The following is a 207,538-nucleotide window of genomic DNA, read 5'->3' as shown; positions in this document are numbered from 1 at the left end:
TTTTTAGATATATATCAAAGAAATAACAAAATTAACTTTAGAGTTAAATCAAAAGTAGACATTACAAAGGTATTAAATTCAGCATCTGAACATGAGACAACAAAAAAAGATTTTATTAGATGCATTTCAAAAGTTGATAGTTTTATTAAGAAACTGAAAGTTTTACTAATAGATAAAAATGAAAAGAAAGATTCAGATGATCATTTGAGAAAAGAATTGGATAAAATATTCAATCTAACACATTCAAAGTTAGCTAGGAGAACCCTGCAAAATTTTTATGCCCTTTGGCATATACTCTCAGATATAAATTACGAGATGGTAAAACATCATAGAATTGAGTTGAAAAAAGAGGTGTCTAGTCTTTTTAAATATACAAAGTCAATTCCATACCAAGATAGCTTTGGATTAGAAAAATACAAAGAAATGGTAAGCTGTTTATTGAAAAAATTCGAGATAGACGATAGAAAAATAAAATTAACATTGGACGAAAAAAAGAATTTGTTAAACAAACAAAATAACTGTTGTCCTATATGTTTAGCTGATTTATTTATTAACGATGAAATTGAGGTGGATCATATTAATCCTTTGGCCAAAGGAGGAAAAGACAAGTTTTTAAACCTTCAGATCACCCATAAAGGGTGTAATAGGAAAAAGGGAGTTAACGTATGAGAACTAATTAAAATAATATTTTTAGGGCTAAAAGAATTCCCTGACTTAAGTTTTAAGTATAGGTTCCTATTTTAAGCTATCCAAAGATAGGACACTATAGATGGTTTAATAGGCTATCGACTGTTTTTTATCCGACATTTGTAATGAAAGCGTTGACATGTGCAAAAACGGGTGCTAAAGTATAGTTACAAACTAATATCAGCAAGTTTCTTAAGGATTGTTACTGCTTTTGCAGGCAAAACCTAAGTTGCGTACAGCTTTCTGGGATATTGTCCCGTTTAAGCCGGCGTAATTTAGGTTTTTTTTATACTCAAAATGAGGAGGTGATGTGAGATTTCGAGGATTCTTTCGGCAGCAGGCCAATAAAAAAGCCGGGTGAAGGCGGCCACCTTCAGTCCGGCAGATTCCCCCAAAAGAGGAGGTACTCATATGGATTATAATAAAGTATCGAAGGACATTTTACAACTCGTGGGCGGTGAAGAGAACGTACAGAGCGTGATTCACTGCATGACAAGACTGCGTTTCAACCTTTATGACAATGCGAAGGCAGACCGCGCGAAACTGGAAAGTTTGCCGGCTGTAATGGGCACCAACATCAGCGGCCAGCAGTTTCAAATCATCATTGGAAATGATGTCCCTAAGGTGTATAAAGCGATCATTGCCAACAGCGGGCTCAGCGATGAAAAAGCGGGTGGGCAGCAAGCTGGCAAAAAGAAAAACGTGCTGTCCGCCATTTTTGATGTGATATCAGGCGTATTTACGCCGATTCTGCCGGCGATCGCCGGAGCGGGTATGATCAAGGGGATCATTGCGATCGCCGTCACGTTCGGCTGGATGAGCGAAACTAGCCAGGTCCACACCATTTTATCTGCCATCGGCGACGGAGCATTTTACTTCCTGCCGATTTTGCTGGCGGTCAGCGCCGCGAGAAAATTCGGCAGCAATCCTTATGTTGCGGCGGCGATCGGAGCGGCAATTCTGCATCCCGATCTGACAGCACTCCTCGGTTCAGGAAAAAGCATTTCCTTTGTCGGGTTGCCTGTAACCGCTGCCACTTATTCGTCAACCGTCATTCCGATTTTGCTCGCGATTTGGATTGCATCGTACGTTGAGAAATGGATTGACAAAGTCACCCCGACTTCGTTGAAGATGATTTTTGTACCGACGTTGACGCTGCTGGTTGTCGTGCCTGTCACATTAATTACGGTCGGTCCGCTCGGTGCGATTGCAGGGAACTATCTGTCAATCGGTGTGAACGGTTTATTTGAAAACGCCGGTTTAATCACGATGATCCTTTTAGCAGGAACGTTCTCGCTGATCGTCATGACAGGAATGCACTATGCTTTCATTCCGGTTATGTTCAACAACATTACGCAAAACGGCTACGATTATTTAATACCTGCGATGTTTTTGGCGAATATGGGGCAGGCTGGCGCGTCATTTGCCGTCTTCCTGCGGTCCAGAAATAAGAAATTCAAATCATTGTCGCTGACGACAAGCATCACGGCTTTGATGGGGATTACAGAACCGGCGATGTACGGTGTCAACATGAGACTGAAAAAGCCATTTGTCTCCGCGCTTCTCGGCGCCGCTGTCGGGGGTGCATTCTACGGCATCACCGGCGTAGCAGCATATATTATTGGCGGAAACGTCGGTTTGCCTGGAATTACGACATTTATCGGCCCGACTTTTATACAGGCGACGATCGGTATCGTCATCGCGTTCTTTGCCGCAACGGCGTTTGCTTTTGTATTGGGATTTGAAGACATTCCGTCAGATGAAGCCGATGAACCGGCGGCCGCTCCATCTGAAGCGGGCGCGGGAGAAATCATTCAAAGCCCGCTGAAAGGCGAAGTCAAAGCATTGAGTGAAGTGGATGATGCGACATTTTCAGGAGAAGTCATGGGAAAAGGCGTTGCCATTGAGCCTGAAGAAGGCAAAGTGGTGTCGCCGGTATCAGGCACGATCACAACCGTTTTTCAAACGAAGCACGCCCTCGGCATCACAAGCGACAATGGGGCGGAAATTATTATCCATATCGGAATCGACACAGTGAAATTGAACGGTGAGCACTTTACCGTGCATGTCAATAAAGGAGACGCTGTAAAGCCGGGAGACCAGCTTGTCTCATTTGATATGGACGCGATTAAGGATGCAGGCTATCAGTTGATCACGCCGGTTATCGTCACAAATACGGACCGATACCAGTCGATCAAGCCTTTGAAAACGGATGAAAGCGTTGACATTGAGGAAGCGCTGATCGCGCTTGCGTAGAAAGGGAAAGCCCGACAAATTTGGATGAGGTGAAATGATATGACTGAACAAATGAAAAAGTTTCCTGAAAGTTTTTTATGGGGCGGAGCGGTTGCCGCAAACCAAGTGGAAGGCGCCTATAATGTCGGCGGCAAGGGACTCTCGACAGCCGATGTGTCGCCAAACGGCGTCATGTATCCATTCGATGAATCGATGGAGTCATTGAACCTTTATCACGAAGGCATCGATTTTTACCACCGCTACAAAGCAGATATCGCTCTTTTCGCCGAAATGGGATTTAAAGCGTTCCGGACATCGATTGCCTGGACGCGGATTTTTCCTAACGGCGATGAAAGTGAACCGAATGAAGAGGGCCTCCAATTTTACGATCGTCTCTTCGATGAGCTATTAAAACACGGTATTGAGCCTGTAGTGACGATTTCCCACTACGAAATGCCGCTCGGTCTGATTAAAAAATACGGCGGCTGGAAAAACCGGAAAGTGATCGAGTGCTATGAACATTATGCGAAAACGGTTTTCAGCCGCTATAAAGACAAAGTGAAATACTGGATGACGTTCAACGAAATCAACATGGTCCTGCATGCGCCGTTTACAGGCGGAGGCCTTGTATTTGAAGAAGACGAAGACGAGTTAAATGCGATGTACCAAGCGGCGCATCATCTATTTGTCGCAAGCGCCCTTGCGGTAAAAGCAGGCAAGGATATTATTCCGGACGCTAAAATCGGCTGCATGATCGCCGCCACGACGACATACCCGATGACGCCAAAACCGGAAGACGTGCTTGCCGCGATGGAGAATGAGAGAAGAACGCTGTTTTTCTCGGATGTACAGGCACGCGGGGCTTATCCGGGCTATATGGAGCGTTTCTTTAAGGAAAATGGGATTACGATTGAAATGGCTGAAGGTGATGAAGACATTCTGAAGGAAAACACCGTCGACTATATCGGTTTCAGCTACTATATGTCAATGGTTGCGAGCACGAATCCGGAAGACTTGGCAAAAACGGGAGGCAACCTGCTCGGAGGGGTTAAAAACCCGTACCTTGAATCGTCCGAATGGGGCTGGCAGATCGATCCTAAAGGGATCCGCATTACGCTGAATACATTGTACGACCGCTATCAAAAGCCGCTTTTCATTGTTGAAAACGGGCTCGGCGCCGTCGATGTCGTCGAAGAAGACGGCTCCATCCAGGATGACTACAGAATCAACTATTTGCGTGATCACTTAAAAGAAGTAAGAGAAGCGATCACAGACGGCGTCGACTTAATCGGCTACACATCATGGGGCCCGATCGACTTGGTCAGCGCATCCACCGCCGAAATGAAAAAACGCTACGGCTATATTTATGTCGACCGTGACAATGAAGGAAACGGCACGTTTGCAAGAACGAGAAAGAAAAGCTTTTACTGGTATAAAAATGTGATCGAAACGAATGGCGAGAGTTTGTAATATACAGAATGGCTGTCCTGTACAGGACAGCCCATTTTTTTCTCTGTAGCGCATGAAAACGATTTGCTATACACTTGACTTAGAAAATAGACAAAAAGCGCGGTGAGGCAAATGTTTAAACTGCTATTGATCGAAGACGATGAATCGCTGTTTCAGGAAATAAAAGAGCGGTTAACCGGGTGGTCATACGAGGTGTACGGCATCAACGATTTCAGCGAAGTGATGCAGGAGTTTACGGCGATTAAGCCCGATTGCGTCATTATCGATATTCAGCTGCCGAAATATGACGGGTTTCATTGGTGCCGGCAGATCCGTTCCCGTTCCAACGTTCCGATTCTCTTTTTATCTTCGCGCGACCATCCTGCTGATATGGTCATGTCCATGCAGTTCGGAGCGGATGATTATATTCAGAAGCCGTTTCATTTTGACGTGCTGATTGCCAAAATCCAGGCGATTTTCCGTCGCGTTTACGACTATAATACGGAGCCTGAGATTCTCAAGAAAACGTGGTGCGGTGCAACCGTTGATCCCGAACAAAACCGCGTCAGTAATAAGGCGGGTACGATCGAACTGACAAGGAATGAAATGTTCATTTTAAAACAATTGATCGACCAAAAAAACAAAATTGTCAGCAGGGAAGAATTGATGAGAAGTTTATGGAACGATGAGCGCTTTGTCAGCGATAACACGCTGACAGTCAACGTAAACCGTTTGAGAAAAAAACTGGATGCCTTGAACTTGGGACAATATATCGAGACGAAGGTCGGCCAGGGCTATATGGCGAAAGAAGAAGGATGATGAGAATGCTGAAAGCATTTTTGACCGAGAGGCGAAGCTGGATCGCCATATTTGTCTTGCAGCAGATCCTCTTTCTGTTTATCGCTTATGTCGATTCATCCATTCCCTTTACGTCGATTTTGTATATGATCTATTTGTCTTCGTTTATTTTTATCGTTTTTGTACTTGTCCGCTTTCGGAGGGAAACGAAGTTTTATAAAAGTCTGGAAGAATGGGATCACAATCTCGATGTGACAAACATTCGAGAGGCGGAAACGCCTTTCGAAACGATGATTGAAAAAAGCATGACCGAGCAAACGAAACAGTTAAAGCAAGAGGCGGCACAGCGTCGCATGGCATTGGAGAATGAAAAAGATGAACTCATGGCCTGGATACACGAAGTCAAAACGCCGCTTACCGCCATGCATTTGATCATGGAGACGATCGACGATCAATCATTAAAATCGAGACTCGACTATGAATGGCTGCGCGTTCACCTGCTGCTCGACCGCCAGCTTCATCAAAAGCGGATGTCATTTATCGAAAATGACTTGTCCCTTGAAGCTCTAGAGCTCAAACCTTTGATCTTTAAAGAACTAAAAGATTTGCAATCATGGTGCATTCCAAAAGGGATCGGATTTGATATACAGCTGGAGGCAGGAGAAGTGCTCAGCGATGCGAAATGGCTGTCATTTATCTTGAGGCAGCTGCTGACAAACGCGGTGAAATACAGCGAAGCATCCGATATTTTGATTAAAAGCTATGAACAGGATGGCCAGGTGCATCTCGCAGTTCAAGACTTTGGACGGGGCATCGATCCAAAGGATATTCCGCGCGTGTTTGACAAAGGCTTTACATCAACAACGGAGCATCATGATCAGGCCGCCACGGGGATGGGGCTGTACTTGGCGAACAAAGCGGCAATGCCGCTCCTGATTCATATCGAGGTTGATTCTAAACCGGGAACGGGTACAACCTTTACGCTGATTTTTCCGAAGCGGAATGAATTTTCCCGTGTGCTTGGCGTGTGACAAAAATGTCACACGCTTTTCTTTTTTGTTCGCTTAATCGAAGGAAAACGGCTGTCCTCCTTTCTATAATAAAAATATCCAGTCAAAAGGAGATTTAAAAATGATGATTTTAGAAGCGAAAAAAATACGAAAAAGCTATGGAAATAAGCACAATAAACACGAAGTGTTAAAGGGAATCGACCTTCAGATCCAAAAGGGTGAATTTGTCAGTATTATGGGCCCGTCAGGTTCAGGCAAAACAACATTGCTCAATGTTCTGTCTTCCATTGATCAGGTGAGCGGCGGAACGATTGCCATCAACCAAGCTGAGATGACGAATATGAAGGAAAAACAGCTTGCAGAGTTCAGGAAGCAGCATTTAGGATTTATCTTCCAAGAATACAATTTGCTCGATACGCTGACCGTGAAAGAAAATATCCTTCTGCCGCTGTCGATTACGAAAATATCAAAAAAAGAAGCCGGTCAAAAGTTTGAGGAGGTCGCGAAAGAATTAGGCATCTTCGAGCTGAAGGATAAATATCCGAATGAAATTTCCGGCGGGCAAAAACAGCGCACATCAGCAGCCAGGGCGTTTATTCATGAACCGAGCATTATTTTCGCTGACGAACCGACTGGTGCGCTTGATTCGAAATCCGCATCAGACTTGTTAAATAAGTTGAGCCAGTTAAATCAAAAGCGCCGGGCCACAATCATTATGGTCACCCATGATCCCGTCGCCGCGAGTTTCTGCAGCAGAGTGGTTTTCATAAAAGACGGACAAATTTACACGCAGCTGAATAAAGGCGGACAGGACAGGCAGATGTTCTTTCAGGACATCATGAAGACGCAAGGCGTGTTAGGCGGGGTTCAGCATGAGCATTAATCAGCTGATCTTCCGCAACCTGAAAAAGAATATACGGAACTATTACCTTTATGTGTTTGCGTTAATCTTCAGCGTGGCGCTTTATTTTGCGTTTGTTACGCTGCAGTATGATCCGGCGATCGATGAAGTGAAGGCATCGATAAAAGGCGCAGCAGCTTTAAAAGCAGCTTCCATTCTTCTTGTGGCAGTAGTAGCGGTATTTGTTTTGTATGCCAATACGATTTTTATTAAAAGGCGCAGCAAAGAAATCGGTTTATTCCAGCTAATCGGCATGAGGAAGCAAAAAATTTTCCGCATCTTAAGTTTGGAAAATGTCATGCTGTATTTCGGCTCTTTGGTCATTGGGGTGTTTGCCGGGTTTTCGATCTCAAAGCTCGTGCTTATGACTTTATTTAAAATTGTCGATGTTCAAGCTGAAGCCAAATTGAATTTTTCCGGTCAAGCACTTGTGCAAACCGTCATTGTATTCTGCGGAATCTACCTGCTGGTGATGGTGATGAATTATGCGTTTATCAAAAAGCAAAGCATTTTATCATTATTTAAAGCGACATCAGCTACGGAAGATAAGGTAAAGAGAATATCCGTTTTTCAAATGATCATCGGCTTATTGGGCATCTTGTTTATTTTGTCGGGATATTATATTTCCACTGAGTTGTTCAGCGGAAAATTCAAGACCATAGATGAGCTGTTTTATGCGATGAGCTTTATTCTCGGTACCGTTATCATCGGAACGTACCTCTTTTATAAAGGATCGGTCAGCTTTGTCTCCAACATCATCCGCAAAAGCAAAGGAGGCTACTTAAATATTTATGAAGTGCTGTCCCTTTCATCGATCATGTTCCGGCTGAAATCAAACGCCCTATTATTAACGATCATCACCACCGTTTCGGCACTGGCGATCGGTTTGTTATCCTTGTGCTATATTTCGTATTACTCCGCAGAGAAAACCGCCGAACAAAATGTGGCGGCTGATTTCGCCATGACAAATCAAAAGGATGCAAAACGGTTCGAACAACTATTGGATGAAAACAACATTTCATACAGCAAAAAAGAAATTCATGTCATTCAAGCGTCTTTCAATCTGGAACAAGTTGTCCAAGGGGATCCTGAAAATATGGCTGGAGACCCGGGGAAGTTACCCCTCGCCGTGGTCAGCGATGCAGAGATTGACGGGATTGACGTGCTGAAAGGAGACGTCATTTTCTCAGGATATACCGATCTTCTCCAGAAATTCATGGCTTTAAAAGAGACCGGTGCCGTTAAGGTAAAGAGCAGGAATGAGACAATCCCATTAAACTATTTAGGCTTGAGAAAAGAGTCCCTCTTATCCTTCAACTTTACCAGTGGCGGATTGCCTGTAGCCGTTGTGGATGATGCGCTGTTTAAACGTCTGAGCCGAGACAAAGATCCAAAATTACAGCAGAAGAAGCCGAGTCTTTTTTACGGGATCAATTTAAAAGATGAAGATCAGCTTCAGCAGGCAAATGAACTATTTGCAACGGTAAACCAAAGCGATCAGCATTTATCACTCCTCGATGCAAGCACAGCTCAAAAATCGCTTTTCGGACTTACCATGTTTATCGTAGGATTTCTAGGACTTACGTTTCTGATCACATCAGGATGCATCCTTTATTTTAAACAAATGGACGAAAGCGAAGATGAGAAACCGAATTACACGATCTTGAGAAAACTTGGTTTCACGCGCGGGGACCTTCTGAAGGGGATACGAATCAAACAAATGTATAACTTCGGCATTCCATTGGTTATCGGCCTGTTTCACAGCTACTTCGCCGTCCAATCCGGCTGGTTCTTATTCGGAGCAGAGGTGCGGACGCCAATGATCATCGTGATGGTGCTGTACACCGCTCTGTATTCTATTTTCGGTTTGCTGTCCGTTCTTTATGGCAAGAAGGTGATCAAGTCGGCGCTGTAGCTGAGCCGTGTGGAATCTCGCGTCGCTTGAAGGAAAACGATGACCCTATATGGAGAAAAACTCCTTTACCATATTGAACATCATCCACCGGTTATTTTTAGAAAGGCATAATCAAAAGCCCATCGGACTCATCCGATGGGCTTCCTCATTTCCTACAGTTCAACCTTGTAGAGCGTTTGCTGCGGTCGGCCGCCCGGGCCACCCCTTGTACCCTGCTGTGCGGAGCTGTCTGTACTGTTCGTGGTACTGCTGTATTCGTCAGACGAAATTTCGGTTCCGTTTTCTTTGATCCAGGAGACAAGCTCACTGTTGCCTGAGTTGTTGTCGTCGATTAAGAAGTATTTTACTTTTCCTTCTTTGACGAGGTTTTTCAGCTCACTGACCGACAGGATCGGGTCAGTGCCGTTGAATCCTCCGAGCGCCATGACATTTTCGTCGGCATTGATGATATACGGGGCTGCGGTTACTGTTGTCAATGTCGCGAACAGGTATTCTTCACCCGTATGATGTTCCCGGAGGTATGTGAGCAGTTCTTTGTCCACGTCCGAGCTGAACATTCCGCCTCCGTTGGAGCTTTGCAGCTGAGGACCTGATTCAGGAAGAACGCTGTTCCCTCCGTAAAGGATCGGTGTTGCCGACCAATAGAGCGGTGTCAGCAGAAGCACGCACAAGCTGATGATCGTGAGCTGCTTTCCGAATGGATGGCTTCGCTTCAGCATCAGTAAGGCAATGATGACACCCAGCCCCAAGATTCCCATGATATACATCCAGGCGCTGCCGATTTGGTTTGTATAAGCGCTTAAAATATACACTTGGAATGCTGCTGTCGTCAGAACGGCTGCCGGCAGCAGATAACTTGCCCAGTCTTTGTGATTTTTGTAAAGGTCGTACATCGCGTACCAACCGACGCCTGACAACGCGGCGATCGGCGGCGCCAGCATAATCAAGTAATAGTGGTGGAAGAAACCGGCGATGCTGAAGAAACCGGCAACAGGAACGAGCCATGCAGCCCAAAAGATTGTTTCTTTCATTTCGCTTGTTTTTTCGCGGCGGTTGCGGAACCAGCTGATGATCATGCCGAGCAGTCCGAATAATGCGAATGGAAGCATCCAGCTGATTTGGCCTGATAAAGCCGATTGGAAGAGGCGCAGTGGTCCTGCGTCACCGGTGCCGAACATGTTCATGCTTTGTCCGCCGCCTTGACCTCCGCCTGGTCCGCCATTGCCTCCGCCCGGTCCGCCTCCGGTTGGCGGCTGATGGCCGCCGTTTGCCCCTTGAGAACTGCCGTCAGCCGAACCGCCCGCACCCGGCGGCTGCATTGCGCCATTTTGTCCATTGGAGCCGTCGGACGAACGGTTTCCGTCTTGAGCTTGCGCATTGCCGTCGGTCGCGCTGCTCGCACCCGGCGGCTGCATCGCGCCATTTTGTCCATTGGACCCGCCGGATGAACTGTTTCCGTTCTGAGCTTGCGCATTGCCGTTCGGCTGCTGCATGTCTCCTCCAAAACCGTTCATATCGCCGCGGGCGTTGCCCGTCGTCTGGCCGAGCAGCCGCTCAGTGCCGTTGTAGCCGAAAGCCAGTTCAAGCACGGAGTTGGTTTGGCTGCTTCCGACATACGGGCGGCTGTCGGCCGATGTATAGTCGACAGCAAGCGCCCAAGAAAGCGAAATGCCGGTGAGGACAATAAGCGATAAAACCGCTGAAACGATTTTTTTCTTCCAATTCGCATGGGCCGCAATGAGATAAAACAGCAAGAACGCCGGAAGCACCATGAATGCTTGAAGCATCTTCATATTGAACCCGAGGCCGATGAGGCCAAACGCAGCGAGCAGCCAGATCAGCCTGCCTTGTTTGACCGCCTTCATCAGGCACCATGTACCAAGAAGGAGCGTGAAGACGAGCATGCTATCAATATTATTCGTCCGGCTTACGGCTACCGCGATCGGCGTCAGCGCCATCACCAGCGCCGAAATGCGGGCGGCGCCTTTTCCGAATTTCGGCTTAATCAGTGCGTAAAGCAGATAGACGGAGCCCGCTCCTGCAAGCGCCTGCGGCAAAATCACACTCCACGTATGCACGCCGAAGATTTTCGCAAATATGGTCTGAATCCATAAAACGAGGGGCGGCTTATCTACTGATACGAACCCGGAAGAGTCGAATGACGCAAAGAAGAAATTGTGGAAGCTTTGCGTCATGCTTTTGACTGCCGCCAAGTAATACTGGTTGGCGGTATCGTCCTGCCAAATGTTATATGTATTCAGAATAAGAGCTGCCAACAAAATGAGAATCAGAATGACATCAAGTTGTTTGTTTTTTATTTTCATCATCACTTTCACCTCTTTATGTTCCCTATTCTAGAAGAAAAATATGAACAAGTTATGAATAAAAAGAGAACAATCTTTATTATTTGAATGGAAAAAAATAAATATTTTTTGGAAAAAGGTGTGTACTTTTTCATTTTTGCGCTGTATACTGTACTACAACAGAAATATAAAACATAAAACTGTTCTATAAAAAGGAGGATGACACAAATGAGCTTGAAAAGTCCGATGGAATTTTTCAGAACGCTTCCGAAAAAAACGTGTCCTGAATGCGGCGAAAAGATGGAGGAGCAGGCTGAATCTTACTTCATGGAATGCGAGCGCTGTCTTGCCAAAAAAGGCGAGTAAGAAAACTGTATTATAACAAAGCATGTAAAGGGGTAGGGAGACATGAAAACAGAGGAGAAGAGAATTCACATAACCGGATCGATGAATCCGCAGTATGAAGAGATTTTGACAAAAGAAGCGCTTCAGTTTATCGGACGTCTTGAGCGTCATTTCGGGGGAAGAAGGCGGGAATTGCTGCATTTGCGGACGATCAGGCAAGCTGAAATCGATCAAGGGAAGAATCCCGGTTTTTTGGCGGAAACGAAGCATATTCGCGAGTCGGACTGGACAGTCGCGCCGCTTCCTCCGGATTTGGAGGACCGCAGGGTTGAAATCACCGGCCCGGTCGACAGAAAAATGGTCATCAATGCTTTAAATTCAGGAGCCAAAGTCTTTATGGCCGACTTTGAAGATGCGAACTCGCCAACTTGGAAAAACTGCATTGAAGGCCAGGTTAATTTGCGGGACGCGGTTCGCGGGACGATTTCTTTTACGAATGAACAGGGCAAACGCTATGAGCTGAAAGAAAACCCCGCCGTCATCATTGTAAGACCGAGGGGATGGCACTTGGAAGAGAAGCATGTGCTGATCGGCGGCAAGCCCGTGTCAGCAAGCCTGTTCGATTTTGGCCTTTATTTTTTCCATAACGCAAAAGAGCTGATCAAAAAAGGAAGCGGCCCTTATTTCTACCTTCCAAAAATCGAAAACCATCTGGAAGCAAGGCTGTGGAACGACGTATTTGTTTATGCGCAAAACGACTTGCGCATTCCGCAGGGCACGATTAAAGCGACGGTTCTCATTGAAACGATTCTGGCGGCTTTTGAAATGGATGAAATCCTCTATGAATTGAAGGAGCATTCAGCCGGACTTAACTGTGGCAGGTGGGATTATATTTTCAGCTTTATTAAGAAATTCAGGAACAGGGATGAAGTCATTCTTCCAGACCGCTCAGCCGTGACGATGACGGTTCCCAACATGAGAGCCTACTCCCTCTTGGCGATTCAAACATGTCATAAACGAAACGTCCATGCGATCGGGGGAATGGCGGCACAAATTCCCGCTAAAGACAAACCTGAGATCAATGAAGCCGCATTTGCCAAAATTCGCGAAGATAAGGAACGTGAAGTAAAAGACGGTCATGACGGAACATGGATCGCGCATCCCGGCATGATTCAAACGGCGCTTGATGTATTCAATCAGCATATGCCGTCGGCGAACCAGATTCATAGAAAACGGGAAGACGTAAAGGTCGAGGAAAAAGACTTGCTGGAAGTACCGAAAGGCCGGATTACAGAAGCAGGCGTCCGTACCAATATCAGCGCCGGCATCCGCTATGTAGCTTCATGGCTGTCGGGCAGAGGCGCCGCTCCGATCGACCACTTAATGGAGGACGCTGCAACGGCGGAGATATCCAGAGCCCAGCTTTGGCAGTGGATTCGCCATCCGAAAGGGGTTCTTGACGATGGTCGGAAAGTGACCGCCGGAATGGTCAAGATGATGAAGGAGGAAGAAATGCAGAAAATCTTCGAGGAAGCCGGCATGGAACGTTTTCGGAGCGGCCGGTTCGAAGAGGCCGGACAGTTATTTGAGCAGCTGATTTTGGATGATGAATTCGCGGAGTTTCTAACGATACCCGCTTATAAAAACATATAATGGGGGAATGTGCGATGCTGAAAGAAAAACAACTCGCAGAAAGCTGGGAGCATGAAGAACGCTGGAAAGGAATCACAAGGCCGTATCAGGCGGCTGATGTCATTCGGCTGAGAGGTACGCTCGAGATTGAATACACGATTGCAAGGCGCGGCGCCGAAAAGCTGTGGAAGCTTCTCCACACAGAGGATTTCGTCCCGGCGCTGGGTGCTTTGACCGGAAACCAAGCCATGCAGCAAGTAAAAGCCGGATTGAAAGCGATTTATTTAAGCGGCTGGCAGGTGGCTGCTGATGCCAATTTGTCAGGGAGCATGTATCCTGACCAAAGCCTTTATCCGGCAAACAGCGTGCCGGAAGTCGTCAAAAAAATTAACCGCACGCTGCAGCGCGCCGATCAAATCCATCATATGGAAGGGAAAGAAGACATCGATTGGTTTGCCCCGATTGTGGCCGACGCTGAAGCAGGCTTCGGCGGACAGCTGAATGTGTTCGAGCTGATGAAAAGCATGATTGAAGCCGGCGCCGCAGGGGTTCACTTTGAAGATCAGCTGTCGTCTGAAAAAAAGTGCGGGCATTTGGGCGGAAAAGTGCTGCTTCCGACGCAAACGGCAGTGCGCAATTTGATTGCGGCGCGCCTCGCCGCAGATGTTATGGGAGTCCCGACCATTCTTATTGCCCGCACGGACGCGAATGCGGCTGACCTGATCACAAGCGACGTCGATTCATATGATGCGCCGTTTTTGACGGGAGAACGAACAGCGGAAGGGTTCTTTAAAACAAAGTCGGGCCTTGATCAGGCGATTGCGAGAGGCTTGGCGTATGCACCGTATGCCGATTTGATCTGGTGTGAAACGTCTGAGCCGAATATTGAAGAAGCCCGCCGATTTGCACAGGCGATCCATGAGAAATTCCCGGGTAAACTGCTCGCCTATAATTGCTCCCCTTCGTTCAACTGGAAGGCCAAACTGGATGACAACACCATCTTGAACTTCCAGAAACAGCTCAGTGAAATGGGCTATAAATTTCAATTTGTCACACTGGCGGGCTTCCACGCTTTAAATCACGGCATGTTTGAATTGGCCCGCCAATATAAGCACCGCGGAATGGCGGCGTACTCTGATCTACAGCAGGCCGAGTTTGCCAGCGAAGGCCACGGCTATACGGCGACAAGGCATCAGCGCGAAGTCGGAACGAGCTACTTTGATGAAGTCGCCCAGGTCGTGACAGGCGGGACTTCATCAACCACTGCACTGAAGGGATCGACTGAAGCGGAACAGTTTCAATCATAAAAACGTGAAAAAGCCGCCCGTCATTGGGCGGCTTGCTTGTTGTCTATCAAGTTAGCAATTGACATCATTGGAAGGGGCGGTAAAAGGGTTTTCCCTAATAACAGTCAGTGTCTGATGATTCTTGTTGTTTCTTTTGGCCGGCCGGTTGTCTTTGCTGAAAGAATAGAACAAATACACAGCCATTGTCAAAATCAAGATAAACATCATCATAAATATCCCCTCCAAATTTTTTTGTCTTCGTTATATATGACGAATGAGCCCAGGGAAAGGTTTCAGAAAATTTATATTTTTCTATAAATATTTTTGGTCACTGCACTAACTGTATGAAACCGGCGGTTCTATACAAGAATAAAACTGAAAAACTCAGGTTGACATCATAATCATTGATGTGTAGAGTAAAAGTTAATGTAATAGGAAGTCCACTAGGGGAGCCGTAAGCCGGCTGAGACAAGAAGCGATCTTGGACCCTTTGAACCTGATCTAGTTCATACTAGCGTAGGGAAGTGGAGCCGGTGTCTTTATGATTTCATCATACCAAGGCCGCTCCATTTTGGGGCGGCTTTTTTGCATATAAAGCCGCTTGCCCCCCTGTGCCTTCCTTATAAAACCGATTGCTGAGGAGGCTATCTACATGAGTTTTTCTGCAGAACTTCGCCGCAAGGCAGACCCTATTTTTGAAGCCATTTTTGAGCATCCGTTTGTACTGGGGCTGGCGTCCGGCAGGCTGAAAAAGGAGCAGCTTATGCATTATGTGAAGCAAGATTACGAGTATTTGAACGCCTTTATTCAAATCTACGGAATTGCGATTTCTAAGTGTCAAAACCGAGAAGACATGGAGATGTTCCATGAGCAGATTTCGTTTGTATTAAACAGCGAAGTGCACCCGCACAACAACCTGTGCCGGGCCGCGGGGGTGGAGTATGAATCTCTGCAGGGCTATCCGCTTGCGCCTTCTGCCCATCATTATATCCGCCATATGCTGACGGCGGCGCACGAAGGTACGCTGGGAGAGATATTAGCCGTCTTGCTGCCTTGTCCGTGGACATATTGGGAGATCGGAAAAAAACTGATGATGGACGTTCAGCCTGATCCATCGCATCCATTTTATGACTGGATCTGTTTTTACGGAGACAGAACCGATTCAATCACGACAAAGTTTTGCGCCCGCCTGGATGAATGGGCCGAAACAGCGGGCAAGGCTGAAAAAGAAAAGATGAAGGAGCTCTTTTTGCAAAGCTGTCAGCTTGAATACGGCTTTTGGGAGATGGCTTATACGGTTGAAGATTGGCCTGTGGAAGTGGAGGCGGTGAGACGATGAATTGGAACATGAAAGAAGTCGTGATGGCAGTGATCTTGTCCGTGGCATGCGGCGTCATTTACTTAGGATGGTCCACCTTATGGATCCCTGTTTCAGCTATTGTCGGGCCCGTCGGAGCGAACTTTATGTTCGGCATTTGGGTGATCGCAAGCCCGATTGTCGCTTATATCATCCGTAAACCGGGTGCGGCGCTGATTGCCGAGACGGCAGCTGCGGCGGTCGAACTGCTGACCGGAAGCCACTTTGGACTGTCAGCATTATTAATCGGAGTGTTCCAGGGAGCCGGTGCGGAAATTGCGTTTGCGATCTTTCGCTATAAGCGTTATAACCTATTTACTCTTATGCTTTCCGGTGCGCTTGCCGCGGTCGGGAGCATGACATACAGCCTGATGGCAAACGGTTTTGCCTACTATACAACGCAAACGCTGATCTTGACGCTTATCATCCAAATCATCAGCGGCATTGTACTCGGCGGCTGGCTGGCAAAAGCCGTTGTCGAAGCACTTGCGAAAACGGGAGTCCTGAACCAGTATGAGATCATGAAGGAACAGCGGAAGAAGGATGATGCCGATGCGTTCATTTCTCGGATGCAGTAACCTTTCCGTCCGTTTTTATCATCGTCCTGAAACAGTCTTGGACCGGGTCTCGCTGTCGATCGGGCAGGGAGAAAAAGTGCTGATACTCGGTCCGAGCGGAAGCGGCAAATCGACGTTGTTGTCCGTGCTTTCCGGCATCATTCCTGAACATGTCGAAGCTGAAGTCAGCGGAGAGGTTAATCGCAGAAAGAGCGCCGGCGTGATGTTTCAGGATCCGGATTCGCAGTTCTGTATGCTTCATGCCGACGAGGAAATCGCTTTTAGTCTTGAAAATCGATCCGTTCCCCCAAAAGATATGAACGGCATCATCTCGGAGCTGATGGAGCTGGTCGGATTAAAGATAGATCAGAAAACGCCGATCGAAACTTTGTCAGGCGGGATGAAGCAGAGGCTGGCATTAGCGTGCCTGCTCGCTCTGGAACCTGAAGTGCTGTTTTTTGACGAGCCGACGGCGCAGCTGGACCCGGCCAGCCGGAAAGACATCTTTGCCTTGCTCCGTGACGTTTCCCGAAAAAACGGACAGACGATGGTGTTCGTCGAACACGTGCTGGACGGCTGTATCGAGTGGATGGACCGCGTCATTCTTTTCAATGGAAAGGGACAGATCATCGCTGACGGAAAGCCGGAAGAAATCGTGAAACATTTTCAGCCGGAGATGAAAGCGGCAGGTATCTGGCAGCCGAAACTGTATCCTGCGGTATGGGAAGATGTCATCACACAAGATGATCATCCGCTCGCCGTCAAGCTCTCTTCTACATTGAAAATGAAAGAAGAGGTGGCGAAAAACAGGTCTGCAGACAGGGACATATTGATCCGCACAGAGGACGCAGCGATCGGCTATCGGAAAAAGATCGTGGCCGACGGCATCACCCTTGAGATTCCAAGGGGGGAATGGATTTCGGTCATCGGCGAGAATGGCAGCGGAAAGAGTACGTTTTTAAAAAGTCTGATCAGGCTTGAAGCGGTCAAGAAAGGGCGCCTTTATCTGGAGGACCGGGAGCTGAAGAAATGGTCCGACCGGACGCTCTATGAGAAGGCCGGCTTTGTCTTTCAAAATCCCGAGCTTCAATTTATTCGGGACACGGTGTTTGATGAGATCGCGTTCGGGGCGAGACAGCGGGGCTGGCCGGAGGATCAGGTCGAAAGGAAAACGGCTGAATTGCTGCAGGAATTCGGGCTTGATGCACATCAAAAAGCGCATCCCTTTACATTAAGCCTCGGGCAGAAACGACGTTTAAGCGTTGCGACGATGCTTTTGTTTGACCAGGATTTGCTGCTGCTTGACGAGCCGACATTCGGTCAGGACGAAAAGACGGCGAAAGAATTGATCAAGCGATTAAAGGAGCGGCAGGAACGGGGGACGACGATTGTGATGGTGACGCATGACATGGACATCGTCGACGAGCATTCCGGCCGGGTCATCGTATTTCATCAAGGGAAAGCGGCATATCAAGGAACGCCGTATCAATTGTTCTCTGATCAAGACCTGGTCCGCCGCTTTTCATTGATACCGCCGCTTCACTACCGGCTCATGCACGAAAGAAAGGAGAGGGTTCCCGTATGAAAAGCAATGGTTCATTTCTTTCGGCATTGAACCCGAGCGCCAAGCTCTTTTCTCACCTCCTGGTCATGTGCATTCTCATGTTTGTTTCAAATCCGAAACCGACTTTTTTCATTTGGCTGTTTGCGGTCGCCATCGGAATTTTTTTCGGGGGATGGACGTTGTCTTATTTGAGTAAACGGCTATTGCCTTATCTCGTCTTTTTTATTCTCGTCTTTTGGATGATGGCCGCTTTCGGAAAAGGCGAGGAAACGATTTGGGAATGGGCCTGGTTCCGCGTCACCGAGGAAAGCGTCGGTAATGGGCTGACAATCGCGCTGCGGATGCTCGGCTTTGTCACATACGGTCTCTTGTTTACGTCAACAACTGATTTGACGCAGTTTATTATGAGCCTGATTCATCAATGCAGACTGTCGCCTAAGTGGGCCTATGGCTTGTTGGCCGGTTTTCGTTTTGTCCCGCTTTTTCAGTCGGAGCTTTCGCAAATGAAAGCAGCGCATAAAATCAGGGGCTATAAGCAAAAAAACAGCTGGAAGGCGTTTATTCGCTATGCACTGCCGTTGTTTTCGCAAGGCATCCGCAAATCGGAAAGAATCGCTGTTGCCATGGAAGCGAGAGGGTTTACCGGTACAAAAGACCGCACCTACTATCAAACAGCGCGGCTTTCCGGAAAAGACTTCGTTTATTTTGCGGGTCTGGCGTCAGTCGCAGCTGGAATATTGCTCATTTTTTAAGGGGATTTTTACTGGGCCGCATTGCGGCTCTTTTTTATAAATCGGGCACTGACGGGCATTCTGTAAAATGTAAACATTTCGGACGTTGACTGAAACATATTGACCTAGGCCAAAAAGGTTGTACAATCAATGTGTACCATATGAAAAAAGAAGTATAAAAAATCCCCTTAAAAGATGGGAGTGGCGCGATGTGAAAATTGCCAAAGTGATCAACAACAATGTGATCAGTGTTTTAAATGAACAGGGTCAGGAATTAGTGGTCATGGGCAGGGGAATCGCTTTTCAAAAAAAGCCTGGTGAAGCGGTGGATGAATCGAGAATCGAGAAGATTTTCAGGCTTGATAATAAAGATGTATCAGAACGGTTTAAGACGCTGTTGGACGAAATTCCGATCGAATTTATGGAAATGTCTGAAGAAATTATCTCCTATGCGAAATTAAAGCTCGGCAAGAAGCTGAATGACAGCATTTATGTCTCGCTGACCGACCATATTCATTTCGCCGTCGAACGGCATAAAAAGGGCCTGGATATTAAAAACGCTCTGCTTTGGGAGACGAAACGGCTGTATAAAGATGAGTTCGCCATCGGCAAAGAGGCGCTGGCCATCATTGAAAAGAAAACGGGGACAGCTCTTCCGGAGGATGAAGCCGCCTTTATCGCGCTCCATATCGTAAACGCCGAGCTGAATGAAGAAATGCCGAACATCGTCAATATTACGAAAGTCATGCAGGAGATTTTAAGCATCGTCAAATATCACTTTCATATCGATTTTGACGAAGAATCGCTTCACTATTACCGTTTCATTACCCATTTGAAATTTTTCGCGCAGCGGCTGTTCAGCGGAGCCTATATGGAAAGCCGGGACGACTTTTTATTTGAAACCGTCAAAAATAAGTACCGCGACGCTTATGTGTGTACAAATAAAATCAGGCAGTACATCGAAAAAGAATACGGTCATCAGCTGACAAACGAAGAGCTACTGTATTTGACGATTCATATCGAGCGGGTCGTTCATCAAAAATAGAGGATGATGCCAAATGAAAGCGTTGACAATTGGATAAATGTATGCTACTTTTTACTTACATCAACTTATACAGGTTGTTAGGATTGTTACTGATCATGCAGGCAAAACCTAAATGACTGTGAGCGGGATTCTTATGCCCTTGTTTTTCACAGTGATTTAGGTTTTTTTATTTTCATCATGTCTTAAAACGGGATTGTTACTGTTCGGCAGGCAAAACCTAAACTAAGCCTTCTTTGTACTGGCTTTAGTTTAGGTTTTTTATTTTTTAACAGCTTGATAGGGCTTTAGGAGAGACAGGAGATGATCAACGATGAATGTTCAATCAATGGCAAAAAATATTTTGGCGTGCGTCGGCGGGGAGAAGAACGTTGTATCACTTGTCCATTGCGCGACACGGCTTCGCTTCAAATTGAAGGATCGTTCCAAAGCAGACAGGGAAGCGCTTGAAAATACGGATGGCGTGGTAACCGTGGTGGAGAGCGGCGGACAATTTCAAGTCGTTATCGGCAATAACGTTCCTGAGGTCTATAAAGAAATCGGCCGGATCTCTCAGCTGTTGGAAGGTTCTGCGGCCGATCACAGCCAAAAAGAGAAAGGAAGCCTCGCCGGTAGATTGGTAGATGTCGTATCAAGCATTTTCACTCCGCTGCTCGGCGTCATGGCGGGAGCGGGGATTTTAAAAGGCCTGCTTTTGATTTGTACAAATGCCGGCTGGCTCTCGCCGGAAGAGACGACATATACGATTCTTTACGCGGCAGCCGACAGCCTGTTTTATTTCCTGCCTTTGCTGCTCGCTGTTACGGCAGCCAAAAAATTCGGAGCGAACCCGTTCATAGCGCTGACGATTGCCGGGGCGCTGATCTATCCAACGATACTCGAACTGAAAAACAGCGGCGCCCAGACGGAGTTTTTCGGCATTCCGGTCGTCTTGATGAATTATACATCGACCGTCATCCCGATTATCCTTGCAGTGTTTGTGATGAGCTATCTTGAAAGATTATGTATGCGCTTTATTCATGAAAGCGTGAAAAACTTTATTACCCCTTTAATCTGCCTGACGGTGATGGTGCCGTTAACCTTGATCGTATTCGGACCGCTCGGCGTTTACACAGGAAACGGGATCGCGGCTGCGATTCTGTCCGTTTTTGATCTCAGCCCGATTCTGGCAGGAGCGATTATCGCGGCCTTATGGCAAATCCTTGTCATCTTCGGGATTCACTGGGGGATCGTCCCTGTCATCTTGAACAACATTGCCGTCCACGGCAAGGACTACATCAAACCGGCGACGGCAGCCGCCGTGTTTGCCCAAACAGGAGCCGCATTTGGCGTCATGCTGAAGACGAAAAACAAGAAGTTGAAAGCATTGGCAGGATCAGCTGCCGTTACCGGGATATTCGGGATTACAGAGCCGGCCGTTTACGGGGTGACGCTCAGGCTGAAAAAGCCGTTTGTATGCGGTGTCATCAGTGCGGCGGCAGGCGGAGCCATTATCGGATACTCCGGCAGCGTCGCCCTCGCTTCGGGTGCTCCGGGCTTGTTGACGATTCCGATTTTTTACGGGCCAGGCTTTCTCGGCTTCATCATCGGAATCTCAGTTTCGTTTGTTTTATCGATTTTGCTCACTTACATTGTCGGCTTTGACGACCCTGTGGAGGAGACAAAGGAGCAGCCCGTTGAAAACAGCGGCGGTGAACCAATTTACAGCCCTTTGCAAGGAGAAGTTCTGCCGTTAACAGAAGTATCAGATAAAGTGTTTGCATCGGGGGCGCTTGGAGAAGGAATCGCGGTGCTTCCGTCAAAAGGCGTTGTCACCGCTCCTGCGGACGGCATCGTGACAACGGCATTTCCGACGGGTCACGCATACGGCATAACGTCGGAAAGCGGAGCCGAGATTTTGATTCATATCGGAATGGACACGGTCAGACTCGACGGAAAGCACTTCAATTCTAAAGTCGTGCAGGGGCAAAAAGTGAAACGGGGTGATATACTCGCAGAATTCGATCTGGACGCTTTGAAAGAAGAAGGATTTGACGTGAAAACGCCGATCATCGTTACAAATTCCGGTCAATACACGGATATCATTCCAACGGATCAAAAAAAGGTGAAAACTGAAGAGCAGATCATCACTTTAATTTCATCACCATGGGAGGAAAATAATCATGAAATATAAAACATTAGCTCAATTTCCGGAAGATTTTTTGTGGGGCGCGTCTACTTCCGCTTATCAAGTGGAGGGCGCTTGGGATGAAGATGGAAAAGGGTCTTCTGTCATCGATGCGCGCGAAAGCTACCCGGAAGGGACAACCGATTTTAAAGTCGCAAGCGACCATTACCACCGCTATAAAGAAGATATCGCTTTGTTTGCAGAAATGGGCTTCAAAGCATACCGTTTTTCGATTGCCTGGACGCGCATCATACCGGATGGGGACGGCGATATTAATCCAAAGGGCATCGAATTTTACAGCCGTTTGATCGATGAACTCCTGAAATATGGAATCGAACCGATTGTTACGATGTACCACTTCGATCTGCCGAATGCTTTGCAGAAAAAAGGCGGCTGGTCGGACAGGGCCACGATTGATGCCTTTGAAAAGTATGCGAAGATCCTTTTTGAAAGCTACGGAGACCGCGTCAAATACTGGCTGACCATCAATGAGCAAAATATGATGATTCTCCACGGGTCTGCACTCGGTACACTCGATCCGAACTTGGAAAATCCGAAAAAAGAGCTTTATCAGCAAAACCATCACATGCTCGTCGCACAGGCGAAAGCGATCAAGCTTTGCCATGAGATGCTGCCGGAAGCAAAAATCGGTCCTGCGCCGAATATCGCGCTCATCTATCCCGCTTCTTCGAAACCGGAGGACGTGCTGGCGGCTTTTAACTATAATGCGATCCGCAACTGGCTTTACTTGGATATGGCCGTATTCGGACGGTACAATACAACGGCATGGGCATATATGAAAGAAAAAGGCTGCACACCGGTCATCGCCGAAGGGGATATGGATATTCTGCGGTCAGCCAAGCCGGACTTTATCGCATTTAACTACTATACATCGCAAACGGCTGAAGCGAGCAGGGGTGACGGCAGCGACACGGCTGCGCGAGGCGGCGACCAGCATTTGCAGACAGGAGAAGAAGGCGTATACAGGGGAAGCAGCAATCCGCACCTAAAGAAAAACGCATTTGGCTGGGAGATTGACCCTGTTGGTTTCCGTTCGACGCTGCGCGAAATTTACGACCGCTATCAGCTGCCGCTGATCGTCACTGAGAACGGCCTCGGCGCGTTTGATCAGCTTGAAGACGGAGATGTCGTAAATGACGACTACCGCATCGATTATTTAAAGGAGCATATTAAGCAAATTCAGCTGGCCATCACGGATGGAGTCGATGTTTTCGGCTACTCCCCATGGTCTGCCATCGACTTGATTTCAACCCATCAAGGCTGTTCAAAACGCTACGGATTTATTTATGTGAATCGCGATGAATTTGACTTGAAAGACTTGCGCCGCATTCGCAAAAAAAGCTTTTACTGGTATAAAGACCTGATTGCTTCAAACGGCGAAACACTCGATTAAACAAAGAAAGAGGATGTTCAGATAATCTCTGAATATCCTCTTTTTAGTTTGAAAATAATCATTTTAAAATTTACAGAAGATTTTTAAAAATATGAATGTATATCTTTTTAAAGCGTGTTACATTCGAAACGGAACGAACAACAATGAGGAAAGGAAGAAAGAACCTATGACATTCAAAATCGAAACACTTCCAAACTATCGCATTGCTTATATGCGAAGAGTTGGTCCCTACGGTCCTGCCAATATTGAGGTAATGGAGAAGTTGAAAAAATGGGCTAAGAAAAAAGATCTTCTTGAGTCTGCCATTCTGTTTGCGATTCCACAAGATAACCCGGAAACAACACTGCCTGATCATTGTCGATTTGATGCTTGTATTGTGATACCGCATGATTATCAAGTCGATGATTCAGTTTTTGAAGGCGAAATTTCCGGCGGACAATACCTGATTTACGATGTTAAACATACAGCGGAAGATATTCAAAAAGCATATTCTGATATTTTTTCATCCCTGCAAAACAATGAATATCAATTGGACAATAGACCAATGATGGAAAAATACATGGGGGATATGGTGAACAATCCGTATTGTGAAATATGTGTACCCTTAAAATCGGTTTAATTCGTTTTTTCTTGTGTAGTTGTCACAAGGAGGAGAGGGCAAGAAGTTATCAGTCGATCGCTTCTTGTCCAAAACTTTAAATCTATTAAAAGAGTTTAACTCGCTGACAGACAGGGTAAATCATAAAATAGCATTCCAGATCAACTACATAGGGAATAAAAATGAGGAGGGATGACAAGTGAATAACAATGATGGCCGCCGCAAAGTCAATGAGCACAGCAAGGATCAACAACTCGAACAGTACCGGTCCGACAACCGGGGCAAAAAAATGACGACGAACCAAGGTTTGCGCGTATCTGAAGATGAGCACTCCTTAAAAGCAGGCGTGCGCGGTCCGACGTTGATGGAGGACTTTCATTTCCGTGAAAAAATGACCCATTTTGACCATGAACGGATTCCGGAGCGCGTCGTCCATGCGAGGGGTTTTGGCGCGCATGGCTATTTCCAGGTTTACGAGCCGATGACGGAATATACGAAAGCAAAGTTTCTTCAAGATCCGTCAGTGAAAACACCGGTGTTTGTCAGGTTCTCAACTGTAGCGGGTTCCAGGGGCTCGGGTGACACTGTCCGCGATGTCAGAGGATTCGCGACAAAGTTTTATACAGAAGAAGGGAACTACGACCTTGTCGGCAACAACATCCCCGTTTTCTTCATTCAGGATGCCATCAAGTTCCCTGACCTGGTGCACGCCTTTAAACCGGAACCGAATAACGAAATGCCGCAGGCTTCTACGGCGCACGATACGTTTTGGGACTTTGTCGCCAACAATGAAGAAACGGCTCACATGATCATGTGGGCGATGTCTGACAGGGCGATTCCGCGAAGCTACAGGATGATGGAAGGCTTTGGCGTTCATACGTTCAGGTTTGTAAATGAAGAAGGCAAGGCGCGCTTTGTTAAATTTCACTGGAAGCCCGTCCTCGGCGTCCATTCACTCGTCTGGGACGAAGCGCAGACAATCGCCGGAAAAGATCCCGACTATCACCGCCGCGATCTGTGGGAAGCGATCGAAAGAGGCGATGAAGTGGAGTATGAGCTCGGCGTGCAAATGATTGACGAAGAAGACGAGTTCAAGTTTGACTTCGATATCCTTGACCCGACAAAGCTTTGGCCGGAAGAAATGGTCCCTGTCAAAATCATCGGCAAAATGACGCTGAATCGAAACCAGGACAACGTTTTTGCCGAAACCGAACAGGTCGCTTTCCATCCGGGCCATGTTGTTCCGGGGATCGATTTCACAAACGATCCGCTTTTGCAAGGCAGGCTCTTTTCTTATACGGACACACAGCTGATCCGATTGGGAGGGCCAAACTTTCACGAAATTCCGATCAACAGGCCGGTTTGTCCGTTCCATAACAACCAGTATGACGGCTATCACAGGATGACGATTAACAAAGGGCCTGTCGCTTATCATAAAAATTCGCTGCAAAACAACGATCCGGCGCCTGCTTCAGAAGAAGAAGGCGGATATGTGCACTACGAGGAAAAAGTCGAGGGCAAAAAAATCCGCCAGCGCAGCGAAAGCTTTAACGATCACTATTCGCAAGCGAAGCTGTTTTGGAACAGCATGTCTCCCGTTGAAAAAGAACATATCATTTCAGCGTTCCGCTTTGAAGTCGGAAAGGTCAAAAGCAAGGATGTCCGCCGCCAAGTCGTTCATATGTTTAACCGGGTTGACAGGGAGCTTGCCAAGCAAATCGCTGCGGGTGTAGGCGTAGAGCCCCCTGAAAAAGACGAAGGCTCCAATGTGACGCTCAAATCCCCTGCGCTCAGCCAGGAAAACACGGTGAAACTGCCGCAGACAAGGACCGTCGCCATATTAGCAGAACAAGGTTTTGATGATGAGGACCTCAGCCGGGTGTTGAAAGAGTTCAAAAAAGCCGGCATCATGCCGGACATTGTCAGCTCGGCACTCGGTGTGATCAAAGGGGCTGGCGGCACAGAAATAGAAGTCGGAAACACTTTGCAGACGGTCGATTCCGTGCTGTATGATGCTGTTTACATTCCGGGCGGCCAAGAAAGCATAGAACGCCTGCAAATGCATAAAGCCGCATCGGATTTTGTCAATGAAGCATTCGGACATTATAAAGCGATCGGAGCCTCAGGCAAAGGGATCGATCTCCTGCTGTCTGCCGCCGGTTCCCACGCGGCTGCACAGCCGGGCATTATCACCTCTCGTAATGAAAAGAGCAAAGACGACTTCGGCAAAAAGCTGGTCGAAGCGATCGGCGGGCACCGCCATTGGGATAGGCAAGTTTCATAGTGAAGAGATTTCTAAGCACCCTGTTTCAAGGGTGCTTTTTCAAATAATGAATAAAAACAGTTTAAAACTTCCTGGATAAAATAATCCATGATGAAAATACCGTGATAATCTGTAATGAAACCAATATCCGAATCACATCAATTCCCGCTAATGTGATAAAGCCCATTTGCATTCCGATGATGAGCACCAAAAGGTACACAGATAAAGCGATCATGGAAAACTGCATTCCTTTTTGTCTGATGTGTTGAGATCTTTCATCCTTTTGTTTGAATTGCGGGTAGAGGTATCCTCCGGCAAAACTTAAAAAAGCTAATGTGCCAAACATTAAAAGTTCGATTAAAGATATTGAACCAGCAGCTATACCGAAGGCCAGTTTTGCAAGAAATATAAAGACAAACAATCCTCCAATGATGTAATAGATTTTTCGCAAAGCCATGACATCTCCTCCTTATTAGAGTTTTGTATTTTTACCCAATTATATAGTAAAGTTAACTTTACGTAAAATGAACTTTACAAAAAGGACAAAAAAACTTGCCACGTGAATGGCAAGTTAAGAAATGATTGATTAAAAATCCGATTACCACACAAACAGCCCGACAATCCCCGCGCTCAACAGCGACACCGCTATTCCGCTGACAAGGAGCTTCCGCACGTTTCTCCCGATAATCGCCGATTTTTCTCCGTTAAATAAGGAATTGTACGTTCCATAGATCATCCCGATTGTGCTGAAGTTGGCAAACGACGTCAAAAATGTTGTGGCCACGGCGGCTGTATGGGGTGAAATCGCGTCTAGCTGCGTTTTTAAATCCATCATCGCGACGAATTCGTTCGTGGCGAGTTTCATCCCCATCAGCTGTGCAACATACATCGCGTCGCCCGGCGCCAGTCCAAGCAGGAATGCGAACGGACTGAAGATGTAGGAAAAGATTTTTTGAATCGTCAAGCCGTCTACGATCAAGCCCAAAATACCGTTCAAACATGAGGTTAAAGCGACATATCCAATGACCATGGCGAGAATGACGATGACCATATTCATTCCGACCATCATGCTGTTTGAAATCGTTGAGAAAAAATCCTTCTTCTCTTCTTTTGGCGGTACGTAAATGATGTCTTCATCCTTAGTGACTTCCACCGGGTTTAAAATGCTGGCCAAGATCAACGCATTTAAGCAGTTCAGCGGAATGGCGGTAAATACGTATGTCGCAGGAACCATCGTTAAATAAGACCCGAGAATCGATCCGCTGATGCTGCTCATGCTCATGATGCCGAACGTCAGCAGGCGGTTGTCCTTCAATACGGCCAATTGCCCGCGAATGACGGCGAGCGCTTCAGTATTGCCCAGAAACATCATTTGAATCGAAAAGAAACTTTCTAATTTAGGAAGGCGTGAAACTTTCGAAATCACCCAGCCGATCTTATCTATCATCCAAGTTAAAATTCCGAAATAAGCCAGTATATCAAAAAATGTCACAACAAAAATAATCGGCAGCAAGGCGCTGAAGAAAAAGTCAACGGTTTCATTGCCCATCACGGACGGAAAGGCAAACGCGATACCGTCGCTTGCACAAGCGATCAGCCACGAAAAGAAAGAGGCGATCAGGTTGATGGCCCATCCGCCGATTTTTGTCCCAAGCATAAACCATGTCACAAAAAGCTCAACGATGAAAAGGGAGAGAATCGGCCTCCATTTCACACTTTTCTTTCGCGGAGAACAAAAATAAATCACAGACATGACAATGAAAATGCCTAAAATATTAATGAGAAAATACATGATGCCAACTCCCGAATGTTTTTTGAAAATAAAAAAGCTCTTACTTTTCATGGGTTCCGATAAAGAAAGCATGAAAAATAAGAGCAAATGAAAAATAGATATATTGTTTGCGCAATACACTTTTTACATGATCAAATCTATTCAAACTTCCTTGTAGTCTGGCGATTTACGGTTGCCAGGTAGAAACAATCAGACCCTATTACTGATTATATACAAGAAGTGAGCTTCTATTATTTTGTCTGTATTTTATCTCGAGATGGTGTAAAATTCAAGCTAAAAATATATTTTCACAATAATTTTTCAAATGAAGTCATGTCTAGGAGAGGGTGCAGGGCGCTTGTTGCTTAGTCTTTGAAAGCCGGCTTTTCAAGCGGGAAAAATGATTGAAGTGACGATGTACAGAACAACAGACGAAAAATGGAAGTTGATAAGATTCTTTTTATTAGAGGAAAATCGTAAGCGATTGCGCTTTATATCTTCATGATGCCGCCTATTATGGCGGTTTTTTTGTGAAACTTTATCTGGAAGTTCCCGTAAGTATAATGAATCGTTTCAGTGCTAAGGCCTCACTGTAACATACTAATGACACCGACAAATCTTACGTAAAGAGCGAACGTTAAATCAAAAGTCTCTAATTTAAATAGGTATAATTTCACGGTACTTTAGTTCGTTGAATGGAATGAAACTTTTTTGCTATGATTTTCCTATGTTTTTACAACTTGTATATATGTCCAATTTCAGAGAAAAAGAGGGATAATCAATTATGCTGTTAAAAAAGAACTATCTTCCTGTCGGCAGTGTTGTCGGCTTACATAATGATTCAAGACGTCTGCTTATCATCGGGAGGCAAATGTTTTCTGAGACAAACCATGTCATCAGAGATTATGCAGCTGTCGACTATCCAAACGGATTTACCGATCCAAAAGAGCAGCTAGTTTTATTTAATAAACAAGATATAGAAGTTGTGTACCATTACGGATATGTCGACCAAAAAGAATTGCAGCTTGATGAGTTGCTAACAGAAGCTGAAGCAGGAAAAAACGAAAATAAGGAGCAATGACGATGGGACATTTTCGCTTCAATAAAGAACTTTCACACAAGGCAGCGGGGACCATTAGTCAGCTGGAAAACGCCTTTAGCCATGTATTTGAGAACATGGTGTTTTTTCGTGAAGAATTAGACCGGCACAGCGGAAAAGCCGCCGCAGCGCTTCAGAAAAAAATGAGCGACAACATCAACTTTTTCAGTAAAGCGAGCAGCTGTTTATTATATTTTGCCGACAGTGTGCGCTGTTTTGCAAAAGCGGTCGAACTGACGGACGAATCCGACAAACCGGCCAATGTTCAGCCGCAGTCACGCTCAGAAAGAAACCATACGTTTTCGGCTGAAAGAGTTCAAAGTGAAATTAAAGTAAACGGTGAATCGTTACACCAGGCAACCGGAAAATTTGAAACAAATCTATCCACACTTGATGAAGTTTTGCACCATTTTGACACAATGCTCAGAGAAATGATGTATGAAACAGAATTTCCGTGGGAAAAATTTGATGACGTCTGGTCTGACGCAAAGTCGCACATCAAATCGATCATGACGGAGCTTAAAAAAAGAGTCAAAGAACTTTCGGCAAACGCTAAAAACATCGTTAAGGAATTAAAGCGTGTCGATAACGTAATTTCACAACAACTGCAAAGAGTGAAATGATGGAAGGGAACTAGAGTTATGGCATATTATAATAGAGAGCCAGAAATCACAAATATTATCAAAAGCCATGAAAGAAGAGCAAATCGAATGCTGCAGCATGCTCAATCCAGCCGTTTGCTTGAAGCTTTTAATAAAATATGGGTTTCGATAGAAAATAAAGAACTTCCGAACTTTGTATCAAAAAACGTAATGGATTTTAATGTGGCTGATATCAAATCGGAAATCAACGATTGGATAAAGGATTTAAAAGATTGTCAGGAGAATGCCAGACGCAAGTTTGAGTCTATGGAAGACCCCTCACCGGAAGACATACAGAAACGCAACAATATTACGAGTGACGTCGTTCTTTTAATTAGCCAATACGAGAATCTAAAAAATGGCCTTGATCAGGTGGAACAAGATTTCAGCAATGTCGCCCGCACCCACCGCGCCCCAATGCGCGAAGCCTTGACAGACATCTCAATCTTGTATAATTCGGTTAATCACGTGAAAGGTGACTTTTCGGATTATAAGAATGTTTCGGTTTATGTGCATGGGATTGAGGATAGTGGGAATGGTTTCTATGAAAGTGTAAAAGAGGCTGCACAGAAGGGTGATCTTATTATCTATGTCCCGAATGACGGAGGTAAAAGGGTATATAGGTTTATTGATAAAGATGGGATAATATATGAGGAAGATTCATATGAAAAGATAAAAAAAGTGGACACCTTTAACACAAACGGACGCCTCCATATTGTTTATGATACAGAATATATGAATGAACATCGCCAAGCGACAAGCGACGATTTAGCTGAAAAGCTGAATGAAATGGGGCTAATGAATGATACGACAAAGATCGATATGTTCGGCCACAGTTATGGCGGGAGAAGATCACTGCAATTTGCGATGGATTACCCTGATCATGTGCGAAGCATCACAACAATTGGAACCCCGTATGATAAAAATCTCTTAGCTATTGGGGCTAACAGAGCACGCTGGATCGCAGACAATGCTGCAGGAAGGAATACTACTGACACGAGTGATTATTTAGATTTTAATGAAGAGAACAAAAACAATGATAATGGCAAAGACTACAGTAATGCCTACACTGATATGGACAGTGAGGCGATGACTGAGGACATTAATCATTTGAAATCTGCCAACCCTGAGGTGTATCAAAAGCTTCAGAAAATGGACATTACCGCTGCGGCGGGATACAGAACAGAGGATACTGTGAGTTTTTCCCCTTACTATACCGCAAGCGGGAAGCATAAAATAAACAGTGATGATATTGTTTCAGTCGAAAGTCAACATGGGGAAATTTTAGGCGATCTTATTGATGAAAAACCAGAAATTGAAGTAAAAGGTTCCGGTGTCACCAAACCTGGACATATTTATGAAGTTGAAGACTCTGAATTTATAGACTTAATTCGAGAGGTTAATAAAAAAGAAGCAGAATAGGAGCAGTTTAATGATAAAAAAAAGGTTTGTAAGCTTTAGCATAATAATACTCTTACTAGTAATCACCGGCTGCGGTAAAGATGATGTTCAGGAAGTCATCTATAAAAAAGGCTTACCGAAAGAAGACAGTCCCGCATTTGGAGAATTTATGAGACATGAACTTGATTTAGCGACAGATGCAACTTTGAATTATCAAGATCATATTTATACGATTATGCGCAGTGATAAAGCAGGGCTTCGTTATTATAAATATACAGATAAAGAACTTATGGATTTGTACAAACCTATTTTCTCAGCTAAAAAAAATCCCTCGAAAAAGTTGTATGATTTAGCTCAAATCAATTTTTTAGAGAAAAGAAAAATAAACAATGAATTAGACGAAAATCTCCCGGAAATGACGTTAGACAAAAAGAATTTCCTAAAAGTGAAAACAACAAGCGGGGAAAAACAGTTTGAATTGCCTTCAGCAAATGGAAAAAAAGTATACTTAGCACTTCAAGAAATTAACAAAGAAAACATGCTTATACAAGTACGAATGTATAAAAAATTAAAAAATGGTAGCTTAGAAGGTAGACAAATTTATTATCTTTTTTTAAAACGAGATTTTTCAAAGCACGAGATTGTAAAAGAAGAGGAATTAAATTCATCAATAGAGTCAGGAAGATTAAAGGAATACTTATCTGTCTTTCCAAAAGTGACAGAGGATGGATCATATCGTAAGTTATTCGATAAATACACTTTCGAAAAAAAGACGAATAAAGTCCGGAAAATTAAAGACACTGATATTTTGAGCAAAGACGGTAAATATGTTTACATTAACGGAGCTAAAGAAAAAGAAAACTTTGTGATTTCGGATGGTATTCAACAGATACAAACAGTGGATAATTATCTAAAAGGAAATGAAAAATATGAAGCTCAGTTTAAGATTGACTTCAAGCAAATTGCAAAAGAGATGGATTTTAACGCAGGCGATGCAAGGATAGCTAATATTCAATATTTTAATGAAAATTATGTGGTACTGTTTATTTCATATCATGGAAAAATGATTGGAACAGCAGGCTCCCTTAATGTGCTGATTGACTTACAAAAAAATAAAAAACAGCCGACAGCTTATTTGGTTGATTTAGGGATATCTAGATGATTTTTATTTGAATTTTTAAAAGGAAAAAATTATTGGTTCAGCGGATGTTTTGAATGTCTTAAACAGCCGACAGCTTACTTAGTTGATTTAGGAATTGATTAGGGGGAGGACGAGTGTTCAACTCTATTTTCTGTAACAGGCAGGCCTCAAAGATAGTGCGAACTTTTCTGTTGGTATTCACTTTATTAGTTTATTTTGAATGGTTCGTAAGGAGTGAAATATTGTTGTAGGGCTTTTTAAGCCAATACAGTATACATTTATCATAAGAAAAGACCGCACCTCCTATCGTTAGACACTGCCTAGGTGCAGTTCATTTTTCACCCTTGCCTCACCTTCACCGACGCAAACCCATTCGGATTCGCAGAGTGCCAGTTCCAGGCGTCGCGGATGATCGCGATCAGGCTGTTGTGCTTTGGGGTCCAGCCTAATTCTTTTCTGGCTCTGGAAGAACAAGCGGTCAATGTTTCTTGTGAATCGATGTCCGTTTCTGTCAGATTTGCGGCGATGAGGGGAATGCCTGTGACATATTGGGCGGCAAGGATGATTTGTTCAGCGGAGTAGCTTTCGCCATAGCTGAGATTGTAGATTCGGCTATCCTTGCCTTTCCGCAAGTGACTGATGGCGAGCACGTGTGCTTCTGCCAAATCCTGAACGTGAATATAATCGCGGAAGCCAGTTCCGTCTTCAGGTTGATCTATGTGAACAAAAGGAAGGTGTCCGAGAGCGGTTCGCAGAACTTTTGAAATGAGATGTGTTTCGCTCCTCCGGTCTTCTCCGATGATGGCGGAGGCGCCGCACGCATTGAAGGAGCGGAGGATCACATATTTCAGGCCGTACGCTTTTTCCGCTTCCATCAGCATTTTCTCCATCATACATTTGACCTTGCCGTGCGGGTGAACGGGCTCAGGTTCGGTTTCTTCAGTGACAGGCAGTTCCGGACTGCCGTAGACGGCTGCACTTGACGCAAAAACGATCCGGCTGACATCGTATTCTTTCATCACGTCAAGCAGTGTTTCCATGCCTATCATGTTTGCGTTGAAAGAAGAAAAAACGCGATTCGACTGTGATGGAATGGGAGATGCTGCGAAATGCATGACGGCTTCAATGTCCTCATTTTCAAATACTTGCTTGAGAAAATGCCGGTCGCGAATGTCCCCTTTATAAAACGCAGCTTCGGGGTGAACGGCTTCTGCGTGTCCTGTTGCCAGGGAATCCACAACAACGACTCTTTCTTTTTTCTCAATTAACGTGTAAACGGCGTGGGAACCGATATAACCGGCTCCCCCGACAACTAGTATGCTCATCGGAATCCCTCCTTTTGGATCTCTCGTCTTCTACATCATATGGCGCTGCGGAGCTGCCGCCCGCCGCTGTTCTTCAAATCCGTATTTGCCGTCAATGATATAAAGCGGCCTGTCTTTCACTTCGTCATAAATGCGGCCGATGTATTCACCGATTGCTCCGAGGATGATCAGGATAAATCCGCTGAACAAGCATTGCAGAATGATCATCGACGACCATCCTGTAATGGTGCTTGTCGTAAACAGCTTCATGCAAACGACGATGAAGGCGTATATAAAGCCGACCGCTGACAGCGCGATTCCTGAGTAGCTTGCCAGTTTCAGCGGCTGAAAGGAAAATGAAGTGATGCCGTCGAGCGAAAGCTTCAGCATTTTTTTCAGCGGGTACTTCGTTTCCCCTGCAAGCCTTTCGTGGCGCTCGTAATAGACGGCGGTCTGCTTGAATCCGAGCCAGCTGACAAGGCCGCGGACGAATGGATTTTTTTCTTTCAGCTTGTTCATTTCATTGACCACTTTCCGGTCCATGAGCCGGAAGTCTCCTGTATCCACCGGGATATCAACGTCTGTGAGTTTTCTTAAAATCCGGTAGAACATGGCGGCCGTTTGCTTTTTGAAAAATGTTTCTCCTTCGCGCTTTGTGCGGACGGCGTATACAACGTCAAAGCCGTGGCGCCATTTTTCCGCCATTTCCAAAATCAATTCGGGAGGATCCTGCAAATCGGCGTCGATCACAACGATCGCCTCGCCGGCAGCATAGTCCGTGCCGGCCGTAATCGCGATCTGATGACCGAAGTTTCTTGAGAAATTGATGCATTTTACTGCCGGGTCTGACTGAGCAAGCGACTTCAGCATGTGAATGCTGTCATCGCTTGAACCGTCGTTTACAAAAATCAGTTCATAGGGATCGCCTGTCGAGTCCATGACGGTTTTTAATCGGTCATAGGTGCTTTGAAGCACTTCCGCTTCGTTGTAGACAGGGACTACAATTGAAAATGTGACTTGTTTCTGCATATTCATCACCTTTCCTTTCATCAATCCAGCTCCACTTTATAAAGCGTCTGATTTCTGCCAGGTCCGCCTGACTGGGAATCGTTATCTGAAGAAGAGCTGCTGTAATCGCTTTTTGAAATTTCTGTGCCGTTTTCTTTAATCCAGTTGGTGATCTCTGAATTGTCCTGGCCTCGGCCGTCGCCGATCATGAAGTACTTGACTTCACCGTTTTTGACGAGCTTCTCAAGTTTTTCAACCGTCAAAATCGGGTCGCTTCCTGAGAATCCGCCCATCGCCATCACAGCTTTGCCCGTTTTGATGATGTAAGATTGAGCAGAAGTTGCGCTTGAGACTGCAAATAAATACTTTTCACCTGTGTTGTTCTTTTCAAGGTAGCTCAACAGATCTTCATCGACTGATTCGCCGTTTCCAGGGCCGCCGCCGCTTGGTCCGCCTTGTTGACGGTCGCTTGCGCCTTTGTCATTCTGATTTTGGCTGTTTTGGCCGGAACCGCTATCAGCTGAAAAATCATTGCTGTTTTGTTCACTGTCTGTTTGGCCGTCTTGGCTGTTAAATCCGGGAGGTCCGCTGCCGTTGTTGTTCTGCATCTTACCTCTGCCACCGCCGCCAAATGATTGTGCGGATTTAGGGCCGGCCTGCGGAATCATGCCGTTTACACCGTCAGCAAGCGTCACCGTTGTCCAATAGAAAGGTCCGATCAGCATGCCGAGCAGCGCTGCAAGCGATACATAGTAGCTGAATGACTTTCCTTTCTTGAGAAAGATGAGGAGACAGCTTGTGACAATGCCGAAAGCGCCGATCAGTATGCTCCAGATGATGCCGATTTCGCTGAGATAAGGACTCAAAATATACAATTCAAATGCGGTTGTCAGCAAAATTCCGATCGGCAGAAGTTGTTTTTTCCAGCCGCTTTCTTCCTGATAGAGGCGAACGAGCGCTGTCCAGCCTGCACCTGACAATGCCGCAATCGGTGCTGCCAGCATAATCAGATAGTAATGATGGAAGAATCCGGCGACGCTGAAAAATGCAGCGACCGGCAGAAGCCACATCATCCAGAAAATCGTTTCAGTCGTTGTTTCATTGAATTTTCTTTGCCCGCGAAGGCCCGTGATCAGCAAACCGATGATGCCGAAGAGGACAAACGGGATCAGCCAGCTTGCCTGTCCGGAAAGCTCAGATTGGAATAGTCTGAGAGGGCCCGGGTTTCCTGTGCCAAACATGCCGCTCGTGCCGCCACCGGGACTGCCGCCGCTTTGGACATCACCCTGCTGGCCGTCCGGTCCGCCTGAAGGCATCTCGCCTCCGTTTGGCGGAGCCATTTGTCCATTTGCCGAGTCTGAGTTGGTTTCGGTATCGCCGCTTTGCTGCTGCGGCGTTTCTTGCTGCTGGTTCTTTTGATCTTGATCAGATGAGGAGGTTCCGCCCCCGTCTGCACCGTTTTGCCCTGTGAGACGCTGGATGCCGTTGTAGCCAAACGCCAGCTCAAGGACAGAGTTGGTCTGGCTGCTTCCGATATAAGGGCGCGAACTCTCCGGCTGGCTGTCGACGACAACTGCCCAGGAAACGGAAACGCCTGCCAGAACGATCATGGCTGTGATAAGGGACACAATTTTTTTGCGAATCGTCGTTTTTGCTGCAATCATGTAAAACAGCAGGAATGCCGGTAATACCATGTAAGCTTGCAGCATTTTGACGTTAAAGCCGACGCCGATCATACAGAATGCGCCGAGCAGCCAGCCGATTTTTCCTTTGCGGACTGCTTTAAACAACATCCAGGTTGCAATCATCAAGCAAAGGACGAGAATGCTGTCGACGTTGTTTGTATGACTGACCGCAACGGCAATCGGCGTACACGCCATAATAAGAGCTGAAATTCTGGCCGCCGTTTTGCCAAAGGTAGGTTTTACAATGAAGTACAAGAGTGCTACGGAAATCACTTCGGCAATGGCTTCAGGGAGAACGACGCTCCAGCCGTGCACGCCGAACACAAGTGCAAAAAGTGTTTGAATCCAGAGTGCGACAGGCGGTTTATCAACTGTTACAAAGCCTGCTGGATCAAATGATGCGTAAAAGAAGTTATGAAAGCTTTGGGTCATACTTTCAACAGCCGCCGTATAGTAGGCGTTGTCTGTGTCATTATTCCAGATGCCGTACAAGTTTAAAGCTGCAGATAATACAAGAATGAAGACCAGGAATATATCGATTTTCCTTTTCTTAATCATTGTTCGATCACCTCACTAAAGAGCATTATAGAAGCCAAATATGATCAAACTATGAACAAATCAAGAAGGAATTTTAAATTGTAATAGAGGGGCAAAAAAAGAGACATGCCGTCAGGAGGCATGTCTCAAAATATGAGGTGAGCTGTTATTTCCATACGTCTTCTGCGATCTCGACGACATGACGCAGTTTTTCCCATTGCTGCTCTTCTGTCAGGAGATTGCCTTCTTCTGTGGAGGCAAAGCCACACTGCGGGCTCAAACACAACTGGTTCAGATCGACGAAGCGGGAAGCCTCTTCGATGCGCCGCTTAATGGCATCCGGGTTTTCGAGCTCGCCGAATTTAGATGTAATTAAACCGAGGACGATTTGCAGGTCTTTCCGTTTGACATAGCGTAGCGGTTCGAATCCGCCGGAGCGCTCATCATCGAATTCAAGGAAGAGCCCGTCAAGGTTCAGTCCGTCGAAAATCGTTTCAGCAGCTTCGTCATATCCGCCTTCTGCCACCCATGTCGACTTGAAGTTGCCGCGGCAAATATGCATCGTCACCGTCAAATCATCGGGGCGTCCTTCAACTGCTTCATTAATCGTATTGGCGAAAGACTGGCGCAGCTCATCAGGCTGGCGGCCGAAGGCTTTGATCTGCTCGTGTCCTTTTTCTGAGAAAAATACGGACCAGGCCGTGTCGTCCAGCTGCAAATAGCGGCAGCCGGCATCGTAAAATGCGCGAATCGCTTTTTTGTAAGCCTGCGCCACATCGTGATGGAACTCATCCAGATCCTCGTACGGGCTTTCTCCAAGCTTTCCTCTGAAAAACAGCATATTCGGGCTCGGAATCGTCATTTTCGGCGTATGTGTTCCCGCAATATCATGAAGAAATTTATAATCTTCCAGCATCGGATGGTTTGTAAAATCGACTTTGCTTGTTACTTTGATGCCGCGCGGCTTCGTTTCAACATTATGAAATTGAATGCCCTTGTCCGCTGTATATCCTTCTACGCCGTCAAGTCCTTCAAGAAAATCGAAATGCCACCATGACCTGCGGAATTCCCCGTCTGTAACGGCTTTAAGACCAATTTCTTTTTGCTTTTCGACAATCCGCTTAATCTCTTCGTTTTCGACTTCGCGCAGTTGTTCAGCGCTAATTTCACCGTTCGCTTTTTGGAGGCGCGCTTTTTTTACAGGCTCAGACCTTAAAAGGCTTCCCACCTGATCAGCTCTGTACGGTCCGATTTTTCTTCCTGGCGTTTGCTTCAGTACATCGGTTGATTGTGTCATGCTTCATCCCTCTTTCTTTATAGACATAAAAAAGCCCTTCCCGATAAGGAAGAGCTTGATATATTCAATCTCCTCCTTATCTTCAAGAGCACGAACATGCTCTTAAGGATTTAGCACCATTCTGTCATAGACAGCGGTTGCCGGGTTTCACAGGGCCAGTCCCTCCACCACTCTTGATAAGGAAAACCTTTTTATGCGATTTTTTTAATAGTTTTAATATTAATACTTTTTATAAAAATGTCAATGGGTTTAAAAAAACTCTTTGATTTTTTTCATTTTCTTCTTCTGCTGTTAAACCGGGGTCAGTGGTTTTGACATTGTCGTCCTGCAAGAGGGCGTATCGAATCAGCGTGTGAATTTTTCGCCAAGACACCCGTTCAAACCAACAAGGCGCGGAACGAACAGGTTGAATTAGAATATTTTTCAATTTTTATTTCCAAAAACAGAAACTTTCTATCGAGTTTACCGGTCTATAATGTGTACCTGATTTCAAAATGGGTAATATAAAAAATGACAGATTAAGGAGGGTTCTTATGAACAAAAAAACAGTGTTTAAAGCGTTAGGCATGTTGATGACAGGATTGTTGTTTTTTGCGCTGTACAGTGCGGCTGCACTTCCTTCTGCACACGCGGCAAATGAAAAAAAACCGACGGTTACGAGCCATACGTACAAAAACGTTAAGGCTCTGAAATACCCGCAGGTTGCAAATGTAAGCACCAAGTCTCTCCAAAATAAGATTAACAAAGATTTTCAACATTATATTGAGCAGTCCTACAAAGATTATGTGAAAAACAAGAAAGACGGTCAACAGCACGGATATCAAACGGATTACCAAACGTCCTTTGAAGTGAAATACCGGACCGGCCAAAAGCTGAGCATCCTGACAAGCAATTATGTCTACTCCGGCGGAGCGCACGGAAATACGGCAGTCCGCTCTTTCAACTATGATCTTGTCTCTAAAAAACGGGTGTATTTAACCGACATCTTAAATACAAAATCGAAAATGGATAAGACAAAAACATACATTTACAATTATATTCAAAAACACCGCGACATTTTCTTCCCGGATGTGAAGAAGAAAGACATCGTCCTCGGTAAAAACACGGCTTTCTATTACACAAAAGACGGCATTGCGATCGTCTTCCAGCAATACGATGTAGCCCCTTATGCCGCCGGAAATCCGGTCGTTGCCGTTCCGAAAACAGTGTATCAATAAATAACAGCCCCTGTTTCTCAGGGGTTTTTGTTTTGAGGGAAGAAGGAATGAGGAGGTTTTGGAAGCTCTTTCATAAAGCGGTAGCTGACGGGCATGATTTAGCCCGCAGTCAGTTTGCAGATTTGTTCTAAATCGAACAGCTCGCAGACATAGAACATGCACTGCCGGCCGCTGATGATCTGGTATTTTTTAAAAGCATATGTCCGGTCTGCTGAAACAGGTACAAGTTGTGTGAAATGTTTTCCCAGGCAGTCGCCCGTGCTGAAAATTTCACGCCTTGACTCCAGTTCGGAAATAATTTTGCCGATGGGGAGCCGTTCTTCTTTTAGGTATTGTTTGACGGCAGGCGGCAATGCATTCGTTTTCACATAGACATAGTTAAATGACAAATAATCATTGCCCCGTTTCAATGAGGAGGTCCTGAATAAAATCTGATCATCAGACTGGAACAGTTTTGCTTCCTCAGCAGACAGATGATCGTAATCCACATAGACCTGCCGGAAAACTTCGATATCAACCTTACCGCCTATCAGCGTTTCGATTGCTTTGGTTGTTGAACCATCCGTTTTGGTCAGCATGTCTTTCACAAGGGAAGTCAGCGGTTCAGGAAGAACTTTGCTCATTTCCAATTATGGCACCCCACTTAATGATAGAATATTTTGAAAACTTGTACTATACATTATCACACAAAAGGTGGCTTGTCTAGAAAAATAAGTTAAAATTTATCTTATTTTTACAAAAGTCATAGAAAGCAAAAGAAGTGTATAGGAGAGATAAAAGCTGGAGATCTCTCCATAACATGATGTGAATATTAAGTTGTTTTACCCTCCAGAACTTGAACTGGCAAATAGGTTTCACGCGGCAAATCGTTAAAATCACCATCGACCGCTTTTAGCAAGATTTCAATTGCCTTTTTCGAGATTAATTCAATAGGCTGCTGGATCGTTGTCAAATCAGGGAGCAGCGACTGAACCGTTTCCGTTCCATCGTAACCGATTACTTTTAAGCGGTTGGGAATATCTATGCCTCGTTTTTTGGCTTGATTCAAGACTGCGGCAGCTATGAGGTCGTCACTGGCAAAAATGCCGTCAGCATTAGGTTGTTCATCAAAGAGCCTGGAGATATATTCTTGATAATTTTGATGAAAAGGAACTTCATATGTAACAGGCTTTCTTCCGTGTTCTTTCATGACGTCTTCATATGCTTTTCTCCTAAGATTTGCAGGTGTTTCAAGCTCGAGCGGCCCATTAATATGAACAATGTGCTTGCACCCTTTTCCGAGCAGTAATTCTGTCGCCTTTTTTCCGCCGGCATAGTTGTCTGATCCCACTACCGGGATATGATTGGATAAATAGTGATCGATTGCGACAATCGGAAGATTTTGTTTGTGATAATCTAAAATGCCCCTATTAAACGTTACGGCGATAACGCCGTCAACCTGATTTCGTATCAGCATTTCCAAATACTTCTCTTCTTTATCCTTGCGGTTTAAACTGTTGCAAAGAAGAAGTTTATACCCTTTTAGCGTGCAAATGCTTTCAATATGAAAGGCCAGTTCCCCGAAGAAAGGATTGCTGGAGTTCGGGATGATGAGGCCTATTAAATTTGTGCGTTTTCGGAATAAAGAGCGGGCAAGGTCGTTTGGAAAATAGTTGATTTCTTCCATCGCCTTGTACACTCTTTCTTTTGTTTTTTCGCTAATATAACCGCGGTTATTCAGCACCCGTGAAACGGTGGTTGGTGAAACACCTGCTATTTTTGCAACATCGTGAATGTTAGGCTTCATGCCCTTGCCCCCTGTGTTATCGAAATGGCTTACAATTCTCATCACGCACTTATTTTAGAGAATTGAACCGCTATGTGCAAGGATTTTCCATGAATCACCACGAGGCCTTATGTGTCGCTTTTGTAAAAAAGTATGTCAACCGGTTGACATATGAAACCGGTTGACATAAAATTCATTTGAAAGCGCTTTTAAATTTTGTTGGAACGATGGATTGAGGAGAAAAAGTGGCTGGCGTGAAAACGTCCATGTGAAAAACGGCATTTTAAGAAAGCGTTTTCTCAGGACGGATTGTCCAAGACGATTCAAAGCTGGCGGAAGCGAATGTAACATGTTAAACATCCGTCTTTTCGTGTAAAGAGAGGCGCCCGGAATGCGGAATGGCGGCACAAATGCAGTTAAGCAGTTTCAAATAATGGTCAAGGGAGCAGTGAAAATGAAGGGCTCAAAAACTCTGTATTGGAAACTAAGCGCTTATTTTTTCTTTTTCTTTTTTACTTGGTCTTCCAGCTATTCTTTATTTGCGATTTGGTTGGGGCAAGAAATCAATTTGAACGGGTCTGCGACGGGCATTATCTTTTCTGTAAACGCTATCTTTACTTTGTGCATGCAGCCTTTGTACGGTTTTATCTCTGATAAGCTCGGGCTGAAGAAAAACATATTATTTATGATCAGTTTGCTTCTCGTATTTACGGGTCCCTTTTATATTTTCGTTTACGGACCGCTTTTGCAATACAATGTCTTTCTTGGGGCTATCGTCGGGGGAATTTATTTGGGAACTGCTTTTCTCGCTGGAATTGGCGCGATTGAAACTTTTATTGAAAAGGTCAGCCGTAAATATCAATTTGAATATGGAAGAACAAGGATGTGGGGTTCCCTCGGCTGGGCTGCGGCGACATTTTTTGCAGGTCAGCTGTTCAATATCGATCCGAATATCAACTTCTGGGTTGCGTCCGTTTCAGCAGTCATATTAGTGGCCATTATTGTTTCCGTAAAAATTGAGATGACAGATTATGAAAAGGAAAGAGCAGACTCGGTCGGATTAAAAGACGTAGGAGGGCTTTTTCTCTTAAAAGATTTCTGGTTTTTGATGTTGTACGTGATCGGCGTAACTTGCGTATACGGCGTCTATGACCAGCAGTTTCCGCTTTACTACGCTTCCTTATTTCCGACTCCGGCCTTGGGGAACCAAATATTTGGATACCTTAATTCATTCCAAGTATTTATTGAAGCGGGCATGATGTTTCTTGCGCCTTTCATCGTCAATAAGCTCGGTCCTAAAAAAAGTTTGATTTTAGCGGGGCTATTAATGGCTTTCCGCATTATCGGTTCCGGACTTGTCAGCGGACCGGTCGGAATTTCATCGATGAAACTCATTCATGCTTTAGAATTGCCGATTATGCTGATTGCGGTGTTTAAATATTTGGCGACTAACTTTGATAATCGTCTTTCATCCGTACTTTATCTTGTCGGCTTTCAATTCGCATCCCAGGTAGGCACGTCGATTTTTTCGCCGCTTGCGGGAGGTTTATACGACAGCATCGGATTTCGCCAGACTTATCTCATCATGGGAGCAATGGTCCTTTGTTTCACCCTTATTTCGATTTTTACCTTGCTAGACTCAAAGAAAGACGTTGAATTTGCTCAAAGTCTACAAAGAAAGCATATATAGAGAGGATGTCACAGATGAACAGAATTCAGCAGGCAGAAGAAGCATTGAAGAAAGCCGGGAAAAAAGTGAATCACCGATACCGAATGGGCTATCACATGATGCCGCGGGCAAACTGGATAAATGATCCAAACGGGCTTATTCAATATAAAGGGGAGTATCATGTCTTTTATCAGCACCATCCGTATGATGAGAATTGGGGGCCGATGCATTGGGGCCATTTGAAGAGCAAGGATCTCATTCACTGGGAGCACTTGCCGATCGCTTTAGCGCCTGGCGATGCATTTGATGAGAGCGGCTGTTTCTCAGGAAGCGCAGTCGAATATAACGGCGACCTCGCTTTAATCTATACAGGGCATAATATGATAGATGAAGAGAAAGACGATTTCTACCAAAATCAGAATATAGCAGTCAGCAAAGACGGTATCGTCTTTGAAAAACTGAAAGAAAACCCTGTCATTGCAGAGCCGCCGGAAGACAGCGCCCGTCACTTTCGCGATCCGAAAGTATGGAAGCATCGTGAGAACTGGTATATGGTGGTCGGAAACTCCTCAAAAGAGAACATCGGGCGGGTCATTTTATACCGCACGCCTAACTTTGTAGATTGGGAGTACGCAGGCGTTCTCGCCCAAAGCGACGGAAATCTCGGCTTTATGTGGGAATGTCCGGATTTCTTTGAACTGGACGGCAAACACATTTTGCTGATTTCCCCTCAGGGTATAGAGGCGGATGGTGATTCATATCAAAATCTGTATCAAACAGGCTATTTGATTGGAGACTATAATGAAGAAACGAATGAGTTTGTACATGGCTCCTTTAAAGAGCTGGATCACGGCCATGACTTTTATGCCGTGCAAACGTTATTGGATGACAAAGGGCGCAGAATTGCAATTGGCTGGATGGATATGTGGGAGTCAGAGATGCCGACGAAAGCAGACGGATGGTGCGGGGCATTAACTTTGCCGCGTGAATTGACGTTGAAGGATGATCACAAAATTTTAATGAATCCCGTCGAGGAGACTCAATTACTTCGTGAATCGGAACATCATGAATGTGATAATCAATCGATTTCCGGCAGCTATTTTATAAAGACAGCCGAAAAGCTTCTTGAAGTGATAGCCGTTTTTGATTTGACAATTTGCAGTGCCGAAACGGTTGGCTTAAAGATCCGGGGAATTGAACAGGAAGAGACAATCATCCAGTACAGCTTGGTTGATCAAAAGCTGACGCTCGACTGTTCAAAGTCCGGCAAAGCGCGGGACGGTGTGAGAAACGTACGGCTTGAAGCGGAAGAGAAGCTCACCTTGCATCTGTTTCTTGACAGATCGTCTATTGAAGTATTTGCAAACCATGGTGAAGCGACAATGACCAGCCGAATATATCCCAAAGAAGGAAGAGCCGGGATTGAGCTGTTTTCTGAGAAAGGCAATGTCCGGGTTGAAGAGTTCACTTACTGGACGTTGAAAGATATTTGGAAAGGTGATGAAGCCAAATGAACAGAATTTTTGTATCGGTGAGAAGTTAAGTGACTTTATCCCGATCCAAAAAATAATCCCTTTGCTAGATGTTACGGGCTTTAGCGCGTAGCCGGAGGAGCGCCTGTGAATGCCGCGATTGCTACCGCTAAATACGGCGCCCGTGCGGCAATACTGAAGAAGGTTGCAACGATCATTTTGGCGATTACTTAATCAGCGTCTTGAAGAAAACCGGCGAGGACGACGCTTTTATCGGCGCCTTTTTATCAGAATTGGCATGACTCGATGTATCAAAGGCACAATGCTGTGCGATCTGGTACACCCAAGCACCACCGAAGATTGCTGGAGTTTGCGAATGCATGCGGCGCCCTGACGGCTTCTGTGAAAGGAGCGATACACAAAGGGCCGGGCAAACAGCATGTACAGAATCTACTTTCGGCAAAGCACAGATAAAGATTGATCTGGCAAAAAAGCGGCTGTCGTGCCTTGCAGCCGCTTTCCGCTTTTTTTCGTATTACGCCCTATCTTCGAACAGCTTCACAATTTCCACGATGACATTCGCGGCTTTTACCATATTGTCTGCGGAAATATACTCGTATTTTCCGTGAAAGTTTTCCCCGCCTGTGAAAATATTCGGGCAAGGCAACCCCATGTAAGAGAGCTGTGAGCCGTCGGTTCCCCCGCGGATCGGTTTCACAACCGGCTCGATATCCAGGTTTTTCATCGCTTCATAGGCAATGTCGACAATCTCTTTAACCGGTTCGATTTTTTCCCTCATGTTGTAATATTGATCATTCATGTCCACTGTGATGCTGTTTTCGCCGTATTTAGCTGTAAGGTCGTTTGCGATTTTTTGGACGATTTCTTTTCTCTCGTTAAATCGGTCTCTGTCAAAATCCCTGATGATATAGGAGAGATTCGTTTCAGAGACATCACCATTGATCGAAAGCAGATGATAAAAGCCTTCATAACCTTCTGTAAATTCAGGAGCTTCGTTTTCCGGCAATGCGGCGTGGAACTGCATCGCGATTTTGGCGGCATTGACCATTTTCCCTTTTGCTGTGCCGGGGTGGACGTTCGTTCCTTTACAAGTGATTTTCGCTGCTGCGGCATTGAAGCTTTCGTACTGCAGTTCGCCAAGCGGTCCGCCGTCAACTGTATACGCGAATTTGGCGTTGAACGCCTCGACGTCAAATTTGTGCGGCCCTCTGCCAATCTCTTCATCAGGCGTAAAAGCGACTCTGATTTTTCCGTGTTTGATTTCGGGGTGCGCAATTAAATATTCCATTGCCGTCATGATTTCAGAGATCCCCGCTTTATTGTCGGCGCCGAGCAAAGTCGTTCCGTCGGTTGTCATCAGCGTATGTCCCGCATAATTTGCAAGCTCGGGAAATTCCTTGGGTGATAAGACGACATTGAGGGATTCATTCAGCACAATGTCCTTTCCGTCGTATTGTTCGATAACCTGCGGATTGACGTTCTTTCCGGTAAAATCTGTTGCTGTATCCACATGAGCCAAGAAACCGATTGTCGGTACCTCTTTTTCCGTATTCGAAGGAAGCGTCGCCATCACATAGCCGTTTTTATCGATTGTGACGTCCTTCATGCCGATCTCTTTCAGCTCTTCGACAAGCATATTGGCAAGCGTCAGCTGCCCGGGAGTGGAAGGCGTCGTCTGACTGTTTTCATTTGACTGCGTATCCACTTTCGCATAAGAAATGAGACGTTCAATCAGTTTGTTCTTCATGTTTCCTTCATCTCCAATTGTTGGTTTTATGTTTATCTTATCATTCATGGCGGGCGAATCGAAAACTTTTATTCCTGTGTAGGAAAATTTAGTATAATATAGTTCTAAAGGATCATCACAATTGTAAGGGAGTATCAAAATGGCTAAAGGTTATACAAATAAAGGAACGAAATGGGAGTTTGCACATTCCTTCTGGCTTGTGTTCACATGGGTTCCTTTTGGATTTTTAAGCTGGTTTGCATTTATTTATATCGCAGCGCGAACTAAACAAGGAAAATGGTTATTTGCCGGAATCGGATACGCAGCGGCGGTTTTATTGGCTGCCTTTACAGCCAGAACGTTCCTCTTCGATTTGGCAATGAAAGCATTACTCATTGTTTGGATCATCTCAATCATTCATGCTTTCAAAACAAGAGCCGAATATTTGGTGCGGCTTGAGGCCGTATATCGGATCAAACGATCAAGTATGAATGACCTGAGGGAAGAGCTTATACATGAACAGGCCCCGCACGGCCAAACCGGAACTTCTAAAGTGACGCTGACAAAGAAATAAATAGAATCCGCTATTTTCAGTGAAATAGCGGATTTTTTTAATGCAGAGAAAAAATTCCATCCTTTTGAAACTTTTCTCATCAATTTCCCTCTCTAATGTTTGAAGGAGGCGCAGCAGTGAACCAAATCAGATTAGTTAAGAAAGCTGTCGCAGGCAATGCCAAAGCTTTTGAAATGCTGTTTCAAAAGCACAGCGATCAGCTTTACAGAACAGCTTACATATATGTGCGAAACAAGGAGGATGCGTTAGATATCGTACAGGAGACGGCGTACAAGGCATTTTTATCGATTGCCCAGCTGAGGAATCCGGAATACTTTTTGACATGGCTGACGAAAATCCTCATTCATCAAGCATATGCCTTATTGGACAAGAAAAAGAAAGTGGTTTTAATGGACAGGCCGCTGCAGGACGAAGGACAGGAGCAGGAGATGCATGCGGACGACAGAATGGGGATGCTTGAAGCTGTTCAGCAGTTGCGAAAAGAATATCAAACCGCCATCATTCTATTTTATTATCACGACCTGCCGATTCATGATATCGCCGAGGTGATGAATGCTCCGGAAGGAACCGTTAAGACCTATTTGAAAAGAGCGAAGCTTGAATTAAAACAACTACTGACTGGGGGAGAAGACGCATGGACAAACAATGGTTCAAAAACGAAGTAAACAAGATCGATGTCCCTACAAAAGAAATCTGCGAATCGATCGATAAAGGCATCAAGCGGGCCAAACGGGAAAAAACGTTTCAGCCGAAGCGCGCCATGAAAAGGACTATTTTTGTTTCAGGCGCGGCCGCCGTGCTCCTTCTTGGAAGCGGCTTCGTTTCCCCAGTGATGCAAAGCGTATTGGCTGACGTCCCGCTGTTTGGGAAAGCGTATCAACAATTCCACGACTATGTCGGCCAAAACTTGGTGGCGGGCCAGCTTGTCACTGAACTGAACGAGAAAGCGTCCAGCAACAACATAGACGTGACAGCTACAAGTGTTTATTTTGACGGCGGAATCATCGGTATGACGTTTAAGGTGAAAAGCGATACAAGAAAAGACTTAAATGATGGAGCGAGAACGATTCAATTCACATTATTTAATGGCGAGCGCAAATGGGCTATCGCTTCTCAAGGAGACTTGAAGAAAACAGATGACGGCTATACCGGCTACATTCAGATGGGCTATCCAGACAAACATATTCCAGATAAACTGACACTCCCGGTTACGATCACAAGCCTCAATGGCATCAGAGGAAAATGGAAATTCGACATTCCGGTTTCAAAGCTGCCGTATAAAACGCTGCACATAACCAACAACAATGCACAATCGGCTGATGGCCATAAGCTCGCCGTAAAAACGGTAATTATTGGAAAAGAATCGACTGTCATCGACTATGAAGTATCCAACTCAGAGGAACATCCACACGATCGCACATCGATTATGAAGGTGACCGATGATAAAGGAAACGAAATCCCTCATATAAGCGGAGGGCAGTGGACAACAGACAGCAAAATAACCGGAAGCAGGGTTCGTCACGAAGAGAGGCTGATCCTTGGAAAGGTGAATAAAGGAGCAAAATACCTCAAGATTGAGGCGAGCAGCAGTATGGGTGATTCCGAAAAAACGCTGCCTCTCACAAAAACACCCGCCGCGCTGAGCGCTGACCGTCATGACTTCCAGATTGCCGTTGATCAGGTGAAACAAAACGGCAGCAAACTGTCGGTCGACTATCATCTGAAACATGTCGATCAATCTAAGATCGATATTGACAGCATGCAAAATTTTTTAGAAACGATGTCACTGGTTGATTCGGCTTATAAAGGCTTTGATGAGGCGCCGATGGGACACAGCGTAAAAGGTAATTTTACAAAAGTGCTTGATCCTAAAAAACTCCGATTCCGATCAGACTTTACGTTAGATGGTGAATTTGGAGCGAAAAACTTCAGTCTTGACCAATATTCGCTTGATGTCGAATTTGGTTATTTAAGCGCATTTTATTCTACACCGTTTAAGCCGATCAAAGTGCAATTGCCACAGTAAAATATATGACCCGCTGTTTCAGTGATACGGCGGGTTGTCTGCTTTGATGGTCTCCCAACCTGAAAAAATTTCCTCTCCCAAAGGAAAAAATATGCACCGAAAAGAAAGCGTTTTCAATGTAAAGTAAAAGAAAACCACCAAAAAAGGGGGAGAGTAAATGAGCAGGATGGCGAAGGTGACCGAGACGTTTGAGCGGATCGCTTTTAAAATAACAAGCTTCAAGTATATCATGGCCATTAAATCGGCGTTTGTCACGCTGATGCCGGTCATTATTGCCGGGGCGTTTGCGGTTTTGATGCAGAATATGGTGATGAGTCCTGAGACGGGACTTGCGGTTTTCGGGCCTTTTCGGTTCTTGTCTGCGCTTGAGCCAATTATGGCGTCGATCAATTATGCGACGCTGAACTTTATTACGATCGGCGCGGTGTTTTTGATCGGGATTGAGCTCGGAAAGCTGAATGGGCATGAATCGTTTTTTCCCGGCTTGATGGCGCTGATGTCCTATATCTCTGTCATTCCATCGACGGTGCTGTTGGAAGTGGACGGTTCGATGCAGGAAGTGGTTAACGTGCTGGCCAAGGAATTTACGGATCCGAAGTCGCTTTTTTTGGGGATGTTTATTTCGATTGTGTCTGTTGAAATCTTCAGCAAGCTTTCCAGTACGGACCGGCTCAAGATTAAAATGCCGGATAGCGTGCCGGCCAATGTCGCCGTATCATTCGGCTCCTTATTTCCATCCATTATTACCATTACCATCATCGCCAGCTTTGGGTTTGCTTTTCATCAGCTGACGGGTGTCTATCTGCATGAAGCCGTGTACAATGTCGTGCAAAAACCGCTGGAAGGCGCCGTTCAAGGTCTTCCCGGCATCCTTCTTTTAGTGTTTGTCGCGCAGTTTTTCTGGGTGATCGGCATCCACGGCAACCAAATGGTGAAGCCGATCAGGGAGCCTTTGCTGCTCGCTTCCATCACCGTCAATATGAATGCATATTCAGCGGGAGAATCAATTCCCAATATTATTACGATGCCTTTCTGGGATGTGTATATGAGCATCGGCGGCTCAGGCGTTACAATCGGTCTGTTGATCGCGATTTTGATTGCGGGAAAACGGGAGGATATGCGCAGCATCACAAAGATTTCGTTTGGTCCTAGTGTCTTTAATATCAATGAACCGGTGATTTTCGGAGTTCCTGTTATGCTGAATCCGTTAATGGCGATTCCGTTTATTATAACGCCGCTTGTGACGGGGACGATCGGCTACATTGCGACGGCGGCCGGCTTTGCGGGAAAAGCCGTCGTCATGGTGCCTTGGACGACACCGCCGATTATCAATGCCTGGCTTTCAACAGGCGGCAGCCTCGGCGCTGTCCTGACGCAAATTGTTTGTATCATCGTGTCGGTCATCATTTACCTTCCGTTTGTGATTCTTTTGAATCGCAGCTATAGCATCAGTGCTGAAAAAAATGTTTCCGTATAATACCTTACTTTCATTGCAAAGAAGGAGGCAATTGAAATGAAAAAGCAAACGTGGAAGATTCCCGGCGACTTTATTTTGGGCGCCGCTGCGTCCGCCTGGCAGACGGAAGGATGGGCCGGAAAGAGGCCGTCGCAGAACTCTTATTTGGATATGTGGTACAAGAATGATCCGCATGTATGGCATAACGGATACGGACCGGCTGTGGCAACCGATTTTTATAACCGCTATAAAGAGGATATCCAGCATATGAAAGAGATCGGCTTGACACATTACCGGACATCGATTAACTGGTCCCGTTTTCTGATTGACTATGAAACAGCAGAAGTTGACGAAGTATACGCAGGCTATATCGACGCTGTCATCAATGAGCTGATTACATCAGGTGTGGAGCCGATGATTTGCCTTGAGCATTATGAGATTCCCGCAGTGCTGATGGAGAAATACGGAGGGTGGGGTTCTAAACATGTCATAGATTTATTTACGGCATACGCGGAAAAAGCGTTTAAACGGTATGGGGATAGGGTGAAATACTGGTTTACCTTTAATGAACCGATCGTGCCGCAAACGCGGATCTACCTTGACGCACTTCGCTATCCATACGAGCAGAACACGAAAAAATGGATGCAGTGGAATTTTAATAAGGCATTGGCGACGGCGAAGTGTGTTCGGCTTTTTCACGCCTGCAAGCCTGAGTGCCGGGAAGGCGCCAAAATCGGCGTTATTTTGAATCCGGAGGTTACTTATGCGAGATCAAGCGCGCCCCATGATCAAAAAGCGGCCCGCATCTATGATTTGTTTTTTAACAGAGTTTTTTTGGATCCGAGCATCAAAGGTGCCTATCCCGATGAATTGATGGAGCTTTTGGTCAAACACGATATTCTGTTTGACCATCATGAGGCGGAGCTTGACATCATCAAGCAGCATACAGTAGATTTTGTCGGCATTAACCTTTATTACCCCCGCCGTGTAAAAGCTCCGTCAAGCCAGTGGAATGAAGCAACGCCATTTCATCCCGCTTATTACTATGAATACTTTGAGCTGCCCGGCAGAAAAATGAACCCATTCAGAGGATGGGAGATCTATCCCCCAATTGTTTATGATATGGCGATGAGAATCAAAAATGAGTATGGCAATAAAGAGTGGCTCATTACGGAAAACGGGATGGGAGTAGAAAATGAGAACCGATTCAAAAATCAAGAGGGGATTATTCAGGACGATTACCGGATCGATTTTATTTCCAAGCATTTGGCCGAAGCCATGAAAGGGATCGCTGATGGCTCGAATTGCAAAGGCTATATGCTTTGGGCTTTTACTGATAATGTCTCTCCGATGAATGCTTTTAAAAATCGCTACGGTCTTGTCGAGATTCAATTAAAGCAAAACCGCAAGCGGGCGCTGAAGAAATCCGCTCATTTTTATCGGGACATCATTCAAAACAGACAGTTTGAAACAGAACCGGATCTGCTCTATAAGTAAACAAAAAGAGAAATCATCCCGACCAAAAACGGGATGATTTTTTATATTTAGGTTCAATTTAATAGTATTTATAGTCCATTATAATAACAAACAATCCAAGTCAATTTTGAAGTACTCACCAACTTTGTAGCCTGGCTTAGAAACCCATATTAAGCTAATAAAATTGTTCCGCATAAAGAAACTACTGCTAGACGTAAGGAAAAGACAGTAAATGTCTATTTAAGTGCCGTCACAAGCTTTTATGATTATCTATATCGCATCGACCTAATTGAATCAGATATTATTGAAAAGCTAATGAAAGTGATGTTTACTGGTGCCGGTGGTAATAGATATAAAAGTTTCTTACATCATGTTCATAAAGGAAACTCACTTTCTAAAAATATCTTAAAGCTAAGAGAGCCTAAAGAAAAAGTGAAAATCTTTACAAAAGATCAAGTCAATACTATCTATCATACCGCCACAAATATTCGGGATAAATTTATGATGAAATTATTTTTTGAGACCGGATTGCGTGTAGGAGAAGTCTTCTCTCTCTATTTAGAAGATTTTCAATTTGACGCAAAGCAAAGACGGCATAAATTGCAATTAACAGACCGAGGGGAATTACATAACGGCGGAAAGCTGAAAACAGGTGCAAGGAAACTAGACATTTCGCAATCACTAATGGATCTGTATGATGATTATTTATATGAGGTAATCGATAATTATAATCCAGATCATAATTTTGTTTTCGTCAAACTTTGGGGAAGAAACCCCGGGGCTCCATTAACATATTCAGATATTTATGCTACTTTAAAAGAAATTGAGAAAAAGACAAATGTCTATATTACTCCACATTTATTTCGTCATACCCATGGAACCACTTACTATCTCCAAACTAAAAACAAAAAAATGGTACAAGAACGTTTAGGACATTCAGATATACAGACTACTATAAATCTATACCTCCACCCTTCTGATGACGAAATTAGAGAAGATTGGGAAAAAGCAGCAATAGCCTTTAAAATCGCTACATCTCCATATAAAGAGAACCAATAAGTGATCTAAATATTAATATTCTGCACCATATTTAGAATACTAGCTTTTATTTGAGATTAATCTAAAAGACGGGGGCTCCAAATGTATTAAGATACAAGATGAATTAGATGCCAAGGACGCTAAAATAGTTGCCTTATTAATAATAATAAGCTGCAAGGAGCAAGTTTAGCTCTATGTCTATTGTCATATTTTTTAAAAAACCCTTCCTAATTGGAAGGGCTTTTAAGTAATTACAGATCAATTCTGTTGAAGTGTATTTTTGAATTGTTGGTTTTCCTCGGTATTCAGTGGTGTAGACATCCACAGATTCTTAATCAATCATTTTTCTCCTGTGTCAGTCCACATGTAATCATCTTTACTCAAATCATACATTGATCCAGCGCCGAAATAGAGAATTTTTTTCTTCATCTTCAAATGCTCAATTGCTTGCAATAGACACATGGTATTCCATTTGCTGGCAGCTCTTTCGGTACGCATTTTCATGACAGTCTACATAGGAAATGCTTATTTTGTCCAGGATTCAACCACTTTCACACCATTTCCATCTTCTACAAAGTGCAGGAACTGCATCACATCACCAGCGGTTTTTTTACCTGTTGTTAAGTCCTGATTCGTGATCCTGTAATGAATGGCCGCCCAATCACCACTGATCAGCATATTATCAAAGTAAATCCGCTTCACATCCGTCGATTCAGCAGCATCCTTTACAGCGTCCTTGTATTTTTCCAATGTCATAGTCCCAGCAGATGTATGGTACTGCATATTACTATCATAATAGGTATCCGCCCATGTCGTCCAGGCATCATAGCCTTGGTTCCAGTTATCAAAATCGTTCAAGATAGCGCTTTGAATTTTCTTAGCCATCTCGGTATCAATGGGGGTCGGATAAGCAACAGGGTATTTTTCTTCCAGATTCGAGGTATCCGGTATCGACGTATTGATGATTTTCTCTAATGCGGCCTGCTGCGCCGCCTTTTCCTCTTCGGTTTGGAAGCTAGATAATCCGGCAAAATCGGCTCCCTTTGTTCCAGCCCAGCCTTCCACAACCCGGGTACCCAGTTTGTCCCCATAATCCTTAAAGCGGACGAACTCCATCACACTTCCGTCTACTGCTTCACTGGTCTTCCTGTTAATCGTTGAGATATCATATCGGATCGCAGCCCAGTCCCCGCTGACAATCATATTATTAAAGTTGCCCATCTGAATATCGCTGGCTTTCAGCGTCTCATTCATGGAGTCCTGATATTCCTTCAGAGTCAGTTTCACACCGTGAACATTGTAAAGGGAATCCTCCGTATATAGAATATCTCCCCACGCCTTCCAAGCATCATAGCCTCTATTCCAATTTTCAAAGCCATTTAGCAGCCGGTTTTGAATGTCTTTTCCCAGTTCTGTGTCGATGGGAGTAGGATTAATCACTGGAAATTTCCTTATAAGCTCTTTTGTATTTTCATAAGAATTGGAGATCTTGGGCGGAGCTTTCTCATCCGTAATTCCCGTGTTCTCCGAGGAAGACTCCGAATCAGAAGAGACATTATCATCGCACCCTACTGCCGATCCTAAAATCAACATTGCCACTCCAGTTGCCATTATTTTTTTCATTTTCATCATAATTGGCCTCCTTACTATTATTTAAAACATTCCTTTATACCTTGCTGTTGTAGATTTTTAACCACTTGCTCTATTAATGAGCCATTCTTCGTAATAAAACTTATCCGAATTTTACTTTTTTGATCAATCTCATTAATTTTCAAATAAATCCTCCATATGAAAAGAATTGAATCGCCTTCTATCTTGTGATTCACTTTACTTATTTGGTCATGACACGTATACATTGCTCCTTTAACGTTTATTTATTTTCACTAATTTTTCTCCAGCGAATAAGAGCTAAAATTGATACACCACATAAAACTACATATCGCGCCTTATTTTTCATAATATTTAACCTCCTTGATTTTATTTGCTGCTACGAAAGAAGATGTATGACAAACTAATATCTTTAGGATCACTGCCACTAAATGTCCCTCTGAAATATGGATAGCTGTCTACATAAATGTCTTCACACTTGACTTCCCACTATACGTGTTAGCTTTGGTATATGCCTTTACAAATGTATCTTGCATTAAATCTCCAGCTATATGATATTGTCATGTATCTTCTTTCGACAAAGAACAAGATAGCCTTAGCTACGAATGATCCTAAGTACACAACGATAGAAATCACTTTATCCTTAATTTTATCTTCCTTTCATTTATACGCTGGTACGCTGTGGCTTATTATAAAAAGTGTGTCTTATAATTTAGTTTAAACTATTGGCATATTAAAAAAACGTACATAAGTACATGTACGTTAGGGCAAATTCTATTCTTAAATCATCTACGATCTAAAATGGAAGCTCACACTGACAAATCATTCTAACTTGACGAAAATCTTACCTTAGTCGTTCAAGTTCCAAAAAAAGGATTGTACATTTTTGATATGTTTAAAATGTACAATCCTTTTTAATCTAACGTTTTACTAGTCTTACCTAAATATAAAGTTGGCGTTTAAGGCGTCCTCTATGTGGCAGTATATGCTTTTCGACAACAGCCTGCTGTTTGGGCTGGGTTTTCCTTTAGCCGTAACGATTATTGCCTCTATTATTGCAAATATAGAGCATCAGACAAATTCGTGGAAGCAAACGCTGTCTCTGCCGGTATCAAGAGTAGGAATTTACTTAAGCAAATATATTTGGCTTTTTAACAGCCTGCTCTTAACTGCAACGATATTTGCAATAGGGATGGTTGTACTGGGCAAGGCTTTGGGATTTGAAGGGCCGATACCGTGGGGGCTTTTGTTTGGGGACGGTTATGTCATGCTGCTGACGGCTTTGCCGATCATGTCTTTTCAATTATGGTTGCCCATCACATTTAAAAACCAGGCGTTTGCTATTCTCATTGGTACGGTCAGTTCAATTGTCGGTCTCTTTTTAGCTAGCGGAATGACGACGCGGTGGTTTCCGCTCGCTTATCCGAGCCAGTCTTCAACCATCATCCTGCAATATGAGGGTCTTGGGATCAATCCGGATCTATCGGCTGTTGTCATCATTAATGTTTTTGTCGGAATGCTGCTTTTGTTCATTAAAGAGACGGGACATGATTTCTCTATGAATGAATTCATCCCGATGAAAACGGGATGATATCATACGTCAGTTTTACTTTTTTTGTCGCGTTTACATAAAGTACTCCGGCCGATTGATCATGATCTGCTTGTTCATTTGACTGATAACGCCTTCGCAGCGGAGCTTTTTCAGGACGGCGCTGACGGTTTCGCGGGATGTCCCCGAGATTTTGGCAATTTCGGCAGCGGTGATCGGACAGTTGATGACGGTTGAATTGCTTTCTTTTTGGCCGAGGCTTTCGGTTAAATAATAAATGGCTTGTGTGACCCTGTCGTGGGCATGGGAGAGTGTAATGCGCTTCAGCCTTTCCTCGTGAAGGGCAAGAATGTCTGATAAATGATTGAGAATATCGTAAAGCAGGTTTTTATTGTCCCGGACGAGATCTTCGAAGATGTTCATGGGTATATAGTAGAGTTCGATATCTGTTAAGGCTTCGGCGGCATAGTGATAATGCTCATCCCGAAACAAGCCTCCAAATGGAAAGAGGGTATGAGGACGTACATAGTCGGTATAAAACATGGATCCAGCTTCGTTTGATTTTTCGAGTTTGATAAAGCCGTCGAGAAGAAGGTACATTCGTTCCCGGGGGTCGTCTTCCATAAATAATATCTGGCCTTTATGGTAAGTGCGCCAATAGATAAACTGTTTCATATCTTCCAGATCTCTTTTATTCAGGGAAGCGAGAAGAGGAAACTTTTTCAGCTGATGTACGATGTCTTTGTTCTTCATATGGACCACCCTTATCGATTTTCTTATGTTGCGGCTATATACTTTAAATTTTACTTGTTTTTGACGATTGGCAAAAGGAAGAACCCTCCCTGAGCCCTTCCTTTTGCTTTTAGGCTTGGACGACAATCGTGCCGGCATTTCCTTGAAGAGCGTCTTTGGCTGATTTCAGGGATGTGATGACGGTTTTGTTGCCTTTTTTGGCTTCAGCAAACTGAATGGCTGCTTTGACTTTTGGCAGCATGCTTCCTTCTGCAAATTGCTTTTCTTTTATATAACCTTTCAGTTCTTCGGTGGTGACGCGTTTTAGCGCGCGTTCTGTCGACTTTAAATAATCGACGGCAACATAGTCGACACCTGTTAGAATGACCAGTTCGTCAGCCTGCACAAGTTCCGCGAGTTTGCAGGCGGCAAAGTCTTTGTCGATGACGGCGTCAATACCGGAGACGGCATCGCCGTTTTCGATGACGGGAACGCCTCCGCCGCCGGCCGCAATGACGATATGTCCGTGTTCAACAAGGTCATTGATCACATCGTGTTCAAGGATCGATACCGGAGCCGGAGACGGTACGACGCGGCGCCAGCCTCTTCCGGCGTCTTCTTTAAAAACGAGGCCGCCGTTCCGGTTGTTCATCAGTTCCTTCGCTTCCGCTTCGCTGTAAAACGGACCGATCGGCTTTGTCGGGTTGCGGAATGCTTCATCATCGCCTCGGACGGCAACACGGGTGATGACGGTTGCCGCATGTCCGCCTTTTCCTTTCGCATAAAGCGCCCGGTCAAGGGCATTTTGCAGCCAATAGCCGATCATTCCCTGGGTCATCGAAACACAAGTTTCAAGCGGCATGGCCGGTGTTTTCGGAGAATCCGCCTCCTTTTGCTGAATCATCAGGTTTCCGACCTGCGGGCCGTTTCCGTGCGTGATGATTAATTCAGCGCCGCTGTCGATCATATCCGCCAAATACATGGCCGTTTCTTCAAGCGCGCGCTTTTGCGCTTCTGCGCTGGCATCTCCGGTTTGGATGGCATTACCGCCAAGTGCGACGACAATTTTTCTTTTTTTCATTTGATAATCACCTCTGTTTTGTTAAATTGAAATGCTTCCCGCAGCCAGTCTGATCACGGCGATGACAGCCAATACAAGAATCAGGGCAGCAATCAAAAGCTCGGCTTTATTGAAGACGGGGCCTTCTTTTCCTTTGCGGACAGCCCGGAATACGAGAATGCCGGGAGCGTATAAAATCATGGTCAAAAGCAGGTAATCGAGTCCTGCGGCATATACGAGCCAGACGCCGTAAATGCTTGCGATGATCCCGATGGTGAGATTTTTGCCCCGGTTAGGCTCTTTGTGCAGCCAGCTGTATTTAAGCTGATAAAGCCCGGAAAACAGATACGGGATCAAGATGGCCGAGGAAGCCAGGGAAAAAGCAAACTGGTAGGCCGCATCTGAAATGAGAAACGTCAGCAAAAACAGCTGGATAATGGCGTTTGTCAAAGTCAGCGCATTTGTCGGCGCACCGTTTTTATTTTCTTTGCCGAACCATTTCGGGAAGACCCCTTCGCGTGCCGCGATCAGCGGGAGTTCACCCGCGAATAATGTCCAGGCCAGCCAGGCGCCCAATACGGAAATGATCAAGCCCAAGTTGATGAGCACGGCTCCCCATTTGCCGACGATGTGCTCCATGATCGCAGCCATTGAAGGGTTCGGAAGCCCGGCTAAGTTTTGCTGATTCATGACGCCGAGCGACAGCATCGTAATCATGACGTAAATCACGAGTACGCTGATCAAGCCAATGACAGTCGCTTTGCCGACATCGCTTGATTTCTTGGCCCGGCTTGAAAATAAGACGGCCCCTTCAATTCCGGTAAACACCCAGACGGTCACAAGCATCGTGCTCTTGACCTGTGTCCCGATGGAACCGAGCGACAGCCCTTTTCCCCAGAAATCGTTCGTAAATAAATCAAGATGAAACACAAAAATAATGGCGATTATGAAAGCAAAAATCGGTACCAGTTTTGAAATGGTCGTAATCAAGTTGATCATGGCAGCGGACTGAACACCGCGGAGGATCAAAAAGTGCACGCACCAGAGGATCACGCTTGCACCGATAATCGATGCGACGTTTTGTCCGTCTCCAAACGCAGGGATGAAATATCCGATTGCGCTGAACAGCAGCGTTCCATATGCGACATTGCCGAGAAGGGCTGCGAACCAGTACCCCCAGCCGCTGTTAAACCCCATGAAATGACCGAATCCTTCCCGTGCATAAGTGAAAATACCGCCGTCTAAATCAGGCCGTTTCGTCGTCAAGTTTTGGAAAGAGAAGGCCAGGGCAATCATGCCGACTCCGGTGATGATCCAGCCGATTAAAATGGCTCCCGCCCCCGCCCCTGAAGCCATGTCGCTTGCAAGGTTGAAGGCGCCCCCGCCGATCATCGATCCGATGACAAGCGCGATGAGCGCAAACAGGCCTAGTTTTTTTTCTTCCGCCATTTATGTCACCTCATTCGGTTTAGAATGGAAAAGGGAATGAGCCCCTTTTCCTGTCAGTCAAGATCGCCGAGTGTCGCTGCCATGACAGCCTTAATCGTGTGCATGCGGTTTTCAGCTTCATCGAACACTTTAGAGTGTTTGCTGCGGAACACTTCGTCCGTCACTTCCATTTCTTTAAGGCCGTGCTGCTCGTAAACATTTTGTCCGTAAGTTGTATGAATGTCGTGGAAGGCAGGCAGACAGTGCAGGAAGATGACGTTGTCGTTTCCTGTTTTCTTGACGAGATCCATATTCACTTGATAAGGCTTGAGCAGTTTGATCCTTTCAGCAAACTTGTCTTCTTCCCCCATGGATACCCAGACGTCCGTATACAGAACGTCAGCTCCGGACACGGCTTTATCTGTATCGCTTGTGACGGTGATTTTTCCGCCGGATTCTTCGGCAAATGCTTCTGCCATTTTAACGATGTCCTGGTCAGGGAAAAGCTCTTGAGGCGAGCAGATTCTCACATCCATGCCGACTTTGGCGCCGCCGATGAGCAGGCTGTTGGCGACATTGTTCCGGCCGTCGCCGATATAGGTGAGTTTGACTCCCTTGACGCGTCCGATATGTTCTTTTACAGTCATAAAATCGGCCAGCATTTGTGTCGGATGCCATAAGTCCGTTAAGCCGTTCCAGACCGGCACACCTGAATGTTCGGCAAGCGCCATGACTTTTTCGTGTTCAAATCCGCGGAATTCAATTCCGTCGAACATGCGGCCGAGAACTTTGGCCGTGTCTTCGATCGACTCTTTTTTGCCGAGCTGAATGTCGTCTTTTCCCAAATATTCGGGATGCGCACCGAGGTCGATACAGGCTGTCGTGAAAGCGCAGCGCGTTCTTGTAGAAGGCTTTTCAAACAGCAAAGCGATGTTTTTGCCTTCCAAATAGCGATGCCTGATGCCTTGTGCTTTTTTCTCTTTTAATTTTTGGGCAAGATCGAGCAAATAAAGGATCTCTTCTTCTGAAAAGTCTTTTTCAGCTAAGTAGCTTCTGCCTTTTAAATCAATCATTTGGTTCATGGATCTCTCTCCTTTTTCTTTAGGTTTGGCTATTTTACATCTTCGCGGTAGAGCGGCATGCTCATGCAGCGCGGGCCGCCGCGTCCTCTTGAAAGTTCCCCGCTCGGGATTTCGATAACCTTAATGCCCTGTTCTCTCAAACATTCGTTAGAAATGTAATTCCGGTCATAGGTGACGACAACACCCGGAGCGATCGCGAGTGTATTGGAGCCGTCATTCCACTGCTCCCTGGCTGAAGCGATTTCGTCTCCGCCGCCGCAGAAGATCAAGTTGACATCTGAAAGGCCGAGGGTTCTCTTCAGTACTTCAAGCAAATTGTGTTCTTCAGTCGTATGAATGTCGTCTGCCGTTTTTCCTCTTTCAAGAACGAAGATCCGCATGTCTCCTTCAGGCCCCTGGATGGCGGGATGGATCGTGAATTGATCTCGGTCAACCATCGTGAAGACGGTATCTAAATGCATAAAGGCTCTGCTCTTCGGTATTTCGACGGCCAGTACACGGCGAATCCGGCTCTGCCGCTGAAATAAGTTCCGGACAAGACGCTCGATCGCCTGAGCCGTTGTCCGTTCTGATACCCCGATCGCTACGGTTTCTTCATTTAAGACAAGCTCATCTCCGCCTTCGATATTGAATTTGAAATCACGGTCGAGCCAAACCGGAATCTCGTGTCCTTTAAAACGCGGGTGGTGATTGATAATGTAGCGCATAAACAGAGACTCTCTCCGGCGGGCAGGCTCCTTCATTTTGTTGATGGTCAGTCCGCTGCCGATAGCGGCGGCCGGATCTCTTGTGAAGTAGAGGTTTGGCATCGGATCAAGATAAAATGGATAATGGTCTTCCATCAGCTCATGAAGATGCGATTTTTTTTCGCGTTCCAGCTCATTTTTTCGAATGCCGCTCATCACATGTTCGACCATCGAATCGGTGTCAAAGGTGAGCAAGAACTCTTTCAGCCTGTCGTAAGCGCCGTTGATATCCGCTTTGCTTTCCGTTAAAAGCTCATCGATAAACTGCTCGCGGACTAAAGCGTCATCTAAAGCTTCGGCCGTCAGCTTTTCTAAATAAAGAACTTCAACTCCCTGTTTCTTTAACGTTTCTGCAAATTGGTCATGCTCTTTTTGCACCGCTGGCAAAAAGGGAATATCGTCAAAGAGAAGCCTTTCCAGATATTCGGGTGTGAGGTTTTCCAGTTCCCGACCGGGCCGCTTCAGCATGACGGATTTCAAAGGGCCGATTTCTGAGTAAACGTGTATAGGTGTTGTCATGATCATCCCGCCTCCTAAGCTCTTTTTGTTACATGTACAGCTTAAAACAGGAAGAAAAAGCGTGATGTGAAAGCGATAACAACGGAAAAGTGATATATTTCACATGTTTTTTGATGAAGCAAAAACAAAAGTGAATAATTATGATAAATGGAAAATGAGTTCCTGTCGGAGCAGAGAATAGAACGTATAAAACGTGTATATTTTTAACGGGAATTTTTGAAAAAAATTTTTTTGAGTGCAAAAAAAAGCTGATCCGGACGGCCGGATCAGCATAAATGGTTACAAAATGATTGGGCTGCCTCAGGTGACTGGGAAATCACAAGGCATGTATCGTTCCCGCATATACAGCCCAGCATTTCCGGGCTTCCGAGCTTATCAAGAAGGACGCCGATGGCATGGGCGTTGCCGGGCATGGTTTTAATAATGATCAAGTTGTCCGTCCGATGCACATGCAGGACAACATCAGAGATTTTATCTTTTAATATTTTGGAAGGATTGACGGATAAAGAAGCATTTGTCGTGTAGACAAGTTTTCCGTTTTCACCGGGCTGTTTCACAAGATACATGTCTTTAATATCGCGGGAAATGGTAGACTGCGAAACGGTGATGCCGCGTTTTTCCAGCAGGGCTGCCAGCTGTTCCTGATTTTCCACCGGATGTTCGAGAATGGTCTGCTTGATGAGCCATTGCCGTTTTTGTTTGTTCATAAGAGCGCCTCCCAGGCAAAACACGTATATCTATTATTATAGAACGGTTTTATCGCTGACAGATGGAAGCTATTTTACAAAAAAACAAATCTTTCAGGCTGATAAAGGGGTTGATAGACCCCAAAATTTCACTTATAATGCTTGAAGATGACAAATTGATAGCAGAGAAAAGGTGGTTTTCTAGGGTTCCGCAGTGCGTCCCGCGCTGGTCTGGTCCGAGAGAAAACACATAGCGACGTTATCGCTATGACACGGTGGGATAAAAGCCCAGGAGTTTTTGCTCTTGATCAAAGAGCTTCTCTCCGGGGCTTTTTTAATTTTACTGGAAAACGAATACGGATAAAGGAAGGGGATGCAGTTATGAAAAAGAAAGCAATGGATATGATACTAATTATTATAGGCGCGTTTTTCTTTGCGTTAGCCGTGAATCTGTTCGCCATCCCGAATGACTTGGGAGAAGGCGGCGTCACGGGGATCACGCTGATTTTATACTACGTTTTTGAATGGTCTCCGGGCATCACAAACTTTGTGCTGAACGGCATTCTGCTGATTATCGGCTATCGCTTTTTGGATAAAAAAACGACGATTTACACGATTATTGCGGTCGTGGCCAATTCATTCTTTCTGCACGTCACCGAGAATTGGACGGTGCCGGCTGATGAAGTGATCATCAGCACGATCTTTGCCGGGGTATTTGCCGGCGTGGGCATCGGCATGATCATCCGTGTCGGCGGAACCACTGCCGGGTCTGCGATTCTCGCGAGAATCGCCAATAAATATTTTGACTGGAACATCAGCTATGCCTTGCTGATGATCGATTTAGTTGTCGTGTTCAGTTCCTACTTTATCATCGGAGCTGAAAAGCTGATGTTTACGATTGTCATGCTGTACATCGCCACGAAGGTCATGGACTTCATTATCGAAGGGCTCAACACGAAAAAAGCGATCACGATCATTTCCGAGCATAAAAACGAGATCGCAGCGCAGGTCAATACCCTGATGGACCGCGGCGTCACGATATTATCGGGACGCGGACACTATACGGGCGACTCCAAAGAAATATTATACATTGTCATTAATAAACAAGAGCTGTCCATGCTGAAGAAAATTATTAGAAGCACAGATAAAAAAGCATTTGTCATCATCCATGATGTCAGGGATGTATTCGGCGAAGGATTTGTTGATATTTCAAAATAGGGGAAGGCTGCCGGCAGATGGCCGGGAGCCTTTTTGTATTCATCGGGTCTGATTAGGACGGATCATCTGCTGATAAATAATTGCACAAATACGCCATCTTCCTCACACTGCGAGTTTTATGCAGGAACTGATTTCTGTGGTAAGGCAGATCGTGGCATGAATATCATTTATGGCGAAATCCGCTTGCTGAAGTAAAGGAGGCCTATTATTCTTGGAACAGGGAAAAAAACAGACAATTGATGTGAAAAGCCGAATGTTCTTTAGAGTATGGGGTTTTTGCAGGGACTGCGGGTCTTGGGGTGGTTGGCGTATGGCTCTTTTATGAAGCGATAAAACTCGAATCGAAATATTCATTGCTGTACCTAGCAGTCGGACTTTTCGGGATCATCTATGGTTTGATGACCTCCCTCTCTAACGGTTTTTCCGGCCTTCACGAAAAAAGGAAACATCATCTTCAGCATGATCGAGGGAGAAGACGGGCGGCTGCTCTCAGGAAAGAAATCCGTGTTGATCAAGGACATCAAGAGCCTTAAAATGGCGCAGCACCGCTACAGCCCGAAAGGCATTTTCTTTATGGATATACTGATAGAGACATGCGGGAACGGCATGATGAGGATTCCGACGTACAACATTCTGCCTGAGCCGGCATTTTATCAAGCGGTCGAGTTATACGTCCTGCCGTATATGACGGAGGACTGGATCGGTCAGTTTACAGAAGCGCAAAGAAAAGCTTATTTAAATGAATTTCATAAAGAATTTAATCATCCGGGAAAGAGCAATTTTAGCGGTGAATGAAAATATTTGAAACCTTTGGGGAAATTCATTCGTCTTAATTAGAGGCCGTTGTCTTACATGCGGAAATTTTTTTTCGCAGGCGTGGACTGTTTGAGTGAGGGAAGCCGGGGGATTTCACCATGGCCGTGCTTGTAAAACCGCCGAGACTTTTAGTAGAATGATATATTATCGTTTCCTCACGCTTCATTGACTGAAACAGAAAGCGGTCTGAAAAAAGTTTAAAAAGGTAGAGGTTATCATGAAAAAAATATTTTCTCATAAGCTAAGCTTTTTTGTATTAGCTGTTGTTTTTGTATGGGCTAAAACCTATGCTTCCTACTTTTTAGAGTTTAATTTGGGTGTGAAAGGGTCTACGCAGCACATGCTGCTGTTTATCAACCCATTGAGCTTCACGATTGCTGCACTCGGTTTGGCTTTGTTTGCAAAAGGCCGCCGGTCGGCGATATGGATCATCATCATTGATGCTGTGATGACGTTTGCTTTATATGCAAATGTCCTGTTTTACCGTTTCTTTGATGACTTCTTGACGTTTGCCAACTTAAAACAAGCCGGAAACCTCGGCAATATGTCGGATGGTGTTTTTGACATCATGGCATTTCATGACATCATCTATTTCGTAGATTTGATCATTCTGATTGCCTTATGTGTGAAGCTGCCTGAACTGAAGGCGGCACAACTGAAAAAAAGATGGGCTGCAACCGTTGTTCTCGGCGGAGTAGTTCTGTTTTTCATCAACCTTGCAGTTGCTGAGACCGACCGTCCGGAGCTTTTGACAAGAACATTTGACCGAAATTACATCGTCAAGTATTTGGGGCCTTACAATTACATGATCTATGATGGTGTCCAGGCCGCCCAAAACGCGAGCCAAAAGGCATACGCGAGCAGCGACGACCTGACGAGCGTCATCAACTATACAAATTCGCATTATGCAAAACCGAATGACGAGTATTTCGGTGCAGCAAAAGGAAAGAACATCATCAAGATTCATTTGGAAAGCTTCCAGACGTTTTTGATCGATTATAAGCTGAACGGAAAAGAAGTCACACCGTTCTTGAACAAGCTGGCACACGGCCAGGATGACATGATGTATTTCGATAACTTTTTCCATCAGACCGGCCAAGGTAAAACCGCGGATGCCGAATTGATGATGGACAACAGCCTTTACGGACTTCCTGAAGGCAGTGCATTTGTAACAAAAGGGCAAAATACGTACCAGTCCCTGCCGGCGATTCTGAACCAAAAAGAAGGCTACACAAGCGCCGTGATGCACGGGGACTACAAGTCATTCTGGAACCGCGACCAGGTGTATAAACAAATTGGCTATGACAAATTCTTCGATGCCAGCACATATGATATGTCAGAGGAGAATCTCGTCAACCTTGGCTTGAAAGACAAGCCGTTCTTTGAAGAATCAATTCCGAAGCTGAAATCGCTCAAACAGCCGTTCTATGCCCATTTAATCTCGTTGACCAACCACTATCCGTTCATTTTGGATGAAGAGGATGCCACCCTTGAAAAGGGAACGACGGGAGATAAAACGGTAGACGGGTACTTCCAGACGGCGCGCTATCTTGACGAAGCGCTCGAAGATTTCTTTAAAGAGCTGAAAAAATCGGGATTATATGATGATTCGGTTATCGTGATCTATGGTGACCACAACGGAATCTCAGAGAATCACAACCGTGCGATGAAGGAAGTATTAGGTAAAGAGATTACACCGTATCAAAATGCGATGAATCAGCGTGTACCGCTGATGATCCGCGTTCCAGGCAAAAAAGGCGGAGTCAATCATACGTATGGCGGTGAAATGGATGTCATGCCGACACTTCTTCACCTGCAAGGTATTGACAGCAAAAAATACATCAACTTTGGTACAGACCTCTTTTCTAAAGACCACGACCAAACCGTGGCTTTCAGAAATGGAAACTATGTAACGCCGAAGTACACGATGATTGATACGACCGTATACGATACAAAGACAGGAAAAGAGATCAAGGGCAACCAGGAAACGGAAAACCTGAAATCGCAGGTGTCCGAACAGCTGGATCTGTCCGACCAAGTACTCTATAAAGATCTGTTAAGGTTCCACGAGATTTCAGACTTCAAGCCTGTTGATCCATCAAAATATCATTACGGAAAAGAAAAAGCCAGCGAGTAAAAAACGAAAAACCGCCTGACGCTTGAGAAAGCAGTCAGGCGGTTTTTTTGTGGGGGCAGGTCCGCCGTTGTTCTAAGAAGCCGGGCCGGCACATAAATTGATAGGAAAGAGGACAGAACAAGGATAGAGGATGTGAGAGCGTTGACCAAATCTCAGTATTTTTTTAAATTGCATCCTTTAATGGTGCCGGCCGGCTGGAAGGTGAAAGAAAATCATTTGTATCAAAAGCCGATTCGCGATCCCCGCCATACGTTATTCATCTTGGAGAACGAAAGCTGCGGTCAAATGGTGCAAGTTGAATATGCTGGAGAACTGAAGTACGTCATCAGGATGCTAAATGCTGATCAAACACTGGTCAGCGAAGATTCAGACGCGCCGTATGAACAGCTGGTCGACAGGTTGGAAGATATGATACGTGCTTCCGGTGGCGCCCGCAATTTGCTAAGGCTTAGAATCCCGGCCGGCTGGACGGTTGTGCATCACTCATTAACCGATACAAACCCCGATGAATTGGCGCCTGACAGCAAGGCTTGGCTGTCTGAGTTCAAACGGGACCTTTTGAAGCTGCGTCATGATGAAAAACGCCTTCTGCTCGATGTAGAGTGGTATCCCGAGTGCAGTCCGGCAGGTCATTATGCGCTGAAATTGATAAAGAACGGGAACTGGAACAGTCCTTTGGAAAACATGCTGTGCATCCATCCGAAGGAATTAGCCTATGAGATTAACGCTGTTTTGAAAAAGACTTGTGAACATCAATATGTTGAAGAAACCGGCGCATAACGGCCGGTTTTTGTGCGAAAAGACCCCTATGCGGTTCATACTTTTTATTCAATAAAATGTCATTTTTTTCTTGAGTGAATAAGAAAAATATTTTATCATGGTAAAAGATACATAAGAAATAGACGAAAGGGGTCAAATGGGATGAAAAAAATAGCAGCGGGTCTTTTGTCTGCCGGTCTTATCATCGGTTTTTCCTGGGGTGCCGGCGATGTGGCAGAAGCAAAAACGAAGGTGAAAACGTACAAAAACTGCAAAGCTTTAAACAAAGACTATAAAGGCGGCGTCGCCCGTACGAAGTCGGTGAAAAACAAAGGCGGAAAAACGAAGTACAAGCCGTATGTTTCAAAAGCGCTTTATGACGCCAATAAAAAGTTGGACCGCGATAAAGACAAAATTGCCTGTGAGCGGTGATATATCCAAAAAAAAGATCTCTGCCGAGGGATCTTTTTTTGTTTATCAGGAAATTTATGAAAATTAAAGACTGCTGAAACATAATCTTAACAGTGCGAACCTATACTTTGGCAAGAGAAGAGCAAAAGGGGAGTGGATGATGTGTCAGCTTTATTCAAAAAATTGATGTTATCTTCATTGATCGGGGTCTCCATCGGGTCAGCACTGTTTGCACCGAATGCGGGGGCACAAGAGCCGGCGGCGAAGCCTAAAAAAGTGGATGTCATTGCACACAGAGGCGCTTCGGGATATGCGCCGGAAAACACGATGGCTGCCTTTGAAAAAGCGCTTCAAATGAAAGCAGATTATATCGAGCTGGATGTTCAAATGTCCAAGGACGGGGAGCTTGTCATCATTCACGATACGACCGTAAACCGTACGACAGACATTGACTCAGTGCTGCCGGTTGCCGTAAAGGATTTGACGCTTGCCGAGCTGCGCAAGCTTGATGCTGGCAGCTTCTTCGGTCCGCAATTCGCCGGGGAGCGCATTCCGACATTTGAAGAAGTGCTTGACCGGTATAAAGGGAAGATCGGAATGCTGATCGAATTGAAAGAGCCTGCACGCTATCCGGGAATCGAAGAAAAAGTATCAGCAGCATTGAAAGAGCGGAGAATGGATAAGCCTAAAAACGGAAAAATCATTGTACAATCGTTTGATTTTAACTCTGTTTACAAAATTCATCAGCTGCTTCCATCGATGCCGACAGGTGTCTTAACGTCAAAAGCGGCGGACTTAACAGATGCAAAGCTCAAGGCATTTTCCGGTTATGCCAAATATGTAAACGCCAACTTAAAAAATGTGGCCGCTGATCCTACGCTTGTGCTGAGGATTCATGCGCTCGGTATGAAAATTACGCCTTGGACCGTCCGTTCCCGCGATGAAGTGCCTCCGCTTTTGAAGGCCGGCGTGGACGGAATTGTGACAGACTTTCCCGACTATGTTCCGAAAAAAGTACGCTAGAAACGAAAAAGAAAGCCTGCAGTTCGCTCTGCAGGCTTTTACATACATCAATAAAACTGAGCTAACAACAACAACGTCAGTGTAACGGTTATCGCCCCGCCGATTCTTGTGGACACCTGGGCAAACGGCATGAGCTCGAGGCGCTCTGCGGCGCTGAGAATGGCGATGTCGCCGGTGCCTCCCTGACCGGAATGGCAGGCATTGATAATCGCGGTTTCGATTGGATACATGTTTAGCCACTTTCCTGTAAAAAAGCCGACGGTTATCATCGTGACGACGACGGATACGATCGTAATAATATTGGCGATATTAAAAGCTGCGATCAGCTTGTCCCACGGTGTCATGGAGACGCCAATGGCAAAAAGCAGCGGATATGTCACAGCAGTTGAAAAGAAGCGTGACACGCCGTAAGCGCCGTTTTCCAAATTCGCCGGAGCCAAACGAAACAGTTTCACGGCAACAGCCAGCAAAAGCATCATGACGGGTGCTGGAAAACCAAACAAGTCATGTGAAAGCATACCGACCAAATATAATGAGACGGCAAGAATGCCTCCTGAGGCAAAGTGGGAAAGATTAAAAACGCTTTCTTTGTCTTTGTCGCGGCTTTCAAGCGGCAGTGCGTCCCCGCTTTCGAAACGGTCAACTTTTCCGTTGCCTGTCCAGTCAGGCTTTTTCTTCCCGATTACGTTTAAAACCCCGGACAAAATGACAGCGCTTAAGCTTCCGAACATAATGGAAGGAATGACAAGTGCAAAAGCTTCCCCTTGTGACATGTGCATGATTTCCGAATAGCCGATGGACAGCGGAATGGCTCCCTCGCCAACCCCTCCGGCCATTATCGGAATCACAATGTACAGCAGCGTATGCTGAAATCCGAGGCCGAGCATTGTACCAACCGTCAGACCGACTGCCGCTGCGGCAATTGTCCCTGCAATCAGCGGAATAAAAATTTTAATGAACGCCCTGACCAGCGTTTCTCGTTTCATCCCTAAAATGCTTCCGACTACAATAGCTGAAATAAACAAATAAAGAAAGTTTGAGTTTTCTGTAAATTCAGATGTTGATTTGATGATGTCTTCCGGAATGAGATGGTAGTAGACGATAGCTGAAGGAATAAATGTCGCAAGTATGGCGGCACCGCCGACAGAACGAAGAAGCGGCAGCGACTTTCCGATTTGGGCGAAGGTGAACCCGAAAAAGCCCATAACCGCAATAGCTGTTAAAATGTCGCTTTTCAGATCGTGCATATAGACAAACGTCACAATCAAAGCGAAGAGCAGCAAGTATACGGGCAGCGGAATGATGCCGATTTTAACATTCATTGCTCTTGCAAAAAAGTTTTCATCCGGTTCTTTCGTTGTTTGAATCGGTATATGTTGTACCTTTGTTTTTGCTTCCATATTCTTTCCCCCATCCTTTATGTTATCCCCTTGCTGAGTTATTAAACTAAATTAAGTATACTAAAAAAATCAAAATTCAGACAACCGTGCAGGAAGACCTAGCTGTGTTCCCATGATGATCAAGAGCAACTCGATTTGGCTAAAGATGTGTCTGACCACTGTTTAATGGCCTTGCGCAGGCTATTTTTGATACGGTTATTCCCGAATCTCCTTTTATTGGAATGAAAATCGACACAAAAAAGCTGTTAATCCGTCAAAAATAAATCAAACATTTGGGAGCAGAGACCTTTTTTCTTGTGTGAACCGTTGATACATTCAGCTCCTGTCTCCGAACAAACACAGGACGTCTGCGACAAAAGATTCAATCTTGATGCGGGATATATGTGAAGGCTGATCAATGTGAGTCTTATGGATTTTTTAAATTGGTATCTATAGTCTCATAATTTTTATGTTTATTAGATATAAAGATATATTTTTTTATCGTTTTTGAGGAAAAATAGGTCAAATGGTGTTAATATATTCGAGTGCAAAAGAATGAAATAAAGGAATATTTTAGAGAAATCCTCTGGAAAGGGTTTTTTAACATCACATAAGGAGAAGAAAATGGAATTTATTTTACACTACTATCCCGCAGCAATGATTGTCCTGATGCTCATCAGCTTTTGGGGATCCCGGATGAATCCGCGTTTTAAGAAGTTTTTAATCATATTGTGTCTGATAACGAACGGTGTGTATATTGTATGGCGGTTCGGCTTTACGCTGCCCGTCTCTCGTCCCGACGACATCGTAATGGGCGTTATCCTGATTGCAACTGAATGTATCGGCTTTTTGCAGCTGTTGGTCTTTTATACGCTAGTATGGAAGGAGAAGAAGCGGGAGCCGGAAAAGCTGGGTGATCAAGACCATTGGCCGAGCGTTGATATTCTCATTGCAACTTACAACGAGGAGCGCCATGTGCTGAAAAAATCAGTGGCAGGCTGTCTGAACCTTGATTATCCAAAAGAGCTTGTCAACATTTATTTGTGTGATGACGGAAGACGGACGGATATTAAAAAGCTGGCTGAGGAACTTGGCGTTCATCACGTTACAAGACCAAGTAATGAGCATGCAAAAGCGGGGAACTTAAACCATGCGATGAGCTGCTCGAACGGGGAACTGATTGTGACGATGGATGCCGATATGGTCCCGCTTCCTACATTTTTGCAGAAAACTGTCGGCTATTTTAAGAAGGAAAAAGTGGCTTTTGTTCAAACGCCGCAGGCCTTCTATAATGAAGATCCTTATCAGTACAACTTATTTTCTGGAGCGAACATTCCGAATGAGCAGGACTTTTTTATGCGCAGGCTCCAGGCCGGGAAAGACCGTTTTAATGCCGTCATGTATGTCGGCAGCAATACGGTTTTCAGAAGAACCGCTTTGGAGGAAATCGGCGGTTTTGCGACCGGTGTGATTACAGAGGATATGGCAACCGGAATGCTTTTGCAAACTAAATTTAAATCTGTTTTCGTCAAAGAAGTGCTTGCGGTCGGTCTCTCGCCGGAAACGTGGACAGATCTTTTGAAACAGCGCGACCGCTGGTGCAGGGGAAATATTCAGTGCGGAAAGAAATGGAGTCCGCTTTTCTTAAAAGGTCTGACCCCCATGCAGCGAATCCTTTATTTTGACGGTATTCTTTTTTGGTTTTTCGGCGTTTTTAAGATGGTATACATTCTGGCGCCGCTCTTGTTTTTGCTGTTTGGCATACATAGCTTAAAGACCAATTTGTGGTCGATCACTTCGTTTTGGCTGCCTGCGTTTTTAGGTTCTTACCTTTCATTTAAAGCCGTTTCGGACCGGCAGCGCAGCATGAGCTGGAGCCATATTTACGATACATCGATGGCGCCGCACATGGCGATATCGGCCTTGTCGGAATTCATTTTCAAAAAGCGGTTTGATTTTAAAGTCACGCCGAAGGGTGTCAACACAGATCGGAGAAAATTCAAATATACAACGGCGCTGCCGTGTGCGATTTTGCTCGCAATGACGCTGCTTGCGCTCGGAAAAACCCTTTATGAATTGTTGTTTCTTCATACGTTTGATATAAACGTCACTTCGTATAATTTATTTTGGGTTCTCTATAACATGACAGGGCTCATACTTGCGCTGCTCGTTGCCTTTGACAGGCCGAGATTTCGAAGCTCTGAGCGGTTCACAGTCAACAAGTCGGCGGCTTTTTCCACCGTTTCAGGAGATGAGCACGAATGTGAACTGATAGATGTGAGCGACACGGGCGCGCGTATCAGACTGCCTTATACGGCTGATTCGGACATGTACTATCATGTGGACGGTCTGATTATAGATGCGGTCGGCAAAGTGCCGGCTCGGGTGATGTGGACGACGAAAGACGCGGACGACATTGAAATCGGGCTGCACTTCAAAGAGATGGACAAGGAGCTGTATGTGAACCTGATCCGTTTTATGTTCAATGAAGAAAATGCAAAAAAATCCGACCGGGAAAAGCGGGCTGATACGTTGTCAACCGTGATGCGCTTTTTAACGAAAACCGAAAAAACCCCTGATGCATTCAAGAGAAAATATGTCCGCGAGGCCGTTCAAGGTCTTGGAACACTGCTGTTTCCCGATGATTCAGACAAAGGTGCTCACGAAATCATGATTAAGGACATCAGCTTGTCAGGCTGCCAGATTGAATCCGCTGTCCCGCTTGAGATGAATGAACATGTGCTGGTTTCTATCAATGAGAAGGATCCGGATCAGCGGCTGGCGCTCGTCTGCTGGATAAAGAAGCGGAGAAAGCGATACACAGCGGGGTTGAAATTTATAGATGAACATGCATCACAATCAATAGGAGACCCGGTAGCATAAGCTGCGGGTCTTTTTTGTCAACGGTCTTCCTGTACGGTCCGCCCATTTTCGAATTTCATGCTATGGTTCAGCATGTTTTCTTTAGCTGTGATCTCTCGGGGCTGAACCTTAAAGACAACGGTTTTGCTGCCTAAACTCGATCTGTACTTTTCAACATGTGTTTTGTTAAGCGGGGAACTGTAGTATCCCGGTACATATTTGTCGAGAAGAGACTGCATGGCAGATGTTGCTTCATCTAAGTCTGTAATCATTGACGCTGTGCCGAAAAGAACGACGCTCATATAAGCGGTATCTGTTTTAGCGGGAATCGGGTGAACCATTGTTCCATATTGTTCGCTGACTGTGAAGCATACGTTTGAATTTTCGTGAAGCATATCCATTTTCCGTCCCTCTGAGGCACCGTGAAAGTAAATAAAGCCGTTTTTCCAAACGAAGTTCAAAGGGATGACATAGGGTGTCCCGTGAGCGGCCAAGCCGAGGTATCCGGTTTGTGCTTCTGTTAAAAATTGATCAATCTTGTTTTCATCTGTGCAGGCAAGCTGTTTTTGCCGAATGGAATGAGCCATCACATTCACGCTCCTTTTTATTGTTAAGATGATTTTAGGTTGTTATTGTCCCTTTAAAAAGAGACAATAATAGAAAACTTGATGAGGTCAGCAAATGATAGAATTAACTCCTTTACTCAATAAACAGCTTAAAACGCCTCTGTATATGCAGCTATATCAATATATAAAAAAAGAAATTGAGACCGGCGGCATCTCCCCGGGAACTCTTTTGCCGCCGATCCGCCATTTATGCGAGCATTTGCAACTAAGCAAAAATACAGTTGAAAGCGCCTATCAGCAGCTCACTGCGGAAGGCTATACGGAAAGCATGCCAAGGATCTGCATCAAAGTGCTTCCCTTGGAGAAAACGCTGATGCCGCCTAGTCAATTGAAGGTCCATACCAATCGGGAACCAAAAGAAACAGAACAGTCTTCAGCGGCAACATATGATTTTAAATATGGTGATATTGATTTAAGCCATTTTCCATTTAAAACATGGAGGCGTTGTCTGCAGAATGCATTGGACAGTGAAGATCATGACTTATTTTTGTATGGGGATCATAAAGGCGATTTCGGCCTTCGCTCGGAATTGGCGAAATATTTATTTCAGGCAAGAGGTGTGCGCTGTGTACCTGAGCAAATTGTGATCTGTTCCGGTACGCAGAATGCAGTCGGACTTCTTTGCCAGCTGCTCTCAATGAACGGCCGACTGGTTGCGGCAGAAAATCCGGGATATGATGGTGTGCGTTCCGTTTTCCTAAACCATGGATGTGCTATTCAGCCAATCGGTCTCGAGACGGATGGAATCAATTTGTCTCAGCTTGCTGCAAGCCGGGCGAAACTCGTTTATATAACGCCCTCTCATCAATTTCCGTATGGAATGGTCCTGCCGATACAGAAAAGGCTGAAATTACTTGAATGGGCAAGCCGCGAGAATGTCTACATTATCGAAGATGACTATGACAGCGAATTCCGCTATCAGGGCAGGCCCATTCCATCATTAAAAGCGCTTGATAAAAAAGAAAATGTTATTTATTTAGGGACTTTCTCAAAGTCATTTCTTCCGGCGGCGAGATTGAGTTATATCGTTCTGCCTTCAAAGCTGGCGGATGAATTTCAGGAAAAACTTGGCCGCTACAGCCAGTCCGCTTCACCTATCATTCAAAAAGCGATGTTTTTATTTATGAAAGAAGGGTTTTTCGAAAGGCACATCCGTAAAATGAAAAAAGTATATCAAGAAAAGCACAAAACATTGATCTCGGCTATTAAAACGCATTTTGGAAATGACATGGAAATCATCGGCGAAAAAGCGGGACTCCATATTTTAATGAAGACGGGCCGGCGTGCGCGAGATCTCATACATAAAGCGGAAAAACTCGGTGTGAAAGTTTATCAGGTATCAGATTTCTGGCTTGAGCCTCATGAAAGCAGTTCTTCTATCGTCATGGCGGGATTTGGGGGTCTTTCTGCAGCGGAAATTGAAGAAGGGATCAGCATACTGCGTAAAGCTTGGCTCTCATCATCAAAGCAGGAACGGTGAAAAATGCCCGTTCCCGCACCGATATTAAAAAGGATTCAATAGATAGAAAGCGGGAATAATTGTGAAAAAAACGAAACTGTTCATTTTGCTGCTTATGTTGATGGGGATGCTGTACGGGTGTTCCGGACATGAAACAAAAGGAGAGGAAAAAACAGAACCAAATGCAGCTCAGAAAGTGACAAAACAATCAAAACAGGAGGCGGAACATGATCCATCATCCAAGTGGATCAAAGTGAAGGGACCCGCCCGCATTCCGATACTCATGTATCACAGCATCTCATCAGGTAACAGCCTGCGCGTACCGGAGGCGGAATTCCGCGGACATATGAAATGGCTCAAGGATAACGGCTATTACACGCTGACGCCTGAAGAAGCTTATATTGTCTTAACACAAGATAAAATGCCGAGTGAAAAATCCGTGCTGATTACGTTTGATGACGGTTATACAGATAACTTTACGAAAGCCTTTCCGATTCTAAAAGAATTTGGTCAAAAGGCGACCGTATTCATGATCGGCAAATCGGTTGGCGGGAAGAACCATTTGACGGAGAAACAAATGAATGAGATGAGGCGAAGCGGCATTTCGATTCAAAGCCATACCATTCATCACGTTGAATTGAACGGGCTGGCACCGGGACAGCAGCTCGATGAAATGACGCGTTCCAAAGCGCTGTTTGATCGCATGTTCAGCCAAAATACGGTCATGCTGAGCTATCCGGTCGGGCGCTATAACGAAGATACGCTGAAGCTGGCAAAGCAGGCAGGCTATCAAATGGCTGTCACGACAGAACCGGGAGCGGCATCAAGAGAGCAGGGGATGCATGCGCTCCACCGCGTTCGCATCTCGCCGGGGATGTCACCCGCCGCGTTTGGCCGGATGGTGGAACATAACAGGTAAAGCGGCTTCTTTTACAAGGGCCGCCTTTTCTTATTTTTTGGGGCGTTGTTTCCCCGTCCCCATGATCAGCTGCAAATTCGGGCGAATCGTTTCAGCAGACTGCCGGGCCGGCGCCTGTTCCGGAGCAGAATCGATCACCTTCAAAAAGACAGGCGGAGTTGCAGTCTTACGGATCGTCATGTCATGATGATCCGGCTTTTGATAGGATCTGTTGTTTCTTTTATCAAAGAAGAACGAATACAGAATCAGCAGAGCGAACAAAACCAGTAAAATGATCATATGGAATAAAACCTCCTCGTCATCTATTTCTTCTTTTAATATCGAACATGAGGGCGTAAAGTTTTACATGTTATGTCTTAAAAAGAATTTTTTGTGACTTTTGAATCGGTTTTAGAGTAAGCATCTTGTTGTCTTTACATCTTTCCCAATCTGCTGTCTGCTTAAACAGATGCTTATTGAACGGCAGTTTTTCTACGGTATGAATGGTGGAAGAATTTTAGAAGATGAATGAAGTGAAAAAAAACAGCATGTCAGCTGCAAAAGCAAGATTTGCAGCCGCTGCCGCGGGATGGGAAAGGCTTGAGAAATTGTTGAAAAAGAGAGCCGGCCGGTTATCAATCTCCGCCGCCCCCGCCGCAGTCCCCGCCTCCTCCATCTCCTCCGCATGAATCGCCGCCTCCGTCAGAGCCGCCGAAGAAGAAGGAAGAAGAACCCCCGTCTCCGTATGAGCCTCCGCTGGTGGACCCGCGCGAGGAATGAAAAACCATCAGCAGGACGATAATTCCGAGGATTAAAATGATCATATGAAGACCCTCCTTATGTATATGGCTTCTGTTTTTCTACGGATAAAAGAATGAAAAGTTTCAAACTTTTGTAAATTTATAGGTTGTACAGCTTGATTGTTTTTTGCAAGACTCCGTTATAAAAGGGCAGATGATGCGAAGGAACACGGCATTTCGGATTTTTTACACATCATCTCATGCTAATTGGGCTTCAGTGAGTTAAAATAGGAATGACCGTATCTGAAAGGAGAGGATCAAGATGCCGAAGTACAGAGGTTATATCGGAACGTATACAAAAGCAGACAGCGAAGGGATTTATACATTTGAGCTTGATACGGAAAAAAAGACGTTAAGCACGCCGAAGCCGGCGGCAAAGCTGGGCAGTCCGACATATTTGAATATCGCCAAAGACAATGAAATGCTTTATGCAGTGATCAAAGACGGCGATAAAGGCGGGGTTGCCGCATATCGTATTGACGGTTCAACAGGAGAGCTGACTTTCGTCAACCAGCAGACCGGGGAAGGACCGTCACCTTGCCATGTCAGCGTCGATCAAAATAACCGTTATGTTCTGTCCGCCAATTACCACAGCGGGACGATCATGGCATACCCTTTAAACGAAAGCCGCGGCTTGCTTGAGCCTTCAGCAAAAGTACAGCATGAGGGATCAGGACCGCATGAGAGACAGGAAAAAGCGCATACCCATTATTCAGGATTCTCACCTGATGAGAAGTATGCAGTAGCCGTCGATCTCGGAACGGATCATATCATCACGTATCAATTGAAAGAGAACCGGCTTGAAGAAGTGAAAAAACACGCTGCTGCACCGGGATCAGGGCCGAGACATATCGAGTTCCATCCGCAGGAAAAGTATGCGTATGTATTAACGGAACTAAGCAATGAAGTCATCGTGTTGGAATACACCCCTGATTTGGGTGAATTCAGGGAGATTCAAGTCATTTCGGCATTGCCGGAAGGCTTTGACGGCGAGAGCCAAGGCGGCGCCATCCACATCACAAAAGACGGCAAATTTGTATACGCTTCAAACCGCGGACACGACAGCATCGCCGTCTTCAGCATCAACGAGTATTCGGGCGAACTTTCCCTTGTTGAACACGTATCAACTGAAGGGGAGTGGCCGCGCGACTTTGAGATTGATCCTTCAGAGCAATTTTTAATCGCTTCCAACCAGGAAACAGGGACATTGACATTGTTTGAAAGAGACCTGACAACGGGCCGGCTGACGCTTTTGCAGTCCGGAGTTCCTGCTCCTGAAGCAGTTTGTGTGAAATTTTTACATCAATAAAAGCAAAAAAACTTGATTGGCCTTTTTAGCCAGTCAAGTTTTTTTCTTTTTATAACACTTGCAGCATGCGGTTAACCGCTGTCATTTTACCCCGCATCCAGCTCTTTTTTAACCTTGATAAACGCAACCATCTGCTTGATTTCTTCTTCGGAAAGAAGCGTCCCGTCGACTGCCAGCTTGAGCTTATCCCAATCCGTCAGTTCAATGGCTTCGTTTTTAGCCTTTTCATCCCGGGGATCGTCAACTCTGCCGAGCAAAAAATCGGTGGAGGTATTGAATAAATCAGCGATTTCGATAAGCGCCTCTAAAGAAGGGCGGCGGTAGCCCGATTCATAGCCCGCGTAAGTGCTTTTCGCAATACCGAGGCGGTCGGCAGTATATTGCAATGACCATTTTTTATTTTTTCTCAGTGTTGTTAATCGATCTAAATTCATATCTTACGCTCCTTTTGATACACAGTGATTATAGCACATTATCAGCAAAAGTGTACGCGAAATGAATAAAGTTTCTTGATTATTTCACATTTGAGGACTATAATTGCATTGAAGGTACGCATAAAGCGTATACATTCCTGATGTATCAAGCCTTCTTTGCTAAAATCAATCATGCTTTATACTGTATCAAACTACTTCTTAAAGAGGTGTAGCACATGAAAAAGTTACTGCTGTTGACCACCGGCGGGACCATCGCTTCAGTAGAAGGCGAAAACGGACTGGCTCCGGGGGTTAAAGCGGAAGAGCTTCTCAACTATTTATCTGATGATCATTCAAATTATACGATAGATTGCCAATCTCTAATGGATATAGACAGCACCAACATGCAGCCTGAACACTGGGTGATGATGGCAGAGGCTGTTCATGAGAATTACAGCCGCTATGACGGATTTGTGATCACGCACGGAACCGATACGATGGCCTACACCTCGGCGGCGCTTTCATACATGCTGCAGAATATTGATAAGCCTGTTGCGATTACGGGTTCCCAAGTTCCGATTACATTTAAGAAAACGGATGCGAAAAAAAATATTAAAGATGCGGTCCGCTTTGCGTGCGACGGCATCGGCGGAGTATACGTCGTCTTTGACGGCCGCGTCATTTTAGGCACGAGAGCGATCAAATTAAGAACGAAAAGCTACGATGCATTTGAAAGCATCAATTATCCTTACATCGCTTTCATTCATGACAAGGAAATCGAGTATAACAAACGGGTTCCCGAAGTAAAGCCCGGCGCTTTGAAACTCGATACATCCTTAAATACCGATGTTTGTCTGGTGAAGCTTCATCCCGGATTAAAGCCTGAGTTTTTTGATTGTCTGAAAGGTTCATATAAAGGTATTGTGATTGAGAGCTACGGAAGCGGCGGTATTCCTTTTGAGAAAAGAAATATTTTAGAAAAAGTGAACGAGCTGATCGATTCCGGAATGGTTGTAACGATTACGACGCAATGCCTTGAAGAAGGAGAGGATATGAGCATTTACGAGGTCGGCCGCAAGGTAAACCAGGATGCCATCATCCGCTCGAGAAATATGAACACCGAAGCGATCGTTCCGAAGCTGATGTGGGCTTTAGGGAAAACCGGACAACAAGCTGAAGTCAAAAAGATTATGGAAACGCCAATTGCAGACGATATCATCATTTAAAAAAAGAAAGCAGGGTTAAATAATGAAAGCTGAAATGACATACCGGACGGAAAAGGATTTTCTCGGAGAAAAGAAGATTCCGGCCGATGTCTACTACGGTATTCAGACATTGCGGGCAGCGGAAAACTTCCCGATTACAGGATATAAAATCCACGAAGAAATGATCAAGGCGCTGGCAGTGGTGAAAAAAGCGGCGGCGCTTGCCAACATGGAGACAAAACGTCTTTATAAAGGCCTTGGAGATGCCATCGTCCAAGCCGCTGATGAGATCCTTGAAGGAAAGCTGCATGATCAATTCATCGTCGATCCGATCCAAGGCGGGGCAGGCACTTCAATGAATATGAACGCGAACGAAGTCATCGGAAACCGTGCACTTGAACTGCTCGGTCACAAGAAAGGCGAATATATTCATCTGAGTCCGAATACGCACGTCAATATGTCCCAATCGACAAACGACGTATTCCCGACGGCGATTCATATTTCAACGCTTAAGCTGCTGGAAAAGCTGCTGGACACAATGGAATACATGCTTGATGCGTTTAAGAAAAAAGCGCGCGACTTTGACCACGTTATTAAAATGGGCCGCACCCATCTTCAAGACGCCGTGCCGATCCGCCTTGGGCAGGAATTTGAAGCCTACAGCCGCGTGATCGAACGCGACATCAAACGGATTAAACAATCGCGCCAGCATCTGTATGAAGTCAATATGGGCGCTACCGCAGTTGGAACGGGATTGAACGCGGATCCGCGCTATATCGAAAATGTCGTCAAGCACTTGGCTGAGATCAGCGGTCTTCCGCTTGTCGGCGCTGATCATCTGGTGGATGCGACGCAAAATACGGACGCTTACACAGAAGTTTCAGCTGCATTAAAAGTATGCATGATGAACATGTCGAAAATCGCCAACGACCTTCGGTTGATGGCATCAGGTCCGCGCGCAGGACTTGCCGAGATTTCTCTTCCGGCAAGACAGCCGGGGTCATCCATCATGCCGGGAAAAGTTAATCCGGTTATGGCCGAGCTGATCAACCAAATCGCATTCCAAGTCATCGGAAACGACCATACGATCTGCCTTGCTTCTGAAGCCGGACAGCTCGAACTGAACGTGATGGAGCCTGTGCTCGTCTTTAATCTCCTGCAATCCATCAGCATCATGAACAACGGATTCCGTTCATTTACCGATCACTGTGTAGAAGGTATTGAAGCGAATGAAAAACGCTTAAAAGCATACGTCGAAAAAAGCGCAGGCGTCATTACTGCGGTCAACCCGCATCTAGGCTACGAAGCAGCTGCAAGAATTGCGAGAGAAGCCATTTTAACAGGGCAATCCGTCCGTGACCTCTGTCTTCAAAACGATGTGTTGACAGAAGAAGAGCTTGATCTGATTTTGAATCCTTATGAAATGACAAAACCGGGGATTGCCGGGGCTGAACTTTTAAATCGGGATTAAGCTGGAAAAACAGCATGCGAAAACACTCTGAAGCATTTTACCGGGATAGAAACACAGAGTGTTTTCGCTTTCCCTCAATAACTTTATGATGAGAAAGGACAACAGCGGTGAAGTGGTACCGAGTCAGCCTTTTTCATGGTATACTGTTCGTTGTTAGTTAAATTTTTAAGAAAAAATTGAAGTAGATTGCTATTTTTATGTAGTTTATTTTGAAAGCGTTTCAATAATTAAGGGGGATTTAGGTTGAAAACAGCACGGTTGCCATCAATGTTGGAAATCATTATTGTATTAGGTGCATTTTTAGCGATAGTTTGTTCATTTACAGTCAAATTCGATCTGCCGATTCAGCTGGCATTGTTTATTTCATGGTTCTTAGTGATTTTGCTCGGTCTGCGCCTGGGGCACCGGTATGAAGATTTGCAAAAATCGATTACAAACGGAATTTCAAATGGACTTGAAGCGATATTGATCCTGATTTCCGTCGGCGCTCTGATCGGCACATGGATAGCCGGCGGTGTTGTGCCGACTTTGATTTATTACGGGCTTGAGTTTATCCATCCGAGCATATTCCTGCTTGCCACGCTCATTATTTGTTCGATCACATCTGTTGCCACAGGTACGTCTTGGGGCACAGTAGGAACGGCCGGGATCGCCATGATGGCAATCGGGGAAGGGCTGGGGCTTCCGCTTCCGCTTGTAGCCGGAGCCGTGCTGTCCGGAGCCTACTTTGGAGATAAATTATCGCCGCTTTCTGATAGTACAGTGCTGGCGTCATCCCTTTCAAAGGTCGAAGTGATTACCCATGTCAGAGCGATGCTGTATTTGTCGGTTCCCGCTTATTTGATCACGGCGGTCCTGTTCACCATCACCGGCTTTATGTACGGAAGCCGACATGTTGATTTGGAAAAAGTTGAATTTTTGAAAGCTTCTTTGCAGAACACGTTTGATATTCACATCTGGATGCTTGTTCCGGCTATTGTCGTCATTGTTCTTTTGGCGATGAGAAAGCCTTCTGTGCCGACGATCGCGATCGGCGCACTTTTGGGTGCGATCTGGGCTGCGGTCTTCCAAGGCATGAACTTTGCGGATGCGATCGGCACAGCATACAACGGCTTTTCCATCGACACCGGGATCAAATTTATGGACGAGCTCTTAAACCGCGGAGGAATTCAGGGCATGCTCGGTTCAGTCGTTGTCATCATTCTCGGTCTGGGCTTTGGCGGCCTCTTGGAGCACTTAGGCGTTCTAAAAGTGATTGTGTCCAAGTTCCAGCAAAAACTGACTTCTGCGGGCAACGTCACATTCTCGACGATTATCGTCGCCTTCTTGGCAAATGTGTTCGGCTGCGCGATGTATGTCTCGCTCATTTTAACGCCGAAGATTATGGAGAAAAGCTATGACAAGCTCGGAATTGACCGGAGGGTGCTGTCCAGAAACGCGGAAGTCGGCGGTACGATGACGTCGGGCATGGTGCCGTGGTCAGACAACGGCATTTATATGGCGGGGATTCTCGGCGTGTCAACCTTCTCTTATCTGCCGTTCATGTGGCTGAGCTTTGTTTCAATCGGCCTTGCGATTTTGTACGGATACACAGGTAAATTTATTTGGTACACCGATAAAAAAGACGCGCCTGTTCAGTAGCCGATTTTAAATCAATTGATGGAGGTATTCTGTTATGAATGGCAACAATATTATTCGGAATTTGATGCTGGAAATCCCTTCAGCACCCGGAAACCTTGGAAAGGTGACAACGGCGATCGGCCTTGCCGGCGGTGATATCGGAGAGGTTGAAACGATTAAGGTAGGGCCGAATTATACGATGAGGAACATTACGGTTCAAGTTGAGCATGAAGAACAGCTCACCGAGATTCTTGAAGTGATCCGCAACTTAAAAGAAGGCATCCACCTTCATACCGTTTCAGATGACGTGCTGGCTGCACATGAAGGCGGCAAAATCCGCATGAAAAGCAAGATGCCGATTCGCTCGCTCGCTGATCTGCGGCGGGTGTATACGCCGGGTGTCGCGAACGTGTGCGAGCTCATTAAAGAAGAGCCGCAAAAAGCGAATATCTATACCGGAATCGGCAATTCGGTTGCAATTGTAACGGACGGCACGGCCATCCTTGGCTTGGGAGACATAGGGCCTGTGGCGGGAATGCCTGTTATGGAAGGGAAGGCTGCACTTTTCGACCAGCTTGCGGCCATCAGCGGGGTTCCGATTCTCCTCGATACGAATGATCCTGACGAAATCGTGAGGACGGTTAAAAACATTGCGCCCGGATTTAGCGGCATTTTGCTAGAAGACATCGGCTCACCACATTGTTTTGAAATCGAAGAGCGCCTGAAAAACGACCTGAATATTCCGGTTATGCATGACGACCAGCACGGTACTGCGGTGGTGACGCTGGCGGCCGCCATTTCAGCCGCCAAGAGTGCAGGGGTCGATCTGAAGCAGGCCCATGTCGGCCAAATCGGCCTGGGCGCGGCGGGGGTCGCGATCTGCAGGATGTTTATGGCATATGGAGTAAAACGTGTTGTCGGAACGGATAAATCGCTTGAGGCGATGGCGCGTTTAGAGAAATATGGCGGCCATGCGGCTGAAAGCATTGAAGAATTGATGGAAAGCTGCGATATCATCGTCGCGACAACCGGTGTTCAGGGATTGATCAATAAGAAATGGGTTCGGGAAGGCCAGGTGATTTTGGCTCTGTCCAATCCGAAGCCGGAGATTGAGCCTGAGGATGCGCTCGAGGCCGGGGCAGCCTATGCTGCGGACGGACGGTCTGTCAACAATGTGCTGGGATTCCCCGGTATTTTCAGGGGCGTGTTAAATGCCGGAGCGGATTCGATCAGCCACCCGATGCTGGTTGCGGCCGCCGAAGCGATCGCATCCTGCACAAAACAAGGCGATCTTGTGCCTCATCCGCTGAACCCTGAAGTTCACGAGATTGTGGCCAAAGCAGTCGAAAGGGTCGCACTTTCAGAAATGGGAAAAATGAACGGATAAAGAAAACAGCTGCCGCTTTATCGCAATACGGATAAAGCGGCAGCTGTTTTTCTTGCGAATGTTAACGGCGGTTCTACAGATTGAAAATGAATATATAAAATATTCGGTTTTGTAAAAATCCAATGGTTGTGGAGAGCGCTGATGATGATGCCCTGATCGACAAGCTTTTTTGTAAACAGCGGAACTTCTTCAGGCAAAATGGCGACTTCGGCCATATTCAAGGCGATTCCGTTTTGATCGAGCGATTCGAACATGACTTCTTCCATGCCGACTCCCCGGCTTGGTCTTCCTTGAATCGCGACACGCAAATTCCGTTTGATGCTGACAGAACAGACACCGTGTTCAATGTGCGGCTCCCCATTTAAAATATGTCCAAATTGCCGGCAAAGCGAATGAAAACTTTGCATCTGTTGAACCTCCATTTTTAAAGTTACCACGATTTTATGAAGGGAACCCGCATATTTAGAATCCTTTAAAAATGGACGATCCTTTTATTTGATGATTTCTTCACCGCCAGGCTTGTTAGCATAGTGGTACATGAAGCCCATCATAAACGCGCCTCCGATCAGGTTCCCGAGTGTTACCGGAATTAAGTTATGGATTGCACCTGCAATCGAAATCGTATCCGGATGCTCGGTCACCAGGGAGACGGCAAAAGTGGCCATGTTCGCGATGCTGTGTTCATAACCGGAAATAAAGAAAGTAAAAACAAACAGCATCATAGAGAACATTTTTGCTCCGTCTCCTTTTTGCGCCATCGGAACAAAAAACGCAAGGCAGACAAGCCAGTTACACAGAATCGCTTTAAAGAACAATTCGGTCACCGGCGTATTCATTTTATGCTCCGCCACGCTGAGAATAAAGCCGGTGGAAGAAGGATCCTTAAATAAGCCGGTCGCAAAGATGAGGCCTGCGAAAAAAACGGCGCCCATTAAATTTCCTGCATAGCTGAACATCCACAGCTTGATAACAGTGGGCCAGCGCATTTTTTTACGAAGCGCAGCCAATGTATAATAAAATGTATTTCCCGTAAATAAATCTCCTCCGCCATAGACGATCAGAATAATGGCGCCCCCAAATGTGATTGCTGCAATTGGATATGTGAACGGAGAATGTTCAACATAAAAGAGATTCCCCGTTTTAAACGCTACAATGACTCCGAACCCGATAAACATACTGGCCAGCATGGCTCGTAAAAGATAGCGAAGCGGGCTTTGCATAAAGATGCTTTGCTTTTTTAAAGCAAGTTCTTCGACAAGAACAAGTGATTTTGATTCCATGTTTTCCACCACCATCAAGTGTTTACTTAAGAAGTATCTATCATAAATACAACCTAAGTATAGCAGGATATTGTGAAACATTTCACAAATTTTGTGTATTTTGTTTGAACAAATGTATGGTTCGATTTTCATAGAATAAACAGGGTATCGTTTATTGTTTATTCTTACGTAATAAATATTCCCTTCGTTAAAAGTCAGAGGGAGCGGTGTTTTGTATGTGACCAGCGGGACCGGTTTCAAATCGATATGCAAGATGGCTGTGCAGAGAGGAATCTCAAACGTACAGTTCAGTCAGCAGTGCTGCGTGAAGGCTTAGTGGGGATAAATCAGCAAATGAATGAAGGGACTGCACAGAAGGCGGAAGGAAGATTTCACAGATTGGACAAAATAGCAGGACGTTCTGTAAGGTGCGCGCGCACTGAAGGAAAATGCCGAATTTGTTTCATTGCATATAACGGTATTCTATTGATGCGACAGGCTTTGTACAAAGAATCACAGACGCTGAATGACGAAATGCTCCACGTGAATGCGGGGCATTTTTCTCATGTCGATTTAGTTCTTGATAACCATCATGTCACAAAATAGCTATAATTCCTTCGTATAATTGTCACAATAACATCCATAAATTAGGAAAAATATACTTTATTTAAGAAGGAATTCGCGGTAAAGTACAGGTATAAATAACCATCCGGATAATAACAGAACATCAATGTGGGCTGAGGTCACCCTTTTGACTGTGATCATGATCATGAGATGTATGTGAAATTTTGAGCAAGGGTGATGCCCTTTTGGTCCGGCTAGAACAAAGAGGAGGAGACTGGAACAGTGGACGAACTCATTTTGGCAAGATTTCAATTTGCTTCAACAACGATCTTTCACTTTATTTTTGTACCGATGTCAATCGGGCTTGTCTTTATGGTTGCTTTAATGGAAACCCTTTATGTCGTAAAGAAAAAAGACATTTACAGAACGATGGCTAAATTTTGGGGGCACTTATTTTTAATTAATTTTGCAGTCGGTGTGGTCACCGGGATTTTACAGGAATTTCAGTTCGGAATGAACTGGTCGGAGTACTCCCGCTTTGTCGGTGATGTATTCGGCGCTCCGCTCGCGGTGGAAGCGCTGCTCGCTTTCTTTATGGAATCGACGTTTATCGGTTTGTGGATATTCGGCTGGGACCGGCTTCCGAAGAAGATCCATTTGCTGTCCATCTGGCTTGTTTCTCTTGGAACGATCATGTCGGCGTTTTGGATTTTGGCGGCCAACTCGTTTATGCAGGAGCCTGTCGGATTCGCGATCAAAAACGGCCGCGCTGAAATGACCGATTTCTTTGCGATTATTAAAAACCCGCAGCTATGGGTTGAATTTCCGCACGTCATTTTCGGTGCGCTTGCCACTGGGGCATTTTTCATTGCCGGTGTCAGCGCGTATAAAATGCTGAAAAAACAGGAATTGCTCTTTTTTAAAAAATCCTTTCAAATCGCGATGATTGTGGCGCTTGTTTCCGGCATCGGCGTAGCGTTCAGCGGACATGAGCAGGCACAGCATCTGATGAAGAGCCAGCCGATGAAAATGGCTGCCAGTGAAGCCCTTTGGGATGACAGCGGTGATCCGGCAGCTTGGACGGTGCTTGCGAACATTGACACGGACAAGCAGGAAAACAAATCCGAGCTCAGCATCCCGTATGCGCTCAGCTATTTGGCTTACAAACAATTCAGCGGTGATGTGCCCGGAATGAAGACACTGCAAAAGCAATATGAAGAAAAATACGGAGAAGGAAATTATATTCCACCGGTGAAAACGACGTTCTGGAGCTTCAGAATCATGGCCGGTTCAGGGCTTTTAATGATCGTTGCCGCTTTGACGGGTCTTTATCTCAGCTTCCGCAAAAGACTCGAAACAAGCAAATGGTTCTTGCGGACAATGGTAGCTTTGATCGCCTTTCCATTCATCGCAAATACGGCGGGGTGGATCATGACTGAAATCGGACGCCAGCCGTGGACAGTGTTCGGTATTTTGACAACGGCCCAGTCCGTGTCGCCGAACGTATCAGCGGGAATGCTGCTGTTCTCTGTCATCGCGTTTACAGCGATTTATCTTGTACTGGCGCTCGTTCTTGTCTACTTGTTTGTACGGGAGATTAAAAAAGGGGCTGCACACCATGACCACCATCATGATGATTCCGTATCGACAGACCCGTTTGATCAGGAGGTTTACCATGGTATCTCTTAATGAACTTTGGTTTATATTAGTCGCTGTGCTGTTCATCGGTTTTTTCTTTCTTGAAGGCTTTGATTTCGGCGTCGGAATGGCGACCCGGTTTCTCGGGCGCAACGAGCTTGAACGGAGGGTGATGATCAATACGATCGGTCCTTTCTGGGATGCCAATGAAGTCTGGCTGCTGACCGGGGGAGGCGCAATTTTCGCTGCTTTTCCGAACTGGTATGCCACGATGTTCAGCGGATATTACATTCCGTTTGTCTTTGTTCTTCTTGCATTGATCGGCCGCGGGGTCGCGTTTGAATTTAGAGGAAAAGTCGAAACCGCAAAATGGAAGAAAACATGGGATTGGGTCGTATTTTTCGGCAGCATCCTGCCCCCGTTTTTGTTCGGTGTTTTGTTTACCAGCATCTTGCGCGGCATGCCGATCGATGCCGATATGAATCTGCACGCCGGTTTTACTGATTATGTGAACGTCTATTCCGTGACAGGGGGAGTCACTGTTACGCTTCTCTGCCTGCTGCATGGACTGATCTTTATAACATTGAGAACGGAAGCTGATTTGCGCGACCGGGCAAGACAGCTGGCCAGAAAAGTCGTATTTGCCGTTTTGGCGGCGCTTGTTGCCTTTGTTGCTTTATCCATTTTTGAAACGGACTTGTTCACGGGCAGGGGACATGTGACGATACCGCTTGCGGCTCTGATTGTCGTTTGCTATGTGCTGTCGATCGTGTTTATGAAACAAAAACGCGACGGCTGGACATTTGCCATGACGGGCGCAGGGATCGCTCTTACAGTGGCGACGATTTTCACTGCACTGTTCCCGCGCGTCATGATCAGCTCGGTCAAAAGCGCATATGATTTAACCGTTTATAATGCTTCATCAGGCGACTATTCTTTAAAGGTCATGACGATCGTCGCGCTGTCACTGCTTCCGTTCGTGCTGGGCTATCAGATCTGGAGCTACTATGTTTTTAGAAAACGGGTCAGCAGTAAGGAGCCAATGATTTATTAATGGGAAAAGATCTTTTGCAATATAAAGGGATGAAACGAATTCTTGCAGTACTCACTGTACTGACATGCATGCAGGGCGCCGCTATTATCATGCAGGCCGAATGGCTTGCTGAAGCGGTGACCCGCCTTTTTAACGGTGAGCGGGTCGGTTCGCTCTTTCCGCTGATCATCTTATTTGCCGCCGCTTTTTTATTCCGCCATGCCGTGACCCTTGTCAGGCAAAGGCTGATTTTTGATTATGCCGCCGAGACGGGGGCCGACATGCGGAAAAAGTTTTTGGAGAAGCTTTTCCGATCCGGCCCCAGGCTGGCGCGAAAAGAAGGAACAGGTCATGTCGTCACACTCGCAATGGAAGGAATTGCGCAGTTCCGCCGCTATTTAGAGCTGTTTTTGCCGAAAATGGTCAGCATGGCCGTTATACCTCCGGCGGTTGTCTGTTATGTCTTTTTTAAAGACACATCTTCCGCTGCTGTATTAATCATTACAATGCCGATTTTAATCGCTTTTATGATCCTTCTCGGGTATGCGGCAAAAAGAAAAGCGGACAGCCAATGGAAGACGTATGAGATGCTTTCAAATCATTTTACAGATTCCTTGCGCGGCCTGGAAACATTGAAAGTGCTGGGTATCAGCCGTTCACATACTAAGAATATTTTTCATGTGAGTGAACGGTACAGGAAGGCGACGATGAGCACGCTTAAGATCGCCTTTCTGTCATCGTTTGCACTTGATTTTTTCACCATGCTGTCCGTGGCAACTGTTGCCGTTTTTCTCGGTCTCGGTCTTGTTGACGGCACCATCATGCTGGAGCCGGCTCTTGCCATTCTGATTCTTGCGCCTGAATTTTTTCTCCCTGTCCGGGAAGTCGGGAATGACTATCATGCTACATTGAACGGCCGGGAAGCCGGTAAGGCGATCAAGGCGATATTGGATTCGCCCGGTTTCAAGGATGAGGAGGCTTTGGATCTTGAGCGATGGTCTGACGATGATCAAATCGAGTTCAAGTATGTAGATGTGCGGCATGAAGATGAGAAAAACTGCTCTTTATCCGGCATTTCCCTATCGTTTAAAGGAAAGAAAAAAATCGGCATCATCGGGGAAAGCGGTGCCGGAAAATCTACGCTTATCGATGTGCTCGGCGGTTTCCTGGAAACGAAAAGCGGCGTTATCAAAGTCGGGGGAAAAGAGAGGACGCATTTGCAGACGGACAGCTGGCAAAATCAGCTCCTGTATATTCCCCAGCATCCCTATATCTTTCCTGATACGCTCGAAGCCAATATCCGTTTTTATCATCCCGGCGCTTCTGACGAAGACGTTGCACAGGCAGCAAGAGCCGCCGGGCTGTCGGAGCTGATTGATCAGCTTCCGTGCGGCTTGAAAGAGCGGATCGGTGAAGGCGGGAGGGCATTAAGCGGTGGACAGGCGCAGCGTACTGCCGTTGCCCGGGCTTTTCTGGGCAACCGTCCGATTCTCCTTTTAGATGAGCCGACCGCTCACTTGGATATCGAGACAGAATACGAGTTGAAAAAAACGATGCTGAAACTGTTTGAAGACAAGCTGGTTTTTTTGGCAACCCATCGCCTTCACTGGATGCTTGATATGGATGAAATTATCGTTCTGAAAGATGGGCAGGTGGCTGAAACCGGTACACATCAAGAACTGATTGAAAAGCAGGGCGTTTATTACGAGCTCGTGCAGGCGCAGTCGTTTGGAGGTGCATCATGAACAATGAAGACGGGTGGATTCTGCCCTATATCAAGAAAAATATAAGGCTTTTGATCATTGTCGTGCTGCTTGGCGGGTTGACGGCATGCTCGGCGGCTGCTCTCATGTTTACCTCCGGTTATTTAATATCCAAAGCGGCTACGCGTCCGGAAAATGTTTTGATGATCTATGTCCCGATCGTAGCGGTACGCACCTTCGGGATTCTGCGCTCGGTGTCGCGTTATGTTGAGCGGTTGACCGGACACCATATCATCTTGAAAATTTTATCCGATATGCGCGTCAGGCTTTACAGGATGCTCGAACCTCAAGCTTTAAAATGGCGTGAACGCTTCCGGACGGGGGATATGCTCGGCATGTTGGCCGACGATGTTGAGCATTTGCAGGACATGTATTTGAGAACGGTATTTCCCGGGCTGTCAGCGCTTCTTTTATATGGCGTATTCATCGCTGCTATCGGCTTTTTTTCATGGCCTTTTGCAGGACTAATGGCGATCTATGCCGCGGTTTTCGTGTTTCTTGTTCCGCTTGTTTCTCTGCTTGTGACAAGGGCAAAAAATGTTGCGCTGAAAAGAGGACGGAGCCTCTTGTACCGTCAGCTGACAGACGCGGTCATGGGCGTGAGTGACTGGGTTTTCAGCGGCCGGCAAAACGACTTCGTCCATTCGTATGAAGCGGCAGAGCAGGAATGGCTGGCGATCGAAAGGAAACGGATGCGCTTCAGTCGTTGGAGGGACTTTGCCATGCAATGCCTGGCGGCAGGACTTGTTCTTTTGATGTTAATATGGGCGGGCGGACAAAGTGCGGAAGGCGCTCTGGCTCCTGTGTTTATTGCGGCGTTTGTCCTTGTTGTGTTTCCTTTGACGGAAGCTTTCTTTCCGCTTTCAGACGCAGCGGCGTCAATCCCTGAGTATCAGGATTCGTTAGAAAGAATGGACGGGCTTCAGCCGTCGAAAAGGGAAGAAAACGTGGCCGCTGTTCAGCAGGAACGGGCGGAGGCCGTAGGTTTGGACGATGTCACGCTTCGCTTTAAAGATGTTTCTTTTTCTTATGAACAAAGCCATCCAGTGTTGGACGGTGTTTCATTTATATTAAAGCAGGGTGAAAAGACGGCTTTGCTCGGTCCGAGCGGTGCAGGTAAATCGACCATCTTGTCGTTGATACAAGGCGCGCTCGCTCCTTCTAAAGGAAACATTACATTGAACGGCATTTCTGCGCAGTCTCTTCAGGAAGAAATCTCACGCGTAGTCTCCGTTTTTAATCAGCAGCCGCACCTGTTTGATACGACGGTTTTGAATAATATCAGGCTCGGGAACCCTGACGCGAGCGATGAGGACGTGTATTGGGCGGCGCGCCAGGTGAAGCTTCACGATTATGTACAGTCTCTTCCCGAAGGATATCATACATCTGTTCAGGAAACGGGTATCCGTTTTTCAGGCGGAGAACGTCAGCGGATTGCATTGGCGCGGATTCTGCTGCAGGATGCGCCAATCGTTGTATTGGATGAACCGACCGTAGGCCTTGATCCTAAAACAGAGAAGGAGCTTCTATCAACGATGTTTCAAGTGCTTGATGGGAAGACTGTTCTATGGATCACACACCATTTGGCAGGAGCCGAAGCGGCCGACCGGATTCTGTTTTTAGATAACGGAAAGCTTGCAATGGCAGGGAGCCATCAGCAGCTTTTGGAAAACAACCCGCGCTATTCAAGACTTTATCGACTGGATGCGCCTGTCGGCCGCTTTCTTAGTTGAAAACCGCCAAAGACAGCTTCAAGTTGTGAAGCTGTCTTTTTTATATAAATTTAAAATGGCCCGTTCATCAACTGCTCTATTTTGCATGTTAAAGAGCAGTGAAGGGTATGATTCAGTTACAATTTAATTAAACGTTTGTTTAAACTTTGTATTGAAAGGTGTGATCTTGGATGTCTGCAGAACAATTGCCGATATGGACGAAAGACCGCGTGAAGGGTTCATTGCCGAAAAGGGGGAATGGAAGTCATAAAGGAACTTATGGAACCGGCCTATTGCTCGCGGGAAGTGAAGATATGCCGGGAGCGGCCCTCCTTGCAGGAATCGGGGCGATGCGGAGCGGTCTTGGAAAGCTTGTCATCGGAACGTGCGGGAGTGCGATTCCGCTGATCGTACCTGTTCTTCCTGAAGCGACGTATTGGCGGGACGGCGCAGAAAAGGCGGCGTCCGGCGAGATTGCCGAACCTTACCGGGCGATTACGATCGGGCCTGGGCTGCCGCCTTCGCAAATGACTGAGCAAGCGGTCCGGAGCGTAGTGGCGAAAGACTGCCCGGTTGTCCTTGATGCGGGTGCTCTTTCAAAACGATCATATCAAGAACGGGAAGCGCCGGTGGTATTAACGCCGCATCCGGGCGAATTTTCGAGAATGACAGGCTTGTCCATTCGAGAAATTGAGGCAAACAGGGTCGGTTATGCTCGAGATTATGCGGAGGAACACGGTGTTACTCTTGTCTTGAAAGGCAATGAAACGATCATCGCTTTCCCCGACGGCGAGTGCTGGAGGAATGTAACGGGAAACGGGGCGCTGGCAAAGGGAGGAACGGGGGATACGTTGACCGGGATGCTTCTGGGGATGCTGTGCTGTCATGAGAATCCGAGAGAAGCGGTGCTGAATGCTGTCCACTTGCACGGTGCATGTGCGGACGAATGGACAAAGACCAGATCGGCCCATACGCTCCTTGCGCATGAACTTTCCGATCTGCTGCCAACGGTATGGAAAGCGTATGAGGATGGAAAAGAGTGAAACGCCCGGAATGCCTCCGAACGTTTCACCTCAAAGCTTATGGATTGATTTTGCCGACTCCGGCATTTTGCTTGACGATTGATTTTACATTGTCGACATTGTCGAGTGAGTAGCTGTATGGCGGATTATAGGTTGTAGTAGAGGTAGTTGGCATGCTGCCTCTGGAGTTTACAAATTTGTTGTTGGATACATGCCAATAGCCCGGTGAACTGCTGTACCAAGAGACAATCGGATCTTTGGCATTTTCAAAAAGGTTGTTCTCAATTTTGATTCGCGCGCCCATCCTCGAATTAATTCCGCTGTCGATGATTTTATTGAAATAGTTGTTGTAAATGTGGCCCTCTCCGAAACGGAATGACGGCACACGCGAATTCAGATTCTCAAACCAGTTATGATGGAATGTAATCGTCCTGTTGTAATTGTCGCTGTCCGATGAGCCCATCAGCATTGATTTCCACCCATCGTGCACATAGTTCCAAGAGAATGTAATATATTCCGCATCTCTTTTGACGTCAAATAATCCGTCATAGTAATCTTTGTCAACGTTCAGGCTGTGGTAAAGCTCATTATGATCAACCCAAATGTTTTTAGAAGGGCCTTCAATGCCAATTGCGTCTTTATCGCCTGAGGCGACCTCGTGAATTTTCAAGTTGCGGATGATGATGTTGTTGGCCCGCCATATTTTGATGCCGATCCCTTTGAGTTCGCCTTTGGTCCCTGACCCGACAATCGATACGTTTGACACGTCTTTGACGTCAATCTTTGATGCGGATGTATTTGAGGTTGTAATGGTGCCGTTGACATAAATTTTTAAAGGCGTATTTGCATTCTTATTTTTTAATGCCGCAATCAGCTGATCTCCCGTTGTGACAGTTACCGTCCGACCGCCTTCTCCGCCCGTTGTTCCGCCGTTTAGTGTCGCGAAGCCTTTTAAGCTGAAGTCTGCAAGCGGATTTACTTTGCCTGAGCTTAACGAGGAAGCTGCTTCTGCCGAAACCGCCGCTGTCAATGACCCGATAACTCCTAATACAAAGATAAAGATGATGCTGATTAATTTCTTCATCAATATTCCTCCTATTGTTTCTTTTTTCATGCCGCTGCTGTGTAGGAAGCGCTTACAATTATGGCGGATACTGAGTGATGGGCACTCATCATCCCTCCCTTTTATTGGAATCAGAGAGAGCATAGCACATGTTTCTGAATTATCTGAATAATCATGATATGAGTTGGATTTGCGCATAAGCTGGTGATTATGCCAAATGACATGAATCTGAGAATAAGCGCATTTAGATCAAGGCCTTTCATCGTAATGGTGCAAAAAAAAAGAATCTATGAAATGAAAATCCATAGATTCTGGTTCTAAATCATGTTTTCTTCAGCTTTTCATTTTTCGGAGCTGGATTTACAGCTCCGCTTTTGCCTGTTCTTTACTGTTGTATGTTCGTTCCACGACTGAAGCAAGCGTATCGATAAACCGCGGATCCGTGTTCGGCATAGGCGGACGGTGATAGCTTGCCCCAAGCTCGTCCGTAATCACTTTGCATTCAAAGTCGTTGTCATACAGCACTTCCAAGTGGTCAGATACAAAACCGACTGGTGCGTAAATGAATGACCGGAAGCCTTCCTGATACAGTTCCTTTGTTAAGTCTTGGACGTCCGGGCCGAGCCAAGGATCGGGCGTGTTGCCCTCACTTTGCCAGCCTACGGCGATCTGCTCAAATGACAGCCGTTCTCCGATTAGTTGTGCCGTTTTCTCAAGCTGATCCGGGTAAGGATCGCCATGCTCCTTGATTTTTTCCGGCAGGCTGTGTGCTGAGCATACGACAACCGCTTTTTCCCGCTCTTTTTCAGACATGTCGTTTAAAATGCTGCCAATTTTTTCAGACCAATAGCGGATAAAGCCTTCTTCCTGATACCACTCGTCAATCGATGCGATCCGGGGCCCGCCGATTGCTGCTGCGGCCTGTTTGGCGCGCCGATTGTATACTTCGGTGCTAAAGGTGGAATAGTGGGGAGCTAGGACGACGGAAACGGCCTCTTCAATATGGTCTTTTTTCATTTGTTCAACCGCATCCTCGATAAACGGAGAGATGTGTTTTAAGCCGAGATACATCACGTATTCGACTTCATCTTGGCGCTCGTTCAACGTTTTTTCCAGCTCTTTTGCCTGAGCGAGCGTAATTTTCGCGAGCGGAGAGATTCCGCCGATATGCTTGTAGCGTTTTTTCAAGTCTTCAATCATATCATCGGACGGTCGTTTTCCATGACGGATATGCGTGTAATACGGAATGATATCTTCTTCCTGATAAGGGGTTCCGTATGCCATGACTAACAAGCCGACTTTTTTTCGTTCCATATGTCTTCACCTCTGCTGCTGTTCTTGGCATGTTGTACAGATTCCATAAATCCCTAAAAAATGCGAGTTCACTTTAAAGTTGGTCAATTGAGCTGCTGCATGCTCAACCTCTTTCAGGTGAGGATAGTCCAGATCAGCGATCTTCCCGCACGATTTACAGATGACATGATAGTGCTCTGATGTAAACAGTTCATATTTGCTTTTTGCGTCTCCATGGGACAGCTCTTTTAAAATGCCGAGCTTCACAAATAATTTCAAGTTGCTGTAGATTGTCGGGAGACTCATGTACGGCAATTCCCGGTGAACGTCTTCCGCCGATGGATGGCCGCCCAGAGAAGCAATCGTTTTTAAAATCAGGACGCGCTGAGCGGTTATTCGTAAACCCCGCTTTTTTAAGAAAGGGACGAGCTGCTCGTCTTCCACACGTAACATCCCCTGTCGTTCTTTGATTAAGGGCAGGCACCCGCATGCTTAAGAAGACGGGTGCCTGTACCTGAGAAAATGAGAATATTCATTGAGAATGATTGAAATGATTTAGCCTTAAACTTCCTGCGGAACGGACAAGCCCAATCCTTCGGCAACTCGTGTGCCGTACTCCGGATCTGCTTTATAGAAATGCTGAATTTGACGAAGCTTGATTTCGTCTTTTGTCACCTGCTTCATCGAACCTACGATATTGCTGACAAGACGGGTCCGCTCTTCTTCGCTCAAGAGGCGGTAAAGATCGCCGGCCTGTGTATAGTGGTCGTTATGGTCGTAAGCCGTGCTGTCCGCCGAACCTGACACCGGATAAGCCGTTGTTTTGTTTTCCGGAGATTCCTGAGGGCCTCCGAGGCTGTTCGGTTCATAGTAGACAGAGCCGCCGCCGTTTGAATCAAAGCGCATTTGTCCGTCTCTTTGATAATTATGGACTTCCGCTTTCGGACGGTTGATCGGCAGGCTGTTATGGTTTGCGCCGACGCGGTAGCGGTGGGCATCCGCATATGCGAACAGGCGTCCTTGAAGCATTTTGTCGGGAGATGGTTCAATGCCGGGCACCAATGTTCCAGGGGAGAATGTAGCTTGTTCAACCTCTGCGAAATAGTTTTCCGGATTCCGGTTTAGAACCATGCGGCCGACTTCAATCAGCGGATAATCTTTTTGCGACCATACTTTTGTAACATCGAACGGATCAAAACGGTACGTATCCGCATCCTCCAGCGGCATGATTTGAACGTACAGCTTCCATGCCGGGAAGTCGCCTTTTTCAATGGCCTCATACAAGTCCTGCGTATGATAGTCGGGGTTTTCGCCTGCAATCTTTGTCCCCACTTCTTCGGTTAGGTTTTTAATGCCTTGTTCTGTTTTGAAGTGGTATTTGATCCAGACGCCTTCTCCTTCGGCATTCACCCATTTGAATGTGTGGGATCCGAAACCGTGCATATGCCGGTAAGTGGCAGGAATGCCCCTGTCAGACATCAGGATGGTCACTTGGTGAAGGGACTCAGGAGACAATGACCAAAAATCCCATACGGCATTCGGGTTTTTCAAATGTGTGACCGGATGGCGCTTTTGTGTATGAATGAAGTCAGGGAATTTAATCGCATCGCGGATAAAGAAAACAGGTGTGTTGTTTCCGACGAGATCATAGTTCCCTTCCTCTGTATAAAATTTAACAGCGAATCCGCGCGGGTCTCGGACGGAATCGGCTGAACCGTTTTCGCCTGCAACAGTTGAAAAACGGACAAATAACGGCGTGCGTTTTCCAACTTCTGATAAAAATTCGGCTTTTGTATATTTGGAAACGTCATTTGTGACTTCAAAATAACCGTGCGCACCGGCGCCTTTTGCATGCACAACCCGTTCAGGCACACGCTCTCTGTTGAAGTGGGCGAGCTTTTCGAGCAAGTGGACGTCCTGAATCAGCGTCGGTCCGCGTGAACCAGCTGTCATTGAGTTTTGGTTGTCTCCAACTGGAGCGCCCCAGCTGGTTGTTAGGTTGTTTTTATTTGTCGTCATCAAAGGATCACCTCGCGTAAATTTTAATTACAAAACAATGATAACATTTCTCAAGAAAAAAACAATATTTATTTATAATAATTATAAAGAAAAATTCATTATCGTTGATTTGGTCATAATAAATGCTGAATAACTTTTCCAGATTGGGATAAATTAATTTTAATTCCAAATAAAGGAGGAAGAGGAATGGATCAGCATTCAAACGAGCAGAAATCTGACATGGAGACGGATGATACGTTAACAAACCGGCAGGGCCACCCGATCACAAACAATCAGGATATCAGAACCGTGGGCAACCGGGGGCCTTCGACATTGGAGAACTATGATTTCTTGGAGAAGATCAGCCACTTTGACAGGGAGAGGGTTCCCGAGCGGGTCGTTCATGCCAGGGGAGCCGGAGCCCACGGCTATTTTGAAGCTTATGGGACAGCGGGCGATGAACCGGTCTCAAAGTATACGAGAGCAAAACTGTTTCAGGAAAAAGGCAAGAGAACCCCGGTGTTTGTCCGTTTTTCGACGGTGACTCACGGGATATCCTCACCGGAAACACTGCGGGATCCCCGCGGATTTGCCGTTAAGTTCTATACTGAAGACGGGAACTGGGATCTGGTTGGAAACAACTTGAAGATCTTCTTTATTCGCGATGCGGTGAAATTTCCTGATTTAATCCATGCATTTAAGCCGGACCCGGTTACGAATTTGCAGGATGGCGAAAGAATCTTTGACTTTATTTCCAACACGCCCGAAGCCATGCACATGATCACATTTTTGTTTTCGCCTTGGGGCATTCCGGCAAACTACCGGCAGATGCAGGGGTCCGGGGTCAACACGTACAAGTGGGTGAATCAAGAAGGAGAAGCCGTCCTTGTGAAATATCACTGGGAACCGAAGCAGGGCATAAAAAACTTGACGCAAAAAGAGGCGGAAGAAATTCAGGCGAAGAACTTCAATCACGCCACACAGGATTTATATGAAGCGATTGAGCGGGGAGATTATCCCGAGTGGGAGCTGTTCGTTCAAATCATGAGCGATGATGAGCATCCTGAGCTCGATTTTGATCCGCTTGACGACACGAAGCTGTGGCCTGAAGATCAATTTCCTTGGCTGCCTGTCGGCAAAATGGTATTAAACAAAAATCCGGAAGACTACTTTACAGAAGTCGAACAAGCGGCATTCGGAACAGGGGTTCTTGTTGACGGACTTGATTTTTCCGATGACAAAATGCTTCAGGGACGTACGTTCTCCTACTCGGATACACAGCGCTACAGAGTGGGAGCCAACTATCTGCAGCTGCCGATCAATGCGCCGAAAAAAAGGGTGGCAACCAATCAGCGGGGCGGCCAGATGCAGTACAAGGTCGATTTAGGCAAAAATCAAAGCCCGCACATCAACTATGAACCTTCAACCATCAACGGGCTGAAAGAAGCGAAGCAGGATGGCAAAGAATACACCCCGCATATCGAAGGAAATCTGGTGCGCGAAAGTATCGACAGGCAGAATAATTTCAAGCAGGCTGGGGACACGTACAGGCATTTCGAAGATTGGGAAAAGGACGAGCTGATTACGAATCTGGTCAATACACTTGCCCCATGTGATCAAAGAATTCAAACGAAAATGATCGATATGCTGAAGCAATGCGACAAAGAATATGGAAGCAGGGTCGAGGAAGGATTAAAAAACGCTTCCAGCCAAAATACATCCAGCCGGGAACCAATCGGAGCAGAGGGCGCCGAAGATGCGCCAAGACAGGCGGAAGAAAAAGGGCATAGTGAAGATCCTTATTAAAGGATCATCCTTGTCTGTTCAAATTGATGTTAAGATATGGATGCGCTTCAGCGTATCCTTTTTATTTTGGAAAAATGGAGACAATCGGTTCAGCCGTGGAGGAAAAAAGGAGAATACAAAAACAGGCGTGGGGTGTTCGCTCCAATTTGTCGAGAAAAATAACCCATCATTATAAAAGTCCGCTCCACGCTATTAAACCAATATTTTCCTATATTCAATAAATGTACAAACTCATAGCAAAAAAGCAAACGATCTATATGGTAAAATTAAACATGTATAAAAGTTGAAAAAAGGGAGGAGTTTTTATGTTGAAAAAGTTGGCAGCTGTCGTTTTCATGTTGGGAATCATGCTTTGCGGTGCCGGCGGAACGTCTGTTTTGGCATACGGAAAGTCAATTTCTCAGGAATCGATTCATCCCTACAGCACGGCATATACAGATGTCAAGGTGGTTGGCAAAACAGTCCGCTTTTATATTAAAGGATTGGAGAGTCCGTTTAATCAGACTTATTATGAAAGAGTCGCGTGGACAAGCACTGATGAGGAGCCTGATACATTGAAGGACAACATTTTATCTGTGAAAATACCAGCGAAAACGGGAAGCAGGTATGAGACAAACTCGAGCGAACGGCTTGAGCTGATCAGAGAAAAGGTCAATTCAGGCGATATGGTTTACGGATGGGCAAAAGCACAGAATGGCAATTGGTATCCTGCCGGTTCTGCTAAAATATCTTATTGAGCAAAGCGAAAAGCAGGCATCATCCCCGCCTGCTTTTTGCACGTATCGAAAACTGCTTCGAAACGAGCATCACTCCTGCCCCCGCTAATGACAAAGCTCCGGCAAACCAAAACACCTCCGGCAGCCCGAACAATTCAGCCACTTTTCCCGCCACAACCGGTCCGAGAAAGAAACCGAGCGCATAAAAAGATTGATAGAAACCCATCACAGACATTTTGAGCTGAGGCGTACCAAGCTGAACGACTTTGCTGACCAAAAGCGGAAAAATAAACCCCAATGTCAGTCCTGTCACGGCGTGGATCACACATACAGCGAAAAGGGTCTCGGCAAACGGCAGCAAGCAAAAGAATACAGCCGTTATCACATAAGATATCCATATCAGTGCATCGGCGGCCTTTACTTTGTAAAAGATGCACCACACAGAAGCCAGCGTTTGCGGAACAAAAAAAGCGCACATGACCCAAATCAGCTGTTTCTCATCGATGCCGACCGATTCCGCGTAAATCGGCGTGAAGCCGAACACGGTCATAAATAGTACAGCGTGGGCTAAAAATGATAATGTTGTAATCGCTTTTAAATCAGGAAGACGCAACGTCTGTTTAACATAGTCTGACAAAGCCATCCCCTTGGCCGTATGGCCGGGCCCGTTATCTTTAATGTAAAATGACAGAATCAGTCCGATGCACGAAACGGCAACACCGATCCAAAACGGAAACATCCAGCCGAACAAATGGACGAGGTATCCGCTGACAGCCATGCTGATAAATTGGGGGAGAACTGTTAAAAACTGCAGGATGCCCATCGCTTTTGACGATTGATCTTTTGTGAAATACTGCGAGTATAAAACGGTTGCCATCACCCACATCGCCGCAGTCATACCGGCGAGCAGCCTGGCCGTGATCACCATGATGAACGAATCGAACAGCAGAAATAGGCAGCAGCTCAACAGAGACATTGCAAAGCCGCTGATCAACAGCTGTTTTCTAAGCGGCGAAAGAACATCTGACAGGATGCCGAACGGAAACCGCAGTAATATCTGTGTGACGCCGTAGCTTCCCAATACGATTCCTATCGCTGAATATGAAAATCCGATGTTGTCTAAATATAATCCGAAAACAGGGACATAGATGTATGTAGCAAACCAGAAACAAAAGACGGCACCCCAAAAGATCATATGATCTTTCCTTAAAATTTGTTTTTCTTCATAGACGATTTGTTTTTGCAGCTCCATCCCTTTTTACTCACACCCCTTTAAATTCAAGTACATCATAACCCCCGGTCGGAAAACAAGATGATTTTTTATCTTATTGAAATAGAATTGAACGGTTTGCTTGCAGCCATCGTCCTAGATACAGAGACAAAAAGAAAGGGGGTTGGCGTTTTAGTGGATCAAGCAGATGAAAAAGAACTGATCATACGGGCAAAAGACGGGGAAGATGAGGCTTTTACAATACTGTTTCAGCATCATTACCCCTTTGTATATCAATATGTTCTGAAATTAACGCTGAACCCAGATCTCACAGAGGACTTGGTCCAGGAAACGATGCTGAAAGCGTATGTCAGCCTTCATCAGTTTCAAGGCAACGCGAAATTTTCGACATGGCTGATTTCAATTGCTTCCCGGCTGTTTATCGACCATCAGCGCCGGAAAAAACGCGAAAACCGTAAAACGCAAGCAGCAGGGGAGGAAGCCTTGCGAAAAATGAAATGGAAGTCTGCCCTTCACGGCCACGAATGGAGCGAATACTTGGAGCTTTTTGCTGCTCTTGAGCCTGAGTTCAGAATGCCAATCTTGTTAAGGCACTATTACGGGTTTACTTACCCTGAAGTGGCCAACATGCTGAAAATAAAAGAAGGTACCGTCAAATCGCGCGTGCATCATGGATTAAAGAAAATTCGAAAGGAGTGGGGACAGTGAATGATCGAGATGAAAAAGAAACGGTTACACAGTTGAAACGCGAACTCAAAAGAATGGATGATAACTTTGTGCCGCCGGTTCCTCAAGCATTTGAACTGAATCAGCGTTTAGCACGGTTTAAGCAAGAGCGCAAGCGGGCGCTCAAAAAGGAATTGCTTTGTTTTATCGTCATGGCGCTGGTAATTTTATCAGCCTACTTGACGATTTCCATTCAAGTACCGGCTGTTTTTATCATGGTGCAGGGAGCGGCGCTTATCTTGCTGCCGGCGCTCGCACTGATAGAAAAAAGGCGGCGTACGGCTGACGGGGAGGCTGATTAAATGAATCTTGACATGACTCAGGAAAAACTGCTGCTGCTGCTTTGCATTTCGCCGCTTTTATTTGCGCAGAGTATCTTTCTGTTTCTTCATGCGAAGAAAAAGGGAGCCAATGCGTGGTTCTGGGGAATATGGGGCTTGATCCAAACACCGATGCCTTTATTATTCTATTATTTATTTGTTGTAAGGCCGTTTCATAAGAAAAGGAGGCCGTCATCATGACTGAAGCAGATATACCTTGGGCGCTGCTCGCTCCTTTCATTGTGCTGTATTTCATTTTAGCGGTGTCGGCCTTGGTCAGTTGCATCAAACAGGGGAAAACAAATGGCCCAAAGTGGATGTGGATGTTGATCATTTTAGGGATCAGTTTTGTCGGTCCCGTCTCTTACTTTATCATCGGTAAAAAAACATATGAGAGGAGGCGGGTGTGATGCTGTCCGTCAATGGCTTAACAAAAACGTATCAGCAGCACCAAGCTGTCCAAAATGTCAGCTTTGACCTTGAATATCAGCAATGCGCTGCCCTTCTCGGGCCGAACGGAGCGGGAAAAACGACGACATTGCAAATGCTTTCCGGTTTATTGGCCCCTACATCAGGACGCATCCGCTTTTTGGGGGAGGAATCGATAGACAGGCTGGAAATCGGATATTTGCCTCAGCATCCTGCGTTTTTTTCATGGATGACAGCTTTAGAATATATGGTTTTCGCTGCAAGGCTGTCCAAAATGAAACGCCGTGAAGCCCTGGAAAAGAGTCGAACCGCTTTGCGCTATGTCGGCCTGGAAAAGGAAGAAGACCGGAAAATCGGCGGTTTTTCAGGAGGGATGAAGCAAAGGCTCGGGCTGGCGCAGGCTTTGGTTCATGAGCCGAGGCTGTTGATTTTGGATGAACCTGTTTCCGCGCTGGATCCGGCGGGGCGGCGCGAAGTGCTTGATATGATGAAGGATTTAAAAAAGAAGATGACAATCCTATTTTCGACTCATGTGCTGCATGATGCTGAAGAGGTGTGCGATCAAGTGATCATGCTGAAAGAAGGGACTGTCAAATGGTCTGGTCCGCTTCACAGATTGAAGAACCGGCATTTAAAGCCATCTTATATCCTGACAGCTGATGAAAGCCTTGAAGGATGGCTGGAACACCTGCCTTATGTCAGCAAAGTCGTGTATCATAAGCCTTCACAAGCTGAATTTTATTTAACAGATCGGTCTGACAGCCGCCGACTGCTGGCTGAATGCTTGAGCAGACAAGTATCGATTGTTCGTTTTGAACAAAAAACGATGTCCTTGGAAGATATGTATTTGAAGGTGATCGGGCTATGAATTCATTTTTTATGTTATTTCAAAAAGAATGGACGGAGAGCTGGAGGGACGGAAAACTGCTTTGGTTGCCTGTCATTTTGATCCTTCTGGGCTTGATTCAGCCGCTCAGCCTGTATTATATGCCCCAAATTATCGATATGGCCGGGAATTTGCCTGAGGGAGCCGTGATCGACATACCAAGGCCCAGAGGTGAAGAGGTAATGGCGAGCACCTTGTCCCAGTTCGGCACGGTTGGTACGGCAATTTTCGTTTTCAGTGTGATGGGCAGCATTGCCCACGAACGAAACCAAGGAGCCCTTTCATTGGTGATGGCGAGACCTGTCAGCCCGCTGCAGTATATCGGCAGCAAGTGGCTTCAGCAGGTGCTGCTCGTATTGGTTTCGTTTGCTGTGAGCTACGGTTTGGCTTTCTATTATACAAACCTTCTATTCGGCAAGGTTGAAATTGACCGGTTTTTATTTAGTTTATTCGTGTACAGTATATGGATTGTATTTGTCATGTCGGTCACGATGTTTTTCGGTGCCCTGTTTCGCCATATCGGAGGGATTGCCGGCATGAGCATCAGTTTTATCGCCTTCGTTTCACTGGCTGGTTCCTTATTTCCCCGTTTTACCGAATGGATGCCAGATAAGGCGAAAAGCCAGGCTGGCTATTTTATCATGCACGGTTCATGGGACCATGCTTTCGGCTGGATGGTGTTTTCGTCTTCGGGAATTGTGCTTCTTTTGTTCATGTGCACCGTTTTTGTATTTAAAAGATATGAATCTTACTAATCAGCCGGGCTCGCCCGGTTTTTCTGATTGTCATCTTCATAACTTAAGGTATACAATACATTGGAAGGTTTCGAGGGCGTATTTAAAAAATATAAAAAAGGAGTGATCCAATGAGTACGCTTAACAGTCAGGCAGATCTTGCGGCTCAGTCGAAAGCTAAGCCAAACAGGGTATGGATCGCTGTTATATTGGGTATTTTATCGGGAATCGGTCCGGTTGTGATCGATTTATATTTGCCCGGCCTTCCACAGATGGCATCTGATTTACATACGAATGCTTCCGTCGTTCAGCTCAGTTTAACATCGTGTTTACTGGGGCTGGCAATCGGGCAAATTGTCATCGGCCCTTTCAGCGATGTCCTTGGAAGAAGGCTCCCGCTGATCGTTTCGCTGTTCGTTTTTGCCGCGGCCTCTTTTTTATGTGCTATGACATCCTCTGTATGGGTCTTGATTGCGATGCGCTTTATTCAAGGTGCAGCAGGCGCAGGCGGGATTGTCATATCACGCGCGATTGCCCGTGATCTATATTCTGGTACAGAATTGACAAAGTTCTTTTCGCTCTTGATGCTGGTTAACGGGATTGCGCCTATCATATCCCCGGTAGCGGGCGGACAGCTGATGAAATGGACGACTTGGAACGGCGTATTTTTCATCATCGGCCTTTTTGGCCTGCTGATGATTTTGTCTGTTATATTCGGGGTTAAAGAGTCGCTGTCTCCGGAAAACCGCACGGCAGGCGGATTCAAAGAGACGTTTGTATCATTTGGAAGGCTCTTCGGCCAGCGTACATTTATGGGATACGCCTTGGCGCAAGGGCTGATCGTAGCGGGGATGTTCGGCTATATATCCGCCTCTCCGTTTGTTTTGCAGGACATTTACAAATTGTCGGCTCAAGCCTTTAGTTTTTGTTTCGCATTAAACGGCCTGGGCATTATTATCGCAGCTCAGATTACGGGCAGGCTTGCCGGCCGGTTCGGCGAAGCATCCCTTTTGCGGAGCGGTTTGCTGCTGTCCTTTACCGCAAGCGTTGTTTTATTTGTTTCTGTCTTTTTTAAAGCTCCGCTGATTCTTATTTTAATCCCGCTGTTTGTCGTGGTTTCCTGCATCGGAATTGTGACGACGACCAGCGGTTCCTTGGCCATGCAGAGCCAGGGAAAATCGGCTGGGAGCGCATCTGCGCTTTTAGGGCTGCTTCCGTTTATTTTAGGAGCTGCAGCGGCGCCGCTCGTCGGTATTGCCGGAAGCCATACAGCTTTGCCGATGGCAGTCGTCATTCTGTTTTGCAATATCAGCGCGCTCGCTTGTTTTAACATGCTGGTTCGGCGGGCAGCGCTTAAATAAAAAAAGCCTGCCGGCTCTTTTGCCGGCAGGCTGAAAAGTTTTTAGCGTGGCAGGATATCAACTGTAGTTTCAGCGTGGTTATAGTTTCGTCCGAACTTTTGTAGCTCTGCGGTGATTCTGTGAGTGCCCGCGTTTGGCAGCGTTTTCCGAACCATGACCAGTTTGAACTCAGAAGAACTGAAAGCGTAAACCGGCACTCTGACCGTTTGCCCGTCATTTAAAATCTGTGTATAGCTCAGTGTTCTGCCGTTCAGCGAATCTCTCGTATTCGCATGGAAGCGGTATGGGAAGTTAAATTCAACATAGCTTGAACCGACAAAAGAGTTCGGTTTGTAAGTGACTTCAATATCTGAAGTTGTCCACTCTTTGTTGCTGTCAACCGTTTCGACATGCAGCGTCGGAGCGTTTCTGTAAAAAGTGGCGCTCGCTTCCTCTGTCGGAAGAATGAAAGAAAACAATGCTGCTGAAGTTAATAGGCCGACTCCCATTTTACCGATAAATTTACGTTTTAACATGTACTTACCCCTCCCAATGAATGTTTTTAAAAAATGATGAAAAAGGAAAAAATAAGTTCATAATCTACTATATTCCTTTTCCTGCCCCATCAATCTATCACCATTTACCAATCAAGTAAATATTTTTTGAGGAAAATTCTAAAAACTTTTAAAAAATGCATGATATGTAAAGAAAAATACGGCAGAACGGCTGCCGACACATTCATGCCGGCAGGCCGAATATTGATTTAACGAGGAACAATCTCCAAAGTTGTTTCAGCATGGTTAATGTTTTTTCCATTTTGCTGCAGTTCAGCAGTAATTCTGTGAGTGCCTGCATTTGGCAGCGTTTTCCGAACCATGACTAGTTTGAACTCAGAAGAGCTTAAAGCATAGACAGGAACACGGACCGTTTGTCCGTCATTTAAAATTTGTGTATAGTCAAGCGTTTTTCCATTTAGTGTATCTCTTGTGCTTGCATGAAAGCGGTACGGGAAATGAAATTCAACATAGCTTGAACCGACAAAAGAGTTTGGTCTATAAGTGATTTCGATGTCTGAAGTTGACCACTCTTTATTGCTGTTAATGGTTTTTGCCTCAAGCACAGGCTTCTGAGTCGGGTTATCCGATTGCGGATTATCCGGCTGCGGTTTTTGAGGCGGCTGCGGCTTAGGTGACGGCTTGAATGGCGGCGGACAAAAGATCGGTCCTCTAAAATGATTTGTTTTCACCTCTTGAGCATTTGCCCCTTGGGTAGGAATGATAAATGAAAACAATGCTGCAGAAGCTAATAGACCAACACTGATTTTGCGAATGAATTTTCGTTTAAGCATCGATAAGTTCCTCCTAAATGCAATGTTAAAGTTAAAGTAGAGGACGTCCTATTATTTTCAAGAAAAGGTAGAAACGAGATCGCGATCAACTATATTCCTTTTCTTGTTTACTTAATCTATCACCATTTACCATCCAAGTAAATATTTTTAGATAAATTCCTAAAAAAAATTAGTGCAAATTGATAGTTTTCTGTCAATTGTCGGCCATTTTTTATAAAAAGGAGTCGTATAGAGAACAAAATGGTTAATTATGTATATCGCATTGCGGTTCCTTGAGGGGCGTTTTAATATAAATAAAAAGGGATTAGGGGGATGGATGATGCGGGACATTCAGTTGTTTTTGGCCGGGGATTCAACGGTTTGCGACTATGATGGGGATAGGGCACCGCGTGCAGGCTGGGGGCAGAAAATTGGCGCGTTTTTAAGCGCCGGTGTTTTGATCCGAAATGAAGCGGCATCAGGAAGAAGCTCAAGAAGCTTTATTGAAGAAGGCAGGCTGGAGCGAATCATGACACAGATCCGAAGCGGTGATTACTTGTTTGTCCAGTTCGGTCATAACGACCAAAAACCGGATGATCGCTATACAGAGCCATACACAACTTACAAGCAGCATTTGCGCCGGTACATAGATGACGCCCGGTTAAAGAAAGCCAATCCGGTCCTCATTACACCGGTCCAGAGAAGATCATTTGAAAGCGATGGCCGGATCAAAAATACCCACGGCGACTATCCTGATGCGATGATACAGCTTGCGGAAGAGCTTCGGGTGCCGCTCATCGATCTTGCCTCCAAAAGCCGTCAATTGCTTGAATCGCTAGGACCGGAAGCTTCCAAAAAGCTGTTTTTATGGCTTGAACCGGGGGAACACCCCAACTATCCGGACGGAGCCAGGGACGACACCCATTTTTGCGACTTCGGGGCAAATGAAATCGCTAAGCTTGTTGCACAGGGAGCAAAAGAAGAGGGAATTCCTTTATAAAACAGTCTACTTGAGAATAATTTTCAATTATTTTTCGAAATTTTTGCACTTCCGATGCCAAACTGTGATACGATCAATCTCGTAAAGATTTTCAAAAGGAGTGCACATCATCCTATGATACGCCGCTTTTTTTCATACTATAAACCTCATAAACGTCTGTTCTTCATCGATTTCAGCAGCGCGATCATCGTCGCCCTGCTGGAGCTGGCTTTTCCTCTAGTCGTTCAGTGGTTCATCGATACGCTGATTCCCGGGGGAGACTGGCTTGAAATCGTCTGGGTAAGCATCGGCCTCTTACTGATTTACTTGCTCAGCACAGGCCTGCAGTACATTGTCAATTATCTCGGGCATAAGCTCGGCATCAACATCGAAACAGATATGCGCCAGGAGCTTTTCCAACATGTACAGCGCCAATCTTTCCGCTACTTTGACAATACAAAAACGGGACATATCATCAGTCGCATCACAAATGATCTGTTTGATATCGGAGAGCTGGCCCATCACGGACCGGAAGATTTGTTCATCGCCGTGATGACCTTCTTAGGTGCATTTTGGATTATGCTGACGATTAATGTGCAGCTTGCATTGGTTGCTGTTCTGTTTGTGCCGTTATTGATTATCTTAATCACTTATTCAAATATTAGAATGAACCGCGCTTGGCGCCAGATGTACAGCGAAATCGCCGATGTTAACGCCAGGGTTGAGGACAGCGTTTCAGGCGTTCGCGTCGTTCAATCTTTTACGAATGAGCGCTTTGAGATTTCCCGGTTTTTAAAAAACAATCAAAAGTTCCGCAAGGCGAAGCTGAAAGGCTACAAAACGATGGCTTTCACGACTGCCGGAACCTTTTTGATGACGCGGCTGATGATTTTGGCAGTGCTTGTGTTCGGAGCTTGGCTCAGTTTTTCCGGGAATATGTCATACGGGGAATTCGTCGGGTTTGTTCTTTATGTCAACGTGTTGTTTAAGCCGATTGATAAAATCAGCGCCATTTTGGAGCTTTATCCTAAAGGAATGGCAGGATTTAGGCGGTTTACGGAGTTGATCGATACAAAGCCGCAGATTGTCGACCGCAAAGATGCGATTGATGTCCCGGCGTTGGAAGGAAACATCGTCTTCAAGAATGTGACGTTCGGCTATGAGAAACATAAACCTGTCCTGCAAGGCATCGATCTGTCAATTACAGCCGGAGAAACGATCGCTTTTGTCGGGCCGTCGGGAGCGGGCAAAACGACGATCAGCTCGCTGATTCCGCGTTTTTACGATATAGACGGCGGAGCCATCACAATTGACGGCATCGATATTCGCGATATGACAAAACGCTCTCTCCGTTCGCAAATCGGCATCGTCCAGCAGGATGTGTTTCTTTTTACGGGGACGCTCCGTGAAAACATTGCCTACGGAAAACTGGATGCGAAAGATGAAGAAATTCAGCGGGCCGCCAAAATGGCGCATTTGGAACAGCTGATCGAGTCGCTCCCCGACGGTTATGAAACCCAGGTCGGCGAAAGGGGGCTGAAGCTGTCAGGGGGCCAAAAGCAGAGGATCGCCATCGCCAGGATGTTTCTTAAAAATCCGCCGATTCTCATATTGGACGAAGCCACATCAGCACTTGACACAGAGACGGAGCAAGTGATTCAAAACGCTTTGACAGAGCTCGCAAAAGACAGGACGACGCTTGTCATTGCCCACAGACTTGCCACGATCCGCAATGCCGACCGGATTGTGGTCGTGACAGAAAACGGAATCGCAGAAGAAGGAACACATGATGATCTGGTTGCGCGCGGCGGTATTTTCGCGAATCTTCATCGTGTACAATATCAGTCGTAAATGATTTGAAACAGGCAAGCCCATGTTTGGGCTTGTTTTTTTAAGGGCAAAAGATCTTGAAAAGAGAGAGCACCGATGCTACACTTTCGTTATAAACTATCGATATCGGATTTCGATATTGAGTTTCGTTAAAGGGGGTGCGGTATTGGAAGATAAGGTATTGCGAAAGCTATTTCTAGGATTTATTCAAATTCATATTCTGCACCACGCCAGCGAACACCCGATTTTCGGATTGTGGATGCTTGAGGAATTGAAAGAGCACGGATATAACATCAGTGCGGGAACGCTGTATCCAATCCTTCATTCTATGGAAGCTGACGGGCTTCTTCGAAAAGAAGAACTGAATGTGGATGGGAAAATCAGAAAATACTACTCAACCACGGAAAAAGGAGCAAGCGTACTGAAGGAAGCCAGATTGAAAGCATATGAACTGTTTAAAGAAATTAAAGAATAGAGGAGTGGAATGATGACAAAGCATAGAGCGGACAGAAGCTTAAAGTCGCTGCTTGAAATTCTATTCGTTTCAACCAGGCTTGGATTGACATCATTCGGAGGTCCAATCGCCCATTTGGGATATTTTCATGCCGAATATGTCCGGAAAAGAAAATGGATGGACGAAAAAAACTATGCCGATCTGGTCGCTTTATGCCAGTTCCTGCCCGGCCCTGCCAGCAGCCAGGTGGGGATCGGAATCGGCGTCATGCGAGCCGGCGTCCTCGGCGGAATCTTAGCGTTCATCGGGTTTACTCTCCCATCTGTCATAGCACTCGTATTATTTGCCATGATTCTGCAAGGCTTCGATATCGGGACAGCCGGCTGGATTCATGGGTTGAAAATCGTAGCCGTCGCCGTAGTCGCCCATGCCATTATGGGGATGGCACAAAAGCTCACACCTGATAAAAGACGCAAGGCGATCGCTCTGTTTGCTCTAGTCGCCACTCTTCTCTGGCAGACAGCTTTTACACAGGTCGGAGTCATCCTGCTCGCCGCTTTCGCCGGATATCTTATCTATAAAGAGCAAGTTGAAACGGATGATTCCGTCATGCAGTTTCCTGTGTCGCGCCGGTTTGCGGCGGTATGTCTCAGCTTGTTTTTCGGACTTCTCATTCTGCTGCCGGTGCTCAGGGAAATGACATCGTCCGGCTGGATTGCTATGTTTGACAGCTTTTACAGGTCGGGTTCTTTGGTCTTCGGAGGAGGGCATGTGGTGCTGCCGTTATTAGAACGGGAATTTGTACCGACGGGATGGTTAAGCGAAGAGGCATTTTTGGCCGGGTATGGAGCCGCCCAAGCTGTTCCGGGGCCTTTGTTTACATTCGCTGCATATCTTGGTGCGGTGATCAGCGGCTGGCAAGGCGGATTGCTCGCCACAGCGGCGATTTTTCTGCCGGCGTTCCTGCTGATTCTGGGGACGCTGCCCTTCTGGGATACGCTGCGCCGCAATCCTAAAGTAAAGGGCGCTTTAATGGGAGTGAATGCAGCCGTTGTGGGAATATTGATTTCCGCGTTTTATCATCCGATCTGGACGAGCTCGATATTGGCGCCGATCGATTTTGCATTCGCTGCGGTTTTGTTCAGCCTGCTTGTCTACTGGAAGCTCCCGCCGTGGATCATCGTTGCAGCTGGTGCTGCCGGCGGTGCGTTGATGCAGCTGCTGTAAATGGATAAGGATAAATGGATAAGGCTGCCGACCATTCGGCAGCCTTGTTTCTCGTATCAACGGTGATCTTTTCCGATTTCGGGAAGCACCGTTTTGGCGATATTTTCGTCCAGTTTTTCATAGTCGTAGTAATGAATCGCATCATATAATTCTTCGCGCGTCTGCATGTCATCGAGCACATCCTTTTGCGTGCCTTTTTCAAAAATCTCCGCGAAGACCCGCTCATAAGCTTTCGCGGCAGCGCGCAGGGAAGTCACCGGGTAAATAACCATGCTGCAGCCGAGCATTTGGAATTCGTCAGCCGTATAATAAGGCGTTTTTCCGAATTCGGTCATATTGGCCAGGAGCGGCGCTTTAATGGAAGAAGCCATTTCCTGAAACTCAGCCGCGCTTGTTAATGCTTCCGGAAAGATGGCATCGGCTCCCGCTTCGGCGTATAAATTGGCGCGTCTGACGGCGGCTTCCATCCCTTCCGCTGCTTTTGCATCCGTGCGTGCCACGATGACGAGCGAAGGGGCGGTTTCTTTTATCGCTCTAATTTTTGCGATCATGTCTTCTGCCGGTACAAGCGTTTTTCCGTTTAAATGTCCGCATTTTTTAGGCAGCTGCTGATCTTCGATTTGAACGGCTGCGACCCTGCTCTCAGCCATTTCGGCCGCCGTGCGCGCCGCATTTAGGACACCGCCGTAGCCGGTGTCGATATCGACCAAAAGCGGAAGATTTGCGGCTCTCACAAGTTCGCTTGCTTTTTCAGCGATTTCCTGGGAGTGTATCATTCCGAGGTCAGGGAGGCCACGGCTTGCCGTGTAGGCGGCCCCTGAGAGATAGAGCGCTTTGAAGCCGATGTTTTTTGCGGTAATGGCTGCCATCCCGTCATGAACACCGGGTATTTTCAAAATATCAGACGCTTTCATCAGCTTTCTGAATGCATTGGCCAGCTCTTCCTGAGTTGATTGTTTCGAGACAATCCACATATTCAAAACCTCCTAAATCACAAACAATTCCATAAAGTCCGGCACAGGTGTACCGCTTAATCTGTGAGGATCATTGAGCAGGGCGTTGATTCGTTCCGCTTGCCCCGCCGGAAAGCGCGTTTTTAAATTATTGATCAATTTTTCTTTTAAGAGCGGGATGCCCTCATGGCGGCGGCGCCGATGACCAATCGGGTATTCGACCGCGATTTTTTCCGAATGTGTGCCGTCTTTATAAAACACTTGAACAGCGTTGGCGATCGAGCGTTTTTCCGGGTCGAGATAATCGGTAGAATACTGTTTGTTTTCGACTGTCGTCATTTTTTCGCGCAGCCTGTCGATCTCCGGATTTTGCGCGGTTTCATCTTCATAATGGTCAGCGGTAATGTCGCCGTAGATTAATCCGATCGCTGTTATATACTGAAGGCAGTGATCACGGTCAGCCGGATTGTGTAATTCTCCCGTTTTGTCGATAATCCGGATGGCCGATTCGTGCGTCGTGATCACGATTTGGTCGATGTCATCAAGTCTGTCTTTCACTTCATTGTGAAGCCTGATCGCGGCTTCAGCAGCCGTTTGGGCGTGGAATTCAGCCGGATACGAAATTTTAAAAAGGACATTTTCGATGACATAAGAGTCGAGCGGTCTGGCGAGCGTCAATTCTTTTCCGCCGAATAAGACATCCTGAAAACCCCACATTGGAGCGGACAAAGCGGTTTTATATCCCATTTCGCCTTTCAAGGTCATCATCGCGAGCCGCACACCGCGGCTGGTCGCATCACCTGCTGCCCAAGACTTTCGCGAACCGGTATTTGGGGCGTGGCGGTACGTTCGCAGGCTTGAATTATCGACCCAGGCTTGGGAGACGGCGTTGACTACATCCTGTTTTGTGCCCCCCAATAGTGAGCATGCCACAGCAGTGGAGGCGACTTTTACGAATAGCACATGGTCAAGCCCGTTTCTGTTTAAGCTGTTTTCGAGAGCAAGGACGCCTTGGATTTCATGAGCCTTAACAATGGCCGTTAAGACATCGTTAATCGTGAGCGGTTCCTTGCCCGCCGCGAGCCGCTGCCTGCTGACATAGTCGGCGCAGGCTAAAATCGCTCCAAGGTTATCTGACGGGTGGCCCCATTCGGCCGCCAGCCATGTGTCATTATAATCGAGCCAGCGGATCATGCAGCCGATATTGAAGGCTCCGTGAACAGGATCGAGCTCAAATTGCGTTCCAGGGACGCGGGTGCCGTTCGGGACGACCGTACCCGGGGCAATCGGGCCGAGATGTTTGGCGCATTCCGGATATTTGAGCGCCAAAATGCCGCAGCCCAGTGTATCCATTAAGACGTAACGGGCGGTTTCAATTGCTTCTTCACTTGAAATCTTGGCATTTACCGTATAGTCGGCGATTTTTTCCAGCAATTGATCGCAATTTTGGAGCGTTTGACTTTCTGTTTTCATAATATCTATCTCCCTTCTTTCTGAATCAAAGCGATCTATGGATGAAGATGACGCGGTCCGGTATAGTGAACTCTCGGGCGGAACAGCCTGTTATCTTCGTGCTGTTCAATGACATGCGCGCTTAGACCGACCGACCGTGCCGCGAAGAAAATCGGAGTATAGAGATCGATCGGTATGCCGAGCAGGTAATAGACCGGAGCCGCATAGTAGTCGAGGTTCGGATAAAGGCCTTTTTCTTCGCGCATCAGCTTTTCGCCGGCATCGCACATCTCATATAAATCCTGTCTGCCGGTTTTATGAGAAAGCGAATAGAGCGCTTTTTTCAGCAAGGCTGCGCGCGGGTCCATTTTTCTCATATAGACGCGGTGCCCAAAGCCCATGATTTTTTCTTTTCTGCTTAACTTATGCTCAATCAGCTTGCAGAAGCCCGATTTTGTTTCTCCTTCGAGCAACATGTACATCACCGCTTCATTCGCACCGCCGTGCAAATGTCCTTTAAGCGATGCTGCAGCGCCTGTGAAAGCACCGTATATGTCTGTGTTTGTCGAGGCGATGACTCTTGCGGCAAATGTGGAGTTCGGCATTTCGTGCTCGCTGTACAGCATTAATGTCTGATCAAAGACGGCTGTTTCTTGGGGAGTCGGTTCTTTTTCCGTCAGCATATATAAAAAGTTCTGGCTGAATGAAAGCTGTTTATCAGGTGTGATGACGTTTTTCTGGTGAAGGATGCGGTAGCTGTTGGCGGTAATATTCGGAACCTGAGCGATCAAGCGCAGCGCTTTGCTTCTGTTTGCTGCTTGAGATCTGTCATTCAATTCAGGATCATATCCTGCCAAAGCGGAAATCCCGGTTCGGAGCGCATCCATCGGATGGGTATTATTCGGAAGCGACTTCAGAATGGTATAGATTCCGCCGGGCAGTTCATACGCATTTTTTAAAGCGCTTTCAATCCCTTTCAATTCCATTGGATCAGGCAGCTTATCTTGAAGGAGGAGGTAGACGAGGTCAAGATATGTTTTTTGTTCTGCAAGTTCGATTAAATCATAGCCTTTAATGACGATTTGTTCCGCTTCCGTATCTAAGAAAGAAATGTTCGTTTCCCCAGCGATAACGCCTTCTAATCCCGGTTTAAATACACCTTGTTTGCCCATTTTTCCACCTCTTATTCGTTTTTTAACTTTTGTGTCAAAAACGTGCTGTGAGAATGGCATTGGCTGTTCGGCGGATTAGTATGAACGTTCCAGCGTTTCTTCAATGGAACGTAAGCTTCGTTTAATGTGGGAACGCATGGCGGCTTCTGCCAAAACGCTGTTTTTTTCTTTGACGGCATTAAAAATGTCCAAGTGTTCATTGAAAGATACAGACGGTTTGTAATCAGGGTTTTTGTATCCGCTGATTCTGCGGTACCGTTCAATCCTGCTTTCAAGCTGATCCAGAAACCGTTTTGCGGTTGCATTTGTGCTGATGGCATGCAAGATGGAATGAAATTCTGATCCGTATTTGACCGTATCTGTTTTGCGGCCCTTTACGGCAGCCAGCTTCATCAGTTCGATGCGGTCTTCAAGCAGATGAAGGCTCTCCGGCGTCACCAGCTGTGCGGCTTCGGCAGTGAGTAGTCCTTCAAGCGCTTCGCGAACCTTAAAAACCTCTTTCGCTTCAGCGAGCGAAATCGGGCATACGCGAAGCCGGCCGTTCGGCTGTTTACTGACCAATCCTTCAAGCTCCAGCCGGTAAAGAGCCTGGCGAAGAGGAGTTCGGCTAATGTTTAAACCCTTTGCAAGACTGTCTTCAGCAAGCTGTTCAGAGGGAGGGTATTCAAGTTCGATAATTTTCGTTCTTAATTCGTTGTAAGCGTAATCACTTGCAGACTGTCTTTTGACTGGATTTGAAGAGTGCATGAAAAAAGCTTTCGCCTCCTTTTTTCAGAATATAATTATTATTGTATACAATAATACAGATATGTCAATGTCATCCATGGAAGACCAAAAATATAAATACAAATCATCATCTCCATCAAGGCGCATTCATTTTCTGGCATTCAGTCTTTTTAAAATGGTAAAATATATCACAATCGACAAATTCGCCTTTTAGCAAAAAGGAGGCCATTCAAAAATGAATCAAGCTCACGAACCCCTCCCGCTCGAATTTTACAACAAACCAACAATTGAACTCGCCCAATCTCTGTTAGGCTGTCTTCTCGTCAAAGAAACGGAAGAAGGGCTTGCTTCAGGATATATTGTGGAGACAGAGGCTTATAAAGGGCCTGGGGACAGAGCGGCGCACAGCTACGGCAACCGCCGGACGAAACGTACGGAAATTATGTATCATGAAGCCGGCGTGGTCTATACGTATACCATGCATACCCACACACTCATCAATGTTGTAAGCGGAGAAGCCGATGAACCTGAGGCCGTGCTGATCAGAGCGCTTGAACCCCATGAAGGCCTCGCGCTGATGGAGAAGCGAAGGATCGGAAAGAAACCGCGCGATTGGACGAACGGACCGGGAAAGCTGACAAAGGCGCTTTCCATCACAATGAACGATTACGGCAGGACGCTGACGGCGCCGCCGCTTTATATTGCAAAAGGATATGAACCCCAGGACATTTTGAGCGGTCCGCGAATAGGCATTGACAACTCAGGTGAAGCGAGGGAATACCCTTGGCGATTCTGGATAAAAGGGAACCGCTATGTCTCAAGATAGTTAAAAGGTTTGGCTCCCGTTCATCAGGGAAAACAGTAAAAAAACAGGAGGGAGCCAAGCCATGAAAAAAATGATTAAAAGCGCCGTCAAATGGGCGCCTGTCATCTATCCGATCGCATGGAAAATCATTAAAAACCGAAGAGAGAAAAAGAATCTGAAAGCCGGTTAAACCGGCTTTTTTCTTGGAGAAAGGCCAAATTGACTTGAAAGCGCAACCATAATAGAATTTACTTAACTATGAGACAAATTTCACAAAAAGAATGAATATACCTGAGTGTATAGGTTTGTTCTCGGTTCAAGTATCTTAGTGGGAGGGTCTTTTTCTATGCTCAATGCTCGGCTTAAGCTTATCCTCGGCGAATTGATAGGAGCAGAATTACCGTTAACCAGCACATATTTGGCCAATGAGCTAAATGTGACCTCTCGGACGATCAGATCAGATGTGAAAGAATTAGACCGGCTTCTCTCCAAAAACGGCGCTGCCGTCCAATCGATCAGGGGTGCAGGCTATCGGCTCTCCATCCAGAATGACCGCCTCTTTCGCCAGCTTCTGCAGCACACCTTTCATGAAGAACTTTCTACTCCCGTTTTTCCAAATGAGCGTATTATCTATTTATTAAAAAGGCTTCTCTTAACTGAGGAGTATGTCAAACTTGAAGATTTAGCCGATGAGATGTTTATTAGCAAATCGACGATCCAAAACGATATGAGAGATGTGAAGAAAAGGCTTAAACCTTACAACATTGAACTGAAGATCAAACCGAATTACGGCTTTAAACTGAAGGGAGATGAGATGAAGCTGCGATCGTGCATCGCAGAGCACCTTTTTCCAAAGCGGGAAACGGATATTGATATTATGAACACCCGGATATCCATTCTCCCAAAAGAAGAGCTTGCTATGATCCGTCAGACGATTTTAGAAAAAATAGGCGAAGATCAAATTTCTCTTTCAGATATCGGACTAAACAATCTTCTTATCCACGTCGCCATTGCATGCAAACGCATCCGCGGCGGCAAACATGTTTCTCTTTATTCCAAAGATGTAAAGGAGATTATGAATCATAAAGAATATGAAGTGGCGAGGGCGATTGTCCGCACTCTTGAACAAAAGCTGCAAGTGGCGTTTCCGGAACAAGAAACGGCCTACATCGCCATCCATTTGCTTGGCGCGAAAAGGACGGTTATGGCCTCCATTCGCAGCGGTACAATCGAAAACATGATGGATGAAGAGACAGACCGGCTGACGCAATTGATCATGAAAACCATCGATCAAAAATTCACCCTCGGCATTGGGGATGACAAAGAATTAAAAATCGGTCTCGGGCTTCACCTAAAACCGGCTTTGAATCGCTGCAGATACGGCATGAATATCAGAAATCCGATGCTGGACGCAATTAAAGCCAATTATCCGCTCGCATTTGAAGCAGGAATTCAAGCCGGTGAAGTCATCAAAAAAGAGACGGGATTTGCCATTCAGGAAAGCGAAGTCGGCTATCTCGCCCTGCATATCGGCGCAGCTATGGAAAGACGAAACATGAATAGACCCTCAAAACGCTGTATGATTGTCTGTGCGTCAGGAGCCGGAAGCGCCATGCTGCTTCAGGACAGACTGCGGGCAACATTCGGTTCAAAGCTTGAGATCCTTGGAACGGTTGATTACTACAAGCTGAATCAAATGGCGCTCCATGCACTCGACTTTGTTATCAGCACCATACCGCTGTCCGATGAGTCTCCCATTCCGGTAATTCAAGTAAACACAATACTGGGAGGGGGAGATTTAACGAAAATAGAACAAATGCTTGCCGAAGATGACGGAATCGCTTCGACTTTTACGAAAAAAGAGCTTGTCTTTTTGCAGGAAAGTCTGTCTTCGAGAGAGGATGTCCTCCGCTTTCTGTGCGGAAAAGTGACGCAATCAGGACTTGCGGACGCGGGGCTTGAAGCCTCGGTCTTTGAACGGGAGGCCGTTGCGCCCACTTGCTTCGGCAATCTGGTTGCGATTCCCCATCCGATGACACCAAAAACCGATTCGACTTTTTGGGCGGTTTGCACGCTGCAAAAACCGATAGTCTGGGAGAATAAGAGGGTTCAATTCATTTGCCTTCTTTGCGTGGAGAAGGACAATACAGCAAACTTGCAAGAGATGTACAAATTTTTGGGCCGTGTTTTAGATGACAGGGCGGTTGTCCTGGAGCTCCTGAAATGCAAAACGTACGGAGAGTTTATGTCCGTTTTCAAAAAAAGCGGGCCGGCTCATCGATATGCCAAATGAAGATGTCCCCTTGTCTTTTTTCCTCTTCGCTCAGGAAAATCATTAAGTGTATATGAAAACGGTTTCATTATATGATGGAACTGTAAAAGAGATCAGACACGATACGTAAAAGGGGGACTATTTAACATGAATATCTTATTAGCTTGCGCCGCAGGAATGTCAACGAGTCTGCTTGTAACGAAAATGGAAAAAAGCGCAGAGGAACAAGGCAAAGACTATAAAATCTGGGCCGTTTCCGGAGGAGAGGTTCAGAATCATATCGATAAAGCCGACGTATTGCTTCTTGGTCCGCAAGTCCGTTACATGCTCCCGCAATTAAAAAAATTAGGAGAATCGAAAGGTGTACCCGTCGATGTCATCAATACGGTCCATTACGGAACTTGTAATGGAGCAGAAGTGTTAAAATCCGCCGAACAGCTTGCCGGCTCTTAAAGGAGGCGGCACAGGTGAATAAGTTTAATGCGTTTTTAGAGGAGAAGGTCATGCCGGTTGCCGGCAGAATTGCCGCTCAGCGCCATTTGCAGGCTCTCAGAGACGGTATTATTCTGACCATGCCATTAATCATTATCGGATCGCTGTTTCTCATTTTAGCCAATTTGCCGATTCCGGGATATCCGGAATTCATGGCGGGGATTTTCGGCGATCAATGGGCTGAGAAATTAAGTTACCCGGTTAATGTCAGCTTTGACATTATGGCTCTGATCGCAACGTTCGGCATCGCGTACCGCCTGGCGGAGAAATACGATATCGATGCTCTGTCATCGGGCGCCATTGCCGTAGCAGCTTTTCTGCTTGCGACCCCCTACCAGATTCCGTTTACACCTGAAGGCGCAACAGAGGAAATTTTAGTGTCAGGCGGCATCCCGATTTCATTAATGGGAAGCAAAGGTCTGTTTGTCGGCATGCTGATCGCGATGTTCTCCACTGAGGTTTACCGCTGGGTCGTTCAAAAGGATATTGTCGTCAAAATGCCGGACGGCGTGCCACCGGCTGTCAGCAAATCATTTATCGCTCTGATTCCGGGCTTCGCCGTTATCGGCTCGATCTGGGCAGCGCGCCTTTTAATTGAGATGACGCCGTTTGAAAGCCTCCATAATGTCGTCAACGTCCTTTTAGGCACGCCTCTGTCCGTTCTTGGCGGCAGTCTCGGCGGAAGCCTTATTGCTGAAACTGTAAAAATGCTGCTGTGGTCCTGCGGCCTCCATGGAGCAAACATTGTCGGCGGAGTGATGTCGCCGATCTGGTACGGAGCGATGGACGAAAACCGTCTCGCTTTCCAAGCCGGTGAAGTGCTCCCGAACATATTTACGACGCAGTTTTTTGAGATTTGGATTAACATCGGCGGCAGCGGTGCTACTTTGGCTTTGGTCATTACGATGTTTCTTAGGGCGCGAAGCAAGCAAATGAAACAGCTCGGCAGACTCGCTATCGGTCCCGCTGTTTTTAACATCAACGAACCGATTATCTTCGGCATGCCGATCGTCATGAATCCGATGCTGTTGATCCCGTTCATCGTGTCGCCGCTGTTCATGATAACAGCAACCTATATTGGAATGAGCACAGGTCTTGTCGCAAAGCCGGCTGGGATTGCGGTGCCGTGGACGATGCCGCCCGGCTTCTCCGGGTATTTGGCAACAGGAGGGAAAATTTCCGGAGCGGTCATGCAGCTGATCAACCTGTTGATCTCGTTTGTCGTATACTATCCGTTCTTTAGAATGTGGGATAAACAAAAACTGAAAGAAGAGAGCGAGCTGGATGCCGGAACGGCTGCAACCGACGGCCAACAGGCCAGTGTATAGAAAAGGGGTGCCAAGATGTCCGAGGAATTGGAACGAACGATATTTCAAATTATCCTTCACGGAGGGAACGGCAGGAGCTTTTGCATGGAAGCGATAGCTGAAGCCAAAAAGGGAGATTTCGCAGCTGCAAAAGAAAAGATCCGGGCAGCTGACGAAGAACTGATCAAGGCGCATCACTTTCAGACAGCTTTGATTCAAAATGAAGCGAAGGGGACAAAAACCGAACCTTCACTGCTCATGATTCATGCCCAAGATCATTTAATGAATGCGATGACCATGAAAGATTTGGCCGCGGAGATTGTCGAGCTTTATGAAAAAATGAATGTCCACGGAGGTGTCAATTGATGAAAAAAGGATTGAAAATCGTAACAATTGGCGGAGGTTCGAGTTATACGCCCGAGCTGGTCGAGGGATTAATCAAACGGCATGACGAACTTCCGGTCAGCGAGCTCTGGCTCGTCGATATACCGGAAGGGGAAGAAAAACTCAATATCGTCGGCACGCTGGCGAAGCGAATGGTCGAAAAAGCAGGCGTCCCGATCGAAGTCCATCTGACGCTCGACCGCAGGGAGGCTTTAAAAGACGCTGATTTTGTCACGACGCAATTCCGCGTCGGCTTGCTCGAAGCGAGAGCAAAAGATGAACGAATTCCATTAAAATACGGGGTGATCGGTCAGGAAACAAATGGCCCGGGCGGTCTTTTCAAAGGACTTCGCACCATTCCGGTCATCCTCGAGATTGCAAAAGACATCGAAGAACTGTGCCCTGACGCGTGGCTTGTCAACTTTACCAACCCGGCAGGCATGGTGACCGAAGCGCTGCTCCGCTATTCTAATTTGAAAAAAGTCGTCGGGCTCTGCAATGTGCCGATCGGCATGAAGATGGGGGTTGCAAAAGCGCTCGATGTTGATGAAAACCGCATAGACATTCAATTTGCAGGATTAAATCATATGGTTTTCGGACTCGACGTTTTCCTTGACGGCGTCAGCGTCAAAGACAAAGTGATCGAAGCGATGGCAGATCCTGAAAATGCGATGACGATGAAAAATATCTCCGGAGAATCATGGGAACCCGACTTTATCCGCGGCCTCGGCCTGATTCCGTGCGGCTACCACCGCTACTACTATAAAACACAGGAAATGCTTGAACATGAACTGGAGGCTTCAAAAACGGAAGGAACGCGTGCAGAGGTCGTTCAGCAAGTTGAAAAGGAATTGTTTGAGCTGTATAAAGATCCGGAGCTGGCGATCAAACCGCCCCAACTTGAAAAGCGCGGCGGCGCATATTACAGTGATGCTGCCTGCAACTTGATCAGCTCGATTTTCAATGACAAGCATGACATTCAACCTGTCAATACGATGAATAACGGAGCGATCGCGAGCATTCCGGATGACTCCGCAGTAGAAGTCAACTGTGTCATGACGAAAAACGGGCCGAAACCGATCGCGGTCGGGGATTTGCCTGTCACCGTAAGAGGTCTTGTCCAGCAAATCAAATCATTCGAACGCATTGCGGCTGAAGCGGCTGTTACAGGCGATTACAACACCGCACTTGTGGCCATGACAATCAACCCGCTCGTTCCGTCCGACAAAATTGCGAAACAAATACTGGACGAAATGCTTGAAGCGCATAAAGAGCATCTTCCGCAGTTTTTTAGATCTGTAGAAGCATAGGAACAGATTTGAGGTTCCGGTGAGTCAGCCGGAACCTTTTCATTGTTATAGACACCGCCCCGCCTGACCTGGCGAAACAGCAGCGACCCCATTCATACTACATATTTGCGCTCGCTTCTTTTTCTTTTATCAGATCTGACCGCCGGGCTTTGGCAAGCTGAGTAAATATGAGGATGCCGATACCCGCAATGATTTCGATGAAGCCGCCGATTGCGATCACGCTCCCTGCACCAAGCATTTTTGCGGCATACCCGCAGGCAATTGCCCCTAAAGGAAGCGATAGATTTGTGATCATATGGATGACTGCAAACACTTGAGGCTGATCATCCCCTTCGACAGATGTCTGGATAATCGTGAATTCGGGGACATTGATCGAGCTGATGGCTGCCCCGAATGCAAAGGCGGCGAGAAATACGAGCGGCAGGAAAGTATTCAGTCCTGCGATAAAATAAGCTGCCCCTTCAAGAATGCCTGCCGTAATAAAAAGGAGTCCGTACCTGTTGATTTTTACTTTTGCAAGGATAAATCCGAGTAAAAATGCTCCTCCTGCCGTCGTAGCCTTCAGCAGCGAGTGGATGAACGGCGTTCCGTTTAAATCCTCTGCAACATATACCGCAGAAAGGGCTTCCCAAGGCGATGCCGCCAGGTTCATGAAGATGCAATAAATCGCCAGCGGATATAATATTTTGTGGTTTTTCACCAATGTAAATCCTCTTTTTAATCTCGCAAAATATGTACCCCTTTGAGCAAGAGACTCAGATTGTGATTGATTCCGGGTGATGCTGTATTTGATGCAAAGCACGAATAGGCCCGATATGATATAAAAGATAAATGAAAAGACCAAAGTCGTTGCAGGCCCGATAAAAGTCAGCAGCACCCCGCACAATGTAACGGCTCCCAGCCTGATGATTTCTGAAGAAGACTGGAGAATCGCATTGGCTTTTTGGATGAGATTTTCGTTCACGATCTGCGGAATCAGCGTAATTGACGCCGGGTTATATGTCGCCCCTGTTGCCGAATGGATGATCATGAGTCCTAATACAAACCACATCGGTGAAAAGCCGTTTAAGTAGCAAATCGGTATTGTAATGACGACGGCTGCCCTTGTTAAATCCGAAAAATACATCCAGAATTTCAGGGCGCTTCTTTTGACTAATGGCCCTGTAATCGGCGCCAAAAAGGCCTCGGGGAGGAAAGTGACGGCAAGAAGCAGGGAGGTGCCGATTGCACCTTTTCCGTCAAAGATTAAAAACCATAAAATAGAGTTGAAGGCAAAACAGTCAGCCGAGATTTTGATTAGCCTGGAGATGAAAAGGAACGTGTAATTCTTTTCCCAGACGCTCAATTTTGTTTGATCCATCGTTCAGCGTCCTTTCTTGATTTGCATGTTACATGAGAACGGATAATCTCTCCTTTCCGGTATGGTTATTGATAATTTTAACATAAAATATATAAAATGGAATCGTTTTGTGCGAGAGGATTGACAAGGCGGAATGAAAAAGAGGTGAGTGGGTGTAGAAACATAGCCTGCCGCCGGCAAGTTTCGCGATAAGGGTGCAAGCCCTCTTTTTTGCAAAAGAGAGCTTAAACCGCTTAGCAGGACTGGCTGACTTTATCAACTTCAACTGTCCAGCCGAATGTGTCAGGCAAAGCGCCTTTTTGAATACCGGTAATCGTTTGGTAGAGCCTTTTGGCGATTTCTCCTGTTTGCCCGTTGTTGATCACAAGGCTTTCGTCTTTCCAGATCAGCTCGCCGACCGGGGAAATGACAGCGGCGGTTCCGGTACCGAATGCTTCTTCAAGCAGGCCGTCTTTGTGAGCCTGAACCAGTTCATCAACTGAAATTTTTCTTTCTGTTACGGAGAGTCCCCATTGTTTTAGCAGATGGATGACGGAGTTTCTCGTAATGCCTTCCAAAATGCTTCCGTTCAGAGCCGGAGTGACAATTTCACCGCTGATTTTGAAGAAGATGTTCATGCTGCCTACTTCTTCAATGTATTTCTTTTCAACTCCGTCAAGCCATAGCACTTGTGAGAAGCCTTTGCTTTCCGCCACTTCCTGAGCCTTCAGGCTCGCCGCGTAGTTTCCGGCCGTTTTCGCATTGCCTGTACCGCCTGCCACAGCGCGGACAAATTCGCTTTCAACGGCAATTTTCACAGGGCGGATGCCTTCTTTGTAATAAGATCCGACCGGCGATAAAATGATCAGCATTTTATACATATTGGACGGGGCGACGCCGAGGTACGGTTCCGTTGAAATAATGAACGGACGGATATAAAGGGACGTCCCCTCAGCTTGAGGAATCCATTCTTTGTCGATCTGTACCAGCTGCTTCAGCCCTTCCAGAACGGTGTCTGGATCAACCCGCGGAATGCAGAGGCGGTCGTTGGATTTATTGAGTCTCTCGAAGTTTTTTTCAGGCCTGAACAAAAGAACTCTGCCTTCGCTTGATAAGTAAGCTTTTAACCCTTCAAAAACGGATTGTCCGTAGTGGTAAACCATTGCAGCCGGGTCCATTTCAATCGGCTGGTAAGGAACGATTCTCGGATCGTGCCAGCCGTTTTCAGCCGTATAGTCCATGATAAACATGTGGTCGGTAAAGGTCCGGCCGAATTCGAGCTTGTCAGCCTCTGGCTTTTGCTTTTTTGCTGTACTGAGCTGTACGCTGATCGTTGGTTTTGTCATATTCATTCTCCCTGCCGTTTCTAGTCTTTTTCCAAAAAATATTTATCTTCTATTTTAAACCTTCTCTTGATAATCGCAATAGATTTCAGAGAAATTTGTAAAATAGAATTTTTGGAAACTTTAAAAATTTAAATCAGACAAAAAAAGGACTCCCTATAGGGGAATCCTTTTTTATGATGATTTTTTATAAAAAGCTTCGATCTCCTGATCGACGTAAACCCAGCCTTTCCAGCCAAGGTGGAGCGTATCTTTCAGGAAGTATGGATCATATTCATGATTCGTTAAATCAGCAACTTGAAAGCCTTCTTGTTCGATTTCTTTTTTGATCTTTTTATAGAAATCTGTCCGGCCTTTTTTAGGGAAGCCGGTATAGTCGTAAAATTTGCCGTGGACCGGAACCGAGATGAACAGCGGTTCTGCGCCGGATTCTTTCAAAACATCCATCATGAGATGGAAATCATGGAACTCGACGGACTCGGCATAGTTCATCATTTTATTATGGCCTTTAAGCTTTTTCAGCTTCGCCTTCAATTTCTTATAAACGCCGTTTGAGATTTTATACTCATTGTTGCGGGATTCTTTGGCGCCGACCTTTTCGGCCATCTGCTTTAATTCATCCCACGATTTGTTTTTTACATCTTGGGAAATGGTCCGCTTCGGTCCGTTTCCTTCAACCATGGAATAATAGATGTCCTTTTTCTCCAGAATGCTTTGGTAAGCTTTTGCCGGCGGCGTCAGAAGAGACAGCGCCACTTTGTCCTGATCGAGCTCGGCTTTAAAAAGGGCTGAAAGCAGAGCGTCATTCTTCACTGCATGATATTTAAGCATGCGTTTGATGATTTTTTTCTTCAGCTCGGAATCGACATTTTGATTGAACACAAGATCGTATGCCTGCAAAGCTGAGAAGTTCGGCGCAAAGTGGGCTTCGTCTGAGCCGTGTTTTTGAAACCACTGCGGAGAAATAATGAAAACGATTTTCTTGCCCTTTAATTGATCAGACTGCGCCGCGAAGTTGATCGCGTGAATCAAGGACTGTGAACCGCCTTTCCCGACCAGGTAAGGCGTGAACCCTTGATTGTTTACTTTAAAATAGTTAGACGGATGAAATGCATCTAACCGGGACAATTCCGATGATCCGTAAATCGGAAGATATTTCGGATCTTCAAGCGCTTTGCCCTGAAGATACATACCCTGGAACATCATCGGGTTTAATTCTGTAGCTGAAGTTTCGACGCGATCTTTAGGAACCAGCTTTGCCAGCCATGCATTTGGGATCAAGATCGCGGTGAAAAAAAGTAAAAACGCCAAGATGATTGGCCCGAATAAAAAACGCTTTTTCATTATCTCAACTCATTCAGCTGCTTTATGATTTGATTTGGCGTGTTCCATGCATCCCGGTCAAACTCTGTAATCGGCACTGTAATGTTAAAGTGGCTTTCGAATGCGAGCAGCAATTCCACCGTGCCGAAGGAATCGAGGATTCCCTCTTCGAATATATCAATATCCGGATTTTCCTTTACGATATCGTCCTGACATACCTCTGCTAAAACTGAAAGTACTTCTTGATTAAAATCCATTATGAAAATCTCCTTTTAGTGTATTAGTCTCCCTGAGAAAATTAAAAATCCAAAACATACGAAGTGGAAGGTCACCACAACTGAGACGGCTGTCGTCCACTTATTGTTCGGCCACCACTTGTATTTCTTATTCCATTTTTCAAAGAAGTTAAAGCCGACCATGAGCAGCGCGTGATACAGCCCATAGACGATGTACTGTGGGGCAAGGCCGTGCCAGACGCCCATCAGAAGGAACAGCAGCACATATCCGATATTGGAAACAGCCATCCGGTTTTTGATCCATTTTTTCTTCGTCATCCAAAGGACAAAGCGCATGAAGACGTAGTCTCTGAACCAGAAGGAAAGCGACATATGCCAGCGGTTCCAGAAATCTTTAATATTGCGGCTGATGAACGGCTTATTAAAGTTTTCAGGGGATTTGATTCCCATGATATAGCTGACGCCGACCGCAAAAGCCGTGTAGCCGGCAAAATCAAAAAACAGATAAAGGCTGTACGCATACATGTATGCCAATCCATGTGAGAAGCTGCCGGAAGTCAAAAACGGCAGTTTCATAATGACATACGTATTAATGCAATAGCCGATAATGAATTTATATAAAAAGCCGAGAAAGATTTTATTGATTCCTTTGTAAAGCAGTTCTTCGTATTGCTCCTTCGTCCATACCGTCTGATCGTCTTTTTCAAAACGGCGGTACCTGTCGATCGGACCTGACGAGATGGTTGGAAAAAAGAGAATAAAGTAAAGCAGTCTGCTGATTGGGAGCTGCTTTTTAATGAGACCGTCACGGGTTTCAATGATGAGCTGAACCCCTTTAAAAGTTAAATATGAGATTCCGAGAAATGTTGCCCAGTTGTCAACGGCGAAAAACGGCAGCAGCTTTGACAATGCCAGAGGCAGGATAGAAGCTGCTGCAGCCAGACAAAATACGATACCGCTGTTCGCTTTAAGACGGTAGGCGATATACCCTTTGATCAGAACCGTCTGCCAAAGCGTAAACAGGCACAGCATGATCAGCCCGTGCAGGCTGTTTGAAAAAATGAGCGCCAGAACCAGGACGGAAACCGCCATATTATATAAGCGGAAGCTTTTTCCGTTCAGTCCGAGAATGATGGTCGGCGCCAGTAAAATTCCTAATATAATGAAGAAAAGAAATGAACCATAAGGCGTCATACAGTTACCTCTTCTTTTAATCTCTTGCGGTCGATTTTACCGTTTGCTGTCATCGGAATCTCTTTTTGATACATGAATTTTCTCGGAATCATATAGGCCGGCAGCTTGCTGCCCAAATCTTTCTTAATCGCACTGGTTAACTGGTATTCCTTTTCGAAATCGTGTTCGGCAGGCACGATCATAGCGATCAGATACTCGATTTTCTCCTCGCGGTAGAATGGAATAACGACCGCCGACTGCACGTACCGGGACTGATTGATTTGATATTCGATCTCTTCAAGCTCAATCCGGTAGCCATGCAGTTTAATTTGGAAATCGAGTCTTCCGAGGAAGAACAGCTGTCCGTTTTCTTTGTAGCCTGCGTCACCGGTGCGATAAGCAGGGACGCCATTGTAAGAGAAAAACGCTTTTTCCGTCAGCGCTTTTTCGCCTAAATAGCCTTTGCTGACGCTTGCTCCGGTAATAATGATCTCGCCTTTTTCCCCGTCTTGGACGGCTTTTCCGTCTTCATTGATGATCACGATCTCGGTTTCCGGCTTTTCAGAACCGACAGGAAGAGAAGAATACTTGTTTAATACGTCGTCTGTTACTTCGATGGAAGTGACGGCAACGGTCGCTTCGGTCGGGCCGTATGTGTTAAAAACACGAGCCTTTGGAAATCTTTCTTTAAGCTGTCTGGCGACTGACGCCGGAAGCGTTTCTCCGCAGAACATAAACAAGCTCAGCTCTGGAAGCAGCTCTTCCGAATAAGACGGATCCATCAAGCACATTTGTGCGAATGAAGGCGTCGATGTCCAGACGTTGACGTTGGACTGTTTCAGCGCTTCAAACAACAGTTTCGGCCGGTTAATCATGTCTTTCGTAACCGTCCACAATGTGCCTCCGGACTGCAGGCACGGATAAAGATCCATCACCGATAAATCAAAGGAAAACGGGGCTTGATTTAAGAACACTTGGCCGCTTTCCACCGGAAAGTCATTCGTGATCCAATCTGTGAAGCTCTGAAGGTTGCCGGCTGAGATTTGCACGCCTTTTGGATTTCCCGTGCTTCCGGATGTGTAGATAATGTAAAAGGTGTCTTCACCATCAACCCAGCGTGCGGGATCTGTCTCCGGCACCCCGTCTCCTTCAAGAACACCCGGTTCCACTACGGAAATGAAGGCATCTCCCGTGTCAACCGAAGTGCCTGAATTATTGAGCAAAAGCTCGGCTTTTGAACTGTTGATGATTTTCAGAATCCGGTCTGCCGGAATCGATACGTCAACTGGAATGTACGGATGGCCGGCTTTCACGCAAGCCAGGAAAGAAACCGCCATGACCGGTTTCATATGTCCGTAGACAATGATCGGAGAAGCATCTGTTAAAGCTTCGCTTTGAATCCTTGCGGCAAGGCGCTCAGATTGTGACCAAAGCTCTCCGTATGTCAGCTTTTCTTCTTCATTCACAAAAGCAAGGGTATCGGGTTGTGTTTGCGCGTATTTTTTAATTGTTTCGATCAGTTTCATTGTTTTTTTCTCCATTAAAAGTCATTATAAATATATGAACCTGTATTTGCTGTATGGAATCCGTAAATTAAAAACAGCAGCACCAGAATGAGAAAGTAATAGGAAGTGTTGAGCAGCCACTTCATTGTTGTTTTTTCATACAACATTCTTAGCTTATTTAACATTGATCTTTTCCTTTCCGTTATTGAATTGCCTTAACAACAGTATAAGACGAAAATGTTGTATAAAAGTTTCATTTGTGCGAGAGTTTTTATTTCCAAGCGACGTATGCCGTCAGCTCAGAGCCTATCCTATTATAAACATTTTTTGTTATTGTGGAAATAAATTCTTTTTAAATAACAAAAAAACAGGCTCATATGAAAAGCGGAGCGCCTTTCGATATGAACCTGCAGTTTGTCGGAAGAAGGCTTCGCGCGGGAATGAATTAATACTTTACAAAAGCGGAGCCCACAATGATCAGCAAAATAAATAATACAACGATCAAAGCGAAACTATTAGAGTATGACATATCATCACCTCCGAAAAGTGGTAGTACAGAATATGAAAGCTTTATGACTTTTGAAAGGGGAATAAATTTAAAAAAGTGGAAAATGGTAAACCAGGCCACTTTTTGATCTCCGCTTTCAATCGAAACTTTACCGCGGATGTGCCCGTCTACTAACTGAAAAAATGAAAAAACGAAATGATGTTATAAGGAGAAAATATAATGGATATGGCGATAGATAAGATGATGGGCCTGCCTGAAGCCCAGATAGAAGATTTGAGAAACCTGATGGAGGACTGGAAGAACGAACTCCTCGTCTATAAATTTGCCTTGGATCAAATGGATACGAAGTTTTCGATTATCAGCCAGGAATATAATTTAATTCACGGCCATAACCCGATTGAGCATACAAAATCAAGGGTAAAAAGCTTTGAAAGCCTGATTAACAAGCTTGTGCGGAAGGGCTGTGATATTACGACAAAGGCCGCTAAGGAGCACATCAATGATATCGCCGGTCTCAGAATCGTCTGCTCGTTTTTATCCGACATTTACAATATGGTTGAAGTGTTGAAGGAACACGAAGACATCAAGATTTTAAAAATGAAAGACTACATTAAAAATCCGAAGCCGAACGGATACAGGAGTCTCCACCTGATTGTAGAAGTGCCTGTTTACTTGACCAACCGCGTCGAGTACGCCAAGGTGGAGATTCAAATCAGGACGATCGCAATGGATTTCTGGGCGAGCCTCGAGCATAAAATCTACTACAAATTGAACAATGAAGTGCCGAACCAGCTCACTGATGAGCTGAAAGAAGCGGCTGACATCGCGAACTACCTGGATGAAAAAATGCTTCATATTCGAACAAAAGCGGATCAATAAAAAGCAGCCGGGCTAAAAAAATGCCCGGCTGCTATTTTTTTCTGCCGCTTGACCCGAAGTTGTCAATGTTGATATCAACATCATATGTAATATCGGCCTCAGCGAAAATCTCATCCCATTTCCCTTTCACTTTTTCCCATTCCCGCGGATACTGAATTCTGTACTTTTCCCCGAATTTCAAGACGTCCGTCCGGTATTCGCCCTGCAGTTTGCCGAGCGCGTTCTTAATCCACACTTTGACCTGATCTCCGGCAAGACGTTCGACTTCTTTCAGCTTTTTGTTTTGGAAGGCATTGCCCGGCGATGTCCAGTCTTCTGATAATCGTCCTTTTGAGGTGATATATATATGAAAGGAAGGCTGCCCGTTTTTCTTTGAAAGCTTGACTCGACTGTCAACGGATTGGATTTCATAGACCATCACCTGGTCAGCTTGATTTTTCACCTTGACGAGTCCGCCCTCAATTTGCCCGGTGATCCAGCCGATACCTTCGAGTTCTTCTTTTGTCAGCGTTCCGATGAGTTTTTTCTTTGAACCTTTCACTATTCCGGCTCCGTCAAATACGAGCTGGCCGTGCTGTATATCGATCTTTTGCAGTAAAAAGCTTGTATTGCTGACAAAGTTAGCTTTCACATCGCCCAGGCTTACGACGGGCAGTATCCCTGCTGTACGGAAGCGATTTTTCAGCGTCTCCATGATGCGCTCTGTCGGTGTTTCCGTCTTTCCAGGCACATCGAGTACTTGTTTTGCCGATGGGGAGGCAATGCAAATTTCAGGACTCATCCTCGAATTGTTGTCTCTAATATTCTGATCGAACAGATCCTGCAAATTGATCGATCTGGCCAGATCTTCTCCAATCATCAGCACTTTTTGATGCTGCGTAAAAATGGGCTTTGGAAGCTCCAATGAGAAATTGCGCAAAATTTCATGGACGGAGTCGCCTGCAAGCGTGATGTTTTGATATGGGGGCTTGATCGAGGTCTGTCCTTGAATTGTACTTTGAAATACGGCAATCTGTGTCGTCAACTCCAACGGCTCGCCCCGGTTTTCTTTTCCTTTATCAAATCCTGTGGCCATGACGATGGACAGCCCTTCAATATCGTAATTATCCCAGCATCCAGCTAAACAAATGCAAGAGAGCAGGAGGATCCCTATGTTAATTCGTTTCATGGCGCTCACCTTTTCTTTCTCCTTTTAATCGTGCTGCACCCAATAACAGGACAGGGAAGGCGATGGATACAACAAGGCTGTAGTAGCCGATCATATCCCCCATTGTAAAGACGTCATTTATACTTTGCGGAAAAAGAGCCGTTAAATACAAAAAAGGCAGTACAATCAGAACAAACGGCGTCAGCTTTTTACCGAACAGCTGCGAAAGGCCGAGTGAAGCGATATAGTGGCAGATTACATATGTGGCGAAAATCTGAATAAGCCAAACGATCAATAAGAAAGACTCAAACCGTTCAAATAAAATTCCTCTGTATTCATATTGCTGAATGAGCGTGATCAGCGGCCAAGTCTCAACACTTGTCCCGTTTAATGAAAGCGCACCGATGATGATGACGATCGCTGTTAAGTATAAGGAAATCGGAAGGCCGATTCCCCAGAAGATCACTTTTTTAGCTTTCTGCGGCTCCTTCATAAAGGCGGTCCATATCATCATGAACTCGATCCCTGAATTGGTCAGAAACGTCGGGGCAATGCCTTTCAAGACCGGGATGAATCCCTGTCCCAAGACCGGCAGCAAATTTTCGGTATTAAACAGCTTTACCCCCATGATGATGACGAGAAAAAAAATAATAAATGTAATGGGAGCCAATAATTCGAATAGACGGGCGATCGGATTGATGCCGCCTGTCACAACATAGGTTCCGACCCACAGCATGGAGATCATCAGCGGTTCAATCGGTGTGCTTTCCAATAAATAAAACTGAGTGACTTCACCCATGGAGCGGATCTCAAAGCTTCCGAGCAAAATGGCGTACCAGATAAAAATGATGCTTAGAATGCTGCCTGCCCCTTTTCCTACCAGCTGTCTGCTGAAGTCAAAAAACGTTCTCCGCGGATGGCGCAACGCCAGGCTGATGACCAAAAAGCCGGTCAATAGCGAGAGGATGCCTCCGAGAATGATGGAGATCCACATATCGGGGGTCCCGACCTCTTCGGCAAGCACGCGCGGAAGCGTCAAAATGCCGACGGCAATAATCGTAGATGATACGAGGTAGATCGTTTGAACGGTGGTAATCCGGTCTTCTTTGCTTCTTAATAACATCACGTTCACTTCCTCTTCTTTTTTCGGCGGTATCGGTTATGGCCAGAGGAAAATTCTTCAGGGCGGCGGATCATCGTAAACAAAGGCAGCCGAAATATAAAGTCTTTTAAATCTTCCTTGCTGAAAATATTAGCCGGCGTAAAATAAGGAACACCGAAGCTTTCGAGTTTTGAAAAATGAATGCAGAGCACAAGCAAAAATAATAAAATGCCGTACAGTCCAAAAACGGCCGAGCAGAACATGGCGACAAAGCGCAGTATTCTTAAAGAAATGCCTGTGCCGTATTGTGGGATCGCAAACGAGGAAATGGCCGTCAGCGCCACAACGATGACCATGATCGGACTGACAAGGCTTGCTTGTACAGCCGCTTCACCGATTACCAGGCCGCCGACCAAGCCGACCGTCTGGCCGACAGGCTTCGGCAGGCGCAGTCCCGCTTCGCGCAGGATTTCGATTGAGACCTCCATCAGAATGGCCTCAATTAAAGAAGGAAAAGGGACGCCTATTCTGGTGCTGGCAATGGAAAGAGCGAGTTTGGTCGGGATCATCCCCTGGTGGAAAGAGACAAACGCAATGTATATGCTCGGCAGGAAAACGCTGATAAAACCGGCCGCAAAACGCAGCATGCGAATAAGCGACATTGGCAGCCAGCGTTCATAATAATCTTCAGGCGTCTGAAAAAACATCGGAAACGTAACCGGAACGATCAACGCAAAAGGCGTTCCGTCCATCAGAATGGCAACCCTGCCTTCCAAAAGAGCTCCCATCACACGATCGGGCCGCTCGGTATTTTGAATTTGCGGGAAAAAGGACAGATAGTTGTCTTCGATCAATTCTTCGATATAGCCCGATTCCAGCGCATCATCAAGGTCTATTTTGTTGATCCGCTCTGTCACTTCTTTGATAAGACCTTCTTCTGCGATCCCTTTTATATAAACGAGAGAGCATGCTTTAGCCATTTTGCCGATTTGATAATCGATCATGGTCAAATTCGGGTTTGTACTGAGTCTTCGCAGAATCGCCGTATTATCCCGCAGGTTTTCGACGAACCCCACCCGGGGGCCTCTGACAAGACTTTCTGTGATCGGCTCTTCGATGTTTCGCGATTTCCAGCCTTTCACATCAATCATGATTCCGTCATGAAAGCCGTCGATGATCAAGGCTGCGGAACCTGTCAGAATGCCGTGCAAAATATCGTCAAGGTCCCGGTTTTCTTTGACGCCGGTCATCGGAAGCAGCCGATTCAGCAGTAAGGCTTTAAAGCGCTCCTCGGAAAGTGCGTCCGGAGAATCCGATTCTTGTTTGACATCGCCTTCTGCTTTCATTAACGGAGTCAGAAGGTGTTCGTGGATCATATGTTTATCTGCGAGTCCATCTATATAAATAAGAGCGGCCTTCCGTCCTGACGAACCGATGACAAATTCCCTGATTGACACGTCAGAGCTGTGACCGATGTGCCCGGCTATCTCATTGATATTGGCTTGCAGATCACCTGAGAGGGCTTTCGTTGTCTGCTGCTTTTTTTCTTTTATACCGGGCCATTTCGTTTTCCGTTGGACTTCCTTTAAAAACGCTCCGGCTTTTATAAAAAAGTAAGGGACAATAACAACAATGAAAGCACCAGTCATGACGTCAAACCGAAATAGAAAAGAAAGCAATGCATTCATCGATATCTCCCCCTTTTTACATATTTTGAACTATTGAAATGTAAAACATGTAAATTTTTCATGAAGAGAAAAGAGGAAGCGTGCTCCTCTGTATCAAAGGTTATGACTGTCATGAATCGAAAAAAGAAAACAAGAAAATGATAAGAGCATGAGGAGGTCTAAAAATGAAATCGGATATTGAAAAACTTGCGGAATGCGGTTTGCAAAATGGAGCGGCAGCGATGATGAACCGGGAATCGCAACGGCTTGATGCTGCTTTATACGGGGCCGTCGGCAATGTTTTCAACCGTGATACGGGTGCGGGCGGCAAAGCGGACGGAGCCGGCGAAAGGCTGCTTTCTTGAGTAAATGGCCCGACTGAAAAAGAATCGCGCTCTGTTTTTAACAGCCGTTGCATCAGGGACGATGCTGAATCCGCTCAACTCTTCAATGATTTCTTTGGCGCTGCACAGCATCCAGCATGAGTTTCACCTTTCATTTGCAACCGTATCGTGGCTGATTTCATCTTTTTATTTAGCCAGTGCGGTCGCACAGCCTGTCACAGGAAAAATCGGCGATTTAATCGGCCGGAAAAAGATGTTTTTGTCAGGGCTTGTTCTCGTTGCCGTATCGGCAATCGGCGCTCCTCTCGCACCGGCTTTTTCAGTCTTGCTGATCATGCGTTTGTTTCAATCGATTGGGAGCGGCGCCATTTATCCTTCGGGAGTGGGTCTGATCAGAAGCCACATTCATGAGAAGCGGGCGTCTGCACTCAGTGTGCTGTCCATTTTTTCTTCGGCTATGACCGCCTTTGGACCGACCGTGGGGGGATTTTTAATCGTTCTCGGGGGATGGCCCGCCATTTTCCTCGTAAACTTTCCATTTATTTTGTTCAGCTTTTTGTTGGGGATGTACATGTTTCCGAAAGATGAGAAAAAAGCCGGCTTAAATGTTCGCGCCATTATCAGGCGGCTTGATCTGACCGGGATTCTTCTGTTTGCGGGCGGAATTGTTCTCCTGCTGGTATTCCTGCTCTCATTGAGCACGGGCGAGCCCCGTTTTGCCGAGGGGATGTTCGGACTCGTCTTGCTTTTGATGTTTGTTTGGTGGGAGCTGAGAGTGAACAGCCCGTTTATTGATATCAGACTGTTGATCGCACGCAGGACGCTAACTTCGGTCTATGCTCAATTTATTATGCTGAACATCTTTAACTACTGTTTGTTTTTTGGACTTCCGAGTTATTTTCAGGATGAAATGCACCTTTCCGTTCAAACGAGCGGTCTTTTGATGCTGTTCATGTCGGGGACGAGCGTATTGATTTCGCCTTTTGTCGGGAAATGGATTGACCGTTCAGGTGAAACGCAGCCCGTTTTCATTGGTTCTTGCTTAATGGCAGCCGGCGCCATCCTGCTCACATTGTTTTTTGTCGATGCACCGATGTTGTGGAAAGGCATCATCCTCTCTTTGCTGGGGGTCAGCTACGGCCTCGGCAATGTCGCCCTGCAGGCTGCCATGTTTACGGCAAGTCCGCCGGATATCGTCGGAACCACTTCGGGCCTCTTCCAAACATGCCGCTATCTCGGCTCGATCTTTTCGTCCGTCATTCTCGGTCTGTTGTTTGGAGAAGAAATAACCGCGGGTCATTTTCAGGATCTGGGGGTGGTCATGATTGTGGTTGCCATCGGCAGCGTTTTGATGAGCTTCAGATTTATCAAGCTGATGAAGGATTGAAAAATGGAGCGCGAGATGCGGCTCCATTTTTTTTGCTTCCCGCAGATTCTCATGCTTGATTTTGGAGATTGGACTTTGGCAATGGCAAAAGAGAAGAGGGGAAAATCAAAAACTGGTATTAATCACTTATTAATTATATAGTGATAAAGTTCCAAATATAGAAAAATATAAATAAAATTTAATAAATTGGTTGAAAGAAATTGCAGGTGATGAAACAATATAATGGAAAATAATTAACAAAGAGGTGCTTTAGTTATGTTAAGAAAGTTGAGTATCATGTTTTTAGTAGGAATTTTTATGGTGGGATTTATGATTCCTAAAACTAGTTTTGCTCAAGAATATTCGAAAGAGGTGAATGTGAAAGATAATGATCAGGCACTAGAAAATGCCGAACAAGAAAAATTAATTAATACTATTAAACCCTATGTACATGTAGATGCTGATGGAAAGTTAATTTTGAAAAATGTCCCCGAAGATTTATACAAGGAGTATAATCTTAGTGCCTTAGAAGATCATTTTGACTACATAAATAAACGTGTGGAAGACAATCTATTGGTTATAGATAATCAACTTAATATAAAACCGACTGGATTTCAACCTATGGCTACTTATGGTAAGTGGACTTACCATTGGTGGGGATATGACAGAAAATTCACTCATAAACAAGCGGACAGTTTTGTAAATGAGTTAAATACCGCTGCTGGAGGTGCAGGCTTTGTGTCAGTTGTATTGCCGCCGATAGCGGCATTAGGCGGGATGGCTGGGTCGTATTGGGTAACATTAGGAGCACGTGTAAGTGCGCATAACGGAAAAAAAGGTGTTTTAGTTTCAATTACTTGGGCACTTGTTTTCAGTGTTGAATCTCTATAAACTTTCAAAACCGTATGGTTGAGTAACCATACGGTTTTGAAGAAAATCAATGTCTGTGTTTATTGATCACAACTTTAATCAACATCATGACTATAAAGATACTGAATAATTGTATAAGATAAGGAAGCACAATAATCATCTCCTAGTATATTTTTGAGAATATAATTAATAATAAATTGAGTGTCGCAATAGTAAGAGCACCAAGGATTTTGATAGCAGCCAGCGCACTCAGGTTGATGATGTTGTATCCTAATAAAATTGTAAAAATAAAGAAATACCCCATTAAAATAAAATATGTGAAAAACATGGATTTTTGTTGGATTAATTTAAAGCGTTCATCCTTCTTTTTAAATTGAGGATGTAAATACCCTAATGCAAAAAACATGATAAACAAAGAAAAGAGCAAATAAACAATTTCATCTCCGGATTTCCCATTAACTACGTTACTAAAAAACAAATAAAGACTTACACCCAACATTAAAAAACTCATTATGAAATTGCCTAATCGTGAATTCATATTTATGATTACCTCCTTAAACATCTTCGCTGTCTAAAATAAATAATTCTTCTACTGTAGTATCAAAAAGCTTAGCCATCAACATTGCCAAAGGAAGAGAAGGGTTGTATTTTCCCTTTTCAATTGAAATAATGGTTTGCCTAGATACATTAAGTATCGACGCTAAGGCTTCTTGAGAATAATTGTATTTCTTTCTAAATTCAACAATTCGATTATCCATAGAACCCCTCCCCTGTGTTCTCACCCTAACGTAAAACAAACTTTACGTCAAGGAAACTTTACAAAATGAGGCCCTTAGGCTCAAACTTGCAACCGTCGATGATAGGAAAAGGCTATGCTTACATACATCTATAGGCTGGGACAAGTGAATTTGTAGGCGGAAAAATTGTTCGGAGAATCATCGGTTTTTCGTGAATCGCTCAATTACTTTTAGGTATGTGCTGGAAAGGTAATGACGCTGCGGAGGTGAGGAGAATAGTGCTTCGGGTCTATGAAAAGAAGCGGTATAAAAAAAGGAGCAGATTGAATCGATCTGCTCCTTTTTATTATTACTGGGCAATTGTGGCGTAAGACGGTTTTCTGTTTTCTTTCTTGGTCAAGTTATAAACAGCTGTTCCCGCAATTTGACCGGCTGTTTTCAGCCTGTCTTTGCTGATGTGTTCAATTGTGTCGTAAGGGGTGTGGTACCAAGGCTCCAATGCACCTGTTCCCGGCTCTCTCCAAATGAAGTTGGCCGAGTCGATGCCTGCTTCATGGAATGGGACATGGTCGGATGATCCGCCTTGATGTAAAAATAATACGTCTTTTCCAAGGCTTAAAGAAGCGGCTTTACTTAGCTGCCAGACAAGGTTTGCTGAACCGTCCGGCGTATTGATGTACAGCTGTGAAGCATTTTCCCAGCTTGTTGCCACCATATCTAAGTTAAAGTTGGCAACGCTCCGTTTGACTTCCTGCTCTGACAACGTGCTGACATAATGGCGCGATCCGAGGAGACCGATTTCTTCAGCGCCGAATGTAATAAAGCGAATTTCTTTGTCGGCTGGAACCGTCTTCATAATCCGGGCCAGTTCAAGGACGACTGAAGTGCCGGAGGCATTGTCATTGGCTCCAGGAGCATAAGGGACGCTGTCATAATGCGAAGTCACATACACGATGTCCGGATTTTTGACACCTTTTGCTTTGCGGATGCCGATTACGTTTTGCGATGTTTGATTTTTATGAGCTTTCAGCTTCAAGATCGCTTCTTGTTCAGAAAGCAGCTTTTCTCCGTCTTCCTTTTTGACGCCGACAACTGGTATATCGACTTTATTCCCGCTGAGATTCGGAGTCAGTGGGACGAGGCTGTCGACGTTATTATAAATGATTACTCCGCTTGCGCCTGCGTCAGCAGCGTTTTTCGCTTTTTCATAAAATGTCAGCTCTCCTCTTAAAATGACGGCGATTTTTCCTCTCGCTTCTTCGGTGAAGTCGCCGGGCAGGCCGAGGCCGGCATCATAAAGAGGAGCGGCCAAGCCTTCTGCTGCAGTCGGAGCGGAACCGGCGGCAGGCCGCGAAGGCACGTTATTTCCCTGAACGGTAAGCGTTCCTTCCAGCCGGTCAGGTATGCTGAAGGTTTGTGTTTTCACTTTCAGATTTGACTTTTTCATCTGTGAGGCGATAAAAGCGGCGCTCTTTTTTTCTTCCAGAGTGCCTGTCACACGCGGTCCGATTGTTTCGCTTAAATGGTAAATCGTTTGATAGGCGCGGTTCTCGTTGAATTTTTTGCTGAATTTTTCGGTATCTTTTGCGATAGCCGTTTCCTGAGGCGACGCTTGAACTGCATTCCCCGTTCCATCGGCGAACACGCCGCCTGCAATGATGGATAGCGCCAATCCGAACATGATCATTTTTCTCTTCATACATAAACCTCCTCGATGGTCTTGTTTTCCTGAGAAGAGATATTCGCAGCTGAACGGGTGAATCCTGCATGCATCAGATAAATGATTCAATAGACCGGTAATTTTAAGTTTAATAAAAAAGTTTTTTTGTTTAATAGGATGGTTGACGTGAGCCTTCTTTCTGTTTAGAATACGTCCGAATTATCAGGAACCTGATTTTAAATCACATATGTGAATGTTGGAGGGTGTCATGTCAGTAAAATCCGCGGTACGTGTTGTACGTATATTTGAATTGCTGTCAAATCATCCGGATGGATTAACCGTAAAGGAAATCAGCAAAGAATTGTCGCTGCCCCAGAGCAGTACATTCAATTTGGCCGCTACACTTTTGGAAGAAGGCTACCTTCAGCAGGATGCTATCAAGCGTTACAGGCTGGGGGCAAAACTGATTCAAGTTGGAACCGCTGCCATGGAGTCGATAGACATTTCGTCGCAGGGTGTTCCATTTTTAAAACAGCTGATGGACGGCGTTCAGGAAACGGTGTTTATGGCCGTTCTATCCGATGATCAGCTCGTCTACATTGCAAAAATTGATAACAACAGGTCAATCAGAACAACTGCACAGCCCGGTTCGCGCAAGCCGCTTTATTGCACCGGGCTTGGCAAGGCATTTTTGGCATTCATGCCGGAGGATAAAAGTGAAGGGCTGCTCGACCGCATGGAGTTTATCCGGTTTACCGGGCATACCATCACCGCCAGAGAAGAGCTGGAAAAGCAGCTGCAGACATTTTTGGAGCAGGGATATGCTGTTGACAATGAAGAAAATGAAGAAGGTTTGTTTTGTCTGGCGGCGCCTGTCTATGGTCCGGATGGCGTGATGAAGGCGGCGATCAGCACCGCCGGGCCAAAGGAGCGCATGCTCGCAAGAAAAGCCGTTATCGTTGAGCAGCTGCTTCACACAGCCGGAAAAATTACAGAAAGCATTGGCGGATTTAAAAAGCCGCTTTAGCAAAGGGGAGAGTTCTGATGGATGTTATTAGCATAGGAGAGACAATGGCGCTGTTCACTCCGAATGAAGACGGCCCTCTCAGATACGCAAGAAACTATCAGGTGAGAATAGCGGGTGCAGAAACCAACACGCTGATCGGGCTTTCGAAGCTCGGAAAAAAAGCCGGCTGGATTACACGGCTTGGAAAAGACGAGTTCGGGGCGATGATTCTTTCTTCTGTCAGAGGAGAGGGAGTCGATGTCAGCCAGGTGAAGCTCGATGACGCGGCGCCGACAGGTTTGTTTTTTAAAGAAAGGAAAAGCGCGGCCAAAGTCAATGTCTTCTATTACAGGAAGCTTTCAGCGGCGAGTTTTTTGAAAAAAAGCGATATTGATGAGCAATACATTGAGAAAGCGGGGTTTTTATACATTACGGGAATTACCCCGGCTTTAAGTGAAAGCGCTTCAGGTGCAGTGTTTTATGCAGTGGAGCTCGCCAAAAAGCATAATAAATGCGTTGTGTTTGATCCGAATTTTCGAAAAAAACTCTGGGACGGAGAGCGGGCGCGGCAGACCATGTTTGATTTAATCAAACAGTCTGATATCGTGCTTCCTGGCCTGAGCGAAGGGCGTTTTTTGTTCGGCACTGCTGATGAGAAAAAAATAGCGGAAGCCATCCGCGGGCTCGGGGCTGAAACCGCCATCGTCAAGCTTGGTGCAAAAGGCGCCTATTATGCCGGCGGGAACGAAAGCGGCTATGCGGAAGGCTATCAGATTCAGACTGCAGCGGACCCCGTGGGTGCCGGAGACGGCTTTGCAGCCGGCGTATTATCGGGTTTGATTGATCATATTCCGCTTTCAGAAGCTGTCACACGGGGCTGTGCCGTCGGCGCTATGGTAGCGGCGGTAAACGGTGATATTGAAGGGCTGCCTGACCGCGAATCACTGTTTGCGTTTATGGAACAATCTGATGAAGAAGATGTCAGCCGATAAAAAAACCGTAAAGAAAGGGTGGCAGAAATGCATGTATTGTCACAAATCGAAGAACAAAAAGTGATTGCGATCATCCGCGGATACAATCCGGAGGAGGCAGTGAGCATTGCCGGCGCCTTAAAAGCGGGCGGCATCAGGCTCGTGGAAATTACGCTCAATTCCCCTCAAGCGATCAAAGCGATTGAAGCGGTTTCAGCACATGTTGGAGACGAAATGCTTGTCGGAGCGGGAACCGTACTTGATCCCGAATCTGCGAGAGCGGCGCTTTTAGCCGGCGCGCGGTTTATCCTGTCGCCAACTGTTCATGAAGGGACGATCAAGCTGACAAAACGGTATGGAGCGGTCAGCATTCCAGGCGCTTTTACCCCGACTGAAATATTGACGGCGTATGAAAGCGGGGGAGACATCATCAAAATATTTCCCGGAACAATGGGGCCTGGCTATATCAAGGATATCCACGGACCGCTTCCGCATATTCCGCTGCTTCCGACCGGAGGAGTCGGATTGGAAAACCTTCACGAGTTTCTGCAGGCCGGTGCGGTCGGAGCAGGAATCGGCGGTTCACTTGTCCGGGCTAATAAAGATGTTGACGACGCGTTTTTAGAAGAGCTGTCCAAAAAAGCAAAGCAATTTGTAGAAGCAGCAAAACAGTAAAAAGGGGAGATCAGAGATGAAAATAACAGGATTCGAGTGTTTCCAAATTCCGCCGCGCTGGCTTTTCTTAAAAATCGAAACGGATGAAGGCATTACAGGATGGGGAGAGCCGGTAATCGAGGGAAAGGCCGCGACAGTTAAGGCGGCAGTGGGCGAATTAATGGAATATTTAATCGGAAAAGACCCGATGAACATCGAAGACCACTGGAATGTCATGTACAGAGGCGGATTTTATCGGGGCGGACCCATTCTGATGAGTGCGATCGCAGGCATCGATCAAGCGCTTTGGGATATTAAGGGCAAGTTTTACAATGCTCCCGTGCATCAGCTGCTCGGAGGGAAGAACAGGGAATCGATCAAAGTTTATTCATGGATTGGCGGAGACAGGCCTCAAGACGTCGGCCTCGCTGCCAAACAGGTGGTTGACAAAGGCTTTACAGCCGTCAAAATGAACGGCACGGAAGAGCTGCAATACATCGATTCACATGAAAAAATCGATCAGGTGATTGAAAGAATATCAGCTGTCAGAGAAGCTGTCGGCCCGTACATTGGAATCGGCATTGACTTTCACGGCAGGGTGCACAAGCCGATGGCGAAGATTTTGGCAAAGGAGCTTGAGCCGTTTCGTCCGATGTTTATAGAAGAGCCTGTTCTGCCGGAAAATAATGAGGCGCTCCGCGATATCGCCAGCCTCGTCTCAATTCCGATTGCGACCGGAGAACGGATGTTTTCAAAGTGGCAATTTAAAAACCTGCTGACTGACGGCTATGTCGATATCATTCAGCCTGACTTGTCACACGCCGGCGGAATTACCGAATGTAAAAAGATCCTGTCGATGGCGGAAGCATTTGATGTTGCCGCCGCCCCTCATTGTCCGCTGGGCCCGATCGCTCTGGCGGCATGCCTTCAGGTTGATGCAACGTGCCACAATGCATTTATTCAGGAACAAAGCTTAGGAATCCATTACAACAAAGGCACGGATTTGCTTGATTATATAGTGGATCAAAAGGTGTTTTTCTATGAAGACGGCTATGTCCGAATTCCGGATGGACCTGGCCTTGGGGTTGCCATCAATGAGGATCACGTTCGGAAAATGGCTGATATCGGGCATAACTGGCGCAATCCGGTATGGCGGCACAAGGACGGAAGCATAGCTGAATGGTAAAAATGATACCGCTTTCAAATGGTGTCCGTCATCACAAACAAATAAAAGGAGAGGGCCTGTCATGAAACAAACAACTTTAAAAGAGAAGCCGACAAAGGTTAGAGTGCGGGTACTGCTGTTTATTTTTGTATGTGTCGTGATCAATTATATGGATCGAAGCAATATCTCTGTTGCAGCTTCTGCAATCGGGGACGATTTAAACTTGTCTGCCGTTCAATTGGGCTTGATTTTTTCAGCTTTCGGCTGGGCATACTGCGCCCTGCAAATACCGGGAGGCGGGCTTGTCGACCGGTTTGGCCCGAGGCTTGTTTACGGTTTTACTTTGATTACTTGGTCGCTCGCGACATTGCTGCAGGGGTTTGTCCGCGGCTTCGGTTCACTATTCGGCTTGCGTCTTGCGACCGGAGCGTTTGAAGCGCCGGCTTTTCCGACCAATAACCGGGTGGTGACTTCATGGTTTCCTGAACAGGAAAGAGCTTCAGCGATTGCATTTTATACGTCGGGGCAATTTGCCGGTCTTGCGTTTTTGACGCCGGCGCTCAGCGCCATCCAGCATGTCGTCGGCTGGCGCGGCCTGTTCATCGTAACGGGGGTGATCGGCATCATCTGGGGCCTGATCTGGTATATCTTTTATCGTGATCCCGACCGTCATCCAAAGGTAAACAAGGCTGAACTTGACCATATTGAAAAAGGCGGGGGTATCGTCCGCCGCGGCCGGACTTCCGAGAAGGAGAAATCGGCATTTACTTGGAAGCATTTCAAACAAGTAACCGCTCATCGGAAGCTGTGGGGCATATATATCGGACAGTTCGCCGTTAATTCGACTTTATGGTTTTTTCTGACGTGGTTTCCGACATACCTTGTAAAATATAGAGGCCTTGATTTTCTCCAATCCGGTTTTCTCGCCTCGCTTCCGTTTCTTGCGGCATTTACCGGCGTTCTGTTGTCAGGCTTCCTGTCCGACTTTTTGATCAAAAGAGGCGTATCGGCCGGGGTTGCCCGCAAAACACCGATTATTACCGGATTGTTTCTGTCTATTTCAATTATCGGTGCCAATTATGTCGATCAAACATCCTTGATCATTTTGTTTATGACGCTCGCCTTTTTTGGAAACGGCCTTGCCTCCATTACATGGGTGCTTGTATCGTCTTTAGCGCCTAAGCATTTGATCGGGCTGACCGGCGGAGTATTTAATTTTGTCGGCAGCCTCGCCTCCGTTATCGTTCCGATTGTCATCGGCTTTCTCGCTAACGGGGGAAGCTTTGCGCCCGCCCTCGTCTTTATCGGCAGCCTCGCCCTTCTGGGAGCGCTTTCCTACATCTTTCTTGTCGGAAAGGTTGAACGGATTCAGGTCAATGATGACGCAAAGGAAAACGATTCTATTTCTATGTGACACCCGGCTGCCGGACATTCGGCGGCCTTTTTGAATAATAGATCATGGTTTGTCACAAAATAACGTTAAAATATTTTGATGATAGGTGCATAAGATGAAAACATATTTTCAAAAAGATTATCAGCTCGGCTCGTTTCAGCTATTTTCAGCATCCCATATTCTGACTTTGTTAGTGATTGCGGCGCTTGGTGTTTGTCTGTTCGTCTTTCGGAAGACGCTGCAAAAGCCCGAATCGAACCGGTTGATTCGGTATGTCTTTGTGGCGGTTCTCATTATTTCGGAAATCAGTTACCACTCCTGGTTCATTTATGTGAACTCATGGACGCCGCGCTATTCTTTACCGCTTCACCTCAGCGATCTTTCAGTTTATCTCGTCATCATTCTGTTATTGACGAAAAACCTCAACTTGTTTAAATTTCTTTACTTTGCAGGTTTGGGAAGCGCATTGCAGGCGATTCTGACGCCTGACTTGGGAAGGTACGGCTTTCCTCATTTCCGCTTTTTTGAATTTTTTATTTCCCACGGAATCGTCGTTCTCTCCTGCCTCTTGATGATTGCAGCCGAAAAGTATAAGCCGACGGTGCGCTCTCTCTGGGTCACGTTTCTTCTCGTCAATGTTTATGGCGCTCTCATTTTTTTGATCAACCGTTTGCTGAATTCGAACTATATGTACATGATGAAAAAGCCTGGCGGCGGAGCATCGCTGTTAGATATGCTCGGGCCATGGCCATGGTATCTTTTATCAGCTGAAGCGGTTACGATCGTCTTCTTCTACCTTCTCTATTTGCCGTTTTGGATCGCTAGGAAGGTGAAAGAAAAAAAGGATCTTGCATGATCCTCAACGTGAGGATATAATGCGCCTTTTCCATGGCTGATATTAGCGATTAACCTTTCTAAAAATAAGCATCCGTCGGAGTGATTTGGCAATAAAATCTGCCAATACCGCAAGTGAAGGGAACACCCATGATCTCCCTGTATTTCTAAATAGGAGGGGCCGTATCCCATACTACAATGTTACGGCGATAGAATCGTTCACAGCGTGATCAGGAATATGAAGCAAAAAAGCAGATCTCGTAAAAGATCTGCTTTCTATTACATACTGATTTGTTTCCTTTGTTCATGAGCTATTTCTGGCTGTATTTCCTTCGTGAGTTGATGCCCTTCTATGTCCACATTCGGAATCATCTTGTCCAGCCATTTTGGCAAATACCAGGCTGCATTCCCCATCAGCTTCATCACACTTGGAATCAGTGTCATTCGTACAATAAATGCATCAAAGAGCACACCAAAGGAAAGAGCCAACCCGTTGGCTTTTATAGAAGCTTCACCAGCAAAGATAAATCCTGCAAAAACGAATATCATGATCAGGCCGGCTGCGGTGACAACAGGACCGCTGTGTTTTAATCCAGCTTGAATCGCTTGGACTGGATTCTTTGTTTTCACATATTCTTCACGCATTCTGCTTACAAGGAATACTTGATAATCCATGGCTAATCCAAACAGTATCCCAATAGATAAAATCGGCAAGAACGCGAGTATCGGCCCTTTTTCAGGTATTTTGAAAAAATCGATGAGATTCCCGTCTTGTAAAACAAATACACAGATTCCAAGAGTGGCTGTCATCGTCAATATGAAACCTGCAACAGCAACAAGAGGCACAAGCAACGAACGGAATACGATTGTCAGCAATACAAACGCAAAACCAACAATGAGTACAGCAAACACCGGTATCGCATCATTAAGGCGATCTGAAATATCAATATTCACTGCAGTCGATCCAGTAACAAGCAAATCTACCCCGTTTTTATCTGATAAGCTGCGCACATCCTTTACCAAATCCTTCGTTGCTGCATCATTTGGACCTGTTGTAGGAACTACTGTAATGATGGCAAAGTTCCCTTCTTTATTAGGCATTGCAGGAGTGACACTCGCTACATGGTCCAGTTCCTTTATTTCTTTCACTGCATCTGCGAAGGCTTCCGCCTTATTTTCTGTCACACTTGCGGCATCCGCTACAATTGTTAATTGACCATTAAATCCTTCTCCAAAACCGTCGGCAAGCAAGTCATAAGCCCGGCGATCTGGATTATCCTTCGCTTTCATCCCTGCATCAGGCAAGCCCAGCTCCAAATGCATAGACGGGATACTAATAACGAGCAAAATGAGAATGCTGCATACACTTAGCATGATAGGATTTTTTGTGACAAAGCGTCCCCAGACATTTGTTTCAGCGCTTTGTTTTCCTTTTTTCTTGTTTAATTTCGGAACCATCCGTTTCCCCGCTATCGACAAGACGGCAGGCACAAGCGTGATTGAAGCGAGAACAGCCATCAGTACACTAAGCCCTGCTGTCAGCCCCATTGCAGACATAAAAGGAATGTTAACGACAGTCAATCCGCAAAGTGCGACGATAACAGTAAGTCCGGCAAAAACAACTGCACTCCCAGCTGTTCCTGTAGCTCTCGCAATGGACTCATTTTTTTGTATACCTTCACCTAAAAACTGGCGGTGCTTCGTAAAAATAAATAAAGCATAATCAATCCCGACTGCAAGGCCAATCATTCCGGCTAATGATAGACTGACGGAAGCAATATCGAATACTTGTGTCCCCATCAAAACAAGCCCAATACTTACACCTAATCCAATCAGTGCTGTTAAAATTGGCAAACCTGCTATTAATAAAGAGCCGAATGTAATGGCTAAAACGATAAAGGCCAAAATAATGCCGACAATTTCAGACACTCCGCCTATCTCCATCTCGGCTCCCGGTACATCTCCGCTTAGCTCAGTTTGCAATCCCTCATAATCAGCCATTTTCAAACTGTCTTTTAAGTGCTTGATAGAGTAATCCTTTATATCATCTGCTGATGATTTATACTTGATATCAGCATAGGCAACTGTGCCATCTTTCGCGATTGTTCCTTTCACAAAAGGACTTGCAATCGAGTCAACGGAACCATCTTTATCGATTTCCTTTAACGTATTTTCGATTGCCTTTTTGGCTGACTCTGCAGTAAGTTTCTCTCCATCTTCAGCACCGAAAATCACCCGTATGCTCCCTTTATCAGGGCCGTGAGGAAATTCTTTTTGAATGACATCCATCGCTTTTTCCGAAGGTGTATCAGGTATGGACATATCCTCAGAAAAACTTGGTTTTAATGTGGTTGCAAGGCCTATCGAAGCAACTAACACAACGATCCACGCGCATATAACTTTTATGCGATGGCGAGCAACCCATCCTCCTAATTTATATAACATTTTTGACATGATAATCTCCTTTCAGCACATTGCTTCATCATATTCCTTCTCATTGTAGTGGACAATGAAATAAAAAAAACGTACATTCGGGTATGTACGTTTGGGCAAATTTCAAATTTGATATTATTAGTCTAATGTCAGAATACCTCTTTGCATGGCAATCGTCACTGCTTCAGTTCTTGAATTCGCGCCTAATTTATTGTAAATGGACGTTAGTCTTGACTTTACTGTTCGCTCAGAGACGCCCAAATCAAAGGCGATCGCTTTGCTTTTCAGACCTTTGGCAATGGCTTTTAGAACAATGACTTCCTTTTCTGTCAGCTGCGTATCATTGCTCTGCTTCTTCATCCGCTCCAATTGGATTTCTTGCAGACGTTTTAAGATATCAGGCTGCAATAGCACGTTTCCTCTTATTGCTGCATCCATTGTATGAAAAAGGGTTTCTGAACTTGTATCCTTCAATAGATATCCTTTCGCCCCTAATTCAATTCCTTCAATCATTAAGTGATCTTCATTATACGTAGTCAAAATAATGATGGGGATGTCGTGTTTTTCTTTTATTAGTTTAATGGCTTCTAACCCGCTCATCTCTGGCATATACAAATCCATGAGAATAATATCCGGTTTTAATTCATCTGCAAGGCGGACTGCTGCTTTGCCATTTTCCGCCTCTCCTATGATGATGTAGTGATCATTCGTTTCAATTAAAAGCTTCAGACCTTCCCTCACGACAAGATGGTCATCAACGATTAATACCTTATTCATCTTGCATCTCTCCTTGAATTGGTACAGTAATCTCAATTTGTGTTCCTTTAGATTTTGTGCTCTTTATATTGAATTGGCCTTTCATTGCTCTGACGCGTTCTTCTATGCCGAGAAGCCCATAATGTCCTCTCTTTTTCTTGCCCTTTTCAACATCAAATCCTTTGCCATTGTCCTTGACGGTTAAATGGAGCCTCCTCTTATCATCATCCCAAATGGATACCGAGATCGTTTCTGCTTCAGCATGCTTTGCTGCATTCGCTATGCATTCTCCAATGATGTAATAACAGTTTTCAGCTGTACGAACGTCCGGCACTTGATCTAATCTGTAGTCTAAAAAACAAGCCATGCCTGACGACTCTTGAAAATGATCCATTAATGAGGTAATTCTTTCTTTTAAAAAACCGATTTCTTCTGATTTGCTGCGCAGATCGTCAATCGCTGAACGTGCATCAGCTAATGTGCTTTTCACTCTATTCATAGATTGTTGAACAATTTCTTTTGCTCTCTCTGTGTTGTCTTTGGCGAGATGAACATGAATAGCGTCCAGCTGCATATTTAAACTGACCAGCCCTTGAGCAAGCGTATCGTGTAAGTCCCGGGCCATACGCTGTCTCTCGTTTTGCAGTGTCAGCTGTTCTATCTGCTGATGAGCCAGCTCCAGCCTTTCAAGAGTCAGCTGCGCTTTTGTCTTTTCATCGACTTGGGCAAAAAGTGTAGCGGCATATGTGATAATCACGGTCATAATAGGTACAACTATGACAAGAAAATGCAAATATTCACCTTTGTGAATATGATATAGTACATTGATTGACAGCAGAAGCAATAAATAAAGGATGAGGAACGTCTTTCTTTTGTCTGCCATTCCTATAATCTGTCCGATCAAAAATGCATAAAGGCCAATGACGATCAGCACCAAGAAGTCAGTCATGAGATTAGCAAGCGTAAAAGTGATCAAGCCTTGTATTACGAAGTACAGAATCACCCTTTTCTTAACCCAGCGATATGAGTGCCAATGCAACAAAGCAAAGATGGCGGCCAATACCGCAAACACATTAAGCAATAAAATGGACCAGCTCCCATTCAGAAATTGCAGCACGATAGAGGCTACATAAATCATGAGGATAAAAGCCAGGCCCGGCACTCTGAGCGCAAGCATATTTAATGCCCGTCTATCATGTAAGTAGTATTTTTCTTTGAAAGGATTCCTCAAACCTCATTCACTTCCTTTAACAGTTTAACCGAAAAGAGACTAATGAAAATCGATCCCATTTCATTGAACGTGTAACATACATTTATCCAATCATTTTATAGGAAGAGAAGGAACACAACAATACCAATGTGCAGTGAACCATTAGATGTTCCCAACATATGATCATTGCCCAAACGTACATATGCGTTCTGCCTTTATGTACGTTTTATCTTTTCAAATTTACATTTAAAATAATGAGGAACTCACTATTCATTAAAGGAATGATCAACATTGAAATCGATTGATCTCACAATTTTATCATTAAAAAGAAAAGGAATCAGAACTGAGAAAGTGTCAAAAAATCAGTGCCCTGATCGATTAAGCAATGCGAACGAAAAAACAGACAAGCATCGAAACAAAAATAGTCAATCCAAGAACACGTGTAAAGAAAAAGAGGAATGAATATGTATTGGTTTTTAGGTGCTTTATTATATGTTCTCATCGGTACTTGTATATTCATTGGAGTCATTAGAGACAGTCACTCGGGCTCATGGATACTCCTTGCATTAGCAGCCCCGCTTATCATTGTTGGCTATCCTTACTTTTATTTAAAGCAGCTTCTTTCCACTAGATAGTGAAATAGACGCTATACAATCTGAGGATCTTGCATGATCCTTTTTTTTCGGCCTATCGCCGGTGTTTATTTTTTTAAAAAAGGGAATAGAACAAAAAAAAGAAAAGGAGATGGAAGACATATGAAAAGCGACCGAACCATGCATATTATCTCTTGTACAGACAATAACTACGCACAGCATTTAAGCGTGATGTTCGCATCATTGCTGACGAATATGGATCAGACGCGCGATGTGAAACTGTATGTCATCGACGGGGGGATTGAACCGGAGAATAAAAAGCGGCTGGAAGAGACGACCCTCCAATTCGGGGCTCCCATTACATTTCTTAATGTGGAAAAAAGCCAGTATGACCGGGCGGTTGAAAGCAGCCATATAACAAAAGCGGCTTACTATCGAATTTCGATTCCCGATCTGATTGATGACGAATCCGTCAAACGAATGATCTATGTCGACTGCGACGCCTTAGTGTTGGAGGATATATCGAAGTTGTGGGACAAGGACATATCACCTTATTTCGCAGCGGCGGTTGAAGATGCAGGCCAGCATGAACGGCTGAAAAAGATGAACATCAGTGATGAAGCAAAATATTTTAACTCGGGCATAATGGTCATCGATATGGAAGCCTGGAGAAAAAACGACATTTCGAAAAAAGTCATCGACTTTATCAATAACAACGATGAAGACATGTTTGTGTTTCATGACCAGGACGCGCTGAACGCGATTCTTTATGATCAGTGGCTCGAACTTCATCCAAGGTGGAACGCCCAAACACACATTATTTTAAAAGAAAAAACACCGGTTCCTCTCATCGATCAAAAGCGTTATATGGAAACAAGGGCAAATCCCGCAATCGTTCATTTCTGCGGCGGAAACAAGCCTTGGAATTCACAAACCTCACACCCGTACGCCCGTCAATATTTTAAGTATTTGCAGTCCACGGCCTTTAACCAGCCGGCCAAATTGTCTAAAAACCATGTCAGCTAACATGCCAATCTTCTTTTTAAATCGCAGGGTGAATCGATATAATGACAACAAACCCTGACGTATCCCCATATTCGCTTGTTTCCTTTCATCGGAAACAAGCATTTTTCTGGTCGGAAAAATTCCTGACGAATGGAGGAGAGCTTTTGGTTAAAGTGCTGCTGACGCTTAACGGACTGTTTTACCGCGCTGCGCCGCGGTTGAAAGAAAGGATCGAACAGCTCGGCGCCGAATTTGCGTTTTTGGATTCAAATCGGTTGACGAGACAGGATTTACTGACTCATATCAAAGATGTCCATATTTATATCGCCGGCGTTGAAAAAGCGGACCGGGAGCTGATCGATGCCGCTCCGGGACTCCGATATATCATGAAATTCGGCGCGGGAATCGACAATATTGATGTGGAATATGCAAATGAAAAAGGAATCCTTGTCACGAATGCACCCGGCCAAAATGCCGCGGCAGTCGCCGATTTGGCATTCGGTCTTCTGCTGTCTGGCGCCCGTTCGATTCCGCAGTCAAACACCGTTGTCAAAGCCGGCTTATGGCAGTCGGCGATGGGCTATGAGCTCGATGGAAAAACGCTGGGGCTTATCGGTTTTGGGGAAATCGGCAAAAAGATTGCAAGGCGGGCTTCCGGGTTTAATATGAACGTTTTGGCGTATGGCACATACAAAGACTACAATGCAGCCAAACGGCTGAATGTCCGGTTCGCAGAGTTTGACGATCTCCTGACAAAATCGGACTTTGTATGTATCAGCACGTCATTAAGACCTGCCACCTATCATTTGATCAATCAAGAAAAACTGGCAAAAATGAAGAAAACCGCGTACCTGATCAACATTGCCCGCGGAGAAGTGGTGGACGAAAGCGCGCTTATTCAAGCGCTTGAACAAAAACAGATCAGAGGCGCAGCATTGGACGTCTTTGAAACCGAACCGCCGGCTGCCCGGATCACCGGTCTCGGCAATGTCATTTGCACGGCGCATATCGGCGGCGCTACGTACGAGAGCATCAGGCGCATCGAAGAGGTGACATATCAAAACATCAAAAGGTTTATCGAAAAACAGCCGCCGGCTTTCCGCGTTCCATAAATGACCGGAAACGGCGATAAGCCGCGTCCGGTTATGTTCTTTGAAAGAACTCGACCATTTCGCCTTCGGGCCCAAAAAGAAAAAAATAGCGGAAGCCGTTTGGCAATACGGTGATCTCATCTTCCATCAGCTTGATGCCGGCGCCTTTTACGCGAGCAAATTCAGCCTCGATATCATCGGTTGAGACGGCAAAATGATGAACTTTTCCTTCCTGAGGAAGGTTGTCGTTATATCCCTCGATCAGTTCCAGCTCTGTCTCGTCTCTGTTCTCAAAGCCTAAAAAAGCGAGTTTCATGACGCCGTTAGTATGGGTCATTCTGCCTTTCAGCGTCATTCCGATCACATCCTGGTAGAATGCGATCGAAGCATCAATGTCTTTCACCATCAGTCCTACGTGGTCGATTCGCGCCATTTCGCCATTCCTCCTTTAGTTTCTCCATCATCTTAGAAAAATCGGAATCATCTGTCAATGATGTCGATTACATGATGAATAAGAATATTGATCAGGCGTTATGGTAGGATAGAGAAGACTTTAAGATAAGGACTGAATCAAAATGCATACATTAAAAATAAAACATCCATTCGCTGTAAAAATGAAAAAGGGCTATCCTCTAATCGAAAAAGAAGCCGTTTCCTCGCAAGAAAACGGCATAAAGGAAGGATCGCTGATCAGAATTACCGATGAAAACGGCAGGTTTTTGGGAAAGGGCTATTATGGCGAGCAAAACAAAGGGATCGGCTGGGTTCTGACCCAAAACGAAGAGGAATCGATTGACCAGTCATTCTTTTTAAGCAGGCTGGCGAAAGCCTTTCAGGCCAGAAAAACGCTTTTTCAAGATCCGGATACGACCGCTTTTCGTTTGTTTAACGGGGAAGGCGACGGAATCGGCGGCTTTACGATTGATTATTATGACGGCTACTATTTGTTCCAATGGTACAGCAAAGGGATTTATACGTTTAAAGATACGATTATGAAAGCCCTTGATGAATTGACGGACTATCAAGCCGTATATGAGAAAAAAAGGTTTAATACGGCCGGGCAGTATGTAGAAGATGACGACTTTGTTAAAGGGGAAAGAGGGGACTTTCCGATCATTGTGAAAGAGAACGGCATTCATTATGCCGTTTACCTCAATGACGGAGCGATGACCGGCGTTTTTCTCGATCAGCGCAATGTCCGCAAGGCGGTTAGGGACCGGTATGCGGAAGGAAAAACCGTGCTCAACACATTCTCATATACAGGTGCATTTTCTGTGGCGGCGGCGCTCGGAGGGGCCGAAAAAACAACGAGCGTTGATGTTGCAAACCGCAGTTTAAGCAGGACGATCGAACAATTCAGCGTGAACGGGCTCGACTATGAAGCTCATGATATTAAAGTCATGGACGTTTTTAAATATTTTCAATACGCGGCCAAAAAAGAACTCGCCTTTGACCTCGTCATCCTTGATCCGCCTTCATTTGCAAGAACGAAAAAACATACATTCAGCGCGGCAAAGGATTATAAAAATCTGTTGAAAGACGCGATTCGAATCACTAAAGATCAAGGTGTGATCGTCGCTTCGACGAACAGCAGCGCTTTTGGGATGAAAAAATTCAAAGGCTTTATCGAAGCGGCATGCAAAGAAACGGGGACGCGCTTTACGGTGCTTGAGGAGCATTCGCTTCCCGAAGATTTTAAAACGGTGAAAAACTATCCTGAGGGCGATTATTTAAAAGTTGTTTTTTTGCGGATACGTCATCGTTAATGGAAGCCGGCTGATTGCAGGCTGGGGAATAGTTTTGCGATAAAAACAATACCTGTCGATCGATTATTCATGTATATTGATATTAATCGAAAAACTCAGGCAGGGGGAAGTTATGGATTACGGAATTTTAATATCGATAGGTATTTATATGGCAGGAATGCTTTTCATCGGATATTTTGCATATCGCAGGACATCAAATTTGACCGACTATATGCTTGGCGGAAGAAATCTGGGCCCCGCCGTCACCGCGTTAAGCGCAGGAGCTTCCGATATGAGCGGCTGGCTGTTAATGGGGCTGCCCGGTGCGATGTTCCTGAACGGATTGAGCAGCGGCTGGATCGTTGTCGGTCTGACAATCGGCGCTTATTTGAACTGGGTGTATGTTGCGCCGAGGCTGAGGACGTATACGGAAACGGCCGGCAACAGCATTACCATACCCGATTATTTCGAAAATCGTTTTAAAGACAGTTCAAGGCTGTTACGGATGACGTCGGCTTTTGTTATTTTAGTATTTTTCACTTTTTATACATCATCCGGAATGGTGGCGGGCGGAGAGCTGTTCAGAACAGCATTCCACCTTGATTATCGGATCGGCATCTGGCTGACGGCCGGGGTTGTCATTCTTTATACGCTCTTCGGGGGCTTTTTGGCTGTCAGCTGGACCGATTTTGTTCAAGGGACGATCATGTTTATCGCGCTTATCTTAATGCCGGTAGTCGTTTTTGTCCAATTGGGGGGGATTGCACCGGCATTTTCGGAAGTGAACGCGGTTAACCCGGACCTCCTCCGACCGTTTCAAGGAACAACCGTAATCGGTATCATTTCTTTACTGGCATGGGGGCTCGGCTACTTTGGACAGCCTCATATTATTGTCAGGTTTATGGCGATTTCAAGCGTGAAAGAGTTGAAGAGTGCCAGAAGAATCGGCATGGGCTGGATGATCTTTTCGATTTGCGGAGCAATGCTGACAGGACTCGTCGGCATCGCCTATTTCAGCGCGAATCATCTTTCGTTAAAGAATGCCGAGACGATATTCATTAAACTTGCCGACCTTTTGTTTCCTTCAATGATTACGGGGTTCTTGCTGGCCTCCATTTTAGCGGCTGTCATGAGCACGATTTCTTCGCAGCTTCTTGTAACCTCAAGCGCGCTGACTGAGGATTTTTATAAAGCGTTTATCCGGAAAGGGGCTTCTGACAAAGAACTTGTGCTTGTCGGAAGGCTGTCTGTCCTTGCCATTTCACTGATCGCACTCATGATGGCGCTTCATCCGAATGAAACGATTCTGAATCTTGTCGGCTATGCATGGGCAGGCTTCGGGGCGGCATTTGGCCCTGTCGTTCTGCTGAGCCTGTATTGGAAACGAATGACGAAGTGGGGCGCGCTTTCAGGAATGCTTTCCGGTGCGCTGACCGTTATTGTGTGGGAACAAGTGAAAGCTTTTGACCCGGTTTATGAAATCATTCCCGGATTTATTGTTTGTACGGTTGTGATCATTGCCGTCAGTCTGATGACAAAGAAGCCGCCGGCAGAGATTGAAAAGGAATTTGAGACGGCGGTTGAACAGCTGAAAGGGTGAGAATATGGTGATGGTCTTTGTCAAAGTATGATTGACGATCGCGTTTCTCATCGGAGCTTTCGCAGGATTCCTGTGGGCTTTTCCCAAAGAAAAAGGCGATGAATTTTTCTCGGAAATGGCGGCGGATTGGATCGGGAATCTTCACACTTTTCGGTTTGATTGATTTGCTGTTTGCCATGTGTGTTTCTTTTATTCCGGCCGTTATATTATTGATGATGTCCGTATTCATATGGCTGATCGATTTCTAAATGAAAAAAACCAAATTGGCGGAAAAAAACTTTCGTCAATTTGGTTTTTTATTTTTTCGGCTAGGCTATGACACTGCAATAAGGGAAATGAGAAACGGCGCTGCGCAAAGCGTGATGATCGCTGCCAGGATCATCGATACGCTTGAAATCGTTCCGGACACGGAGCTCAGCTCAAATGCTTTTGACGTACCTGCGCCGTGGGCGCTTGTGCCAAGCAGCACGCCCCTTGCGATTTCATTATCAATCCGGAAGTAGCGAATGACCATCGGTCCGATCACTGACCCGAACAGGGCGGTCAATATGACAAAAACAGCGGTCACCGCGGGCATTCCGCCGATCATTTCAGAAACGCTCATTGCAATTGGCGTAGTGACTGATCTGGGAACGAGGCTCTCGATCAGGTCTTCATTCAGCTTGAAAAGTTTTGCGATTAACGCTGTTGACAGGATCGCGATACAGCAGCCTACAGCCACATTGATAATGATCTCAACCGCGTATTTTTTCAAGACTGGAAAGTATTTGTACAGCGGAATCGCAAAAGCCACGGTTGCCGGCTGGAGCATGTCTGTTAACAAGCGTCCGCCCGCATTGTATGCTTCAAAAGGAACGTTGATGAAAAGCAGCAGGCCGACCAGTATCACCGGCGTGACCAATAAAGGTGATGCATACACCTTTGGATGGCGTGTATACACCGCTTTTGCGCCCAAATAGATTAAAACTGTTGCGATCAGGCTTAAGCATCCGATGAGCATGTTTTTTTCCTTTCCTTTCTTTTGGCAATCAATTGAGTCAGCACTCCGGTCGACACCATGACGACGAATGTACTGATGAGGACAACGAGTATAATGCTTGTGCCGAATTCAGCCAGTATATCCCCGTAGTTCATAATCCCGACGGCTGAAGGGACAAAGAACAAAAGCAGCTCCGCGAGAAGCCACAGCGCGCCGATTTCAATCCATTCCAGCTTAATGATTTTGAAATGGAGAAGCGCAAAAATGACGATGATCCCGAGAATACTGCCGGGAATGTTTATATGAAGAACCTCGACAATCAGATTCATGAAACGCGCGAATAAAAATAAAAGAGCGACCTGACCTAATCCTTTAATGAATGTTTTCATGTCATTATCCCCCTTTCTAAACAAGAGTGTACATGAGTTTCAAGTATAGGTAAAATACATATACAGAATAGATATTATTCATTTTGTCTATAGTTAAAAGCGGAAATCGGGTCAAAAGAAACAGTTTACTGACTAAAATTAGAAAATGTCGTCCGGAATCATTTGGCGATTTTTTGTGACCATTAAACCGCTGTGTTCCCGTGCCTTTAGACTTGTCCGCGATGAAAGCGGTGTACAGTTGATTCAAAAAGGCGGGTTATATGTCCTTAAAATGCGATGTGAGGAAGATGCTGAACTGTGTATATATCCCTAAAAACAGTATTTAAAGCCTATTCAACATCCGTGATTTTCGACTTAAACTATAAATATTGGAAATGAGAGCAAGTCTAGTCAAAGATGTGAATCTAAACCGAATCATGATTTGACAAGGAAACAATCAATGCGAATCATACTGCAATTTCAGAGGTGACAATAATGGACTACTCAGACACGCTGCAAAAAATACACGGTGTCCTCTCCCATAAGGCGGAAGAGCTGGAAGAACAAATCGCAAGGCTGGAGCGGGCAAAGCGCGATGTAGAGCGGGAACAAAACCTCGGAATCGAAGAAATCAGGCAGATTTTGCGACCGAACCTTGATGAGTCGTGGACCGGAAGCAGAGCAGCCGATTTTGACGAAGCACGTGATGAAGCGCACACGGCTATGTACAGAATTTTCACCGATGAGTATGATCGGTATATTCATAAAATTGATTTAAAGATATTTGCTTTAGATTCTGAAAAAGGGGCTGTTCAGGCTGCAAGCTGGTCAGCCGACCGGGCGGACTTTCTGATGGAAAAAGGAGAGGAGGCCGTCGACGCTTTGCACAGCACAATCAACGGTTTAAAAGGATGGTTGAAATGAGCAAAACGATTAAACTTAACCATGCAGCGGTTATGAAGCAGCTGGAACAAGTGAACAGCACGCTTCAAGCCATATCTTTAAAAAGCCCGTCATCCGGAGCGCTCGGGCGGAATAACCTTGATTTTACAAAAAAGTGGCTTGAACGCGAAGCCGAAATTTGCAATATGGTCGAACAGTATAAAGAGGCTGTTCGTAAAAACATTGAGGACACCCGTTCGAATGTAGACACACTGAAAGAACAGGATGAGGCGATCGCCCGAAGATAGGCGCTGCCGGCTATATGCCGGCGGCGTTTTTTTATGTAAGAAAGGGCTCCGCGGGGTGCAGAAAATAATGAAATTGGTTTAGAATATGAATACAAGCAGGAACTCTGAAAGGATGTCAAACAAATGGACATACGCCACTTAACCTATTTCTTGGAGGTAGCCCGTCTGAAAAGCTTCACAAAGGCTGCTCAGTCATTATATATATCCCAGCCGACAATTTCCAAAATGATTAAAAATCTTGAAGAAGAGCTGGGGATCGAGCTGTTTTACCGGCGGGGGCGGCAGATCGAGCTGACTGATGCGGGGCAAAGCATGTATGTGCAGGCTCAGGAAATCACCAAGTCGTTTCAAAATTTAACTTCAGAGCTGAACGACTTGATGGACGTCAAAAAAGGGCACGTGCGGATCGGTTTGCCGCCGATGATCGGCTCCGGTTTTTTTCCGAAAGTGATAGGGGATTTCAGAGACAAATATCCGAACGTCACCTTTCAGCTTGTTGAGCACGGATCTGTGAAAGTGCAGGAGGGAGTAGAAGACGGGTCGCTTGATATCGGCGTTGTCGTCCTGCCTGCAAAAGAGGAGACTTTTCACTCCTTTACGATTGTAAAAGAAGACTTAATGCTGATCGTCCACCCGTCCCATCGTTTTGCCGATGCTGAAGAGATCGAGCTTCCACAGTTAAGCGAAGAACCGTTTATTTTCTTCCGGGAAGACTTTGTTCTTCACGAAAGGATCATTACGGCCTGCTTGAAGGCGGGATTTCAGCCGAATGTCATTTATGAAACTTCGCAATGGGATTTCATCAGCGAAATGGTTTCCGCGAACCTTGGGATCGGTCTTTTGCCTGAAAGAATCTGCCGGGATCTTGATCCTGAAAGGGTGAGGATCATCCCGCTGGTGAGACCGGCCATTCCTTGGCATGTCGCCGTCATTTGGAGAAAAGACCGCTATCTGTCGTTTGCGGCGAGGGCGTGGATTGATCATACAAAATCGTATATATGGAGCGAGAATTCAAAAACAGAAAGGGATGCAGCCGAATGAATCTGGAAGATGCCGCAAGGGGAATTGAGAAAGTCAGAAAGCAAAAACCGCTCGTACACAACATGACAAACAATGTCGTTACCAACTTTACGGCAAACGGTTTGCTGGCTCTCGGCGCATCGCCGGTGATGGCGTATGCGAGGGAAGAGGCCGCCGACATGGCAAAGATCGCCGGAGCCCTTGTGCTGAACATCGGCACGCTCAGCCGTGAATCTGTTGAATCGATGATCATTGCAGGAAAGTCCGCCAATGAACATGGGGTGCCGGTTATTTTTGATCCAGTCGGTGCTGGAGCGACGCCGTTTCGTACGGAATCGGCTCAAGCGATCATGCGCGAAGTGAAGGTTTCCGCCATCAGAGGCAATGCCGCGGAAATTGCCAACACGCTTGGAGAAGACTGGCTGATCAAAGGTGTGGACGCGGGTGAAGGGAGCGGCGACAGAATGGAGCTCGCAAAAAAAGCCGCGAAATTATGGGATACTGCCGTCATCATAACCGGAGCTGAAGATGTGATAACGGATGGTACAAAAACCTATACCGTGGGCAACGGACATCAACTGCTAACAAAAGTGACGGGGACAGGCTGCCTGTTTACCTCTGTCATCGGTGCATTTTGCGCCGTTGAAAAAGACGTTTGCCATGCTGCTGTATCTGCAGCTGTTTTTTATGGAACGGCGGCCGAGTTGGCCGCGGAGAAAACGGAAAGCCGAGGGCCCGGAAGTTTTCAAATCGAGTTTGTGAATCAGCTTGCTGCCGTTGAAGTTATGGATATAAAAGAACGCGGCAGGATCAGAGAGGTGGAATAAGATGACGCGAGTCTCAGGAGAAGCAATGAAAGATCTGTTGTCGGTCTATTTTATTATGGGTTCAAACAATACCGCAGAGGAGCCTTTAACTGTTATTGAACAAGCTTTAAAAGGCGGTGTGACCCTTTTTCAATTCCGCGAAAAAGGCGAGGGTGCGTTAAAAGCGGGAGATCAAAGGGCGTTTGCTCGACAGGTGCAGGCACTCTGCAAACAGTTCAATGTTCCGTTTATCATCAATGATGATGTAGAGCTCGCACTTGAACTTGACGCCGATGGTGTGCATATCGGACAGGATGATGATAAGGCCGCAGACGTCAGAGCGAGAATCGGGGAAAAAATCCTCGGCGTGTCCGCGCATACACTCGAAGAAGTCCTAAAGGCGGAAAAGGATGGAGCGGATTACATCGGTGCAGGACCGGTTTATCCGACTGAAACAAAGCGGGATACAAAAGCTGTGCAGGGCGTCTCGCTCATTCAAGAAATCCGCAGGCAGGGGATTGGCATTCCTGTGGTCGGAATCGGCGGGATCACGGTCGGAAACTGCGTCCCCGTCATCGAGGCCGGCGCCGACGGCATCAGTGTCATCAGCGCCATCAGCAAAGCCGCCGATCCAAAGCAGGCCGCCAAGGCGTTTAGCGAGAAAGTGCAAGCTGCTAAACAAAGCGCGCATTCCTAAATGGAATATGCGCTTTTCAGCGTGTCGAGAAACCCTCGCGTTCGTTGTCAGGTCTGCGCGTCGGTGCTCACGAATAGGAGAAAGATCGGCGGCTAACCGCCCAGGCGTCCTGCCTGAACACCGCCGTCATTACATCCTGTGAAAGTCCGCTCCGATGCTCGGCCTTCCTAGACTGCAAGGGTTTTCAATCACGCTGAAAGGATGATAAAATCCCAAAACAAAAAGCCGTTTTGGGATTTTATCAACAATCTGCAAAGCGCGCATTCCTAAATGGAATATGCGCTTTTTATATGAAAATTAAAATCTCTCGTTCATAAACCGTTCCAGAAAACTCCCGGTCACAAGGGAGGACATGCCAAGTGCCGAGGCGGTGCGTCCAAGCGTGGAGATTTTTAAATGATAATTAGACAAGGCTTCTGCTGCGCTTCTTGAGGCAATCGTTTTTTTGATCGCATCGACGATGATCGGATAGGATTCCACAATGGTATTCCGCAAGATAACGGTATCGGGATTCAACGTCTTCAAGATGTTGAGAAGTCCGATGCCGATATGAAAGCCAAACCGTTCAAACGTCTCCATCATGTCCGGATCACCGCGGTCTGCAAGTTCTTTAACGGTTTCGTAAAGCGGCGACCCGGAACTCGCTGCATAATGAGAGAAGACGGCTTTTTCAGAAGCGTAAAGCTCCCAGCAGCCTCTATTTCCGCACCGGCATAATGGACCGTCAAAGTGAATGGACATGTGCCCGGCTTCTCCGGAAAAACCTTGCACACCTCTAAACAGTTTTCCGTTCATTAAAATCCCTAAACCGATCCCGGTATTAATACTGACAAACACGGCATGCTCCAGCTGGCCGGCCTCTCCGTATTCCTTCTCGCCAACGGCGCCGGCATTTGCTTCGTTTTCTATTAAAATGGGAACGCCGAACCTTTCTTCCAGTTTTTCTTTTAACGGAATCAAATGGATCGGCTTATTTGGCGTAAACACCACCTGCCGTTCGTTGTCCACCAAGCCGGGCACGCACACGCCGATTCCGGTCAATCCGTATGGGGAAGGCGGTATTTTGTCAACGGCAAGCCCCGTCAACTCGATTAATGCCTCTTCTGTCGCCTGAATGTCTTCTTCATCAAGCATCCGTTCGAATTGTTCAAGCAAATGCCCTTCAAGATCGGTTAACACAACAATCACATAATTGGTTCCGATGTCTACACCTACCGCATAGCCGGCTTTTCGATTGAATTTCAGCATAACGGGCCTCCGGCCGCCGCTTGACTCGCCGCGGCCGGTTTCATAAATGATGTCCTTTTGAAGCAGGGAAGACACTTGGGAGGAAACGGTCGCTTTATTTAATCCCGTTATTTCCGAAAGTTTTGCTCTTGAGATGGGCGCGTTTTCAATAATCTGCTCAAGAATCAGGGCTTTGTTCATTTTTTTTACAAGGGCTTGATCCGCTGTATTCAATGTCAATCACTCCATTGTTTTGAAGCTGTGAATTTATTATAGTATAACAAATTTAGAAAACTCAATTTTTTCCTTCATTTCCATTGAAAGCGGTTGATTCATCTTGTAAAATAAATACAAGGAAGTTAGTTTAATGGTTAAACAAACTTGGTTTTTAACGTTTGCAAGGAAAAGTGAAGGGGGAGATCGGAATGTTTTTTAAAAATGTCGGAATGATTGAGTATGAAGGAGCCGATTCGGAAAATCCTTACGCATTTAAATATTACAACCCTGATGAATATGTCGGCGGCAAAACGATGAAGGAACATCTTCGCTTCGCTGTTGCGTATTGGCATACCTTTGATGCGGACGGGAAAGACCCTTTCGGCGACGGGACGATGTTCCGGGCGTGGAACCGGCTGACACATCCTTTGGATAAAGCAAAAGCCCGGGCGGAATCGGCTTTTGAATTTTTTGAAAAGCTCGGCGTGCCCTATTTCTGCTTTCATGACGTTGATATCGTTGATGAAGGAGCAACGTTGCGTGAGACCTTCGCGTATTTGGATCAAATGTCGTCTTTTCTCAAAGAAATGATGGAGACAAGCCGTGTTCAGTTGCTTTGGAATACAGCCAATATGTTTACGCATCCGAGATATGTCCACGGAGCCGCAACTTCTTGCAATGCAGACGTCTATGCCTATGCAGCCGCAAAAGTGAAAAAAGGGCTGGACATCGCCAATGAGCTTGGAGCGGAAAACTATGTGTTCTGGGGCGGAAGAGAAGGTTATGAAACATTGCTGAATACAGATATGAAGCTTGAACTCGAAAACTTGGCTTCATTTTACAGAATGGCAGTTGAGTATGCGCGCGAAATCGGTTTTGACGGCCAATTTTTGATCGAGCCGAAGCCGAAGGAACCGACGAAGCACCAATACGATTTTGATGCGGCCACAACGATCGCTTTTTTAGAAACTTACGATTTAAAAGACCATTTTAAACTCAATCTTGAGGCGAACCATGCAACATTGGCCGGGCATACATTTGAGCATGAACTAAGGGTGGCTGCCCTGCACGATATGCTGGGTTCCATTGACGCCAATCAGGGCGATTTGCTTCTGGGCTGGGATACAGATGAGTTCCCGACTGATCTGTATTCTGCGGTTCTGGCGATGTATGAAATTTTGAAAGCAGGCGGGTTTAAAACCGGCGGTATCAACTTCGATGCTAAAGTAAGGCGCCCGTCATTTGCCGATGAAGACTTATTTCACGCTCATATCGCAGGAATGGATACGTATGCAGTCGGCTTGAAAGTCGCCTCCCGCCTGCTCGAAGACAAAGCGCTCGATCAGGTCATTGAAGAACGTTATGAGAGCTATACGAAAGGCATCGGGCTTGAGATCAAAGAAGGCCGTACCGATTTGAAAAAGCTCGCCGCTTACGCTCTTGAACACGACCATATTGAAAATCAGTCAGGCCGCCAGGAACGACTGAAAGCGACCGTTAACCGTTACTTATTGAACGCTTTGCGCGAAGCGCCGGCAGGAAAGGAGACACGCTAGTGGAATACGTGATCGGGGTCGACCTCGGTACCAGCGCGGTTAAAATCATCCTTGTCAATCAGCGGGGAGAGCTGTGCGGCGAAGTCTCCAAATCGTTTTCCATCATTCAGCCCCATTCCGGTTATTCTGAACAGGATCCCGCAGAATGGGCGGAAAAAACGAAGGAAGCCATTAAGGAATTAGTCATGCATTTCCCGGGAAAAGCATCTCAGATTAAAGGGATCAGCTATTCCGGACAGATGCATGGATTGGTGCTTTTAAACGGCAAAGGAGAGGTTTTGCGAAACGCCATCCTGTGGAACGATACACGGACAACCGAACAATGCCGGCTGATTAACGACAAAATTGGAAAGGAGCGCCTGCTCGAGATCGCGAAAAACCCGGCGCTCGAAGGCTTTACCCTTCCGAAGCTTTTATGGGTGAAAGAACATGAAAAAGAGCTGTTTGAAAAGGCGGCCGTTTTTTTGCTGCCGAAAGACTATGTCAGGTACACGATGACGGGGCGTCTTCACAGCGAATATTCAGATGCAGCCGGAACGCTCCTGCTCGATGTGAAACATCAAACATGGAGCGGGGAAATCTGCAGCAAGCTCGGCATCCCGGAGTCCTTATGTCCGGATTTGATTGAGCCGGGCGTCTGTGTCGGCGGCCTCAGTCCGGAATTTGCTGCCGAAACCGGGCTGGCTCCTGAAGTCAAGGTGTTTGCCGGCGGCGCTGATAATGCATGCGGCGCGGTCGGCGCCGGTATTTTAAGAGAAGGAACCGCCCTTTGCAGCATAGGCACCTCAGGGGTTGTTCTCACATATGAATCAAACCGTGATCAAGAGTTTAATGGCAATATTCATTTTCTGAACCACGCCGCCCCCGATGCGTTTTATTCGATGGGAGTGACGCTTTCTGCAGGACGCAGCTTCAGCTGGTTTAAAGATGTATTTGCCGGGCAAGCGTCATTTGACGAATTAATCAGCGATATTGACCATTCCCGTCCCGGGGCCGGGGGACTGCTGTTTACCCCTTACTTGTCAGGGGAGAGAACCCCTCATGCCGACGCAGATATTCGCGCCAGCTTTATCGGGATGGACAGTGCACATACTCGGGCGGACTTTGTCAGAGCCGTCATTGAAGGCATCACATTCTCCCTTCACGAGAGTATTGAACAATTCCGTGCCGGGGGAAAAGACATCAGCCGCGTGATTTCAATCGGAGGAGGCGCCAAAAGCGATCAATGGCTGCAAATCCAGGCGGATATCTTCAACACCGACATCATCAGACTGACAAGCGAACAGGGACCGGCATACGGTGCAGCCATGATCGCGGCCGTCGGGTGCGGCTGGTTTCCGTCGCTTGAAGCTTGTGCAGACCGATTCGTTCTCATCAAAGAAACCTTTTCGCCCCGCCGTGAATACAGCAGACAATACAAAGCTCTCTTTCAAATTTACAGAGATGTCTACCGGCACACGAAAACGCTGAACGAGCGGCTGGCAAGCTTTCGGGAATAAATAAAAACTTATGGGCCGGCCGGCTCATAAGTTTTTTTCGGGCTCGATACGGTTTAAGATTGATCCATGTGGATGCCTGTATGCGCTTTGACCTGAATTTCTGCAAATGCTTCTTGATCAGGGGTTTTTGAAGACAGAATCGTTCCGAGATAAGCGCCTAAAAAGCCGAGCGGAATGGAGATGATTCCCGGGTTGGAAAGCGGGATCAGCGGTTCTCCGACAAAGATGGCGTTTCCGGCCGGGTCCCAGACGCTCGGGCTGATGGAGACGAGGATCAGCGCGCTTAAAAGACCGGTCAGACTGCCGGCCAAAGCGCCGGTCGCATTGAATCTTTTCCAGAAGACGGTGAAGATAATGAGCGGCAGATTGGCGCTTGCCGCCACGGCAAATGCAAGCGAGACAAGAAACGCGACATTCAGCGATTGGGCGAAGACAGCAAGCAGAATCGAAAGGACGGATACGCCGATGGAAGCCCACCTTGCAGCAACCATTTGCTCTTTTTCCGTAGCCGCGCCTTTTCTGATAATCTGGCTGTATATATCATGCGCAAAGGCGGATGCTGCCGACAGAACAAGTCCTGTGACCACCGCCAAAATCGTTGCGAAAGCGATGGCTGAGACGAAGGCGAACAGAAAATCTCCGCCGAGCGCCTGAGCAAGCAGCGGTGCAGCCATGTTACCCGCTTTATCGGCAGCTAAAATGTTTTCAAAACCGACAAACGCGGCAGCACCAAAACCGAGAAACACCGTCATAATATAAAATATACCGATAATCCATGTAGCCGAGATAACCGATTTCCTGGCCGTTTTGGCATCTTTCACTGTATAAAACCTGATGAGAATGTGGGGAAGGCCGGCTGTTCCGAGGACGAGTGCCAAATTGAGTGAAAGTGTTTCAAGAGGAACCTTATACTTATTGCCGGGGTTCAAAAAATCCGCCCCGAGCGGAGTAGCTGTTTTCATTTGTTCAAACATGTTCGTCAGGCTGAAGCCGAATTTTGAAAAAACGATGACTGAAATGATGAGCGTCCCCGCCATCAAGAGAACGGCCTTGATGATCTGGACCCAGCTGGTTGCAATCATTCCCCCGAATACGACGTAGATGGTCATCAAAACCCCGACAATGCACACTGCCAGCGTATAATCGATGCCGAGCAGAAGCTTGATCAGCGCGCCGGCGCCGACTAATTGTGCAATCATATAAAAGGTGGAGATCGTGATCGTGTTTAATGCGGCGACACCGCGAATTTTCTTTTGTTTAAAACGAGAGGCAATCATGTCCGCCATTGTAAATTTGCCGAGGTTTCTGAGCGGTTCTGCTACAATATATAGCACGACTAAATAAGCGACGAGGAAGCCGATGCTGTAGAAAAAACCGTCAAACCCATTCAAAGCGATCATCCCGGCAATTCCGAGGAAAGAAGCCGCTGACATGTAATCTCCCGCGATAGCCAGTCCGTTTTGAATGCCGGTAAGTCCTCCTCCCGCCGTGTAAAACTCATTGGCCGTTTTTGTCTGTTTGGCTGCGAAATACGTAATGACAAGCGTGAGGGCGACAATGACAAGAAACAGAATAAAGGCTGTGGCACTCATGAATCAACGCCTCCAATCTTCTTTTTGAAATCGTTTGCAATTTGATCGAATTGACCGGCTTTTCTCGTATAGACAATGCACAGCGTCCACGTCATAACAAACTGAGCAATCGCGAAAACCCATGCCCATGTGATGGCTCCGACTGCCGGCTGATTCAAAAATGTGAAGTATGATGTCATAACCGGCAGCAGGAAATAAAAGAGCAAAAAGAAAATCGTCATCGGTACAATAAAAGCCCGTTTCCGCTTCAACAACCGCTGGAACTCCGGAGATGCCGCAGCTTTGCTGTAATCTATTTTGCCTTCTCTCATTTGTTCTTTGCCCCTCCTTGTATTTGTCTGAAAAGATACAACAAAGGTATGTAACAAGCTCCGGATTTATTCTTCAATTTTCACAAAGTCTCTTATTTATATAAGATGAAAGACCTGATCATCTCGAATAAATGTTTTTTCCATAAATCAAACCGTTTGTTCACCTTTTCATTTGTCATGCTTTCCGCCCCGCTTCCGACTCTGTCAGCTTCCTTCTCAGTTCATTTGCAGCCACAATCGCTGCCCGGTCTGTCATCACGCCGCCGGGCTTGTTCCCTTTGGCGAGCAGATAGCCGTCGAATGTCATGTTCATAAAATCAAAGATGTATTGAAACTGTTGAATGAGCGGCAGCCCTTTCAAGCGGGGATCATCGTCCCCGACAGCCGCGACGTAGACTGTTTTTTTCGCCATTTCCTGTTTAAATGCAGATCTCCCGTGCTCCATCAACGTCTGTGACCAGCGGTCAATAAAGTTTTTCATCAAACCCGACATTCCGTACCAATAGATCGGAGTGGCAAAAATCAGGATATCTTTCTCCAGCACCCGGCTGATCAGGTTTCTGTAGTCATCATCAGGGTAAAAAGGAGCTGTATTGCTGTGCCTGTAGTCTGATACGGGCTCAATGTGATAGTTTCGCAGGTATATCTTATCGGTATCAAGCCCGTCTACTAATCGATTCACCAGTTCTTCCGTATTTCCGTTTTCGCGGGAGCTTCCGCAGATTGCTGCTATCCCCATATTCATCATCCTCCTTGGAATCGGTCATGAATTCAGTTTAAGATAACAACAACCATCAGTAAAATTGATATTTTAGATATTTACCATCGAAAAAAACGATGATACAGGCAAATGCTTAATAGAAAAGAGAGTGTGGAAAGGAAGCCTGAGGATGTTATCAGAAGGATCAAGGCCAAAAGCTCCGCCCCCTATCAGGAGAAAGGCAATCGAAACCGATGCAGAAGAAAGTGTATGGGGATGCTGACATCAGCGTTGGTCAGCAATGCCTCTAAAACGCCTTAATCAATCCGGTCTGGTACCCCTTAAGAGAGTGAAGCTGGAAAAATGAAACGACCTATGTACAGGGCAAAAGGTAAGGCTGCTCCTTAATAAAATGCGCGTTTATATGGAGCAGTCAGAATGTATACACAGGCAGCAAGCCTGCTGCTCAAATACGTCATTATCAATTAAAACACTCGTTAAAACAGCCGGTTGGATCATCTTGATAGACCAAGATTCAACAGAACCGCCTGTTTTTTTGGATAACTGATGCTTCTAAACGCTTATTGCTTTATCTGTTTTTCAGCATCGCTTTGGATGGGCTGACTGCGAAGAAATTCTTTCACATCTTCAATTTGCAGCCCAAGTTTTTTCGCCTCCTTCATCAAAATCACCCAATCTTTGTCCAACTTGTGTTTCGTTTGAGTATTCATAGCTTCCTCCAATATGATAAGACGTTGTTCACCTCAAAGAAAAAACGGCTTTTCCTTGAGATGCAATAAAAGTTATAAAACAACAGCCATGTGAAAACAATGACAAATTTCATAAAAAATTCACAAAGTCATCATTGATAAACCTACCTATTCCCTAAATAACTGACTAAAAAAACCAAAAAATCTTAGATTCTTACTTATAATAATAAACAATCAATTACTGACTGGATAGTATTCAAATAAAAATGATCATTTTTCCCTATTAAGAATTTCTCAATTGCAGCCGAATATCCTTTGAATATTCTAAAAATAAAGAAGGGTTTTTTGAGAGAGTATTGTGTAGAAATATTGGAAAATCAATGGTTTCAAGGGATTATTTAGATTGCAGATATAGTGGATAGGGAGGGTCCTTTGGGCTTAGTTGCTGTATGGGTTAAAGAGGGGTAATACGAAAATACTATTATCGACCAGCATTAAGTGGAAAAAAAGAACATTGGTTTCAAATGCAGTGAAAAAAGTATAGCTTTTGCCTCAAAATCGCGTTAGTTCACCAAGGAAAAACGATTGTCATGGATAAAAACCCGAACTATTCCTTGTAAGGTATTTAATGGAACATGAGTCCCTCAATTTGTTTTACCCCAAGTTTTTATTTGAAGAAATGATGAAAATACAAGCTGGAAAATGCTGAAGGTGGTAAAATGAAAAAGCAGATATATCATCACCTTGGGATTGAAAAAGAGAGTCACAGGCGTTTGATAGATTCAAAATAGAAGGATAACGCCGCTGAAAGGAGAGAAATGAATTGGCAATATTAGTATGCGGAGGGGCGGGCTATATTGGAAGCCATGCTGTAGCGGAACTGTTAAGCCGCAATGAAGAAGTCGTGATTATTGATAACCTGCAAACTGGACATGAAGAGGCGGCTTTAAAGGGAGCTTCTTTTTATAATGGAGATCTGCGCGATGAAGCATTCCTGAGAAAAGTGTTTCAGGAAAACGACATTGAGGCTGTCATGCACTTCGCGGCCGATTCGTTGGTTGGAGAAAGCGTAACAGATCCTCTCAAATATTATGACAACAATGTTTACGGAGCCGTCTGCCTGTTAAAGGTCATGAAAGAGTTCGATGTGAAGCAAATTGTTTTCTCATCAACCGCTGCAACATACGGAGAACCGGATCGGGTGCCGATTATGGAAACAGATCCGACGGATCCGACAAACCCATACGGGGAAACGAAGCTTGCCATTGAAAAAATGCTGAAGTGGTCTGAAAAAGCATACGGAATCCGTCATGTCGTTCTTCGCTACTTTAATGTTGCCGGTGCGCATGTAGACGGTTTGATCGGCGAGGATCATCAGCCTGAAACGCACCTGATCCCGATCATTCTTCAAGTCGCGCTTGGCAAACGGGACAAGATTATGATTTTCGGCGACGACTATCCGACTCCAGATGGCACGTGCATCAGAGACTACATCCATGTGATGGACCTGGTTGACGCCCATATCCTCGCTGTCGAAAGGCTTCGAAACGGCGGAGAAAGTGCCGTATACAATCTCGGAAACGGCACGGGCTTCTCAGTCAAAGAAGTCGTTGAAACAGCCCGGAAAGTGACAGGCTGTCCGATACCGGCGGAGGTTGCAGAGCAGCGCGCAGGAGATCCTGCACAGCTGATCGCCTCTTCGGAAAAAGCCGTGAAAGAACTTGGATGGCAGCCGAAATACGCCGAACTGGAAACGATCATTGACAGCGCGTGGAAGTGGTTTAAAGCACATCCGAATGGCTATCAAAGCTAGAATGCGATAACAACTATATAAATAGGATGAAAAAGAGCTTTCAGTACAGAAGGAAGCTCTTTTTTGATGTTCTGAAGTTTAAAGCGGGTTGTCAGCAGGGAAAAGGAATGGAGGAAGATAATGATTCACCTTGAAAAAATTTAACAATGTTAAATTAATGATTGACCAAAGTTTTTTATTGTGGTAAACCTAAATTTGACAGATTTTTTGTTCCGGAGGGATTTGTCAGCGCTTGCTATGTGTGTAAAAAGAACTAAGAAATTACCAGTCTATTTCCTTCATTATTCATAATATCATGAACAAAATTTGACGATTTTGTGACATTTGGGTGAAAAAAAGGTGAACAATCGAAAAAAATAAGGCTAATTGGTGAAGATTTTGATAGCATAGCAAGGTAGAAGAAAAAAGTTTTTCAGAATCCTTTTATCTTAGATATTCTGACCAAATTTTAGACATCATTTAAGGAAGGATGGTGATCCTCTTGTTCAGAGCATTTAAACCACTGATTATGCTGACTTTGCTTTCCTCCGTTTTTTTATTGGGCGGCTGCAGTCAAATCGCGGTATTGGATCCTAAAGGACCGGTTGCTTCGCAGCAAAGAGATCTTATTCTATTATCGATTGGATTTATGCTGTTTATCGTAGCGGTCGTATTTGTCCTTTTTACTGTGATGATTGTAAAATACCGTGAGCGTAAAGACAGAAAGTCTCCTTACAGCCCGGAAGTAGAAGGCAATACATTTTTAGAAATCGTCTGGACAGTGGTTCCGATTTTAATTGTTATTGCGCTGTCAGTGCCGACAGTTCAAACAATTTATTCTCTAGAAGAGGCTCCAAAAGCATCAAAGGACAAGGAACCTTTGGTCGTATATGCTACATCTGTCGATTGGAAATGGGTATTCAGCTATCCGGAACAGGATATCGAAACGGTCAACTATTTGAATATCCCGACAGACAGACCGATCTTGTTTAAAATCTCATCTGCCGACTCTATGGCATCCTTGTGGATCCCGCAGCTTGGCGGGCAAAAATATGCCATGTCCGGAATGGAAATGGAGCAATATTTACAGGCAGACCATGAGGGTACTTATAAAGGCCGAAATGCAAACTTCACAGGTGAAGGTTTTGCAGAACAACAGTTTAATGTCAATGCGGTATCTGAAAGCAAGTTTAATGACTGGGTGAAGAAAACGCAGAAAGAAGCTCCTAAGCTGACGAAAAGCCAGTATGATGAACTGATGCTTCCTCAGCATGCGGACGAAATGACGTTCTCATCAACACACCTGAAGTACGTTAATCACGGAAATGATGCGGAATATGCCATTAAAGCGCGCGAAAGATTGGGCTATAAACCAGTGTCTCCGCACTCAAAATCAGATCCGTTTGAAGACGTGAAAACAAACAAAGATCAAAAACAATCTGAAGACCAAGATTCTCACTAGGAAAGGAGGAAGCTTGCATGAATTTGAAATGGGACGAATTCATAATTACAGGTGACCCATTAATTCTTGGAGCACAGATTTCCATTTTGCTTACATCCATTGCAATCGTATTTGTGCTGACATACTTCAAAAAATGGAAATGGCTTTGGAGAGAGTGGATTACCACCGTCGATCATAAACGTTTAGGAATCATGTACCTTATTGCCGCAGTGATTATGTTTTTCCGCGGCGGTGTCGACGGGTTAATGATGCGTGCCCAGCTCACGCTTCCTAATAACAGCTTTTTAGATTCCAACCACTATAATGAAGTATTTACGACACACGGTACGATCATGATCATTTTCATGGCGATGCCGTTTCTTATTGGATTAATGAACGTGGTCGTACCGCTTCAAATCGGTGCGCGCGATGTTGCATTCCCGTATTTGAACAACTTGAGCTTCTGGACCTTCATGGTCGGAGCGATGCTGTTTAATATTTCATTCGTCATCGGTGGCTCACCGAGTGCAGGATGGACGGCTTACATGCCGCTTGCGGGCAATGAGCTGAGTCCCGGACCTGGGCAGAACTATTACTTGCTCGGACTTCAGATCGCGGGTATCGGTACGCTTCTCACCGGGATCAACTTTATGGTTACCATCCTGAAAATGCGTACAAAAGGCATGACCCTATGGCGGATGCCGATGTTCACTTGGACAACGCTGATCACTTGTGTGATTATCATTTTCGCCTTCCCTGTCTTGACAGTGGCTTTGGCGCTGATGACATTTGACCGCTTGTTCGGAACAGCCTTTTTCACCTTGGCGAACGGCGGTATGCCGATGCTGTGGGCGAACCTGTTCTGGATTTGGGGACATCCTGAGGTTTACATCGTTATTTTGCCTGCTTTTGGTATTTTTTCAGAAATCATTGCAACATTTGCGAGAAAGCAGCTGTTCGGCTATAAAGCGATGGTTTATTCCATTGTGGCGATTTCGGTTCTCAGCTTTGTCGTTTGGTTGCACCACTTTTTCACAATGGGCAACAGCGCGGCGGTCAACTCGTTCTTCTCAATTACGACGATGGCGATTTCGGTGCCGACCGGGGTTAAAATCTTTAACTGGCTGTTGACGCTGCATCGAGGCAGAATCAAAATCACAACGCCGATGCTGTGGTCGCTTGCATTTATTCCGAACTTCGTCATCGGCGGTGTTACGGGCGTTATGCTTGCGATGGCAGCTGCGGATTATCAATATCACAACACATACTTCCTCGTATCACACTTCCACTACGTGCTGATCGCGGGTACTGTGTTTGCATGTTTCGCCGGATTGATCTTCTGGTATCCGAAAATGTTCGGTCACAAATTGAACGAACGCATCGGAAAATGGTTCTTCTGGCTGTTCATGACGGGCTTTAATATCTGCTTCTTCCCGATGTATTTCCTTGGATTGCAGGGAATGCCTCGCCGTATTTACACATACGGAGCAGAAGACGGCTGGACTGCATTGAACATGATTGCGACATTCGGCGCATTACTGATGGCCGCAGGATTCATCGTTCTCTGCTACAACATTTTCTACAGCTTCCGTCATTCAAAACGCGAGGAATCAGGAGATGCTTGGGGAATGGGTCGTACGCTTGAATGGGCTACATCTTCTGCGATCCCGCCGCACTATAACTTTGCGGTTCTGCCTGAAGTCACATCACCTGACGCATTTGCGCAAATGAAGGAAGACAATGTCGAGATTCATCCCGAAAGCAAGTTTAAAAAGATTCATATGCCGAGCAATTCAGGCCGTCCGTTTCTCATGTCATTATGCTTCGGATTTGCTGGATTCGGGCTTGTCTTTGAATGGTTCTGGATGGGAATCGTCGGTCTGATTGGTGTATTCCTTTGTATGATTCTTCGTTCATTTGAATATGACGACGGCTACTATGTAAGTGTTGAGGAAATAAAAGAGACTGAACGAAAGAATGCCAAGTAAAGGAGGCGGGATTGATGGAACATGCAGAACACAGCAATTCTAACGCTCCTATGGAATACCGTTCTGAAATCGGAAGGTTGAATATCCTTGGCTTTTGGATTTTTCTTGGAGCGGAGATTGCTTTATTCTCTACGTTATTTGCGACCTATGCTGTTCTTCATAACAGAACAGCAGGAGGCGTACTGCCGGCAGAACTGTTCGATGCAAAGCTCGTTTTAATCATGACGTTCCTGCTGTTAACGAGCAGTTTCACATGCGGCATTGCAGTGCATGAGATGCGCCGCGGCAGTTTGAAAGGCGTGATGATCTGGATGATCATTACCCTGTTGCTCGGTGCTGGTTTTGTCAGCTATGAGCTTTATGAATTCAATCATTATGTACACGAAGGTGCCACTTTATCGACAAGTGCTTACTGGTCATCTTTCTTTGTTCTATTGGGAACGCACGGACTGCACGTATCGATCGGTATCTTCTGGATTATCGGCATTTTGCTTCAGACGAAAAAGCGCGGCCTAACCCCGCAAACGTCTGCTAAGCTGTTTATCTCAAGTTTGTATTGGCACTTCTTAGACGTGGTATGGATCTTCATCTTTACCGGTGTCTATTTGATAGGGTTGGTGAATGTATAATGGCAGCAAAACAATCGGCTGAACACAGCCACTTTCCTTGGAAGCATATTGTCGGGTTCGTGTTGTCCATTGTGCTGACCTTATTGGCCTTGTGGGTGATCTATACGGATTTAAGCATGGCTGCAAAGCTGTGGATTATTTTCGGTTTTGCGATCGTCCAAGCTGGACTTCAGCTCTTAATGTTTATGCATATGACTGAAAGTGACAGCGGCAAAATCCAAGTCGGGAATACGCTGTTTGCCGCATTTATTGCGGTTGCGATTATTGCCGGTTCCGTCTGGATCTTCGCTGCTCACAACCATCACGGAGACAACCCTGAGGGCGGTTCTCCAGGTGCAAAACATTCTGAGCACAGCGGACATTAATTGATTGGCAAAAGAGTGCGGATTTCAACGATCCGCACTCTTTTTTGATTGCTGAACGGAAAAAGAGAGAGCCTCAGGCTCTCTCTTTCTCATACACTCTTAACCGCGTTTTACGCCGCGGCCGAATTTGCCGTCGCCTGGCTTGCTCTTTTTAGAAAGAGTAACAGTCAGGAATGTACCATAGTTTTTAACTTGAGCACTTTCCAATTTGCGCATCTGTCTCACCTCCTTATTACTTCCAGTTGATTACATATTCATGCTATCATAGAATAAAGTGGTAAAAACCACAAAAAGGCACTAAAACCCGACATCATCCTTCAATTCTATTCATAGGGTTTTTATTGCGGTATTTGTTCGGAGGAAACTGACTTAAGGAGAGTGTTACTGATGATTCGCGTGTTGTTAGTAGACGACTACAGGGTTCTGACATCCGGAATGAAGGAAATATTAAAAAAATATAATATGGATGTCATCGTTTGCCACGAAGGAAATGAAGCTCTCGACCTCTTAAAAAATCAAGAGGTACATATAGACGTTTTTCTTTATGATTTAAAAATGCCGGGGATGAACGGGTTGGAACTGTCTCTTAAAACGCTGGAAATCGCACCTCAATCCAAAATTATCATTATGTTTTCGGGAGATGAAATTCACTCATATTTTAATAAGCTGATCGAAGCCGGAGTCAAAGGGTTTATCGATAAATCGTATACAGACAGCATGATTGCTTCGAGTATTTTATTGTGTTTAAAAGGGGCGGTGTTATTTCCCGACGGCTTGCTGCAAAAACTGAGGCTCGACTCCGATCTCGCTGTGGACGAGCATTTAACAGACACAGAACTGGATATTTTGCAGAAGGTGGCCAGCGGTAAAACAAATAAAGAGATCGCAGCAGACTTACAAATGTCGACGCGCAACGTAGAGTATCACTTGAGCAAAATATATAAAAAGCTAAAAGTAACGTCGCGGTACTGTGCAGTAAAAAAAGGAACGATGCTTAATTTGATCAAGCAGAAAGTTTAAAACAAGGTATATATTCGTTTTTTCCTGCAAAAGAGAGTCGATAGGCTCTCTTTTTCTTTTTCCTCCGAATAAATCCCGTAATAATGGCCCATTGATGCAGTTGGCTAATCATGTCGGTTTTCGGTAGTTTTTTGCGGTTTTTTTGATATTGTCCTGTGATAATCTGATTCATGTGATCAGTTGGTAAATTCAGGGGTATCGTCGCATTGCAGGCTCTTTTTAAAACGCTCCAGCGCTGGAATGATAACGGCATTCGCCTGGGGAGTGGAAAGAACATCATGCATAAAGTGCTGAAAGAGAGCTTACCGGCTCTCTTCTCCTTTATTTTTCTGAAATCATGCATACCGGGGAGGTCTAACTTTGAAAATTATTCGAAATCAAGAGACAGCGACAACCGTGTTGGAGAATGAATGCATCGTCCTAAACCTGGACAATGGGCAGTATTTCGGATTGGAAGGGGCTTTAAAAGAGCTGTGGATCGAAATTGAAAATGAACGAAAGGATAAAAAAGATATTCTGATCAAGTGGCAATCGGCGTTCGATCAGACGGAGGAAGAACTGTCAGCGATATTAAATGAGGCGATACAGGAACTGACACATCACAAGCTGATTAAAATAGAGGATAAAAGCTGATGAAAAAAAGAGCGCCAGTCAAAAATCATGAGTATTTTACAACCGTTCATGCTTTTGTACGTATGATGCTGTTAAATCATGACTTTGAAGAAGCTTATGAAAAAATTGCGATCCATCTGTTTCCGCTGTATGCGAGCGCAAAGCCAAGAGGCGCAGGGCTTCTTGATATAGACGAACTGCTTCGGCACGGCGAATATTTGTATTCGCTTGATGAAGACGACCATTTGGTCACTTCATGCGTTTCTATTGCATTGACGATTCAATCTATATTATTCAGCAATGGATCTGATGCTGATCTCGTGATCGGGGTCAAGAAAATTGATGACAAGCTGTTTTCTCATGCGTGGGTTCAGATGGAAAACGGCCAATCGATCGATCCGAATCATAAAAATAAGAATTTAAAAGTTTTACAGACGTATAAGATGAGCGCTTATGCTGAAAGGTGGGTGTTATCTCTAGTATGAAAATATGGTTTGGAATGCAGGGAGACAACACCGTTGCATGGCAAGAGTGGGTTACCGCCGTCAAGAAATGGGGGCGGGCAGAACAGATTCACAGCTACAGCAGCGGGATCGCAAACATGGCTGAAGCGCATATCCGATACGATGAAGCTTTTAGACCTTCGACCCAAATAAACCTTTTGCACCCCGTCATCTTAGACGGCTGGATCAGCGGCGGTCTTAACGCAAAATCGGATGGCACCCGAAAGATCGAATCTGATGACGAGCTGTACGCGTCATTGAAGCAGGACAAAGCTGCCATGCTTTCTTACTCGCATGGCGAGTTTACAATGATGTGGTGGGATGACAGTCTGCATAGCCTTGTTTTGGCGACTGATATATACGCAACCCGTCCGGTTTACTACTGGGTCAGTCCGAAAGGAGAATGGTTTGCAGCGAATGACTTGCGCATCCTTTTGCTTGTTCATGACATTCCTTTTGCTATCGATCAAGATGTGTGCAGAATGTTTCCTACTTCAGGCTTCGCTGTAGGAGAAAACGGCTTTGAAGATCGGACGTTTTTTAAAGGAATACGCAAAGTGCCTGCGGCGTCCTACGCTTTTCTCGGCCGGGATCATGCGGTTCACGTGCACAGCTACTGGGGACTCCCGCAGCTGTTAAACGTGAAAGATCTTGCCGGAGACGCTGTTCCGCGGTTCCGGGAGCTTTTTCAGAAAGTGACAGCAGATCGTTTAAAAGATCAAAGGCATATTGTCGAATTAAGCGGCGGACTGGATTCAGCTGCCGTAACTGCCGCAGCAGTGGCAGGCGGATGCAAGGAACAGCTGCTGGCCGTCAACATATCATTTGCCGAACCTGACATGATATTAAGCCATGACATGGACCTTGTAAAAAATATGATGCGGGATATGGACATCCCCGGCCTGATCATTCTTGGAGACGCTACAGCCAAAATTCCAAACGCGGAAATCGGGCGTGATCCGCTTTGGTTTGTAGACGGTCCTGATCCGAGAGCCAATTCACTGGTCAATGAGACTTTTACAGTGATCGCTGAGGAGTATGGTGCTTCGTCTGTCCTTACAGGTGAGGGCGGGGATTTCATTTTTAGCGGAGAAGTGTCAGTGCTCGATTCTCTGCTTCGGAAGAGACGTTTTTCTGAAATCTACAAATTGCTTTGTGAATGGTCAGGCGGCAGCGTGAAAGAGATGCTGAAGCTCGGATTTCAATACGGAATCGCCCCTTTCATGCCTTATATCGGCGAAAAGCTCTATTATGACCTGCTGTGGTCAGATACGGAATATGAGCTGCCTGAATATTTTACTGAAGAACACCGAAAGAGAGAACGGGAGATCAATAAGGAAGATCATCTTCGCTATCGAAAAAGCCGGGAGCTCTCAGTGTGGGGCAAGAGGTTTCATTTTGACTTTTTGTGGCCGAGAGCGAGGTACATGGATGCCGTTGGTGTGACATTGCCTACGTACCATCCGTTTTTGGATCGGCGGCTGATCGAATTTTCATTTTCTGTACCGCCTGAACAGCATTTTGATGTTTTAAAAGGGCTTGAAGAACATTATGCAGGCTCTAAAATGCTTCTTCGCAAATCTTTCACCGATATCCTGCCTGCCTATGTATATAACAGATCAACGAAAACAACATATGCCCATATGGCCAGGAAAAGCTTTATGAATGACCGCAGACACGTCCTTCAGCTATTTGAACCGGGGGAGCGCGTCTTCGTTGAAGAACTTGGCATCATTAAGCGCGATATATGGTGGAAACACTTGCTGGCTATGGCTATCCGTTCTGAAGATCCAAATAATGATCTAGGCATGGGATATCAGTATATGAGATCTGTCATTGACTTGGAAATATGGCTCAGGGAAGCATCCAAGGGGAAGGAGCACCTTCTCGATCGGAGCCGTCCGGGAAAACCAAGGGTCATGGCTGATATCGAAACCGTCAATACGCCGGAGAAAGCCAAAATATACTCGTATCAATGACCACAATAGGTATAGAAATTGAAGGTGAAGCATGTGTGGAAGATGAAGCATATCCAAGAGCCGCTGCAAACGGCAGGTCTGCTTGGGAAAATGGTCTGGAAATCCGGCCCGTGGCTGATGATTTGCATGGTTTTCTTCATGCTGATCGAGGCCGGAGCACCTTTAATTCAATTGTACGCTTCAAAGGAAATGATCGACGGCATTGTCGAGCAGGAAGCCGTCATCCATGCGGAAATATGGGCTGTCATTTATGCAGGAAGCTTAGTCATGATCAGTGTCGTTAAATCATTGGAAAAATGGGTAAAGGCAATGCTTTCTGAGAGGTCGATGATCACAGTCAACAGTTTGTTAATCGACGCTTTTGACCGCATTCCGGGGATGCGCTTTTTTGAGGATCCAAAGTACAGGGACCGGCTGGAAACACTGCGGGATCGTTCGACATGGCTACCTTCCCAATTCATTAATATCAGTTCGAACTTGGTGACCGCCATTATGTCTTTGGCGGGCGTCGTTTTGATCATCGCCTATCTGTCGCCCGTCCTTGCTTTCATCCTTATTTTGTCTACCGCTCCATTCGCTTTTGTCCATAATCATTATAATGAAATGGAGTGGGAATATCACAAGGATTACGCCCCTGTCAGAAGGAGGGCTGCATATGCGCGCCACATTCTGCTTGGGAGACGATCTGCAAAAGAAGTACGCCTGTTTGGCCTGGGATCTTTCTTTCTTGATTTATATCAATCTGCTTTTAAAGGCTTGTATTCTGTGCTGCGGAATATTCAAGTCAGAAGCGCGCGCTGGTCGGTTTTAACGGGTTTCTTATCGGGGGCCGGAACGGGTTTGGGGTACTTTTGGATTCTGTCCCAATCCCATTCAAGCAGTTTCTCTGTGGGGGATATATCGCTGTACTTAGGGGCCGTGTTTCAATTATCAGCGGCTCTCCGGGATATCGCCAAAGAAGGTGCAGATACGTTCGATATATGGAGAATGGGAAGAGACTTTTTTCTTTTTATGAACGCTGAAAAGGATATCAGGCTTCCTTCCAATGGCGAATCTCTCGGGGACGAAGGACCGCTGGCAGTCGAATTCAAAAATGTAACCTTCCGCTATCCTTTCAGAGAAGCGGCTGCCGGCTCTCGGGTAAATGAAGCTGAAGCTGACGAGGATGAGGAAGATTTGGATATGCTCGATGAGCTTGAGGATGAAGAGATGCGGCAACACGACGAGCAGCCTCAATCAGATGACATGCACTCAGGCGAGGTTCTGAATCGAATCAGCTTTTCAGTATCACCGGGAGAAAGAATTGCCATTGTAGGGGCGAATGGATCGGGGAAAACAACGCTCATCAAACTGCTCTGCCGTTTTTATGAATATGATGAGGGTGAGATTAAAGTGAACGGCAAAGACATCCGCCAAGTCGATCTTCATGAGCTGAGAAACAGGATGGCGGTTGTGTTTCAGGAGTTTGGCAAGTACGAATTGTCACTCCGGCACAATATCGCGATAGGCCGCACGGAAGCTTTAGGTGATGAGGAAAAACTTAGCGCCGCCGCCCGGTCTGCCAAGCTGGAAACGATCATCGAAGGTTTGCCTGAAGGGCTGGAAACGATGATCGGCCCTGAATGGGGCGGTACCGATTTTTCGGGAGGCCAATGGCAAAGGATCGCTTTAGCCAGATCGTTTATGAAAGATGCCGGACTCGTCATATTGGACGAGCCGGCCGCATCTTTGGATATTCGGGCTGAGTATGATATTTTCCGGCAGTTTCACAGCTTCACAGAGGGAAAAACGGTGATCATGATTTCCCATCGGTTCAGTACGGTAAAAATGGCTGACCGCATACTGGTTTTGAAAAACGGAAGAATCGCGGAAGAGGGAAGCCATCAGGAACTTATGGACAAAAACGGGGAATACAGCAGAATGTTCCGCATGCAAGCCAAATCGTTTCAGGGGAGGGATGAGGTATATTGCTGAAGTTTTATTCGTTGTTCAAAAAGCTGCCTCAAACCGCTTCCATCATATTTTACGGTTTAACGTTGTTTTGGCGCTGCGATCCTTTTAAGTCGGCGGTTCTGTTTTTGATCACCTTGCTTGGCGCTATGCTCGGACCGCTCCTAGTCTGGCTAAGCGCAGAGGTGATCGATGAGATTGCACGGGCGCCGTTTGAGCTGTCTTCTTGGAATACACTGGTATGGGCGTCCTTTGCATACATTGCTTTTACGCTGATCGTAGATGCCCTTCAGCCTGTGGCTGAAATGCAGAAAAGGCTCCTTACCGCCAAGCTCGAAGCTTATCTTGATGAAATGCTCATGAAAAAGGCAATTTCCATTCCTGATATCGCGGCTTTTGAAGACGCATCTTTTCATACCAATACACAAATCATCCGCTATAATGAATATTTTGTCACGATGTGGGTATCCATCGTGTCTCAAACCTTCGGCGGAATGGTGATGATTGCAGCCAGCAGTTTATTGATTGGCATGTCTGCACCGTGGGTGCCTCTGTTGTTTCTCATATTGGCCGTTCCCAAACTGTACTGGGAGGCGAAGTTAAACAATGCGACATTTGAAGGACGGAAAGAGGTTCAGGAACTGAGGCGGCGCGCGGAATATTATGCAGGTGTCCCTCTCATGTCTGAAACAGCCGGCGAGGTCAAGATTTACAATCTTGTTCCTTTTTTTAAATCGTTTTATAAAAACACCTCGATGGAGCTCCTTCATACGCTGTCCAACGATCAAAAAAAACTGGCGCTGTATCAGCTTTTCTGGTCGGTATTACAATCTTTGGCCGCAGGTGCCGTCCTGATTTACATCGTACACCAGGCTTTTCATGGGGGGTTATCCATCGGGGATGTGATGCTGTTTATCGGAGCCGCGGTTCAGTTCAATGAAGGAATCAATGAAATGTTCGCTGCGTTTGCAATCGGAGCAAGAGAAACGAGGCACCTCGGAAATGTGCATTCTTTTTTAAACAGCAAAAATTCCATGGAAAATGGGGAAATCGCGCCAGCTGCTCAAAAGCAAAAAGGATTTACATGTGATCAAGTGGAATTTTCTTATGATGGAACCAAAACGGTTCTTGATATTCATAAGCTCGATATTCCATTGAATAAGACGACCGTTCTCGTGGGAGAAAACGGATCAGGCAAAAGCACACTCGTTAAATTGCTCCTGCGTTATTTTGATCCTAATCAAGGCACGATCTCTTATAATGGTTTACCGCTTTATAAGTATGATATTGAAGATTATCGGTCAAATGCCGCGGCTGTGTTTCAGGATTTTTTGCGGTACGAAATGACATTGAAATACAATATCGGCCTGGGCGACATTTCTTCTTGCACCGACTTGGCTAAAATAAAAAGTGCTTCGGCCTTCGGCGGAGTGGATCAGTTTTTGCATAAGCTTGAAGACGGTTATGAAACAGAGCTTGGCAGACTGTTTGGCGGCAGGAATTTGTCGGGGGGAGAATGGCAGCGGGTCGCCATATCCCGCGCATTTATGCGTGATGAGTCTGCCGACATTTTGATATTTGATGAACCCTCTTCTGCGCTGGATGTATTTATTGAGGAAGAGATATTTGATAAGCTGCAAAAGCTGACGCAAGGCAAAACAGTCATTATTGTCTCGCACCGGTTAAGCACGGCCCGTTTTGCCGACCACATCGTATTTTTAGAAAAAGGAAGGGTGGCGGAGGCCGGAACCCATCAAGAGTTGATGAAAAATCAGGCACAGTATGCAGAGCTGTATCGCCTGCAAGCTGAAAAATACGCGCAGTAAAGGAGAAAGCAATGAGCAATATAGAAGAACTTCGTCTGTTTCGAAAAGAAGATATTGAATGGCTGCAGACCTGGTTTGAGGATGCAGAAGTGAAAAGGCGGCTGGAAGGAATGATGCCACTTGACGAGTGGTTCAATTTTGCAGGCGGGAATGAAAACTACCGGATATGGGCGGCTTTAAAGGAAGGCAAGCCCGTCGGCGTTGTCATGGTTGAAGTTGAGCAAGACTCGACCGGGAACATTGCCCTTTTAGTCGATCCGTTTTTGCGCGGAGGGGGATACGGAAAAGCGCTCATCAAAAGGACGATGGCATTGCCGGAATTGAGCAGGATCAACAAGTGGTTTGCCGGGATTGAAGAAGATAACAAGAGGTGCTTAGCGTGCTTCAGATCAGTCGGATATTCATTGGAACACGATCAGCCGGATGAGGACGGCTACTACTCTCTTATTTATTTCCCGGAATCTTAAATAAGGAGCATAAGACGATGAACTTGATCAAATGGATTGTTTTTTCCGTTATTTCAGTCGCCTTTTTTCAGCCGGCATCAGCCGCGCTATTAAAAGAAAAGGATGACTATACCATTCTTGTATATATGATTGGATCTGACATGGAAAGCGATTTTCATATGGCAAGCGATGATATTCAGGAAATGATGGATGCCGGTTCATCTTCAAACGTCAATGTCGTTCTTCAGACAGGGGGAGCAAAAAAATGGGCGAACCCGTCGATCAGTCACAAGGTGAATCAGAGGTGGAAAGTCGAACATCAGAAACTGGTGTCCCTCGAAAATATCGGGAAGAAAAATATGGACAGTCCCGGCTCCGTCACAGACTTTATCACATGGGGAGTCAAAAAATACCCGGCTAAAAAATATGTATTGATCTTCTGGGGGCACGGGCTTGGCTCCGTTGACGGCTACGGGGGAGACGAAAACTTCGGCAATAAGAAAATGAAAATAAGCGAGCTCCAGTCGGGAATCAAAAAGGCTTATGAACATACGAAGCAAAGGTTTGATTTAATCGGTTTTGACAACTGCAAAATGGCCGGGATTGAAACGGCATATGCCTTAAAGGATTATGGAAGGTATATGCTGGCTTCGGTCGACTATACGAACCAAAACGGCTGGGATTACAAAGGGGCGCTGCAGTCTGTTCAAGACGACCCTTCTATCGATCCGAAAGAACTTGGCAGGGAAATCGCTGCAGGCTACATACAGCAGTCAAAAGAAAACGGTGAAACAGAAGACCTGCAGCAGTCTTTAATTCAATTGAACCGCGTCAAAGACGCTGTTGATGCCCTCGACAGATTGAGCTTAAGCATGAACCGGGCATTGAAAGAGCCGGATGGAAAGCGCCTGCTTTACTACGCACGTCTCGCTGCTGAAGATTATGCAGATGAATCAGATATGGTTGATTTGGCGGATTTGTCAAGCTTGATCGGTCAGCAGATCGGAGCTGAAAAAGAAGCAAAAGCGGTTGTAAAATCCGTCAAGAAGGCGGTCATCATGAACATCAAGTCTCCGGAGCACCCAAGAGGAAGCGGTATGTCCGTTTATTATCCGGCCAGAGACAACCAAAAGCGGTTTGCGGAAAAATCAAAAATATACCACCTCCTTGACTTCAGCGCCCGGTATCAAACATTCATCAAAGATTACTCACATTCAACATTTAACTTTGATTTATAGTTGCGTTTAACAGCAAAAAAGCGCCGGCGGAAAAACCGGCACTTTTTTTATCGGCTCATGTGCTTCCGGATCAATGGAAGTCCGTAAATCATGAAAGCGGCGACATGGGCGATGACAACGTTGAGAATAAAGAGTACGATCATGAGAGAGTGTCCTGTAGGAGAAAGGCTGCTGGTCATATAGAAAAAGAAGAATACCCACATTAAAATGATCGGCGGAATAGAAGAAATTGCGACCTTTTTGTTGTCCAGCCATAAAAATAAAGGAGTGGCGCTTGCAATCAGCAAGTAAGCGAAAAACATATCCATGCGTTTTCAGCCCCTTTCGATAATGATAGCGCTGTCAAAAAAAGCGGAACAAAACATTAATTGTGTCTAATTGGAGAATATTTTGTGAACATTCTGTTACATTTATTATACCACGTTCTTCGAAAAATGATACATATTGGAAAGCATTTTCCGCTCCAACTATCGGCTCAATTTTCACGGCGATTCAGTAGGACATAAAGGGTGAAGGGGAGAAGAAGTGAATAGCGAAAATGTGTGGAGGAGATTGATCATGCGAAAGTTAGCCAAGAACCGCACGTTTCCTATACGAAGCCGGCAGGCATACGGGAAGCGAAGAAGAAGTAAACAGGCTGGATCGCACGATAAGGCCGCAGACGCCTTGGATCAACGATTTATTCTAAACAAAAAAGGCCCTCGGCATTTGGCGCCGGGAGCCTTTTATTTGTCTAAAAAATAAAGTGGGCACACAATACGATGACAGGCAGCGTAATAAGCGTCCGAACGAGAAAAATCAAGACGAGGTCAAGGAATGTCACCGGGATTTTGGAACCGAGCAAAAGACCGCCGACTTCGGACATGTAGATTAATTGTGTAACCGATACACAGGCGATGATGAACCTGGTCATTTCGCTTTCAATCCCGCTTCCGAGCACAGACGGCAGGAACATGTCGGCAAACCCGACGACAAGCGTTTGTGAGGCCTCAGCGGCTTCAGGAACCTGCAGCAGTTCGAGAAGGGGGATGAACGGCAGTCCGAGCCACTTGAAAACCGGCGTATATTCAGCGACAATCAGTGCGGCTGTGCCGAGCGCCATGACGACGGGAGCGACGCCCATCCACATATCGAGCACGTTTTTGGTTCCGTCCTGCAAGAAATCTTTGACGCTTGTATTCTGTTTTGCTTTTGCGACAGCCCGGCTGAGTCCCCATTGGAACGGAGTGTATCCGTCGGGAATCTCCTCTTGATCATGATCCGCTTGATCTGTAATATAAGTATCAGCCTTTCTTGATAAAGGAGGAATCCGCGGGCTGATCACCGCAGCTGCGGCACCCGCCAGCAATATCGTCAAATAAAACGGAACGAACATATGAGCAAGGTCAACTTGTGAAATAATCACGAGGCAAAACGTGATGGAGACGACTGAGAAAGTCGTGCCGATGACGGCGGCCTCACGCTTCGTGTAGAACCCTTCTTCATACTGTTTGCTTGTCAGGAGCACGCCGATCGTGCCGTCGCCGAGCCATGAAGCCATACAATCGATCGATGACCGTCCCGGCAGCTTAAAGACTGGCCTCATCAGCTTTTTCATCAAAGCGCCGCACAGTTCAAGCAAGCCGAAGTTCAACAGGAACGGCAGAAAAAGGCCTGCAAATAGAAAGACGGAGAAGAGAACGGGAAGCAGGCTGAATAATAATGTTCCGCCGGTACTCTTGGCATACACCGCTTCAGGTCCGATCTTAAAGTACGCCATCACTGCGAAAATCATGCCGAACAGGCGGACGATATACCAAAATAAAGATACATTCAGCAGGTTATAGAAAAACTCGCTTTTTTTGATGAAAGCCGGATGAAAGGTTTTGGTGATAAAGGTTAAGATAAATGTTGCGGTTACGATAACCGTCATGATTAACGGCAATTGCTGCTGAAGCAGCTTCTGCAATGCATTTGAAAAGACAGCAATTGGAATCGTTAAATTTCCTTCAATTTTAACAGGAATCATAAACAGAATAATTCCGATAAGAGAAGGGATCAAAAATTTTATGAGATCAAGCCGTTTACGCTTTTGAAGTGCTTTATCCAAATGAAAAACTCCTTATGAATTGGTGATTCTGTACCACTTCTGCCGAAGGCAAAAGTTTAATTTTATGCAACATTACTCATTTTAATACAAATCAATCAAAAATCAATGAATTTATCACATTCGACAATAGTTGGAAAAATCCTTTAAAATAGAATAGGAATTTGTTCGCAATAAAATCGAAACATTTTGGTCTTCTGTACGTCATATCATTTGTGAGGAAGCGGATGCCGTCTTCCTGCATTATTTCATCGTGTCATATTATAAGGGCGGGATTTCGAATGAGTCAGAAAAAGAATATTACAAATCCCTTTTACCAGGGGGATTTGATTTTTGTTTATATTGTCTTTTTTATCATCAGCGTTGTGGCTGTGTACGCTGCTCAGCAGTTTAATCAATATAATGAACCCTTTGCGATGAAACAGTCCCTTTACTATTTACTGGGGGCCTTCATCATCATCGTGTTTCTTTATTTTGATTTGGAGCAGCTTGAAAAGCTCAGCTTTTATTTCTATCTGCTCGGCATTTTGATGCTGATCGTGTTAAAGTTCAGTCCGGCATATATCGGATCATACAGGTTTGCGCCGGTCATCAACGGTGCCAAAAGCTGGTTTATGCTTCCCGGGTTTACGCTGCAGCCGTCGGAATTTATGAAAATCGGGCTGATCATGTACTTGGCTTCCTTCATGTCTAAAAACGGGCCTGTCGGCAAGCGTACGTTGAAAGAAGACTGGATTTTTCTGCTGAAAATCGCCGGTATCATCATTGTTCCGTTCGGCTTGATTTTAGAGCAGGATACGGGTACAGCCGGGATCGTCGCGTTTGTGATCCTTGTGATGGTATTTCTGTCGGGCGTGAACTGGAAATTGATTTCTCTCATTTTTGGAACGGGTCTTGCAGCCGTTGTTTTGATTTTGTTTGTCATCATCAAATTTCCCGATGTCGCGGGAGCGGTCGGGATTGAACCATACCAAATCAACCGCGTCATGACCTGGGTCAATCCGAGCGAACAAAATGCCGACGATAAAATGCAGGTCGAAAGGGCGCAGCTGGCGATCGGTTCGGGAAAAGTATTCGGAAATGGCGTTAGCGATCTTCAAGTCTATGTTCCTGAAGCGCAAACAGACTTTATTTTTGCCGTCATCGGCGAGAGCTTCGGGTTTGTCGGATGCACCTTTGTTGTCATTATGTTTTTCTTCTTAATTTACCGGCTTGTCGTGCTCATCGACCGAATACATCCGTTCAGCAGGTTTGCCTCATTTTTCTGTGCGGGCTTTACCGCTTTAATTGTCATTCATACCTTTCAAAATATCGGAATGAATATCGGCATTATGCCCGTGACCGGCGTCCCTCTGCTTTTGGTCAGCTACGGAGGCAGTTCAGTCGTAGCAACCTTGATCGGCTTCGCGGTTGTCTACAATTCAAGCTGCCAGTTAACAAAGTATCAAAGCTATATGTTCAAATAACAGCCTGATGTATGCAGGCTGTTATTTTATTCACCTTTTTTCACAATGTGAACGATTGTTCATGCTATAATGAAAGTTAGTGCTTTTGATGAAGAAATAAGGCGGGGTATAATGGGCCAGAAGAAAAATACGACAAGTCCCTATTATCAGGGAGATTTGATTTTTATATTAGCCATGTTCTTTTTGATCAGTGTGATCGCTGTTTACGCTGCAGAGCCGTCTTTTTCACCGAAGGGTTATCCGGCAAAGCAATTATTCTTTTATCTGCTCGGCATGTCGGTGATCGTCGGCTTTCTCTATTTTGATCTGGAGCAGCTTGAAAAATTCAGCATATACATATATCTATTCGGCATTTTGTCATTGATCGTCTTAAAGTTCAGTCCACCGTCGATCGCCCCGGTTATCAAAGGAGCGAAAAGCTGGTTTCAATTTGGTTCGATCACGCTGCAGCCGTCGGAATTTATGAAAATCGGCCTGATTATGATGCTGGCTTCTGTGATTTCCAAAGCAAGTCCGAAAGGCTCGCGCTCGATGCAGGAGGATGTTCGCCTGTTGCTGAAAATCGCAGGGGTATCGGCGGTTCCGGTCGGTTTGATTTTAATGCAGGACGCCGGTACGGCCGGTATTTGCATGTTCTTTGTCGCCGTTATGGTGTTTTTATCAGGTGTGAACTGGAAGCTGATTTTCATCGTGGCGGGCTCAGGAATCATGCTCGTACTGCTCGTTCTGTTTTTGGTGATCAATTTTCCGGAGTTTTCAAAGGATACGCTGCATATCCAGCAATATCAGATCAATCGGGTGATGACATGGGTCGATTCGAGCCAGCAGGACGCGAACGATACGTATCAGACCGAAAAGGCCGTTACGGCGATCGGCTCTGGAGAAATCTTCGGAATGGGCATGAACAATTTGAAAGTATACGTTCCTGAAGGCCAAACCGATTTCATCTTTGCCGTCATCGGTGAAAGTTTCGGCTTTATTGGCTGTACATTTGTTGTCATCATGTTTTTCCTTTTCATTTACCGGCTTGTTGTGCTGATCGATAAAATACACCCGTACAACAAGTTTGCTTCGTTTTTCTGTGTTGGATATACGGCGCTGATCGTCATCCACACATTCCAAAATATCGGAATGAACGTCGGTCTGATGCCGGTTACGGGCGTTCCCCTTCTGTTCATCAGCTACGGAGGGAGCTCTGTGTTGTCTGCTTTGATCGGCTATGCGATCGTTTATAACGCCAGCTGCCAGCTGACAAAATATAAAGGCTATATGTTTAAATAAAAAAAGACAGCCGAATCAGGCTGTCTTTTTAGTCTTGGTTTAAAAATGTTAGAGCTGCCGATACGAGAATTTTCGCCGCGTTCAGCATGCCTTTTTCATCGATGTCAAACATCGGGTGATGGTGCGGGTAAACGGCTCCAGTCTGCGGATTGCCCGCGCCGGTAAAAAAGAATGATCCAGGGACATGTTCAAGAAAATAAGAGAAATCTTCGCCGATCATATTCGGTTCGAGTTCGATGACGGCTTCAGGGCCGACGATTCGTTTGGCACATTGGCGGACGATGTCCGTTTCTTTTTCATGGTTGACGACAGGCGGGTAGCCTTTTTCATAGTCGAGTGAAAACGAAGCGCCATCGCTGTCGCAGACGCCCTTAATGACGCGTTCGATCTCGGCGATGATCGTTTCCTGGACATGTTTTGAAAAGGTGCGGACCGTTCCTTCGATGACCGCTTCTTCGGCGATGACGTTAAATGCCTGGCCTGAATGAAACGTTCCGATCGACAAGACGGCTGCTTCTGTCGGATCGATTCTGCGGCTGACGATTTGCTGAAGATGGTTGACGACCGAGGCTCCTGTGATTAAAGCGTCTGTCGTTAAGTGAGGCGCGCCTCCGTGTCCGCCCCGCCCGGATATCGTGACTTTAAATTTATCAGCGGCTGCCATCATCGAGCCTGATTTAACACCGACTTGACCGACGGGCATCGGAGCCCAGATGTGGGTGCCAAAAATGGCATCCACGCCTTCGAGACAGCCGGCTTCAATCATTGGCTTGGCGCCGCCTGGTGTGACCTCTTCACCGAATTGATGGATCAGCACGACATTTCCCTTCAAGTCTTTTTGGTGCTTTGCCAGGGCTTTTGCGGCTGTGAGGAGAGCCGACGTGTGGGCATCGTGTCCGCAAGCGTGCATGACGCCGGGGACAGTCGACCGGTACGGAACATTTTTTTGATCCTGTAAAGGCAAAGCGTCGAAATCGGCTCTCAAGGCGACCGTCTTGCCAGGGCGACCGCCTTTAATGTGACCGACGACTCCTTGGCCACCGACATTCGTTCTCACACCAATCCCGAGGTTTTCCAAGTAATTTGCAATGGTGCGCGGTGTATTGACCTCGCGATGGGAAAGCTCCGGATATTGGTGAAAATGTCTCCTGAGTTCGATCATTTCCGGATATAATGCATCTAATTCTTCAATTACGGACTTCACCGTCATCTCCCTTTCCGCTTCAAAAATAGTAAGACGATTCTATCATTTTACCATATGAAATTGAATCCTTTTGCAGTCCGCCAAACCGTTTTGCTTTAGAGAAAAGCAGATATTGGATATGATAAAGGTTGAGGAGGTAAAAGGATGAATAAAACGATTGAAACCATTTTAAATCACCGTTCGATCAGGTCTTTTACAGATCAGCTCCTGACCGAAGAAGAGGTTCGCCTGCTTGTGGAGAGCGCTCAAAGCGCATCGACGTCCAGCTATATTCAAGCATATTCAATCATCGGTGTCACCGATCCGGACAAGAAGCGCAAGCTTGCGGAATTGGCCGGGAATCAGCCATATGTTGAAAAAAACGGCCATCTGTTTGTATTTTGCGCAGACCTTTACCGGCATGATAAAATGGCCCGGGAAAAGGGTGTAGATATCACTGCCTCTCTTCAAGGGACGGAAACCTTTATGGTCAGCGTCATCGATGCAGCGCTTGCCGCTCAAAATATGTCAATAGCGGCCGAATCAATGGGCCTCGGCATCTGCTATATCGGTGGGATTCGCAATAACTTGGACGAAGTCTCCAAGCTTCTTGAAACTCCTGAATACGTTCTTCCGCTGTTCGGGCTTGTCGTCGGTCATCCGGCCAACCCGTCGGCCAAAAAACCGCGTCTGCCGCTTGATCACATTTATCATGAAAATGCCTATCAAGCGGACGATGACGAGTTTGAAAAGCACTTGTCCGCATATGACGAAACGATTTCAAACTATTATCAACAGCGGACAGACGGCAAACGGTCTGACAAATGGACAGACCAGATCACCGGCAGCCTCAAAAAGCCGCCGCGTGCGTATATGAATGAATTCGTTAAAGGAAAAGGTTTGAACAAAAGGTAAGGAACCTCCCCTCCGACTCGGAGGGGACTTATCTTTTCAGCATGTATTGCAGGAAAAGATAAAACATCAGCCAAAAGGGAAGACTGAAAAGGATTCCGAATAAACAGCCTTTTGCAAAGCGTTCTTCTACGGCTGGCGGGTGCGTTTTTTGCTTCGTCTCATTCATCAGTACTGGGAGCTCCTTTAGTTTATCCATGATACTATTATTTCTTTTTGCGCAGGAAAAGTAAACGAAGATTTGGGGTGAAAAAGATGTTGTCATTAAGCATACTTGATCAGACTCCTGTTTCTGAAGGAAGCACACCTGAACTGGCTTTGCAGCATACGGTGGAGCTTGCGCAAGCGGCGGAGCGGCTCGGATACAAGAGATTTTGGGTTTCTGAGCACCATTTTTCAAGGAACTTGGCAGGGTCAAGTCCGGAGGTTCTGATCGGTTATCTTGCGGCTAAAACAGAGAAGATCCGTATAGGATCCGGCGGCGTCATGCTTCCCCATTACAGCGCCTACAAGGTGGCAGAAAACTTCCGCGTCTTGGCAGGACTTGCGCCCGGCAGGATTGATCTCGGTGTCGGACGAGCTCCGGGAGGGATGCCGATCGCTTCCATGGCTCTTCAAAATGGAGCAAGACGGATGGCTGACCAATATCCCGAACAAATTCAGGATCTCGTCACATATTTATACGATCAAGCTGATGAACATCACCGCTTTCCCAACTTGACCGCAGCGCCGAACGTCGCCACAGCGCCCGCTGTTTGGCTGCTCGGTTCCTCAGGGGAAAGCGCAAGGCTTGCCGCCCAAACAGGGGCATCCTATACATTTGCCCAATTTATTAACGGTGAAGGCGGAAAAGAGGCGGCCAGACTTTATAAAGAGAGGTTCGAACCTTCTGTACTGGGGGAACAGCCAAACGTGATCGTTGCTGTATTTGTGATTTGCGCTGAGACAGAAGAGAAAGCGGAGAACCTTGCCAAAAGTTTGGATTTCTCTTTATTGGCCAATGAACAGGGGATGGTGACCGAAGGCTTTCCATCATTGGAAACGGCCGTGTCATATCAATATTCTCCTTATGAAAGAAAGAGAGTGGAAGACAATCGAAAACGGATGGTCATCGGGACGCCGCAGCAAGTGAAGAAACAGCTGCTTGAACTGGCCGGCGCTTACGGAACAGATGAAATCATGGCGGTGACGATCACCCACGATTTTCAAGACAGGCTGGAATCATACCGGCTGCTGGCCGAAGTGTTTCATCAGTCAAATTAGCGTTTTTGCTGAAAAAAATCGAGAAAATGGCGGATCGGGAAAAGAATAAACAGCATGCATATGTATAAAGCGGTAAACAGCCAGCTGAGCGGAACGAGGATGATGGTATCGACTGTTTGCTCCGCAGCTTTTTGAAATGGCTTGGGCTCGCGCTTCTGCAGGTTGACGGCGAAGTACAAAATCGTGAAAAATATAAAGCAGACAATAATGAAGGATAAGCCGAATAATACGATAAAAGAAAGCATATATACGATGTCCTCCGATTGCTTTTTTCACGTTTTGAAGAGAAGGGAGAGCTTCTCCTGAACGCATTATCCGTATTTTAACATAAAAAAGCCTTGTTGAGTGGTTCTCAACAAGGCTTGTCATTATTCGACGATAAAAGGGTCTTCCGTCAAGACGTAGCTTGATTTTCCTTTGGCGGATGCATAGGCAAGCATATAGTATTTTCCGGATTTAAGGGATGCGGCATCATTGATTTTGCCGTTCCATTGATAAGATTGATAGCCTTTGCCCTGATTTTTGTAAACGCCGGCCTGTCCGAGAAGGTTCAGGTTTTCATCATAGACGAGAAATGCGAGCTCTTCAGCCCCGCCCGGCAGGTAGGCTTCGATCGTGTAAGTGCCTTGTTTTGCCCCCGGTTCAACCGTTACGGATGTGACGCGCGGGTAGTCGGGCTCTTTGACGATCAATAGGAGCGGGATTTCGGCGACTTTTCTTCCTCCTTCACGGACGTAAACCGTGCCTTCATATGTGCCTGCTTTCGTTTTGGCGGAATTGACGGTTACTTTTGCCGTTGCTTTACCTGTTTGATTGGCCGGTACCACGACTCGTTCCGTTCCTGATACCGTAATGCCTGCTCCTTTAAAGGAGTACTCGAGCTGATAGGCTTTTCTGTATGAAGAAAGGTTTTCAATCGTGAACGCTTGTTTTTTCGTTTGTTTTCCTTTGTCTTTCAGGAATGTTCCGTATGAATGGCTGCCCGGCGTTACAATCGATGAAGCTTTAAGGGCGTCCATGATGCGAATGCTGCCCGCTCCTTGCGTATTGTGAGGGAGAGGCTTTCCGTTTTCATCCGTCAGTTTTTCCGCCGTATTCATCAGCACGCCTTTGATTTGCTCAGGCGTCCAATCCGGTTTGGCCTGCTTTAAAATGGCTGCCGTTCCCGCGACATGTGGGGAAGCCATGCTTGTTCCCTGCTTTGAACCGTAACCGTGAGGGTTTTGCGGATCGTGGGTCGGAATGGTGCTGACGATGTTGACGCCTGGCGCTGAAACGTCAGGTTTAATCATCCAGGTATCCATGACAGGACCGCGGGACGAGAAGGAGGCAATCGTTTCCCCCAGCTTTTTGTCCAATTTAAAAGAAAAAACAGCGGAGCGTTTCCCTTCTTTGATCTGTTGAACAAGCTTTTCGCCTTCTTCTTTTGACAATTTGACAGTCGGTACGGCCATCCCCATGACGTTGGCCTCGATTTCCCCTGTTACATTATTGTAAATCACGGCTCCGACAGCGCCGGCGTTTTTGGCATTTTCGGCCTTATCCACAAATGGAATGACGCCTCTCTGGATAACCGCTACCTTTCCTTTCACATCTTTGCCTGTGAAATCGTCAGCTTGTCCGAGGCCGGCTTCAACGAACTCCACCTCTTGACCGTTCAATGCTTCAAGATCTTTTTCCTCTTGGTATCCCATCACTTTTGCTGACGAATACGAAGGAAACGTCACAGAATACTCATTATACGGAAGCTGTGAGGCACCGACGGAAATCGCATCCCTTGAAGTTCCCGGCGAGCCGACCGTCCAGTTTTCCGGACCGCTGTTCCCGTTTGACGTAACGGCGGCAACTCCTTCGGCCATCGCCCAGTCCAGTGCGATGCTTGTTGCATAATCAGGACTGTTCAGCGAATTTCCCAATGAGAGGTTCATCACTTTTGCTCCGTCCGCAACGGCTTTTTCAATGCCCGCAATCACGTTCTCGGTTGTTCCTGAGCCGCCGGGGCCGAGCACACGGTAAGCAAGAAGCGTTGCTTCAGGCGCCACGCCTTTAATCTGTCCGTTTGCGGCGATGGTCCCCGCAACATGAGTGCCGTGATCAGTCGCTCCCCCGCGCGGGTCGCCTGTCGGTGTTTCCTGTGGATCATAATCATTATCCACAAAGTCATACCCCTTATATGGACCGAAATTTTTCTTTAAGTCAGGATGTGTGTAATCCACGCCCGTATCAATAACGGCTACTTTAATGCCTTTGCCGGTATAGCCCGATTTCCATGCCTGATCTGCTCCGATGTACGGTGCACTTTTATCCATCTGTGGATAAATGGCATCTGCTGCAAGTGTCACGTCTTTTCCTTTTACGCTGTCAGGTTTGTAAGTTGCGTTTGGATAAACCGCTTTAACTTCCTTGACGGCGAGCAGCTTCGGAATTTCACTGGCCGGCAGTTTCATAGAAAAGCCCGAAAATACACGGTCGTATTCGCGGTTTACTTTCGCTTTTTTGAGTGTTTTCACCGCTTTGTTTTTCGCTTTGCTGCGAGCGGTTTTTAAAGAAGCTTTCGTTTGTTTTTCCCCATCCGCTTTTGCTTCGGCAAGCGACTTTTCTTTCAGCTCCACAATAACCGTCGTCTGTTTATCAGACGTCACATCAATATCACCGTAGATTTCTGCTTTCTCAAGCTCAGGCGACTTTTGATCGGGAACGGATGTTGCCTGCACTCCGGTGAGGAATGTGGATAACGTAAATAATAGAATAAAAGCCATAACAAAATAGCGCACGATACTTTTTCTCAATCTGTTTTCCCCCTTATGGATAAATGGTTTCTTTGTAATCCTTAGAGTTTCGAACTTTTAAAATATTCTCTCAGTTTTAAAAAAATCCTTCTATATATAGAAATAATTTTCAAAGATTCAATGTATTGGAGTAGATTTTTCAGATTTATTCACAATTTACTGTGTATAAGTGAATAAACCTGTGTATAGATATTGTAGGGAATGTACGTTCTTATACTAAATGTTGAATAAATATGTGGATATGTGGATATACCCTGTGGGTAATATGTGTTTATCCTTAGGATAAGCTGTGAGTAAGTCACAATCATGGTTTGTTTCCGCTGAATCATGCGATTCCAGCAGTTTTCAACAAAACTTCTAAAAACTAGAATCATTTTGCACACACATTGTGACAAACATTTTCATTTTGCTGGGATAAGATAGAGCAAGAAAGTTTAATAGAGTTGCTAGTTTTATCAAAACGAAACTGGAGGGGATCGGTATGAAAGGTTTGATATCATTTTTAAAGTTATGGACGGCGGTGCTGCTGAATGCGGTGATGCCTGTCAGAGAGAATCAGATGAAGGTGATGGCGTTCGCCGGCGGTACATATCAGGCTGCCGATGCTTATCAGGCAGGCGGCTTTTCGGAAAAAAGAGAAGAGAAAACAGAGCGGATGTCGGGCTGTAAGAGAGTGAAGCCCGGCAGTTTTACAGCAGAACCCAACCGGGCTGTTTGCAAAAAAGCAGTGAAGAGGGTAAGAGCCGGACCAACTCTTTACACGGGAACTTAAACAAGGTAAAATCCCACTCATAACGGGAAGTGGGTGACAGCTTTTGAAAATCTATAAAGTATTGAACAACAATGCAGCAATCATAAAGGAGGATGGTCAAGAAAAAATTGTCATGGGACCTGGTATCGCTTTTCAAAAAGGCAAAAACGATACCATTTCAAGAAACAAGGTAGAAAAAATATTTACCATTCATGAAGAAAATGAAAAGTTTAAACAAATTCTCGAAACACTTCCGGAAGAACATATTGAAGCTGCCGAAGAGATCATCAGCTATGCGGAAGGGCAGCTGTCCGCACCGTTGAGCGATCATATCCACATCGCCCTTGTGGATCATTTGTCATTTGCGATCGAGCGAGTCCGCAAAGGATTCGTCATTCAAAATAAATTATTAAATGAAATCAAAGCGCTTTATAAAAAAGAATATGAGATCGGACTCTGGGCAATCGATTTGGTCAAAGAAAAATTGAAAGTCGAATTGCCTGATGATGAAGCGGGTTATATTGCGCTGCATATTCATACCGCAAAAATGGATGCGGAAAACATGCAGAAGACTCTTAAATACACGAACATCATCAAAGAATTGATAGAAAAAATCGAAGGCTGTTTCAATCAGAAGATTGACGAAAACAGCATCTCATATCAGCGTCTTGTCACGCATCTCAGGTATGCCATCAACCGGCTGGAATCAAATGAAGCGTTTCATGTCATGGACGATGACATGCTTTATTTCATCCGGCAAAAGTATCCTGAAAGCTACCGGTGTGCGGCAGGGCTGGCGGATTACGTAAAAACTGAATATGAACTTCATCTTCCGGAATCAGAAGTCGGATATATTACGCTGCATGTCCAGCGTTTAAATGATTCCTATAGGTAATACCGCCTGATATCGCGCGATCAGGCTTTTTTAGGTTGATTTTCACAGAAAATAAAAAAGTTGTTGACGAAAGCGTTATCACATAATAAAATGAAAGCGTATTAAAAAATAAATACCGGGGATTGTGACTGGTAAAGCAGGCAAGACCTAAAATTTGCTAGATGAATGGTGAAAATTTATCCTCCATTCGTTGGTGAATTTTAGGTCTTTTCTGCTTTTTTTTTAAAAAAAAGGAGGAGTCATCATGAATCACAAAGAAATCGCCGTACGTCTTATACAGCTTCTTGGCGGAGAAGATAATGTCATCAGTGCAGCTCATTGTGCGACAAGGCTTCGTTTGGTGATCAAGGACGAAGCAAAAATCGACCAGGAAAAGGTCGAAGAGCTGGAAGGTGTAAAAGGAGCCTTTTCGAGCTCTGGGCAATACCAGATTATTTTCGGAACAGGACTTGTTAATAAAGTGTATGAACAGTTTGCCAAAGAGCTGAATCTTGATCAAAAGGAAACGGTTCAGCACAGCGATGCCGCAAAGGGAAAAATGAATCCTTTAGCGAGATTCGCGAAAACGCTGTCAAATATTTTCGTGCCAATCATCCCGGCCATTGTTGCAAGCGGTTTATTAATGGGGCTGCTGGGAATGATGAAGGCATTTCAGTGGGTCGATCCTGATGCGGCGCTGTATAAAATGCTTGATATGTTCTCGAGCGCGGCATTTATTATCCTTCCGATCTTGATCGGTGTCAGTGCTGCGAAAGAGTTTGGCAGCAATCCTTACCTGGGGGCTGTACTTGGAGGAATTTTAATTCACCCGAGCTTGTTCAATCCTTGGGGACTGGCAACTGCCTCACCGGATGTGATGGACTTTTACGGACTCAAAATCGAGATGCTTGGCTATCAAGGAACCGTTGTTCCAATTTTGCTTGCCGTATATGTGATGAGTAAAATCGAAAAAGGCGTAAGAAAAATCGTTCCAAATGCGATCGATCTATTAGTAACACCGTTTGTCACGATTATTTCAACGGGATTCATTGCTTTTATAGCGATCGGTCCTTTAGGAAGAATGCTTGGTACAGGAATCACGAACGTTTTAACATATGTGTATGACGTTGCCGGGCCTGTTGCCGGACTGATTTTCGGGGGAACATACTCGCTGATCGTTTTAACCGGTGTTCACCACAGTTTCCACGCGATTGAGGCCGGCCTTATCGCTGATATCGGCAGGAACTACCTGCTCCCGATCTGGTCTATGTCCAATGTCGCCCAAGGCGGGGCCGGACTTGCTGTATTCTTTTTGGCAAAGCGTGCAAAAACAAAAGAAATCGCTTTACCTGCTGCTTTTTCTTCTTTTCTCGGTATTACCGAACCTGTTATTTTCGGTGTCAACCTCCGTTACCGCAGGCCGTTTATCGCGGCAATGGCCGGGGGAGCGCTCGGTGCGGCATACGTTGTCTTTATGAATGTTGCAGCAAACGCCTACGGTTTGACGGGAATTCCGATGATTGCGATTGTCGCCCCGCTTGGAATGGGTAACCTGATCCATTATTTAATCGGAATGGCGATTTCTGTGTCTGTCGCGTTTATCACAGCCTTTATCTTAGGCATTAATGAAGACGAGAAAAAGTGACGTAAGGGAGGGGAAAACGATGAATCAAGATCAGGAGCTTCGTCAAAAGGCAATGAACCGGGTTAGAGAATACCGGGATATTGTAAATCTTGATCCCTATCGGCTGCATTATCATATCATGCCTCCTGTCGGACTGCTGAATGATCCGAACGGGTTCGTTCAGTGGAAAGGGGTTTACCATCTTTTTTATCAGTGGATGCCTTTTAAAACGGGGCACGGAGCAAAGTTATGGGGACACTACTCTTCAACAGATCTCGTGAACTGGCGGCATGAAGAGATCGCCCTCACGCCGAGCGACTGGTTTGACAAAAATGGTTGTTATTCAGGAAGCGCGATCGCTGAAAATGATGTGCTGCACCTGTTTTATACGGGGAATGTCAGAGACGCCGAGGGAAATAGGGAGACCTATCAATGTCTCGCTGTCTCAAAAGATGGCATCTCGTTTGAAAAGCAGGGGGTTGTTGCAAGGCTTCCGAAAGGATATACGGCTCATTTCCGCGACCCGAAAGTATGGAAAAAGAACGGCATCTGGTACATGGTACTCGGCGCCCAGACTGAAAATCTTGAGGGCAGGGCGGTGCTGTTTCAATCGGATAATTTGCAGGACTGGCAGTTCCTTGGCGACATCACAGGTTCAAATACAGATCAGCTCGAGGAATTCGGCTATATGTGGGAATGCCCTGACATGTTCGAACTGGACGGCAAAGACGTCTTAATTGTCTGCCCGCAAGGCCTTGAAGCAGAAGAGATGCGCTACCAAAACGTCTATCAGTCAGGCTATTTTGTCGGTGAATTGAACGAGCGGAAACCCGGGTTTACACACGGAGATTTTGAAGAGCTTGATCGAGGCTTTGACTTTTATGCGCCGCAGACAACAAAAGACGAATCAGGCCGGAGGATATTGGTTGCCTGGATGGGTGTTCCAGACCAGGATGAACAGAGCCAGCCGACGATTCCGCATCAATGGGTGCATTGTATGACATTGCCGAGGGTATTGCATTTACAAAATGATAAAATCGTTCAAAAACCGGTCGCGGAGCTTAGAGCGCTCCGCCAAAACGAAAAAAACGCGGCAATATCACTTAATCAAGGCACCGAAAAACTGGACATTGTTCAACCGGACAAAGCCGAACTTTTCATCAGCCCGCAACTTATTGAAGAGAGCTTTGAGATTTCCTTCAGGGGTGCCGCGCGACTCATTTACAATAAAGCAGACGGCATCATAACCTTGGAGAGAAACAGTTATGTTGATGAAAGAACGGAAGCCAGACAGTGCCGTCTGCATGAGCTTCGCGATTTAAACATCTTTTTAGACGCGTCTTCTATTGAAATCTTCGTCAATGGGGGAGAGGAAGTCTTTACGGCAAGATATTTTCCTTACCCGGGAAATAATGATGTTTGGATCAGTGCCAGAAAAGAAATCATAATGAATGTGACATCCTGGACGATGGCATAAAGGGCGTGGCTGCGGTTTGCTATTTTCTGTACAATCCCTTTATGATATGCTTTTTTTAGAGAGAGTGCAGTGATAAAGGGGTTGTTTTTTTGGATCAAAACCAGCAGAAGTTGACAGCCGTGCGTTTGAAAAAAATAGCGGATCATATTGAGGATACGAGAGAGGAATACAATGGTTTGCTTCTTCAGATGAAGAAGCTGATCGGCGGTATTGAAGATAAAACAATTCCGAATGATGAAGAAGTACAAAAGAAACTTCGAGACACTTATGAACAAATGAAAGAATATGCTCTTTTTGTGGAATCGATCGAGACGTTTTTAAGATCATCTGCAAGAACGATCAAACGGGAAAGCTAAAAAAAAGCCCCTTTTATGTAAAAGGGGCTTTTTTTATTTGCCGCTGAGTCGCAAAGCGGAGTGCTTCGTCGGACCGACGTATTGATTCAAACGGAATGATCCGCGAATCGCTTCCGTAATAAACGTTTTTGCAGAATAAATGGCTTCTTTTACATTTGAACCTTTGGCAAGTTCAGCCGTAATCGCCGCGGAATAGGTGCAGCCCGCCCCGTGTGTGTATGGGGTGTCAATTCTTTCTCCTTCGATGACCTCTGCATTCCGGCCGTCAAATAATACGTCTACCGCTTTTTCGTGATTCAGTTTGCCTCCCCCTGTAATGAGGACGTGTTCGGCGCCGAGGCCGTGAATGGCCTTTGCCGCTTCCTTCATTTGTTCAACCGTTTTAATTTCCCCAAGTCCGCTGAGCTGGCCGGCTTCAAAAAGATTTGGCGTAATGACCGTGGCAAGCGGAGCCAAAAGCTCTCTTAAAGCCTTTGCGTGTTCGGGATACAGCACTTCATTTGCCCCTTTACATACCATAACAGGATCAATGACGACATTTTTCATGCTGTGCTTCTTGATGGTGTCTGCCGCCAATTCAATGATGTCAACGGTCGGAAGCATGCCCGTTTTCATCGCATCTACACCGATGCCGTCCACAATCGTCGACAGCTGGGCGCGGATGACTTCCGTATCAACTGGGAATACCTGATGATTCCAATTGTTCTCAGGATCCATGGCGACAACAACCGTAAGGGCCGTCATTCCATAGACGTTCTTTTCCTGGAACGTTTTTAAGTCCGCCTGAATGCCGGCGCCTCCGCTTGAGTCAGAGCCGGCGATTGTCAGTGCTTTATGCATTGTCATGTTCAGTCAATCCTCCACGATAAGAGATTCCATCCAAAGTTGGCTTATTACTTATTATAGACAGCTTTTCGCAAGATCACAATGAAATGGCTGCCGCTTTATAGTGCAGCGGTCCTCTGCCAAATTTCGTGAATGGATTGGCATAAAAAACCAAACCATCTTTTGATCCATGTGAAATCATTCGCATTATGATTTAATATGTTTAGAATGAAATAAGAAGGAGCGTATATCACAAACATGAACTTATCTATCGTAGTTGTTACGCATAATCGGATCACCGCTTTGTGCGAATTGCTTGAATCCATTACAAAACAGTCTGTTGCACCGTTTGAAGTCATTATTGTAAATGATGCCGGGGAGAGCGTCGACTTTGTTGAGCGCCTTTATTCAGACCTTCCGATCAGAGTTATACTTCTGAAAGAAAACGTGAAGCATGTAAAAGCGAGAAATATGGGGGTGAAAGAAGCTTCCGGAGATGTTATTATGCTGTGTGATGATGATGATTTTTTCACTCCGTGTCATATGGAAAGAATGTTGATTGAGCTGGAGACCGCTGATTTTGTTTATTCGGATGCTGAGATTGTGTCTTTCGAAGAAAAAGAGGATAAAAGAATTCCAATAAGCCGTTATCTTTTTGCGTATTCCTTTAACTTGGATGAAATGAGGAAGTTTTCTACATATGTTCCTTCAGGAAGTATGTACAAACGATCTCTTCATGACGAAATCGGCTATTTTGATCCTGACGTCCACAATTATTGGGATTGGGACTTTTTCCTGAGAGCCGCTGAGCGGTTTCGCGTGAAAAGGGTTCCTTTCGCAAGCGTAATCTATGCGTTTTCAGACCAGGGTGACAACCAGTCCGGAGATCTTGGCGGAATGAGGCAGTATTACTTGGATGTCTTGAGTGAAAAGCATCAGCTTGGCAAGCTGCCGACAAAGAACTTTTTCGTGCTTCTCGAAGAACCTGCCATGAAAAAAAGGGAAGCGGAAAGCGAAATCGTCTGGGACGGAAAACCGGTCACATCCAGGCTCACTGCTGCAAGACAATTGAATTAAGGAGGCCTGAACATTGAAACAGATTTTGAATGACAGTTGGTGGCAACAGCTGAAGGACGAGTTTAATAAGCCTTACTATCAAGAACTGAGGGAAATGCTGAAAAGGGAGTATGCAGAACACACCGTATATCCTGAACCGAACGATATATACAATGCTTTGCATTATACTTCCTATGAAAATGTTAAAGTCGTGATTCTCGGCCAGGATCCGTATCACGGTCCGGGTCAGGCCCATGGCTTAAGTTTTTCCGTGCAACCCGGTGTCAATCCACCGCCTTCTTTGAAAAACATTTTTATAGAATTGCAGAATGACATTGGCGCCGATATCCCCAATCACGGTTCTCTCGTCAGCTGGGCTAAGCAAGGCGTTCTGCTGCTGAACACCGTTTTGACCGTGAGACGGGGCCAGGCAAATTCGCATAAAGGAAAAGGCTGGGAACAGCTGACAGACAGTATCATAGATGTTTTAAACAAAAGAGATAAGCCGGTCGTTTTTATTCTCTGGGGCCGGCATGCCCAAATGAAAAAAGAACGAATCGATACATCCAAACATTTTATTATCCAATCGCCGCATCCGAGCCCATTCTCGGCTAGAAACGGGTTTTTTGGGAGCAGACCGTTTTCAAGAGCCAATCAGTATTTGAAACAAATCGGGGATGAGCCGATTAATTGGTCCCTTCCGAATCTTTAAAATCGCGAGAACCGCTAAAAAAGCGGTTCTTCGTTTGTCTCGCTTCTATCTGAGAAGTTTTTTGATGATCCGCAGTCCGTTTTTCGATGAAGGATAACGGAATGAAATGTCAAACAGGTTTGTCTGTTTTAAAACGCTTTTTTCATGGGAAAACGTCTTAAAGCTGTGATACCCATGGTAACTTCCGATTCCGCTTTCACCTACACCGCCGAAGGGTAGGTAAGGTGTGGCTGTGTGCATCAGCGTGTCATTGATGCATCCCCCGCCAAATGAAATCCGGCTGAGGATGTGCTTTTGTACCGGTTTTTCATTCGTAAACAAATAGAGTGCGAGCGGTTTAGGGCGACTTTGAACCATTTGGATAACGTCTTCGATTGTTTCATAGCCGATGACGGGAAGGATCGGTCCGAAAATCTCTTCCTGCATGACCGGCGATTCCCAGTCAGGTTCATCGATAATGGCCGGAGCAATTTTGAGTGCGTCTCTTTGATATGTTCCGCCTGTGACGATATTCTCATTGTGTAAAAAGCGGATTAACCGTTCGAAATGACGTTTACTTATAATTTTTCCGTACGCCGGATGGCTTTCCGGCTCTTCTCCGTAAAATGTTTGAATCGTTTGTTTCAGAGCGCGTATCAGCTCGCTTTTTACATCTTTGTGTACGAGCAGATAGTCAGGCGCGATGCACGTCTGTCCTGCGTTTGTCAGCTTTCCGAAAACAATCCTTTGAGCCGCAAGCTTGAGATCAGCATCCTTGTGCACGATGCAGGGGCTTTTTCCGCCAAGCTCGAGGGTGACTGGAATAAGCTGTTTTGCTGCAGCTTCCATGACAACTTTGCCCACGGGAACACTGCCCGTAAAAAAGATATAGTCAAATTTTTGCCGCAAAAGCTCTTGATTCGTCTCCACTCCCCCCTCCATAACGGACACATATTCGGGCGGAAAGCTTTCCTTGATCATTTCGGATATGACGCTTGATACGGCGGGAGCAAGCTCAGACGGTTTGATGACGGCGGTATTCCCCGCAGCAAGTGCGCCGATCAGGGGCGAGACGGCAAGCTGAAACGGATAGTTCCATGGCGCGATGATCAGGACCGTGCCGTAGGGCTCCGGAATGACGATGCTTTTTGAACCGATATGCGAGACGGCCGTTTTCGCCTTTTTCGGTTTGGTCCATTTTTTTAATCGTCTGCTGATAAAGCGGATTTCTTCCAGTACAATGCCGATTTCCGTCATATAGGCTTCGTGCTCTGATTTATTAAGATCTTTCTGAAGAGCCTCAAGTATGTCCCCTTCATATTTTTTTACAGCATCTTTAAGAATGTTGAGCTGTTCCAGACGATTTTCAACAGCGAGTGTTGCCCCGCTTAAAAAATATCGCTTTTGCTCGGTAACGGTCGTTTCGATAGGGGGTGTTTGTTCTGCCATTCCCTGTTTCCTTTCGCTTTTAGAAATTCGAGTGAAGTTTTTTTCATTATGTGTGACAGCCTTTTCAGCTGTCAACTTTTGGCCGGAAGAAAATCGGTGTTTTCACCCGCATGTGCCCGTAGATATCTTTTTTTGAAATGTAAAAGACCATATTTCATAGCGGGAGAGGCAATTTTTCGCAACGGATATTTTAAAAGTGCATTCGGCATGAGAGAAGTTAATTTGGTAAAATGAAATGGAAACTGAAAAACGGTTTGGAGGATCGATTTGATGAACATACATATATCAAGTTTGCTGCAGAAGATGGAGGACGAATTGAAAAAAGCAAAGGAATGCAACCAGGAAAACGAATTGAAAATGCACATCGCGGTGATCCGCTCCCTTTGCGACGTCATTGTTGAACCGCAGCAGCGGCCGTCCGTCCAGTCTTCGCCTTATGTTCAAACGGCCAATAAACCATCGAGCGATCAGCTGATGCTAGAAAAAATGATGGGGAGCGCCGGTGCTGAACAATACAAAAAACAAGAGAAACAAAAGCATGAAGATGACGGCAACGGAGATTCTATTTTTGATTTCTAGACGCCGTCCGGCTGTTGTAAAAAAGAGAGGTTGATCAACTTGAAACTGCTTTTTGGGGCTTTACAATGGACGGCATTTATTATTGCGTCCGCAATCGTGGTGCCCATTGCAATCGGTCAGTCATTCGGGCTGAACCAGGCAGAGACCGCAGGGCTGGTTCAAAGCACTTTTTTCGTGCTCGGCACAACGGCTTTTATCCAATGTTTATTGGGACACCGCCTGCCGATTAATGAGAGTCCGGCTGGTCTCTGGTGGGGCGTATACACGATTTATGCCGGTCTTACAGGGACCGTATTTGCGACTCATATCGAAACGCTCCAGGGGCTGCAGGGAGCGATGCTGTTAAGCGCGGTTTTCTTCTTTATTTTTAGTTTGTTTAAAGTCATTGATAAGCTGGCTGTGATGTTTACTCCTGTTGTGACGGGCATTTATTTACTGCTGCTGGTCATCCAGCTGAGCGATCCGATCGTTAAAGGTGTCATGGGGATCGGCTACCGGAAAAACGAGGTCGATATACCCGTGTTTTTGCTGGCGGTTGTGATTATGCTGGCTACGTTTCTGATGAGCAGGTCAAACATTCCGGTTCTTAAGCAATATTCAATTTTAATTGCACTTTTCGGCGGCTGGGTTTTATTTGCCGTATTTGGCGTGGCGAAGGCGCCTGAACGTGCGAACCAGCTGTTCCATCTTCCTGATATTTTTCCTTTCGGGATGCCGCTGTTTGACAGCGGATTAGTCGTTACTTCGCTGTTTATTACAGTTTTATTAATCGTCAATATGCTCGCCAGCATACGGGTGGTTGAAGGAGCGGTCAGACAGTTTGAGAAGCTGGAAGAGAGGAAGCGGGCCCGTCCGGCCGGATTTATCGCCTCCGTCAGCCATTTGCTGAGCGGTGTGCTCGGAGCTGTAGGGACGGTGCCGATATCCGGGGCGGCCGGGTTTATTCAAACGACGAGAATGTCTTCAAAAAAACCGTTTTTGCTCGGGAGTCTGATCGTGATCGTCATCAGCTTCTTCCCGCTGGTCATGAATACTTTTGCCAGCCTGCCGTCTCCGGTCGGTTTTGCGGTGAACTTCGTCGTGTTTTCAACGATGGTCGGCCTGGCATTTGCTGAATTCGATTCTTATGAAAAGGACGAGGCCGGCCGCGTCCGTTTTGTTACCGGGATTGCGCTCCTTGCCGGTGTGGGGGTTATGTTTGTACCTGAAAGTGCTTTGGAAGGAATGCACCCTGTTTTTGTTTCCATTTTAAGCAACGGGCTTGTCCTTGGAACAATTGTAGCGATTGCTGCGGAACAGATACAGCTTAGGAAAAAGAAATATGACAATATCGTGTCATGAGATTTGCAAACGTTGAAATTCAAAGCGTGTACGCTATGATGATAAAAGAAAGGCGGGCGATTTGATCGTGAAATTATTTTTAATTTTAGGTGCTGTCAATGCTATGCTTGCGGTTGCTTTAGGGGCGTTCGGAGCCCATGGTCTTGAAGGGAAAATTCCCGAGAAATATTTGCAAATCTGGCAGACCGGCGTCCAGTATCATATGTATCATGCGCTCGGTTTAATTGCCGTCGCGCTCATCGCGGCAAAACTGACAGATGCGGGAAGCGTATCTGCGGCAGGGTGGCTGATGTTTGCCGGAATCGTTTTATTTTCAGGAAGTTTATATGTCCTCAGCCTTACGCAAATCAGCGTCCTCGGTGCGATTACTCCGCTGGGCGGCGTGGCGTTTATTGCCGCATGGATCATGATCATTGTCTCAGCGGTCAAATACTTGTAGTTGTACTAAAAAAGCCAATCTCCTGAAAAGGATTGGCTTTTTTTATTTTAACAGGGGCTGATTCATGGTAATTTAATGTTATGACCAGGGCGAAAGACCCGGCTTTTGCATTTTGACAGAAGGGATGTGCACGGCGGAGGACCGGTCTCCGTTCAAACGATGAAAATTAAAGTGATCATTGCGGATGACAATTCATTCATAAGAGAGGGCATGAAAATCATATTGAGCACTTATGATGAATTTGAAGTGCTGGCGACGGTGGAGGATGGCTTACAGGCAGTCGAATTTTGCCGCGGCCAAGCTGTGGATATTGCATTGCTTGATGTCCGCATGCCCAACATGGATGGAGTGGAAGCTGCGCGGTTCATTTCAGAAACGGGCGCTAAGCCTTTTATCTTAACAACGTTTGATGACGACGAATACATCGTCGCTGCGATACGGAACGGAGCAAAAGGTTATTTGCTGAAAAATGCCGAGCCCGAGCGAATCAGAGACGCGATTAAAAGTGTGTTCAACGGCCATATTGTGATGCAGGATATCATCCTCGACAAGATTAAGTCCAATTTGGCGGATCATAAAGAAGCGGAACCTAAGATAGACGAAAGCCTGTTTACCGAACGCGAGCTCGGGATTATGGCGCTGATCGCCAGAGGGCTGTCCAATAAAGAAATTTCGAAAGAACTGTTTATCTCTGAAGGTACGATCGCCAATTATATTTCCTCGATCTTGGGGAAAACAGGGCTTGAACACCGGACACAAATTGCAATTTATTATTTA

At 45.8% G+C, this 207,538-nt stretch carries 191 protein-coding genes, 1 pseudogene and 4 riboswitches (1 of these 196 only partly in view); of the genes and pseudogenes, 122 read left to right on the top strand and 70 right to left on the bottom strand.

All coding sequences use genetic code 11. The features are described from left to right. The 7 genes from BTA31_RS23175 to BTA31_RS01515 all read left to right on the top strand — a co-directional run. Positions 1-669: HNH endonuclease (locus BTA31_RS23175; protein ID WP_204513324.1), on the top strand; the 669-nt coding region annotated here is incomplete at its 5' end. A 429-nt stretch (positions 670-1,098) separates the two neighbouring features. Next, entirely contained in the window at positions 1,099-2,943 is a 1,845-nt protein-coding gene (locus tag BTA31_RS01540) for a beta-glucoside-specific PTS transporter subunit IIABC (protein ID WP_076788533.1), read from the top strand. A 39-nt stretch (positions 2,944-2,982) separates the two neighbouring features. Next, positions 2,983-4,392 carry an aryl-phospho-beta-d-glucosidase gene (locus BTA31_RS01535; protein WP_076788530.1) on the top strand — a complete coding sequence of 470 codons (1,410 nt, stop codon included), beginning with the start codon at positions 2,983-2,985 and terminating at the stop codon, positions 4,390-4,392. A gap of 111 nt (positions 4,393-4,503) precedes the next feature. Next, positions 4,504-5,190: a response regulator transcription factor gene (locus tag BTA31_RS01530; RefSeq protein WP_076788528.1), complete on the top strand. Its 687-nt coding sequence runs from the start codon at positions 4,504-4,506 to the stop codon at positions 5,188-5,190. A gap of 5 nt (positions 5,191-5,195) precedes the next feature. Then, positions 5,196-6,200, top strand: a complete 1,005-nt coding sequence (locus BTA31_RS01525; protein WP_076788574.1) for a sensor histidine kinase — start codon at positions 5,196-5,198, stop codon at positions 6,198-6,200. 100 nt (positions 6,201-6,300) lie between these two features. Continuing rightward, entirely contained in the window at positions 6,301-7,062 is a 762-nt protein-coding gene (locus tag BTA31_RS01520) for an ABC transporter ATP-binding protein (protein ID WP_076788525.1), read from the top strand. Then, complete coding sequence (locus tag BTA31_RS01515) at positions 7,052-8,995, top strand: FtsX-like permease family protein (RefSeq protein ID WP_076788523.1); 1,944 nt, start codon at positions 7,052-7,054, stop codon at positions 8,993-8,995. The genes BTA31_RS01520 and BTA31_RS01515 overlap by 11 nt, the downstream gene beginning before the upstream one ends. A gap of 152 nt (positions 8,996-9,147) precedes the next feature. On the opposite strand, the gene BTA31_RS01510 is transcribed toward BTA31_RS01515, so the two are convergent. Beyond that, positions 9,148-11,322, bottom strand: a complete 2,175-nt coding sequence (locus BTA31_RS01510) for an ArnT family glycosyltransferase (protein ID WP_076788520.1) — start codon at positions 11,320-11,322, stop codon at positions 9,148-9,150. Positions 11,323-11,526: 204 nt separating this feature from the next. On the opposite strand from BTA31_RS01510, the gene yhfH reads away from it, so the two are divergent. From yhfH to aceA, 3 genes are read left to right on the top strand one after another with little or no spacing between them, the layout of a single operon-like run. After that, entirely contained in the window at positions 11,527-11,664 is a 138-nt protein-coding gene (gene yhfH, locus BTA31_RS01505; protein WP_003186519.1) for a protein YhfH, read from the top strand. Between the two features lie 42 nt (positions 11,665-11,706). Further along, a complete protein-coding gene (gene aceB, locus BTA31_RS01500; protein WP_076788515.1) occupies positions 11,707-13,296 on the top strand; it encodes a malate synthase A in 1,590 nt (529 codons plus the stop codon). Between the two features lie 14 nt (positions 13,297-13,310). After that, on the top strand, positions 13,311-14,582 hold the full coding sequence (gene aceA, locus BTA31_RS01495; RefSeq protein ID WP_076788512.1) for an isocitrate lyase: 1,272 nt from the start codon (positions 13,311-13,313) through the stop codon (positions 14,580-14,582). Positions 14,583-14,633: 51 nt separating this feature from the next. On the opposite strand, the gene BTA31_RS22925 is transcribed toward aceA, so the two are convergent. Beyond that, positions 14,634-14,792, bottom strand: coding sequence for a hypothetical protein (locus BTA31_RS22925; protein WP_020453503.1), 159 nt, complete (start codon positions 14,790-14,792; stop codon positions 14,634-14,636). Positions 14,793-14,996: 204 nt separating this feature from the next. Further along, a riboswitch (TPP riboswitch) is annotated at positions 14,997-15,101 on the top strand. Positions 15,102-15,213: 112 nt separating this feature from the next. Here BTA31_RS22925 and tenA point away from each other — a divergent pair. The 9 genes from tenA (at position 15,214) to BTA31_RS01450 (ending at position 26,275) form a co-directional block, all read left to right on the top strand. Further along, positions 15,214-15,900 carry a thiaminase II gene (tenA, locus tag BTA31_RS01490; protein WP_076788510.1) on the top strand — a complete coding sequence of 229 codons (687 nt, stop codon included), beginning with the start codon at positions 15,214-15,216 and terminating at the stop codon, positions 15,898-15,900. After that, the gene (locus BTA31_RS01485) at positions 15,897-16,496 is read left to right on the top strand and encodes an ECF transporter S component (RefSeq protein WP_043925260.1); all 600 of its coding nucleotides are present in this window, start codon (positions 15,897-15,899) and stop codon (positions 16,494-16,496) included. The genes tenA and BTA31_RS01485 overlap by 4 nt, the downstream gene beginning before the upstream one ends. Continuing rightward, positions 16,471-18,060, top strand: a complete 1,590-nt coding sequence (locus BTA31_RS01480) for an ABC transporter ATP-binding protein (RefSeq protein ID WP_076788508.1) — start codon at positions 16,471-16,473, stop codon at positions 18,058-18,060. The genes BTA31_RS01485 and BTA31_RS01480 overlap by 26 nt, the downstream gene beginning before the upstream one ends. Then, positions 18,057-18,791: an energy-coupling factor transporter transmembrane component T family protein gene (locus BTA31_RS01475; RefSeq protein WP_076788505.1), complete on the top strand. Its 735-nt coding sequence runs from the start codon at positions 18,057-18,059 to the stop codon at positions 18,789-18,791. The genes BTA31_RS01480 and BTA31_RS01475 overlap by 4 nt, the downstream gene beginning before the upstream one ends. 190 nt (positions 18,792-18,981) lie before the next feature. Then, positions 18,982-19,815 (top strand): BglG family transcription antiterminator LicT, encoded by an 834-nt coding sequence (licT, locus tag BTA31_RS01470; RefSeq protein WP_020453498.1) that lies wholly within the window; start codon positions 18,982-18,984, stop codon positions 19,813-19,815. A 310-nt stretch (positions 19,816-20,125) separates the two neighbouring features. Further along, a complete protein-coding gene (locus tag BTA31_RS01465) occupies positions 20,126-21,985 on the top strand; it encodes a PTS beta-glucoside transporter subunit IIBCA (protein ID WP_076788503.1) in 1,860 nt (619 codons plus the stop codon). Beyond that, complete coding sequence (locus BTA31_RS01460; RefSeq protein WP_076788500.1) at positions 21,975-23,393, top strand: glycoside hydrolase family 1 protein; 1,419 nt, start codon at positions 21,975-21,977, stop codon at positions 23,391-23,393. The genes BTA31_RS01465 and BTA31_RS01460 overlap by 11 nt, the downstream gene beginning before the upstream one ends. Positions 23,394-23,559: 166 nt before the next feature. After that, complete coding sequence (locus BTA31_RS01455) at positions 23,560-24,012, top strand: AraC family transcriptional regulator (protein WP_076788572.1); 453 nt, start codon at positions 23,560-23,562, stop codon at positions 24,010-24,012. A gap of 178 nt (positions 24,013-24,190) precedes the next feature. Next, the gene (locus BTA31_RS01450; RefSeq protein WP_076788498.1) at positions 24,191-26,275 is read left to right on the top strand and encodes a catalase; all 2,085 of its coding nucleotides are present in this window, start codon (positions 24,191-24,193) and stop codon (positions 26,273-26,275) included. Between the two features lie 61 nt (positions 26,276-26,336). Here the strand turns inward: BTA31_RS01450 and BTA31_RS01445 are convergent, their stop codons facing one another. Further along, the gene (locus BTA31_RS01445) at positions 26,337-26,711 is read right to left on the bottom strand and encodes a hypothetical protein (protein ID WP_043928280.1); all 375 of its coding nucleotides are present in this window, start codon (positions 26,709-26,711) and stop codon (positions 26,337-26,339) included. A gap of 141 nt (positions 26,712-26,852) precedes the next feature. Beyond that, positions 26,853-28,046, bottom strand: coding sequence for a nucleoside transporter C-terminal domain-containing protein (locus BTA31_RS01440; protein ID WP_076788496.1), 1,194 nt, complete (start codon positions 28,044-28,046; stop codon positions 26,853-26,855). Positions 28,047-28,180: 134 nt separating this feature from the next. Next, a riboswitch (purine riboswitch) is annotated at positions 28,181-28,282 on the bottom strand. A gap of 527 nt (positions 28,283-28,809) precedes the next feature. Here BTA31_RS01440 and BTA31_RS01435 point away from each other — a divergent pair. The 4 genes from BTA31_RS01435 to BTA31_RS01420 are packed head-to-tail and all read left to right on the top strand — an operon-like array spanning position 28,810 to position 32,328. Further along, positions 28,810-29,106, top strand: coding sequence for a DUF4176 domain-containing protein (locus BTA31_RS01435; RefSeq protein ID WP_020453491.1), 297 nt, complete (start codon positions 28,810-28,812; stop codon positions 29,104-29,106). A gap of 2 nt (positions 29,107-29,108) precedes the next feature. Continuing rightward, entirely contained in the window at positions 29,109-29,747 is a 639-nt protein-coding gene (locus BTA31_RS01430; RefSeq protein WP_076788494.1) for a hypothetical protein, read from the top strand. 18 nt (positions 29,748-29,765) lie between these two features. Continuing rightward, the gene (locus BTA31_RS01425) at positions 29,766-31,187 is read left to right on the top strand and encodes an alpha/beta fold hydrolase (protein WP_076788491.1); all 1,422 of its coding nucleotides are present in this window, start codon (positions 29,766-29,768) and stop codon (positions 31,185-31,187) included. A 10-nt stretch (positions 31,188-31,197) separates the two neighbouring features. Then, positions 31,198-32,328, top strand: coding sequence for a hypothetical protein (locus BTA31_RS01420; RefSeq protein ID WP_076788489.1), 1,131 nt, complete (start codon positions 31,198-31,200; stop codon positions 32,326-32,328). Positions 32,329-32,645: 317 nt separating this feature from the next. On the opposite strand, the gene galE (BTA31_RS01415) is transcribed toward BTA31_RS01420, so the two are convergent. From galE (BTA31_RS01415) to BTA31_RS01400, 4 genes are all read right to left on the bottom strand, one after another. Next, positions 32,646-33,632, bottom strand: coding sequence for a UDP-glucose 4-epimerase GalE (galE, locus tag BTA31_RS01415; RefSeq protein WP_076788486.1), 987 nt, complete (start codon positions 33,630-33,632; stop codon positions 32,646-32,648). Between the two features lie 30 nt (positions 33,633-33,662). Continuing rightward, positions 33,663-34,661 (bottom strand): glycosyltransferase family 2 protein, encoded by a 999-nt coding sequence (locus BTA31_RS01410; protein WP_082247334.1) that lies wholly within the window; start codon positions 34,659-34,661, stop codon positions 33,663-33,665. Continuing rightward, positions 34,661-36,862, bottom strand: a complete 2,202-nt coding sequence (locus tag BTA31_RS01405) for a glycosyltransferase family 39 protein (RefSeq protein ID WP_076788485.1) — start codon at positions 36,860-36,862, stop codon at positions 34,661-34,663. The genes BTA31_RS01410 and BTA31_RS01405 overlap by 1 nt, the downstream gene beginning before the upstream one ends. A gap of 145 nt (positions 36,863-37,007) precedes the next feature. Continuing rightward, complete coding sequence (locus tag BTA31_RS01400) at positions 37,008-38,138, bottom strand: 5-methyltetrahydropteroyltriglutamate--homocysteine S-methyltransferase (RefSeq protein ID WP_043928274.1); 1,131 nt, start codon at positions 38,136-38,138, stop codon at positions 37,008-37,010. A 73-nt stretch (positions 38,139-38,211) separates the two neighbouring features. Beyond that, positions 38,212-38,321, bottom strand: a riboswitch (SAM riboswitch). A gap of 350 nt (positions 38,322-38,671) precedes the next feature. Here BTA31_RS01400 and BTA31_RS01395 point away from each other — a divergent pair. Next, a complete protein-coding gene (locus BTA31_RS01395; RefSeq protein ID WP_043928273.1) occupies positions 38,672-39,355 on the top strand; it encodes a DUF3298 and DUF4163 domain-containing protein in 684 nt (227 codons plus the stop codon). Between the two features lie 98 nt (positions 39,356-39,453). On the opposite strand, the gene BTA31_RS01390 is transcribed toward BTA31_RS01395, so the two are convergent. After that, positions 39,454-39,978, bottom strand: a complete 525-nt coding sequence (locus tag BTA31_RS01390) for a chorismate--pyruvate lyase family protein (protein WP_094777393.1) — start codon at positions 39,976-39,978, stop codon at positions 39,454-39,456. A gap of 188 nt (positions 39,979-40,166) precedes the next feature. Next, positions 40,167-41,141, bottom strand: a complete 975-nt coding sequence (locus tag BTA31_RS01385; RefSeq protein ID WP_076788481.1) for a LacI family DNA-binding transcriptional regulator — start codon at positions 41,139-41,141, stop codon at positions 40,167-40,169. Between the two features lie 433 nt (positions 41,142-41,574). Here BTA31_RS01385 and BTA31_RS01375 point away from each other — a divergent pair, with 433 nt between their 5' ends. Both BTA31_RS01375 and BTA31_RS01370 read left to right on the top strand, forming a co-directional pair. Next, entirely contained in the window at positions 41,575-42,810 is a 1,236-nt protein-coding gene (locus tag BTA31_RS01375; protein ID WP_043928289.1) for an MFS transporter, read from the top strand. Positions 42,811-42,824: 14 nt separating this feature from the next. Continuing rightward, a complete protein-coding gene (locus BTA31_RS01370; protein ID WP_076788476.1) occupies positions 42,825-44,303 on the top strand; it encodes a glycoside hydrolase family 32 protein in 1,479 nt (492 codons plus the stop codon). Between the two features lie 493 nt (positions 44,304-44,796). On the opposite strand, the gene pepT is transcribed toward BTA31_RS01370, so the two are convergent. Continuing rightward, positions 44,797-46,029, bottom strand: a complete 1,233-nt coding sequence (gene pepT / locus BTA31_RS01365; protein WP_076788473.1) for a peptidase T — start codon at positions 46,027-46,029, stop codon at positions 44,797-44,799. Positions 46,030-46,168: 139 nt separating this feature from the next. Between pepT and BTA31_RS01360 the strand changes: the two genes are divergently transcribed. The 6 genes from BTA31_RS01360 (at position 46,169) to BTA31_RS01335 (ending at position 52,599) form a co-directional block, all read left to right on the top strand. Next, positions 46,169-46,582, top strand: coding sequence for a hypothetical protein (locus BTA31_RS01360; RefSeq protein WP_076788471.1), 414 nt, complete (start codon positions 46,169-46,171; stop codon positions 46,580-46,582). Positions 46,583-46,677: 95 nt separating this feature from the next. Continuing rightward, on the top strand, positions 46,678-47,247 hold the full coding sequence (locus BTA31_RS01355; RefSeq protein WP_076788469.1) for a sigma-70 family RNA polymerase sigma factor: 570 nt from the start codon (positions 46,678-46,680) through the stop codon (positions 47,245-47,247). After that, positions 47,217-48,608, top strand: a complete 1,392-nt coding sequence (locus tag BTA31_RS01350; RefSeq protein WP_076788467.1) for a DUF4179 domain-containing protein — start codon at positions 47,217-47,219, stop codon at positions 48,606-48,608. The genes BTA31_RS01355 and BTA31_RS01350 overlap by 31 nt, the downstream gene beginning before the upstream one ends. Before the next feature lie 157 nt (positions 48,609-48,765). Continuing rightward, positions 48,766-50,085, top strand: a complete 1,320-nt coding sequence (locus BTA31_RS01345) for a PTS sugar transporter subunit IIC (protein WP_026589299.1) — start codon at positions 48,766-48,768, stop codon at positions 50,083-50,085. A 36-nt stretch (positions 50,086-50,121) separates the two neighbouring features. After that, the gene (locus BTA31_RS01340) at positions 50,122-51,561 is read left to right on the top strand and encodes a glycoside hydrolase family 1 protein (protein WP_076788464.1); all 1,440 of its coding nucleotides are present in this window, start codon (positions 50,122-50,124) and stop codon (positions 51,559-51,561) included. Positions 51,562-51,855: 294 nt separating this feature from the next. Then, positions 51,856-52,599, top strand: coding sequence for a tyrosine-type recombinase/integrase (locus BTA31_RS01335; protein ID WP_239693111.1), 744 nt, complete (start codon positions 51,856-51,858; stop codon positions 52,597-52,599). 504 nt (positions 52,600-53,103) lie between these two features. Here BTA31_RS01335 and BTA31_RS01330 read toward each other — a convergent pair. Beyond that, the gene (locus BTA31_RS01330; RefSeq protein WP_076788460.1) at positions 53,104-54,210 is read right to left on the bottom strand and encodes a nuclear transport factor 2 family protein; all 1,107 of its coding nucleotides are present in this window, start codon (positions 54,208-54,210) and stop codon (positions 53,104-53,106) included. 949 nt (positions 54,211-55,159) lie between these two features. On the opposite strand from BTA31_RS01330, the gene BTA31_RS01320 reads away from it, so the two are divergent. Next, entirely contained in the window at positions 55,160-55,777 is a 618-nt protein-coding gene (locus BTA31_RS01320; RefSeq protein WP_076788455.1) for an ABC transporter permease, read from the top strand. 33 nt (positions 55,778-55,810) lie between these two features. Here the strand turns inward: BTA31_RS01320 and BTA31_RS01315 are convergent, their stop codons facing one another. The 6 genes from BTA31_RS01315 to argR form a co-directional block, all read right to left on the bottom strand. Further along, positions 55,811-56,488 carry a Crp/Fnr family transcriptional regulator gene (locus BTA31_RS01315; protein WP_020453468.1) on the bottom strand — a complete coding sequence of 226 codons (678 nt, stop codon included), beginning with the start codon at positions 56,486-56,488 and terminating at the stop codon, positions 55,811-55,813. Positions 56,489-56,597: 109 nt separating this feature from the next. Continuing rightward, positions 56,598-57,548 carry a carbamate kinase gene (gene arcC, locus BTA31_RS01310; RefSeq protein ID WP_076788452.1) on the bottom strand — a complete coding sequence of 317 codons (951 nt, stop codon included), beginning with the start codon at positions 57,546-57,548 and terminating at the stop codon, positions 56,598-56,600. A 21-nt stretch (positions 57,549-57,569) separates the two neighbouring features. Beyond that, positions 57,570-58,976 carry an arginine-ornithine antiporter gene (gene arcD, locus BTA31_RS01305; RefSeq protein ID WP_076788446.1) on the bottom strand — a complete coding sequence of 469 codons (1,407 nt, stop codon included), beginning with the start codon at positions 58,974-58,976 and terminating at the stop codon, positions 57,570-57,572. A 53-nt stretch (positions 58,977-59,029) separates the two neighbouring features. Next, entirely contained in the window at positions 59,030-60,037 is a 1,008-nt protein-coding gene (gene argF, locus BTA31_RS01300) for an ornithine carbamoyltransferase (protein WP_076788441.1), read from the bottom strand. Positions 60,038-60,066: 29 nt separating this feature from the next. Next, complete coding sequence (gene arcA, locus BTA31_RS01295; protein WP_043926967.1) at positions 60,067-61,302, bottom strand: arginine deiminase; 1,236 nt, start codon at positions 61,300-61,302, stop codon at positions 60,067-60,069. A 266-nt stretch (positions 61,303-61,568) separates the two neighbouring features. Further along, complete coding sequence (gene argR / locus BTA31_RS01285; RefSeq protein WP_076788438.1) at positions 61,569-62,009, bottom strand: arginine repressor; 441 nt, start codon at positions 62,007-62,009, stop codon at positions 61,569-61,571. A gap of 169 nt (positions 62,010-62,178) precedes the next feature. Further along, positions 62,179-62,285: riboswitch (guanidine-I (ykkC/yxkD leader) on the top strand. Positions 62,286-62,369: 84 nt separating this feature from the next. Here argR and BTA31_RS01280 point away from each other — a divergent pair. From BTA31_RS01280 to BTA31_RS01255, 6 genes and pseudogenes are all read left to right on the top strand, one after another. Further along, positions 62,370-63,206 carry a YitT family protein gene (locus tag BTA31_RS01280; RefSeq protein WP_043926845.1) on the top strand — a complete coding sequence of 279 codons (837 nt, stop codon included), beginning with the start codon at positions 62,370-62,372 and terminating at the stop codon, positions 63,204-63,206. Positions 63,207-63,417: 211 nt separating this feature from the next. After that, positions 63,418-64,001, top strand: a pseudogene (locus tag BTA31_RS01275) (YfjD family protein). A 238-nt stretch (positions 64,002-64,239) separates the two neighbouring features. Further along, the gene (ltaS, locus tag BTA31_RS01270) at positions 64,240-66,159 is read left to right on the top strand and encodes a lipoteichoic acid synthase (protein WP_076788435.1); all 1,920 of its coding nucleotides are present in this window, start codon (positions 64,240-64,242) and stop codon (positions 66,157-66,159) included. A gap of 132 nt (positions 66,160-66,291) precedes the next feature. Next, positions 66,292-66,939: a hypothetical protein gene (locus BTA31_RS01265; RefSeq protein ID WP_239693110.1), complete on the top strand. Its 648-nt coding sequence runs from the start codon at positions 66,292-66,294 to the stop codon at positions 66,937-66,939. 141 nt (positions 66,940-67,080) lie between these two features. Beyond that, entirely contained in the window at positions 67,081-67,350 is a 270-nt protein-coding gene (locus tag BTA31_RS01260) for an excalibur calcium-binding domain-containing protein (RefSeq protein WP_003186434.1), read from the top strand. Between the two features lie 141 nt (positions 67,351-67,491). After that, on the top strand, positions 67,492-68,352 hold the full coding sequence (locus BTA31_RS01255) for a glycerophosphodiester phosphodiesterase (protein ID WP_076788432.1): 861 nt from the start codon (positions 67,492-67,494) through the stop codon (positions 68,350-68,352). A 47-nt stretch (positions 68,353-68,399) separates the two neighbouring features. On the opposite strand, the gene cimH is transcribed toward BTA31_RS01255, so the two are convergent. Continuing rightward, positions 68,400-69,752, bottom strand: coding sequence for a citrate/malate transporter CimH (gene cimH, locus BTA31_RS01250; RefSeq protein ID WP_043926850.1), 1,353 nt, complete (start codon positions 69,750-69,752; stop codon positions 68,400-68,402). Between the two features lie 603 nt (positions 69,753-70,355). Here cimH and BTA31_RS01245 point away from each other — a divergent pair. After that, on the top strand, positions 70,356-72,614 hold the full coding sequence (locus BTA31_RS01245) for a glycosyltransferase (protein ID WP_076788429.1): 2,259 nt from the start codon (positions 70,356-70,358) through the stop codon (positions 72,612-72,614). 17 nt (positions 72,615-72,631) lie between these two features. Here BTA31_RS01245 and BTA31_RS01240 read toward each other — a convergent pair whose 3' ends face one another. After that, on the bottom strand, positions 72,632-73,180 hold the full coding sequence (locus BTA31_RS01240) for a pyridoxamine 5'-phosphate oxidase family protein (RefSeq protein ID WP_193427189.1): 549 nt from the start codon (positions 73,178-73,180) through the stop codon (positions 72,632-72,634). Between the two features lie 94 nt (positions 73,181-73,274). Between BTA31_RS01240 and pdxR the strand changes: the two genes are divergently transcribed. Beyond that, complete coding sequence (gene pdxR / locus BTA31_RS01235; RefSeq protein ID WP_193427187.1) at positions 73,275-74,699, top strand: MocR-like pyridoxine biosynthesis transcription factor PdxR; 1,425 nt, start codon at positions 73,275-73,277, stop codon at positions 74,697-74,699. Positions 74,700-74,760: 61 nt separating this feature from the next. Next, entirely contained in the window at positions 74,761-75,597 is an 837-nt protein-coding gene (locus tag BTA31_RS01230) for a polysaccharide deacetylase family protein (RefSeq protein ID WP_076788427.1), read from the top strand. A gap of 30 nt (positions 75,598-75,627) precedes the next feature. Here the strand turns inward: BTA31_RS01230 and BTA31_RS01225 are convergent, their stop codons facing one another. Both BTA31_RS01225 and BTA31_RS01220 read right to left on the bottom strand, forming a co-directional pair. Continuing rightward, positions 75,628-75,876, bottom strand: coding sequence for a hypothetical protein (locus BTA31_RS01225; protein WP_076788425.1), 249 nt, complete (start codon positions 75,874-75,876; stop codon positions 75,628-75,630). Between the two features lie 335 nt (positions 75,877-76,211). After that, the gene (locus BTA31_RS01220) at positions 76,212-76,400 is read right to left on the bottom strand and encodes a hypothetical protein (protein WP_043926856.1); all 189 of its coding nucleotides are present in this window, start codon (positions 76,398-76,400) and stop codon (positions 76,212-76,214) included. A gap of 238 nt (positions 76,401-76,638) precedes the next feature. On the opposite strand from BTA31_RS01220, the gene BTA31_RS01215 reads away from it, so the two are divergent. Further along, positions 76,639-77,685, top strand: coding sequence for a lactonase family protein (locus BTA31_RS01215; protein WP_076788422.1), 1,047 nt, complete (start codon positions 76,639-76,641; stop codon positions 77,683-77,685). A gap of 86 nt (positions 77,686-77,771) precedes the next feature. On the opposite strand, the gene BTA31_RS01210 is transcribed toward BTA31_RS01215, so the two are convergent. After that, the gene (locus BTA31_RS01210; RefSeq protein ID WP_043926859.1) at positions 77,772-78,119 is read right to left on the bottom strand and encodes a helix-turn-helix domain-containing protein; all 348 of its coding nucleotides are present in this window, start codon (positions 78,117-78,119) and stop codon (positions 77,772-77,774) included. Positions 78,120-78,334: 215 nt separating this feature from the next. Here BTA31_RS01210 and BTA31_RS01205 point away from each other — a divergent pair, with 215 nt between their 5' ends. The 4 genes from BTA31_RS01205 (at position 78,335) to BTA31_RS01190 (ending at position 83,781) form a co-directional block, all read left to right on the top strand. Beyond that, a complete protein-coding gene (locus BTA31_RS01205) occupies positions 78,335-79,324 on the top strand; it encodes an asparaginase (protein ID WP_043926860.1) in 990 nt (329 codons plus the stop codon). Positions 79,325-79,346: 22 nt separating this feature from the next. Further along, positions 79,347-80,774, top strand: coding sequence for an aspartate ammonia-lyase (gene aspA / locus BTA31_RS01200; protein WP_043926861.1), 1,428 nt, complete (start codon positions 79,347-79,349; stop codon positions 80,772-80,774). Positions 80,775-81,017: 243 nt separating this feature from the next. After that, entirely contained in the window at positions 81,018-82,415 is a 1,398-nt protein-coding gene (gene nhaC, locus BTA31_RS01195) for a Na+/H+ antiporter NhaC (RefSeq protein ID WP_043926862.1), read from the top strand. Between the two features lie 34 nt (positions 82,416-82,449). Beyond that, positions 82,450-83,781, top strand: a complete 1,332-nt coding sequence (locus BTA31_RS01190) for an NAD-dependent malic enzyme (RefSeq protein ID WP_076788419.1) — start codon at positions 82,450-82,452, stop codon at positions 83,779-83,781. A gap of 17 nt (positions 83,782-83,798) precedes the next feature. Here BTA31_RS01190 and BTA31_RS01185 read toward each other — a convergent pair whose 3' ends face one another. Beyond that, a complete protein-coding gene (locus BTA31_RS01185; protein ID WP_076788416.1) occupies positions 83,799-84,188 on the bottom strand; it encodes a DUF1259 domain-containing protein in 390 nt (129 codons plus the stop codon). 84 nt (positions 84,189-84,272) lie between these two features. Beyond that, positions 84,273-85,061, bottom strand: a complete 789-nt coding sequence (locus BTA31_RS01180) for a formate/nitrite transporter family protein (RefSeq protein ID WP_043926866.1) — start codon at positions 85,059-85,061, stop codon at positions 84,273-84,275. 825 nt (positions 85,062-85,886) lie between these two features. On the opposite strand from BTA31_RS01180, the gene BTA31_RS01170 reads away from it, so the two are divergent. From BTA31_RS01170 to BTA31_RS01150, 5 genes are all read left to right on the top strand, one after another. Then, on the top strand, positions 85,887-87,293 hold the full coding sequence (locus BTA31_RS01170; protein WP_076788411.1) for a cytochrome ubiquinol oxidase subunit I: 1,407 nt from the start codon (positions 85,887-85,889) through the stop codon (positions 87,291-87,293). After that, positions 87,280-88,296, top strand: coding sequence for a cytochrome d ubiquinol oxidase subunit II (gene cydB / locus BTA31_RS01165; protein ID WP_043926870.1), 1,017 nt, complete (start codon positions 87,280-87,282; stop codon positions 88,294-88,296). The genes BTA31_RS01170 and cydB overlap by 14 nt, the downstream gene beginning before the upstream one ends. Then, the gene (cydD, locus tag BTA31_RS01160; protein WP_076788408.1) at positions 88,296-90,020 is read left to right on the top strand and encodes a thiol reductant ABC exporter subunit CydD; all 1,725 of its coding nucleotides are present in this window, start codon (positions 88,296-88,298) and stop codon (positions 90,018-90,020) included. The genes cydB and cydD overlap by 1 nt, the downstream gene beginning before the upstream one ends. After that, the gene (gene cydC, locus BTA31_RS01155) at positions 90,017-91,771 is read left to right on the top strand and encodes a thiol reductant ABC exporter subunit CydC (protein ID WP_076788406.1); all 1,755 of its coding nucleotides are present in this window, start codon (positions 90,017-90,019) and stop codon (positions 91,769-91,771) included. Before cydD ends, cydC begins: the two co-directional genes overlap by 4 nt. Positions 91,772-91,941: 170 nt before the next feature. Next, positions 91,942-92,793 (top strand): NAD(P)H-hydrate dehydratase, encoded by an 852-nt coding sequence (locus BTA31_RS01150; protein ID WP_076788403.1) that lies wholly within the window; start codon positions 91,942-91,944, stop codon positions 92,791-92,793. Positions 92,794-92,830: 37 nt separating this feature from the next. Here BTA31_RS01150 and BTA31_RS01145 read toward each other — a convergent pair whose 3' ends face one another. From BTA31_RS01145 to katA, 4 genes are all read right to left on the bottom strand, one after another. Further along, the gene (locus BTA31_RS01145; RefSeq protein WP_076788401.1) at positions 92,831-93,856 is read right to left on the bottom strand and encodes a pectate lyase family protein; all 1,026 of its coding nucleotides are present in this window, start codon (positions 93,854-93,856) and stop codon (positions 92,831-92,833) included. 339 nt (positions 93,857-94,195) lie between these two features. After that, entirely contained in the window at positions 94,196-95,149 is a 954-nt protein-coding gene (gene hemH, locus BTA31_RS01140; RefSeq protein ID WP_043926875.1) for a ferrochelatase, read from the bottom strand. 6 nt (positions 95,150-95,155) lie between these two features. After that, positions 95,156-95,572 (bottom strand): Fur family transcriptional regulator, encoded by a 417-nt coding sequence (locus tag BTA31_RS01135; protein ID WP_052340717.1) that lies wholly within the window; start codon positions 95,570-95,572, stop codon positions 95,156-95,158. A gap of 117 nt (positions 95,573-95,689) precedes the next feature. Continuing rightward, positions 95,690-97,147: a catalase KatA gene (katA, locus tag BTA31_RS01130; RefSeq protein ID WP_076788398.1), complete on the bottom strand. Its 1,458-nt coding sequence runs from the start codon at positions 97,145-97,147 to the stop codon at positions 95,690-95,692. Between the two features lie 186 nt (positions 97,148-97,333). On the opposite strand from katA, the gene BTA31_RS01125 reads away from it, so the two are divergent. Together BTA31_RS01125 and BTA31_RS01120 are read left to right on the top strand one after the other, a co-directional pair. Next, the gene (locus BTA31_RS01125) at positions 97,334-98,932 is read left to right on the top strand and encodes a catalase (RefSeq protein WP_043926879.1); all 1,599 of its coding nucleotides are present in this window, start codon (positions 97,334-97,336) and stop codon (positions 98,930-98,932) included. 305 nt (positions 98,933-99,237) lie between these two features. Beyond that, positions 99,238-99,669 carry a hypothetical protein gene (locus BTA31_RS01120; protein ID WP_076788395.1) on the top strand — a complete coding sequence of 144 codons (432 nt, stop codon included), beginning with the start codon at positions 99,238-99,240 and terminating at the stop codon, positions 99,667-99,669. A 19-nt stretch (positions 99,670-99,688) separates the two neighbouring features. On the opposite strand, the gene BTA31_RS01115 is transcribed toward BTA31_RS01120, so the two are convergent. Next, entirely contained in the window at positions 99,689-100,900 is a 1,212-nt protein-coding gene (locus BTA31_RS01115) for an MFS transporter (protein WP_043926883.1), read from the bottom strand. Between the two features lie 153 nt (positions 100,901-101,053). Between BTA31_RS01115 and sigY the strand changes: the two genes are divergently transcribed. The 7 genes from sigY to BTA31_RS01080 all read left to right on the top strand — a co-directional run bounded on the left by sigY (position 101,054) and on the right by BTA31_RS01080 (position 105,335). Beyond that, positions 101,054-101,587, top strand: coding sequence for an RNA polymerase sigma factor SigY (sigY, locus tag BTA31_RS01110; protein WP_043926973.1), 534 nt, complete (start codon positions 101,054-101,056; stop codon positions 101,585-101,587). Beyond that, positions 101,584-101,907, top strand: a complete 324-nt coding sequence (locus tag BTA31_RS01105) for a YxlC family protein (RefSeq protein WP_043926884.1) — start codon at positions 101,584-101,586, stop codon at positions 101,905-101,907. The genes sigY and BTA31_RS01105 overlap by 4 nt, the downstream gene beginning before the upstream one ends. Continuing rightward, complete coding sequence (locus BTA31_RS01100) at positions 101,908-102,126, top strand: hypothetical protein (protein ID WP_043926885.1); 219 nt, start codon at positions 101,908-101,910, stop codon at positions 102,124-102,126. It begins immediately after the preceding gene. Next, entirely contained in the window at positions 102,123-102,335 is a 213-nt protein-coding gene (locus tag BTA31_RS01095) for a PLD nuclease N-terminal domain-containing protein (RefSeq protein WP_043926887.1), read from the top strand. Before BTA31_RS01100 ends, BTA31_RS01095 begins: the two co-directional genes overlap by 4 nt. Next, complete coding sequence (locus tag BTA31_RS01090; protein WP_076788392.1) at positions 102,335-103,222, top strand: ABC transporter ATP-binding protein; 888 nt, start codon at positions 102,335-102,337, stop codon at positions 103,220-103,222. The genes BTA31_RS01095 and BTA31_RS01090 overlap by 1 nt, the downstream gene beginning before the upstream one ends. Further along, positions 103,219-103,995 (top strand): ABC transporter permease, encoded by a 777-nt coding sequence (locus BTA31_RS01085; protein WP_076788390.1) that lies wholly within the window; start codon positions 103,219-103,221, stop codon positions 103,993-103,995. Before BTA31_RS01090 ends, BTA31_RS01085 begins: the two co-directional genes overlap by 4 nt. Positions 103,996-104,105: 110 nt before the next feature. Beyond that, positions 104,106-105,335, top strand: a complete 1,230-nt coding sequence (locus BTA31_RS01080) for a multidrug effflux MFS transporter (protein WP_076788387.1) — start codon at positions 104,106-104,108, stop codon at positions 105,333-105,335. Positions 105,336-105,376: 41 nt separating this feature from the next. Here the strand turns inward: BTA31_RS01080 and bslB (BTA31_RS01075) are convergent, their stop codons facing one another. Further along, positions 105,377-105,850 carry a biofilm surface layer hydrophobin BslB gene (bslB, locus tag BTA31_RS01075; RefSeq protein WP_043926891.1) on the bottom strand — a complete coding sequence of 158 codons (474 nt, stop codon included), beginning with the start codon at positions 105,848-105,850 and terminating at the stop codon, positions 105,377-105,379. 227 nt (positions 105,851-106,077) lie between these two features. Next, the gene (bslB, locus tag BTA31_RS01070) at positions 106,078-106,662 is read right to left on the bottom strand and encodes a biofilm surface layer hydrophobin BslB (RefSeq protein ID WP_076788385.1); all 585 of its coding nucleotides are present in this window, start codon (positions 106,660-106,662) and stop codon (positions 106,078-106,080) included. 316 nt (positions 106,663-106,978) lie between these two features. Here bslB (BTA31_RS01070) and BTA31_RS01065 point away from each other — a divergent pair, with 316 nt between their 5' ends. From BTA31_RS01065 to BTA31_RS01050, 4 genes are all read left to right on the top strand, one after another. Beyond that, positions 106,979-107,641, top strand: a complete 663-nt coding sequence (locus BTA31_RS01065) for a rhamnogalacturonan acetylesterase (RefSeq protein WP_076788382.1) — start codon at positions 106,979-106,981, stop codon at positions 107,639-107,641. 114 nt (positions 107,642-107,755) lie between these two features. After that, complete coding sequence (locus BTA31_RS01060; protein WP_076788380.1) at positions 107,756-109,471, top strand: ABC transporter ATP-binding protein; 1,716 nt, start codon at positions 107,756-107,758, stop codon at positions 109,469-109,471. Between the two features lie 145 nt (positions 109,472-109,616). Continuing rightward, positions 109,617-109,925, top strand: coding sequence for a PadR family transcriptional regulator (locus tag BTA31_RS01055; RefSeq protein WP_076788378.1), 309 nt, complete (start codon positions 109,617-109,619; stop codon positions 109,923-109,925). Between the two features lie 12 nt (positions 109,926-109,937). Further along, positions 109,938-111,131 (top strand): chromate transporter, encoded by a 1,194-nt coding sequence (locus tag BTA31_RS01050; protein ID WP_094777389.1) that lies wholly within the window; start codon positions 109,938-109,940, stop codon positions 111,129-111,131. Positions 111,132-111,187: 56 nt separating this feature from the next. On the opposite strand, the gene prpB is transcribed toward BTA31_RS01050, so the two are convergent. The 4 genes from prpB to BTA31_RS01030 form a co-directional block, all read right to left on the bottom strand. Next, entirely contained in the window at positions 111,188-112,105 is a 918-nt protein-coding gene (gene prpB / locus BTA31_RS01045; protein WP_043926897.1) for a methylisocitrate lyase, read from the bottom strand. A 12-nt stretch (positions 112,106-112,117) separates the two neighbouring features. Continuing rightward, positions 112,118-113,557, bottom strand: coding sequence for a bifunctional 2-methylcitrate dehydratase/aconitate hydratase (locus BTA31_RS01040; RefSeq protein WP_076788373.1), 1,440 nt, complete (start codon positions 113,555-113,557; stop codon positions 112,118-112,120). 35 nt (positions 113,558-113,592) lie between these two features. Continuing rightward, complete coding sequence (gene mmgD, locus BTA31_RS01035; RefSeq protein WP_009329842.1) at positions 113,593-114,708, bottom strand: citrate synthase; 1,116 nt, start codon at positions 114,706-114,708, stop codon at positions 113,593-113,595. 75 nt (positions 114,709-114,783) lie between these two features. After that, positions 114,784-115,455, bottom strand: a complete 672-nt coding sequence (locus tag BTA31_RS01030) for a GntR family transcriptional regulator (RefSeq protein WP_043926902.1) — start codon at positions 115,453-115,455, stop codon at positions 114,784-114,786. A 214-nt stretch (positions 115,456-115,669) separates the two neighbouring features. On the opposite strand from BTA31_RS01030, the gene BTA31_RS01020 reads away from it, so the two are divergent. The 6 genes from BTA31_RS01020 to BTA31_RS00995 all read left to right on the top strand — a co-directional run bounded on the left by BTA31_RS01020 (position 115,670) and on the right by BTA31_RS00995 (position 122,004). Further along, positions 115,670-116,260 carry a DNA-3-methyladenine glycosylase gene (locus tag BTA31_RS01020; RefSeq protein WP_076788368.1) on the top strand — a complete coding sequence of 197 codons (591 nt, stop codon included), beginning with the start codon at positions 115,670-115,672 and terminating at the stop codon, positions 116,258-116,260. Positions 116,261-116,585: 325 nt separating this feature from the next. Then, entirely contained in the window at positions 116,586-118,532 is a 1,947-nt protein-coding gene (locus BTA31_RS01015) for a BglG family transcription antiterminator (RefSeq protein WP_076788366.1), read from the top strand. 126 nt (positions 118,533-118,658) lie between these two features. Next, the gene (gene licB, locus BTA31_RS01010; protein ID WP_003186297.1) at positions 118,659-118,964 is read left to right on the top strand and encodes a PTS lichenan transporter subunit IIB; all 306 of its coding nucleotides are present in this window, start codon (positions 118,659-118,661) and stop codon (positions 118,962-118,964) included. Between the two features lie 14 nt (positions 118,965-118,978). Then, the gene (gene celB, locus BTA31_RS01005) at positions 118,979-120,331 is read left to right on the top strand and encodes a PTS cellobiose transporter subunit IIC (RefSeq protein WP_076788363.1); all 1,353 of its coding nucleotides are present in this window, start codon (positions 118,979-118,981) and stop codon (positions 120,329-120,331) included. A gap of 15 nt (positions 120,332-120,346) precedes the next feature. Beyond that, the gene (locus tag BTA31_RS01000) at positions 120,347-120,676 is read left to right on the top strand and encodes a PTS lactose/cellobiose transporter subunit IIA (protein WP_043926908.1); all 330 of its coding nucleotides are present in this window, start codon (positions 120,347-120,349) and stop codon (positions 120,674-120,676) included. Next, positions 120,676-122,004, top strand: coding sequence for a 6-phospho-beta-glucosidase (locus BTA31_RS00995; protein WP_076788360.1), 1,329 nt, complete (start codon positions 120,676-120,678; stop codon positions 122,002-122,004). Before BTA31_RS01000 ends, BTA31_RS00995 begins: the two co-directional genes overlap by 1 nt. Before the next feature lie 97 nt (positions 122,005-122,101). Here the strand turns inward: BTA31_RS00995 and BTA31_RS00990 are convergent, their stop codons facing one another. From BTA31_RS00990 to BTA31_RS22685, 8 genes are all read right to left on the bottom strand, one after another. Beyond that, positions 122,102-123,364 carry an MFS transporter gene (locus tag BTA31_RS00990; RefSeq protein ID WP_076788358.1) on the bottom strand — a complete coding sequence of 421 codons (1,263 nt, stop codon included), beginning with the start codon at positions 123,362-123,364 and terminating at the stop codon, positions 122,102-122,104. Positions 123,365-123,597: 233 nt separating this feature from the next. After that, positions 123,598-124,689, bottom strand: a complete 1,092-nt coding sequence (locus tag BTA31_RS00985) for a branched-chain amino acid aminotransferase (protein WP_043926912.1) — start codon at positions 124,687-124,689, stop codon at positions 123,598-123,600. A 171-nt stretch (positions 124,690-124,860) separates the two neighbouring features. Further along, entirely contained in the window at positions 124,861-126,030 is a 1,170-nt protein-coding gene (gene dltD / locus BTA31_RS00980; RefSeq protein ID WP_076788356.1) for a D-alanyl-lipoteichoic acid biosynthesis protein DltD, read from the bottom strand. After that, entirely contained in the window at positions 126,030-126,266 is a 237-nt protein-coding gene (gene dltC / locus BTA31_RS00975) for a D-alanine--poly(phosphoribitol) ligase subunit 2 (RefSeq protein WP_003186284.1), read from the bottom strand. Before dltC ends, dltD begins: the two co-directional genes overlap by 1 nt. A 15-nt stretch (positions 126,267-126,281) precedes the next feature. Then, on the bottom strand, positions 126,282-127,439 hold the full coding sequence (gene dltB / locus BTA31_RS00970; RefSeq protein WP_076788354.1) for a D-alanyl-lipoteichoic acid biosynthesis protein DltB: 1,158 nt from the start codon (positions 127,437-127,439) through the stop codon (positions 126,282-126,284). Continuing rightward, positions 127,436-128,944 carry a D-alanine--poly(phosphoribitol) ligase subunit DltA gene (dltA, locus tag BTA31_RS00965; RefSeq protein WP_076788351.1) on the bottom strand — a complete coding sequence of 503 codons (1,509 nt, stop codon included), beginning with the start codon at positions 128,942-128,944 and terminating at the stop codon, positions 127,436-127,438. The genes dltB and dltA overlap by 4 nt, the downstream gene beginning before the upstream one ends. Positions 128,945-128,958: 14 nt before the next feature. After that, positions 128,959-129,108, bottom strand: a complete 150-nt coding sequence (locus BTA31_RS00960; RefSeq protein WP_003186278.1) for a teichoic acid D-Ala incorporation-associated protein DltX — start codon at positions 129,106-129,108, stop codon at positions 128,959-128,961. A gap of 260 nt (positions 129,109-129,368) precedes the next feature. Then, positions 129,369-129,452: a YjcZ family sporulation protein gene (locus BTA31_RS22685; protein ID WP_016885663.1), complete on the bottom strand. Its 84-nt coding sequence runs from the start codon at positions 129,450-129,452 to the stop codon at positions 129,369-129,371. A gap of 222 nt (positions 129,453-129,674) precedes the next feature. On the opposite strand from BTA31_RS22685, the gene ywaC reads away from it, so the two are divergent. Next, the gene (gene ywaC, locus BTA31_RS00950) at positions 129,675-130,310 is read left to right on the top strand and encodes a GTP pyrophosphokinase YwaC (protein ID WP_043926974.1); all 636 of its coding nucleotides are present in this window, start codon (positions 129,675-129,677) and stop codon (positions 130,308-130,310) included. Positions 130,311-130,341: 31 nt separating this feature from the next. On the opposite strand, the gene BTA31_RS00945 is transcribed toward ywaC, so the two are convergent. Genes BTA31_RS00945 through BTA31_RS00935 form a run of 3 tightly spaced genes read right to left on the bottom strand, consistent with a single transcriptional unit; the run spans position 130,342 to position 134,247 of the window. After that, positions 130,342-131,478: a Ger(x)C family spore germination protein gene (locus BTA31_RS00945; RefSeq protein WP_142243739.1), complete on the bottom strand. Its 1,137-nt coding sequence runs from the start codon at positions 131,476-131,478 to the stop codon at positions 130,342-130,344. After that, a complete protein-coding gene (locus tag BTA31_RS00940) occupies positions 131,465-132,580 on the bottom strand; it encodes a GerAB/ArcD/ProY family transporter (protein ID WP_043926976.1) in 1,116 nt (371 codons plus the stop codon). The genes BTA31_RS00945 and BTA31_RS00940 overlap by 14 nt, the downstream gene beginning before the upstream one ends. Before the next feature lie 5 nt (positions 132,581-132,585). Further along, positions 132,586-134,247 carry a spore germination protein gene (locus BTA31_RS00935; protein WP_083698250.1) on the bottom strand — a complete coding sequence of 554 codons (1,662 nt, stop codon included), beginning with the start codon at positions 134,245-134,247 and terminating at the stop codon, positions 132,586-132,588. Between the two features lie 164 nt (positions 134,248-134,411). On the opposite strand from BTA31_RS00935, the gene BTA31_RS00930 reads away from it, so the two are divergent. From BTA31_RS00930 to BTA31_RS00920, 3 genes are all read left to right on the top strand, one after another. Next, positions 134,412-134,591 (top strand): hypothetical protein, encoded by a 180-nt coding sequence (locus BTA31_RS00930; protein WP_076788343.1) that lies wholly within the window; start codon positions 134,412-134,414, stop codon positions 134,589-134,591. Positions 134,592-134,595: 4 nt separating this feature from the next. Next, a complete protein-coding gene (locus tag BTA31_RS00925) occupies positions 134,596-135,957 on the top strand; it encodes an MFS transporter (RefSeq protein WP_076788340.1) in 1,362 nt (453 codons plus the stop codon). 255 nt (positions 135,958-136,212) lie between these two features. Next, a complete protein-coding gene (locus BTA31_RS00920; RefSeq protein WP_076788337.1) occupies positions 136,213-136,827 on the top strand; it encodes a hypothetical protein in 615 nt (204 codons plus the stop codon). 142 nt (positions 136,828-136,969) lie between these two features. On the opposite strand, the gene BTA31_RS00915 is transcribed toward BTA31_RS00920, so the two are convergent. From BTA31_RS00915 to BTA31_RS00905, 3 genes are all read right to left on the bottom strand, one after another. Further along, positions 136,970-137,344, bottom strand: a complete 375-nt coding sequence (locus BTA31_RS00915) for a hypothetical protein (protein ID WP_076788334.1) — start codon at positions 137,342-137,344, stop codon at positions 136,970-136,972. 16 nt (positions 137,345-137,360) lie between these two features. Beyond that, positions 137,361-137,564: a helix-turn-helix transcriptional regulator gene (locus BTA31_RS00910; RefSeq protein WP_043927582.1), complete on the bottom strand. Its 204-nt coding sequence runs from the start codon at positions 137,562-137,564 to the stop codon at positions 137,361-137,363. A gap of 328 nt (positions 137,565-137,892) precedes the next feature. Next, positions 137,893-139,242 (bottom strand): M28 family peptidase, encoded by a 1,350-nt coding sequence (locus BTA31_RS00905; RefSeq protein WP_076788331.1) that lies wholly within the window; start codon positions 139,240-139,242, stop codon positions 137,893-137,895. 229 nt (positions 139,243-139,471) lie between these two features. On the opposite strand from BTA31_RS00905, the gene BTA31_RS00900 reads away from it, so the two are divergent. The 6 genes from BTA31_RS00900 to BTA31_RS00875 all read left to right on the top strand — a co-directional run bounded on the left by BTA31_RS00900 (position 139,472) and on the right by BTA31_RS00875 (position 145,248). Then, positions 139,472-140,230, top strand: coding sequence for an IclR family transcriptional regulator (locus BTA31_RS00900; RefSeq protein WP_076788329.1), 759 nt, complete (start codon positions 139,472-139,474; stop codon positions 140,228-140,230). Between the two features lie 17 nt (positions 140,231-140,247). Further along, positions 140,248-141,201 carry a sugar kinase gene (locus BTA31_RS00895; RefSeq protein WP_076788327.1) on the top strand — a complete coding sequence of 318 codons (954 nt, stop codon included), beginning with the start codon at positions 140,248-140,250 and terminating at the stop codon, positions 141,199-141,201. Positions 141,202-141,228: 27 nt separating this feature from the next. Next, entirely contained in the window at positions 141,229-141,855 is a 627-nt protein-coding gene (locus tag BTA31_RS00890) for a bifunctional 4-hydroxy-2-oxoglutarate aldolase/2-dehydro-3-deoxy-phosphogluconate aldolase (RefSeq protein ID WP_076788324.1), read from the top strand. 16 nt (positions 141,856-141,871) lie between these two features. Continuing rightward, complete coding sequence (gene dgoD / locus BTA31_RS00885; RefSeq protein WP_076788322.1) at positions 141,872-143,020, top strand: galactonate dehydratase; 1,149 nt, start codon at positions 141,872-141,874, stop codon at positions 143,018-143,020. Between the two features lie 61 nt (positions 143,021-143,081). Beyond that, positions 143,082-144,413, top strand: a complete 1,332-nt coding sequence (locus tag BTA31_RS00880) for an MFS transporter (RefSeq protein WP_076788319.1) — start codon at positions 143,082-143,084, stop codon at positions 144,411-144,413. A gap of 94 nt (positions 144,414-144,507) precedes the next feature. Continuing rightward, entirely contained in the window at positions 144,508-145,248 is a 741-nt protein-coding gene (locus BTA31_RS00875) for a YwaF family protein (protein ID WP_043927590.1), read from the top strand. 257 nt (positions 145,249-145,505) lie between these two features. Here the strand turns inward: BTA31_RS00875 and BTA31_RS00870 are convergent, their stop codons facing one another. From BTA31_RS00870 to BTA31_RS00860, 3 genes are all read right to left on the bottom strand, one after another. After that, on the bottom strand, positions 145,506-147,680 hold the full coding sequence (locus tag BTA31_RS00870; RefSeq protein ID WP_076788317.1) for an MMPL family transporter: 2,175 nt from the start codon (positions 147,678-147,680) through the stop codon (positions 145,506-145,508). A gap of 117 nt (positions 147,681-147,797) precedes the next feature. Then, positions 147,798-148,436 carry a two-component system response regulator YdfI gene (gene ydfI, locus BTA31_RS00865; RefSeq protein ID WP_043927593.1) on the bottom strand — a complete coding sequence of 213 codons (639 nt, stop codon included), beginning with the start codon at positions 148,434-148,436 and terminating at the stop codon, positions 147,798-147,800. Further along, entirely contained in the window at positions 148,429-149,592 is a 1,164-nt protein-coding gene (locus tag BTA31_RS00860; RefSeq protein WP_076788561.1) for a two-component system sensor histidine kinase YdfH, read from the bottom strand. The genes ydfI and BTA31_RS00860 overlap by 8 nt, the downstream gene beginning before the upstream one ends. A gap of 324 nt (positions 149,593-149,916) precedes the next feature. Between BTA31_RS00860 and BTA31_RS22465 the strand changes: the two genes are divergently transcribed. The 4 genes from BTA31_RS22465 (at position 149,917) to BTA31_RS00850 (ending at position 152,335) form a co-directional block, all read left to right on the top strand. After that, positions 149,917-150,087 carry a hypothetical protein gene (locus BTA31_RS22465; protein WP_094777387.1) on the top strand — a complete coding sequence of 57 codons (171 nt, stop codon included), beginning with the start codon at positions 149,917-149,919 and terminating at the stop codon, positions 150,085-150,087. Continuing rightward, the gene (locus BTA31_RS22460) at positions 150,084-150,260 is read left to right on the top strand and encodes a hypothetical protein (protein WP_094777386.1); all 177 of its coding nucleotides are present in this window, start codon (positions 150,084-150,086) and stop codon (positions 150,258-150,260) included. The genes BTA31_RS22465 and BTA31_RS22460 overlap by 4 nt, the downstream gene beginning before the upstream one ends. Positions 150,261-150,380: 120 nt before the next feature. Continuing rightward, the gene (locus tag BTA31_RS00855; protein WP_076788559.1) at positions 150,381-151,244 is read left to right on the top strand and encodes a glycosyltransferase family 8 protein; all 864 of its coding nucleotides are present in this window, start codon (positions 150,381-150,383) and stop codon (positions 151,242-151,244) included. A 143-nt stretch (positions 151,245-151,387) separates the two neighbouring features. Beyond that, positions 151,388-152,335: a phosphoglycerate dehydrogenase gene (locus BTA31_RS00850; RefSeq protein ID WP_076788558.1), complete on the top strand. Its 948-nt coding sequence runs from the start codon at positions 151,388-151,390 to the stop codon at positions 152,333-152,335. 31 nt (positions 152,336-152,366) lie between these two features. Here BTA31_RS00850 and BTA31_RS00845 read toward each other — a convergent pair whose 3' ends face one another. Next, the gene (locus BTA31_RS00845; protein WP_076788314.1) at positions 152,367-152,747 is read right to left on the bottom strand and encodes a VOC family protein; all 381 of its coding nucleotides are present in this window, start codon (positions 152,745-152,747) and stop codon (positions 152,367-152,369) included. Positions 152,748-152,889: 142 nt separating this feature from the next. On the opposite strand from BTA31_RS00845, the gene BTA31_RS00840 reads away from it, so the two are divergent. Next, positions 152,890-154,080: a class I SAM-dependent rRNA methyltransferase gene (locus BTA31_RS00840; RefSeq protein ID WP_076788310.1), complete on the top strand. Its 1,191-nt coding sequence runs from the start codon at positions 152,890-152,892 to the stop codon at positions 154,078-154,080. 112 nt (positions 154,081-154,192) lie between these two features. Then, entirely contained in the window at positions 154,193-155,659 is a 1,467-nt protein-coding gene (gene putP / locus BTA31_RS00835; RefSeq protein WP_076788309.1) for a sodium/proline symporter PutP, read from the top strand. Between the two features lie 313 nt (positions 155,660-155,972). Here the strand turns inward: putP and BTA31_RS00825 are convergent, their stop codons facing one another. Further along, entirely contained in the window at positions 155,973-156,659 is a 687-nt protein-coding gene (locus tag BTA31_RS00825) for a CidB/LrgB family autolysis modulator (protein ID WP_043927601.1), read from the bottom strand. After that, entirely contained in the window at positions 156,641-157,027 is a 387-nt protein-coding gene (locus tag BTA31_RS00820; protein ID WP_076788306.1) for a CidA/LrgA family holin-like protein, read from the bottom strand. Before BTA31_RS00820 ends, BTA31_RS00825 begins: the two co-directional genes overlap by 19 nt. Before the next feature lie 474 nt (positions 157,028-157,501). Between BTA31_RS00820 and BTA31_RS00815 the strand changes: the two genes are divergently transcribed. From BTA31_RS00815 to thiE, 5 genes are all read left to right on the top strand, one after another. Continuing rightward, complete coding sequence (locus BTA31_RS00815) at positions 157,502-157,930, top strand: YwqH-like family protein (RefSeq protein WP_076788304.1); 429 nt, start codon at positions 157,502-157,504, stop codon at positions 157,928-157,930. Further along, complete coding sequence (locus tag BTA31_RS00810) at positions 157,927-158,196, top strand: YwqI/YxiC family protein (RefSeq protein ID WP_076788301.1); 270 nt, start codon at positions 157,927-157,929, stop codon at positions 158,194-158,196. The genes BTA31_RS00815 and BTA31_RS00810 overlap by 4 nt, the downstream gene beginning before the upstream one ends. A 123-nt stretch (positions 158,197-158,319) precedes the next feature. Further along, positions 158,320-159,237 (top strand): cidABC operon transcriptional activator CidR, encoded by a 918-nt coding sequence (gene cidR, locus BTA31_RS00805; RefSeq protein WP_076788299.1) that lies wholly within the window; start codon positions 158,320-158,322, stop codon positions 159,235-159,237. Then, the gene (thiM, locus tag BTA31_RS00800) at positions 159,234-160,043 is read left to right on the top strand and encodes a hydroxyethylthiazole kinase (RefSeq protein WP_043927605.1); all 810 of its coding nucleotides are present in this window, start codon (positions 159,234-159,236) and stop codon (positions 160,041-160,043) included. The genes cidR and thiM overlap by 4 nt, the downstream gene beginning before the upstream one ends. A 1-nt stretch (position 160,044) precedes the next feature. Then, positions 160,045-160,719 (top strand): thiamine phosphate synthase, encoded by a 675-nt coding sequence (gene thiE, locus BTA31_RS00795; protein WP_076788296.1) that lies wholly within the window; start codon positions 160,045-160,047, stop codon positions 160,717-160,719. Between the two features lie 297 nt (positions 160,720-161,016). On the opposite strand, the gene BTA31_RS00790 is transcribed toward thiE, so the two are convergent. After that, positions 161,017-162,180, bottom strand: a complete 1,164-nt coding sequence (locus BTA31_RS00790; protein ID WP_076788293.1) for an ROK family transcriptional regulator — start codon at positions 162,178-162,180, stop codon at positions 161,017-161,019. 191 nt (positions 162,181-162,371) lie between these two features. Between BTA31_RS00790 and xylA the strand changes: the two genes are divergently transcribed. Continuing rightward, positions 162,372-163,718, top strand: a complete 1,347-nt coding sequence (gene xylA / locus BTA31_RS00785; RefSeq protein WP_076788290.1) for a xylose isomerase — start codon at positions 162,372-162,374, stop codon at positions 163,716-163,718. Further along, on the top strand, positions 163,718-165,217 hold the full coding sequence (xylB, locus tag BTA31_RS00780; RefSeq protein WP_076788288.1) for a xylulokinase: 1,500 nt from the start codon (positions 163,718-163,720) through the stop codon (positions 165,215-165,217). Before xylA ends, xylB begins: the two co-directional genes overlap by 1 nt. A 53-nt stretch (positions 165,218-165,270) precedes the next feature. Here xylB and BTA31_RS00775 read toward each other — a convergent pair whose 3' ends face one another. From BTA31_RS00775 to BTA31_RS00755, 4 genes are all read right to left on the bottom strand, one after another. Beyond that, positions 165,271-166,809, bottom strand: a complete 1,539-nt coding sequence (locus BTA31_RS00775; RefSeq protein ID WP_076788286.1) for a solute symporter family protein — start codon at positions 166,807-166,809, stop codon at positions 165,271-165,273. Next, complete coding sequence (locus BTA31_RS00770; RefSeq protein ID WP_043927615.1) at positions 166,806-167,120, bottom strand: DUF485 domain-containing protein; 315 nt, start codon at positions 167,118-167,120, stop codon at positions 166,806-166,808. Before BTA31_RS00770 ends, BTA31_RS00775 begins: the two co-directional genes overlap by 4 nt. 175 nt (positions 167,121-167,295) lie before the next feature. Further along, entirely contained in the window at positions 167,296-167,859 is a 564-nt protein-coding gene (locus tag BTA31_RS00765) for a flavodoxin family protein (RefSeq protein WP_076788283.1), read from the bottom strand. Between the two features lie 542 nt (positions 167,860-168,401). Beyond that, positions 168,402-168,551 carry an anti-repressor SinI family protein gene (locus BTA31_RS00755; protein WP_003186207.1) on the bottom strand — a complete coding sequence of 50 codons (150 nt, stop codon included), beginning with the start codon at positions 168,549-168,551 and terminating at the stop codon, positions 168,402-168,404. Between the two features lie 802 nt (positions 168,552-169,353). Between BTA31_RS00755 and galE (BTA31_RS00750) the strand changes: the two genes are divergently transcribed. From galE (BTA31_RS00750) to qoxD, 5 genes are all read left to right on the top strand, one after another. Next, complete coding sequence (galE, locus tag BTA31_RS00750) at positions 169,354-170,343, top strand: UDP-glucose 4-epimerase GalE (protein WP_076788280.1); 990 nt, start codon at positions 169,354-169,356, stop codon at positions 170,341-170,343. 472 nt (positions 170,344-170,815) lie between these two features. Then, complete coding sequence (qoxA, locus tag BTA31_RS00745; protein WP_094777392.1) at positions 170,816-171,784, top strand: cytochrome aa3 quinol oxidase subunit II; 969 nt, start codon at positions 170,816-170,818, stop codon at positions 171,782-171,784. A 17-nt stretch (positions 171,785-171,801) separates the two neighbouring features. After that, a complete protein-coding gene (gene qoxB / locus BTA31_RS00740) occupies positions 171,802-173,751 on the top strand; it encodes a cytochrome aa3 quinol oxidase subunit I (protein WP_020453362.1) in 1,950 nt (649 codons plus the stop codon). Between the two features lie 14 nt (positions 173,752-173,765). Then, positions 173,766-174,380: a cytochrome aa3 quinol oxidase subunit III gene (gene qoxC / locus BTA31_RS00735; RefSeq protein WP_023856999.1), complete on the top strand. Its 615-nt coding sequence runs from the start codon at positions 173,766-173,768 to the stop codon at positions 174,378-174,380. Next, positions 174,380-174,745 (top strand): cytochrome aa3 quinol oxidase subunit IV, encoded by a 366-nt coding sequence (gene qoxD, locus BTA31_RS00730; RefSeq protein ID WP_076788274.1) that lies wholly within the window; start codon positions 174,380-174,382, stop codon positions 174,743-174,745. The genes qoxC and qoxD overlap by 1 nt, the downstream gene beginning before the upstream one ends. 99 nt (positions 174,746-174,844) lie before the next feature. Here the strand turns inward: qoxD and BTA31_RS23830 are convergent, their stop codons facing one another. After that, positions 174,845-174,961, bottom strand: a complete 117-nt coding sequence (locus BTA31_RS23830) for a lariocidin family lasso peptide (protein WP_423856373.1) — start codon at positions 174,959-174,961, stop codon at positions 174,845-174,847. A gap of 171 nt (positions 174,962-175,132) precedes the next feature. Here BTA31_RS23830 and BTA31_RS00725 point away from each other — a divergent pair, with 171 nt between their 5' ends. From BTA31_RS00725 to BTA31_RS00685, 8 genes are all read left to right on the top strand, one after another. After that, positions 175,133-175,765 carry a response regulator transcription factor gene (locus BTA31_RS00725; RefSeq protein WP_076788271.1) on the top strand — a complete coding sequence of 211 codons (633 nt, stop codon included), beginning with the start codon at positions 175,133-175,135 and terminating at the stop codon, positions 175,763-175,765. A gap of 360 nt (positions 175,766-176,125) precedes the next feature. Further along, positions 176,126-176,398, top strand: coding sequence for a PqqD family peptide modification chaperone (locus BTA31_RS00715; RefSeq protein ID WP_003186189.1), 273 nt, complete (start codon positions 176,126-176,128; stop codon positions 176,396-176,398). Continuing rightward, the gene (locus BTA31_RS00710; RefSeq protein WP_043927624.1) at positions 176,398-176,862 is read left to right on the top strand and encodes a lasso peptide biosynthesis B2 protein; all 465 of its coding nucleotides are present in this window, start codon (positions 176,398-176,400) and stop codon (positions 176,860-176,862) included. Before BTA31_RS00715 ends, BTA31_RS00710 begins: the two co-directional genes overlap by 1 nt. Further along, positions 176,859-178,859, top strand: a complete 2,001-nt coding sequence (locus tag BTA31_RS00705; protein ID WP_076788268.1) for an asparagine synthase-related protein — start codon at positions 176,859-176,861, stop codon at positions 178,857-178,859. Before BTA31_RS00710 ends, BTA31_RS00705 begins: the two co-directional genes overlap by 4 nt. 42 nt (positions 178,860-178,901) lie before the next feature. After that, complete coding sequence (locus BTA31_RS00700; protein WP_076788555.1) at positions 178,902-180,833, top strand: ABC transporter ATP-binding protein; 1,932 nt, start codon at positions 178,902-178,904, stop codon at positions 180,831-180,833. Then, the gene (locus BTA31_RS00695) at positions 180,827-182,635 is read left to right on the top strand and encodes an ABC transporter ATP-binding protein (RefSeq protein ID WP_076788265.1); all 1,809 of its coding nucleotides are present in this window, start codon (positions 180,827-180,829) and stop codon (positions 182,633-182,635) included. Before BTA31_RS00700 ends, BTA31_RS00695 begins: the two co-directional genes overlap by 7 nt. Positions 182,636-182,646: 11 nt before the next feature. Further along, positions 182,647-183,102 carry a GNAT family N-acetyltransferase gene (locus tag BTA31_RS00690; RefSeq protein WP_076788263.1) on the top strand — a complete coding sequence of 152 codons (456 nt, stop codon included), beginning with the start codon at positions 182,647-182,649 and terminating at the stop codon, positions 183,100-183,102. 17 nt (positions 183,103-183,119) lie between these two features. Then, positions 183,120-184,319 (top strand): clostripain-related cysteine peptidase, encoded by a 1,200-nt coding sequence (locus BTA31_RS00685; protein WP_076788260.1) that lies wholly within the window; start codon positions 183,120-183,122, stop codon positions 184,317-184,319. A 47-nt stretch (positions 184,320-184,366) separates the two neighbouring features. On the opposite strand, the gene ywcE is transcribed toward BTA31_RS00685, so the two are convergent. Both ywcE and BTA31_RS00670 read right to left on the bottom strand, forming a co-directional pair. Next, entirely contained in the window at positions 184,367-184,627 is a 261-nt protein-coding gene (gene ywcE / locus BTA31_RS00680) for a spore morphogenesis/germination protein YwcE (protein ID WP_043925241.1), read from the bottom strand. A gap of 425 nt (positions 184,628-185,052) precedes the next feature. Further along, positions 185,053-186,408 (bottom strand): YjiH family protein, encoded by a 1,356-nt coding sequence (locus BTA31_RS00670; protein WP_043925240.1) that lies wholly within the window; start codon positions 186,406-186,408, stop codon positions 185,053-185,055. A gap of 278 nt (positions 186,409-186,686) precedes the next feature. On the opposite strand from BTA31_RS00670, the gene BTA31_RS00665 reads away from it, so the two are divergent. Both BTA31_RS00665 and BTA31_RS00660 read left to right on the top strand, forming a co-directional pair. Continuing rightward, the gene (locus BTA31_RS00665) at positions 186,687-187,871 is read left to right on the top strand and encodes an FtsW/RodA/SpoVE family cell cycle protein (RefSeq protein WP_043925239.1); all 1,185 of its coding nucleotides are present in this window, start codon (positions 186,687-186,689) and stop codon (positions 187,869-187,871) included. Positions 187,872-187,982: 111 nt separating this feature from the next. Beyond that, a complete protein-coding gene (locus BTA31_RS00660; RefSeq protein ID WP_076788257.1) occupies positions 187,983-189,152 on the top strand; it encodes an FtsW/RodA/SpoVE family cell cycle protein in 1,170 nt (389 codons plus the stop codon). A gap of 28 nt (positions 189,153-189,180) precedes the next feature. Here BTA31_RS00660 and BTA31_RS00655 read toward each other — a convergent pair whose 3' ends face one another. Continuing rightward, positions 189,181-190,356 (bottom strand): amidohydrolase, encoded by a 1,176-nt coding sequence (locus BTA31_RS00655; RefSeq protein WP_076788553.1) that lies wholly within the window; start codon positions 190,354-190,356, stop codon positions 189,181-189,183. A gap of 144 nt (positions 190,357-190,500) precedes the next feature. On the opposite strand from BTA31_RS00655, the gene nfsA reads away from it, so the two are divergent. After that, positions 190,501-191,250, top strand: coding sequence for an oxygen-insensitive NADPH nitroreductase (gene nfsA / locus BTA31_RS00650; protein ID WP_043925237.1), 750 nt, complete (start codon positions 190,501-190,503; stop codon positions 191,248-191,250). 28 nt (positions 191,251-191,278) lie between these two features. On the opposite strand, the gene BTA31_RS22915 is transcribed toward nfsA, so the two are convergent. Then, positions 191,279-191,416, bottom strand: coding sequence for a hypothetical protein (locus tag BTA31_RS22915; protein ID WP_167370600.1), 138 nt, complete (start codon positions 191,414-191,416; stop codon positions 191,279-191,281). Between the two features lie 86 nt (positions 191,417-191,502). On the opposite strand from BTA31_RS22915, the gene BTA31_RS00645 reads away from it, so the two are divergent. Then, entirely contained in the window at positions 191,503-192,510 is a 1,008-nt protein-coding gene (locus tag BTA31_RS00645) for an LLM class flavin-dependent oxidoreductase (protein ID WP_076788255.1), read from the top strand. Here the strand turns inward: BTA31_RS00645 and BTA31_RS00640 are convergent. Continuing rightward, positions 192,507-192,755 carry a hypothetical protein gene (locus BTA31_RS00640; RefSeq protein WP_043925235.1) on the bottom strand — a complete coding sequence of 83 codons (249 nt, stop codon included), beginning with the start codon at positions 192,753-192,755 and terminating at the stop codon, positions 192,507-192,509. The two genes, BTA31_RS00645 and BTA31_RS00640, sit on opposite strands and share 4 nt — an antisense overlap. Before the next feature lie 123 nt (positions 192,756-192,878). Then, positions 192,879-195,299, bottom strand: coding sequence for a S8 family peptidase (locus BTA31_RS00635; protein ID WP_076788252.1), 2,421 nt, complete (start codon positions 195,297-195,299; stop codon positions 192,879-192,881). A 481-nt stretch (positions 195,300-195,780) separates the two neighbouring features. On the opposite strand from BTA31_RS00635, the gene BTA31_RS00630 reads away from it, so the two are divergent. The 5 genes from BTA31_RS00630 to BTA31_RS00610 all read left to right on the top strand — a co-directional run bounded on the left by BTA31_RS00630 (position 195,781) and on the right by BTA31_RS00610 (position 200,381). Next, positions 195,781-196,071, top strand: a complete 291-nt coding sequence (locus BTA31_RS00630; protein ID WP_043925233.1) for a hypothetical protein — start codon at positions 195,781-195,783, stop codon at positions 196,069-196,071. 43 nt (positions 196,072-196,114) lie between these two features. After that, positions 196,115-196,945 carry a PRD domain-containing protein gene (locus tag BTA31_RS00625; protein WP_043925232.1) on the top strand — a complete coding sequence of 277 codons (831 nt, stop codon included), beginning with the start codon at positions 196,115-196,117 and terminating at the stop codon, positions 196,943-196,945. A 244-nt stretch (positions 196,946-197,189) separates the two neighbouring features. Further along, complete coding sequence (locus tag BTA31_RS00620; protein ID WP_076788249.1) at positions 197,190-198,569, top strand: sucrose-specific PTS transporter subunit IIBC; 1,380 nt, start codon at positions 197,190-197,192, stop codon at positions 198,567-198,569. Positions 198,570-198,588: 19 nt separating this feature from the next. Continuing rightward, positions 198,589-200,025 carry a sucrose-6-phosphate hydrolase gene (locus BTA31_RS00615; protein ID WP_076788246.1) on the top strand — a complete coding sequence of 479 codons (1,437 nt, stop codon included), beginning with the start codon at positions 198,589-198,591 and terminating at the stop codon, positions 200,023-200,025. 89 nt (positions 200,026-200,114) lie between these two features. Further along, positions 200,115-200,381 carry a hypothetical protein gene (locus tag BTA31_RS00610; RefSeq protein WP_076788243.1) on the top strand — a complete coding sequence of 89 codons (267 nt, stop codon included), beginning with the start codon at positions 200,115-200,117 and terminating at the stop codon, positions 200,379-200,381. A 33-nt stretch (positions 200,382-200,414) separates the two neighbouring features. Here the strand turns inward: BTA31_RS00610 and BTA31_RS00605 are convergent, their stop codons facing one another. Then, on the bottom strand, positions 200,415-201,227 hold the full coding sequence (locus BTA31_RS00605) for a bifunctional hydroxymethylpyrimidine kinase/phosphomethylpyrimidine kinase (protein ID WP_076788240.1): 813 nt from the start codon (positions 201,225-201,227) through the stop codon (positions 200,415-200,417). Between the two features lie 237 nt (positions 201,228-201,464). Here BTA31_RS00605 and BTA31_RS00600 point away from each other — a divergent pair, with 237 nt between their 5' ends. After that, positions 201,465-202,283, top strand: a complete 819-nt coding sequence (locus tag BTA31_RS00600; RefSeq protein WP_076788237.1) for a glycosyltransferase family 2 protein — start codon at positions 201,465-201,467, stop codon at positions 202,281-202,283. Positions 202,284-202,296: 13 nt separating this feature from the next. Next, positions 202,297-202,974, top strand: a complete 678-nt coding sequence (locus tag BTA31_RS00595; protein ID WP_043925226.1) for a uracil-DNA glycosylase — start codon at positions 202,297-202,299, stop codon at positions 202,972-202,974. 45 nt (positions 202,975-203,019) lie between these two features. Here the strand turns inward: BTA31_RS00595 and BTA31_RS00590 are convergent, their stop codons facing one another. After that, positions 203,020-204,402 (bottom strand): aldehyde dehydrogenase, encoded by a 1,383-nt coding sequence (locus BTA31_RS00590; RefSeq protein ID WP_076788234.1) that lies wholly within the window; start codon positions 204,400-204,402, stop codon positions 203,020-203,022. Between the two features lie 270 nt (positions 204,403-204,672). Between BTA31_RS00590 and BTA31_RS00585 the strand changes: the two genes are divergently transcribed. The 4 genes from BTA31_RS00585 to BTA31_RS00570 form a co-directional block, all read left to right on the top strand. Beyond that, positions 204,673-204,981 carry a YwdI family protein gene (locus BTA31_RS00585; protein WP_043925224.1) on the top strand — a complete coding sequence of 103 codons (309 nt, stop codon included), beginning with the start codon at positions 204,673-204,675 and terminating at the stop codon, positions 204,979-204,981. Between the two features lie 39 nt (positions 204,982-205,020). Next, on the top strand, positions 205,021-206,322 hold the full coding sequence (locus tag BTA31_RS00580) for a purine/pyrimidine permease (protein WP_043925223.1): 1,302 nt from the start codon (positions 205,021-205,023) through the stop codon (positions 206,320-206,322). A gap of 67 nt (positions 206,323-206,389) precedes the next feature. Beyond that, entirely contained in the window at positions 206,390-206,761 is a 372-nt protein-coding gene (locus BTA31_RS00575; RefSeq protein ID WP_043925254.1) for a DUF423 domain-containing protein, read from the top strand. A gap of 159 nt (positions 206,762-206,920) precedes the next feature. Next, positions 206,921-207,538: the 5' portion of a response regulator gene (locus BTA31_RS00570; RefSeq protein ID WP_076788550.1), read on the top strand. It continues 21 nt past the right edge of the window; the window shows 618 of its 639 coding nt (coding positions 1-618); its start codon is at positions 206,921-206,923; its stop codon lies off the right edge, out of view.

The organism is Bacillus haynesii, assembly GCF_001969855.1.
GTDB lineage: Bacteria > Bacillota > Bacilli > Bacillales > Bacillaceae > Bacillus > Bacillus haynesii.
The sequence above is the reverse complement of the archived record's forward strand: the minus strand, read 5'-3'. Positions and strand labels throughout refer to the sequence as shown.

Coding starts and splice junctions, on each gene's coding strand:
- BTA31_RS01540 (WP_076788533.1), top strand. CDS start 1,099: ATGGATTATAATAAAGTATCGAAGGACATTTTACAACTCGTGGGCGGT.
- BTA31_RS01535 (WP_076788530.1), top strand. CDS start 2,983: ATGACTGAACAAATGAAAAAGTTTCCTGAAAGTTTTTTATGGGGCGGA.
- BTA31_RS01530 (WP_076788528.1), top strand. CDS start 4,504: ATGTTTAAACTGCTATTGATCGAAGACGATGAATCGCTGTTTCAGGAA.
- BTA31_RS01525 (WP_076788574.1), top strand. CDS start 5,196: ATGCTGAAAGCATTTTTGACCGAGAGGCGAAGCTGGATCGCCATATTT.
- BTA31_RS01520 (WP_076788525.1), top strand. CDS start 6,301: ATGATGATTTTAGAAGCGAAAAAAATACGAAAAAGCTATGGAAATAAG.
- BTA31_RS01515 (WP_076788523.1), top strand. CDS start 7,052: ATGAGCATTAATCAGCTGATCTTCCGCAACCTGAAAAAGAATATACGG.
- BTA31_RS01510 (WP_076788520.1), bottom strand. CDS start 11,322: ATGATGAAAATAAAAAACAAACAACTTGATGTCATTCTGATTCTCATT.
- yhfH (WP_003186519.1), top strand. CDS start 11,527: ATGAGCTTGAAAAGTCCGATGGAATTTTTCAGAACGCTTCCGAAAAAA.
- aceB (WP_076788515.1), top strand. CDS start 11,707: ATGAAAACAGAGGAGAAGAGAATTCACATAACCGGATCGATGAATCCG.
- aceA (WP_076788512.1), top strand. CDS start 13,311: ATGCTGAAAGAAAAACAACTCGCAGAAAGCTGGGAGCATGAAGAACGC.
- BTA31_RS22925 (WP_020453503.1), bottom strand. CDS start 14,792: ATGATGATGTTTATCTTGATTTTGACAATGGCTGTGTATTTGTTCTAT.
- tenA (WP_076788510.1), top strand. CDS start 15,214: ATGAGTTTTTCTGCAGAACTTCGCCGCAAGGCAGACCCTATTTTTGAA.
- BTA31_RS01485 (WP_043925260.1), top strand. CDS start 15,897: ATGAATTGGAACATGAAAGAAGTCGTGATGGCAGTGATCTTGTCCGTG.
- BTA31_RS01480 (WP_076788508.1), top strand. CDS start 16,471: ATGCGTTCATTTCTCGGATGCAGTAACCTTTCCGTCCGTTTTTATCAT.
- BTA31_RS01475 (WP_076788505.1), top strand. CDS start 18,057: ATGAAAAGCAATGGTTCATTTCTTTCGGCATTGAACCCGAGCGCCAAG.
- BTA31_RS01465 (WP_076788503.1), top strand. CDS start 20,126: ATGAATGTTCAATCAATGGCAAAAAATATTTTGGCGTGCGTCGGCGGG.
- BTA31_RS01460 (WP_076788500.1), top strand. CDS start 21,975: ATGAAATATAAAACATTAGCTCAATTTCCGGAAGATTTTTTGTGGGGC.
- BTA31_RS01455 (WP_076788572.1), top strand. CDS start 23,560: ATGACATTCAAAATCGAAACACTTCCAAACTATCGCATTGCTTATATG.
- BTA31_RS01445 (WP_043928280.1), bottom strand. CDS start 26,711: ATGGCTTTGCGAAAAATCTATTACATCATTGGAGGATTGTTTGTCTTT.
- BTA31_RS01440 (WP_076788496.1), bottom strand. CDS start 28,046: ATGTATTTTCTCATTAATATTTTAGGCATTTTCATTGTCATGTCTGTG.
- BTA31_RS01435 (WP_020453491.1), top strand. CDS start 28,810: ATGCTGTTAAAAAAGAACTATCTTCCTGTCGGCAGTGTTGTCGGCTTA.
- BTA31_RS01430 (WP_076788494.1), top strand. CDS start 29,109: ATGGGACATTTTCGCTTCAATAAAGAACTTTCACACAAGGCAGCGGGG.
- BTA31_RS01425 (WP_076788491.1), top strand. CDS start 29,766: ATGGCATATTATAATAGAGAGCCAGAAATCACAAATATTATCAAAAGC.
- BTA31_RS01420 (WP_076788489.1), top strand. CDS start 31,198: ATGATAAAAAAAAGGTTTGTAAGCTTTAGCATAATAATACTCTTACTA.
- galE (WP_076788486.1), bottom strand. CDS start 33,632: ATGAGCATACTAGTTGTCGGGGGAGCCGGTTATATCGGTTCCCACGCC.
- BTA31_RS01410 (WP_082247334.1), bottom strand. CDS start 34,661: ATGAAAGGAAAGGTGATGAATATGCAGAAACAAGTCACATTTTCAATT.
- BTA31_RS01405 (WP_076788485.1), bottom strand. CDS start 36,862: ATGATTAAGAAAAGGAAAATCGATATATTCCTGGTCTTCATTCTTGTA.
- BTA31_RS01400 (WP_043928274.1), bottom strand. CDS start 38,138: ATGACACAATCAACCGATGTACTGAAGCAAACGCCAGGAAGAAAAATC.
- BTA31_RS01395 (WP_043928273.1), top strand. CDS start 38,672: ATGAACAAAAAAACAGTGTTTAAAGCGTTAGGCATGTTGATGACAGGA.
- BTA31_RS01390 (WP_094777393.1), bottom strand. CDS start 39,978: ATGAGCAAAGTTCTTCCTGAACCGCTGACTTCCCTTGTGAAAGACATG.
- BTA31_RS01385 (WP_076788481.1), bottom strand. CDS start 41,141: ATGAAGCCTAACATTCACGATGTTGCAAAAATAGCAGGTGTTTCACCA.
- BTA31_RS01375 (WP_043928289.1), top strand. CDS start 41,575: ATGAAGGGCTCAAAAACTCTGTATTGGAAACTAAGCGCTTATTTTTTC.
- BTA31_RS01370 (WP_076788476.1), top strand. CDS start 42,825: ATGAACAGAATTCAGCAGGCAGAAGAAGCATTGAAGAAAGCCGGGAAA.
- pepT (WP_076788473.1), bottom strand. CDS start 46,029: ATGAAGAACAAACTGATTGAACGTCTCATTTCTTATGCGAAAGTGGAT.
- BTA31_RS01360 (WP_076788471.1), top strand. CDS start 46,169: ATGGCTAAAGGTTATACAAATAAAGGAACGAAATGGGAGTTTGCACAT.
- BTA31_RS01355 (WP_076788469.1), top strand. CDS start 46,678: ATGTTTGAAGGAGGCGCAGCAGTGAACCAAATCAGATTAGTTAAGAAA.
- BTA31_RS01350 (WP_076788467.1), top strand. CDS start 47,217: ATGGACAAACAATGGTTCAAAAACGAAGTAAACAAGATCGATGTCCCT.
- BTA31_RS01345 (WP_026589299.1), top strand. CDS start 48,766: ATGAGCAGGATGGCGAAGGTGACCGAGACGTTTGAGCGGATCGCTTTT.
- BTA31_RS01340 (WP_076788464.1), top strand. CDS start 50,122: ATGAAAAAGCAAACGTGGAAGATTCCCGGCGACTTTATTTTGGGCGCC.
- BTA31_RS01335 (WP_239693111.1), top strand. CDS start 51,856: ATGAAAGTGATGTTTACTGGTGCCGGTGGTAATAGATATAAAAGTTTC.
- BTA31_RS01330 (WP_076788460.1), bottom strand. CDS start 54,210: ATGATGAAAATGAAAAAAATAATGGCAACTGGAGTGGCAATGTTGATT.
- BTA31_RS01320 (WP_076788455.1), top strand. CDS start 55,160: ATGTGGCAGTATATGCTTTTCGACAACAGCCTGCTGTTTGGGCTGGGT.
- BTA31_RS01315 (WP_020453468.1), bottom strand. CDS start 56,488: ATGAAGAACAAAGACATCGTACATCAGCTGAAAAAGTTTCCTCTTCTC.
- arcC (WP_076788452.1), bottom strand. CDS start 57,548: ATGAAAAAAAGAAAAATTGTCGTCGCACTTGGCGGTAATGCCATCCAA.
- arcD (WP_076788446.1), bottom strand. CDS start 58,976: ATGGCGGAAGAAAAAAAACTAGGCCTGTTTGCGCTCATCGCGCTTGTC.
- argF (WP_076788441.1), bottom strand. CDS start 60,037: ATGAACCAAATGATTGATTTAAAAGGCAGAAGCTACTTAGCTGAAAAA.
- arcA (WP_043926967.1), bottom strand. CDS start 61,302: ATGACAACACCTATACACGTTTACTCAGAAATCGGCCCTTTGAAATCC.
- argR (WP_076788438.1), bottom strand. CDS start 62,009: ATGAACAAACAAAAACGGCAATGGCTCATCAAGCAGACCATTCTCGAA.
- BTA31_RS01280 (WP_043926845.1), top strand. CDS start 62,370: ATGAAAAAGAAAGCAATGGATATGATACTAATTATTATAGGCGCGTTT.
- ltaS (WP_076788435.1), top strand. CDS start 64,240: ATGAAAAAAATATTTTCTCATAAGCTAAGCTTTTTTGTATTAGCTGTT.
- BTA31_RS01260 (WP_003186434.1), top strand. CDS start 67,081: ATGAAAAAAATAGCAGCGGGTCTTTTGTCTGCCGGTCTTATCATCGGT.
- cimH (WP_043926850.1), bottom strand. CDS start 69,752: ATGGAAGCAAAAACAAAGGTACAACATATACCGATTCAAACAACGAAA.
- BTA31_RS01245 (WP_076788429.1), top strand. CDS start 70,356: ATGGAATTTATTTTACACTACTATCCCGCAGCAATGATTGTCCTGATG.
- BTA31_RS01240 (WP_193427189.1), bottom strand. CDS start 73,180: ATGGCTCATTCCATTCGGCAAAAACAGCTTGCCTGCACAGATGAAAAC.
- pdxR (WP_193427187.1), top strand. CDS start 73,275: ATGATAGAATTAACTCCTTTACTCAATAAACAGCTTAAAACGCCTCTG.
- BTA31_RS01225 (WP_076788425.1), bottom strand. CDS start 75,876: ATGATCATTTTACTGGTTTTGTTCGCTCTGCTGATTCTGTATTCGTTC.
- BTA31_RS01220 (WP_043926856.1), bottom strand. CDS start 76,400: ATGATCATTTTAATCCTCGGAATTATCGTCCTGCTGATGGTTTTTCAT.
- BTA31_RS01215 (WP_076788422.1), top strand. CDS start 76,639: ATGCCGAAGTACAGAGGTTATATCGGAACGTATACAAAAGCAGACAGC.
- BTA31_RS01210 (WP_043926859.1), bottom strand. CDS start 78,119: ATGAATTTAGATCGATTAACAACACTGAGAAAAAATAAAAAATGGTCA.
- BTA31_RS01205 (WP_043926860.1), top strand. CDS start 78,335: ATGAAAAAGTTACTGCTGTTGACCACCGGCGGGACCATCGCTTCAGTA.
- aspA (WP_043926861.1), top strand. CDS start 79,347: ATGAAAGCTGAAATGACATACCGGACGGAAAAGGATTTTCTCGGAGAA.
- BTA31_RS01190 (WP_076788419.1), top strand. CDS start 82,450: ATGAATGGCAACAATATTATTCGGAATTTGATGCTGGAAATCCCTTCA.
- BTA31_RS01185 (WP_076788416.1), bottom strand. CDS start 84,188: ATGCAAAGTTTTCATTCGCTTTGCCGGCAATTTGGACATATTTTAAAT.
- BTA31_RS01180 (WP_043926866.1), bottom strand. CDS start 85,061: ATGGAATCAAAATCACTTGTTCTTGTCGAAGAACTTGCTTTAAAAAAG.
- cydB (WP_043926870.1), top strand. CDS start 87,280: ATGGTATCTCTTAATGAACTTTGGTTTATATTAGTCGCTGTGCTGTTC.
- cydD (WP_076788408.1), top strand. CDS start 88,296: ATGGGAAAAGATCTTTTGCAATATAAAGGGATGAAACGAATTCTTGCA.
- cydC (WP_076788406.1), top strand. CDS start 90,017: ATGAACAATGAAGACGGGTGGATTCTGCCCTATATCAAGAAAAATATA.
- BTA31_RS01150 (WP_076788403.1), top strand. CDS start 91,942: ATGTCTGCAGAACAATTGCCGATATGGACGAAAGACCGCGTGAAGGGT.
- BTA31_RS01145 (WP_076788401.1), bottom strand. CDS start 93,856: ATGAAGAAATTAATCAGCATCATCTTTATCTTTGTATTAGGAGTTATC.
- hemH (WP_043926875.1), bottom strand. CDS start 95,149: ATGGAACGAAAAAAAGTCGGCTTGTTAGTCATGGCATACGGAACCCCT.
- katA (WP_076788398.1), bottom strand. CDS start 97,147: ATGACGACAAATAAAAACAACCTAACAACCAGCTGGGGCGCTCCAGTT.
- BTA31_RS01125 (WP_043926879.1), top strand. CDS start 97,334: ATGGATCAGCATTCAAACGAGCAGAAATCTGACATGGAGACGGATGAT.
- BTA31_RS01120 (WP_076788395.1), top strand. CDS start 99,238: ATGTTGAAAAAGTTGGCAGCTGTCGTTTTCATGTTGGGAATCATGCTT.
- BTA31_RS01115 (WP_043926883.1), bottom strand. CDS start 100,900: ATGGAGCTGCAAAAACAAATCGTCTATGAAGAAAAACAAATTTTAAGG.
- BTA31_RS01100 (WP_043926885.1), top strand. CDS start 101,908: ATGAATCTTGACATGACTCAGGAAAAACTGCTGCTGCTGCTTTGCATT.
- BTA31_RS01095 (WP_043926887.1), top strand. CDS start 102,123: ATGACTGAAGCAGATATACCTTGGGCGCTGCTCGCTCCTTTCATTGTG.
- BTA31_RS01090 (WP_076788392.1), top strand. CDS start 102,335: ATGCTGTCCGTCAATGGCTTAACAAAAACGTATCAGCAGCACCAAGCT.
- BTA31_RS01085 (WP_076788390.1), top strand. CDS start 103,219: ATGAATTCATTTTTTATGTTATTTCAAAAAGAATGGACGGAGAGCTGG.
- BTA31_RS01080 (WP_076788387.1), top strand. CDS start 104,106: ATGAGTACGCTTAACAGTCAGGCAGATCTTGCGGCTCAGTCGAAAGCT.
- bslB (WP_043926891.1), bottom strand. CDS start 105,850: ATGTTAAAACGTAAATTTATCGGTAAAATGGGAGTCGGCCTATTAACT.
- bslB (WP_076788385.1), bottom strand. CDS start 106,662: ATGCTTAAACGAAAATTCATTCGCAAAATCAGTGTTGGTCTATTAGCT.
- BTA31_RS01065 (WP_076788382.1), top strand. CDS start 106,979: ATGATGCGGGACATTCAGTTGTTTTTGGCCGGGGATTCAACGGTTTGC.
- BTA31_RS01060 (WP_076788380.1), top strand. CDS start 107,756: ATGATACGCCGCTTTTTTTCATACTATAAACCTCATAAACGTCTGTTC.
- BTA31_RS01050 (WP_094777389.1), top strand. CDS start 109,938: ATGACAAAGCATAGAGCGGACAGAAGCTTAAAGTCGCTGCTTGAAATT.
- prpB (WP_043926897.1), bottom strand. CDS start 112,105: ATGTGGATTGTCTCGAAACAATCAACTCAGGAAGAGCTGGCCAATGCA.
- BTA31_RS01040 (WP_076788373.1), bottom strand. CDS start 113,557: ATGAAAACAGAAAGTCAAACGCTCCAAAATTGCGATCAATTGCTGGAA.
- mmgD (WP_009329842.1), bottom strand. CDS start 114,708: ATGGGCAAACAAGGTGTATTTAAACCGGGATTAGAAGGCGTTATCGCT.
- BTA31_RS01030 (WP_043926902.1), bottom strand. CDS start 115,455: ATGCACTCTTCAAATCCAGTCAAAAGACAGTCTGCAAGTGATTACGCT.
- BTA31_RS01020 (WP_076788368.1), top strand. CDS start 115,670: ATGAATCAAGCTCACGAACCCCTCCCGCTCGAATTTTACAACAAACCA.
- BTA31_RS01015 (WP_076788366.1), top strand. CDS start 116,586: ATGCTCAATGCTCGGCTTAAGCTTATCCTCGGCGAATTGATAGGAGCA.
- licB (WP_003186297.1), top strand. CDS start 118,659: ATGAATATCTTATTAGCTTGCGCCGCAGGAATGTCAACGAGTCTGCTT.
- BTA31_RS01000 (WP_043926908.1), top strand. CDS start 120,347: ATGTCCGAGGAATTGGAACGAACGATATTTCAAATTATCCTTCACGGA.
- BTA31_RS00995 (WP_076788360.1), top strand. CDS start 120,676: ATGAAAAAAGGATTGAAAATCGTAACAATTGGCGGAGGTTCGAGTTAT.
- BTA31_RS00990 (WP_076788358.1), bottom strand. CDS start 123,364: ATGGATCAAACAAAATTGAGCGTCTGGGAAAAGAATTACACGTTCCTT.
- BTA31_RS00985 (WP_043926912.1), bottom strand. CDS start 124,689: ATGACAAAACCAACGATCAGCGTACAGCTCAGTACAGCAAAAAAGCAA.
- dltD (WP_076788356.1), bottom strand. CDS start 126,030: ATGAAAAAGCGTTTTTTATTCGGGCCAATCATCTTGGCGTTTTTACTT.
- dltC (WP_003186284.1), bottom strand. CDS start 126,266: ATGGATTTTAATCAAGAAGTACTTTCAGTTTTAGCAGAGGTATGTCAG.
- dltB (WP_076788354.1), bottom strand. CDS start 127,439: ATGACGCCTTATGGTTCATTTCTTTTCTTCATTATATTAGGAATTTTA.
- dltA (WP_076788351.1), bottom strand. CDS start 128,944: ATGAAACTGATCGAAACAATTAAAAAATACGCGCAAACACAACCCGAT.
- BTA31_RS00960 (WP_003186278.1), bottom strand. CDS start 129,108: ATGTTAAATAAGCTAAGAATGTTGTATGAAAAAACAACAATGAAGTGG.
- BTA31_RS22685 (WP_016885663.1), bottom strand. CDS start 129,452: ATGTCATACTCTAATAGTTTCGCTTTGATCGTTGTATTATTTATTTTG.
- ywaC (WP_043926974.1), top strand. CDS start 129,675: ATGGGCCTGCCTGAAGCCCAGATAGAAGATTTGAGAAACCTGATGGAG.
- BTA31_RS00945 (WP_142243739.1), bottom strand. CDS start 131,478: ATGAAACGAATTAACATAGGGATCCTCCTGCTCTCTTGCATTTGTTTA.
- BTA31_RS00940 (WP_043926976.1), bottom strand. CDS start 132,580: ATGTTATTAAGAAGCAAAGAAGACCGGATTACCACCGTTCAAACGATC.
- BTA31_RS00935 (WP_083698250.1), bottom strand. CDS start 134,247: ATGAATGCATTGCTTTCTTTTCTATTTCGGTTTGACGTCATGACTGGT.
- BTA31_RS00930 (WP_076788343.1), top strand. CDS start 134,412: ATGAAATCGGATATTGAAAAACTTGCGGAATGCGGTTTGCAAAATGGA.
- BTA31_RS00925 (WP_076788340.1), top strand. CDS start 134,596: ATGGCCCGACTGAAAAAGAATCGCGCTCTGTTTTTAACAGCCGTTGCA.
- BTA31_RS00920 (WP_076788337.1), top strand. CDS start 136,213: ATGTTAAGAAAGTTGAGTATCATGTTTTTAGTAGGAATTTTTATGGTG.
- BTA31_RS00915 (WP_076788334.1), bottom strand. CDS start 137,344: ATGAATTCACGATTAGGCAATTTCATAATGAGTTTTTTAATGTTGGGT.
- BTA31_RS00910 (WP_043927582.1), bottom strand. CDS start 137,564: ATGGATAATCGAATTGTTGAATTTAGAAAGAAATACAATTATTCTCAA.
- BTA31_RS00905 (WP_076788331.1), bottom strand. CDS start 139,242: ATGAAGAGAAAAATGATCATGTTCGGATTGGCGCTATCCATCATTGCA.
- BTA31_RS00900 (WP_076788329.1), top strand. CDS start 139,472: ATGTCAGTAAAATCCGCGGTACGTGTTGTACGTATATTTGAATTGCTG.
- BTA31_RS00895 (WP_076788327.1), top strand. CDS start 140,248: ATGGATGTTATTAGCATAGGAGAGACAATGGCGCTGTTCACTCCGAAT.
- BTA31_RS00890 (WP_076788324.1), top strand. CDS start 141,229: ATGCATGTATTGTCACAAATCGAAGAACAAAAAGTGATTGCGATCATC.
- dgoD (WP_076788322.1), top strand. CDS start 141,872: ATGAAAATAACAGGATTCGAGTGTTTCCAAATTCCGCCGCGCTGGCTT.
- BTA31_RS00880 (WP_076788319.1), top strand. CDS start 143,082: ATGAAACAAACAACTTTAAAAGAGAAGCCGACAAAGGTTAGAGTGCGG.
- BTA31_RS00875 (WP_043927590.1), top strand. CDS start 144,508: ATGAAAACATATTTTCAAAAAGATTATCAGCTCGGCTCGTTTCAGCTA.
- BTA31_RS00870 (WP_076788317.1), bottom strand. CDS start 147,680: ATGTCAAAAATGTTATATAAATTAGGAGGATGGGTTGCTCGCCATCGC.
- ydfI (WP_043927593.1), bottom strand. CDS start 148,436: ATGAATAAGGTATTAATCGTTGATGACCATCTTGTCGTGAGGGAAGGT.
- BTA31_RS00860 (WP_076788561.1), bottom strand. CDS start 149,592: ATGCTTGCGCTCAGAGTGCCGGGCCTGGCTTTTATCCTCATGATTTAT.
- BTA31_RS22460 (WP_094777386.1), top strand. CDS start 150,084: ATGAATATGTATTGGTTTTTAGGTGCTTTATTATATGTTCTCATCGGT.
- BTA31_RS00855 (WP_076788559.1), top strand. CDS start 150,381: ATGAAAAGCGACCGAACCATGCATATTATCTCTTGTACAGACAATAAC.
- BTA31_RS00845 (WP_076788314.1), bottom strand. CDS start 152,747: ATGGCGCGAATCGACCACGTAGGACTGATGGTGAAAGACATTGATGCT.
- BTA31_RS00840 (WP_076788310.1), top strand. CDS start 152,890: ATGCATACATTAAAAATAAAACATCCATTCGCTGTAAAAATGAAAAAG.
- putP (WP_076788309.1), top strand. CDS start 154,193: ATGGATTACGGAATTTTAATATCGATAGGTATTTATATGGCAGGAATG.
- BTA31_RS00825 (WP_043927601.1), bottom strand. CDS start 156,659: ATGCTCATCGGATGCTTAAGCCTGATCGCAACAGTTTTAATCTATTTG.
- BTA31_RS00820 (WP_076788306.1), bottom strand. CDS start 157,027: ATGAAAACATTCATTAAAGGATTAGGTCAGGTCGCTCTTTTATTTTTA.
- BTA31_RS00815 (WP_076788304.1), top strand. CDS start 157,502: ATGGACTACTCAGACACGCTGCAAAAAATACACGGTGTCCTCTCCCAT.
- BTA31_RS00810 (WP_076788301.1), top strand. CDS start 157,927: ATGAGCAAAACGATTAAACTTAACCATGCAGCGGTTATGAAGCAGCTG.
- cidR (WP_076788299.1), top strand. CDS start 158,320: ATGGACATACGCCACTTAACCTATTTCTTGGAGGTAGCCCGTCTGAAA.
- thiM (WP_043927605.1), top strand. CDS start 159,234: ATGAATCTGGAAGATGCCGCAAGGGGAATTGAGAAAGTCAGAAAGCAA.
- thiE (WP_076788296.1), top strand. CDS start 160,045: ATGACGCGAGTCTCAGGAGAAGCAATGAAAGATCTGTTGTCGGTCTAT.
- xylA (WP_076788290.1), top strand. CDS start 162,372: ATGTTTTTTAAAAATGTCGGAATGATTGAGTATGAAGGAGCCGATTCG.
- BTA31_RS00775 (WP_076788286.1), bottom strand. CDS start 166,809: ATGAGTGCCACAGCCTTTATTCTGTTTCTTGTCATTGTCGCCCTCACG.
- BTA31_RS00770 (WP_043927615.1), bottom strand. CDS start 167,120: ATGAGAGAAGGCAAAATAGATTACAGCAAAGCTGCGGCATCTCCGGAG.
- BTA31_RS00765 (WP_076788283.1), bottom strand. CDS start 167,859: ATGGGGATAGCAGCAATCTGCGGAAGCTCCCGCGAAAACGGAAATACG.
- BTA31_RS00755 (WP_003186207.1), bottom strand. CDS start 168,551: ATGAATACTCAAACGAAACACAAGTTGGACAAAGATTGGGTGATTTTG.
- qoxB (WP_020453362.1), top strand. CDS start 171,802: ATGAATTTGAAATGGGACGAATTCATAATTACAGGTGACCCATTAATT.
- qoxC (WP_023856999.1), top strand. CDS start 173,766: ATGGAACATGCAGAACACAGCAATTCTAACGCTCCTATGGAATACCGT.
- qoxD (WP_076788274.1), top strand. CDS start 174,380: ATGGCAGCAAAACAATCGGCTGAACACAGCCACTTTCCTTGGAAGCAT.
- BTA31_RS23830 (WP_423856373.1), bottom strand. CDS start 174,961: ATGCGCAAATTGGAAAGTGCTCAAGTTAAAAACTATGGTACATTCCTG.
- BTA31_RS00725 (WP_076788271.1), top strand. CDS start 175,133: ATGATTCGCGTGTTGTTAGTAGACGACTACAGGGTTCTGACATCCGGA.
- BTA31_RS00710 (WP_043927624.1), top strand. CDS start 176,398: ATGAAAAAAAGAGCGCCAGTCAAAAATCATGAGTATTTTACAACCGTT.
- BTA31_RS00705 (WP_076788268.1), top strand. CDS start 176,859: ATGAAAATATGGTTTGGAATGCAGGGAGACAACACCGTTGCATGGCAA.
- BTA31_RS00700 (WP_076788555.1), top strand. CDS start 178,902: ATGAAGCATATCCAAGAGCCGCTGCAAACGGCAGGTCTGCTTGGGAAA.
- BTA31_RS00690 (WP_076788263.1), top strand. CDS start 182,647: ATGAGCAATATAGAAGAACTTCGTCTGTTTCGAAAAGAAGATATTGAA.
- BTA31_RS00685 (WP_076788260.1), top strand. CDS start 183,120: ATGAACTTGATCAAATGGATTGTTTTTTCCGTTATTTCAGTCGCCTTT.
- ywcE (WP_043925241.1), bottom strand. CDS start 184,627: ATGGATATGTTTTTCGCTTACTTGCTGATTGCAAGCGCCACTCCTTTA.
- BTA31_RS00665 (WP_043925239.1), top strand. CDS start 186,687: ATGAGTCAGAAAAAGAATATTACAAATCCCTTTTACCAGGGGGATTTG.
- BTA31_RS00660 (WP_076788257.1), top strand. CDS start 187,983: ATGGGCCAGAAGAAAAATACGACAAGTCCCTATTATCAGGGAGATTTG.
- nfsA (WP_043925237.1), top strand. CDS start 190,501: ATGAATAAAACGATTGAAACCATTTTAAATCACCGTTCGATCAGGTCT.
- BTA31_RS22915 (WP_167370600.1), bottom strand. CDS start 191,416: ATGAATGAGACGAAGCAAAAAACGCACCCGCCAGCCGTAGAAGAACGC.
- BTA31_RS00645 (WP_076788255.1), top strand. CDS start 191,503: ATGTTGTCATTAAGCATACTTGATCAGACTCCTGTTTCTGAAGGAAGC.
- BTA31_RS00640 (WP_043925235.1), bottom strand. CDS start 192,755: ATGCTTTCTTTTATCGTATTATTCGGCTTATCCTTCATTATTGTCTGC.
- BTA31_RS00630 (WP_043925233.1), top strand. CDS start 195,781: ATGAAAGGTTTGATATCATTTTTAAAGTTATGGACGGCGGTGCTGCTG.
- BTA31_RS00620 (WP_076788249.1), top strand. CDS start 197,190: ATGAATCACAAAGAAATCGCCGTACGTCTTATACAGCTTCTTGGCGGA.
- BTA31_RS00615 (WP_076788246.1), top strand. CDS start 198,589: ATGAATCAAGATCAGGAGCTTCGTCAAAAGGCAATGAACCGGGTTAGA.
- BTA31_RS00605 (WP_076788240.1), bottom strand. CDS start 201,227: ATGACAATGCATAAAGCACTGACAATCGCCGGCTCTGACTCAAGCGGA.
- BTA31_RS00600 (WP_076788237.1), top strand. CDS start 201,465: ATGAACTTATCTATCGTAGTTGTTACGCATAATCGGATCACCGCTTTG.
- BTA31_RS00590 (WP_076788234.1), bottom strand. CDS start 204,402: ATGGCAGAACAAACACCCCCTATCGAAACGACCGTTACCGAGCAAAAG.
- BTA31_RS00585 (WP_043925224.1), top strand. CDS start 204,673: ATGAACATACATATATCAAGTTTGCTGCAGAAGATGGAGGACGAATTG.